We start from the raw sequence: 227,572 nt of genomic DNA, 5'->3' as shown, positions 1-227,572 counted from the left end.
TGCCCAGGGCCGCTTGAAGCCGAATTCGCGTACCGGGCGGTCGGCCTGCAGCAGGTTCTGCTCGCGCCAGGCCACCAGCGCCAGTTCGGCATCCGGTCCGATCCGCGCGCCGACCCGGCGCATCAGCGCTGACGCCGATGCATAGGGATCCAGCGCCGGGATCAGTACCAGGCCGTAGAGCATCCACAGCATGCCGTGGGTCAGCAGCACCAGCGTCGCCGCGCGGCGCACCCGCAGCCACACGATCAGCGTGGCCAGCGCGATGGCGAAGGTCAGCAGGCCATCGCCCAGCACCGGCAGCAGGGTATCGGGCATGGCGCGGCGTTCCAGCTGGGCCACCGCCCAAGCGTGTTCGGTCAGCAGCATCACGCCCAGCGTGCCAGTGGCCAGCATCAGCACTACGCTGTAGCCGAACAGGTAGCGGCGAACGCACAGGCGGCGCAGCAGGCCGGGCAGCAGCGGGGCTACGGCCAGCGCCATCGCCGGCAACATCGGCAGCAGGTATACCTCGCGCTTGCCCGGGCTGGCGCTGAAGAACACCAGCACCAGCACGGCCCAGCCCAGCAGCAGCCACTGGCGGCGATCGCCACGGCGGATACGGCGCCACCAGGGCTTGAACAGCATCGGCAGCAGCAGGCTGCCCGGCAGCCACAGGGTAAGGATCACCTGCAGGTAATACCAGGCGGGCTGCCGGTGGTGCCACGCATTGGCATAACGGGTGCCGGTCTGCTTGAACAGCAGCTCGTGCGCATAAGCCTGCAGTTCGGCACTGGGCGTGTGCAGCAGGGCCCAGCCCAGCGGCGCCAGCCACACCCCGACACCGAGCAGGAAGGCCGGGATCAGCCAGAGCAGGGTTGCCGGATGCGGACCCTCCACCGTGCGTCCGCGGCGGCGCTGGTACAGCCACCAGCCGAACCAGGGCAGCACCATCAGCAGCGGCAGGAAACCCACGCCCTTGGTCACCGTGCCGACGCCCGCGGCGAAGCCGGCCAGCCACAGGGCAGGCAGGTTGCGGCGTTCACACAGATGACGCATCAGGCCCCAGAGGGCCACGGTGGTCATGCCCACCAGCACCATGTCGATCTGCGCACGCTTGGCCATCAGCCCGAACTGCAGGGTGCAGAACAGCGCAGCGAGGGCGTAGATGGAATGTCGTGGCGACCACAGCCGCCGCGCCAGGTCCGACACCAGCCACAGGCTGAGCAGGGCGCCCAGCAACGACGGCAGCAGGAAGGACCACTGCCAGCTGCCGACGATCTCGTAGGCGGCGGCCTGCAGCCACATGAAGACGGGTGGCTTCTCCGCATACAGTTCCACGCCACGGTGCGGCAGCAGCCATTGCCCGCTCTCGACCATGGTCCGGGCCGCCAGCACGAAGCGCGGCTCGTCCGGCGGCTGCGGCTGCCGAAGGCCGATCCCCGCTGCCAGCGCAGCAATGATCAGCAGCCACAACAGGGGCAGGCGCCAACGGCGGGGCAGGGCTACGGGCACGGCAGGCTCCGGGAGCAAAACGGCCATTCTGAGGTGGCAGGGGTGGGAAAAGCGTCAGAGCGGCGCCGGGGCGACCGCATTCCGACATGTGCGGCGCTACCATGGTACGAACTTCCGTGGATGTTTCGTGCATGCGTCTGTTGGTGATCGAGGACAACCGCCAGCTGGTGGCCAACCTGTTCGACTATTTCGAGTCGCGCGGGCACGTGCTCGACGTGGCGCCGGATGGCATCACCGGACTGCACCTGGCCGGGAGCCATCCGTATGACGCCGTCATCCTGGACTGGATGCTGCCGCGCATGGAGGGCCCGGAGGTGCTGCGCCGGCTGCGCGCCGAGCATGCATCGGAAGTGCCGGTGATCATGCTGACCGCGCGTGACGAGCTGCCGGACAAGATTGCCGGCTTCCGCGCCGGTGCCGACGACTACCTGACCAAGCCGTTCGCGCTCCCGGAGCTGGAGGTGCGGCTGGAAGCGCTGCTGCTGCGTGCGCAGGGACGCAACCCGCGCAAGCGCCTGCAGGTGGGCGATCTGGTGCTGGATCTGGCCACCCTGGAAGCCCAGCGCGGCACCCAGGTGCTGCACCTGTACCCGGCCTGCCGCAAGCTGCTGGAAGTGCTCATGCGCGCCAGCCCCGGCGCGGTGACCCGCCAGCAGCTGGAATTCGCTCTGTGGGGCGACGAACCGCCGGATGGCGACCTGCTGCGTTCGCATGTCTACGAGCTGCGCCGCAGTGTGGACGGACCGTTCGCCGAGAAACTGATCCATACCCTGCCGCGGGTGGGTTACCGCTTGGCCGTGACCACGCCCAGCGATGCCGGCAAGGATGATGATGAAGGCGAGTAAGCCGGGGCCGTTGTACCGGCGCGTGGTGTGGTGGTTGCTGGGCTATCTGGCGCTGCTGTCGATCGCGGTGTTCAGCGTCGGCAACTACGTGCATGAACATGCGGAGCACGCTGCCTGGCGCGCGCTGCTCAATTCCGAACTGGACAGCATCGTCGAGCACACCGAGCACGAGCCGCACTATCGCTGGCAGGACTCGGACACGCTCAGCCTGTTCCGCTTCGATGAAGGCAACATGCCGGAAAGCGTGCGCCTGCTGCACCCGGGGCTGCATGACGGGGTGCCGGTCAAGGGGCGGCAGACTGCGGTGATGGTGCGTGACACCGGCTCGATGGGGCGGGTGGCGCTGGCGCTGGACATTTCCGACTTCCATGACCTGGAACAGTTCGCCACGCGCTGGGTGATGCTGGCCGGGGTGATCATGATCTTCGTCACCGTGCTGATGGCGTCGTTCGGTATGGAACGCATGGTGCGCCCGTTGAGCCTGCTGGCGCAGCACATCGCGGCGCTGCGGCCGGGTGTCCAGGGCCAGCGCATCGAGGTCGACCCGCGCGGCAGCTCCGAGCTGCACACCATTGCCGATGCACTGAACGACTATCTGGACCGCAACGAGCAGTTTGTCGAACGCGAGCGGGTGTTCATCAGCACCGCCAGCCACGAGCTGCGCACGCCGATTGCGGTGATGACCGGTGCCGCAGAGCTGGCACTGGAACAGCCGGGCCTGCCCGAGCGCGCACGCCAGCAGATGCAACGCGTGCTGCGCACCGCGCAGAGCGTGGAGCAGCTGATCGAACTGCTGCTGGTGCTGGCGCGTGACCCGGCGCGCCTGGCCGCGCGCGCCGAGCGCATCGCCCTGGACCAGCTGCTGCCGGAAATCGTCGACGACCATCGCCACCTGCTCGGTGACAAGGACCTGAGCATCGGCATCCAGGCGGCCCCGGTGGATATTGTCGCGCCGCTGGCCGTCGTGCAGGCCGCGATCGGCAACCTGCTGCGCAATGCCATCGAGAACAGTGGGCGTGGCCACATTGAGTTGCGCCTGAGCTCGTCGGCGGTGCTGACCCTGCAGGACCCGGGACATGGCATGAGCCCGGAGGAGATTGCGGCGATCCACGCGCGGATGGCCCGCGGCGAGCGCGCCGACCGTGGCGGCGGCATCGGCCTGGACCTGATCGCCCGGCTCTGCGAGCACCTTGGCTGGACCCTGCAGCTGCAGCCCTGCGAGCCGCGTGGCACGCGCGCCACGCTCGATTTCAGCGCTTCACGTCCGGCCTGAACCGGCCGTCCTGGTAGATGCCAACCTTGGTTGGCATGCTGCCCGTCGACCAAGGTCGACGCCTGCCCACGCAATGTCCGTTCGCATTACCGGCCGTTCGGCCGCGCCACATGCTGGTCGATCAGGATCACATTGCCGTCGGGATCGGCCAACTGCAGGTAGCCGGTGCTCCGCCCATGAGGGTCGGTACGCACCGCCAGTTCAATGCCCTTCGCATCCAGTTCCGCCTGCAGTTCACGTACATCCTGGAAGTGGGGCAGTTCCTGCTTGTGCTGGTCCCAGCCCGGGTTGAAGGTGAGCAGGTTGCCCTCGAACATGCCCTGGAACAGGCCGATGACAACGCCGTTGTTGCGCATCACCAGCCAGTTCTGCGCCGGCTCGCCACCGGTCACCGAGAAGCCCAGTGCTTCGTAGAAGCTGCGGGAGGCCGCCAGGTCCCTGACCGAGAGGCTGACGGAGAAGGCGCCGAGCTGCATGGGAGTGGCTCCGGGAAAGGGCAGCCGGCACTGCAGCATGACCCGGCGTGAAGACAATGTTAATCTCGGGGTGCGCCGCTTCATGCGGCGCTTTTTTTTCCCGCTCTTTCGATCGACAGAGGATCCCATGCCGACCGAACCCGCTACTGCCCTGATCAGCAACGACATCGTTGGCCTGGGCCTGATTGCCGCCACCCTGGCCCTGATCTTCTGGGCCGCCAGTGGCCCGACCCCGTTGTTGAAGAAGATCTTCGCCTGGGTGCCGGCGCTGCTGCTGTGCTACTTCGTCCCCGCCATCTACAACACCGCCGGTGTCATCGACGGCCACAACACCTCGCTGTACAACCCGGTCGCGCGTGACGTGCTGCTGCCGGCCGCGCTGGTCCTGCTGACCCTGTCGATCGACCTCAAGGGTATTGCCAAGCTCGGCCCGAAACTGCTGATCGTGTTCTGCGCCGGTACCGCCGGCATCATGCTCGGCGCCATCGTCTCGTTCCAGCTGATGAAGCTGATCCACCCCGAAACCGTGGCCGGTGATACCTGGGCCGGCATGGCGGCGCTGGCCGGCAGCTGGATCGGCGGCGGCGCCAACATGGTGGCCATGCGTGAAGTGTTCGGCACCGATGCCACCACCTTCGGCCAGTTCGCGGTGGTCGACGTGGCCTGCGCCAGCCTGTGGATGGCCATCCTGCTGTTCCTGGCCAACCGCGCGCAGCAGATCGATACCCGCAACGGTGCCGATACCCGTGCCATCGACGAGATGAAGGCGCGCATCAGTGCCTACGAGGCGCAGAACGCGCGCATTCCCAGCATGACTGACCTGATGGTGATCGTCGGCGTGGCACTGGGCGGCGTCGGCCTGGCCCATGCCATCGCCGCGCCGCTGGCGGGCTGGTTCAAGGCCAATGTCAGCTGGGCCAGCCAGTTCAGCCTGGACAGCCAGTTCGTATGGGTGATCCTGCTGTCCACCGCGATGGGCCTGGGCCTGAGCTTCACCCGTGCGCGCCGGCTGGAAGCCGCGGGCGCTTCGCGGCTGGGCACGGTGTTCCTGTACTTCCTGATCGCCTGCATCGGCATGCAGATGAACCTGCTGTCGCTGCTGGATCGGCCGTGGCTGTTCCTGCTCGGCGCGATCTGGATGGCCACGCATGTGCTGGTGCTGTGGGTGGTGGCCAAGCTGCTGCGCGCGCCGCTGTTCTTCTTCGCGATCGGTTCGCAGGGCAACATCGGCGCAGCCGCTTCGGCCCCCGTGGTGGCCGCAGCGTTCCATCCGACGCTGGCTCCGGTGGGCGTGCTGCTGGGCACGGTGGGCTACGCCACCGGCACCGGGCTGGCCTATGTCACTGGCCTGATCCTGAAGTGGATGGCCAACGGCTGAGTCCGGGCCGCCCCGGCGTCATGCTTGCGTAGATCCACGCCATGCGTGGATGCATTTCATGGGCCTCCATGAACATGGAAGGGGTCAGATCCGTTTCCCGGAGGAAACGGATCTGACCCCTGATGCATCTCGCCGTCACCGGAAATCTGTCGAAGGTGGGGTGGTGTCGGATGGCGGGGTGTCCGCGGCATGGATGCCGCGGCCAAGCCCCCAGGGATGGGTTTACGGCGTCCCCGCCATCCGACACCACCCCGCCAACCACACAGAAACCCAGAGCCGACGCCTCAGATGTTGCCGTTGCTCCGGCCTCTGCGGGCGCCGGGCTGCAAGCCCGGCACCCACCCTGGAACCTCAACAGCAGCGACCACCGTTGCGTCCGCCGTAGCGCGCTTCCTGGCGCTCGCGGAAGAACGTCTTGTAATCCATCGACTCCTGGTCCGGATGCTTTTCCAGCATGTGCCGGACGTAGTTGTCGTAATCAGGAATGCCACAGCACAGTCGTGCGGTCTGCACCAGGCGCCGCCAGATGCGGCGGTGTGCCTGGTACTGGCCGGCGGGAACCAGTTGCGTGCTCATCACAGATCCACCATTTCATGCGGCTTCAGCGCCACATACGGAGTCTCGCGGTCGCTGCGCTGCGGATTGCGGCGGGCCGCCAGGATGGTCTTGATCGAATACACCAGCACTGCGCCCACCACCAGCAGGAACAGCGCGGTCAGGCCGGTGTTGACGTACGCGTTGACCACGATCTGCTTCATCTGCGCCACCGATTTGGCCGGTGCCGTGATGGTGTCGCTGGCGAGGGCGGCCTGGAACTTGTGTGCCTGGGCCAGGAAGCCCTGCGCCGGATTGCTGTCGAAGATCTTGATGAAGCCGGCGTAGGTGGTGCAGATCAGCAGCCAGATGGCCGGCACGGCCGTCACCCACGCATAGCGGTCACGCTTCATCTTGAACAGCACCACCGTGCCCAGCATCAGTGCGATACCCGCCAGCATCTGGTTGGAGATGCCGAACAGCGGCCACAGCGTCTGGATGCCACCGAACGGATCGACCACGCCGGTGTAGAGCAGGTAGCCCCACAGCGCCACGCAGCCGGCGGTACCGATGATGTTGGCGGTCCACGATTCGGTCTTCTTCAGGGCCGGCACGAAGTTGCCCAGCAGGTCCTGCAGCATGAAGCGACCGGCACGGGTGCCAGCGTCGACTGCCGTGAGGATGAACAACGCTTCGAACAGGATCGCGAAGTGGTACCAGAACGCCATCATCGCGTCGCTGCCACTGGGAATCGCTTCGTGCAGGATCTGCGCGATGCCCACCGCCAGTGTCGGTGCGCCACCTGCGCGATGCAGGATGGTCGGCTCGCCAATGGCCGCCGCGGTCGCGGTCAGCTGCTCGGGCGTGATGGTGAAGCCCCAGGTGTTGGTGATGTAGTGCGCCGCCGAGGCCGCATCGGCACCGATCACCGCCGCCGGGCTGTTCATCGCGAAGTAGATGCCCGGATCGATGATCGAGGCCGCCACCAGCGCCATCACCGCCACGAACGATTCCATCAGCATGCCGCCGTAGCCGATGTAGCGCATGTGCGCTTCATTGGCCAGCAGCTTCGGCGTGGTGCCGGAGGAAATCAACGCGTGGAAACCGGAGACCGCACCGCAGGCGATGGTGATGAACAGGAACGGGAACATGCCGCCCTTCCATACCGGGCCATCACCACTGGCAGCGAACTGGGTCAGCGCCGGCATCTTCAGTTCCGGCATCACAATCAGGATGCCGACGGCCAGCGCGATGATGGTGCCGATCTTGAGGAAGGTCGACAGGTAATCGCGGGGGGCCAGCAGCAGCCACACCGGCAGCACCGAGGCAACGAAGCCGTAACCGATCAGCATCCAGGTGATCTGGGTGCCGGTGAAGGTGAAGGCCGGGCCCCAGACCGGATCGGCGGCGACCTTGCCGCCGTACCAGATCGCGGCCAGCAGCAGGATCAGGCCGACCACCGAAATCTCGCCGATCCTGCCGGGGCGGATGTAGCGCATGTACACGCCCATCAGGATCGCGATGGGCATCGTCGCGATCACCGTGAACATGCCCCACGGGCTTTCGGCCAGCGCCTTGACCACCACCATCGCCAGCACCGCCAGGATGATGATCATGATCAGGAACGCACCGAACAGCGCGATGGTGCCGGGCACCTGGCCCATCTCTTCCCGCACAAGATCGCCCAGGGAGCGGCCGTTGCGGCGGCTGGACAGGAACAGGACCATGAAGTCCTGCACCGCGCCGGCCAGCACCACGCCCACCACCAGCCACAGCAGGCCGGGCAGGTAGCCCATCTGTGCGGCCAGCACCGGTCCCACCAGCGGGCCGGCACCGGCAATGGCGGCGAAATGGTGACCGAACAGCACGTGCTTGTTGGTCGGCACGTAGTCCAGGCCATCGTTGTTGATCACCGCCGGGGTGGCCCGGGTTGGATCCAGCTGCATCACCTTGTTGGCGATGAACAGGCTGTAGAAGCGGTAGGCCACCAGGTACAGCGAAACGGCGGCGACGACGATCCACAGGGCATTGATGTGTTCGCCGCGGCGCAGGGCCACGGTGCCCAGACAGAAGGCGCCGAGCAGGGCGAGTACCGCCCAGCCTATTTTGGAAAACCCTTTCATGAGGTGCTCTCTCCCGGAAAGACAGTCAAAGAGTCCCGCGTGCCCTCGGCAGGGTCAATTGGCACAGGACGAATCGGCGGTAGTACTTTGGTCGTACGCTTGTTGTGCTGACATGCAGCGAACATCAGGGATGGAACAATCGGTTGCGGCGCCGTCCATTGGCGTGCGGCCATGTGGCGTCCATCTTCAGTGGCATCCATCCAACAGGAGTCGCCATGAGCTTTCCCGAACCGGTCCGCGTACTGCGGACCATCCGTGGCATGCCCACCTCCGACGGTGCCGGCGTGCGCCTGACCCGCGTCATCGGCGGCCCGACGCTGCCTGACCTGGACCCGTTCCTGCTGCTCGATGAATTCGGCACCGACCGTGCCGAGGACTACATCGCCGGCTTCCCGGAGCATCCGCATCGCGGTTTCGAGACCGTCACCTACATGCTCGACGGGCGCATGCGGCATCGCGACAACCACGGCAACGAGGGCCTGCTTACCCCGGGCAGCGTGCAGTGGATGACCGCAGGCCGTGGCCTGGTGCATTCGGAAATGCCCGAGCAGGAAAGCGGTCAGATGCGCGGCTTCCAGCTGTGGGTGAACCTGCCGGCGAAAGAGAAGATGACCGAGCCGAAGTACCAGGAGTTCGCGCCCGAGCGCATTCCCGTGGTGCAGCCGGACGCCGGCGTGGAAGTGAAGGTGATCGCCGGCAACGTGGATGGCACGCAGGGCCCGATCGTGCAGCCGGCCACCGATCCGCTGTACCTGGACATCACGCTGGCCCCGGATCGCGCCTGGACCTATGCCTTGCCGGAAGGGCACAACGCCTTCGCGTATGTGTTCGAAGGTGCGGTGACGGTGGGTGAGCAGGACGCGGCGCGCGACGTCGCCCGCCAGGAACTGGCGGTGCTGGGCGGTGGCGAGCAGCTGCATCTGTCGGCCGGCAGCGAGGGTGCGCGGCTGATCCTTGTGGCTGGTCGTCCGTTGCGAGAACCGGTGATGCGCCATGGCCCGTTCGTGATGAACACGCGGCAGGAACTCATGCAGGCCTTCGTCGATTTCCAGGAAGGCAAGTTCTGAGGCGGTGCCGGCCGCTGGCCGGCAACTGCCTGCGGTCACGGCGGATCGAGGTGCCGGCCAGCGGCCGGCACTACCGTCAGGTCGGCTCGCATTGCGGGGATGCTGCAAGGCAGTCATCCCCGCCATCGTCAGTTCCCGGCAGCCACGGCCGACGGGGTCAGGCTCATCCCCTGCGCCAGCTGTTGCAGCGAACCCAGTTCCTGCGCGCTGTCCGGATACAGCGAAATCTGCGCGTAACGCCCTTTGTCGAGCTTGACCACGCTGATGCGGCGCTCGGCATAACCGGGCGGCTGCTGGCCTCCCAGATCGGGCTGGTACCAGTACAGTGATTCACCGCCGAAGCTGCCCTTTTCGTGGCGCAGCGAGCGGTTCAATGGAAGGTTGGGATCGCGTGCACTGAGCATCAGGCTCAGTACCTCGCGGCCATCGCTGGTGCTGGCACGGCAGACCAGAAAATCGGCCTGTGCCTGCTGTTGCCACTGCAGGCCGCTGTTGGCCGGCAATGAAGGACATTCGGTGGGAGCCTGCGCGGCGGCCTGGGCCGCAGCGAACAGCAGGCTCGACAACACTACAGGCGCGAACTTCATGCATCCCCCAAGGTGGTGTGTCGTGGCTCCGTCGGATGGACCGGCGGCCTTGGCATCCCATCCCCGGATGCCCCGCCGGCCGGCATGTGCACGGACGGTCAACTCAACCTTAACGGAACGTGAGCGATCGCACAAATTGCGGTTACAAGCGTAACCATTGCGGCCGAAGGTCGGCCGCAACGGTCCGCACAGGCCTCAGCGGTCGTTGCCGAGCCACTTGTAGATGATGCCGCCGATCGCACCGCCCAGCAGCGGGGCGACCCAGAACAGCCACAGCTGGCTGACCGCCCCGCTGCCGGCGAAGAAGGCCACGGCGGTGGAGCGGGCCGGGTTCACCGAGGTGTTGGTGACCGGGATGCTGATCAGATGGATCAGGGTCAGCGACAGGCCGATCGCCAGCGGCGCGAAGCCAGCCGGTGCCTTGCCGTGGGTGGCGCCCATGATCACGATCAGGAACACGGCGGTCAGCACCACTTCGCACAGGAAGGCCGCCGCCAGGCTGTAACCGCCGGGCGACAGCGCACCATAGCCATTGCTGGCGAACGCACCGGCCTGGCTGCCGTCGATGGCGAAGCCGCTGGCCCCCGAGGCGATCTGCAGCAGGATGAAGCCGGCCAGCAGGCCACCAGCCACCTGGGCGATGATGTACGGCACCAGGTCCTTGGTCGGGAAGCGGCCACCGGCCCACAGGCCGACGCTGACCGCCGGATTGAAGTGCGCGCCGGAGATATGGCCGAACGCATAGGCGCCGGTCACCACGGTCAGGCCGAAGGCGAGCGCCACGCCGAGGAACCCGATACCCAGCGGATTGCTGTCACCGCCGAACTTGGCGGCCAGCACCGCACTGCCGCAGCCACCCAGAACCAGCCAGAACGTGCCGAGGAATTCGGCGGACAAGCGTTTACCCATGCTCATGTGTTGCACTCCTTTGACGGTCGAAAGTGTGATTTATGTCACATTTCAATGATCAGCGGGTGACTGTAGCGTCAACGCCGGGTGCAGGCATACACCTTCGGATGTGTGCAACACGCGATGTTCAGTACTGCGGCAGCGGGATGAATTCCTTGTCGTCGCCCGGAATGGTGCCGAAGCGGCCGGCCTCCCAATCGTGCTTGGCCTGCTCGATGCGTTCCTTCGAGCTGGACACGAAGTTCCACCACAGGTGACGCGGGCCATCCAGCGGCTCGCCACCGAACAGCATCGCCTTCACCGGCGTCTTCGCGCGCAGGCGGCCACGTGCGCCGGCTTCGGGAATCACCAGATGCTGTGCAGGGATGTCCACGCCATCCAGCTGTGCGTCGCCTTCGAGGATGTACAGCGCGCGCTCGCGGTGGCCGTCGTCGATATCGATTTCCGCATCCGGGTCGAGATCGATCGCCACGTTGAGGGTGTCGGCGAACACCTTCACCGGCGATTCCTCGCCATAGGCGCGGCCGGCGATGACGCGCAGCCAGGCACCGTTGCGACGCTGCTCGGGCAACGTAGCCGCGGCGTGGTGGTAGAACGCCGGTTCGATTTCCTCGTGCGATTTCGGCAGCGCCACCCAGGTCTGCATGCCATGGATCGGGTTGTCGTGATCGCGGTCCGGTTGCGGCGTACGTTCGGAATGGGCGATGCCGCGGCCAGCGGTCATCCAGTTGACGTCTCCGGGGCGGATCACCTGGTCCGAACCGAGTGTGTCGCGATGGCCGATGGCGCCCGACCACAGATAGGTGACGGTGGCCAGGCCGATATGCGGATGCGGGCGCACGTCGATGGCCGTGCCGGGATGCATGAGCGCCGGGCCCATCTGGTCGACGAACACGAACGAGCCGATGCTGCGCGCCTGCAGGGTGGGGACGGCGCGGCGGACTTCGAGTCCGCCGATGTCGTGCACGCGCGGGGCGATGATGGTGGTCATGCGGGCGTTCTCGCTGGCAGGGATCAGGTGATCAGCATCGCATGCGGCTGTGACGGGGACATGCCCCGTATGGGTAACAGGGTGTTCCAGCCAACGGCGCAGCCCCTCGTGGCTGTGGGGTTGGTCGCGTAAAGCAAAAGCCGCGCTTGGCCGGGCGGGGTGGGTTCGCGGGGGACGCCGTGAATCCGTCCGTGGAGGCTTGGCCGCGGCATCCATGCCGCGGACACCCCCGCGAATCCACCCCGCCCGACCTCTGACAGTTTCCGTGTGCGTCCAGCCACGGAGAAGAAAAAAGAAAATCAAAGTCAAAATCAAACGCTGGTTGCTTTGCTCCTGGTGGCGGCCCAGGTAGCCACCCACCCGTTCGTAGTGATCCACACCGGAATCGAGATTCACCGACCGTCACCGGGAAACTGTCAGGGGTGGGGCGGTGTGGGCAGGCAGGACCGTTGGCGCCATGGATGGCGCCACCGAGCCCCCATGGATGGGTTTACGGCGTGTCCTGCCTGCCCACACCGCCCCGCCCAACAAACAGAAAAGCCAGAGCCGGCTGTTGCTCTGGCTCTGGCTTTTGAGGTTGCCGGCCAGCGGCCGGCACTACCGCGGGTGCCGGGCCGCAGGCCCGGCCGATAAACTCAAACCACCGGTTCGCGCAGGGTGGGGTTGTCCCAGCCCGGGCGCGGGGCGAAGCGGTCACCGTGACGCTGCTGCAGTGCCTTCAGCCGCTCGACGATCGCATCGGCACCGACCGCACGGATGTGCTGGATCGGACCACCGCGGAACGGGGCAAAGCCGGTACCGAAGATCACGCCGGCATCCAGCAGGTCCGCATCGGCCACAACGCCTTCGTGCAGGCACGCCACCGCCTCGTTCAACAGCGGCAGGATCAGGCGGTCCTCCAGATCGGCCGGGGCCTGGTAATCGCTGGCCACGTCCGGCTTCTTCGGCTTGCCGTTTTCCCAGGTATAGATGCCCTGGCCGTCCTTCTTGCCGCGCTTGTCCGGTTCCACCGTCTGCAAGGCCGCTGGAATCTGCAGGCCCAGGAACGGCGCCAGTTCGCGGCCGACGCCGGCGGCCACGTCCAGGCCGACGGTGTCGATCAGTTCGATCGGGCCCATCGGCATGCCGAACTTCACCGCGGCCCTGTCGATCACCGGGCCCGGAATGCCTTCGGCATACGCGGTGGCGGCTTCCAGCATGTACGGGAACAGCACACGGTTGACCAGGAAGCCCGGGCTGCCGGCCACAGGTACCGGGAACTTGCCCAGCGCCTTGCAGAACGCGGCCAGGCGGCGCTCGGTCTCCGGCGCCATGCCGTCGTGGTGGATGATCTCCACCAGTGGCATCTGCGCCACCGGGTTGAAGTAGTGCAGGCCAGCGAACTGCGCCGGGCGCTGGATGTGGTCGCGCAGTTCCACCAGCGGAATCGACGAGGTGTTGGTGGTCAGCAGCGCGTCCAGCTTCATCTTCGGTTCCAGCGTCTGGTACAGCGCACGCTTGGCTTCCGGGTTCTCGATGATCGCTTCGATCACCAGGTCGGCCTCGGCCACGCCGTTGCCTTCTAGGTCGGCACGCAGGCGCGCGGCCACGGCGGGGCGCTTGCTCTCGTCGCGCACCTTCTTGGCGAACAGCGCCTGCGCGCGCTCCATGGCGGGGTCGATGAAGCGCTGCTCGCGGTCCTGGAGAGTCACTTCAAAGCCCTTGTAGGCGGCCCAGGCGGCGATGTCACCGCCCATCACGCCGGCGCCGACCACGTGCACGTGGCGGATGCCGGAATCACCACCACCGAGGCCCTTCAGGCGTTCGGTCAGGAAGAAAATGCGGATCAGGTTGCGCGCGGTGGGGGTGCTGGCCAGCTTCACCACCGCGCGGCGCTCGGCGTCCAAACGCGCCTGGATCGGCTTGCCGCCACTGCGCTGCCAGGTGCTGATCAGCGCGTAGGGCGCCGGATACTGGTCCTTCTTGGCCTTGCGTGCGACCTGCTTGACCATCTGCGGTGCCAGCAGCGTGCGTGCCAGCCAGGTGTTGGTGGCCCAGGCCGTCGCGCGCTGCTTGAACGGGCGCGTGGTGCCGGACAGCGCCAGCGCCACGGCGGTGTCGAGCACCACGGCCGGTGCCACCACCTTGTCGACCAGCCCGATGCCACGCGCGGCCGAGGCCGACAGCGTACGGCCGGTCAGCATCATGTCCATTGCCGCGGGTGCGCCGACCAGCTGCGGCAGTCGCGCGCTGCCGCCCCAGCCCGGGAAGATGCCCAGCTGGGTTTCCGGCAGGCCGATGCGGGTGCTGCTGTCATTGGAGGCCACGCGATAGCGGCAGGCCAGCGCCAGCTCGGTGCCGCCGCCCAGGCAATGGCCGTGGATGGCCGCCACGGTGGGGCAGGGCAGCTCGGCCAGCTTCTGGTAGGTAGCCTGGCCGCGGCGGATGGCGTCGTTGACGGTGCCGCGACGGTCGAACTCCTGGAACTCCTTCAGGTCCGCCCCGGCAATGAAGCCGGCTTTCTTCAGCGACTGGATCACCACGCCCTTGGGCGGGTCCAGTGCAATGCGCTCAAGCAGGTCACCCAGCTCCAGCAGCACATCCTGCGACATGGCATTGACGCTGCTGTCCTGGCGATCCAGGGAGAGGACCACCACGCCGTCGTCGCGGATCTCGGGGTGCCAGTGGCTGAAGCGGAGACCATCGAAGCCTGAGAGCATGGACGTTCCATCCGGTTGTGTATGGAGAAGCGGCTATGATCCAGAGGTTGTTTCCCCCGCGTCAAATCCCAATAGCAGGGGAGTGGCGACCCCGGATCCATGGCCGTGGACCGGAACGCTAACGGAACGGTGGTTAAAAGCTGGTGCGGCGCCGGGTGATCGGCGACTGAACTTTTCCCGGGATTGGCAGTCTCATTGCCCGACGTCGGTTGGGCTGACAGGAGTGCGGCCCCTCATGGCCGAGGTTGATACACCACAGGAGCTGGATCTGGAACTGGTCCGGCGCGTGCAGCACGGCGAGAGCGCCGCGTTCGATGTCCTGGTGCGCAAGTACCAGCATCGCGTGGTGGCCCTTGTCGGCCGCTACATCGCCGACTGGAGCGAATGTCAGGACGTCGCCCAGGACACTTTCATCCGCGCCTATCGCGCGATCGGAAGTTTCCGTGGCGACGCCCAGTTCTCAACCTGGTTGCATCGAATCGCCGTGAATACCGCCAAAAACTACCTGGCTTCACACAATCGACGGCCACCGACCGATGACATCGACATCGGCGATGCCGAACAGTTCGACAGTGGTACGCGCCTGCGCGACACCGACACGCCCGAACGCGAGTTGATGCGCCAGGAGCTGGAACAGACGGTGATGAAAGCCGTCAACGCGCTGCCGGAAGAGCTCCGGTCGGCGATCACCCTGCGCGAGGTGGAAGGCCTGAGCTACGAGGAAATCGCGCAGAAAATGGGGTGCCCGATCGGCACCGTGCGTTCACGGATCTTCCGGGCGCGCGAGGCGATCGACACCGAACTCCGGCCGCTGTTGGACATCGGCAGCGCCACCCGTGAGAAGAGCCGCGTATGACCAGTAACCCGTTCAACGAATCGCAGAACCATCAATCGCCCGCCGGGCAGCGCCTGGACCAGCGCCATCGCGAGCAGCTGTCGGCCCTGGTCGATGGCGAGCTGGGCGCCGATGAAGCGCGCTTCCTGCTGCGGCGGATGGAGCATGACCCCGAACTGGCCGGCTGCCAGGAGCGCTGGCAGCTGCTGGGCGACGTGATGCGTGGGCAGGCGTCGACACTGGCCCCGGCCGGGTTCAGTTCCGCCGTGGCTGCTGCCATCGCCGCCGAGCCTGCGCCGCAGGCCGAGCCGCGCCGTCAGGTGCGTCGCAGTGGCTGGCGGGCCTGGGGCGGTGGTGCCGCACTGGCCGCTTCAGTGGCGGCGGTGGCGCTGTTCATGGGCGGTGAGAAGCTGAAGGAAGCCACCCCGGGCGAGCCGTTGGCACCTCAGGTGATCGCCAGCCAGGCGGAGCTGCCGACCGTGCCGACCGATCCTGCCCCGGTTACCGAAGCCTCTGCAGACACGGCCGCGATGGCTGTGGCGACGGCTCCCGCCCTGGCGATGGCCACTGCCGGTCGCCGCCAGGACACCCGCCGCGCCAGTGCCACCCGCAGCCAGCAGGCCGCGCGTGCCGCCCAGCGTGAGGACGTGCCGCAACGCGCGGTGGCTGCTGCGCAGGCGCCGCTGACCCCGACCGTACCGGCCAATGGCAGCCGCAACATGCCGTTTGGCGAGGTCGGTGGGCTGCAGGCGCGGCCGTGGCCGCGTTCCAGCCTGGCGCCTGCCGCCGGCGGCGCGCTCAATGCCAGCTTCCCGGCCCATACCGGTGGCGCCGCCTTCTACCCGTTCGAGCCGCGCCTGCAGGACGACCTGCCGGTGCCGCCGCGCCCGCGCGACTGAGCCGGGCGCTTTCACGCCCCGCCGTCAGCGGGGCCCGTATTCCTCTTTCCATCCGATCCGGAGGTTGCCGTCCGATGACTCCCCGACTCCGCACGCAGGCCATGGGCCTGTTGGCCCTGACCCTGCCGCTGGTGGCCTGCGCGCAGGCACCGGCTCCGGCCGCCCCGACCCAGGCTGCTCCAGCCACCGCGCCAAGGGCACCGGCACAGCCGCTGGTTACCGGCCTGCCCGATTTCACCAACCTTGTTGAACAGGTCGGGCCGGGTGTGGTCAACGTCGACACCACCATCGTCCGCACCAACCGCCAGGCTTCGCGGGGCCCGATGGGCGGTGACGACGACATGCCGGAATTCTTCCGTCGCTTCTTCGGCCCGGACTTCCCGATGCCGGGGCAGGGCCCGGGCGGCCCGGACGGTGGCCCCAGCATCAAGGGCCGCGGCATGGGCTCGGGCTTCATCATTTCTCCCGATGGCTATGTGCTGACCAACTACCACGTGGTGGCCGATGCCAGCGACGTGAAGGTCAAGCTGGGCGACAGCCGTGAGTTCAACGCCAAGGTGGTGGGCAGCGACCAGCAGTACGACGTGGCGCTGCTGAAGATCGATGGCAAGAACCTGCCGACCGTGCGCGTGGGTGATTCCAATACGCTGAAGCCCGGCCAGTGGGTTGTCGCGATCGGCTCGCCGTTCGGGCTCGACCATTCGGTCACTGCCGGTATCGTCAGTGCACTGGGGCGTAGCACGGGTGGCGCCGACCAGCGCTACGTGCCGTTCATCCAGACCGACGTGGCGATCAACCAGGGCAACTCCGGCGGTCCGTTGTTGAACACCCGCGGCGAAGTGGTCGGCATCAACTCGCAGATCTTCTCCGCCTCCGGCGGCTACATGGGCATCAGCTTCGCGATCCCGATCGACCTGGCGATGAGCGCGGTCGAGCAGATCAAAAAGAGTGGCAAGGTCACCCGTGGCCAGCTGGGTGCGGTGGTCGAGCCGATCGATGCGCTGAAGGCGCAGGGCCTGGGCCTGCCCGACAGCCGTGGCGCGCTGGTCAACCAGATCGTCGCCGGCAGTGCCGCAGAGAAGGCCGGTGTGCAGATCGGCGACGTGGTGCGTTCGGTCAACGGCAGCCCGGTCAACAGCTGGTCCGACCTGCCGCCGCTGATCGGTGCGATGGCACCGGGCAGCCGGGTCACGCTGGGGGTGATCCGCGACGGCAAGCCGCGCGACCTCAGCGCCACGCTCACGGCGCTGAGCGAAGACGGTCAGGGCAATGCCCGTGCGGCGTCTGCCGCCAGGCCCGATGCGGCACCGCAGGCCGGCGCCAATGCCCTGCTGGGCCTGGACGTGAGCGACCTGACCGCACCGCAGCGCAAGCAGTTCGGCCTGGATGGCAACGAAGGCGTGCGTATCACCGGAGTCAAGGGCCAGGCGGCGCGTGATGCCGGCCTGTCTCCGGGCATGGTGATCCTGCAGGTCGGCCGTACCCCGGTCGGCAGCGTGGAGAGCCTGAACCGGGCGCTGTCCAGCTACAAGAAGGACGACGTGGTGATGCTGCTGGTGCGCACCGGCAACGGCAACAGCGCCTTCGTGGCGGTCAAGGCCGGCCAGTAAGGCCTGCCGGGGCCGCTTCGGCGGCCCCTGTGTCTCCCCTGAAGCCCCGCCCTGGCGGGGCTTCGGCCTTTCCGGGCGGGGCCCGAGCAGTCCGCTTTCGCGGTGGGGCGCCGGGCATGCGATAATCGACCGTTACCCTGACGACGCCGCGCGCCGCCGCCACCTATGTCTTCTGATTCGATGCGGAACATCCGCAACTTCTCCATCATCGCCCATGTCGACCACGGCAAGTCCACGCTGGCCGACCGCATCATCCAGCTCTGTGGTGGCCTGCAGGCCCGCGAGATGGAAGCGCAGGTGCTCGACTCCAACCCGATCGAGCGCGAGCGCGGCATCACGATCAAGGCGCAGTCGGTGTCGTTGCCGTACCTGGCCAAGGACGGGCAGACCTACCATCTGAACTTCATCGACACCCCCGGCCACGTCGACTTCTCCTATGAAGTCAGCCGCTCGCTGGCCGCCTGCGAAGGCGCGCTGCTGGTGGTCGATGCGGCCCAGGGCGTGGAAGCGCAGTCGGTGGCCAACTGCTACACCGCGGTGGAGCAGGGCCTGGAAGTGGTGCCGGTGATCAACAAGATCGACCTGCCGACTGCCGACATCGAGCGCGCCAAGGCCGAGATCGAGGCCGTGATCGGCATCGACGCCTCCGACGCCGTGCCGGTCAGTGCCAAGACCGGCCTGAACGTGCAGGACGTGCTGGAAGCGATCGTGCATCGCATCCCGCCGCCGACACCGCGCGACACCGAGAAGCTGCAGGCGCTGATCATCGACTCCTGGTTCGACAACTACCTGGGCGTGGTCTCGCTGGTACGCGTGATGCAGGGCGAGATCAAGGCCGGTGACAAGCTGCAGGTGATGTCCACCGGCCGCAACCACCAGGTCGACAACGTCGGCGTGTTCACGCCGAAGCGGAAAGTGCTGCCTGCGCTGCGTGCCGGTGAAGTGGGCTGGGTCACCGCCAGCATCAAGGACGTGCACGGTGCGCCGGTCGGCGACACCCTGACCCTGGCCGGCGACCCGGCACCGAAGCCGCTGCCGGGCTTCCAGGAAATGCAGCCGCGCGTGTTCGCCGGTCTGTTCCCGGTCGATGCCGAAGATTACCCGGACCTGCGCGAAGCGCTGGACAAGCTGCGCCTGAACGATGCCGCGCTGCGTTTCGAGCCGGAAAGCTCCGAGGCGATGGGCTTCGGATTCCGCTGCGGCTTCCTGGGCATGCTGCACATGGAAATCGTGCAGGAGCGACTGGAGCGCGAGTACAACCTGGACCTGATCAGCACCGCGCCGACGGTGGTGTATGAAGTCCTGAAGACCGATGGCTCGATCATCAACATGGACAACCCGGCCAAGCTGCCGCCGGTGAACCAGGTCGAGGAGATCCGCGAGCCGATCATCCGTGCCAACGTGCTCACTCCCGAGGAGTACATCGGCAACATCATCAAGCTGTGCGAAGAAAAGCGCGGCAGCCAGATCGGCATCAACTACCTGGGCAGCCAGGTGCAGATCAGCTATGAGCTGCCGATGGCCGAGGTGGTGCTGGACTTCTTCGACAAGCTGAAGTCGGTCAGCCGTGGCTACGCCTCGCTGGACTACCACTTCGTGCGCTTCGACGCCGGCCCGTTCGTGCGCGTGGACGTGCTGATCAACGGCGACAAGGTCGACGCACTGTCGCTGATCGTGCACCGCAGCCATGCCGACCGTCGTGGCCGCGAGCTGTGCGAGAAGATGAAGGACCTGATTCCGCGCCAGATGTTCGACGTCGCCATCCAGGCTGCGGTCGGCTCGCAGATCATCGCCCGTACCACGGTCAAGGCCATGCGCAAGAACGTGCTGGCCAAGTGCTATGGTGGCGACGTTTCGCGCAAGAAGAAGCTTCTGGAAAAGCAGAAGGAAGGCAAGAAGCGCATGAAGCAGGTCGGCCGCGTGGAGATCCCGCAGGAAGCGTTCCTGGCCGTGCTGCAGATGGACAACAAGTAATCCCGCACCGGCCCTGCGGGGCCGGTCGTCCGGTGACGTTGCAAAGGACCCTGAATGAAACTGTTTGAGATCCTCCTGGTCGTGCTGACCCTGGCCTCGGGCCTGATCCTGCTTGCGGACAAGCTGTACCTCGCCAAGCGTCGCGCCCAGCGCGCCGGCCTGCTCGATTCCGAGCCGGTGCTGGTGGATTACTCGCGTGCGTTCTTCCCGGTGCTGGCGATCGTGCTGATCGTGCGCAGCTTCATTGCCGAACCGTACAAGATCCCGTCCAGCTCGATGATGCCGAACCTGCTGATCGGCGATTTCATCCTGGTCAACAAGTTCTCCTACGGCCTGCGCCTGCCGATCAGCAACACCAGGATCGTGCCGTTCGGCGAGCCGTCGCGTGGCGACGTGGTGGTATTCCACTTCCCCGGCCACAGCGACAACGACCCGGCCAAGGGCGAGAACTTCATCAAGCGCGTGATCGGCGTGCCGGGTGACACCGTGGTCTTCGAAGGCGACGGCGTGATCCTCAATGGCGAGCCGCTGAAGTACGACAACAAGGGCATCTACGCCGGCCACAAGGGCCAGGGCGAAGGCGCCAACCTGCTGGTCGAGCACCTGCCGGGCCGCACCCACACCGTGCTGGAGACCGACTACCCGCGCGGCCAGGGCCAGTGGACGGTGCCGGCCGGCAAGTACCTGGTGATGGGCGACAACCGCGACAACAGCGACGACGGCCGTTTCTGGGGCCTGCTGCCGGAAGAGAACCTGCGCGGCAAGGCCTTCCTGATCTGGCTGAACTGCCAGGGCTGGTTCTGCAAGGATGGCTTCGAGCCGTCGCGGATCGGCTCGAGCATCAACTGATCGGGCATCAACTGAGTACCTTCACATCCAACGCGTATCTGGGGAGAACGCAATGAAGACGATGAACACGCAGCGCGGCATGACCCTGACCTCGTTCCTGACGGTCCTGATCGTGGTCGGTTTCTTCCTCTACATCGGCATGAAGCTGTTCCCGATGTACCAGGAGTACTACGCCGTGCGCTCGGCGATGAAGAGCCTGGCCAACGAGCCGGGCGTGGGCAGCATGGAGCCGTCGCGGATCCAGGACCTGTTCTTCAAGCGCCTGTACATCAACTACTCGGACAATGTGAAGCCGGCCAACGTGAAGTTCGACCGTCGCGACAATGGCTGGACCCTCAAGGTCAACTACGAAGTGCGTCGCCAGCTGATCGGCAATCTCGATGTGGTTGGCAAATTCGATTCTTCCCAGGACCTGACACGAAGCGGTGCCCAGTAAATTCATCCAACGTGGCGACCTGATCGGTCATGCCTTCAGCGACCCGGCCCTGCTCAAGCAGGCGCTGACGCATCGCAGTGCCGGTGCGCCGCACAACGAGCGCCTGGAGTTCCTCGGCGACAGCATCGTCAACATGATGGCGGCCGAGGCGTTGTACCGACGCTGGCCCAAGGCTGACGAAGGGGCGATGACCCGTGCCCGTGCCGAGCTGGTGCGCGAAGGTGCGTTGGCGGTGATCGCGCGCACCCTGCAGTTGGGCGAGCGGCTGACCCTGGGCCCGGGCGAAATGAAGTCCGGCGGTCATCGCCGCGACTCGATCCTGGCCGACGCAGTGGAAGCCGTGGTGGCGGCGATCTACCTGGATGCCGGCTTCGAGGCCTGCCGGGCGGTGGTACTGCCCTGGTTCAGCGCTTCGATCGAGGCGCTGCCGGCCTCCGGCCGTCCCGAGAAGGACCCCAAGACCCGCCTGCAGGAATGGCTGCAGGCCCGACAGAAGGCGTTGCCGCAGTATGAACTGGTGTCAGAATCCGGTGACGACCATGCCAAGCACTTCCGGGTACGCTGCAACGTAGCCGACCCGGCTGCCAGCACCGAGGGCGAAGGCGCCTCGCGGCGGCTTGCCGAACAACAGGCGGCTGCGGCCGTCCTAGAACAACTGGATTCCAAGTGAGCGAACAAACTCCTCATCATTGCGGCAGCGTGGCCGTCATCGGCCGCCCGAACGTGGGCAAGTCGACCCTGACCAATGCCCTGGTCGGTGCGAAGGTCAGCATCGTTTCCAACCGTCCGCAGACCACGCGCCATCGCCTGCTGGGCATCGCCACCTACCCGGAAGGCCAGCTGGTGCTGGTCGATACCCCCGGCCTGCACAAGGTGCAGAAGCGGGCGATGAACCGGGTGATGAACCGTGCCGCGCGCGGCTCGCTGGAGGGCGTCGATGCCGGCCTGCTGGTGATCGAGGCCGGTCGCTGGGATGAAGAAGACAGCCTGGCCTTCAATGTGCTGCGCGATGCCGGCATTCCGGTGGTGCTGGTGGTCAACAAGATCGATCGCCTGAAGGAAAAGGGCGCGCTGCTGCCGTTCCTGCAGCAGGTGACCGAAGGCCGTGATTTCGCTGCCGTGCATCCGATCTCGGCGCAGAAGCGCAATGGCCTGGAAGCGTTGGTGCGCGACGTGCTGAAGCTGCTTCCGGAAGCGCCGCCGATGTTCGGCGAGGACGAGATCACCGACCGCAGCCAGCGTTTCCTGGCCGGCGAGCTGGTACGCGAACAGCTGATGCGCCAGCTCGGCGAAGAGCTGCCGTACGCCACCACCGTTGAGATCGAGCGCTTCACCGAGGACGGCAACCTGCTGCGCATCGGCGCGGTGATCTGGGTCGAGCGCGAAGGCCAGAAGGCCATCGTGATCGGCAAGGGCGGCGCCCGCCTCAAGGAGATCGGCGCCAAGTCCCGCCTGCAGATGGAGCGTCTGTTCGGGGCCAAGGTGTTCCTTGAGACCTGGGTGCGCGTGCGTGAAGGCTGGTCCGATGACGAGGCCGCGCTGAAGGCCTTCGGTTACGAGTAAGCCGTTGCGGTCGCTTCGATGATGATCGAGGACGACACCGGTTTCGTGCTGCATGCGCGGGCCTACCGCGAGACCAGCCTGCTGGTCGAGGTGTTGAGCGCGCAGCATGGCCGCGTTGGCCTGCTCGCGCGTGGTGTGTCAACCGCGAAGGGCCAGGTGCTGCGCGCTGCCCTGCAGCCATTGCAGTGGATCCGCTTCAGCGCCCAGCAGCGCGGTGAACTGGCCCAGTTGCGCGGCGCTGAAGCGCTGGATGCGACCCCGCGCTTGGTCGGCCAGGCGATGCTGGCCGGCTTCTATCTGAGTGAACTGACCCTGCGCCTGGCACCTCGCCAGGATCCATTGCCTGAGTTGTATCTGGCCTATGGCGAAGCGCGCGCACGGCTGGCGGTCGGTGCCGGCCTGGCCTGGACGCTGCGTCGTTTCGAGCGCGAGCTGCTGACCGCGCTGGGCCTGGGTTTCGAACTGGACAGTGCCAGCGACGGCCAGCCGATCGACCCGGCCGCGCGCTACGAGCTGGACCCACAGGAAGGCGCGCAGCGCCTGCTCAGTGAGCGCGGTGGGGAACGCCGGGCGGCGGCCACTGGCTCGGCGCTGCTGGCGTTGGCGGCCGACGAAGAGCCCGCTGCCGCCGACCTGGCCAGCCTGCGCCTGCCGATGCGGCGGGTGCTGGCCCATCACCTCGGGCCACGCGGCCTGAAGTCCTGGGAAATGCTCGAGCAGCTCGCACCCCGCAGGTAGGGGGTGTTCGGCAGGGCTTGCAGCCCTGCACCTGCCGAATCAACGGCAACGGCAAAAGCTGGCTACTCGTGGGTAGGCGGGGTGGGTCCGGTTGCGGGAGACGCCGTAAACCCATCCCTGGGGGCTTGGCCGCGGCATCCATGCCGCGGACACTCCCGCAACCGGACCCACCCCGCCTTCGACAGTTTTCCGCGAGCTGTCGGAATGGCAATGGGGTCAGATCCGTTTTCCTTCGGAAAACGGATCTGACCCCCAGTTTGAATTTCGATATCTGACAGAGATTCATCCACGCATGGCGTGGATCTACCAGATCGCGGAAATCTGTCAGAGGCGGGGCGGTGTCGGAGTGCGGGGTGTCAGCCGCATGGATGCGGCTGCCAAGCCCCCATGGACGGGTTTACGGCGTCCCCGCACTCCGATACCGCCCCGCCACCCCACGGAATGCCAGCTTTTGCTTTTGCTGTTGCCTTGGCCTGAAGCCTCTGCGGGTGCAGGGCGCAGCCCTGCCGACCAACCCTCAATGCAGCAGGGCCGCCACCGCGTCGCGGAACCCCGCCTGGGCCTGCCCGGACTCGGGCGCATGATGCAGCTGCCGCACCGCCCGTCCCAGCCGTGCCGCGCCGACAAACCCACAGCTCGCCTGCAACCGGTGCAGCTGGCTGCGCAGCTGGCGCTCGTCGTGCTGGTCCACGGCCTGCTCGACCGCATCGCGTACGCCCGGCAACTCGGCCAGGAACAGCTCGCGCAGCGCGATCAAGTGGTTGCGCTGGCCATTGAGCGCGGCCAGTGCCGCGGTCTCGTCCCAGTCCTGTACCTGCAGCTCGACCGCTGCCGGAGCCGGGGCAACGGAGATCCCCGCCGGGCTGTTCACCAGTGCCCGGCGCACGGCCTTCAGCAACTGGTCGCGGCCCAGCGGCTTGACCAGCGTGTCGCTGAAGCCAGCTTCGCGCAGGCGGGCATGGATGGAGGTGTCGCCATCGGCGGTATGCGCCAATGCCGGGGTATCGGGGTGTGAACGGCGCAGTTCACGCAGCAGCTGCGCGCCATTGCCGTCCGGCAGGTTGACGTCGATCAGCCACAGGTCATGCGCGCCGGGCTCGGCGCTGGCCAGCGCGCTGGCCAATGAATCTGCGGTGTCCACGTCCGCCGGTAACGTTTCCAACGCCGCTTTGAAAAAACCGCGGCTGATGATGTCGTCCTCGACAAGCAGGAAGCGGGGCCGGCTGGCCCGCGGGGTCATCTGCATCAGGGCTGCCTCCATGTCAGCTGCTGCAATCATCAAGCACGGCGGCGGCGGGCGCAAGCGGGTCCGGACCCTGCCAGTCAGGATCTGCGACAATGTGCCCCCATTTTTGCCCGCAGCCTGTTGCCACGTGGCCCGATCCCGCTCCCGCATCGACCGTACCCCGTTCCAGACCGAGATCCTCGACCTCAGCCATGATGGTCGCGGTGTCGCCCGCCGTGAAGGCGAGGGCGGCAAGGTCACCTTCGTCAGCGGCGCCCTGCCGGGCGAGGTGGTCATGGCCGAACAGACCGCCCGCAGCCGCCATTTCGACGAGGCACGCACGGTGGAAGTGCTGCAGGCCTCGCCCCAGCGCGTGACCCCGAAGTGCCCGCATTTCGGTACCTGCGCCGGCTGCGTGCTGCAGCACCTGGACGAAGACCAGCAGATCGTCGCCAAGCAGCGCGTGCTGATGGACAACCTGGAGCGGATCGGCCATGTGAAGCCGGGCAAGGTGCTGGCGCCGCTGGTCGGCGAGAGCTGGGGTTATCGCCGCAAGGGCCGCTTCTCGGTGCGCCGGGTCGAGAAGAAGGACAAGACCCTGGTCGGTTTCCGTGAACAGGACCCGCGTTTCGTCGCCGACCTCAGCCAGTGCCTGACCGTGATCCCGGAGATCGGTACCAAGGTCGAGCCCTTGTCGACCTTCATCGAATCGCTCGATGGCAAGCGCGACATCCCGCAGATCGAGTTCATCGCCGGCGATCAGGCGGTGGTGCTGACCGTACGTCACCTGCAGCCGCTCAGCGATGCCGACCGCGCCGCCTGGGCCGCCTTTGGCCAGCAGCATGGTTTCGTGATCTACCTGCAATCCGGCGGCGTGGACACCGTGCAGCCGCTGGACGGGCAGGGGGTGCCGCTGTCGTTCCGGCTGGCGCCTTGGGACGTGGAACTGGCGTTCCGCCCGCTGGACTTCATCCAGGTCAACGCCAAGCTCAACGAAAAGATGATCGCCCACGCCCTGGACCTGCTTGAGCCGGGCGAGGACGAACGCGTGCTTGACCTGTTCTGCGGCCTGGGCAACTTCACCCTGCCGCTGGCGCGCCGCGTGCGCGAAGTGGTGGGTGTGGAGGGCGATGCCGGCCTGGTCGCGCGTGCCCGTGAGAATGCCGTGCGCAACGGCCTGGCCAACGCGCAGTTCTTCAGCGCCGACCTGACCCAGGACCAGCGCAGCACCCCGTGGATGCGCCAGGGCTTTGACAAGCTGCTGCTGGACCCGCCGCGCTCGGGTGCGATCGAAGTGCTGCAGCAGCTGCCGCTGAAGCAGTTCAAGCGCATTGTCTACGTCAGCTGCCACCCGGGCTCGCTGGCGCGCGATGCCGGCTATCTGGTCAACGAACAGGGCTTCACCCTGGTCAGTGCCGGTGCGATGGACATGTTCCCGCACACCGCGCACGTGGAAAGCATCGCGGTGTTCGAGAAGCGCTGAGCGGCTGTCATCACCCATGGCGCATAATCGCGCCATGGGCATTGAAATCGAACGCAAATTCCTGGTCATCAACGATGGCTGGCGATCCGCTGCGCACCGGGTGATCCCGATGGCGCAGGGCTACATCAACGACATGGGCGCGCTGGATCGCGGTACCCAGAACGCCTCGGTGCGCGTGCGTATCGAGGGCGACCATGCTGCGCTGAACCTGAAGTCGCGCACCATCGGCCACACCCGGCAGGAATTCGATTACCCGATTCCGGTGGAGGACGCGCGCGCGCTGCTGGCGCTGTGCGTGGGTGGCCTGATCGACAAGCGCCGCCATCTGGTCGAGCACGCCGGCCTGACCTGGGAAGTGGACGAGTTCCTCGGCGACAACGCCGGCCTGGTGGTGGCCGAGGTGGAACTGGACAGCGCCGACCAGGCCATCGAGCTGCCGGACTGGGCCGGCGCGGAAGTCACCGACGACGCCCGCTACTACAACGTCGCGCTCGCCAGTCATCCCTATTCACAGTGGTGAAACCCTGAAAAGGGGACGGAGGGGATTAAGTCGTCTTTACCCCGCCTGTGCGGAAAGCGACTTAATCCCCTCCGTCCCCTTTTTTCGTCGGGGGCGGGCCCCATGTCGGGGGGATGAGAATCGACATCTACTCCGACGTGGTCTGTCCCTGGTGCTGGATCGGCAAGCATCGTTTCCAGCAGGGCGTGCAGTTGCTGGGCGCCGATGCGCCTGAACTCGATATCCACTGGCAGCCGTTCCAGCTGGACCCGGACGCGGACGACACCCCGGTGCCGCTGCGCGAGGCTTATGTACGCAAGTTCGGTGGCGTCGAGCGCACCGAGCAGATCCTCGGCCAGACCCAGACCACGGCGCGTGCGGAAGGCCTGCCGATGGACTTCAGCCGGGGCCAGGTGCGGGTGACCACGCTGCCGGCACACCGGGTGCTGTGGCTGGCCGGCCAGCACGGCGTGCAGGACGCGGTCGGGGAGGCGCTGTTCCGAGCCCACTTCGAGCTTGGCCAGAACCTGGCGGACAGCGCGGTGTTGATCAAGGCCGGTGTGGCGGGCGGCCTGGACGGCGGCGAAATCGCGCAGATGCTGGCCTCCGACCGCGGCCTGGCCGAGGTCGAAGCCAAGCTGGCGGAGGCGCATGCGCTGGGCATCTCCTCGGTGCCGACCTTCGTCATCGATGGAAAGTGGGCCATTTCCGGGGCGCAGCCCCCCGAGGCCTTCGCCAACGCCCTGCGCCAGATTGCCGCCGAACAGGGCGCCCCGGCCACCCCGGCTGGCGACGACGAGGCCTGCGGCCCGGACGGCTGCAAGGTCTGACCGCACACTCCCCTTTTTCTGACCACTGCGCCTGTCGGCCGGTTCTGCGACAATGCGGCACTGCGCCATGCGGGCGCGCGTTGTGGAGATCGACCATGCTGCTGATCGGCGTTGCCGGCACCGAACTGACCGCCCAGGAACGTGACTGGCTGCAGCACGATGCCGTGGCCGGGGTGGTGCTGTTCAAGCGCAACTTCGCCTCCCGCCAGCAGGTGACCGATCTTAGCGCGGCGATCCGCGCCGCCGCGCCGTGCCCGCAGCTGATCTGCGTGGACCAGGAAGGCGGTCGTGTACAGCGTTTCCGCGAGGGTTACAGCGATCTGCCGCCACTGCAGGACATTGGTGCCCTGTATGCCACCGACCCGCAGCAGGCCTTGGCATTGGCCGAACGGCACGCCTGGCTGATGGCCAGCGAAGTACGCGCCAGCGGCCTGGACCTGAGCTTCGCGCCGGTGGTCGACCTTGGCCGTGGCAACCGTGCCATCGGCAACCGCGCCTTCAGTGAAGACCCGCAGGTGGTGGCCGCGTTCACCGCCGCCTACGTGCGTGGCATGCACTCGGTCGGCATGGCCGCCACGCTCAAGCATTTCCCCGGCCACGGCACCGTGCTGGAAGACACCCACGTCGATACCGCGATCGATCCGCGCGCGCTGGACGAGCTGCGCGCGCAGGACCTGGTGCCGTTCCAGGCCGGCATCGCCGCCGGTGCCGATGCGGTGATGATGGCGCACGTGATCTACCCGCAGATTGCGCCTGAACCGGCAGGTTACTCGCCGCGCTGGATCCAGGACATCCTGCGCGGCGAGCTCGGCTTCCGTGGCGTGGTGTTCTCCGACGACATCGGCATGGCCGCCTCGCACAGCGCCGGCGGCGTGCCGGCGCGCGTGCACGCCCATCTGGACGCCGGCTGCGACGTGGTGCTGGTCTGCCACCCGGAGCTGGTCGATGAAGCCCTGCACGCGGTGCAGGGGCGCTCCCTCAATACCGCTGCGCTGCTGGGCCTGATCGGCCGCGGCGCGCTTGGCTGGGATGGCCTGCTGGCCGATGCCCGCCATGGCGACACCCAAACCCGTCTGCTTGAAACCCTTGGAAGAACCGTCTGATGCCCAACCTCACCATTTCCCAGGCCCTGGCCCAGGCTGACCTGCTGGTCGACCGCCCCACCATCGACAAGGCCATCGCTGGTATCGCCGACGCCATCGCGCGCGACTACAAGGGCGAGGTGCCGCTGTTCCTGTCCATCATGCACGGTGCGCTGCCGTTCGCCGGCCAGCTGGCGCTGGAACTGGGCGCGCGCGGCCAGGACGTGCAGTTTGATTACCTGCACGCCACCCGCTACCGCGGTGAAACCACCGGCGGCGACCTGGTCTGGAAGCACAAGCCGGCCACCTCGCTGTTCGGCCGCCGCGTGCTGCTGGTCGACGACATCCTTGACGAGGGCTACACCCTGCAGGGCGTTCGCACCTGGTGCCTGGAACAGGGCGCAACCGACGTGCGCATCGCCGCGATGACGGTGAAGAAGCACGACCGCGCGCTGCCGGACGTGACCGCCGACTACGCCGGCATCGAACTGCCGGACCGCTACGTGTTCGGCTTCGGCATGGACGTCAACGAAACCCTGCGCTGCGTGCCGGCCATCTACGCGATGAAGGAATAACGGCGCAGCCGCCCGCGGCGCGTCTTCTTCTGCCGCCGGCATCCTCGGGTGCCGGCGTTCGTCTTTTCATGGAGTGCTTCGAATGCAACAGATCGCCCTGGCCGTGATCGGCGGTACCGGTGTCTACAACCTGGCCAAGCTTGACGACGTGCAGACCCACGAGGTCGACACCCGCTTCGGCCGTCCGTCGGGCCCGGTGCGCGTGGGCACGCTGCTCGGCCATCGCGTGGCGTTCCTGGCGCGCCATGGTGAAGGCCACTCGCTGCCGCCGCACAAGATCAACTACCGCGCCAACCTGGCCGCGCTGCAGCAGCTGGGCGCGCAGCGCGTGTTGGCGTTGAACACGGTCGGTGGCATCACCGAGAACTTCGGCCCGCGCGTGCTGGCCTGCCCGGACCAGATCATCGACTACACCTGGGGCCGCATCAGCACCATCTGTGAAGAAGAGGGCACCGATGTGGTCCACGTCGATTTCGGCCACCCGTACACGCCGATGCTGCGCAGCAAGATCCTGGCGGCGGCGAAAGTGACCGGCGTCACGGTCCATGACGGTGGCTGCTACGGCGCAACGCAGGGCCCGCGCCTGGAAACCATCGCTGAAATCGCCCGCATGCGCCGCGACGGCTGCGACCTGGTGGGCATGACCGGCATGCCGGAAGCCGCGCTGGCACGCGAACTGGGGCTGGATTACGCCTGCCTGGCGATCATCGCCAACTGGGCTGCCGGCTGTGGTGATGGCGAGGAGATTACGATGGCCGAAGTGCTGGCCAACGTACAGGCGGCCAGCAACGGACTTCCGGAACTGGTGGGCGAATTGGCGCGGGGGTGATTGTCTTCCCCGAGCAAGCTTTGCATACTCAGCTTGTGCGCGGGTTCAGCGTACACCACCCATTCATTGCATAAGGTCTCGCATCACCATGCCGAACGGTACCGTCAAGTGGTTCAACGACGCCAAGGGATTTGGCTTCATCTCGCCGGAGGATGGCAGCGCCGACGTGTTCGCGCACTTCTCCGCCATCAACTCCAAGGGCTTCCGCAGCCTGCAGGAAGGCCAGCGTGTCACCTATGACGTGACCCAGGGCCCGAAGGGTGCCCAGGCTTCGAACATCACGCCGGCCGAGTGATCCACTCGACAGTGCGTTGAAAACCCCGCTTCGGCGGGGTTTTTTTTTGCGCGGCGTGCCCGCGGCCGGTTCGCGATCCACCCGCCTCGGGCACAATGTGGCCATGACGGAACGACTGCGTATCGCCGTGATCGGCTACGGCACCGCTGGACAGGCGGTGTCCATCCTCCTCACCCGTGACGGCCACGAAGTGGAGATATTCGAACGCGTGCCGACGCCGGGACCGGTGGGTGCCGGTTTCCTGCTGCAGCCCAGCGGCCTGCAGGTGCTGTGGCAGATGGGCCTGCTGGATGCGGTGCGCGCGCATGCCGCGCCGGTGCACCGCCTGTATGGCGACACGCCATGCGAGCGCGCGGTGATGGACATGCGCTACGACGGTCTGGATGCGCGCCTGCATGGCCTGGGCATGCAGCGTGGGGCGTTGTTCTCGCTGTTGGACCAGGCGCGCGCGGGGGCAGGCAATCTGCATGCGGGCGTCACCATCGCCGCCGTGGATGCCGAGCAGGGCCGCCTGCGCGACAGCGAAGGGCGCCTGCATGGCCCGTTCGACCTGGTGGTGGCCGCCGATGGCGCGGCCTCTACGCTGCGCAGCACCATTGCCGGCGGTGCCGGGCTGGACCGCGTGTATCCGTGGGGAGCGCTGTGGTGCCTGTTGCCGGCCGAAGACTGGCCGCATGTGCAGGAGCTGCGGCAGCGCTACGTGGCCGCGCGCAAGATGATCGGCCTGTTGCCGGTCGGCACGCGCCCCGGCGATGACACGCCGCGCCTGAGTTTCTTCTGGAGCCTGCCACGCACCGACTTCGAGCGCTGGCAGGCCGATGGCATGACGCCCTGGCTGGACGAGCTGCATGCGCTGTGGCCGCAGGCCAGTGCGCGCTTCGCCCACCTGCGCGATGCCGGCCAGCTGGCGCGCGCGGTCTATCGCGATGCAGTGATGACGCGCTGGCACCAGGGCCGCATGGTGCTGGCAGGTGATGCGGCGCACGCGATGAGCCCGCAGCTGGGACAGGGGGTGAACATGGCGCTGCTCGATGCGCTGGCGCTGCGCGATGCGGTGCGCACGCATGGCGTTGGTGCCGCTGCATTGCAGGCCTACCAGGCGCAACGCAGGGCCCACGTGGCGGTCTACCAGCGCTGGAGTCGCTGGCTGACGCCGCTGTTCCAGTCCGATCGCGATGCCTGGGCGAAGACGCGCGACGTGCTGCTGGGCCCGATGGGGCGCCTGCCTGGAGGCCGTGGCCACATGCTGCGCGTGCTCAGCGGCACGCAGCAGGGGTGGTTCGGTTCGCTTACGCTGGATCCGGCCTTCATCGACGCATTGGCGACGACGATGGAAATACCTCGCAGCAACGCGATCACGGCCAGCGCGTGAAGCGTGCCGTCACGTGAATTAACGGTTGCCTCACCGCGGATGTGCGAGAAGTAGCTTGCACGCGACTGCGCGTCGCCCGTTTTCCTTTCCGTGATCAACATCGCGCGTGGCCCGGGCAGCGCTGCTGTTGCGGCCTGTTGCGGCCCGGACGTGCCGCTTGATGTTGAAGAGGAGGACGCCATGTTGTTCGCGGTCGAAGAGCTGGAATCGGAAATCTGCAAGCTGCGTGGACTGCTGCAGATGCTGCACGAGGACCAGCCCGACGTACTGGAGGATGTATTCGAGTTCCATGTCGGCAGCCTGGTCAGCCATGCGTCGCCGGAACATCACGCACGCATCAGGACCTGCGCGCAGGAGATGCTGGCGGCAATCCAGGCCTTGCCGCGGCGGCGTGAGAATGACACCCCTGATTTCCAGTTGATGCCGCAGCTGGGCATCGGTCCGGCCTGAGTCAGGCGACCGGCAGTTCCACCAGGCCGCTTTCCACGCAGGCGATCATCTGTTCGCCGCGGGCGGGGGCAGGCACGATGCCTGCAGTGAATGCGGAGAAGGCGGGCAGGACCGTCATCCGGTCACGCAGCCAGAACGCGGGGAAGCGCCGTCGCAGTGGCTTCAAGGCAACCTGCGGGTGCAGATGCCCGGCGATCACATGCAGCGCCGCATCGGGCATCGGCTCATGCCGAAGCAGGAACGGCCGCAGTCGTACTTCATCGTGGATCTGGACCTGCAACTGCGCATGCGGCAGCTGGCGGTCGTGATTACCGCGCAGGACATGCACGTCCAGCGAAGCATTGCGTTCACGCCATCCCAGCCATTGCTGGTACCACCCAACGCGATGCGCCGGCCCATGCAGGATGTCGCCCAGGATCCACAGCTCGCGGCAGGCATGCAGGTCCAGAAGCCGCTGCAAGCGTTGCAGGTCTTCGCCGGTGCCGCCGCTGGGCAACGCGATGCCGGCGCGACGGAACACATCGGCCTTGCCCAGGTGGAGGTCTGCGATCAGCAGTGCCTGCCGCGCGGGCCAGTACAGCGCACGCGCGCCTACCAGGACCACGGACTCACCAGCAAGCAGCAGCGGCAATTCATCGGTCATGGCGGCGCTCCAGTTGCTGGGCCGCGCGCTGCACGCGCATACGCCAGTCTTCATTGCTGAACTGACCGCGCAGGCGTTCGGCCCACAATGGAAAGCCCAGCGGCGTGAGTGATGACGGTCGCTGCAGCGACAGCTGCTGCGTGCCGATCCGCTCCAGTACCTGCTGCACCCCCGGCAGGTCGAGGCTGTCGTACAGCACTTCATGTTCCGCCAGCGCCAGCAGCAGGTGTTCCGGATCGTGCTCGCGCAGCACGTCGTACAGCAGGCCCGCGGACGCCTGCAGCTGGCGCAGCGACCGTGGCATGCCACCGGGCAGGCTGGGCACCAGCAGGCCTGCTACGCGTGCGATGCCCCGGAACTGACGTCGCGCCAGCTCGCCCAGGTTCACTGCCTCGCGCAGATCGGCCAGCAACCGGTCATTGCCGAACAACGCACGCCATTGCGCCTCATCCAGATCGATCGGCCGCGCCGGCGCCAGCACCAGGCCATGATCGTTCACCGCATAGCCAATGCTGTTGCGTTGCTGGCGGGTGCAGCGCAGCGCCAACAGCGCGGCCAGTGCCTCGTGTACGTGGCGGCCGGCAAAGGGGTAGACGAACATGAACTGGCCTTCGCGGCGCCGCACCTCTTCCACCAGCAGGTGCTCTGGGCCGGGAAGCGCCGACAACTGCTGCTGCAGTGCCAGCAACGGTGACAACCAGCGGGATTCGGCACTGTCGTCGGCGCCGGACAGTACCCACTCCAGCTCACGGCCGAGTGGCATCGACAGCGGCAACTGGCCTCCCTGCCAGCGCGGCACCACACCATCACCGCGCCCTCGTGCCAGCCGCACGAAAGCGGTCATGTCGCGCAGCTGCACCAGTTCCAGCAGGCGCCCGGCGAACTGGAAACGGTCGCCGCGACGCAGGCGGCTGGCGAACTGCTCCTCCACTGCACCAAGCCCGCCACCGCGCAGGAACTGCACGCGCACGCTGCCATCGCTGCTGATGGTGCCGATCGACAGGCGGTGCCGCAGCGCCTGGCGGCGATCGTGCATGCGGTAGCTGCCATCGGCATCGCGCACGACCTTGTGGAAATCGGGGTACTGCGCCAGCGCCTGCCCACCCTGCACGATGAAGTCCAGGACGGCCCGCCATTGTTCATCGCCCAGCGTGGCGAAGGCATGGGTGCGACGCACCTGCGCCAGCAGCGCATCACTGTCAAAGCCGCCAGCGAGGGCGCGGCTGGCCGCATGCTGTGCCAGCACGTCCAGTGACAACGTCGGCGGTCGGCGCGCTTCGACCACGCCTTCGTGCAGTGCGCGGCGCACCGCTGCATATTCGGCCAGTTCCAGTGCGTGGCTGGGTATGCAGGCGATGGCCCCCCCGGCGCCGGGACGATGGCGTGCGCGCCCGGCGCGCTGGCGCAGCCGCGCCACGCCCTTGGGACTGCCCAGCTGCAGTACCTGTTCAACCTCCGGGAAATCCACGCCGAGATCGAGGCTGGAGGTCGCCACCACGCAGCGCAACGCGCCTGCGCGCAGGCCGTCTTCCACCTGCTGGCGCAGTGCTGGATCCAGCGAGCCATGATGCAGTGCCAGCGTGTCCGCGTCTTCCGGCCATACCGCAGCCAGCGCCTGGTGCCACAGCTCGGCCTGCGCGCGGGTGTTGGTGAACAGCAGGCTGCTGCGTACGGCCATCAGTGCGTCCAGCACGCGCGGCAGCTGCGCCAGGCCGAGATGCCCCGCCCAAGGGAAACGTTCACCGGGTTCCGGCAGCAGGCTGCGCACGCTGATCGCGCGCGGACGAACGCCCTGTACGATCGGTGCATCCTGTTGGCCAGGCAGCAGCACGTCGCGGGCCTGCGGCAGGTTGCCCAGCGTGGCCGACAGTCCCCAAAGCTGCAGGGAAGGAGCGGCGTCGCGCAGCACCGCCAGGTTCAGCTGCAGCAGGACGCCGCGCTTGTTGCCCAGCAGTTCATGCCATTCGTCCACCACCACGCAGCGCAGCTGGCGCATGCGTGGCAGTGTGTCGGGATAGCTCAGCAGCAGTGCCAGCGATTCCGGCGTGGTCACCAGTACGTCGACGCTGCCTTCGCGGGCCTGCCGGCGCTCGCGGTTGCTGGCGTCGCCGCTGCGCAGGCCGACCCGCCAGCCCAAGCCCAGCCCGTCGATCACTGCCTGCAGCGCACGTGCGGTATCACTGGCCAATGCCCGCAGCGGCGTCACCCACAGCACCTGCAGCGGCCGCACCGCGCTGGCCCGGCGCGGTGCCGACGGTGGATCGAGCATCGCCTGCAGCAGCGGGCCGCCGAACATGGCCAGCGTCTTGCCGCTGCCGGTGGGGGTGTGCAGCAGCCCGGAGTCGCCCGCCAGATAGTGCCGCCACATCGCGCGCTGGAACGGCAGTGAGCGCCAGCCGCGCGCAGCGAACCAGTCTTCCAGCCGGCGCAACGCCTGGCGGCGGTTCATCGCGCCAGCGCCTGCAGCGTGGCCAGCTGGTCGGCTTCGGCGGCGGGCTTGTCGTGGCGCCAGCGCAGGATGCGGGGAAAGCGCACGGCGATGCCGGATTTGTGCCGGCTGCTGCGGTTGACTGCCTCGAAGCCCAGTTCAAACACCTGTTCGGCACGCACGCTGCGCACCGGGCCAAACCGTTCACGGGTGTTGGCGCGGATCCAGCGATCGAGGGCCAGGATTTCCTTGTCATCCAGGCCCGAATAGGCCTTGGCCACCGGCACCAGCGTATCGCCGTCCCAGACGCCGAAGGTGTAATCGGTGTACAGCGTGCTGCGCCGTCCATGGCCGGCCTGCGCATACAGCAGCACGGCATCGATGGTCAGGGGGTCTACCTTCCATTTCCACCAGTCGCCGCGCCGTCGCCCTGACTGGTAGGCGGACGTCCGGCGTTTCAGCATCAACCCTTCGACGCCCCGCTCACGGGCGGCCTCCCGCAACGTGGCCGCCTGCAGCCAGTCTCCAGCGGGTACGTCGGGCGACAGCTGGATGCGTGTATCGCCCAGGGCACCGATGACCTCGGCCAACTGTGCACGCCGTTGCTGCAGTGGCAGCCCGCGCAGATCCTCGCCATCGCGTTCAAGCAGGTCGTAGGCAAGCACGCGTACCGGGGTGTTGCGCAAGGTCGCTGCACCGGGCTTGCGACGCTGGATGCGGGTCTGCAGCGCGGTGAAGGCGCGCGGCAGGTCGTCGCTCTCGTCCCAGGCCAGCAGTTCTCCGTCCAGCACGCAGCCGTCGGGCAGCGCCATCGCGGCCTGTTCAATTTCCGGGAAGCGGCCATCCAGCCGTTCCTCGCCACGTGACCACAGCGCCACTTCACCGCGTCGGCGCAGCAGCTGCAGACGGATTCCATCCCACTTCCACTCCAGCAGCCAGTCTTCGACCGGACCCAGCCGTTCGCCGGGTTCGCCCTCCAGCGGTGAGGCCAGGAAGAACGGGTACGGCTGCTGCCGGTCCAGTGGCAGTTCATCCGGCGACAGCAGCTGCCCCAGCAACGCGGGAGAGGGCACCCACTCGCCGAGCATGCGCTGGGCGATGCGCGCGATGTCCAGGCCGCACCATTCTGCCAGCGCCTGCTGCACCAGCCGTTGCGAGACACCCACGCGCAGCGCGCCGGTGAGCAGCTTGTTGAACACCAGGCGCTCGCCGCTACGCAGCTGCCGCCAGCCGGCGACGACCGCCGCACGGCGCACCACTTCGGGCTGGTTGGCCACCGCCAGCAGATGCTGTTCGATCCAGTCCGACAACGGCCGGTCGGCGGCGGGATGCAAGGGGTCATCCAGCAGCAGTGTCAGTGTTTCGGCCAGATCGCCGACCTGAGCGTAGCTGTCTTCCACCAGCCAGGCGGGCAGTCCGGATTCCTCGGCAATCCAGCTGCGCAGCTCACCACTGGCGGCGATCCTGCGGCGTGCGCCGCCGACCTTGCCGCCGCTGAGCAGGTACAGCGCCCACGCCGCATCGTGCGCCGCTGCGTGGCGGAAGTAGTCGACCAGTGCGGCGCGCTTGTCCAGCGTCGCAGTACTGCGATCCAGGCGCTGGTAGAGCGCGGCGAACGCCTTCATTCCTCGCTCCCGAAGTCGGTGCGAAAGGCTTCAGCCGCCACGCCGCGCTCGCGCAGGAACGGAATCAATGCATCGGTATTGCCATGGGTGGCGATGACCCGCTGCGCGCCGGTCTGTTCGATGGTCTGCAGCAGCGCGGGCCAATCAGCGTGATCGGAAATGACGAAGCCCCGGTCGACGTTGCGGCGCCGCCGATTGCCGCGCAGCTGCATCCACCCCGAGGCGAACCCCAGTTGATGCGGTCCGAAGCGGCGCATCCATGGCGTGCCTGCGGCCGAGGGTGGGGCCAGGATCAACTGGCCGGCGGCGTCGGGTTGACGCCCCTGTTCGGCGACGGTGAGCGTCTCCAGCATCGGGATGTTGGCCTGCCGGTAGACCGACACGCCATTGGCGATGGCGCCGTGCAGCCACGCGGGGCGGTCGTCCAGTGGCAACAACTCGGCCAGCACCCGCTGCGCCTTGCCGAGTGCATAGCACAGCAGGATCGCCGCTTCGCCACGTTGCTCGCATTCGCGGCGCCACGCCACGATCTCTGCGGCGACCGCCGGGGTGTCCGGCCAGCGATAGATCGGCAGCGCGAACGTGGCTTCGGTGATGAACGTATCGCAGGGCACCACTTCGAAGGGCGTGCAGGTCGGGTCGGGTTGGCGCTTGTAGTCGCCGGACGCCACCCACACCCGTTCACCATCGTCGATGCGCACCTGGGACGAACCGAGCACATGACCGGCCGGATGCAGCGATACCTGCACCCGGCCCAAGCGGAACGGCACCCCCTCGGCGTGCGCCTGTACGCCAACATCGCCCAGCCGCCAGCGCAGGATCGGCAGGCTTCCTTCGCTGCAGTGGTATTCGCCCATGCCCGGGCGCGCGTGGTCGCCGTGGCCATGGGTGATGACCGCGCGCGGCACCGGGCGCCAGGGATCGATGTGGAAATCTCCCGCGGCGCAGTACAGCCCCTCCGGACGCAGCACCACCAGATCGTCATTGCCTTCCATGCGGCCACTGTGGCCTGCGCTTCGTGCAGGCGGTGAGAACCGGCCTGAACACGGGCTTGGCGGGGCATGCGGCACAATCGGACCGCATACCTCTTGCCGCCAGGATGGACCGGATGAGTGGACCCAGCTTCAGCAGCAACGCGCCGTTTGAAACCCATGTGGTGCTGAACCAGCCGCCACCGTTCGCGGGCCGCCAGCTGTGGACCGACGATGTGGCGTTGGCGGAGGCGGTGCATCGCGAGGGTGCCGGTGCCTTAGCGCCACGCCTGGCCGTGTACGGGGCCTTGGCCGGCGACGAGTTGTACCGGCTCGGCTTCGATGCCAACCGTGATCGCCCGCGGCTGCGTACGCACGATGCGCAGGGCCACCGCATTGATACGGTCGAGTTCCACCCTGCGTACCACCAGCTGATGTCCGCAGCGAAGCAGCATGGCGTGGCGGGTTTGTCCTGGCACGAGCCGCAGCCCGGCGCACACGTCGCGCGTGCGGCGCTGAGCTACCTGCACCACCAGGCCGAAGCTGGCACCAGTTGCCCCTTGACCATGACCCATGCGGCGGTGGCAGTGCTGCAGTCGCAGCCGCACCTGGCCGAATGGGCGCGCAAGGCCGCCGCGCCGGTCTATGACCCGCGCGACGTGCCGGTGGCGGACAAGACCGGCATCACGCTGGGCATGGGCATGACCGAGAAGCAGGGCGGCTCGGATGTACGTGCGAACAGCACGCGCGCCGAACCGATCGATGGCGAACGTTACCGCCTGGTCGGCCACAAGTGGTTCTTTTCCGCGCCGATGTGCGATGGCTTCCTGGTGCTGGCGCAGGCGCCGGGCGGGCTGACCTGCCTGCTGATGCCGCGCCGGCTGGCCGATGGCGACCGCAATGCATTCAGGCTGATGCGGCTGAAGGACAAGCTGGGTGACTGGTCCAATGCGTCCAGCGAGGTCGAGTTCTGTGGCGCGCAGGCATGGCGCGTGAGCGAAGAAGGGCGTGGCGTGGCGACCATCATCGGCATGGTGATGATGACCCGCCTGGACTGCATGCTGGGTGCGGCCGCGGAGATGCGCATGGCGCTGGCGCAGGCGCTGCATCATGCACGCCATCGGCGCACCTTCGGCAAGCTGCTGGTGGAGCACTCGCTGATGACCAACGTGCTGGCTGATCTGGCGCTGGAGTCGGAAGCGGCCACGGTGTTGGCGATGCGCATCGCACGCGCGGTGGATCGTGCCGGTGTGGATGCCAATGAAGCGGCGATGGCGCGGTTGGGGACGGCGCTGGGCAAGTACTGGCTGTGCAAGCGTGCGCCGGCCTTCGTCAATGAAGCGCAGGAATGCCTGGGCGGTGCCGGCTACGTGGAGGAGTCGATGCTGCCCCGACTGTACCGGCAGGCACCGTTGAATTCGATCTGGGAGGGCAGCGGCAACATCCAGTGCCTGGATGTGCTGCGTGCGCTGGCGCGTGAACCGGAGGCGATGGCGGCGTTGCGCGGTGAGCTGGCGTCGGTGGCTGACCGTGATGCGCGCTATGCAGCAGCATTGCAGCGTTGGGCAGCGGCGCCGCCACCGGAGGAAGCGCAGGCGCGGCTGTTCTGCGAGCGCACTGCGCTGCTGCTGCAGGCGGCGCTGCTGCTGCGTGCGCGCAGTCCGATGGCGGAGGCGTTCGTGCGTAGCCGGCTGGAAGGGGAGCATGGGCTGGCGTTCGGGACGCTGCCGGCGGGGCTGGAGCTGACGGCGATGCTGGCGCGCGCGCTGCCGTAGGGGCGGCCCACGCCGGCTCTCGACACCTACGCTGACAGATTTTCATCAGATAAGGCTCGGGCGCGCCATCCATGGCGCTTACGCCCCTGCGCAACCTACCCGCGCGTCCTTGGACACTTTCCGTGGGCGCACACCACGGAATCAACAGAAGAAGCAGGGAGCGAAAAGCAGAAAAGCCGCGGCAGTGCCGCGGCTTTTCCTGTGGAGCCGAGCCGGTGCTCGGCTGCCGGTAAGGCTTAGTGCTTGGCTTCTTCCTTGGCGGCGTTGGCCTTGGCGTCATTGGCGACATCGCGGGCCTTGTCGGCGACCTTCTGCGCGGCGTCGGCGGTGGCGTCGCTGGCGTGCGCGGCGGCGTCGGTTGCGGCGTCCTTGGCCTTGTCGGCGGCGTTGGCAGTGGCGTCTGCGGCCTTGTCCAGCGCCTGCTGGGTATCGGCGGCGGCCTGCTCGGAAGCGGCGGCGGTCTTGTCGGCGGCTTCGCGGGTGGCGGCAGCAGCCTTGTCGACGGCGTCGCGGGCGGCAGCGCCGGCGCTGTCGGCCGCCTGCTGCGCGTCCTGCTTGGCCTGTTCGGCTTCCGGGCCCTTGCAGGCGGCCAGAGCCAGCAGCAGGGAGGCGGCCAGCAGGGTGGTGGTGATCGGACGAATCTTCATGGCGGTCTCCGGCACTGCAATGGATGGGGACGCCAGCCTATTCATGCCGTTGTGAAGACCGGGTCGCGATGCAGGGGCTTGATCGCCGGCATCCACGCAAAGAAAAAGCCGCTGGCGAACCAGCGGCTTTTCCAGAACAGCGTGAAGAAAGAAGTTATTACTTCTTGGCTTCTTCAGCAGCGTCCTTGGCCTTCTCAGCGGTGCCTTCAGCAGCCTTGGCAGCGTCAGCAGCAGCGCCGGCAGCAGCGTCGGTGGCAGCACCGGCGGTCTGGGCAGCGGCGTCGGTGGCGGCGTCAGCAGCGGTGGCGGCGGTGTCAGCGGCCTGCTGGGCAGCGTCGGCGGTCTGGGCGCCAGCAGCGGCGGCCTGGTCGGCAGCAGCCTGGGCTTCGGTGGCGGCTTCGTTGGCCGAAGCAGCGGCGTCCTGGGCAGCTTCCTGCTTCGAGCAGGCGGCCAGGGCCAGAGCCAGGGACATCGCGACCAGCAGCTTGTTGATGCTCATTGTGTAAATCCTCGTCGTTAGAATTAGGCAACGCGCATGCTGCGCGCCGACAACATGATGACAAGCCAAGATTGGGTGTCAAGCGATCCCGCATTCATTTTTGCGAAATCATCGTTAAATCTTTTTAAATCAATTCGATGGCGATTGCCGTTGCTTCGCCGCCGCCGATGCAGAGGGTGGCAATGCCGCGCTTGCCACCACGCGTGCGCAGAGCGTTGACCAGGGTCACCACAAGACGTGCGCCGGAAGCACCGATGGGGTGACCCAGTGCGCAGGCGCCGCCATTCACGTTGAGCTTGTCGTGAGGGATGCCCAGTTCGCGCATCGGGGCCATCGCCACCACGGCAAAGGCTTCGTTGATTTCGAACAGATCGACCTGGTCCAGCGACCAGCCGGTCTTGCCCAGCAGCTTGTGCAGCGCACCGATCGGCGCGGTGGTGAACCACTCCGGTTCCTGCGAGTGGGTGGCGTGGCCGACGATGCGGGCCAGTGGCGTGATGCCTCGCGCGGCGGCGTCCTCTTCGGTCAGCAGCACCACCGCGGCGGCACCGTCGGAGATGCTGGAGGAACTGGCGGCGGTCACGCTGCCGTCCTTCTTGAAGGCCGGACGCAGGGTCGGGATCTTGGCAATGTCCGAGCGCCCCGGCTGCTCGTCGATGGCGACCTCGACCTCACCCTTGCGGGTGGCGACCTTCACCGCGACGATTTCATCGGCAAACGCACCATTGGCCTGGGCAGCCTGCGCGCGCTTGACCGACTCGATCGCATAGGCGTCCTGCTCTTCGCGGCTGAACTGGTACTTGTCCACCGCGCACTCGGCGAATTCGCCCATGGCCTTGCCGTCGTAGGCGTTGACCAGGCCATCGTGGGCCATGTGGTCGACCGCCTGGAAGTTGCCGAAACGGTTGCCGGTACGGGAGTTCTGCAGCATGTGCGGGGCGTTGGACATCGATTCCATGCCGCCAGCGACCACGATGCTGGCCGAGCCGGCCTTGATCAGGTCATGGCCGAGCATGATGGTCTTCATGCCCGAGCCGCACACCTTGTTCAGCGTGGTGGCACCGGCCGACAGCGGGATGCCGGCGGCGATCGCCGCCTGGCGGGCGGGCGCCTGGCCGAGGTTGGCCGGCAGCACGCAGCCCATCAGGACTTCGGAAACGTCGCTGGCCGGGACACCCGATTGTTCCAGGGCGGCGGCGATGGCTGCCGCGCCGAGGGTCGGGGTCGGCACGCCGTTGAACTGGCCGAGGAAGGAGCCGATGGCGGTGCGCTTGGCGGCGGCGATGACGATGTTGGACATGGCAATCTCGTTGATGCGTAAGCAATGTTCGGAAAGGAGACCGGAGGCCGTTGGATGCGCCCCGGTTTCCCGGCAGACTGCGTGGGGGTCGGCCCAAGTATAGAGGGTCGGGGAGGGCTGCCGCTGTGCGGCGCCGAACGCCTGCCGGGATGAAGGCAGGCCAACGTTCACGGGAAGGAATCGATGGAGCGAACGATGATGGTGAGGTCTGTGCTGGCAACCGCGCTGGCGATGGCGCTGACGGCCTGTGGTGGAGGCGGCGGAGGCGGCAGCAACGTGCGCGTCGACCCGCCCCCGACCACGCCGACACCTCCAACCACGCCTCCGCCGACGACACCACCGCCGGCCAAGCCGCAGGAGCCGGCCTTTGACGCGCATCTTTCAGTCACCAACGCGCGTGCCGCACAGGCCGCCGGCCTGACCGGGCAGGGCGTGCGCATCGGCATCGTCGATTCGGGCGTGCAGCGCAACGCGGTGGCCTTGAATGGTCGCGTGCTGGCCAACTTCAATTACATCGATCCCGCCAGGAACAACCTGGCGGTTGATGACGTGGTCGGGCATGGCACCGCCGTGGCCAGCCTCGCCGCCGGCGCAGCAGTGGGGACCTGGCCGGGCGGTATCGCGCCAGGCGCCCAGATCGTCTCGGCAAGAATCATTTCCGACAAGCCGCCGACCGACGACGGCAGTGGCCAGGGCAATGCCTTCAGTGGGCCGCTGGGCGTGGCCCAGGTCCACCAGGACCTGATCAGCTACAACGTGAAGGTGATGAACAACTCGTGGGGCGGCCTGTACTGGACCGATCTGCCGACCACCGCGCAGGTAGCCGCCGAATACCGGCCGTTCGTGATCAACCACGGTGGCCTGGTGGTGTTCGCCGCCGGCAATGACGGCCGCAGCGAGCCGAGCAGCCTGGCCGCGCTGCCCAGCCAGAAGGGCGTGGCAGGCACGCTTCCGGCGGCCGATCTGGAGCGCGGCTGGCTGGTGGCCACGGCGGTGGACCCGTTTACGCCGGGCGCGCTGGCCAGCTATTCGAATGCCTGCGGCCAGGCGGCCCGCTACTGCCTGGCAGCGCCGGGCAGCGCGGTCTACCCGGATGCCAACGGTGGCAGCTACTACTGGAACTACGGCACCTCGTTCGCCGCGCCGCTGGTCTCCGGTGCGGCGGCGCTGGTCTGGCAGCGCTTCCCCTACTTCAACAACGATCTGGTGAGGCAGACCCTGCTGGGCACTGCCAAGGACATCGGTGCGCCCGGCGTGGATCCGGTGTTCGGCTATGGCCTGCTCGACATCGGTCGCGCGATCAACGGTCCCGGCCGCTTCGACTGGGGCGATGTGGTTGCCAACGTTGATGCCGGCTCGACCAACTCGATGTGGAGCAACGACATCACCGGCAGCGGTGGCCTGGTCAAGCAGGGCGGAGGCAAGCTGGTACTGGCCGGCAACAACAGCTATTCCGGCGCCACCCGCATCGAGCGCGGCATCCTGACGCTGCAGAACGGTGGCGTGATCCGTTCAAATGTGACGATCCTCGCCCAGCCCGACCCGGATTCCACCGGTCTGCAGTTCAACGGTGGTACGCCGCGGGTGATCGGCAATGTGGTCAACGGCGGCAGCGTGTTCCTCACCACCGGCAATACCACCGGCACCATCGAGGGCAACTACACCCAGCAGCCCGGCGCGCAGCTGATGATCGCGCTCGGTGCCAACGCACTTCAGGTCACCGGCAACGCAACGATCAATGGCGGTGTGCGTGTGCACGGCTTTGTCTCCGGCTATGTACCGCAGAACGGAACGCGCCAGGACCTCATCCACGCCGCGGGTGGCCTGAACGGCACCTTCAGTACCCAAGCCACTTCCACCGGCCTGCAGGGGCTGACCCTGGTGGCACCCACGTATGGCTACGACAGCAACAACGCCTGGTTGAACGTGAACCAGGTCAGCGTCACCGCCGCAGCCAGTGGCCTGAGCGCCTCCGCACAGGCCGCAGCGCAGCGCCTGGAAGGCGCATTCGCAGTGCTCGACGGCAACACCGGCCTGCAGGGATCGCCCTTCGGTACGGCAGCCGGTGCGCTGCAGTGGGCCGGAGGCGGCCAGCAGGGCCTGGCCGACAGCCTGCAGAGCCTGTCCGGCCAGGCGCATGCCCGCGCCGAGGCCGCCACCTTCGACAGCATCGACATGTCGCGGCGTGCGATTGCCGAGCGCTTCGATCGTGTACAGGCCACCCCGCGCCTGCGCGGGAGCTGGCAGAGCGCGCTGGGTGAGGCGGGGCAGGGCAGCTTCGCCGGCAACGCCGCCGACAGCCGGGGCTGGATGGCCGGCCAGGATCTGCCGCTGGGCGGCAACGGCCTGATGGGCGTCGCCTTCGGTGAGACCCGCAGCAATGGTGGCAGCAGTTTCGGCGGTGATCGCGGGCGTGATCGCCAGGCGCAGGCACAGTTGTACGCTGGCTGGAACCTGGGGCGTGGCTATGCGCTGGCCCAGTTCGGCAGTGGCCAGTTCACCCGCGCGCTGGATCGCCAGCTGCTGCTGGGTGCGGGCGCCTATGGTGTCTCGGCGCGTTACGGCGGGCGTTTCAGCAGCGCCAGCGTGGAAGGCGGATATCGCTTGGGCCGCGCAGGCGCTTCGGTGACGCCCTACCTCGGTGCCAGCACCACGCGTGTCGATACCGATGCGTTCAATGAGCTGGGCGGTTTCGGCTTCGGCCTGCGGGGTGATGCCACCCGCGCGCAGCGCAGCCAGATGCTGGCCGGCATCCGTGGCGAGCGGGGCTGGGGGCGTTGGAACCTGCGCGGACACGCCGAGTGGCAGCAGCGGCTGGACGGCGGTGACGCCGATTGGCAGGCCAGTTTTGTCGGCGTGGATGCCTGGGCGCCGCTGGCAGGCTGGAATGCGCCGCGCGGCAGTGCGCTGATCGGCGTCGCGCTGGAATCGTGGTGGGGCCGCAATGGCCGCTTGAGCCTGGGTTTCGACCAGCGTATCGGTGGCGAGGGCGCGCGGCAGGCTGCGTTGCGCTACAGCACCGGGTTCTAGCAATCGGTCGCGCCGGGAAGGCTCCCGGCGCGACGTCTGCAGCCTCAGCCGCCGCGCAGGTTGCCCAGGCGCGGAGTGCTGCGGCCCAGCGGCATCTTCAGCTTGCCGATCGACAGGATGCGGCTTTCCGCAATGCGATCGGCTGCCCGCTGCGGCGCGATGTTCTCGCGCTGCGACAGTTCGAAGATGCGGGTGAGGTTGTGGTAGATGCTGCGGATCAGTCGCATCGCGCGTTCGCGGTTGTAGCCGTCGATCTCCAGCGACACGTTCATCACACCGCCGGCGTTGACGGCGTAGTCCGGGGCGTAGAGGATGCCGCGCGCATGCAGTTCGTCGCCGATCTCCAGGCTCGACAGCTGGTTGTTGGCAGTGCCGCAGATGATCTTGGCCTTGATCCGCGGCAGCGTGTCGGCGTTGATCGCGCCTTCCAGCGCACACGGTGCGAACACATCGGCGTTCACTTCGTGGATCTCGTCCGGCTTGACCGCCTCGGCGCCGAAATCGCTGACTGCACGATCAACCAGCGCACTGTCCAGGTCGGTGACATACAGCTTGGCGCCGCGGTCACGCAGCAGTTTCACCAGTTCCATGCCGATGTGGCCCAGGCCCTGCACGGCGATGCTGGTCTTGCCTACTTCCTCATGGCCGAACTTGAAGCGCATCGACGCCATCAGCGCCTGCAATGCGCCGTAGGCCGTGAAAGGCGCCGGATCGCCGGAGCCACCATGGACCTGGTGCACGCCGGTCACGAACTGGCTCTCCAGGTAGATGTTCTCCATGTCGTTGACGTCGGTGCCAACGTCCTCGGCGGTGATGTAGCGGCCGCCCAGCGAATCGACGTAACGGCCGAAGGCGCGGAACAGTACCTCGGTCTTGTCCGTCTTCGGGTCGCCGATGATCACCGCCTTGCCGCCGCCCACGTTGAGCCCGGCCAGCGCATTCTTGTAGGTCATCGTCCGGCTCAGCCGCAGCACATCGGCCAGCGCCTCGTCGGTGCTGGCGTAAGGGCGCATGCGCACGCCGCCCAGGGCGGGGCCCAGGGTGGTGTTGTGGATGGCGATGATCGCCTTCAGGCCGGCATCGTGGTTGTGGCAGAACACCACTTGTTCGTGGCCGGTGGTGGCGAGGGTTTCGAATAGCATGGCGTCTCCGATGGCGCGAACAGCGGCGAACAGCGGCGAACTGCAGCGAACGGCCAGTGAACGGTAGGGTCCCAAAACAAAAAAAGCGACGTCGTCAGTGCAGGGAGACGGGTCGCGCGGCGCCATTCTAGTCCATTCCCCCGGTCGCTGCCGTCGACATCGGCGCCCTTCCGGTTAAAGAAGATGAAAGTGCGGCCGATGCTGCGACGACGGCGGGTGGCCGGATTCGCGTGAAGAGGCAGGGCGGTCAGTGACGGCAAGGGCACCACAACGACAGGGCAGGCGGCGATGACGCCGGCCTGGTGGCGATCGCTGCGCGGCTGGCTGGCGCGCTCGACCGGGGCGGCTCCGTTGCGCTTGGCGGCCGTATCGCGACAGGCGGTCGCTGCTGCCGCAGCCAGCCTTCAGGGCGAGGCGCTGCAGGCCGGTGAGATCGCCGCCCACCTGCAGCGCGGCTTGCACGCACTTGCCCTGTACCCACGGCTGGCCGGCGAGCCTGCCCCCGTGCAGGATCCGGCACTGGGCGAAGCGGTGGCGCGCGCGCTGCAGGACCGTGACTGGGCCGCCCGGCACCTGCCGCGGCGCCCGCAACTGCTGCCGCAGCTGATCCAGACCGTCAACGACGATGCCGCCTCGGCACGGGTGATGGCGGCCATCATCGGCCAGGACCCGGTGCTGACCGGAAATCTGCTGCGCATCGCCAACAGCCCGGCCTACAAGGTGCATGAGCGGCCGGTGGAAAGCCTGCAGCGTGCGGTGACCCTGGTCGGTACCGAGGGCGTGCGCCAGATCATCAGCGCGGTGCTGGTGCAGCCGGTGATGCAGGTGCAGTGCGGCATGTTTCCGCAGTTCAGTACGATCATCTGGGAGCACGCGCTGCTGGCTTCGCGTGCGGCCGCCGATCATGCGCGCACGGTCACCTTCGGTGATGCCTTCGCTGCGCAGTGGCTGGGCCTGGTGCAGGGGCTGGGGTCAGCGCTGGTGATGCGCCAGTTGCTGCAGGAAGCGCAGGCACGCGACGAAACCGTGGAGCCGGCGCTGGCCCTGCAACTGCTCCAACAATGGTCGTTGCCGCTGGCACAACGCGTGGCTGCAGCCTGGGAGCTGCCCGAGCCCGTGCACCAGGCACTGGCGCCGGAGGCCGATGGCCCACTCGCCGACAGCCTGCGTCTGGCCAGCGCTGCGGCGGCAGCCAGCCTGCTGTGCCGGCATGGACATGCCAGCCAGAGCCGCATGCTGGCCCTGCTCGAACAGTTGCCTTCAGCGCCGCCGCATGCCCTGCGTTGGATCTGGCGGCGCCTGCATGGACGCAGCGTGGAAACACGTGATGAGGCCGGACAGGAAGAGGCGGGTCCAACACCCTGAGCGCTACAGCTGCGATTCGACCGGCAGCCAGCTGATCACCCGAGACAACCAGCGTTTGCGCGCCGTTGCCCCCGGCTCGGCCTCCACCCAGTGCGGTGGCGGTTCGCGCTCCAGCCAGCGCAACCGGCGACGGTCATCCAGCGCCAGCCACCAGCTGTGCCTGGGATCAGCCAGGCGCAGGTACTCGTCCCGCAGCTGTGCGCCCAGCACCGGATCGTCGAACAGCACGCCCATCTCGGTGTTCAGATAGGCCGAGCGCGGGTCGAGGTTGAACGAACCGACAAAACCGCGGCGGTCATCGACCAGGAACGCCTTGGTATGCAGGCTGGCGCCGCTGCTGCCGAACACGCCGGCATCGCCGGACTGCCCTTGTGCCTTCAGTTCGTAAAGGTGGACGCCGGCTTCGAGCAACGGCACGCGGTAGCCCATGTAGCCACCATGTACGGCGGCGACATCATTGGCGGCCAGTGAGTTGGTGACCACGCCGACCTGCACGCCCCGCCCGGACATGGCCGAAAAGCCATCCAGGCCCTCGTTGCCGGGAACGAAGTAGGGCGAGATCAACAGGGCCTTGTGCCTGGCGGCCTGCAGCTCGCTGATCAGGGTCGACACCAGCCAGGCAGCGCGATCGTCCTTGCGGTGCTTCATCGGCGGGTCGGACACGATGCGCACTGCACCGCTCCAGCGCAGCGGCTCGGGGCTCGGGCGCTGCCGCTTGCGCGATTCGGCCACGCGCGCCAGGTACGGCCGGGCCACGTCCCGCTGCGCCTCATGGTCCGATTCGCGCACCAGCAGGCGCAGTTGTGCGTCGGTATGGAAGGCAAGCGCGGATACCGGAATGGCGGTTTCGCTGTTCCAGTAGTCGTCGAAGATGCGGTTGGCCTGCTCCACGGCGGGGCCGGCGACCAGCAGGTCCAGATCCTGGAAGTTCACATCGGTGCGCGCGCTGAAATACTCCTCGCCGATGTTGCGGCCACCGACGATCGCGACGCGGCCATCGGCGATCCAGCTCTTGTTGTGCATGCGGTGGTTCACGCTGAAGAAGCGCTGCACCATCTCCACCATGCGCAGGATGCCGGTCCGGTTGCGGAACGGGTTGTACAGGCGGATCTCGATGTTCGGATGCGCATCGAGCGCCATCATCAGCGCGTCCTTGTCCTTGGCATTCATGTCATCAAGCAGGATGCGCACGCGCACGCCGCGCTCGGCGGCGTCATACAGCGCCTTGGCCATCAGGTGGCCGATCAGGTCGTCGTGCCAGATGTAGTACTGCAGGTCCAGGCTGCGGCCTGCGTGCGTGGTGATCATCGCGCGTGCGGCGAAGGCATCCATGCCATCACTGAGGAAGGCCACGCCGGACTGGCCGGGATGGGCCTCCTGCAATGGCACGATCTGCTGGTCGATGCGGGTCTGCGCCGGCTGCAGTGGCAGCACATGCGAAGGCGTGCCCCGTGCCTGCGGCGTGAGGTGGTCGGCCAGCAGCAGGCCGGACAGCACCAGCAGCACCAGCGCAGCGAGAATGATTGCAGCGATGCGCAGCAGGCGTCGCCACAGCGGCTTGGGCAGGCTCATGCCCCGATGGTAGAGCCACGCCATGCGTGAAGGAATGCCTGCAGGATCGACAGGGGGTCAGAGCCCTTGCCTTCGGCACGGGATCCCACCCCGAGGGGGCGTCACCGATGGGGTCGGATCCCATTCCACAGGAAAGGGCTCTGACCCGCACACCTCAGAACCGCTCGTCGCTGCCCAGGTAGCGCCACTGCCCCGGCGGCAGCGGCCCCAGCGCCACGCGTCCGATACGCAGGCGGCGCACCCCGGTCACCTGCAGCCCGGCGGCTGTCACCGCTGCACGCAGGCCCTTGGCGGTAAGCCCCTTGCCGGCAAAGCGCAGGCGTTGTTCGCTCTGCCAGCTGACCTTGCCGCCGCCGGCCTCCTGCTGCAGACGCGCCATCAGCCATGGCCCACGCTCCGGGCCGCCTTCGGCCACTTCGATCAGGTATTCCTGTTCGGTGCGGCCAAGATTGCGCTGCAGATGGGCCAGCGTGGCCGGATCCTGGCTGACCACCACCAGGCCGCTGTCGCTGGCCGGAAGCGAGGCGGCCAGCTGCAGGCCATGGAAGTGACGCTGCAGCGGACGGATGTCGCTGGCATCGAGTTCGCTGCGGCTGTCACTGCTGACCAGCGCACACAGGGTCTCAGCGGCAACGCCGGCCGGCTTGTTCAACAGCATGCTGACCCGCTCGGCCTTTTCATCGCTGGCCTGCGCGGCTACGACGATCACCGCGCTGTCATCGACCGGGCGCTGCGGCTGCTCCACCACGTCGCCGTTGACCGTGACCCAGCCGCCTTCGATGTAGCGTCGCGCTTCGCCGCGCGGGATGCCGAGCAGGGCGGACAGGCGTTTGTCGAGACGGATCGGTTCCATGGCGGCAAGGTCGGGCAGGGGGCGCGCAGTGTAGCTGCTGCGGCCGGTCAGCGCTGGCCGCGGTTGGCCAGCTCGGTCAGGTACAGGCGGGTATCGAACTCCAGCTGCAGGTACTCCGGCTCCATGTGCTGGCACAGCTGGTAGAAGGCCTTGTTGTGGTCGGCTTCCTTCAGGTGGGCCAACTCATGCACCACGATCATGCGCAGGAACGCTGCCGGTGCCTGGCGGAACACGGTGGCGATGCGGATCTCGCGGCTGGCCTTGAGGCGGCCGCCGTGCACACGGGAAATGGCGGTATGAGTGCCCAGCGCGTGCTTGATCACTTCCAGCGTGTTGTCGTAGCAGACCTTGTTGAGCGGCACCGACTTGCGCAGGTAGCGGTCCTTCAGCTCCTGGGTGTAGTCGTACAGCTGGCGGTCGCTGCGCACTTCATGCGGGTCGGGGTAGCGCTGCTGCAGCCAGGGGCCGAGCTTGCCCTGCGCCAGCAGTTCGCTGACCTGGGCGACCAGGGGTTCGGGATAGCCGGTGAGGTACTTCAGGACTGCCATGCAGGGGCGGCGGGGCGTCGGTAGAATGGGGCATCCAAGATTACACGCGGTACGCACCGACCATGGCAAAGCCCAACGCGCTGCAGGAACAATTGCTCAAGGCCGGCCTGGCCAAGAAGTCGCAGGCCAGCGCCGCCGCGCGCGAGCAGGCCAAGGCCCGCCAGGGCAAGGCCGAATCGACCTCGGCCGAGGTCCAGCGCGAGGCTGAACGCGTCCGCGCCGAGAAGATCGAGCGCGACCGCGCGCTGGCCGCCGAGCGCAATGCGCAGGCCAGGCAGGCTGAACAGAAGGCGCAGGCGAAGCAGATCATCGCGGCCCATGCCGTGCCCCACAAGGGCGATGACGAGTACCGCTTCAGCGATGGCGCGGCGATCCGCACCCTGCTGATCGACCCCAAGCTGCGCAAGGCGCTGTCGGTGGGCGTGCTGGTCATCGTTGCCCACGGCGACGGTTACGCGCTGCTGCCACGTGCTGCTGCCGAGAAGGTGCGTGAGCGCGCCCCGGAAGCGATCATCGTCGACCACGGCCAGCCGGGCTCGACCGCTGAGATATCCACCGGCAATGCCGAGGACGACGCCTACTACGCCCAGTTCCAGGTGCCCGACGACCTGGTCTGGTAAGCGAAAAGGGGACGGAGGGGATTAAGTCGCGATCGACCTGATTGAAGCCCTCCACGTTCTGCTCAGATTGCTGAAGATCAGCCGGGCATGGCTCGGCTCAACACAGGTCCGCTCCTTTGTGCGCGGGTGTATCGTCCCCATATCAGGCGACACACCTGCGGAGGATGGCCATGGCCACCGGTTGGGCGGGAGACGGCGCGGTCCAGGACCAGATCGACGCCACCGTCGACGATGCGATTGCCCGCGCGCGGCGCCCGCTGCGGCAGGGCCCTGGTCTGGAACACTGTGAGGAATGCGACGCACCGATTCCGTTGGCGCGGCGCCAGGCCGTGCCCGGGGTACGGCTGTGCGTGGCGTGCCAGCAGGCGCACGACGACGAAGAGCAGGCGCATGCCGGCTACAACCGGCGTGGCAGCAAGGACAGCCAGCTGAGGTAAGGGGTGTTTTATTGCAGGGCTGCGCCCTGCACCTGCAGAAGCAACGTCAACATCAAAGGCTGGCATTCCGTGGGTTGGCAGGGCGGTGTCGGAGTGCGGGGACGCCGTGAACCCGTCCATGGGGGCTTGGCCGCGGCTTGCTCGTGTGCGCTTTCCTGCGCACACGGCAAGCCCGGGGTTGGGCGTCCTGCCCAATCCGCCCGAGGCATGCCTCGGGCCCATGCCGCGGACACCCCGCAATCCGACACCGCCCCGCCTCTGACAGATTTCCGCGATCTGTTGGAACCTGCTGCTGATGGTGGGTGCCGACCGTTGGTCGGCACGGGGTCGGATCCAATTTTGACTATCGATATCTGACAGATGTGCCGACCAACGGTCGGCACCCACCAACAGCGCGCGGAATCTGTCAGAGGTGGGGCGGTGTGGGTGGGCAGGACCGTTGGCGCCATGGATGGCGCCATCGAGCCCCCATGGACGGGTTTACGGCGTGTCCTGACCACCCACACCGCCCCGCCATCCCACGGAATGCCGCTCTTGATCTTGCTTCGGCTTCGGCTTCGGCCTCTGCAGGTGCAGGGCGCAGCCCTGCAAAGAAGAACCTCCCTCAGCCGTCGCCCTGGATGCCGCCGGGGGCCTGCGCCGGGTCGCGCCAGCGCCGCACCGTGCGCTGGAAGAACAGGTTGTTCGGCAGCTGCAGCACCGTGCCCTCGTGGCCGTCGCCGGTCTCCTGCAGCGTGGTGTAGATCAGGTTCACGTCGATCACCCGGCCCTTCAGGCCCGGTTTCTCGCCGTTCTCCAGCACCTCGATGTAGTCATGCAGGCGGAACGGGCGCGTGGTGAAGATCAGCAGCGTGCAGAAGATGTTGGAGAGCACGCTCCAGGCCGCGAAGAAGGCCACCGCACCCACCGCCGCGAAGCCGGTGAACGCGGTCCACAGTACCGACGGCGATGCGCCGAGCAGGCTGAGGATGTACAGCACTGCGCTGAAATAGACCACGAAACTGGTGATCCGGCGCGCGCCCATCACCATTTCCGGTGGCAGCGTGTAGTGCTCGGCGAAGCGGCGGATCAAGCGCCGTGCCAGCACCCGCAGCAGCCACGCGGCCAGCAGGGTGAGCAGGATCTTCACGGCGATACCCGCGTCGTGGAGCCAAGGGTAGGTCCAGGCCGGCAGGTGATCCTTCAGCGACAACATCATGGGGGCGACGACGGGTGGCAATAACGGCCCTCGATGTTACCCGGCGCGTGCGGGGGATTCGACCGCCGGGGTCCAGGCCAGGCAGACCAGCTCCTGGCGGTGCTGATGCAGGCAGGCGCGGCCGTTGTCGGGGCGCAGCTGCAGTGACAGGCCCAGCGCCTGCAGCAGGACGCAGGCAGCGATCACCAGCAGGGCGGCGCAGGAAGGGCTGGACATGGCAGGACTCCCGGACGGCAGATTCGCGAAGGACCTTCCATGGATGCAGCAGCCGTCGAAAAGGTTGCATGGCATCGGCCGTCGATCGGCTCTAAACCTTTTCCCGGGTCGCCGCATCCAAGCGATATGCTCGACACCACCATGCCCGCGCTGCCTGCCGCCAACGACGCCGTCGACGAACCCGCCCTGGTGCGGGCGGCGGCCGCCGGCGACACCGCTGCCTACGAACTGCTGTACCGGCGTCACGCGCCGCGTGTATTCGCTGTCCTGTGGCGGTTGTGTGGCGGCCAGCAGGCACGTGCCGAGGATGCGTTGCAGGAGGCCTTCCTGCAGGCCTGGAAAGCCCTGCCAGGGTTCCGTTTCGAGAGCAGCCTGTCCACCTGGCTGCATCGGCTGGGGGTCAACGCCGCACTGATGGAACTGCGCGGTCGCGCCGCAGGGCAGGATCACGACAGTCTGGAGGATGTCGATGGCGGCCTGCAGGAACTGGCGGTGCATGACCGTTGCGCGGGTACCGAGCGTGACCTGGAGCGCGCATTGTCGACACTGCCACCACGGGCGCGTGCGGTACTGGTGCTGCACGATATCGAAGGCTGGAAACACCAGGAAATCGCCGAGCAGCTGCAGATGGCTGTCGGCAGTTCCAAGGCACAGCTGCATCGTGCGCGCGGCCTGTTGCGCGCACGGCTGGGAGACATGACATGAGTACACACGAACACGATTCCGATCACGACCTGCTGGCCCGGCTGCGCGCGCTGCCGAACGAGCGCGATGTACCCGCCGATGGCTGGGCACGCCTGTCCGCCCGGCTGCCGCCGCGTGAATCGCAGGCAGCACCCGCGCCAACGGACAACGTGGTGGTCCTGCCGGTGCGTTCGCGGCGCCGCTGGTGGTGGCCGGCCGGCGCTGCCCTGGCTGCCAGCCTGGCACTGTATGCGGTGGCGCCGTGGCGGCATGCGCAGCCGGATACGCCGGCGCCGTCCGCCCTGCAGCTGCAGGCCGCGGCGATGACCGAGCAGTACCAGCAGGCCGTGGCCGCGCTGCCCGATGGACGGGCGCCGGAATGGCAGCCGGCCTTGCATGAACTGGATGAAAGCGCGGCGCAGATCCGTGCCGCCCTGGCGCAGGACCCGCGTGCGCCGCACCTGCTTGGCCAGCTCAAGCGCACCTATGCGTTGCGGCTGGAACTGACCCGGCAGGCGGCCTATGCCGCCGAGGCCGGCCTGACGACCTGAGGAGACCCCCATGACCCGAACCCTGATTTCCTGCTGTGTCGCGCTGCTGCTGACCCCTGCCGTGGCACTGGCCGACACCCGCATCGACGAGCGCCACACCTTGGCTGCGGGCGGTCGCATCGAGCTGAGCAACGTGGCCGGCAAGGTGACCGTGCGTGGCTGGGACCGCAATGACGTGCAGCTCACCGGCACGCTCAGCGACGGCCTGCAGTTGCGCCAGGAAAAAAGCGCCAACCGTGTGCGCTGGGAGATCGAATATCCGCGCCGCAGCAACAACGGTGGTGCAACGCTGGTGTTGAACGTGCCGCGATCGGTGGAGCTGCTGCTGAGCACGGTCAGCGCCAGCCAGGACATCAGTGGTATCGATGTGCGACGGCTGCAGGCCGACACGGTCAGCGGCAGCCTGAGCGCGGCTGGCCGCAGTGGCGACAGCAAGCTCAACACGGTCAGTGGCAGCGTCAGCGCACGCCTGCAGACGCCGAAGCTGGATGTGAACACCGTCAGTGGCCGCATCGAGGCCGGCGGCGGCGTGTCCGGTGATATCGGTGCGCAGACGGTGTCCGGACGGGTCGAGGTCGACGCCGGGCGCGTGCAGCGACTGGCGGTGGAAACCGTTTCGGGCAGCATCGATCTGGCAGCGGCCGGGTTGGCGCCCGGCGGCCGCATCAATGTCGAATCGGTCAGTGCCTCGGTCACGCTGAGCCTGCCACGCACGGTGTCGGCACAGCTGTCGGTGAACAGCTTCAGCGGCTCGATCAACAGCGACGCCGGTCAGGTGGAGCGGCCGCGCTACGGGCCGGGCAGCCATCTCGATACGCGTCTGGGGGGCGGCGATGGAGACATCCGCATCCAGTCGCATTCGGGCAGTGTGCGGGTACGCCTGGATCGCTGAGCACGGTCCGGCAGGCCGCGGCGGCAGCGCCGCCGCGGTCGGTACTGGGTCAGCTGGCTTTCTTCAGCGCCCAGGTGGTGCCGAGGACTTCGATCTTGCCACCGGCCTTGCGGAACGCTGCCAGGTCCGAAGCGATCGAATCGCTGCTGACCACGGTGCTGGCGGCCGCGCCCTTGCGTTCGCTGCGGATGCTGTTGCTGGCCTTCGCGGGGGTCTTTGCCTTGCGGGGCATGGTTGCTCCTGTCAGGTGGAAGGGGAGGAAAGCGCCCAGGCGTCGGCCTGGCGCAGGTAGTCCTGCCGCTCGCGGCGGCAGTCATCGCCGCCCATCGAAAACTGGCGGCAGATCGCCGGGCGCTGCGAATAGATCGTGCAGCGCAGGTGATAGGGATCGATCGCCGCGCACCAGCCTTCCTCGTTGCGCGCCATCACGGCACGGCCGTGGGTGTCGCGTGACAGGAACTGGCCAGGCACGTGGTCGCCGGGCTGCAGCAGCACGGGCAGCCGGCAACAGACCGCGTCACAACGGCGGCAGTCGATGGGTGCAGGTGCTGCGTCAGGTTGTAAGGCCACAGGGGCCTGGCGGGTGCCCAAAGCGGGTCTCGATGGCGGCTCAGGTGCTGCGCGGACCATGAACGAGCCAGGAAGGCATGGCCGCTAGGCCCGCAGGGCGGGCCAGGCTGCACCGTGGACACACACCGGCGTGGCCGGTGGAAGGTGCAGCGGGGTTCTAGCCGACCAAGAGTAACTTAGACCGCGTAACGTTTTGTTAATCCTGGCTGGCTGCCGCCAATGCCAGGCCCTGGACCACGCCCAGCGAGGGCTCGCCGTGGACCATGCGGGCCCCCGGGAAGGCCTCGGCCACGGCCTGGCGCAGGTAGCCGGCACGGGACATGCCGCCGGTCAGGAACACCGCATCCGGGTCGCCCCCGATGTCGCTGCGGACCTGGGCCAGCAGTTCCCGGATCTGCTCCAGGTAGCCGTGGGCGGCGGCGGCCAGGCCATCGGCGCTGCTGTCGGCATGCAGGTCGCGGGCGATGTAGTCCAGCGTGCTGCGGTGCTCGCTGGCGGCGCTGAGGGCGATCTTGGCGCGTTCGACATCGCGGTACAGGCGGGCAGTATTGCCGGTGTCCTGCAGGGCCTGCAGGCGCCCGCCCCACGGCTCGTCGACGTGATCGTATTTGTGCTGGCGGAAGTCGCGCTGGCGCGTCATGTCCTGCACGGTGGCTGCTTCCACATAGTGGTGGGCGGGCACGCGGGTGATGCCGCGGCCGAACAGCGGCATGTAGCTGGACAGGCTCAGCGCCAGATCAATGTCGGTACCGCCGCGGGCGATACCCCACGCGCGGTGGATACGCGGGGCGTCGTCGCCGCCGACTTCGGCATGCGCGATATCGGTGGTACCGCCGCCGATGTCGACGATCACCGCCTGGTGCCGCTCGCGGCTTTCGGCGTGGTAGTGCATGGCCGCCGCGGCGGGTTCTTCGAGGAAATCGATCTGGTCGAAGCCGGCCTGGGTGGCGGCCTCGCGCAGGATATCCAGTGCCTGGTCATTGCCGGCCGCGCCGATCGAGCTGCGGAACTGCACCGGGCGGCCGAGCAGAGCGGCACGCAGCGGCTGGCCAAGCTGGGCGCTGGCGGTCAGGCGGATGTGTTCGAGGATGTGCGCGGCGATGCCGGTGATGGTCTGCTTCGCGCGTGGGTGCAGGTTGTAGCCCAGCATCGACTTCGGGCTCTGCACCAGGTTGCCTTCGTGTTCCTCGAAATAGGCTTCCAGCGCGTCGTCGCCGTAGACCGCGTTCTGCAGCAGGTCGCTGGCGCTGCGTTCCTTGCCGGCGCGGGCCTCCATCCATTCACGGCGCAGGGCGCGCAGGGCTTCACGGCGCAGCGCCTGCGGGGTGCGTTCCTGGCCGGCGGCACGGGCTGCACGCGCGGCGCTATCGATCATCTGCTGCAGCTGGTGTTCCTGGCCGTCGTCGAGCTGGAAGTCGTCCGGGTCGGGCACCACGCCGGGGAAGTACACGCTGGTGCGGAACTGTTCGGCGTCACCGAAACGGATCGGCAGCAGTTTCCCCTCATGCACGATGGCGGCGGCGGAGTTGCTGGTACCGAAGTCGATGCCGAGGCGCATGGGGAGTTCCGGGGGCGGTCAGGGGCCGCGCACTCTGCTGCAGTTCGTCGCCGACTGCAAGTTCCAGCGTCACGGCTGCTCCAGCCGCGGTCATGGCGGCGGCCGGGCACCTGCCAGGGAGCCGGGGCCCCGGACCGGGCGGTTACAATGGCGGCTGTTGATTCACTTTGAGGTACTTGCCGATGTCGTCTGTTCCCGCCTGCCCGCAGTGCACCCTGGAAAACACCTATGCCGATGGCGCGCTGTGGATCTGCGCCGATTGCGGTTTCGAATGGACCGCCGAGGAAAGTGCCGGTTCGACCCTGGTCGTGCGTGACAGCAACGGCAATACCCTGCAGGCCGGCGACACCGTCACCGTGATCAAGGACCTGAAGGTGAAGGGGTCTTCGATCCCGCTGAAGCAGGGCACCGTGATCCGCAACATCCGCCTGGTCGAAGATGATGCCGAGCACATCGAAGGCAACTCGGACAAGATCAAGGGCCTGGTCCTGAAGACCTGCTTCCTCAAGAAGGCCTGATCGGTCTCAGCGCCTGGCCTGCTGCTGCGCGCGCCAGCGGGCCAGGCTGTCGAGCTTGGCCTGGTAGCGTGCCTGCTCCGGTGCACCACCAAGCAGCTGCGCGCGGGTCAGTTCACGGTCGGCGCGTTCAAGCTGCCCGGACAGGAAATACCCGCGCGCCAGCCCGAAGTGGAACTGGTGCGCGGTGTCATACAGGCGCACGGCCTGCCGGTAATAGCGGATGGCTTCGGCCAGCTTTCCGGCCTGCTCGGCCTGCGTGCCCAGCATGTACTGCGCGAACGGGTCCTCACGCTGCACCGACTTCAAGCGTCGCTCCAGGGCCTTGGCCTGCGCATCCAGCCCAAGCTGCCGATACAGCGCGCTGGCATTGGTCAGCGCCGCATCCTGGCGACCGTCCAGGCGCAGGGCGCGGTCCAGTGCCTGCCGCGCCGCATCGGTGTTGCCCTCACGGTTGTCGAGCACACCCAGGTTGTTCCAGACCGAGGGGAATGCGCGATCCTGCACGACCGAGGCATCGAAGAACGCGCGGGCGCCGACGAGGTCTCCTTCGGCCATGCGTTCGGCACCTCGATTGTTGTAGAAATGGGCCAGTGCACGCGCGCGGCTGACCGGCTGCGGGCCGTGGCGGTCGTAGAGTACGTTGCGATCGAGGTCGACCGTGGCGTAACGCCCCGCGATCTCCACGCCCGCGTTGACGTGGCCCACACTGTAGACCACGCCGGCGTCCTGGTCCTGGTACCAGGACACGACCTGGCCGACTTCCTGGACGCGGGCCTGGATGCCAGCCTCGCGCGCCAGTGCCACGAACATCAGCGTGAAGGCGAGGCAGTTGGCGCGGCGCTGCTGCCAGACTTCGTCCACGGTATAGGTCGCGTTCGCGTCGTACTGCAGGTCCAGCCCCTGGCGGCCGAAGATCATTTCCACCAGTGCCTGCAGCCGCTGCTCGCGCGATGAACTGCGGTCGATCACCTGCGCCTGCAGCATCGCGCGCATTGCGGGAGGAATCGCGAAGACCTGTTCCGGTGAGGGGACCTCCACCGGGGGGACGCTGCCGATGGGCGGGAGTGCATCGGTGCGCGGGTGGTCCTGTGCGCAGAGCGGCGCGGCCATCAAAGCGGCCAGGACCACGACGAAGATGCGGGCAGCAGGGCGGTACATGACAGTTCCCGGCAGCGGCGGGCGCTCCCGCCTGCAGCGAGTGTAGACCCGGCGGCGCCGCGCTGCAGTGACCGTTGGTCGGCGCGTGGCCGGTACGGCGTTTCATCCACAACCGATGTGGACCAGCGCTCGACAAAGCTGTGGACAACCGCGTCCAGGCCTCACCGGGCAAGCGTTGTGAGTATGTGGTGAAAAAACCATCAGCTTGCCGCGGGGCTGCGCAGGCGGGATGATCCGGGTATGGATTTCTCCCCGCTGACGCTGGCTCCTGCGCAGTGGCAGGCGCTGCAGGGCAGCTACGCAACGCCGCCCCGCGCCTACCACCACTTCGGACACGTACGCGCGGTGCTGCAGCACTGCCAGGACGTGGCTGACGGCCCGGGCTGGCAGAGGCCCGCCGAGGTGTACCTGGCCGTGCTCTACCACGACGCGATCTATGTGGCGGGCCGCAAGGACAACGAAGCGCGTTCGGCGGCGCTGGCCCTGCAGGCAATCGCACGGGCCCCGGAACTGGCCGGCGTCGACGCCGCGCGGGTCGAGCAGTTGATCCTGCTGACAGCCCGCCATGGCGATCTGGGCCCGGACGACGTTGATGCCGAGGCCGCGCTGTTCCTGGACTGCGACATGGCGATCCTGGGCGCGCCCGAGCCGGTGTTCGCCGCCTACGATCGTGGCGTGGCCGAAGAGTACAAAGGGGTCGTGCCGGGCTTCCTGTACCGCGCCGGGCGTCGCCGTTTCCTGCAGGGGCTGCTGCGGGCGCCGCGCATCTTCCTCAGTGACTTCTTCCACCAGCGCCTGGATGCGGCGGCTCGGGAAAACCTGCGTCGACAGCTGGCCCGCTGAGCTGGACCGGTACACTTGGGCCTGCTCTCACCGATTGTCGCTTCCCACTGTGTCCGTCCCTGATCCCGATCCCCGCCCGCTGCCACCGGAAGAGCCCGGTCCCAACGAATGCTGCGGCAGTGGTTGCCCGCTGTGCGTGCTGGATCTGTACGCCGATGAGCTGCAGCGCTATCGCAAGGCGCTGGCCGAGTGGAAGACGCGGCATCCGGAGGCAACGCCATGAGCCGTGCGCGTCCGGCGGCGGTACTGGCACTGGTGGCGCTGCTGCTGTTCGTGACCACCGCGCTGTGGACCCAGGTCGCGCGCAGTGATCTGGACTGGGTGCGGGCAACCTTGAGTCTGTACCTGCACGGGCCGTGGGGCCTGGCATTGCGCGCTGCCTACTGCCTGCTGGCGCTGGCCATTGCGGCGCTTGGCATTGCGCTGTATCGCGGCAGCATCGGGCCGCGCCGCAGTGCGGCGGCGCCGCTGTTGTTCACTGTCTCTGCGCTGGGGCTGGCGACGGTCGCCATCGGTGACAGCTGGCTGCCTGAAGCGACCCCGCTGCTTGCACCGTTCATCCATGGACTGGCAGCCAACACCGCGTTCCTGTGTGCCAGCGTCGGCATGCTGCTGCAGGCCTGGTACCTGCGCCGCGAACCGGGTTGGCAGTCCGCCGCGGGCCTGCTCTGGGGCTGGGCATGGCTGGCCTTCGTGCTGCTGTGGCTGCATGTGCTGTGGCGTGGTGGACCACCGCGTGGGCTGGGACAGAAAGTGGTGATCGCGGTGATCGTTGGCTGGCTGCTGTATCTGGCGATGGCCCTGTACCGGCGCAGCCGTCGGGCCGCAGCCGACTGAATCCCCAACGGCCTGCGCCGGTACGTGCCGTGCACGCGGCGGCGGCGTATCGTGTGCGCATTCCATCGGGGATGCGACATGAAGCGTGCAGGGCTGGGCAGGGCAATGGGTGTGGTTCTGGCGTTGGCAGCACTGCCGGCAATGGCGGCGGCCAACGTGCAGCAGTTCAGCCACGGGCGGTTCGAGCAGATTCCGGTGCACATGCCGGCTGGCACGCCGCAGCGTGTGGTGATCTGGTTCCATGAACCCACCGCCGGTGGTGATACCAGCCGCCTTCCGATCGAGGCCCTGCGTGCCGATGGCGCGATGGTCGCTGCCGTGGACATCGCGCATCTGCGCAGCGTGCTCAAGCGCGAGGGGAATCCGACCTGTTCGTTCGGTTCCGGCGACGTCGAGAACTTCTCGCGCTGGTTGCAGGCCTCCCTGCACCTGCCTGGCTACCACCTGCCGCTGGTCGGTGGTGATGGTGAAGGCGCCGAGATGGCCTACACGCTGGCCGCACAGGCCGACACCCAGGTGTTCGCCGGCCTGCTGACCACCGGCTTCTGCCCGGATCACAGCCACGAGCGCATGGTCTGCGGCGATGGCGTGAAGCACAACAAGCTGCAGCCTGCCGAGTTGAATTCCCCGTGGCTGAGCGCCGCCGGCGACCATGGCTGCAAGGTTGGCGAGGCCAGCCGCTTCGTGCAGCAGGTGGCGATGGCACGCGAGTTCAAGCGCACCGCGCGCGGCGATGCTTCACCCGGCCTGGTGGCGGCGGCGCGGGTGATCGGCGCGCAGGCCGGCGTCAGCCTGGCACCGCCACCAGCCGCGCTGAAGGGCCTGCCGATAGTGGAAGTACCCGCTGCCGGTAATGGCGACACGCTGGCCGTGTTCGTTTCCGGCGATGGCGGCTGGGCCGGCCTGGACAAGGACGTAGCATCGTCGCTCAACGAGCATGGCGTGGCCGTGGTCGGCATCGACTCACTGCGCTACTTCTGGAGCGAACGCACGCCGAAGGGATTTGCCACTGACCTGCAGAAGATCATCGATCACTACCGCCAGCAGTGGCATCGCGACAAGGTGATGCTGATCGGTTTCTCGCAGGGTGCCGACGTGCTGCCGGCCACCATCAACCAGCTTGATGCCGGCACCCGTGAGGCGCTGGACCGTATCGTGCTGCTGTCGGTGGGCAGGAAGGCTGACTTTGAATTCCATGTCAGCAACTGGCTGGGGGGCGGCGGTGACGGCCTGCCGATCGCGCCGGAAGTGGCGAAGTTGCCGGCGGCGAAGACCCTCTGCGTGTATGGCGACAAGGATGACGACGCGCTGTGCCCCGGCCTGCCGGCCAACGACGGCGTGCAGAAGGTGAAGCTTCCGGGCGACCATCACTTCAATGGTGATTACGACCGATTGGCCGAAGTGATCCTCAAGGGCGGGGCGTAGCGCCGGGCCACGCCCGAACGCTGTCGCCGCCGTGTCGACCTAGGTCGACACCTACCGGGTGGTTTGCAGCGCCGGGCCATGCCCGGCGGCTCAGGGCTTCAGTTACGCCGCGGGTCCAGCGAGATCAGGCGCGTGGCATCCAGCAACGCGGCCGGTAGATGCATGCCGCCGGGTGCTGCCAGATAGCGCGGTCGCCACTGCGGGTCGAACTTCGACTTGAAGCGGCGCAGGCCACTGAAGCCATAGAAGCGTTCGCCATGCCGCGCCAGCAGGCCGGCCAGTCGGTTCCAGCGCCCAGCAAGGCGATGCTGGGCCAGCCCGGACAGCGGCGCCATGCCCAGCGAGAAGCGCGCATAGCCCTGAGCGCGGCCCCAAAGGAACAGCTCGATGAACAGGAAGTCCATCGTGCCCTTTGGTGCCTCGTTGACGTGGCGCATGAGGTCCACCGACAGCTCGGCACCGGCCGGTGCCTGCCACAGGTTGGCGAATGCCACGATCTGGCCCTCGGCTTCGACCAGTGCCACCGGGAAGCGCGCCAGGTAATCCGGATCGTAGCTGCCCAGCGAGAAACCTTTCTCGTCGCCGGCCTTGTCTTCCAGCCACGCGTTGGAGATCGCGTGCAGGCGGGGAAGCAGGCTGGGAATCTCTTCCACCGGTGCCACGCGGAACGAAAGGCCCCCGCGCTTGCCACGGTTCCAGGCCTGGCGCAGATCGGCGCGTTCGCGGCCTTCCAGGCCGAAGTCGTGCAAGGGCACGATCGCTTCCTCGCCCAGCTTGACCAGGCCCAGGCCCAGGTCGAGATAGGTCTGCCAGTAGGTCTCGCCCACCTGGTAGAACACCGGGCGCAGGCCGAGCCGGTCAGCTTCCTCGCGGAAGCGCCATATCAGCGCGCGCGCCACATCAGGCGGGCCGACCGGATCGCCCATCGCGATCAGCGAACCGCCGTAGCGCTGCATCATCACGAAGCCCTGTTTCGCATCATCGCGCAGCACCGCCTTGTCGGCGGTCAGTACCAGGCAGGCCTGGGTATCGGTGGCACCGGCCAGTACCGGCGCCAATGATTGCAGCGTGGCCTCGTCGGCGGCTGGCAGCGGGCTGCGCGTACTGTGCAGCAGCCGGGCCAGGCCGAACATCACCAGCGCGATCGCCACCACCAGCAGCGCACGCAGCGCACGCGGTGCGTTGCCGGATATCGCAAACTGCCACCACAGTTCGTTCTGATACTCGACATGGCTGTAGGTAAAGAACAACAGCCAGGTGACCGCCACCAGTACCAGGCCGAGGTTGCGCAGCCATGGCCACGACCATGCTTCATCGAGCAGTGCGCCCTGGCGGTAGAACTCGCGGCGTGCGGCCCACAGCGCCATCGCCACCAGCAGGGCGGAGACCGCGATCAACGGTTGGCCACCGCGCAGCCACAGTGGCAACGGGGTGATCACGCACACGGCCATCGCCAGCATCCATGCGGCATGGCTGCGCCGGGCCAGGCCCTGGCCGATCAGCAGCAGGGCGACGCCGCTGAGGCTGCCGATCAGATGGGACGTTTCCAGGATCGGCAGTGATGCGTTGACCAGGTGACGGCGCGGCGTGGGCAACGTGCCGTCGATGACCAGCGCAGCACCGATGCTGAACACCGCCAGCGCGATGATCTGCGGCAACCATGGGCGCAGCGCGTTCCAGCCGGCACGGGTTGCCCCGGCACTGGCCTGCAGCGGCTGGCGCAGCGCGGGTGCAAGCGCGAGCAGGGTGGCCAGCAGCAGGGGCAGCACGTAGTAGGTGACGCGGTAGATCAACGCCGCCGCCAGCACCGCAGCCGGTGCCACCTGTGGCAGCAGCTTCAGCAGGCTCCATTCGAACACGCCGAGGCCGGCGGGCACGGTCGAAACCAGGCCGACCAGCACCGCGACCAGGTACAGGCCGACGAAGCCGGGCAGGCCGGTCGGCGTCGAGTCCGGAAGCAGCACATAGAACGCGGCACTGGCCAGCACCAGCTCGATCACGCTGAGCACGGTCACCCCGAGCATCGTGCGCCGGTCGGGCAGCCACAGCACATGGCCGAACACGCTGAACTGGCGTCCATCGCGGCCGACCAGCAGCAGGGTGGCCGCATAGGCCAGCAGCGCGACGATGCCGACCACGCGCACCGCATCCGGGTCCAGCGGCAGGGCAAGCGCCGCTGCCGCCGGTTCCATGCACAGCGCCACGCTGATCAGCAGCCACGCACCGAACACGAAGCCGAGCGTGCTCATCAGCACGACTTGGCCGATCTGCGCCAGGTCGAGGCCGGCGGTACGGTAGCCGCGCAGGCGCACCGCACCGCCGGTGAGCGCGGCAAAGCCCACGGTCTGGCCGAGCGTGTGTGCCAGGAACGCGGTGATGCCGATGCGCGCCGGATGCACGCGGATGCCGCTGCGGCGCAGGCCGATGGCATCAAAGCCGATCAGGCAGGCATAGCTGGCCAGGCCCAGCACGACAGTAAGCGCGATCTGCGTGCTACTGAGCTGGTGGAAGGCATGGCGGATGGCGCGGTAGCCGTTCTCATCGAACTCGTTGGCCAGGCCGTGCAGCGCCAACGCAAGGATCAGCAGCGGGATGACGATGGTGAGGACCCGCTTCCATGCCGGGGTGGAGGGAGCGGTGGCGGGGTCGGTGGTTTCGGTCATCGGCGCAAGGGTGCGTCAGGGAGGGCGAGGGCGGTGTCAATGCAGCCGTGGCGCATCGTGCGCCTGTCGCTGGCATTTGACCAGCGTCGCTGTCGGAAGCCGGTAGTGACCGTGTGTGGATGGCTGCCCTGCACCCATCGTTGACCGGTTTGGAGGACAATGCAGGCCTGATCACCCGCAGGAGCCACGCCCATGATGGAGCGTTACGACGTCGGACCGCGCATGTCCGAAATGACCGTGTACAACAAGGTCGCCTACCTTTCCGGCCAGATTCCGGAAGACACCAGCCAGGACATCACCGGGCAGACCCGGCAGGTGCTGGCCGAGATCGACAAGCTGCTGGCGCTGGTGGCCAGTGATCGCCAGCATGTGTTGCGCGCCGAAGTGTTCCTGGCCGACATGGCCGATTTCGACGGTATGAACAAGGCATGGGATGAGTGGGTGGTGGAAGGTGCGACCCCGGCGCGCGCCACGGTCGAGGCCAAGCTGGCCCACGCCGACTGGAAGGTCGAGATCGTGGTGACGGCGGCAGTGCCGTAACGGCGGGGTCACCTCCCAGCAGTGGAGGGGGGGTAGAGTCGACGGTTAGTCGACTGTCGCGCGCAGCGCGGGGTTTTGCGCCGCCGGAACGAAGAGCAGTCGACTAACTGTGATCTCTCTGTACGTTGTTCATCCGGGACATCTTTGGAAAATGGTGGTTACCACACCTCTCCAGACCCCAAAGAGCCCGGATGAACCACCATAAAAATGCCCGTTTGACCGTCCATAGTCGAGCACTTCTTATTCGCCGCATCCTCCACGAGGGCCTGCGCCCAGAGGAAGCAGCCCAAGCATGCGGCGTAAGTGTGCGTACGGCCTACAAATGGCTGGCCCGATTCCGCCAGTTCGGGGCACCGGGGCTGGAAAACCGCAGCTCACGGCCTCACCAGACGCCGCATGCCACACCTGCTCCGGTAATCGAGCAAATCAAGGAGCACCGCCGTAAACGGCAGACCTACCTGACCATCTCCAAGGCGCTGGGGGTCGGCCACAGTACGATTTCAAGGCTGATGCGTGCCCACGGCCTCAATCGGCTGTGTCGGCTTGAACCGCCCAAGGAGGTCATCCGATACGAATACGATCAGCCCGGAGGGCTGCTGCACCTGGACATCAAGAAGCTGGGCAACTTCCAGCGGCCAGGGCACAGAACCGATGCCAAACGTCGGGGAAACGCCGCTGGCGGTGGCTGGGGCTACGTCCACGTGGCCATCGACGATCACTCCCGGGTCGCCTTCAGCAGCGTCCACCCCAACGAACAGGCCGAAACCGCCTGCCAGGCGCTGCTGGGCGCTCTGCAGTACTACGCCAGCCTGGGAATCACCTTCAAGCGGATCCTGACCGACAACGGTGCCTGCTATCGCTCCACCGCCTTTGCCAAGCTGCTCAAATCCCTTGGGATCAAGCACATCAGAACCAAGCCCTACACGCCGCGGACCAATGGCAAAGCCGAGCGCTTCATCCAAACCAGCCTGCGCGAATGGGCCTACGCCCGCGAATACGCCTCCTCGGACCAGCGCAATTCCGTGCTGACCCAATGGCTGCACCACTACAACTGGCACCGCCCTCACATGGGGATCGGTGGCCAGCCACCTATTTCCAGAGTCCTGCTGAACAACGTGGTGGGTTTACACAACTAACAGCCGACTCTACCCCGCCGCTCCACCGCCGGTTGGTCTGGTGGCTAGGCCGGCACCAGCTCGATGCAGTCCACCGGGCACGGCGGGATGCACAGCTCGCAGCCGGTGCACAGATCGGCGATCACCGTGTGCATGTACTTGGCGCCGCCGACGATGGCGTCCACCGGGCAGGCCTGGATGCACTTGGTGCAGCCGATGCAGTCGGCTTCCACGATCAACGCCACCTGCGGCGCCTTGTGCTCGCCGCGCGAACGATCAAAAGGAATCGCCGGTACGCGCAGAACCTGGGCCAGCGCGCGTGCACCGGCATCGCCACCGGGTGGGCAGCGGTCGACGCCTGCCTCGCCGCGCGCCATCGCCTGCGCGTACGGTCGGCAACCGTCGTAGCCGCATTGCCCGCATTGGGTCTGCGGCAACAGGCGGTCGAGGCGTTCGGTCAGGGGTGGGATCAGGCTCATGCGTGGCGAAGGCTGCGCGTCGGGTTACTTCAGGGGTTTGCCGCGGAACCAGCGCTCGTGGGCCAGCGCCAGCATCGGCTTGTCTTCGGAACTGTCACCGTAGGCATGGATGCGCACGTAACGCGACAGATCGAACTGGCGACGGATGTGCTCGACCTTGCGCGGGCCACAGTCGCCACCGGCGTAACGGCCGGTCAGGCGTCCGTCCTGACATTCCAGCCGGTTGCAGATCAACTGCAGGCCCAGCTGCTCGCACCACGGCCGCAGGTACAGGTCCAGCGAGCCGGACACGATCACCACGGTGTGCTGCTGTTCCTTGTGCCAGCGGATCTGCTTCAGCATTTCCGGGCGCACCACGTCGGGCAGGAACTCACGCGAGAAGCCGGCGGCCAGGGTGGCGATGTCGTCACTGTGGCGGTCGCTGAAGGTCAGGCGGGTGACGCGCGCGCGGATGCGTTCGGCCGAGATCAGCTTCAGCCTGTACGCGAGCAGCCACGGGCCGACCTTCCACCACGCCTGCGCCAGCTGTTCGGCGGTGGCCACGCGGCGCAGGAAACGGCCATAGGTATCGCAGGTGGTCACGGTGTGGTCGAAGTCGAACAGCGCCAGTTCCATTCCGTTGCCTCCCATCGCGTTGCCTCCGCTGGCCAATGCTGCCGGCGGGCGCGGCCGAGGCCACGCCCGCTGCGGGCATCAGCGGACCGGCATGCCCGGCTGCGCGCCGCTGTCGGCGTCCAGCAACGCCAGCGCACCGCCGTCGAAGCCGGCCGACAGGATCATGCCTTCGCTCAGGCCGAAGCGCATCTTGCGCGGGGCCAGGTTGGCGATGAACACCACGCTGCGGCCGACCAGCTTCTCCGGCTCGCCGTAGCTGCCACGGATACCGGAGAAGATCTGGCGCTTGCCCAGTTCACCTGCATCCAGCTCGAAGCGCAGCAGCTTGTCCGATCCTTCCACGAACTCGCAGACCAGCACCTTGCCGATGCGCAGGTCGAGCTTGGCGAAATCGTCGATGCCGATGTAGGCCGGCGCGTCGGCGCTCTTTGCTTCGTCCTTGGCCGGGGCCGGGGCCGGGGCGGCCGGCTTGGCGGCGGGGGCAGCGGCAGCCGCCGGCTGCAGGGTGTCCTTGGAGGCGTCGATCATGGCGTCAATCTTCTTCGGGTCGATACGGGTGAACAGCGGGGTGTACTCGGTGATGCGGTGTCCCAGCAGCGGTTGCGCCAGCTCGGTCCAGTCGTTCACCGGCGCGGCCAGGAAGGCCTCGGCCTGCGCGGCGGTTGCCGGCAGCACCGGCTTCAGTGCGGTGACCAGTACGCGGAACAGGTTCAGGCCCTGGCTGCACACGGCCTGCAGCTGCGCGTCGGCGCCTTCCTGCTTGGCGATGACCCACGGCTTGACGTCGTCGATGTAGCGGTTGGCTTCGTCGGCCAGGGCCATGGTCAGGCGGATCGCCGCGGCCGGGTCGTTGCGCTCGTAGGCTTCACGGATCGGCGCCAGGCCGTCGACGAAGCGTTGGTACTGCGCCGCATCGGGCAGCTGCGCGGCCAGCTGGCCGTCGAAACGCTTGCTGATGAAGCCGGCGCAGCGGCTGGCCAGGTTGACGAACTTGCCGACCAGGTCGGCGTTGACGCGGGCGATGAAGTCACCCAGGTTCAGGTCGAGATCGTCGACGCCACCGCCGGACTTGGCGGCGTAGTAGTAGCGCAGTGCTTCCGGTTCCAGGCCGGCATCGAGGAAGGTACGCGCCATCACGAAGGTGCCGCGCGACTTGCTCATCTTGGCGCCGTCCACGGTCAGGTAGCCGTTGACGTGCAGGCGGGTCGGCGCGCGGTGACCAGTGCCGTGCAGCACCGCCGGCCAGAACAGGCCGTGGAAGTTGACGATGTCCTTGCCGATGAAGTGGTGCAGCTCGGTGCTGGTACCGGCGCGCAGGTGCGCTTCGAAGTCCTCGCCGATCCTGCCGCACAGGGTCTGGAAGCTGGACAGGTAGCCGATCGGCGCGTCCAGCCAGACATAGAAGTACTTGCCCGGCTGGCCGGGAATCTGGAAGCCGAAGTACGGCGCATCGCGCGAGATGTCCCACGCGCGCAGGCCACCTTCGGCATTGAGCCACTCACCCAGCTTGGCCTTCACGCCCGGCAGGGCGACGTCGCCGGCCAGCCATTCGCGCAGGAACGCGTCGAAGTGGCCCACCTCGAAGAAGAAGTGCTCCGAATCGCGCATTTCCGGCGTGGCACCGGAGATGACCGAACGCGGTTCCTTCAGGTCGGTCGGCGCATAGGTAGCGCCGCACACTTCGCAGTTGTCGCCGTATTGGTCGGGGCTGCCGCAGTTCGGGCAGATGCCCTTGACGTAGCGGTCGGGCAGGAACATGCCCTTGGCCGGGTCGTAGAACTGCGCCACCGAACGGCGGCTGATGTGGCCGGCCGCTTCCAGCTTCAGGTAGAACTGCTCGGTCAGCGCCTTGTTGGCTGCCGAATTGGTCGAGTCGTAGTGGTCGAAGGCCACGCCGAAGGCGGCGAAGTCACGTTCGTGGCTGGCCTGGATGTTGGCGATGAAGGTTTCCGGGGTGACCCCGGCCTTTTCCGCGGCCAGCATGATCGGCGTGCCATGGGTATCGTCGGCGCAGACAAACCAGGCCTTGCCGCCACTCATTCGCCGCGCACGCACCCAGATGTCGGCCTGGATGTAGCCGACCAGGTGGCCCAGGTGCAGCGGGCCGTTGGCGTAGGGCAGGGCGGTGGTGACGAGCGCGGTACGGGTCATGGTCGCGGGGTGAAGCCGAGGGGAACCGCAGAGTATCGCATGCCCGCAACGAGGTGACCCGGCCGGGGCCGGGTCACGGGGATGAAGCGGGGGCCGGGGCGCTTATTCGCGCTGCCAGGTCTGCGCGCGGCAGATGAAGGCGATGCAGCCGGACACGTCCAGCCTGGTGCCGCCGGGCTGCAGTTCCATCTTCGACTTGTAGGTCTTGCCATTGGCCGGATCGAGGATGGTGCCACCGGACCACTTGTTGGCGCCGTCGGCCTTCAGGTTCCAGAGGATGGTCATGCCCTTCACCGGCTTGTTCCTGTTGGCGCCTTCACAGCCGTCACAGACCGGGTTGGGGCCCTTGTCCGAGTGCAGGATGTCGACCACCTTGCCGGTCAGGGTGCCGTTGGCGGCCTGGGTGATCTCGACGATCGACTTCACCTTGCCGGTCTTGTCGTCGATGGTCTTCCAGCGGCCGGCGGCGCCATCGGCGGCCTGCGCCGAGAGCGCGGCCAGGCACAGCGGCAGTGCCAGCAGCAGGTTCTTGAAGGTCTTGCGCATGGTCCCCTCCCAGGGTTCATTCCGGCACGATGCCGGTACGGGTCGACTGTATACCCATTCGGCGGGGTATGGGGAAGGGGGGCTTTGCAGGGCTGCGCCCTGCACCCGCGGTAGTGCCGGACGCTGGCCGGCAACCTCAAAAGCAAAGACGGCTATCCGTGGGATGGCGGGGTGGGTCCGGTTGCGGGGGGCGCTGCAATTCCCCCTCCGGGGCCCGGCCCAGCCGCTGGCGGCTGTGCGTTCGGGCGCTTGCGAAGCAGTGCTTCGCAAGCAAAGCGCCCTCACCCATGTAAGCTCGGTCGCCGCTTGCTCGTGGGCGCTGTCCTGCGCACACGGCAAGACCGGGGTTGGGCGTCCTGCCCAACCCGCCCGAGGCATGCCTCGGGCCCATGCGGCTCACGCCCCCGCAACCGGACCCACCCCGCCTTCGACAGGTCTCCGCGATCTGTTGGAATGCCACGGCCTGCTCTTGGTGGGTGTCGACCTTGGTCGACACGTAGATCCACGCCATGCGTGGATGGGCCTCCGCGATTGAAAATCGCTCACGCGATCTCGTACAACTCCAGTGGCAGGTCGTCGGGGTCGGCGAAGAAGGTGAAGCGTCGGCCGGTGTATTCGTCCACGCGGATCGGTTCGCAGGCGACACCATGCGCGGCCAGGCGCTGGATGAAGGGTTCCAGTGCAGCCACCCGGAACGCGAGGTGGCGCAGACCCTGGGCCTCCGGGCGGCTGGGACGGGGCGGCGGCGAGGGGAAGGAGAACAGTTCCAGCTGGCCGCCGTCGGGCAGGGCCAGATCGAGCTTCCAGGAATCGCGTGCGGCGCGGTGGTTCTCGGCCAGCACGCGCAGGCCGAGGATGCGCACGTAGAAGTCCTTCGAGCGTGCGTAGTCGCTGCAGATCAGTGCGGCGTGGTGGATGCCCAGCAGGGCGTCGGAACCGGGGGTCATTGCAGGGTGTCCAGCCAGCGCTGGGCGATCTTCTGCGCCAGCGGATAGGGTTCGGGGTCGTTGCGGTTGGTCAGCACGATCACGGTCAGGTGCTTCTCCGGGTGGCGCACGATCACGTTGCGGAAGCCGATGCTCTCGCCGCTGTGCCATTGCACCGGGCCGTTCAGGCGCCAGCCGAAGCCGTAGTGCGGCACATCCGGTTCGGGCGTCGGTGTGGCGGGGCTGAACATCGCCCGGCGCGAGGCCTTCGACAGCAGGCGGTCGTCGTACAGCGCGGCATCCCAGCGGGCGAGATCGTCCAGCGAGGAGTAGATCCCGCCGTCTCCCAGTACGGCGCTGGTAGTGCTCTGGTCGGTGCGCTGCCAGCGGCCATCGATCCGGCTGTAGCCATAGGCGCGTGCGGCGACCGTGTCCACGCCGTCCTGGTGGGCCACGGTATGCGTCATGCCCAGCGGGCGGAAGATGCGTTGTTGCAGGAAGGCGGCGAAATCCTGGCCGGATGCGCGGCCCACGATCAGTGCCAGCAGTGCATAGCCGCTGTTGCTGTAGCGGTACTGCGTGCCCGGCGCGAAGTTCAGCCGGTCCTGGCGCGACAGCAGGGCCAGCACATCGGCATCGTGTACCTGCCGCGTGTCTGCCGGGTCCATCAGGTCTTCGTAGTCGAGCAGGCCGCTGGCATGCGAGAGCAGGTGGCGGAGGGTGATGCCCGCTGCAGCCGGTGGCAGCTCGGGCAGCCACTGCCGGGCCGGCTGGTCCAGCCCGAGCCGGCCGTCTTCCACCAGCAGCAGCACCGCCGCAGCGGTGAACTGCTTGCTGACCGAGGCCAGCCGGAAGTTGCTGGCGGCTGTGACCGGGGTGCCGTCTTCGACCACCGCAAGGCCGTAGCCACGGCGGAACACCGGCTGCCCGTCATGCAGCACCAGCACTGCGGCGCCGGGCACCTGGCCATCGTAGGCCTGCATCAGGCCGTCGATACCAGCATCCGGTGGGGTCAGCACCGGTGCGGCGGCGCCCGCCAGAGGCAGCAGGCCCAGCACGGCGGCGAACAGGGCGACGGCAGGGCGCATGGTGGCTCCGGAAGCGTCAGGGCGAAGGTGTGGGCGCAGCGCTGGCCGGCTGTGCCATCCAGCGCTCCATCTTGCGGTCCAGCACGTCCAGAGGCATCGAGCCGTCTTTCAGCAGTTCTGCATGGAAGCGGCGCAGATCGAAGGCTGCGCCCTGGCGTGCCTTGGCCTTGTCGCGCAGGGCAACGATGGTGGTCAGGCCGGCGACGTTCGACAGTGCCTGGCCGGGCTGGGCCATGATCCGCTCGACTTCGGCGTTGGCGTCATCGCTGCTCATGTCCACCGTCTTCTGCAGGTAGGCCACGGCCTGCTGCTTGCTCCAGCCTTGTGCATTGACGCCGGTGTCGGCGACGACGCGCGCGGCGCGCAGCAGGCGTGAGTACAGGTAGCCGATACGGTCGTAGGGATCGGTGTAGACGCCGAGGTCTTCACCCAGCGTTTCGGCGTACAGGCCCCAGCCTTCGACGAACGCAAGATCGCCACCGAGGCGACGGAAGCGCGGCAGCTTGGCCAGCTCCTGCTGCAGGCCCAGTTGCACGTGATGGCCGGGAATCGCTTCATGCAGGTACTGCACCGGCACGCTCCAGCGCTTGCGGCTGGGCAGGTCGCGGGTGTTGATGTACAGCACGCCGGGCTGCCCGGGCGGCGACGGCTGGTAGGCGGCAGCGGCAGCGGTCAGCGCCCGTTCCGGTTCCACCGCGCGTACTTCCAGCGCGGACTTCGGCAGCGTATCGAGCACCTGCGGCAGGCGCGCGTTGACCTGCTGCTGCACCTGGTGGTAGCGGCTGATCAGTGCATTGGCATCGCTGTACTGGAACTGGCGATCGTTGCGCATGCTGCGCAGCAGCTTTGCCGGCGTGCCACGCAGCTTGGCGTCCTTCATCACCGTGGCGATCTGTGCCTGCAGTTCCTGCACGCGTTGCTCGCCCAGCGCGTGCAGCTGCGCGGCGGTCTGGTCGCTGGCGGTGGTCTGCACGATCAGGTTGGCGTACCAGGCCTGGCCGTCGGGCAGCGCGCCCATGCCGCTGCTGGCGCGCGTGGCCGGCAGGTACTCGGTGGCGATGAAGCCGCGCAGGGCGCGGTAGGCGGGCATGATGCGCAGTTCGATCATGCGCTTGTACTCGGCACTGATGCGCGCCTTGTCTTCGGCCGCAATCGTGTTCGGCATGGTGCGGATCGGCGACCAGAAGATGCTCTCTTCAGCGGTCGGCTTGATCACCGCATCCAGCTGCGGCAGCACCTTCTCCATCAGGTCGCGCGGCTGCACCACGCCGGCCTTCATGCCCTGGCGCATGTTGTCGATGGCCTGGTCGAACAGTTCGGGAATGCCGAGCGAACGGCGCGACCAGGTGTCATAGTCCTGCACGGTGTTGAACGGCTGCGCGCCCGCGCCGGAGCCGAGGATCGCCATGATGCTGCCGATGTTGTAGTACTGGCTGATCGGCATCATCCAGCTCGGGTAGCGCTCGGCAGCCAGCGAGGCGCGCGCGTCACGTACGAAGATCTCGTAACTGAGCAGGTCCTGGCCCTGCAGGCCATCGCTGCCGAGTTTTTCGACCTTGCCCAGCCACTGCGTGGTGAAGTCGTGCGACTGCTGGCGCCAGGCGGCGGACAGGATGTTGGGCAGCTGGTCGTTGTAGCGCGGTTCGCCCTGGAACGTGGCCTGCAGCGGGTTCAACCGCATCGAGGCATCCCAGTACTCGTCGTACAGCCGTTCCAGCTGCACCTGCTTGGGCACGGCACGGGCCGGTGCGACCGGACGCGGCGCAGCGCGGCGCGCCGAACTGCCACGGGCCGGTGCGGTGGCACGGGCGGGCCTGGCCTTGGGCTTGGCGGCCTGGCGGGTCTGCGCAGCGGCAGGGCGGCTGGCCTTCTTCTTCGCTGCTTCGGCCGACGGCACGGCACTGAACAGGAACAACGCGGCAATGGCAGCGGCCAGGACGCGGGGGGAATACGGCATCAAGAAGCTTCCGTGGAACACAGATCGTGGAGCTTGCACGATCCGCGCGCGTACGGCCAGCGTGAAGACGCAGTCAGCTTGGTGGCGCTGGGGCTTCAGTCAGCCGCAGCGGCGGCGCGCAGTGCCGCCGCGCGACCGGCGCCCAGATAGCGGGTGATGGCACGCCGCATCAGGTACAGCAACGGAATCAGGGCGACCGCAAAGCCCATCTTGTACACGTAGTTGACGCTGGCGACCGCAAGGAACAGCGAGGTCGGCCAGTGTTGCGGGCCCAGCACGAAGGCGATCCAGATCACCACGAAGCTGTCCACCACCTGCGAGATCGCGGTCGATCCGGTCGCACGCAGCCACACGTGGCGTTCGCCGGTGGCCTGGCGGATGCGGTGGAACACCGCCACGTCGATCAGCTGGCCGAGCAGGAAGGCCACCAGCGAACCGGCGATGGTCCACATGCCCTGGCCGAACACGGCTGCGAACGCGGCCTGGTAGTCGGGCACACCATGGTCATCCATCGACGTGACCCACCAGCTGGCCGGCGCCAGCGAAATGGCCGCGAAGGCGAACAGGAAACCGTAGCCGATCAGCACCACCGCCAGCCACGAGATGAAGCGCACGCCGCGCTTGCCGAAAAACTCGTTGATGGTGTCGGTCATGATGAACACCACCGGCCACAGCAGGGTACCGGCGGTGAAGCTGAGCGAGCCGGTCTGGCCGAACAGGTTCCAGTTCAGCGGGGCGATGCCCAGCGTGTCTTCCAGCGCGAAGATCTTCACCCCGATCAGCTCGGCCAGCACCGCATTGCCGCAGAAGAACGCGGCCAGCACGATGAACAGCAGGACCGCGCGGTCCTGCAGCGGGCGCTCGATCGGCGCCGGGGTCATTCGGTGCGTTCGCCGGTGCGTTCGCCGGCGCGGGTGAACGGCACGCTGGACGGTGCGACGGCGCCGCCGGAAATGATGAAGCTCATGGCCTGGTCGACGGTCCAGTCAGTCGGGGTCAGCAGTTCCACCGGCACGATTTCCAGGTAGCCCGAGGTCGGGTTTGGCGTGGTCGGTACATACACCGCGGCCAGCTCACGGTCGGTGCCGTGTTCCTTGATCACGCGGGTGACCAGTCCGACCGATTTCATGTCGCGGTGCGGGAAGTCGATCAGCACCACGCGCTGGGTGCTGCCCGGTTCGGTCTGCAGCATGTCCAGCAGCTTCTTTGCGCTGTCGTAGATGATGCTGGCCAGCGGAATGCGCTTGATGACCGCGCCCACCCAGCGCAGCAGGCGCTGGCCGAGCACGCGGCGGCTGGCCACGCCCACCGCCAGGATCACCAGCAGGGTGGCCAGCAGGGCGATGGTGTCCTGGATCCATTCGGCGCGGACCCAGCCGAGGTAGTGCGGGAAGCTTGTCGCGATCTGCTCGGACAGCGGTACCACCAGCGGGCTGGAAATGCCCGACAGCAACACGAACACGAACTTGACCACGACCCAGGTCAGCCAGATCGGCAGCAGGGTCAGCAGGCCGGTCAGGAACAGGCGCTGCAGGGAGGGGCGGGGGACCAGGGCGGGGGCTTCGAGCGACATGTGCGCATTGTAGCGGTCACTGCCGGTCGATTACGCTGGTGGATCGACTGCGGCAACGAGCCATGGAAGGGAAGCTGTGTTGAAGATTCTGCGCGGACTGGGCTGGACCCTGGCGGGCCTGCTGCTGTTGACCATCGTGGTGTGGTGCGCCTCACGCATGTGGCCGGTGCCGGAATCGCGGTTGCAGGCGCAGCAACGGCTGGAAGCGCGGCTGCCGGCGAGCGGGCGCAACGGTTATGCCCTGTTGTGGACGCTGCCGTTCGACGATCTGGATGCCCGCCAGCGCGAGCAGGCGTTGGCCGAGGACGTGCGCCGTTGGGAGGCCGACCTGCGGGGCAGCAGCGGCGGCCAGACACACCTGGTGGCCAACCATGCCGAGCTGCGCTCGCGGCCCGGTGCCAGTTGCGGGCCGGCCGCCCGCGGCTGCCTCGCCCAGGTCCGCGCGGACCCGCAACGCTTCGTGGAGGCCCATGCCGGGCACCAGCAGTTGCACGCGCGGCTGGATCAGCTCGCCGAAGCAGACTACTTCGTATCGCCGTTCCAGCCGAAGGGCGAGGGCATCCTGGTGCCGATGCCGACCTACGGGCTGGTGGTCGATGCCACCAGCGCACGCGCGCTGGCGTTCGTACAGGGTGACATCGATGGTGCCCTGCGCGGCAGCTGCCGGGGAGTGCAGCTGGGCCGGCGGCTGGTGCCCGGTGGCAGCTATCTGGTCGAAAGCATCATCGGCGCCAGCCTGGTACAGGCCAACGCGCAGCTGCTGGCCGACATGCTGGTCGAACTGCCTGCCGATCACCCGCTGCCGGCCGAATGCGAACAGGCCATGCAGCCGATGCGGGCCGACGAGCAGAGCCTGTGCCGTGCGATGCAGGGCGAGTATGCGATGAACCGGGTGGCGATCGAGACCTCGGCGCGGGAATTCGGCGGCGCGCTGGTACTGGACCGCAGCAGCACCCTGGCCCGTGCGGCCGGCAATCTCGGTTGGGCCTGTGGCGCGACGGCGACCGCTGCGCTGGAGGCGGACCGTCCGTTGCCGGCACCGGCGCCGCCGCAGCGTGACTTTGGTTGCCTGTCGAACGTCATGGGTTGCCTGTTGACCGACATTGCCGGTCCGGTCTATCCGGCCTATTCGTCGCGCACCCAGGACGCCGCGGCGATGCTGCGCCTGCTGGGCGCACAGCGCTGGCTGCGGCAGCAGCCGGGGGATCCGGTGGATGCCCTGCAGGGGTTGCCGGCGCAGTTCGCCTCGCCGGTGCGGGTGCCGCGCTTGTCGGCGGATGGCCGCCATCTGCAGGTGCCGCGCCGCTCGCCGTCCCGCAGCAACGACGAAAGCCCGTGGCTGTCGGTGCCGCTGCAGGCGGAGCCAGCTTCGACTGCGTTGGCGCGCGATTGAGGCGCGCTCAGCGTGCGTGTGGCTTCAACCGCAGGTACACCTGCTTGCGGACCTGTGCGACCACCTCGCCGCTTTCATTGATCACGTCGTTGCTGAACCAGCGCAGCACCTTCTCGCCACTGGCCGCTTCGGCGCGCAGTTCGTCCAGCAGCGCGTCGTCGATGCGGAATGATGTGCGTACCGTGCCGCGGCCGGGCTTGAGGAAGTCGATGGCGCCGGCGCGATCCCACACGTAGTAGTCGCGGCCGAGGATGTGCAGCAGGCCGAGCATCCAGAACGGATCGGTCATCGCGAACAGGCTGCCACCGAAGTGGGTGCCGACGTAGTTGCGGTTCCATGGCCGCAGGCGCAGCTCGACATCGATCTGCCGGTAGTCGGGGGTGATGCGGGTGACGTGGATGCCGGTGAACAGGAAGGGCGGCCAGAGGTTGATGCCGAAGCGGAACAGACGGGCGTTCATGCGGATCCGGGGGCGCTGGGCGAGGTGTCCAGTCTAACCATTCGCATGCGTATGTTGCACCCGGTGGCACCGGTCACGCGCCGCCGTCGATCACATACCCGTCGCGTCCATTCGCTTTGGCCTGGTACAGCGCGGTGTCGGCCCCTTCGACGAAATGATGCGGTTGCAGCTCGCCTTCCGGTACCCGGGTAAACACGCCGATGGTGAGCGTCACCCGATCGTCGCTGCCGTCACCGTGTACCGGCAATGCACGTACGCAGTCGATCAGGTCCTGGATGACAAGCCGCGCGCCTTCGGCCGGGGTATCGGGCAATACCAGCGCGAATTCATCGCCACCGTAACGCGCGGCCATGTCGCGCGGCCGCCGCGCATGCGCGCCGATCAACCGGGCGACGTCCCGCAGCACGCGGTCGCCGACCTGGTGGCCATGGCGGTCGTTGTGGCGCTTGAAGTGGTCGACATCAATCAGCGCCAGGCTCAGTGGCTTGCCGTTGCGTCGTGCGGCGTCGCATTCCTGCTGCAGCGCCTGTTCGAAACGCAGGCGATTGCCAAGGCCGGTCAGTGCGTCGCGGTTGGCCTGCCGGTGCCAGGCCGAAATCCGCCAGATCGCCCAGGCCAGCAGGACCAGCAGGACGCCCAGCAGGGCGGTGGCTGGCGCCCACCAGAGGTTGCTGGTGCGCAACAGCAACCAGCTCAGCAGAGGGGCAAGCGGCAGCGAACTCAGTGCTGCCAGCCACGGCAGGCGCAGGCCGAGCAGGATCACGCACAGCGCCACCAGCACCGCGCTGATGGTGTGCTGCCAGAAGCGGGGCAGCACCTCGATCTGCTTGTGCTGCAGCAGCATCGAGGCGATGTTGGCCTGGTACTCGCTGCCGCTCATCCAGAACTCGCGGGTGGTCGGGGTCAGCAGGCGCGGTGCGATGCCGCTGGCGGTCATGCCGACGATGATGCGGCGGCCATGCAGCATCGCCATGTCCACGAGCACGTCTGCGTAGGAAACCTGCGGCAACTGCTCGGGAGGTCCGGCATAGCGCACCCGCACGTAGTCGTTGCGCCGCCATTGATAGGGCGAGCCCACCTCGGGATCAGGGTCGGGCAGCCCGCGCACCGCGCCCGCGGGCAGGCCGGTCAGGGCCAGCCCGAGCGCCGGCCAATGCGCCTTGCCGATGCCCGCATGCAGGTAGATGCCGCGGGCGACACCGTCACTGTCCACCTCAACGTCGGTGTGGCCGATGGCGGCGGCACTGGCCGCGATCTGCGGAACCGGCAGCATTTCCTCTGCCATGCGATCGCCGGCTGCCGGTGCGGCCAGCACCGGCAGCACCACCCGGCCATTGCGACGGATGGCCGCGGCCAGCGCCTCGTCCTGGCGGCTGTCGCGGCGGTCCGGCTCGGACAGCATCAGATCCAGCGCGACCCGTTCGGCACCGGCATCGGTCAGGCGATCCAGCAACCGGGCGTGGACCGAGCGCGGCCACGGCCATTGGCCGATGCGTTGCAGGCTGCCTTCGTCGATGGCCACGATCAGCACGCTCGGGTCGGGTCGATAGTCCCAGTTGCCGACCATCGCGTCGTAGGTGGCCTCGTCCTGCCGCCACAGCCATTGGCCCTGGCTGGCGACGAGGGTCAGTATCCCGGCCAGCATGGCCAGCAGGATCCGCTTCGACCACGGCAGCGGCGAGCGCCTCACAACAGCAGCCACAGCAGCAGGGCACCACCGCCGGTGCCATAGCAGAGGCGACACGGCAGGGCGATCTGCTGGGCAGGCGAGAACTCGCCGGCATGGCCGTCATCGTCGATGTACTGCACGCGCACATGCAGGGTACCGCGCCACGGACGCTTGAAGCTGACCTGCGGTTCGGCCACGGTTTCGTCGACCAGGGGCGCCTTGAAGTCGCCGCGGCGGTCGACCTGCACGCGATAGCGCTGGCCTTCGCTGCCGGCCTGCCAACGCAGGGTCAGTTCACCGTGCGCGGCCTCCGGCGGTTGCAGCGCAGGATCCACCGGCTCGTTGCTCAGCCGCAGTGGCAGGGCCTGGCCATAGCGCCCCTGGTGCCCATCGGCACTGCGGGAGGCGATCCGCCAGAAGTAGTGACCCGGCGGCAATGGCTGCGCCAGGCGCAGATCGGTGCCGGTGCTGGTCTGTTCCTGCAGTGGCTGTACGAAGGTGGAATCAGCCGCGATCTGCAGCACGCTGCTGCGCGCACCGGGGGCTTGGCTCCAGCGGAAACGCGGGCGGTCGCTGTTGATTGTCTGTCCATGCAGCGGGGTCAGGGTCAGCGGCGGTGGGGGCTGGTCGCTGAGTTCGAAGTCGGCACTGGCGTCGATGCCTTCCACACCCTGCGCATCGACCGCGCGCAGCAGGATGCGCAGCTGGCCCGGCGGCAGATCGCCGATGGCCAGGCGGGTATCGGGGGTGGTGGCAGCGAACAGCAGGATCTCCGGCGTGGCTGCCTCTACCACTTCAACGCGGTAATGCGCGGCGCCGGTGACCGGAGTCCATGCCAGCAGCGTCGGCAACGGGGCCAGGCGCAGTTCATCGTTGCGCAGCTGCGGCGCCGGCAGCAGTACGGAGACTGCGTCCGGAGCGGCGTCTGCGCTGGCGCTGCGGGTGGCCTGTCCGGGCTGGACCATGCGCTGGCCATGGGTGTTGCCGACCTGCACCTTGCCCTGCAGGACCTCGGTGGCCGCGACATCACGACCGTCGCCGGCACTGACCCGGAAGACGGTGCCGCGCACGCTGCTGGTGGCGGTGGGCGCATCGATGATGTAGCGCGATGCCGGGCCGCGCGCGGGCGTCACCCGATTGCTGGCGCGGCCCTGCTGCAGGCGCAGGCGGGTGTCGACCATGCCGGTGTGGCCGTAGCGGCTGAGCTGGTCCAGGCGCAGGCGCGAGTACTCACGCAGCTGCAGGCGCGACGCATCGGCAAATTCCAGCGTGACGCTGGATTCGCCCTCGGTCTGTACGGTGTCTCCGATATGCAGTTGCTCGCCGGCCTGGATGGCGCGGCTGGCGCTACCGTCTCCACTGGACAGTTCGACCTTGCCGCGGACCGAGAGCACCCGCGCCGGTGCCGGTTCGATGCGCAGCCAGCTGATGGGGAAACGCAGCAGCTGGCCGGGCGGCAGCCGGTAGGGGTTGTCGATTCGGTTGTGCTGCTGGAGCTGTTGCCAGCGCACCGAGGGTTTCAGATACACGCCACCCAGATCCCACAGGGTGTCGCCGGGGCGGACCCGGTAGTTCCAGTCCTGCGCGGCGGCGATGGCCGGCAGCAGAAGCAGGGCACAGAGCAGGGCGCCCTGGAAGCGCGTGGCAAACAACAGCGAGCGGACGAAGGTCACAGTTTTGCAATCCCGGCAATGCGGGGGTGCAGCTGCAAGACCCCATGGCCCCGACCTCATCCCCCCGAACGGATCGTGGCGGCCGTACGGCCGCCATCGTGCGCATTATTGCCCGCGTCCAGTGCAGGGATTCTGAACGAACCCGGCTTCCGTTCAGAACAGCAGGGAGGCCATCCTGCGGCGGTACTGGCCGACCAGGTCCTCGTCGGAGATCACATTGAAGGCATCGATCAGCGCCTTGCGCGGCAGGCCTTCCTCGAAACTCCGGTCGATCCGCAGCATGTCCAGGAACTGCGCCAGCGCGGCTTCGTCATGGCCGCCGAGCAGCAGCTGCACGCCGCGCAGGTGGCGAGCCTTGAGGTCATTGCCGTTGGCGGCGATGCGCGCGTCCAGCACCTCGGCGGCCGGGGCGTCCTTCAGGGCGGCGGCAAAGGACAGCCGGGCGCGGGCGCGCACGGCGCGGTCGTCGGTGGCCAGGTTGGCGGGCAGGCCGTCGATCAGCGTACCGGCTTCGTCCACGCCGCCGATCTGCAGCAGGGCCAGGGCCAGGTCGAGCTTCAGCTCGTCCTTGTCCGGCTCGGCGGCGATCTGCGCACGCAGTACGTCCACCTGTGCCTGCGGATCCAACGGCGCTTCGTCCTCGGCGGCAGTGTCGCCGACGTCGGCCGGCACGATGCCGTGCTGGGCCAGGAACTCACGCAGCTGGCCTTCCGGGATGGCGCCGGGGAAACCGTCCACCAGCTGGCCGCCCTTGACCAGGAACACGGTGGGCACCGAGCGGATCTGGAAGGCGGCAGCGATCTGCTGTTCCTTGTCGACATCGACCTTGGCCAGCTCGAAGGCGCCGTTGTATTCGGCGGCCAGCTTTTCCAGCATCGGCCCCAGGGTCTTGCAGGGGCCGCACCACGTGGCCCAGAAGTCGACCAGCACCGGCGTCTGCAGCGACTTCTGCAGGACTTCGGCCTCGAAGGTCGCAGTGGTGGCGTCGAATACGTAGGTCGTCTCGGTCATGGGGGAGGCATCGATTGGCGTCTGGAGACCGATTCTATGGTGACGATCGATGCCAGTCTCAACCCGGACTGCGGCAAATGCCCGACAATGCGTCGTTCCCGCCGCCGTTGCTCCTGGAGCCTGCATGACCTCCCCGTCTTCCCTGTTGCGTCTGTCCGGCCCCGCCGCCGCACTGCTGTTCGTGCTGGCGGTGCTGGGCTTCGGCTCCGGCCTGGACGGCTATGCACAGGCCAGTCACCCGGTGGCCCTGCTGGGCGCACACGGCGTGCCGCACGCGTTGGCCTTCAATCTGCTGGGCTTCGTACTGCCGGGCCTGTTGGCGGTGGTAGCGGCCGAGTGCCTGCGCCGACAGCTGCCGGCCAGTGCTGGCTGGGCGCCGCGGGTGGGCAGCCAGATGCTGTTGCTGGGCGGACTGGCCTTCACCGCGATGGGCTTGATGCCGCTGGATGTGGACGATCTGCACGGGCCGGCCAGCCAGCTGCACGCCAGTGCCTGGATGATCTGGGTGCTGGGCTTCGTCGCCGGCACCCTGTTGCTGGGCATCTCGCAGCTGCGCCAGACGCACGGCCGCGCCCTGGGCGGGGTGGCGCTCGCCTGTGGCGTGCTGGCGGCGCTGGCTGCCTTTGCGCTGCAGGGCGTGCTGCCGGCGCCGCTGGCACAACGGCTTGCATTCGCCTGCTGGGCGGTCTGGCTGGCGCTGGCCCTGCCTCTGTCGCGACCGCGCTGAGACCGGCTCCGGGCGCTGGCGGGGCCGGCGGTCGGCGGGCAGGATTGGAGACGTTTGCCGCACTGCGGTACGCTGTACCGCTTTGCCGCCGCATCCGCGTGTTCCATGACCAGCGCTGAAACCAACGCCTACGACCCGCAGCAGGTTGAATCCGCCGCCCAGAAGTACTGGGACGCCACCCGTGCCTTCGAAGTCGACGAGACTTCGGACAAGCCGAAGTACTACTGCCTGTCGATGCTTCCGTACCCGTCCGGTGCGCTGCACATGGGCCACGTGCGCAATTACACCATCGGCGACGTGATCAGCCGCTACAAGCGCATGACCGGGCACAACGTGCTGCAGCCGATGGGCTGGGACGCGTTCGGCCTGCCTGCGGAGAACGCGGCAATCAAGAACAAGACCGCACCGGCGGCCTGGACCTACAAGAACATCGAGCACATGCGTGGCCAGTTCAAGGCCATGGGCTATGCGGTGGACTGGTCGCGCGAATTCGCCACCTGCCGCCCGGACTACTATGTCCACGAACAGCGCATGTTCACGCGCCTGATGCGCAAGGGCCTGGCCTACCGCCGCAATGCGGTGGTGAACTGGGATCCGGTCGACCAGACCGTGCTGGCCAACGAGCAGGTCATCGATGGCCGTGGTTGGCGTTCCGGTGCGCTGGTCGAGAAGCGCGAGATCCCGCAGTGGTTCCTGCGCATCACCGATTACGCCCAGGAACTGCTGGACGGCCTGGATGAACTGGACGGCTGGCCGGATTCGGTCAAGACCATGCAGCGCAACTGGATCGGCCGCTCCGAAGGTCTGGAAATCCAGTTCGACGTGCGTGATGTCGACGGCACTGCGCTGGATCCGCTGCGCGTGTTCACCACCCGACCGGATACCGTGATGGGCGTGACCTTCGTGTCGATCGCCGCCGAACATCCGCTGGCCCTGCATGCGGCGAAGAACAACCCGGAACTGGCTGCGCTGCTGTCGGAAATGAAGCAGGGTGGCGTGTCCGAGGCCGAGCTGGAAACCCAGGAAAAGCGCGGCATGGACACCGGCCTGCGTGCCATCCATCCGGTCACCGGCGAAAAGGTGCCGGTGTGGGTCGCCAACTTCGTGCTGATGGGCTACGGCACCGGTGCGGTGATGGCTGTTCCGGGCCACGACCAGCGCGACAATGAAGTGGCAAACAAGTACGGCCTGCCGATCAAGCAGGTGATCGCGCTGAAGGATCCGCGCAACGACGACGAGCGCACCTGGGATGGTGCCCGCTGGCAGGACTGGTACAGCGACAAGAACCGTGCCTTCGAGCTGGTCAACTCGGCCGAATTCGATGGGCTGGATTTCCAGGGCGCCTTCGAAGCCTTGGCCGAACGCTTCGAGCGCAAGGCCCAGGGCCAGCGCCGCGTCAACTATCGCCTGCGCGACTGGGGCGTGAGCCGCCAGCGCTACTGGGGTTGCCCGATTCCGGTGATCTACTGCGACAAGTGCGGTGCGGTGCCGGTGCCGGAAGAGCAGCTGCCGGTGGTGCTGCCGGAGGACGTGGCGTTCTCGGGGACTGGTTCGCCGATCAAGACCGATCCGGAATGGCGCAAGACCACCTGCCCGGAATGCGGCGGCGCGGCCGAGCGCGAGACCGACACCTTCGACACCTTCATGGAGTCGAGCTGGTACTACGCCCGCTACACCTCGCCGGGTGCCCGTGATGCGGTCGACAAGCGCGGCAATTACTGGTTGCCGGTCGACCAGTACATCGGCGGCATCGAGCACGCGATCCTGCACCTGATGTATTTCCGCTTCTACCACAAGCTGCTGCGCGACGCGCGGATGGTGGACAGCAACGAACCGGCACGCAACCTGCTGTGCCAGGGCATGGTGATCGCCGAGACCTACTACCGCCCGAACCCGGACGGCTCGAAGGACTGGATCAATCCGGCCGATGTGGAAGTGCAGCGCGACGAGCGCGGCCGCATCACTGGCGCCACGCTGATCGCCGACGGCCAGCCGGTGGTGGTCGGTGGCACTGAAAAGATGTCCAAGTCGAAGAACAACGGCGTGGACCCGCAGGCGATGGTCGACAAGTACGGTGCCGACACCGTGCGCCTGTTCTCGATGTTCGCCGCCCCGCCGGAACAGTCGCTGGAGTGGAACGAAGCCGGCGTGGACGGCATGGCGCGCTTCCTGCGCCGCCTGTGGGCCCAGGTGCAGAAGCACGCCGCCGACGGTGCCGCCCCGGCGCTGGACGTGGCCGCGCTGGACGCCAACCAGAAGGCACTGCGCCGCAAGACCCACGAGACCATCGGCAAGGTCGGTGACGACTATGGCCGTCGCCACAGCTTCAATACCGCCATCGCGGCGGTGATGGAACTGATGAACGCGCTGGCCAAGTTCGAGGACGGCAGCGAGCAGGGCCGTGCGGTGCGCCAGGAAGCGCTGCAGGCCATCGTACTGCTGCTGAACCCGATCACCCCGCATGCCAGCCACGCCCTGTGGCAGGTGCTGGGCCATGGCGAGACGCTGCTGGAAGACCAGCCGTTCCCGCAGGCCGACGCCGGTGCGCTGGTGCGCGACGCGCTGACCCTGGCCGTGCAGGTCAACGGCAAGCTGCGTGGCACCATCGAGGTGGCCGCCGATGCTGCACGCGAGCAGGTCGAAGCACTGGCTCTGGCCGAGCCGAATGCGGCCAAGTTCATGGAAGGCCTGACCGTGCGCAAGATCATCATCGTGCCGGGCAAGATCGTGAACATCGTCGCTGCCTGATGCATCCTGGGCCGGTCACCCACGCGGTGGCCGGTACCTTCCCGGTGCGGGGCCATGCACTTGATGGCCCTGCATTCACGCGGCTTCGGGCAGGCTGTGTGTTGCCGTGATCGCCCGGCTCCGCCAGACTGTCTCCATGACCCGAATCCTGCTTGCCCTCGTTCTTGTCCTCGGCCTTGCCGGCTGCGGTTTCCATCTGCGCAACAAGCTGATGCTGCCGACCGACACGGCGCCGGTGAAGGTGGTCTCCACCGCGCCTTACAGCGAACTGGTCAAGCTGCTCAATCGCAGCCTGCTGGCATCCGGTGCCAAGCTGGCCGACGAGGACAGCAAGGGGCCCAGTACCCAGCTCCAGGTGCTCTCCGAACGCTGGGGCGACCTGCCGATCGCCATCGACTCGCAGGGCCGTGCGCAGGAGTACAGCCTGCGCTATGCGGTGATCTTCATCTTCCGTCGCGAGGATGGCAGCGAGCTGGTGCCGCAGCAGGTGATCGAACTGTCGCGCGACTACGTGTCGCCGCCGACCGACGCCACCGGTACCACCACCGAACGCGAAATCCTGGCCGATGAGCTGCGACGGGAAATGTCCGCGTCGATCATCCGCCGCATCGACAGCGTGGTGCGCGCCGAGATCGAGAAGGGCGGCAGCCTGACGGCGCCGAAGGCCAAGCCGATCGAAGGGGCGGAGCCGGCCGAGCCGGTTCCCGCAGCCAAGCACTGAGTCGCGACGATGGAACTGCGTCCGGAGCAGCTGGCCAGCCAGGGCGCTGACACCCCGCTGGCGCCGGTCTACCTGATTGCCGGCCCGGAAACCCTGCGCGTGCTTGAGGCGGCCGACGCCATCCGTGCACGCGCACGCGCCGCCGGCATCGCCGAGCGGGAAGTGTTCGACGCCGATGGGCGTGATTTCGACTGGAACCAGCTCGACGCCAGCTTCAACGCGCCCAGCCTGTTCAGTGCCCGCCGCCTGGTCGAGGTGCGCCTGCCCAGCGGCAAGCCGGGCAAGGACGGGGCCGAGGTGATCAGCCAGTTCTGCGCCAACCCGGCGCCGGACGTGGTGCTGATGATTACCGCCAGCGAATGGAGCAAGGCCCACCAGGGCAAGTGGGCCGAGGCAGTCAATCGCATCGGCGTGCTGTCGGTGGCGTGGGCGATCAAGCCGCACGAACTGCCGGACTGGATCGAGCGCCGCCTGCGTGGCAAGGGCCTGCGTGCCGATCCGGCCGCCGTGCAGCGCCTGGCCGAGCGGGTCGAGGGCAACCTGCTGGCCGCTGCGCAGGAAATCGACAAGCTGGCGTTGCTGGCCGACGGCCAGCCGCTGGACGTGGAACGGATGGAATCGCTGGTGGCCGACGCCGCCCGCTATGACGTTTTCCGGCTGCTGGAAGCCACGTTCTCCGGCCAGCCGCCGGCGGTGCTGCGCATGCTGGCGGGCCTGCGTGGCGAAGGCGAGGTGGTGGCCGCACTGATGCCAATGGTGATCCGCGAGCTGCTGGCTGGTGCCGGCCTGGCCCGGGTACAGGCGCGTGGCGGCAATCTGGCCGCCGAAATGAAATCGCGCGGCATCTGGGAATCGCGGCAAGCGCCCTACAAGCGTGCGCTGCAGCGGCACCCCGAGGGCAAGCGCTGGGAGCGTTTCGTGGCCGAGGCCGGACTGGTCGACCGCATCGCCAAGGGGCGCGCCGACGGTGATGCCTGGCTGGCGCTGGAGCGCCTGCTGGTGGCCGTGGCCGAACCGCGTGCCGTGCGCCTGCTGGCGCGGGCCTGAGTGATGAGCCTGCGGATCTATTACGGGGGCACCTTCGATCCGGTGCACCTCGGGCACCTCGCCATCGCGCGTGCTGCCCGTGACGAACTGCAGGTCGCTGTACGCATGCTGCCGGCGGCTGATCCGCCGCATCGCGCGGTGCCGGGCGCAACCGCTGACCAGCGCTTCACCATGCTCTCGCTGGCCATCGGCGATGAGCCAGGCCTGCTGCTGGACCACCGTGAACTGGACCGCGCCATACGCTTTCCCGGCCGCCCGTCCTATACCGTCGACACCCTGCGCGAACTGCGCGGCGAGTTGGGCCCCAGCCGGCCATTGGCCTGGCTGGTGGGGGCCGACAGCCTGCTGGGCCTGACCCGCTGGCATGAATGGGAGGCACTGTTCGGGCTGGCCCATTTCGTGGTGGCCGAGCGCCCGGGCAGTCCCCTTCAGGCCTCGGTGGATGGCGAACTTGGCCGCGCCCTGGAAGGCCGCTGGGCCGACAACGAGCAGGCCCTGTTCGCCAGTCCGGCCGGGCGCATCCTGCGCCTGCATCATCCGCTGCGCGAGGAATCGGCCAGTGCCGTGCGTGCGCAGATCGCCGCCGGCGGCCCCTGGCGGGCGCTGCTGCCGCCGGCCGTGGCCGACTATGTGGCCGCCCATGGCCTGTACCGCTCCCCTACGCCGTGAATGCCGCCGCCCCGGCTTGCCCGTATAATCGCCCCCACGTTTATCGAGTCGATCCACTTTGAGCAACCAGACCCAGCCCCAGACCATCAAGGTCGATCTGCCCAGCCCGCCGCCGTCCGTGCCGGAACTGCTGGCCAGCGTCCGCCAAGCCACCGAAGACCTGAAGGCCAAGGACCTGGTCGAGATCGATGTGCGCGGCCGGTCCAGCGTTGCCGACTACATGATCGTCGTTTCGGGCACCTCGACCCGCCACGTCAAGTCGATCGCCGATGAAGTCGTGCGCTTTGCCAAGAATCTCGACGTGATGCCGCTGGGTGTTGAAGGCGAGCGCGAAGCCGAGTGGGTGCTGGTCGACCTGGGCGACGTGATCGTGCATGTGATGCTGCCGCGCGTGCGTGAGTTCTATGCCCTGGAGCGCCTGTGGACCGTTGGCGACCAGCCGCCGTCCAGCGACGACGAAGTGGCCTGAGCCGCACGTTGATGCATCCCTTCGACGGCGCCGATGGCGCCGTCGACGTTTTGGAGGACCGTTGATGAAAGCCCGCCTGATTGCTACCGGCGAACGCGCACCCAGCTGGGTGGCGCAGGGCTTCGCCGAGTACCAGAAGCGGCTGTCGCACTGGCTGCCGTTCGATCTGGTGGAAATCGAGCCCGGCCTGCGCGGCAAGGGCCGCGATGCGCGCCGCGCCACCGAAGACGAAGGCAGGCGCGTGATCGCCGCACTGCCGAAGAATGCCTATGTGGTGGCGCTGGATGTGCCGGGCCGCCAGCTCAGTTCCGAACAGCTGGCGCAGCGGCTGGAGCATTGGCGTGGGCAGGGCAGGGACCTTGCCTTCCTGATCGGTGGCCCGGAAGGGCATTCGCCGGAAGTTTCCGCGCTGGCCGACGAAAAGTGGTCGATTGGACCATTGACGCTGCCGCACATGCTGGTACGCCTGGTGGTGGCCGAGCAGTTGTACCGGGCCGCCGCAATGATTGCGAATCACCCCTACCATCGCGCGTGAAGAGTGGTTATACTAGTCGTCTGCCCGAATAGCTCAGCCGGTTAGAGCACTTGACTGTTAATCAGGGGGTCGTTGGTTCGAGTCCAACTTCGGGCGCCACCTTGAAGAGACCTGCATCGCAAGATGCAGGTCTTTTTTTTGCGTTGTTGTAGAGCCGAGCCCGCGCTCGACTCTACAGTGCCAGCTCACCTCTGGAGAACGCCACCAGCGTAGCGATGGCCACCACCAGAATGGCGCCGAACAACACCCATTCCCAACGCGTGAATACCTGCTCACCGCGTTGCAGCCGGGTCAGTGCGAACACCACCACGCCGGGCACATACAGCAGCACCGACAGCAGCAGGTTGTCGAGGCCTCCTGCATACACCAGCCACAACGCGTAGGCACTGGCCAGCAGCGCCACAGCGAAGTCACGCCAGCGCACGCCCGGTTCACCCGCATAGGCGTCCCCGCGCCACGCCAACTGCACGCCGAACGCGGTGGACAGGAAGTAGGGCACCAGGCTCATCGAGGCCGCCAGCAGCACCAGGCCCGTATAGCTGCCGGAGTTGACCAGCACCAGCAGCAGGAACAGCTGGATCAAGCCATTGCTCAGCCACAGCGCGTTGGCGGGCACGCCGCGCGCATTCTCGCGTCCCAGGAAGGCCGGCATGGTGCCGTCGCCTGCAGCGGCGTACAGCACTTCGGCACACAGCAGCACCCAGGCCAGCAGCGCGCCGAGTACCGAAATGATCGAGCCGACGATGATCACCGTCGCGCCCCACTCGCCAACGATGGCGCGCAGCACGTAAGCCATCGACGGATTGGGCAACCCCGCCAGTTCGGCCTGCGACAGCACGCCCATCGACAGCAGGCTGACCAGCACCAGCAGCAGCCAGACGCCGAGGAAGCCGATCACCGTGGCGCGGCCGACATCGGCGCGACGGGCCGCGCGCCGCGAGTAGATGCTGGCGCCTTCGATGCCGATGAATACCCACACGGTCACCAGCATCATGCCGCGCAGCTGCTGGCCGAGATCGCCGAGTGCGGGCGCGCCAAGGAAATCGGCACGGAACACATCCATGCGGAAGGCACCGGCGGCCAGGATCAGGAACAGCGTGATAGGCAGCAGCTTGGCCACCGTCACCAGCCCGTTGACGATGGCGGCGGTGCGCAGGCCGCGCAGCACCAGCAGGTGCACGGTCCAGAGAAGTAGCGACGAAGCGGCCACGGCGGCCGGGGTATTGCCTTCACCGAAGACCGGCATGAAGTGGCCGAGACCACTGAAGATCAGCACGAAGAAGCTGGCGTTGCCGAGCACCGAGGCAACCCAGTAGCCCCACGCAGCGGAGAAGCCGATGTAGTTGCCGAAGCCTTCGCGCGCGTATGCGTAGATGCCGGTATCGAGATCCGGCCGGCGGTTGGCCAGGGCCTGGAACACGAAGGCCAGCATCAGCATGCCGGCGCCGCTGACCGCCCAGCCGAGCAGCGCCGCCGCCGGACCGGCGCTGCGCGCTACGTTCTGCGGCAATGAAAAGATGCCGGCACCGACCATCGAGCCGACCACCAGTGCGGTCAACGCGGGCAGCCCGAGGCGTTGTGATGTCGCGGCCATGATGTCCCCTGCGGCGCTGATGCCGCTGACCCACGGTAGCGGTGTGCCCGTGAACATGCACGCAAGGGGCCGCAACGACGAAGGCCCGGGCAGGTGCCCGGGCCTTCGACGGTGGTGCGTTGAGCGGTATTACTTGAAGGTGTACTTGGCGCCGACAGTGAAGTAACGGCCGATGGCGCCGCTGAAGTGCAGCGGGTTGTAGTTCACGCCACCGTAGGTGGTCGGGTCGAGCGGAGCGATGCGATCGAACACGTTCTGCACCGATGCATTCAGTTCGAAGGCTTCGGTGATGTTCCAGCGGCCGGACAGGTCGAAGGTGGTGAACGAGGAGATCTTGGTGACGTCGGTACCGTCGGCGTACGAGAACTGGTACGAACCGTCCGGACCACGGAAATCCTTGTTGTCCATCTTGGAGATGTAGTTGGCAACGCCGCTCACACTCCACGGACCCTGGCGCCAGGTGGTACCGAAGTTGATGCGATCCTTCGGCGTACCGATGCAGTTGGTCACGTCGCAGTTGCCGTGGGTGCCTGCATAGTCGAAGGTCTGGTCGGAGTCGGTGCGCTCGTACTTCAGCACATGGCTCCACTGCAGGTCCATTTCCAGCTGGCCCGGGCCGATGTCGAAGGTCTGGCGGATATCGGTATCGATACCGCGCACGCGGGTGGAGGCGGCATTGATGTACGCGGTGTTGACCGCCAGGATGCTGCCGGTGCCAGCGATGCCGTTGATCAGGTCGATGTCACGCAGCACATTGCCGGCGGCGATGGCATCGGCCGTGGAGCCCTGGGCGATCTCGTTGGTGCGCTTGATCTGCCATGCATCCACGGTCATCGAGGTGGTGGGGGTCGGCTGCAGCACGATACCCACCGAGTAGCTCTTGGATTCCTCCGGTTTCAGGTCCTTGTTGGGGCGGGTGATGATTGCAACCGGACGCGAGCTGCAGTTGGTGCCGACATCGGCCGGCGGGCTGGCGGCGCAGCGCACCGGATCGCGGGCGTTGGAGAAGGCGGCCAGACCACCGTCGCCGTTCTCGGCCGGATTGGGGGCGCGGAAGCCTTCTGCGTAGCTGGCGCGCAGTGCGATCCAGTCGGCCGGCGTCCACTTGATGCCCAGCTTCGGCGTCGCCTTTCCTTCGCCACTTTCGTACTTGTCGTAACGCAGCGCGCCGGACAGTTCCAGCTGCTCCAGCACCGGTGCCGACAGTTCAACGTAGCCGGCGTAGACATTCTGCGTACCGTCGTAGGCCGAGTAGCCCAGGCCGATGATGTCACCCTGGTCGGTGTAGGTCTGCGGGCTCAGGCTGTTGCTGGTCTTGCGCCACTCGGTACCGATCGCCAGGCCCAGCGGACCACCCTTCAGGTCCATCAGGCTGCGCGATACGGTGAAGTCGAACATGTCCAGGCTGGACTTGGCGCGTGCGCTGATGGTCGGCGAAATGTAGTCGTACAGTGCCTGCGAATTGAGGTTGGCATTGTCGCCAATACGCCACACGCCGCCGGCACAGTTCGGGTTGCCCAGCGCGCACTGCACGGCGCTGTAGCGCAGGAAGCCGGTACGCTTGTTGACCAGATCGGTGCCGGAGTGCAGGTAGGCGGTGTCGTAGCTCCAGTCACCCCAATTGCCCTTGACGCCGACCAGGAAGCGATTGAACTCGTTGGTGTTGTTGGTCACGCGCGGGCCGACATCCCAGGCCGAGTAGCGCAGGCGCGAGGCCTGGCCCGGAATCGGGTTGTCGGGATGGGTCGGCGACAGCACTACGGCGCCCGGGCCGCTGCTGGCATTGCGCGGGCCAAGCGGATAGCCCCAGCTGCCGGACACGCCGGAGGGCGTGTTGCTGAAGATCGTTTCCTTCTTCGAATAGCCGATCTCGGTGTAGATCTCGCCGCCTTCACCGAAGGCGAAGCTGGCGCGGCCGAACACGTTGACGTACTTCTCTTCCGGGGTCAGATCACGGTACAGCTGGTTCGGATCCCACAGGCAGCCCTGCGCGGCCACCGAGGCATCGGTCTGGCCCGGGATGGTGGTCAGGCCCTGGCAGCCGGGCAGCGGCACGAGCTGGGCCGAGGTGCCCGGCGGGACGCGGTCGTCGAATACCGAGCCGTTCGGACCCACGCCACCGCTGGTGCGGTTGTTGAGGAAGGCGCCGCCCAGGAACTGCGCGTTGTTACCATAGCCCCACGGACGGATGTCGCCCGTGCCGATCCACTTGCGGTTCTTGCGATCGCTGATCTTGATCGCGTCGGTCTTGCCAACGTCCAGGCTGAAGAACGCGTTCCAGCCGTCGGTGGCCAGATCGCCGGTACCGGCGGTCAGGGTCGCCTTCTTCGCGTCGCCATCGCTGTCGCCGGACAGGCCGTAGGAACCGCGAAGGATCGCGCCCTGGAAATCACTGCGCAGGATGATGTTGACCACGCCGGCGATGGCATCGGAGCCATAGATCGCCGAGGCGCCGTCCTTCAGCACTTCCACGCGTTCAACGGCGTCGAGCGGGATGGTGCTCAGGTCGGTGAAGACCTTCTGGCCGTCATCGGCCAGGCCGTAGGTGGCCATGCGACGACCATTCAACAGGACAAGGGTCGAGCCCGCGCCCAGGCCGCGCAGGGAGATGCCGGCGCCACCGCCGGCAAAGCCGTTGCCGAAGGTCTTCGGGATCGAGCCGGAACCATCGGCGGTCAGGGTCTGCAGGTATTCGGCGACCGTGGTCTTGCCGGTGCGGTCGATTTCCTGGCGGGTCACCACCTGCACCGGGGACGGTGTTTCGGTGTTGGTGCGCGGAATGTTCGAACCGGTAACCGTGATGCGGTCCAGGTTGGTGGCCTTCTCCTGCGCGAAGGCGGAGGTGGAAGCCACGGCGCCAACCAGCAGCAGAGTGCCGCCGGTAAGGATGTGGGTGATGGACGATGCCAGGGTGCAGCGGCGGCGGCTGGCGGGCCGTTGGATCAGGTGTTTCACAGCTTCTCTCCTAACTGGAAAACCGTAGCGTTGAGGGCTGTCTCCGGAGTGTCCGGGACGGGCCAATCTAGGTTTCCGACGGGTGACGAAGTCGTGAAATTTTGCTTAATCCGTAACGCTTGAACTGGAACTTTGCCGAGTTTGGCAGTTCGGTCCCGGAGGCCGGTCCGACAGGCGGTCGGACCGGCCCGGGTCGTCAGTCCGGCAACGAGAACTGCACCGGCACCAAACCGATGGCCGGTACCGCTACACCATCACGCTGGGCCGGTTCAAAGCGCCAGCGCTTGAGCACCTGTTGGCGTGCAGCCTGGTCCAGGTGGCGGGAGCCACTGCTGCGCTCGATGCTGACCGCGACCGGCTGGCCGCTGTTGTCGACCTGCACCCGCAGCAGCACCGTGCCCTGCTCATGGTTGCGCAGTGCGGCGACCGGATAGGCCGGTGGCGGGGCACTGCGGTATTGCAGCTGGGCGCCGGCCAGCGGTGCATGGGTGTCGATGCTCGGCGCGAGTTGCGGCGGGGCCGGTTCGGCGGCCGGCAGCATGATGCCCTGCGTTTCCTCCACGGTCGCGGTTGGGGCCGGCAGTGGCGGTGTCGCCGGCTGTGCCTGCGGTTTCGGCACGACCCGGGCGACTTCCTTCGGTTCCTGCAGCACCGGTGGGGGCGGCGTTGGCGGGATCTTCTCGATCAGCCTGACCGTGGTCTTGTCACGCGGGACCTGCACGGCCTGGTAGGTCGCCGGGATCAGCAGCAACAGGAACGCGAGCAGGTGCAGGGCGATGGCCGCGCTCCAGGCGGCAACGCGGGCGGGGTCGAAGTGCGGGGATGCAACGGGATACGTACGAACCATGGTCCACCTCCATGCCAGTGACGAAGTCCTCAACGCACCAGGGCCCGTGGCGGGGTTGCCGCACGCGGCTGGCAGCCAATCATTAACGCCAGGCCCCGGCCACTGCCTAGAGGCAGGGGCAGGATCGTTGGGCTGGCCTTCAGCCAGCCGCCCCGGTCCATGAAAAAGGCGGGCCCCTGCGGGACCCGCCTCTGTCTACCGGAACGGATGGGGTCAGCGACCCAGCTCGAACACCACGTCCAGATTGACCGACACAGTGGATTCGCCCGGGGCGACCGGCGTGGCCTTGTCCATCGCCGCGCCGGCGGCCATGGTCCGCATCATCGGCATCGGGCGGTAACCACCCCCGGCATTCTCGGAGATGCTGACGATGCGGCGCACCTGAAGGCCGAGCGACTTGGCATAGGTCTGGGCGCGGGCCTGGGCCTTCTTCAGCGCGGCCAGGCGCGCTTCGTCATAGACCGGTTCCGGCTGGTCGATCTCGAAGCTGGGGCCGTTGATCTGGTTGGCGCCCTGAGCGGCCAGCGCGTCCAGCACCTTGCCGAGCTTGGCGATGTCACGGACCTTCAGGCTGACCGTGTTGCTGGCCTGGTAGCCGGTGATCTTCGGCGCTTCGTTGTCGGCATAGCGGTACTGCGGATTGAGGCTGACGCCGCTGGTCTGCACGTCGCGCTCGGCGATGCCGGCGGCCTTGATCGCGGCCAGTACCTTGTCCATCTGCTGGGCGTTCTGGCGCATGGCGCTGTTGCCATCTGCGGCCTGGGTGACCACACCGGCCGACAGGGTGGCCACGTCCGGCACGCGGGTGGCTTCGGCATTGGCCGAAATGTTCAGCAGCGTGCCTTCGGCCGCGGCGGCGATCGACGGCGACGACGGGGCGGCATGGGCAGTCATCGAGGTTCCAAGGGCGAGGGACAGGGCAAGCAGCAGCGGGGTGGCGGTCAGGCGCATGGAGAACTCCTTGTTGTGCCGTTGAGGGTGGTGTCGTAGCGATGAACGCGCTGTGAGCCCGTTCGGGGTTGAACGCGTTCCGGGACGGGTTGCCGACGATTCAGGTGGCGGCCTCAGGTTATGCTGTGCCGATGCTCTATCTTGCTTCCCGCTCCCCCCGACGCAACCAGTTGCTGGCCCGACTCGGACGCCCCTTCCAGGCCCTGGACCTGGAGGTCGTCGAGCAGCGCACGCCCGCTGAAAGCGCCGAACAGTATGTGTGCCGGGTCGCCGCCGACAAGGCGCGCGCCGGCCTGGCCCGGGTGCTGGCCGATGATCCGCAGGCGCGGGTGCTTGGCTCGGACACCGAAGTGGTGCTGGACGGCGAGGTCTTCGGCAAGCCGGCCGACGCCGCCGGCGCACGCGCGATGCTGGCGCGCCTGGCCGGGCGCACCCACCAGGTGATGACTGCGGTGGTGGTGGTCGGCGCCGACGGGCTGGACAGCGAACTGGTCATTTCCGAAGTGACCTTCGCCCCGATCGCCGCCGCCGACATCGCCGCCTATGTCGCCACCGGCGAGCCGTTGGACAAGGCCGGGGCCTACGCCATCCAGGGCGGGGCCGAGCGCTGGATCGAACATCTTTCCGGCAGCTACTCCGGCGTCATGGGGTTGCCATTGCTGCATACCGATCGTCTGCTGGCGCGCTGTGGCGTGCTGGCCCCCACTGCCGATGCCGCCAGGGAGGCTGCCGATGTCTGAGGAAATCCTGGTCAATGTGACCCCGCGCGAGACCCGGGTCGCGGTGATCGAGAACGGCATGCTGCAGGAACTGCACATCGAGCGCGGTTGGCGCCGGGGTGTGGTCGGCAACATCTACAAGGGCAAGGTGCAGCGGGTCATGCCCGGCATGCAGGCCGCGTTCGTCGAGGTAGGCCTGGAGCGCGCCGCGTTCCTGCACGCCAACGACGTGGTGCGCCCGGCCCCGGTGGCCAGTGCAGACACCGAGAACACGACCCTGCCGCCGCCGGCCAGCGTGCCCATCGTCGAGCTGCTGCGTGACGGCCAGGACATCGTGGTGCAGGTGGTGAAGGACCCGATCGGCACCAAGGGCGCACGCCTGACCACCCAGATCAGCATTCCGTCGCGCTACATGGTGCTGCTGCCGCAATCCAAGGTGGTGGGGGTGTCCGCGCGCATCGAGGATGAAGCCGAGCGCGCCCGCCTGAAGGCCCTGGTGACCGAGCTGTCTGCGCAGCATGGCGGCTACGGCTACATCGTGCGTACCAATGCCGAGGGCCAGCCGGCCGAGGCCATCGCCGAGGACATCGCTTACCTGTCGCGGGTCTGGAACGTGGTCGAGCGCCGCGGCCGCGAAGCGGCCTCGTGCAGCAACATCTATGAAGACCTGAGCCTGCCGCTGCGTTCGGTGCGCGACCTGATCCGCAAGGACGTGGACAAGGTGAAGGTGGACTCGAAGGAAACCTTCGCGCAGCTGCAGGCGTTCGTCGCCAAGTACATGCCGGTGCTGGCCGAGAAGCTGGAACTGTATTCAGGCGATCGCCCGATCTTCGACATGTTCGGGGTGGAGGACGAGATCGGCCGTGCGCTGGACAAGCAGGTGCCGCTGAAATCCGGTGGTTACCTGGTGATCGACCAGACCGAGGCGATGACCACCATCGACGTCAATACCGGTTCGTTCCTCGGCCAGCGCAACCTGGAAGAGACGGTGTTCCGCACCAACCTGGAAGCGGCACAGGCGGTGGCCCGCCAGCTGCGCCTGCGCAACCTGGGCGGCATCATCATCATCGACTTCATCGACATGGACGATGCCGAGCATCGCCGCCAGGTGCTGCGCACCCTGGAAAAGGCGCTGGCCCGCGACCATGCCAAGACCACGGTGTACGACTTCTCGCCGCTGGGGCTGGTGGAGATGACGCGCAAGCGCACGGTGGAAAGCCTGGAGCGCCAGCTGTCGGAAACGTGCCCGCAGTGCAGTGGCCGTGGCAGCATCAAGACCACCGAAACGGTGACCTACGAGATCTTCCGCGAGATCACCCGTGCCGTGCGCCAGTTCGATGCCGCACGCCTGCTGGTGATCGCCTCGACCAAGGTGGTCGCGCGCATCACCGACGAGGAATCCTCGGCGGTGGCCGAGCTGGAGGAATTCCTCGGCAAGAGCATCCGCTTCCAGGCGGACGAGCAGTACCTGCAGGAGCAATTCGATGTCGTTCTGCTCTGATCCTCGCCGGCCGCAGGCCGGCGGTGGCCGATGAGCGCGCCGCCGCGCCTGCGACTGCGAAGGATCCGCCGTCATTTCATTGCCGCCTGCGCGGTAGGCCTGGTCGGGCTGGCACTGCTGGTGGGTACCCTCAGCCAGCTGCTGCCGCTGGCCGAGCGTCACCCCGACAGGATTGCCGCCTGGCTGAGTGAGCGTGCCGGCCAGCCGGTGCATTTCGACCAGCTGCAGACGGCCTGGACCCGGCGTGGTCCGCTGCTGCAGCTGAAGGGCCTGCGCATCGGCGCCGGGCAGGGCCTGGCCATCGGCGAGGCCGAAGTGCTGGTGTCAATGTACAGCGGGCTGCTGCCCGGTCGCTCGCTGACCGAGCTGCGCCTGCGTGGCCTGGCGCTGGACCTGCAGCATGGCGAGGACGGCCGCTGGTCGGTGCGCGGCCTGCCGAAGTCAGACACGGGCGGAGACCCGCTGGACGCGCTGCGCCGGTTGGGCGAGCTGCAGGTGATCGATGGCCGCCTGGGTGTGCATGCACCGGGACTGGGTATCGATACCACCCTGCCGCGTATCGATCTGCGCCTGCGCGTCAATGGCGACCGCCTGCGTGTGGGCGCGCGTGCCTGGGCGCAGACCGATGCCCTGCCGCTGACCGCAGTGCTGGACGTGGACCGCGCGCGCGGCAACGGGCAGGCCTGGCTGGGTGCCGATCCTGTTGATTTCCACGCCTGGTCGCCGCTGCTGGCAGCTGGTGGCGTGCGCCTGCGCGAAGGCAAGGGTGAGCTGAACCTGTGGCTGACCCTGCGCGACTTCGCGCCGGTGGCGCTGACCACCGATTCGGACCTGCGTGACGTGCGCGTCGACGGTGCACCGATGCCCGACGTGGCAACGCCACGGTTGCAGCTGCAGCGCTTGCAGGCGCGCCTGCGCTGGCAGCGCCAGGCCGATGGTTGGGCGCTGCAGGTATCGCGCCTTCGTTTGAAGACCGAAGACGGCGAACAACAGCTCGATGGCCTGCAGTTGCAGGTTGGCAGGCAGGCGCGGGTGAGTTCCGGCGAAGTACAGGCCGGTACGGCGCTGCGGGCGCTGGCGCTGAGTGATCGCCTCGAGCCAGGCCTGCGCCATTGGTTGTTCCTGTCCAAACCGCAGCTGGATGTGCGAGAGCTGCAACTGGCCGGCGAACGTGATGGCCCGTTGCGGGCACAGGGCGAGCTGCAGTCGCTGGGCTTTGCCAGCGTTGGCAATTCTCCGGGTCTGCGCGGCCTGGGGGGACATTTCGAGGGCGACGCCGATGGCTTCAGCCTGCAGCTGCAACCGCAACGGCAGCTGCAGTTCGATTGGCCCACCGGCTTCGGCGTGCGGCACGACCTGCACCTGGCTGGACAGATCGTGGGCTGGCGTGACGAGGGCGGTGGCTGGCGTATCGGCACTGCGGCGATGCGCGTGGAAGGCACCGACTACGCGGCCGATGTGCGCGGTGGTGTCTGGTTCCAGGGCGACGGCACGCGGCCCTGGCTGCAGTTGGCGGCCAAGCTGGACGATGTGCCGATGACGGCGGCCAAGCGCTTCTGGATCCACTCCAAGATGAGCAAGGGCGCCACCGACTGGCTGGACATGGCGCTGGCCGGCGGCCAGGTGCGCAATGGCATCGGCCTGGTCAGCGGTGACCTGGACGATTGGCCGTTCGACAACAACGATGGCCGTTTCGAGGCCACCGGCCATATCACCAACGGCGACATCCGCTTCCAGCACGACTGGCCGCTGATGCGCCAGGTCGACGCCGATATCGCCTTCATCGGCCCCGGCTTCGACATGCATGGGCGCGGGGACCTGGCCGGTGTAGCGGTGCAGAAATTCGAGGCGGGCATCCAGGACTTCGGGCAGCAGCCGCTGTACGTGCGTGCCGATGCGCAGAGCGAGGCCGGCAGACTGCTGGCAATGCTGCGGCAGAGCCCATTGCACAAGGACTATGGCGACACCCTGGACAACCTCACGGCTGCGGGCCCGGCGCATGTGACCTTCGACCTGCTGCAGCCGCTGCACCACGATGAAGGCGGCGGTCACCTGCAGGGCACGGTCGACCTCAATGGTGTGAAACTGGTGGACAAGCGCTTCCAGCTGGCCTTCGACAACATGCATGGGCAGGCGCGCTACAGCAATGGCGGCTTCGGTGCCGAGGAACTGGCGGTGCGCCACCTCGGTCAGGACGGCCGCTTGAGCCTGCGTGCCGGCGGCTACGTGCACGACAGCAGGCTGGCGTTCGAGTCGCAGCTGACGGCCAACCTCGACGCCGGTGTGCTGATTGACCGCGCCCCGGAAATGGCGTGGCTCAAGCCCTATATCGCGGGTAACTCGCCCTGGACCATCGCGGTCAACCTGCCCAAAGTCGCACCGGGAGCGCCCGCACCGCCCAGCGAACTGCGCCTGAGTTCGGATCTGGTAGGAACCCGCCTGGACTTGCCGGCGCCGCTGGACAAGCCGGCCACCGAGCCGCTGGCGACCACGGTGGCCGCGCAGCTGCCGATGGGCGCTGGTCGCATCGATGTGGCCTTTGGCCAGCGTCTGGCCCTGGCCGCGCGCAGCCACAACAACCGCACCGGTGTGCAGGTCACCCTGGGCAGCGACCATGCCGATCGCGAGCCGCCGCCCAGCGGACTGTCCGTCAATGGCCGCAGCCCGACTCTGGATGCGCTGGAGTGGATCAGTCTGGCCCGTGGTGGCAACGACGATGACGGCATGCCGCTGCGTGCAGTGGACGTGCAGGTCGGCAAGCTGATGCTGATCGGCGGCGTCTTCGAGCAGACCCGGTTGCAGCTGCAGCCGGGACCGCAGGCGCTGGACGTGCGCCTGGATGGACCTTCGCTGGCCGGTCGCCTGACCGTACCCAACGCCGAAGGAGGCACCATCAGTGGCCGACTCGACCGTGTGCACTGGCAGTCGATGCCGCCGGCGCCGGGCGCGGCCGCGCCAGCCCGGGTGCAGGCCGGCGCCAACGACATGGACCCGGCCAAGCTGCCGCCGTTCGCGCTGGACATCGCCGACCTGAAGTTCGGCAAGGTGGTGCTGGGCCAGGCGGTGCTGCGTACGCGGCCGCTGGCCAATGGCCTGAACGTGGACGAGCTGCGCTTCCGCGCGCCCGATCAGGAGATCGACATCAGCGGTCGCTGGCTGGGTCGCACCGGTGGTGCCCGCACCGAGCTGACCGCGCAGGTGCGCAGCGAGGACCTGGGCGGCCTGATGCAGAACCTCGACTACGGCGGCCAGCTGCGTGGCGGCTCTGGCCAGGCGCAGCTGCAGGCCTCCTGGAGCGGGGGGCCGTCGGACTTCCAGCTGGCCAATCTGCAGGGCAGCCTTGATCTGCACGCGCGTAATGGCCAGCTGCTGGAGCTGGAGCCGGGCGCTGGCCGTGTGCTGGGCCTGCTCAGCGTGACCCAGCTGCCGCGGCGTCTGATGTTCGACTTCCGCGACTTCTTCTCCAAGGGCTTCGCGTTCAACCAGGTCGACGGCAGCGTGCAGTTCGGGCAGGGCATGGCCCGCACCGACAAGGTACTGATCGAGGGCCCGGCGGCGAACATCACCATCCGCGGCCAGGCCGACCTGCGCAACCAGCGGTTCGACCAGACCATCGATGTCAACCCGCGCGCCGGCAACCTGCTGACGGTGGTCGGCGCGGTGGCCGGTGGCCCGGTGGGCGCGGCGCTCGGCGCGGCCACCAATGCGGTACTGTCCAAACCGCTCGGCGAGATCGGCGCCCGCACCTACAAGGTGACCGGTCCATGGAAGGAGCCGAAGGTGGAAGTGATCGAACGCAGCCGCGACAAGACCCCGCCAGCGTCAGCGCCCGCGCCGCGCCCGGCCCCGGCCGTTCCGCCGCCCGTTACCGACCTGTCACGCTCACGCTGAGCGTGGACCTCCTGTTCACGGGGCTTGCCTGAGCGCCCCAGCACCCCCAGATCGAGAACCATGACTGATATCGCCCTGACGCTTGCCCAAGATCGCCTGCTGCGCCCCGGCGGGCTGGATACCGATGGCCTGGAGCGCACCTTCGGCCAGCTGCTCGGCCCCGGTGTGGACTTCGGCGACCTCTATTTCCAGCACGCCCGCCGCGAGAGCTGGAGCGTGGAAGACGGCATCGTCAAGGACGGTGCCCATTCCATCGAGCAAGGCGTGGGCGTACGGGCGATGTCCGGCGAGAAGACCGGATTCGCCTACTCCGACGACATCCATGCCGACGCGCTGCTGGCCGCGGCGCAGTCGGCGCGTGCGATTTCGCGCGAGGGTGGCGCGCAGTCCGGGCGCTCGCTGCTGCGCGGCAATTCACGCGCGCTGTATCCGGCGCTGGATCCCATCGATGGCGTCGGCAACGAGGCAAAGGTCGAGGTGCTGAAGCGCCTGGACGGCTACCTGCGTGCCGCCGACCCGCGCGTGAAGCAGGTGATGGTGAGCCTGTCCGGCGGCGTGGACACGGTGCTCATCGCGCGCAGCGACGGCGTGCTGGGCGCTGACGTGCGCCCGCTGGTACGCCTGAACGTGCAGGTGATCGTCGAACACAACGGCCGCCGCGAGTCCGGCTATGCCGGTGGCGGTGGCCGCTATGGCTACGGGGAACTGTTTGCTGATGGCCGCCCGGAAGCATTTGCGCGCGAGGCCCTGCGCCAGGCGCTGGTGAACCTGGACGCCGTGCCGGCGCCGGCCGGCGTGATGCCGGTGGTACTGGGACCTGGCTGGCCCGGCGTGCTGCTGCATGAAGCGGTCGGCCACGGCCTGGAAGGCGACTTCAACCGCAAGGGCACCAGCGTCTACGCCGGCCGCATCGGCGAACGCGTGGCGGCACCGGGCGTGACCATCGTCGACGATGGAACCCTGGACGGGCGTCGCGGTTCGCTCAACATCGACGACGAAGGCCACCCGAGCCAGTGCACCACGCTGATCGAGGACGGCATCCTGGTCGGCTACATGCAGGACAGCCTCAATGCACGCCTGATGGGCATGGCACCGACCGGCAACGGGCGTCGCGAATCGTTCGCGCACCTGACCATGCCGCGCATGACCAATACCTACATGCGCGCCGGCCAGCACGACCCGCAGGAAATGATCCGCTCGGTGAAGAAGGGCCTGTATGCAGTGAACTTCGGCGGCGGACAGGTCGACATCACCAGCGGCAAGTACGTGTTCTCGGCCACCGAGGCCTACCTGATCGAGGATGGCCGCATCACCGCGCCGGTGAAGGGGGCGACCCTGATCGGCAACGGTCCGGAAACCATGCAGAAGGTGCGGATGGTCGGCAACGACCTGGCCCTGGACGAGGGCGTGGGTATCTGTGGCAAGGACGGGCAGAGCGTGCCGGTGGGTGTCGGCCAGCCGTCGCTGTTGATCGAGGGCATCACCGTCGGCGGTACCCAGGCCTGAGCCGGGCGATGGCCAGCGCCACCGCCCGCTCCAGCGCGGACTCAGTCCTCGTCGGCCTCGTCGGCTTCGACGTGGCCAGCGTCTTCGGCGCTGGCCTTCAGGCCGAGCGCCGCCGGCAGCATCAGTGCGCGCAGCACCTGGTAGATCTCGCGATAGGCACGCGGCGGCTTGTTCTTCGCCTTCTCGGCCTGCGCATTGCGCACCAGCGTGCGCAGCTGCTGGCGGTCGGCCTGCGGGTAATCGTCCAGCAGGGCGGCCAGCGCCTTGTCACCTTCGGCCAGCAGGCGCTCGCGCCAGTCTTCCACGCGGTGCATCATCGCCACTTCGCGGCGGCCGGTTTCGCTGTTGGCATCCAGCGCATCGCGGATCGCATCCAGCGTGGCTTCTTCTTCGCGGCGCATGTGCTTGGCCAGGAACGCCAGCTGGCGCTTGTGGGCGATGTGCGCGGTGATGCGCTTGCACTCGGCGATGTGCGGCAGCAGGTCTTCCGGGATCGGCAGGCGCGCCAGCTGGGCCGGTGTCAGCGACACCAGTTTTTCGCCCAGGGCCAGGACGTCGAGCGCGTCGCGCCGGTTCTGGCTGCGGCTCTTGTCGTGGAATTCACCGGTTTCTTCGTCGCGTCCGCGCATCGTCCATACCTGATTTCAAAAAAAGTCGCCCGGCGTGATGCCGGGCCCAACCCGTACAGGATAAAGCATTGAACGTGATCGCCCCTGAAGCCGCCGTCGGCGACGACAGCCCGGCCCGGCTGGAACGGCTGGCCGACCTCTCCCAGCAGCTGCTCGACCGCGCCCGCGCGCTGGGCGCCAGCCAGGCTGAAGTCAGCTGCAGCGAAGACCGCGGGCTGGAGGTGAATGTCCGCCTCGGCGAGGTCGAAACCGTGCAGTCCACCCGCGACCGCGGCATCGCCGTCACTGTGTATTTCGGCCAACGCAAGGGCAGCGCCAGCACCGGCGACCTGAACGAGGCCAGCCTGGCGGCCACGGTCGAGCAGGCCTGCGCCATCGCCCGGCATACCGAAGATGACACGGCCGCCGGCCTGGCCGAGGCGGCCCTGATGGCCACCCACTTCCCGGACCTGGACGGCTGGCACCCGTGGGCGCTGCAGGCCGACGAGGCGGTGGACCTGGCCCTGGCTTGCGAAGCCGCAGGCCGTGAGGCCGATGCGCAGATCCGCAATTCCGACGGCGCCTCGGTGTCGAGCATGCAGAGCCTGTCGGTCTATGCCAATTCGCATGGTTTCATCGGCCGTGAGCGCGGCACCCACCATTCGGTCGGTTGTGCGCTGATCGCCGGGCAGGGCGATGGCATGCAGCGTGACGGCTGGTACACCAGTGCGCTGGCTCGCGAGGACCTGGAGGACGTCGGCCTGGTCGGACGTCGTGCCGCCGAGCGTACTGTCGCCCGCCTGCAGCCACGATCGCTGGCCACCGGCAGCATGCCGGTGCTGTTCGCCCCGGAAGTGGCGCGCAGCCTGGTCGGGCACCTGCTCTCGGCGGTGTCCGGCGGTGCTCTGTATCGCCAGGCCAGCTTCCTGCTGGACAGCGTTGGCCAGCGCCTGTTCCCGGAATGGATGCAGATCGAGGAGCTGCCCCACCTGCGTCGTGGCCTGCGCTCGGCCGCCTTCGACGGCGACGGCGTGGCCACCCGGGCCTCGGCTCTGGTCCGCGACGGCGTGCTGCAGCGCTATGTGCTGGGCAGCTACTCGGCACGCAAGCTGGGCCTGCAGACCACCGCCAACGCCGGTGGCGTGCACAACCTGCAGTTGGCGGCCAATGCCGGCCCGCTGCAGGACATCGCGCGGCAGATGGGCGATGGCCTGCTGGTGACCGAGCTGATGGGGCAGGGCGTGAACGGCGTGACCGGCGACTATTCGCGTGGCGCGGGTGGCTTCCGGGTCGAGAACGGCGAGATCCAGTACCCGGTGGACGGCATCACCATCGCCGGCAACCTGCGCGAGATGTTCAGCAGCATCGAGGCGGTCGGCAGCGACGTCGATCCCCGCTCGCACATCCGGACCGGTTCGATCCTGTTGGGGCGGATGACCATCGCAGGTAATGATTGATGCCGTCGATGGCGTAAGCTATGCCCGCCTGACGCAATCAGCTGGGTGCTGGTTGGTCAAGACCACCCAATGAAAAGGAGTTTTGTCGTGAGTGAATTCGATAACGTCCCGCCGCCGCCACCGGCCACCGCCGACGTTCCGGCCGATCAGCGCACCATGGCCCTGGCCGCGCACCTGCTGGGCATCTTCACCGGCTTCATCGGCGCGCTGATCATCTGGCTGATCAACAAGGACGATGCTGGCAAGGCCTTCGTGACCGACCAGGCCAAGGAAGCCCTGAACTTCCAGATCACCGTGACCATCGCCATGGTCATCAGCATGATCCTCACCATCGTGATCATCGGCGTGTTCCTGGCCCCGATCGTCGGCATCATCAGCCTGGTGTTCAGCATCATCGCTGCGGTCAAGGCCAACAACGGCGAAGCCTATCGCTACCCGTTCGCGCTGCGCCTGATCAAGTAGGATCGTCCGCACGCGGAACTGAAAACGCCCGGCACTGCCGGGCGTTTTCGTGTGCGGGGAATGCCGGGCCGCGTGCAGCGATCAGTGATCGCGTTCCACCGCCAGCGTCGCCAGCGCGCGCAGCGCGTCGGCTTCCTCGCCATACCCGGCCAGGATCGACTGCATGCGCGCTGCGAGCTCGTGCAGCTGTGCCTTTGCGCCGTCCATGCCAAGCAGGGCGGGGAAGGTGCTCTTGTCCTGCGCCTGGTCCTTGCCGGCAGTCTTGCCCAGCTGTTCGGAACTGGCTTCGACATCGAGGATGTCATCGCGGACCTGGAAGGCCAGGCCGAGTGCATCGGCGAAACTGTCGAGCTGGGCCAACTGCGGTTCGTGGGCCTGGCCGCACAGCGCGCCCATGCGCACTGCCGCGCGGATCAGCGCGCCGGTCTTCAGCGCGTGCATGCGGGTCAGCGCCGCCAGCGTCTGCTGCTGGCCGGTGGCATCGATGTCCAGCGCCTGGCCGCCACACATGCCGGACGCGCCTGAGGCGTGGGCCAGGGTCTGCAGGCAGGCCACGCGCAACGTGGCCGGCAGCGGCGCATCGGCCAGCAGGCCGAAGGCGCGGGTCTGCAGGGCGTCGCCAGCAAGGATCGCGGTGGCTTCGTCGAAGGCGATGTGGGTGGTGGGCTTGCCGCGACGCAGGGCGTCGTCATCCATCGCCGGAAGGTCGTCATGCACCAGCGAATAGGCATGGATCAGCTCGACGGACATGGCCGCCGCATCCAGGCTTTCCGGCTGCGCACCGAACAGGTGACCACTGGCGTAGACCAGCAGGGGCCGCATGCGCTTGCCGCCACCAAGCACCGAATAGCGCATGGCCTGATGCAGGCGCTGCGGCGCCTCGGCAGGCGAGGGCAGGGCGGCATCGAGCTGGCTTTCGATACGGTCGCGCCAGCGCGCGAACAGAACCTCAGCCGTCATGGCTGGGCGGGTCGAAGGGCTCGGAGGCTTCCGGCTGCGCCGGATCACTGAGCAGGCGCACGCGCAGTTCGGCCTGCTCCAGTGCCTGCTGGCACTGGCGGTACAGACCGACACCACGCTCGTAAGCACTGAGCGAAGCTTCCAGGCTCAGCTCGCCGGTTTCCATCTGCTCCACCAGCTGCTCCAGCGATTCGAGCGACTGCTCGAACTGGGCGACGGGGGAGGCGTTTTCGGGGGACTTCTTGGCCATGCGGCAAGTGTGGACGGGCCGCGCGCGGGGGTCAATTCACCAGCCGCCCGGGCGCCACTGCAACTGCGCGTCATGCGCCTGCAACCAGGCCTGCAGCGGTGCGGCGATGACCACGTCGGCGGCGGCCAGCAACTGCGGGCCATCAAAGATCAGCGGCAGCTGCGCGCGTCGCCAGGGGGCGAGGTGCTCGCGTTGCAGGCAGTCCTTCAGCGCGTGCGAATGCTGGCGACCCGGCAGCAGGATGCGCTCGCCGCCCACGCGTGCACGGACCTGCAGTGGCTGTTCGAAAGCGCCGGCGCCCAGCAGGCTCAGCTGGCCGCCGTCGGGCAATGGCAGCGGTGCACGGCCATCCCACACGGCCTGCCAGTCGAGGGGCAGCGAGGGCAGCCGGGCCGGCAGCAGATAGGCGTGGTCGCGCCATTGCTGGATCACGTGCTGCTGCCAGCGCACACGCGCCTGGCGGTCGGTGTCGGCTGGCAACAGCTCCTCCAGCGCCTGCTGCAACACCGAGGCCGGCAACGGTGCCGCATCATGGCCCAGCACCCACGCGCGCAGCACGCGTGCTGCGCGGCGCGGCGACATCTGGCGCAGCAGTTCCAGTGACAGCACGCGCGGTGCCACTTCCAGATGCGCGATCAGCTCGGCGTCTTCCTCGTCCAGCAGTTCGCGGGTCTGCCGGCAATGCGTCGCGCTGCCCGCCAATGCTGCAGCCGCATGCGGCCAGCGCTGGCGCAGCAACGGCAACACCTGCAGGCGCAGGAAGTTGCGATCGGCGTGGTCTTCCGCGTTGCTGGGGTCTTCGATCCAGCGCAGCGCGTGCTGGCGCGCGTAGTCGAGCAGTGCACTGCGTGGTACCGCCAGCAGCGGGCGCCACAAGGGATGTTCGCCAAGGCGGCTGTGCGTGGACATCGCCGCCAGGCCATCGACGCCGGAAGCGCGCAGGGCGCGCAACAGGAAGGTCTCGGCCTGGTCGTCCTGGTGCTGCGCCAGTGCCAGCGTCTCACCGTCGCGCAGCTCAGCCGCGAACGCGGCGCGTCGTGCCTGTCGCGCGGCACCTTCGGTGCCCAGGCCTGTGCCGTTCTCGACCTGCACGCGGTGCACGGCCAGCTCAATGCCCCAGGCGTCGCATTGCTGCCGGCAGTGCAGCACCCAGTCATCCGCATCGGGTTGCAGGCCGTGATGCACGTGCACCGCGCGCAGGGCGCTGCCGGAAGTCTGCGCGCAGCGCCACAGCCAGTGCAGCAGCACGGTGGAGTCGACGCCACCGCTGTAGCCCACCAGCAGCGGCGCATCCAGCGGAACGAGGGCAGGGAAGGCAGTCACGGTGGCAAGTATAGGGTTGCTCGGCAGGGCTGCGCCCTGCACCCGCTACGATCCAGAGCAACAGCAACAGCAACAGCAACAGCAGAAGCTGGTTTCCTGAGGGTAGGCGGGGTGGGTCCGGTTGCGGGGGCCGCTGCAAGTACGTCCATGTAAGCTCGGTCGCCGCATCCATGCGGCTCACGCCCCCGCAACCGGACCCACCCCGCCTTCGACAGTTTCCTGCGAACTGTCGGAATTGCTCTTGGGGTCAGATCCGTTTTCCTGCGGAAAACGGATCTGACCCCGATTTATTTCGATATTTGACAGATTTCATCCACGCAGGGCGTGGATGGTCCAACCGTCATCGGAAATCTGTCGGGGGTGGGGCGGTGTGGGTGGGCAGGACCGTTGGCGCCATGGATGGCGCCATCGAGCCCCCATGGACGGGTTTACGGCGTGTCCTGACCACCCACACCGCCCCGCCCAACTCACAGAAAACCAGAGCCGCTTTTGATCTTGATTTGGCTTCGGCTTCGGCAGGTGCAGGGCGCAGCCCTGCCGAAAACCCTACTTCACCCGACGACCCGAACGGTCGATGCGGAACCACTCTCCGCCTTCCATCGGCGTGTGGCCATCGGCATCCGGCGTACCACGACGGCAACCATTGCAGACCTCGGCCACGCCGTCCTGGAACGGCCATGCGAAATCGAACGTGCCGGGTACCACCTGGCGGAACGTCAGGTCGAAGTAACCCACGCGGTCGCCTACGCGGGCGCGCAGCAGGCCTTCCTGCGGCGTTTCCGGGCCGTTGTCCCAGGTCAGCACCGGCAGGCTGTGGCCCTTGCGGTCGACGTAGTGGAAACCCTGGTCGGCGTACACCACTGCCAGGCCGTGGTCGTCGTAATTCAGGTCCTTCAGCGTGTCGGCGCTGATCTTCGGCCGGTGATCGATCACCTCGCAGTTGGGCAGCGGCCACAACCCGTGTTCGTCGGTCAGCAGCTTGCATGCCGGTGCCTGTGCCGCTGCAGTGGCGCTGACCAGCACGCCAAGCAGGGCCAGCGACCGCGCGAAGCGGCCGCTGGCAGCGTCAGGGCGGGCCTGCCGTGCGATCACTTGGCCTCGGCCTTGCGCTCGAACGCGGTCGGTGCCGGCAGCTGCACCGGCACGCCCTTGTCATCGCAAGTGCCAGCCTGGCACAGGCGCTCGCGCAGGGCCGGGGTGGCCTGCACGATCATGTGATAGATCGCGTTCTGTTCCAGCGTGCCGCGGATCGCCTTGCTGCCCGGGCCGCGTGCCCAGATGCCGACGTCCTCGCCACCGTGCGATTCGGACTTCATCGGCACCAGCGCTTCCTGCATGTAGTCCGGATGCTCGGTGTCGACCTCGCGCAGGTTCGGGCGGCCGTTGGCCGGTTCGAAGCTGCTCGGGTTGTGCGGGTAACGCTTCGGGCCGGCCGGCTGCTGGTTGCTGCTGCCGGTGTGGCCCGGGCCGTTGGCGTAGCTCAGCGTGGTGTACGGCTGGCCGGTGCCGTCCAGCGCGTAGTCCAGCTTGCCGGCGCCATCTTCGCCGCCCTTGTCCTTGACCTTGCCCAGGATCGGGTTGCCGCGCGCCGGGTAGCCGACGAAGTTCAGCGTGTGCGAGTGGTCGGCGGTGACGATGATCAGGGTGTCGTCGGCGGAGGTCAGCTCGTTGGCCACGCGCACTGCGTCGGACAGGGCCACGGTCTCGGTCAGTGCACGGTAGGCGTTGCCGCTGTGGTTGGCGTGGTCGATGCGCGCGCCTTCGATCATCAGCACGTAGCCTTCCTGGTGCTTGGCCAGATTCTTGATCGCTGCAGCCGTCAGTTCGGCCAGGCTCGGCTCACCGCCCGGATCCTGCGGGCGCTCGTACTCGTAGCGCATGTGGTCCGGCTCGAACAGGCCAAGGATGGCCGGTGCGTTGGCGGCGGCGGCCAGCTGCTTGCTGTTCCACACGTAGGCACCCTGCGGGTGTGCCTGCTGCCATTCCTGCACCAGGCTGCGGCCATCCAGGCGCTGGCCGACCTTGTCGTCGTATTCCGGATCGCGCTCTTCCACGGTGGTGAATTCACCGCGGCCGCCACCGAGGGCGACCAGGGGGCCGCGGCCATAGCGTGAGGTCGACAGCAGCTGCTGGGCGATGTCCTTGCAGCCGGCCGCCTTGGCCGCTTCGGTCAGGTCGGTGTCGTTTTCCCAGTTGCGCTCGGGCGAGTGCGCGTAGGTGGCGGCCGGGGTGGCATGGGTCAGGCGCGCGGTGGAGACCACGCCGGTAGCCAGACCGGCGCTGTCGGCCAGCTGCAGCCAGGTCAGCAGGCCCTTGGACAGGCTGTCGGCACAGTCGGTCCGGCTGCCGGCGCTGACGCCGATCGCACCCATGTGGGTCTTCACGCCGGTGGTGATGGCGGTCATGGTGCCGGCCGAATCGGGCGTCTGCGAATCGGTGTTGTAGGTCTTGCTGAATGCCGTGGCCGGGAAGCGCTCCCAGGACAGCAGGTTCTCTTCACCGGAGCCACCTTTGCGCTGGCCCTCGTAGATGCGCGAGGCGGCCACGGTGGTCAGGCTCATGCCGTCGCCGAGGAACAGGATGACGTTCTTGGCCTTGCCGGACATCGCACCGTTGGCGGCGGCCTGGGCGGCGCCACTGCGGTACCACCACTGCGGGGTCTCGCCGGCCGGGTGGGCGACGGGGTCGACGGCGACCTTGAGGCTGGCCGGGGCAGTGGCGGGGGTGGTGCTGGCGCAGGCGCCCAGCAGCAGGGTGGTGGCGCAGGCGGCCAACAGGGAGACGGAACGGCGCATGGACGCTGGGATCTCACAAACTGTAACGGGACGTTCATTATGCCCGCCCTCGCAAGGCACGCCGATGACACACTGATTTGCCGGTCGGGCGGTCGTTCCCCAGCCGTTGATGGGCTATCGTGCCAGCATCCCTTCCTTCCCTCTGGATTGCCTATGAAGCTGGTCTCTGCCTGGCTGCGGATTCCATTCTGGCAGCGCGTGGTCGGTGGCTTCGTGCTCGGCGCGCTGGCCGGCTGGGCGCTCGGCCCGGCCGCGGAAACGTGGTTCGGCCCGCTTGGCGAGCTGTACGTCACCCTGATCAAGATGATCGCCGTGCCGCTGGTGTTCTTCGCGGTGATCAATGCGATCTCGTCGCTGCACGGCCAGAAGTCGGTTGCCGCGCTCAGTGGCCGCACCTTCCTGTGGTTCGTGATCACTGCTGCGTTGGCGGTGTGCGTCGGACTGGGCGTGGGCACCGTGCTGCAGCCCGGCGCCGGTGGCCTGCAGCTGACGATGGCCAGCAATTACGTGCCGCGCGAAGTGCCCAGCGTGGTGCAGGTGCTGCTGGACGTGGTACCGGCCAATGTCTTCTATGCGCTGTCCGGTATCGGCACCAAGGTCAACGCGGCCGGCGAAACCGTGCTGGCCGCCGGCCGTGGCTCGATCCTGCCGGTCATCTTCTTCGCTGGCCTGGTCGGCTTCGCCATCGTCAAGCTCGGCGAGAAGGTGACCGAGGCGCGCAAGCTGGTCGGCCAGATGAGCGACATCATGATCCAGGTGACCCGCTTCGTGCTGGAAGTCACCCCGATCGGCACCTTTGGCCTGATCGCCGGCCTGGTCGGCAGCTACGGGTTCGAGAAGCTGTTGCCGCTGGGGCATTTCGTGCTGGCCCTGTACGTGGCCTGCGCCCTGCACATCGTGGTGGTCTACAGCGCACTGTTGTTGGCGCACGGACTGAACCCGCTGAAGTTCTTCCGTGGTGCGGCGCCGGGCATGCAGGTTGCGTTCGTCAGCTCTTCCAGCTTCGCGGCGATGCCGGTGGCACTGCGTTCGATCACCCACAACCTGGGCGTGAACAAGGATTACGGTTCGTTTGCGGTGCCGCTGGGCGCCAGCATCAAGATGGACGGCTGCGGTGCCATCTACCCGGCGCTGTGCGCGGTGTTCATCGCGCAGTACAGCGGTGTGCCGCTGACCCCTGAACAGTACGTGGTGGTGCTGATTGCTTCGGTGCTGGGCAGCTTCGGTACGGCCGGTGTTCCGGGTACCGCGGTGATCATGGCTACGGTGGTGCTGAGCGCGGCCAACCTGCCGTTGGAGACGATCGGCTACCTGTATGCCATCGACCGCATCCTCGACATGATGCGCACGATGACGAACGTGACCGGCCAGATGCTGGTGCCGGTGATCGTGGCCAAGGAAACCGGGCTGCTCGACCAGGCGGTGTATGACAATCCGTCCAGCAATGTGGGTGTGGACGACCCCGATCCGACGCCGCCACGCGGCTGAGGGTGTGTGGAGACGAAAGGCCCGCCCTGAACGGCGGGCTTTTTGTTTGGGAGCTGGCTGGCGCGGTGGCGGTCAAGCCGGGCCTGGTAGATCCACGCCATGCGTGGATGGAGGCGGTGCCGACCAACGGTCGGCCCCCACCAAAGGTCAGTACCCACCAAAGGTCAGTACCCACCAGAGGTCAGTACCCACCAGAGGTCAGTGCCCACCAGAGGTCAGTACCCACCAGAGGTCAGTACCCACCAGAGGTCAGTACCCACCAGAGGTCAGTACCCACCAGAGGTCGGTAGATCCACGCCATGCGTGGATGAAGGCGGTGCCGACCAAGATCGGCAGCTACCCACCATTGCGTGGGCCTAACAAAAAAGCCGCTGCAGGGCAGCGGCTTTCTCGTGTCAGGCGGCGTGGTAGCGCCAACCGGTCAGATCAGAGATCGACCCGGCGGGCCTGCATGAACTTGTTGCCCCAGTAGCCGCTGAGCAGGGTGTCCACGCGCACGTCCTTGCCCGAGCTCGGTGCGTGCAGGAAGCGGCCATCACCCACATAGATGCCGACGTGATCGACGCGGCCCTTGCGGCCGAAGAACACCAGGTCACCGGCGGCCAGCGCGGTGCGGTCGTTGATCAGTTCGGCGTTGTCGTCATGTGCCATTTCGCGCGAGACGCGCGGCAGCTCAATGCCCAGGGCCGAGCGGAACACGTAGCCGACCAGACCACTGCAGTCGAAGCCGCTGTCCGGGTTGCTGCCGCCCCAACGGTATGGGGTGCCCAGCAGGGTCATCGCGCGACGCAGCAGCGACTGCACCTTGCCATTGTCGGCCGCGGTGCCGACAACGCTGCCATTGGCAGCGCTGCTGGTGTCGTAGTTGGCGAGGAGGCGGCTGAGGTCACCGGCCACCACGGCCGAGCGGTCCATCAGCGGAATGGTGTCGTTGGCGGCAAGGTGAGGCAGCAGGGCGGCCAGGGTAGCGCTGGCGGCGGCGTCGACGCGGCTGCGTTGCGGAGCGGCAGCCTCGGCCTTGGCGGCCGGTCGGGCGGTGCTCTCGGCCACCGGGCCCGGGGTCACATCGGAACGGTTCGGAGCAGTCTGCGACCAGGCCGGAAGGCTGGTCAGACACAGTGCCAGGCCAAGCAACAGCGGGCGGGCACTACGTGAAGATACGGAAGTCTGGCCTTCGCTTTTCAGGTCGTCAGTCGTCACGCGTCGGTCACAGGAAAAAAACGATGGGGCATCATGCCCTGTAAAAGCGCGGATAAGTTAAAAATTCCGTTAGTAATTCGTTAGTTGCACGGTGATGTTCGTCACAGTTTTGAACATATCGCCTGTTCATTTTAGCGAAGGACGCGTTTCGCCCCTGTGTAGTGGTCCTTCCAGTAGGGACCGCTGAGCGAGTCGAGGCGCACGGTGCCGCCGGTGCTCGGCGCATGCACGAAACGCCCTTCACCGACATAGATACCGACATGGGTGACGCTGCCGCGGCTGCCGAAGAACACCAGGTCGCCGGTGGCCAGGCGCTGCGGATCGATCTTCGGACCCTGTACCGCCGCCAGGTCGCGCGAGGTGCGCGGCAGTTTCAGGTCCAGCATCTCGCGATAGACATAGGCCACCAGGCCGCTGCAGTCGAAGCCGGAATCCGGGGTGTTGCCGCCATAGCGGTAGGGGGTGCCGACCAGGCTGATGGCACGCATCAGCACCGAGTTGGCCGCCTCGGGGTTGTCCGGCACGGTCTTCGGCCAGTTCGCGGTCGGCGGGGGCGGAGCGGGGCGGGTGGCCTTGCCGCCGCCGCAGGCGGTCATCAGCACGGGCAGGGCCAGCAGCAGGGCCGGGGCGAGGAGCCGGCGCAGGCCGGACGAAACTGGCGTGATGTGCATGTTCTCCGGATAATGCGCCACCTTGGGATTGGCCGTCATGATGGCGGCGTCCCCGCCGGGCGACAACCCGCCCCAACCCGCCTGCCTCCGGCAGATCCAGACAGAGTTGCGCATGAAGATCGAAAAAGACCGCGTTGTCCGCTTCCACTACACCGTTTCCGAAGTCGGCCAGGAGCCGATCGAATCGTCCAAGGACCGCGGCGAGCCGCTGGCGATCCTGATCGGCCACGGCAACATCATCCCGGGCCTGGAAAACGCCATGATGGACAAGGAAGCCGGCGCGACCTTCAGCGTTGACGTCAACGCAGCCGATGCCTACGGCGAGCGCCGCGAGGGCCTGTCCCAGCGCGTGCCGAAGAAGCATTTCGGCAACACCAAGCTGGCTCCGGGCCAGCAGGTCGTGCTGCAGACCAACTTCGGCCCGCGTGCGGTGACCGTGCAGAAGGTCGGCATGAGCGTCGTCGACGTCGACCTGAACCATCCGATGGCCGGCAAGGACCTGCACTTCGACGTGGAAATCGTCGATGTGCGCGAAGCCGGCAAGGAAGAGATCGACCACGGCCACGTCCACGGCGACGGCGGTCACCACCACTGATCGCAGCGCGATCATGATGGCAGCAACGGCCCGCTTCGGCGGGCCATTGCGTTTCTGGAACACGGCGCGGCCATCCATGGCACGCGGGCCGGCGGCATAATGGCGGACCTGCCCGACGGACGCCCCGTGAACGCCGCTTCTCCTTCCCTGCAACCGGTGGCTTCCGGCGAACGCATCGCCGTGCTGGACGTGCTGCGCGGTGCTGCGCTGCTGGGCATCCTGCTGATGAACATCGAGGCCTTCAGCGGACCGCTGGACCTGGCCTTCACCGGCATCGACGTGCATTGGCAGGGTATCGACTACTGGGCCGATGCCTTTGTCTACGTATTCGTGCAGGGGAAGTTCTTCACCCTGTTCTCGTTGCTGTTCGGCGCCGGGTTCGCGGTGATGGCGCAGCGCGCCGAGGCGGCCGGGCGTGACTTCACCCCGTTCTACCTGCGCCGCAGCGCTGGCCTGCTGCTGATCGGCCTGTGCCACGCGCTGCTGGTCTGGTCCGGCGACATCCTGGTGATGTACGCGTTGGTCTCGTTGCCGTTGCTGGCCTGCCGCGAGGCGCCGCGCAGCTGGCTGCCGTGGATGGGCGTAACGGTCTATCTCGGCGGTGTGGCGATGATGCTGCTGGTCGGCGCGATGGTGTCGATGGCTTCGGCGGAGGACGTGCGGAAGATGCTCACCGACGCGCAGCAGAGCATCGATCTGCAGCGCCTGGTGTACGGGCAGGGCAGCTGGATGCAGGCCAATGCGCAGCGGCTGAGCGAGTTCGGCACGTCGATGGGGGCGATGCTGATCACCGGCCCGGAAGTGCTGGGCATGTTCCTGATCGGCAGCTGGTTTGCCGGCAGCGGCGCGCTGGCCACGCCGGATCGCTTCCCGCGGCTGTATGCGGTGTTGCGTTGGGGGGCGCTGCCCTTCGGCCTGCTGGTCACGCTGCTGGGTGTTGCCTGGAAGCCGTATCTGGCGCCGGGCGCTTACGACCTGCCGGTTACGGCGGCGATGGCGCTGGTGACGATCGGCGGCCTGCCGATGTGCCTGGGTTACCTGGCCTGGATCGTACACTGCCGCGCGCGGCTGGGCTGGCTGGCGCCGGTCGGGCGCATGGCGTTGACCCATTACCTCGGCCAGTCGCTGCTGTGCACCTGGCTGTTCTACCACTACGGCCTGGGCGCGTTCGAAACGATGCCACGCAGCGTGCAGTTGATGTTCGCGCTGCTGTTGTTCACCGTGCAGGTGGGCATCTCGCACGTATGGCTGCGCCGCTTCCGCTTTGGGCCGATGGAATGGCTGTGGCGCGCGATGACCTATCGGCAGTGGCCGCCGATGCGGCGCGAGGCCGGCCAGGGCTGATCGATGCAGCGCGCGCGCGAGGATGTGATCGTGGTCGGCGCCGGTGCCATTGGACTGGCTGCCGCACTCGCGCTGCGTGCACAGGGCCGGCAGGTACGCGTGATCGACCGTGGGCGTGTCGGCGGCGCGACCTCGCATGGCAACTGCGGCACCATCACCCCCAGCCACGCGCCACCGCTGGCAGCGCCCGGCGTGCCGTTGCGCGCGCTGCGCTGGATGCTCGATCCGCGTGCGCCGCTGTACGTGCGTACACGCCTGGACCCAGCATTGTGGCGCTGGCTGCTGCAGTTCGGGGCGCGCTGCAACGCACGCGACTGGCTGCACGCCACGCGGGCACGCGGCGCATTGTTGAATGATTCACGGCTGCGCCTGGCGCAGTGGGTGCAGACGCATGCGCTGGACTGCGAGTTCGAGGCGCGCGGTCTGGACTATGTGTTCGGTGACGCCCGCAATTTCGATCACCACGCTGCCGAGTGTGAGGCGCTGAACGCACAGGGCATTGCCTCGGCGCGCATCGATGGCACCGACTACGCGCGCGACAATCCGGCGTTCCATGATCGCCTTGCCGGTGCGATCCACTTCCCCGGCGATGCCCAGCTGCGTCCGGACCGCTACACCGCCGAACTGGCGCGCGTGCTGCGCGCACAGGGCGTGGTGATCGAAGAGCAGTCGGACGTGGAGGATTTCAGCGCCGATGCGCAGGGTGTGCGCGTGCGTGTCGGTGAACGCATGCTGCTGGCGCGCGAGCTGGTGCTGGCGACCGGGCCGTGGTCACCGCGCTGGGCGCGGCAACTGGATCTGCGCGTGCCGATCCAACCCGGCAAGGGCTACTCGCTGACCTGGTCACGACCGGCGCAGGTGCCGCAGCGTCCAGTCGTGCTGAAGGACCATTCCGTGTTCGTGATCGCGTGGCGCGAAGCGCTGCGGCTGGGCGGCACCATGGAATTCGCCGGTGCCGATCCGCAGCTGCGCACGACCCGCCTGCAGGCCTTGCAGCAGGCCGCCGACCACTACCTGCGCGCGCCACGTGGTGTGCAGCTGCAGGAGCAGTGGTGCGGGTGGCGCCCCATGAGCGTGGACGACGTGCCGTTGATCGGCCGCGCGCCCGCGCATCCTCACGTCTGGCTTGCAGCGGGGCATGGCATGCTCGGCATCAGCATGAGCGCCGGCACCGGCCAGCTGATCGCCGATCTCGTCTGCGGCCGCACGCCAGCGATCGATCCTGCCCCTTACCGACCCGAGCGATTCCGATGAGCACTGCACCCTATGATTACGACCTGATCGTCCTTGGCGGTGGTTCCGCCGGCCTGGCTGGCGCGATCCGCGCCGCGCAGCACGGCAAGCGCGTGGCGCTGCTGGAGCCTGGTGAACTGGGCGGGACCTGCGTCAACGTCGGCTGCGTGCCGAAGAAGGCCATGTGGCTGGCGGCCGACCTGCACGAGCGCATCGGCCTGGCCAGTGCGATGGGTTTCGATGTCAAGGCACGCCCGGCATTGTCGTGGAAGGAGCTGGTGATCCATCGCCAGGCCTACATCAGCAACATCCACACCAGCTACCACAAGCGCCTGGACGAAACCGGCGTGGTGCGCATTCCGGCGCGCGGTCATCTGCTCGATGCGCATACCGTGGCCTGCAGCGATGGCGTGCGTTACAGCGCTGAACACATCCTGATCGCCACCGGCGCGCACCCGCTGCGGCCTGACATCCCCGGTGCCGAACTGGGCCTGGTCTCCGATGATTTCTTCGATCTGCGCGCGGCACCGGCCGAGGTGGCGATCATCGGTGGCGGTTACATCGCGGTGGAGCTGGCCGGCCTGCTGCAGGCACTGGGCAGCAAGGTGAGCCTGCTGGTGCGTGGCCAGCGGCTGCTGGATCGCTTCGATTACGAGCTGACCGATCAGCTGGCCGAGAACCTGAAGCAGCAGGGCGTGCGCATCCATTTCGGCTATCGCCTGCGCGAACTGCAGCGCGATGGCGAACGCGTACGTGCATTCGGCCATGATGGCCCGCTCGACAGCGTGTTCGACGCGGTGTTCTTTGCCACCGGCCGCCGTGGCAACAGCCGCGATCTGGGCCTGGAAGCGCTCGGCATCGGTATCGGCGAACACCAGCAGGTGCAGGTGGACGAATGGCAGACCACGTGTGTGCCGAGCGTGCACGCGGTGGGCGACATCGCTGGCAAGGTCGGCCTGACCCCGGTGGCGGTGGCCGCTTCGCGGCGGCTGATGGACCGCCTGTTCGGTGGCCGCCCGCAGTCGAAGATGGATTACGAGAACGTGGCCAGCGTGGTGTTCTCGCATCCACCGCTGGGCGCGGTGGGCATGAGCGAAGAAGAGGCGCGCGCGCGGTTCGATCAGGTGAGCGTCTACCACAGCCGTTTCCGTCCGATGCTGCAGGGGCTGGCCAATGGCACCCAGCGCAGCCTGTTCAAGATGGTCTGTGCTGGTCCGGAAGAACGGGTGGTGGGCATCCACCTGCTGGGCGAAGCGGCCGACGAGATCCTGCAGGGGTTTGCGGTGGCGGTGAAGATGGGCGCGACCAAGGCCCAGTTCGACGACACCGTGGCGATCCACCCGACCTCGGCCGAGGAAGTGGTGCTGATGCGCTGAGCTGGACGGTTCTAGAGCCGAGCCTATGCTCGGCTCTCCAGGTCACCAGGCGCACCCATGCGACAATGGACGCCCTTGCGCCTTCCCTGGCCGCCCCGTGCGGCCCGCCGTCGTCCTGATGTCCAGCCCCGCTTCCCGTATCGCCACCGCTTCCCCACGCATCGCGCTGGGAGGCATCGGCCTGGCCGCGATCGGCGCCATCGCCGCCTCCGGCAAGGCCATCATCGTCAAGCTCGGCCTGCGTCACGGCGTGGATGCCACCACGCTGCTCGCCCTGCGCATGCTGATGGCGCTACCGCTGTTCGTGCTGATGGCACTGTGGGCCGCGCGCCGGGCCGAGCCGCTGTCCTGGGCCGACCGTGCCCGCGTGTTGTGGCTGGGCTTCACCGGCTACTACCTGTCCAGTCTGCTCGACTTCCAGGGCCTGCAGTACATCAGCGTGACCCTTGAGCGCCTGATTCTTTACTTGAACCCGACCCTGGTGCTGCTGATCAACGTGCTGCTGACGCGCCAGCGGCCGGGTCGGTGGCAGATCGGCGCGCTGGTGCTGAGTTACCTCGGCGTGCTGCTCGCCTTCGGCCACGATCTGCAGCGCGAGGGCGGGCAGATCATCGTCGGCAGCCTGCTGGTACTGGGCAGTGCGCTCAGCTACGCGCTGTACCTGTTCGGCAGTGGGCAGGTGGTCGCACGCATCGGCGCGGTGCGGTTGACCGCCTATGCCAGCTGCGTGGCCAGCGTGCTGGTGCTGCTGCATTTCGCGGTGACCCATCCGCTGCCGTTGCTGTGGCAGGCACCGGCGCCAGTGCAATGGCTGTCGCTGGTCAATGCCACCGCGTGCACGGTGCTGCCGGTGCTGGCGATCATGCTGGCGGTGCAGCGCGTGGGTTCGTCGCTGGCCGCGCAGGTCGGTATGCTGGGCCCTGTTTCCACCATCGTGATGAGCCTATGGCTGCTCGACGAACCGATGGGACCGGCGCAGATCGCCGGCACCGTGCTGGTACTGATCGGCGTACTGCTGGTGACCCGCCTGCGGCGCTGACACCGGAGCAGGCGCGTGCGCGCATCCTGGCGGTGATCCGCGCGATCCCCGTGGGCCAGGTGATGGGCTACGGCCAGGTGGCGATGCGCGCGGGCCTGCCCGGGCGTGCACGCCTGACCGCGCGCATCCTGGGCCAGAACGACGACCCGGACCTGCCCTGGCACCGCGTGCTGCGCTCGGATGGGCGAATTGCCATGGAAGAAGGGTCGGCCGGATGGCGCGAGCAGTCACAGCGGTTGCGCGCGGAGGGCGTAGTGGTGGAGAACGGCCGGGTGCGGATGCCGGCGGCTGATCCGGCAGCGGCACTGGATGCCGCTGTGTGGGGCCCGGGATGAGCACCGCTGGCGACTGAACAGGCCGGACCTGAGGGCCGCCAACAAGACACGGTGCTGCGGCTATGATGGAGGCCGTTCCATGCCGGTACTCCCATGTTCCCGCGACTGCCAACCGTCACCAAGGCCCTGCTGATCGCCAATGCGATCCTGTTCCTGCTGCAGCAGCCGTTCCTGCTCGGCATGCAGACCTTCGAGCCGTTCATGCTGCAACCGCTGCAGCAGGGCTTCGATGCGTTCTCGCCGGGCGGCAACTTCCAGCCGTGGCAGCTGCTGACCTATGGCTTCCTGCATGGCAGCTTCGGCCACCTGTTCTTCAACATGCTGGCGGTCTTCATGTTCGGCGCGCCGCTGGAGCAGACCTGGGGCGAGAAGCGCTTCCTGCTGTATTACCTGGTGTGCGTGGCTGGTGCAGGCGTCTGCCAGCTGCTGGTGGGCACGCTGCTGGAAAACCCGGCGACGGTGCTGGGCGCCTCCGGTGGCGTGTTTGGCCTGCTGCTGGCCTACGGCATGCTGTTCCCCAACCAGCGGGTGATGCTGCTGTTCCCGCCGATCCCGATGAAGGCGCGGACCTTCGTGATCCTGTTCGGCGTGGGCGAACTGGTGCTGGGCATGACCGGCTGGCAGCCGGGCGTGGCCCATTTCGCGCACCTGGGCGGCATGCTGTTCGGCTGGTTGCTGATCCGTTACTGGCGCGGGCAGCCGCCGTTCAACAAGCGCCGCCCGCCCGGCCCACCGAAGCGCCCGAACCATCTGCGCAGCGTCAAATGATCCGAAGGATCATTTGAGGCTGTGGGTGCCGACCGTTGGTCGGCACACCGCTACAGGTCCCGCAGCACCACCTGCGCCGCATTGTGCCCCGGTGCACCGGTAACACCACCGCCGGGATGGGTACCCGACCCACACAGATACAGGCCGGGAAGGGCGCCGCGATAGCCGGCCTGGCCGACCATCGGCCGCGCCGAGAACAACTGGTTGGCGCTCAGTGCGCCGTGGAAGATGTCGCCGCCGACCAGGCCGAAGGTGCGTTCCAGATCGAGCGGGGACAGCACCTGACGACCGAGCACGCTGTCAGCGAAGCCGGGCGCATAGCGTTCAACGGTAGCGATCATCAGGTCGGCTACCGTCTCGCGGTGGTCATCCCAGTGACGCCCATCAGGAAGTACCGGCGCCACATGCTGGCAGAACAGGCTGGCCACATGCTGCCCGGGCGGTGCCAGTGAATCGTCCAGCGTACTGGGTATCAGCATTTCCACGATCGGTTCGCGCGACCAACCGTCGCGGCGCGCATCCAGCCAGGCGCGATCCATGTAGTCCAGGCTGGGTGCCATGATGATGCCGGCACTGAGGTGATCGCCCGGACCGGGCAGGGCGCGGAACTCCGGCAGCCGCGACAGCGCCACGTTCATCCGGAAGGTGCCGGAACCGCAGCGCCAGTTCGTCATGCGTTCGCGTGTGGCAGCCGGTACCTGCGCCGGCTCCAGCAGCTGTTCGTACAGCAGCTTCGGATTGACGTTGGCGACCACCGCGCGTGCACGCAGGGTTTCGCCGTTGGCCAGTTCCACCCCCACGGTGCGGCCCTGTTCGGTCAGTACCCGTCGCACGCCGGCATCCACGCGCAGCTCGGCCCCGGCCTCGCGCGCCGCGCTGGCGATGGCCTGGCTGATCGCGCCCATGCCACCCATCGCATGGCCCCATGCACCCTTCACGCCATTGCACTGGCCGAACACGTGATGCAGCAACACGTAGGCGCTGCCCGGTGTGTATGGACTGGCATAGTTGCCGACGATGCCATCGAAGCCGAACAGCGCCTTGATCGGCTCGCTCTCGAACCAGCGGTCCAGGTATTCCGCCGCCGACAGCGTGAACAGGTCCAGCAGCTCCTGCCGCAGCGGTGCATCCAGCGCCGCCAGTTCGCGGCCGAGCTTCCCCATCTGCCAAAGTGCGGGCAGGCCGCGCCAGCCGCCGGCAACGCCGATGTCCGGTGGCGCGCGTAGAGCCCACGCGCGCAGTACATCGGCGAAGATCTCCAGGCGTGCTTCGTACGCTGGCAGGCGCTGTGCATCCCGCTCGGAGAATCCAGCGACTTCGGCCTGGGTGCGGCCAGGTGCCGACAACAGGTAGCGGTCGTCGGGCAATGGCAGGAAGTTGTTGGCCGGGCGCGCGACGATGCGCAGCCCATGCGCATGCAGTTGCAGGTCTTCGATCACCTTCGGTTGCAACAGCGACACCGTGTACGACGCCACCGAGTTGCGGAAGCCGGGATGGAACTCCTCGGTGACCGCCGCTCCGCCGAGCACGCCGCGCCGTTCAAGGACCAGCACGTTCTTTCCGGCCTTCGCCAGATAGGCCGCACAGACCAGACCGTTGTGGCCACCCCCGATGATGATTGCATCCCAGGACATCAGCACCTCTGAAAAAAGGGACGGAGGGGATTAAGTCGCAATTGGCACGGGACCAGCGGCGATGGGAAGAAACGACTTAATCCCCTCCGTCGCCTTTTTGGATTGCGGCCTGGATGGTGGCGATGTCGATCTTCTTCATCGGCATCATCGCGTTGAAGGCGCGCTTGGCCAGTGCCTTGTCCTTGCTGGTCACTGCTTCGATCAACATGCGCGGGCTGATCTGCCAGGAGATGCCCCAGCGATCCTTGCACCAGCCGCATTGGCTCTCCTGGCCACCGTTGCCGACGATCGCATTCCACAGACGGTCGGTCTCGGCCTGGTCCTCGGTCTGGATCTGGAAGGAGAACGCTTCGCTGTGCTTGAACGCGCTGCCGCCGTTGAGGCCGACGCAGGGAACGCCGCAGACGGTGAATTCGACGGTCAGCACGTTGCCTTCCTTGCCATCCGGGTAGTCGCCCGGCGCGTGATGCACGGCGGTGACCGCGCTGTCGGGCAGGAGGCTGGCATAGAAGGTGGCGGCCTCGAGCGCGCCGTTGTCGTACCAGACACAGATGGTGTTCTTGTGTGCCATGTCGGGGCTCCGCGATGGACGAGGCCGCAGCGATAGCACGCCGGGTGTTAAGCCGGGATGGGTATCACGGTGACCGGAGACTGGGGGCGGAAACGGGAGGAGCGGGCTGCAAGCGGCTGATTAATAAACAAAACTTGAACAAAGTTCATGTTTGTATCAAAACTTTTCCTTCAATTTCAATTGGTTATTTTTGTTCAGCTGCCATTGCAAATTAAGAATTGATGAAATTAATATTTGGTTCAGCTACATGGAGCTGTCGCTTCCGTGCAGCAATTCTGCAACTGCAGCCTGATCTTCACCGAATCAAGGAAACTCCATGACCAGCAGCAAGCACGTCGCAAGGTTGAAGCGTACCGCCTTGGCGGTCGTCCTGACTTCTTTCATCGGCGCCGCAGCCGCGCAGAGCACGACCGGTTCGTTGTACGGCAGTGCGCCTGCCGGCACGACCATCGTCGTGCAGAGCGATACGGGCCTGAAACGCTCGGCGACCGTCGACAGCAATGGCCGCTACAACCTCGGCTCGTTGCCGGTGGGCAAGTACACCATCATCCAGCAGCGTGACGGCCAGACCGTCGATCAGCGCGAGAATGTTCTGCTGAAGGTCGGCGTTGGCACCGAGGTGTCGTTTGCCGGTGGCAGCAGTGCCGCCACCACGCTGGAGGCCGTGAACGTCGTCGCGGCGAATGTGCCGAAGATCGATGTCACCAATACGGTGTCCAAGTCGGTCATTACGTCCGAGCAACTGGATGTGTTGCCACTGGGGCGTAGCGCCGAAGCCATCGCATTGCTCGCGCCAGGTGTTGTCGCAGGCAGTGGCGCGTTCAGCAACGGCTCGCGTTCGGTGCTGTCTTTCGGTGGTTCCAGTGTTACTGAGAATGCCTACTATCTGAATGGCTTCCTGGCCAACAATCCGCTCAGCAACTTGGGTGGTATCAGCCTGCCCTATGGGTCGATCGACCAGCAGGAAACGTTCATGGGCGGCTACGGAGCGGGATACGGGCGCTCCACCGGTGGTGTGATCAACCAGCTCGGCAAGCGCGGCACCAATGAATGGCATTTCGGCGTGCAGGCCACCTGGGCCCCGGACTCGCTGTCGGCTTCTGCGGCCACTGTCATCTATCCCAATCGCCAGCTGCCAGATGGATACAGCTACACCGATGACTCGTTGCCTGGTTCGCTCTATCGCTACCGCAAGGACGATGTCGCCACGCGTACCACCTACAGTGGCTATGCCAGTGGCCCGCTGATCGAGGATCGTCTGTTCATTCACTTGGCTGCGGAAAAGGACCGCACCGAAGGTGTGTCCACGAACAGCTCTGCAGCAACGCAGCAGGTGCGCAACCACTACACCATTGATGCGCCGAAGTTCTATGGAAAGATCGACTGGAACATCAACGATAGCAATACGCTGGAATACACCCGCGTGCAGAACACCGATCGCAACGGTGGCTACTACCGATCGTTCGACTACGAGGACCTGGCCGAAGGTGATCGCACCGGCACGTTCCCGAACACCACGAAGCTCAAGGACGACTTTGACATCTTCAAGTACACCGGCTACCTGAACGATGACCTGACCCTGAGTGCGGTATGGGGTCGCAGCAAGGAGAGCAATCTGGAGTCGAATCCGCTGGATACGGCCAACCCCTATCTCAGCAGCCCGGGCAATCAGGATCCGTCCATTACCGGTGGCCGCCCCATCCGCAACGACCAGTCGGCGCTCTATACCAAGTCGTCAGATGCGGGCAGCAAGACCCGAGGCCTGCGTGTAGACCTGCAGTACCGCATCGGCAACCACGAGCTGACCGGTGGTATCGATAACATGTACTTCCAGGGGCATAACGAAGGTCAGGCGATGACCGGGCCGGGGTATGCCTGGATCTATGGTCGTGTTGATCCGGCCTCGTCGCCGAATCCGGGCTTTGATATCACCCCGCCGGGCGGCAATGGCTACTTCGTGCAGAAGTACATCTTCTCCACGACCACCAGCATGTCGGTCAAGCAGAAGGCCTACTATCTGGAGGACCGCTGGCAGGTCACGCCGAACTGGTTGGTGACCCTCGGCATCCGCAATGACAAGTTCACCAACTACAACAGTGCGGCCAAGCCTTACGTCGACAGCGGTGACCAGTGGGCGCCGCGTCTGGGCGCGAGCTGGGATGTGTTTGGCGATTCGTCGCTGAAGGTGTTCGCCAACCTGGGCCGCTACTACCTGGCGTTGCCCAACAGCGTTGCTATTCGTGGTGCTTCCGCCTCGACGTTCACCCGCGAGTACTTCACCTATAGCGGAATTGATGCCAACGGCAACCCGACCGGGTTGACCGCTCTGGGCCCGGGCCCGGTGTCAGCCAACAATGAATATGGCCAGACCCCTGATCCGTTGTCGATTGCGCCGACCGACCTGAAGTCGCAGTACCAGGACGAGCTGATCCTTGGCTTCGAGAAGACGCTGGGCGAGCGCTGGAGCTCCGGTGCCAAGTTCACCTATCGTCGCCTGCAGACGGCCATCGACGATACCTGTGACTCCGATCGCATCCACGACAAGCTTGCCGCGATGGGCGTCGACGACAGCAATCTCGATGTCCCGGGCTGTGTGATCTTCAATCCGGGCAAGACCAACACCTTCATGATCCGACACGCGGATGGCTCGGGTTACACGCCGGTGCAGATGAGCTCCGCCGACTGGGGTTACGGCAACAAGAAGGCCAAGCGTGACTACATCGCCGTCGATCTGTTCATCGAGCACCCGCTGAGCGACAAGTGGTACGGACGTCTGGATTACACCTGGTCGCGCAGCTTCGGCAATACCGAAGGCCAGGTGAAGTCGGATATCGGCCAGGATGACGTCTCCAAGACCCAGGACTGGGATGCCGCGGCACTGATGGAATACGCCGGTGGCTATCTGGCGAACGACCGCCGTCACCAGCTGAAGGGCTATGGCGCCTATATGTTCAACGACGAGTGGTCGGCGTCGGCCACCCTGCGGATCATGTCGGGGGCGCCGAAGAGCTGCCTGGGCTACTACGGCACCGATGAGAGTGATCCGCTGGGCTACGACGCGGCCTATCACTATTGCGGTGGCAAGCCGTCGCGTCCGGGTGACGCCGGCCGGCAGCCCTGGACGACCCGCCTGGATCTGGGCGTGATGTATCGCCCTTCGTTTGCCGATCACAAGCTGGCTTTCAGCCTGGATGTTTTCAATGTGCTGAACCAGCGTCGCGCCGTGCAGTCTGACGCGGTCTATGAAGATGGCCCCTACACGGTGTCCAACACCTACGGCATGGGTACCTACTTCAGCGCGCCTCGTTCGGTTCGTGTCAGTGCGTCCTACGACTTCTGATCGCAGCACCTGATCGATCTCTCCAGAAAACGACCTGGACCCCGGCCATGCCGGGGTCCCTTTTTTGGGTCGCCAAGCGAAAAAAGGGCGCCCGAAGGCGCCCTCTGCATTACCAGTTGCAGCAGTTAGCTCAGCGCCAGACCTTGATCTGCTCGGCTTCGCTGCGCTGCATCGGCTGGCCGGCCTTGCAGCTGAAGGTGGCACCGAACGCCGGCAGGTTGGCCAGCGTGCCGTTGCTGCGCCACAGGCCCGGTGCACGGATGTCGGCGGTCAGGCGACGCACGGCCTCGTTCGGCGACAGCTGCTGCGCCCACAGTGCCGACCAGGCGCGGAAGAAGCCCTGTTGCTGTGCCTGCTTGGCCTTCGGCTCCTGCGCGGTGTACGCGGCCCAGGCCAGTTCCAGACCGGCGATGTCGGCCAGGTTCTCTTCCTGGGTGAGCGTGCCGTTGACCTTGGCACCCTTCACGCCCGGGAAATCGTAGGCGCCGTACTGCGCGGCGACGCGGTTGCCGAGCAGGGTCCAGGCGGTCTTGTCGGCCGGCGTCCACCAGCTGCGCAGTTCGCCCTTGGCATCGACCAGCGCGCCCTTGGCATCGATCGCGCGGGTCAGCTCGTGGCCGACCAGGCCACCGAAGCTGCCGAACTTGTCGGCAGCGTCGGCCTTGGCGTTGAACACCGGCCCCTGCAGGATCGCAGCGGTGACGATCAGGCGGTTCTGCGCCAGGTCATAGGCCAGCGACGGCTGCTGCGGCAGCACGTCCCAGCGGCGGTCGGCGTTGCCCTTGCCGATGCGCTTCATTTCCTCACGGTGGCGCCAGGTCGACGCGATCAGCATGTTGCCGCCAAACGAACCACGGCCCATCGGCTGCACGCTGTAGTCGAGATCACGCAACGGGGTACCGATCTCGATCTTCAGCGCGGCCAGCTTGGCCTGCGCTTCGGTCTTGGCTTCGGCACTCATCCAGCTGCTGTTCTTGACCGCTTCGATCTGCACTTCGCGCACCTTGTCGACGATCCATGCGGCCTGGCGACGGTCTTCGGCCGACAGGTAACGGGCGGCGTATTCGCGACCGAGCATCGGGCCGGCGGCCACGTTGATCGCCTCCAGCACGTCTTCCCAGCGCTGCGGCGGCAGGGTTTCGCCACGCAGCACGCGGCCGCGGAATTCGAATTCGGCGTCGCGGTAGGCCTTGGACAGGTAGGGCGCCATCGAGTCGCCCACGCGCCAGCGCAGGTAGGCCTTCCACTGGTCCGGCTTCAGCTTGGTGACCATGCCATCGAGCTGCTTGAACAGGCCCGGGTCGGCCAGCGAGACCAGATCGTCGTCCACGCCCTGGGCCTTCAGGAAGGCATCCAGCTGCAGGTTGCGGTAGCGGCTGTTGAGCTCCTTGGTGGAGATCGGCGCGTAGTTGTTGAACGGGTTGTTGATGCCGGCCAGCGACTGCGCGTTGCGCGCCAGTTCGGTTTCCAGTGCGATCACCGATTGCGACTCGGCATCCAGCTTGGCGGCCGGAGTGCCGGTCAGTGCCAGGATCTGCTTGACGTAATTGCGGTAGCGGCCCATCAGCGCCACGGTGTCGGCGTCGGTGCGGGTATAGAACGCCGGGTCCGGCAGGCCCATGCCGCCCTGCATGAAGTAACCGATGTGGCGGTCCAGCGCCTTCAGGTCCACGTCCGGGCCGAAGTTGAAGGCCACCGGGATGCCGACCTGGTGCAGCGCGGCGATCGAGGCCGGCACATCCTTGGCCTTCTTGATCGCGTTGATGCGGGTCAGCAGCGGGGCGATCGGATTGGAACCGTCGGCTTCCACGGCGGCTTCGTCCAGGCCGCTGGCCCAGAAGTCGCCCAGCAGTTTCTGTACGTTGCCCTGCGGCGCCTTCATCGCTGCGTCGAGCAGTTCACGCTGCTGCTGACGGCTGCGGTCGACCAGCTGGCCCAGCGCGGTGGTGGCACCGGTCTGTGGCACCGGGTTGGCCTTCAGCCAGCCTGCGTTGGTGGCGTCATAGAAGTCGCTGCACTGGGCGCTGACGGCCGGGGCGCGCGCGGCCTTCTTCTTGGCGGCGGCGAACGCATCATGGGTCGGGACCAGGGTCGCCAGGCTGATGCCCAGGGCGATGGCAAGCGGACGGAAATTGGGCATGTGGAACGAATCCGTGATGGATTGAGGGCGCGCGCACTATAGCAAGCCGCGCATCGACGCGGCATGTACGCATCACGCTGCTTTCGCCGACCAGGGTCGGCCGCTAGCGGGGAGCGCCGAGATCATTGGATCCACACCATGCGTGGACGAAAAACACCCCCGAAAAACAAAGGCCCGGGAATTCCCGGGCCTCTGCAGGTCTGCCGCGGCGTCAGCCGTGGCTTACCAGATCACCACCTGCTGGTCGCCGCTGCGGGCCATCGGCGAACCGGCCTTGCACTGGAACGCGGCGGCGAAGGTCGGCAGGTTCGACGGCGCACCCATGGCGCGGAACTGCGCCGGGGCGTGCGGGTCGGTCGCCAGGCGGACCTTGGCGTTCTCCGGGGTGTACTTGGTGCGCCACACGGTGGCCCAGTTGAAGAAGAAGCGCTGGTCGCGGGTGAAGCCGTCCACCTTCGGGTCGTCCTTGCCGGCGCTGGCCTTCTGCAGGGCATCGTAGGCGGTAGCCAGGCCGCCCAGGTCGGCGATGTTCTCACCCAGGGTCAGGTGGCCGTTCACCGCCTGGCCGTCGACCTTGTACTGGTCGAACTGCTTGACCAGCTTGCCGGTCAGGCCTTCGAAGTTCTTCTTGTCAGCGGCGGTCCACCAGTCTTCCATGTTGCCGGTCGGCCCGAAACGTGCGCCCTGGTCGTCGTAACCGTGGGTCATTTCGTGGCCGATCACCGCGCCGATGCCGCCGTAGTTCAGTGCGTCGTCGGCCTTCGGATCGAAGAACGGCGGTTGCAGGATGGCGGCCGGGAACACGATCTCGTTCTGCAGCGGGTTGTAGTAGGCGTTGACCGTCTGCGGGGTCATGCCCCACTCGGTCTTGTCCACCGGCTTGCCGATCTTGGACAGGTTGAACTTGTAGTTGAATTCGTTGGCCGCGCGCACGTTGCCCAGGAAGCTGTCGCGCTGGGTCTGCAGGCCCGACCAGTCACGCCACTTGTCCGGGTAGCCGATCTTCGGGGTGAAGGTTTCCCACTTGGCGATGGCCTTGGCCTTGGTTTCATCGCTCATCCAGCTCAGGCCCTGGATGCGGTCCTTCAGCGAGGCGGCCAGGTTCTTCACCAGTTCTTCCATCTTCGCCTTGGCTTCCGGCGAGAAGGCCACCTTCACGTACAGCTGGCCGAAGGCTTCACCGGCGTCATTCTCGATGGTGCCCAGCACACGCTTCCAGCGCGGCTTCTGCTCCTTCTGGCCGTTGAGGGTCTTGCCGTAGAACTCGTAGTTCTCCTGCACGAAGGCATCGGCCAGGTACGGCGAGGCGCTGTCCACGGTGTGGAAGCGCAGGTAGGCACGCCACACCGACGGATCGGTGTCGCCCAGCGCCTTGCTCACTTCCTCATGGAAGGCCGGCATGGCCAGCGAGAACTTCTCCGGTGCGGCCACGCCCTGCGACTTGAAGAACTCGGTCCAGCTGAAGTTCGGGGTCAGCTTGTCCGCGTCGGCCACGGTGACCGGGTTGTAGTACAGCTCGACGTTGCGCGAAAGTTCGACACGCGACTTGGACGCCTTGGCCAGGCGGGTCTCGAACTTGACCACGTCCTCGGCCTGCTTGGCAGCGTCGGCAGCGGCGACGCCGGACAGCTCCAGCACCTTGGCGACGTGCGCCTGGTAGGCCTTCAGCTTGTCGGCGTTCTTGGCATCGGTGTAGTAGGTGCTGTCCGGCAGGCCCAGGCCGCCCTGGCTGGCGTAGGCCATGTTCACGGCCGAGTTCTTGAAGTCGGCTTCGGCGCCGAAGCCGAACAGAACGTTGTCACCCTTGGCGGCGCTGGAGCGCAGGTAATTAGCGATGGCTGCCTTGTCCTGCAGGCCATCGATCGCGGTCAGGTCGGCCTTCAGCGGCTCGATGCCCTGGGCGTTGATCTTGGCCTCGTCCATGCCGGTGGCCCACAGATCACCGACGATCTTCTCGATGTGGTTCGGGGTCTTCACCTGTGCCACCTGCTCGGCCAGCTGGTGCTGCACGGCCACCGAACGCTCGTCGAGGATGGTGAAGGCGCCCCAGCTGGTGCGGTCGCCCGGGATTTCATTGGCGGCCAGCCACTTGCTGTTCACGTAGTCGCCGAAGGCGCCACAGGCGTCCTTGCTGGCATCCAGGTCGCTGGGCTGGAAGGCGTTGTAGGCCGGCAGCTTGCTCTCGTCCAGCGTGTAGTTTGTGGCTTCGGCCGCAGCCGGCGTGGAGGCGGTGGCGTCCTTGGCCGGGGTTTCGTTCTTGCCGCAGCCAACCAGCGCGGCCGAAACGGCCAGGGTCAGCAGCACGATCTTGGGAGTACGGGTCACTTTGATGGCCTCCAGGCCGAGTGAGTCAGGGAAGGGCCGCAGGGACGGCCGTGGGCCGAACGATACGCCGCCGGCCTGCCCTGCAAGGGTGTCGAAGGTCATGGCCGGGCGCAAGGGGCCGACGGCGACGCGCCACGAAAGGAAAAAAGAAGGGCCCGTGCGGATCGCACGGGCCCTCGGGGTCAACGATGCTGCCGGATGATCAAAAATCGTATCGGGCAGTGAAGCGGAAGTAGCGCGGGGTCGAGTAGTTCAGGTCACGACCGTACTCCGGGTTGTAGTCCGCTGCGCCGCGGTACGGCGAGGCGGCGTAACGCGAGTACGTGCTGCCAGCCACCTGGCGATTCAGCAGGTTGATCACATCGGCCTGCAGGGTCAGGCCCTTCGCCCAATCCGGCGTGTACGCGACATTCAGCCCCAGGTTGAACTGCCACGGCGCCTTGCCGTGCGAACCGCGCGGCGAAGAACCGTAGTCCGCCGACGGCGGCACGTAACCGGCCGTGCCCGGTGTGGTGCCGCTGCCCGGCAGGCCGCAGTACCAATAGTAGGAGCCATCGTAGAGGCCCTTGTCTGGGGTCGGGTACATGCTGGTGCAGTTGTTCGGACGACCTTCGGCAACGGTCAGGCTGCCACCCACGCGCCACTCGGGGGTCAGCTTCATGTAGCCGAACGCCTTGAGCACATGGCCACGGTGGTTCGGCAACAGCCCATTGGCGCCCTGCATCAGCTGCGGCAGATCCCAGTCCTGGGTGACCGACACATCTTCCTGGCCACCGGTACCGGTATCCAGGTCGGAGTTCAGCTGGCCTTCGGTATTGCCGTAGTTGCGGCTGAAGGTGTACATGACCTTGCCGTACCAGTTGTCCGTACGCTTCTCCAGGAACAGGTCCAGCGCGTAGTACTTGCGCTTGAGCTTGGGCAGGCCAAGGTCAGCTGCCGAATAGTGCACCTTCTCGTAGCTGCCATCGGCCTGTTCTTCCCAGAAGGTGTTGCCCACGCCAGGGTTGAACAGGAAGCATGCGCCGCCCAGCGCGGGGGTGCAGGTGTCGTCGATCGCGCTCTTCAGTTCGCGGTAGGTGAACTTCGCGCCCCAGACGGTATCAGCCGCAAGCTGCTGCTCCATGCCAATGATGTACTCGTCCTGGTAGTGCGACTTCATGTCCACTGCGGCCAAGGTGCGCGGATTCGGCGCACTGCCGCATTCCAGGTTGCTGGCGACAGCGTTGGTACCCGGGCACAGGTACCCCTTCGAGGCATCGACCGGAATGGAATTGAGCCCCGTCGGTGCACCGGTGGTCGGATCGACGCCGGTGTAGGTGAAGTACTCGTTGGTGTTGAGCGAGCCGGAGGCTGCACGCACTGCCACGTTGTTCGGCATGGCCAGGTGGTAGCGACCGGCATTGGCGAACAACTTCAGCGACGAGTCGCCATGAACGTCCCAGGCCACGCCCAGACGCGGTGCCAGCTGCGTCTTCTGGCTCGCATACTTCTCGCCCGTGCCGGTGTAGTTGGTGAACTGTTCGTTGCGCAGACCCAGCGATAGCAAAACGTTGTCCGAAACCTGCCAGCGGTCTTCGATGTACTGCGAGGCCTGCTCGGTCTTCGGCTGTGCCAGCTTGGTGCTGTACAGGCGATAGACGTAGTAGCCCTGTGCGCCCAGGCCGCCACCGGAAGCTGCCGAGCTCACGCCGTGCGATGCATCGATCGGGGTGTTCGGGTTGGTGGAGCGACGATAGATCCAGCCGTAGCCGCCGGGATACTCGGTGCCGGTCAGCGACTCTGCATCCTGGCGGTCGAAGCCGAAGCGGAGTTCATGGTTGCCCAGACGCCAGGTCAGGTCGATACGCCCGCCCTTGGTCTCGTCGAAGGCGCCGTCGGCGTTGACCAGCGAGGTCGTGCTCTGGCAGCCGCTGTAGTTCAGGCCCGGCACGCGTGCAGTGGTTCCGGCACTGATGTACGGGCAGCTTGCGTCGTAGTTGTACAGGCCCTGCGAGTGTTCGATCTTCTGGCGACCGTACAGCGCCGACAGGGTCAGGTTGTCGGTCAGGTAGCCGGTGTACTTGCCGATGTAGAGTTTGGAGTCTTCCTTGGTGCTGATGCCGCCGGTCTGCACGTCGCCATGTGTGAACTTGTTGTAGTCGAACGAGTAGTACTCGGCGTCGTACTTGGTAACGTCAGACACACCTGTCAGCTCGATGACGTGGTTGTCGGTGATGTTCCAGTCGATCTTCGCCGTCCAGCGCGGATATTCATAGGTGTACTCGTTCCAACCGCGGGTCAGGTTGGCCGGGCTGGTGTTGGTCGCGTAGCGGGCGCTGGTGCCGTCAGTCTTGGTGAACTCGCCGTTGACGAAGAAGAACAGCTTGTCCTGGACGATCGGGCCGCCGACATAGGCACCGGTGGTGTTCTGCCAGGAGTTGTTCTTGTTGCGGTACTGATACAGCTTGCCATCGGTCTGGTAAGCCGCGCCGCGCGGATCATTGGCGGTGAAGTGGCCGGTGTTGGCGTAATACATGTTGCGCGGAGATGCGCGCAGCGATTCCGGGCTCCAGATCTCGTACGCACCGGCCTTCCATTCGTTGGTGCCGCGACGGGTCACGATGTTGACCACGCCACCGGTGGAGCGCCCAAAGTCCGCGCCATAGCCGCCGGTGAGGACCTGTTCCTGGGCGATGGCCTCAAAGGGCAGTGTGGTCGAGCCGATGCTGGTCAGCGGGTTGGTTACCGCAAAGCCGTTGATGTAATAGGCATTCTCCGACGCAGCAGAACCGCCGAAGCTGGGTACGCCGCTGTAGCTGTTGCTGGCGATCGCACCGGGTGCCAGCAGGGCAACAGCAGTGATGTCGCGCGGCAGCGGAAGGCTGCGCAGGTCTTCGTAGCTGAAGACGGTCCGGGTATCGACCTGCGAAACGTCGATCGATGCCATCGACGCGGCGCGCACCACGATGCCGTCCAGATCAGTCGCCTTGCCGCCGGCGAAGGAGACCTCGGTGCCGGAGGCGATGTTGACCGCCACGTCATTCTGTGTCGTGACCGTGGCGCCGTCACGGCGCAGTTCCACCGAGTAGCGGCCGTTGGGCAGGTCGGACACGCGGTAACGACCATTGGCATCAACCGGCAGGGTGCGCGTGGCGCCGGTCCCCAGGTTGCGGACAACCACGCTCGAACCCGTGCCGGCCGGCGCCTGGCCGTAGATGTAACCGGTCACGGACTGAGCGTGGGCGATCGAGAAAAGGCAACCAGACAGGGCGGTAGCCAGCGCCGCGCGGCGCCAGAACTTCGTTTGCATCAGGACTCTCTCCGGGGTGTAGTGGGTGCGCCTCGTGGCCAAACAGGAACGCGGTCACAAACGGCGTGCCTCATTTATAAATGCCTCGTGAACAAAAATGCAATGAATCCTGAATGAAATTTTTTAGGTGAAAAGGTTTGGAAAAGCCACGGGTTGATAAAGTGCGTCATCGTGAAGCTAATTTCGGCGAAAATAAGGCTAAAATCATTTTCATGTGATGGGCGGCGCGATCGCTGCATGAGGTGGAATTGTCATATTTTTCTGACATTCATGAATCCAGCCGCGAACGATCAAGGATGGTCACCGACGCGCAGCATCCGGAGAGAAGCGGTGGAAGACCCACGCAGGCAAAAAAAAGCCCCGCCGGAGCGGGGCCTCTGCTTCCATGTGTGTTTGGCTGTGCTTACTTCCTGCCGAAGTCGTACTGGGCCTGGACGTAGATAGCGCGCCCGTAGGCGTTGTAGAGCGAGTTGTTGTACGGCACGTCGATGTTGCCCGCGTAGGAGTGCTGCTGGTTGTCCGGCAGCTTGTTGAACAGGTTGTTGACCATCAGCGAGAACGTCAGGTTGTCCATCGCGCGGTAGTTCACGCTCAGGTTGTACGTCGTGTAAGAGCCCCACTTGCCAGCCTTGTAGCCGGACGTCGGATCGACATAGTCATAGCCACGGCCCAGGTAGGACAGGTAGTTCGGCGTGCGGCCGATGTAATTGAAGTACAGCGTGGTGGTGAACTTGTCGATCGCCCAGCCGATCGAGCCGTCAGCCCGGACCTTGGCGTAGGAGTCGTACACCCACATTGCGTACGGGTTGCCCAGCAGATCCAGGAACGGGTCGTTGAGCTGCGGCTGCAGTTCACGCTTGAGCATGTTGGTGTAGTTGCTGGAGAACTGCAGCGAACCGAAGCGACCGATGTCCTGCACGTACTTGAAGCTGGCAGTGACCGCCTCGAGGTTCTGCCGTGCCACGTTCAGCTTCGGCGTGTAGATCTCCTCCAGCGCGCCGGTGGCATCACGGGTGACCCAGTTGGCCACTTCCTCGCAGGTGGCGCCGGCGGTGTTGGTCAGGCCGTTGCGGCAGTAGTACTCGGCCAGCAGCAACTGGTCGGAGCTGAGGGTGTTGACCTCGTTCTTGATCTTCCAGTTGTAGTAGTCCAGGGACACCGACAGGTCGTTGATCGGCGCCCACACCAGGCCCGCGTTCCACACATCGGCGGTAATCGGCTTCAGCTCCGGATTGCCCGACTGGGTGCCGAACACCGACACGCTGCCGTAGCGGCAGTCGACCGTGTTGGACGGATCGAACCCGAGCTGGCCACAGCGGTAGTAATCCTTGGACCCATTGGCGTAGTAGCCGCTCTTGCCCTGGAAGGCATCGGGCAGGGACGGGGCGCGGAACGCGGTGCCGTACTTGCCGCGGACCAGCAGGCTTTCGAAGGGGCGGAACTCGAGGCCGATGCTGTAGGTGGGCTTGTCTACGGTATGGCCGGCGATCTTGAAGTTGTCGTAGCGGCCGGAAGCGGTGACCGTCAGCATGTCATGCAACGGCAGACGCAGTTCGCTGGTGACAGCGTAGTTGCTGCGATGGCCGTTGCCCGCCACCGAGGTGGTACCGAACACTGTGCCGTCGGTCAGGCGCACGTCCGGCGTGTAGTTCCACCCTTCGCTGCCGCCTTCAACCACGGCGGCAAAGCCGGCGTCGCCACCGGGCAGCTTGAACAGCGAGCTGTTGGTGATCTGCGCGCGGGTCTGGGTCTGCCAGGTGCGGCTGCGGCTGGTGGTGAAGCCGGTGAAGCTCTGGAAGGCCCCTTGCGGCAGCTGGGAATAGAAAGCGCCCCAGTTCGGGTTGTAGATGTTGTAGCCGTCGTCGGTCTGGCCCAGCACCGGTCCCAGCACGTTGTCGGCAAACCAGTTGTTGATCGGGTCGTTCCAGCGTGCATAGCCACGCTCGTTGAGCTTGTACTCGCCGCGGGTGACGCTGGCCTCGTAGTCCCAGTTGCTGCCGATCGCGCCGCGTGCACCGAGCGTGACCTGATAGGACTTGCTGCGGTCGGTATTCATGATGTCGCGGTAGCCAATGCCGCCGATGTCTTCGGGTGCGAACACGCGTTGCAGCCCCAGATAGCGACCACTGGACTGATCGAAGAACGGACCCATGCTGATGTCCGTGCCCCAGTAGTTGTAGCCGGCACCGGTGTTGTACTTGACGGTTTCGTAGCTGTAGAGGACATCGCCGAACAGCTGCAGGTTGTCATTCACATCGTAGGTCAGCGACGAATAGAACTGGCTGCTTTCCTTGCTGTTCTTGATCGTCTTGTAACCCGCACCGAACGCGGAGCCGCAGGATTGTCCAGCGCGGCGCGTACCGAGGATGGTGGTGCCGCCGAACTGGCCGGAAACGCCGGCGCAGTTGTTCGGATCCATCATCAGGAAATCATTGGTATCCGCGTCGAAGACCAGGAAGTCGTTCGAGGGCAGCTGGCGCGTGTAGCCATGCGGATTGTTCTGCTTGGTGATGTCGCGCTGGTAACCCCAGATCGGGTTGGTCTTTTCATACTGCACATTGACCAGGGCGCGGAAGCGATCGTCCTTGCTGTTGAAGCCATTGGCGCCGCTCACGCGGAAGCTGGCGCCACCGCCATCGGAATAGGCGCCGCCGCGCACGTTCAGCGTGCCGCCGTCCATGCGTTCCTTGAGGATGATGTTGACCACGCCGGCGATCGCGTCCGAACCGTACAGGGATGACTGGCCACCGGGCAGCACCTCGATGCGGTCGACGATGTCGATGGGGATGCCGCTGATGTTGTTGAACGCGTCGCTGCCGTTGTACAGCGCCGGATACGAGAGCATCGGGCGGCCGTTGATCAGGTACTTGGTGTAGCCCGGGTTCAAGCCGAACATGCCAGCCGCTTCAGCACCCTGGGTGAAGGATGCTGAGGTCTGGCCGCCTTGCAGGCCGCCGGTGGTCAACGAGGACTGCTGCAACACTTCGGCAACGCTGGAGAAACCGCGCGCCTGAATCGCCTCGGCGCTGATGGTCAGCACCGGCGTCTGGTTTTCGATCTGCGTCTGCGGGATCAGCGAGCCGGTGACCGTGACCCGGTCGAGGTTGGTCGCGGCCTTGCTGCTGTCCTGGGCGAGTACGGTGGCGCTGCTGCCGGCCAGCAACAAGCCGCAGGCGACGGCGTGGGTGAGCGGGTGGTGCGAGAATGCGAAGCGACGACGAGACATGCGATTACTCCGTGTGATCGTGATGACGCGTGTATCCCTTTCCTGGGATTTCGATTCTGTTCAGCTACTTTGCCTATGCGGTTTAGCGGCGTGGCGTCAACGTAACACACGCTTAACGTGCCTTGCGCAGTTCTGTAACGGTCGGTGACGGACGGTTGCGCGCTTCGTAAAAAGGCCCTTCTCCACAGGCATTTCTGCCGTTTTCCGGATTATCGGAAAGCAGGGAAAATGAATATTTGATAAATTCAACTGACATTAACAATCGATACGTCGCGGGCTTTCCCCATGCCGCATAGAAGGAAAAAAAAGGCCCCGCCGAAGCGGGGCCTGATCCAGACACGAAGTCCGGGAAACGACGGGATCAGAAGTTGTACTTGACCTGGGCCGAGATCTGGCGGCCGTAGACGCTGTAGAAGCCGTCATTGAACGGGGTCGATTCGTTGCCCGGGTAGTTGTAGCGCTGGCCTTCCGGCAGCTTGTTGAACACGTTGTTGACCATCAGCGACAGGACCAGATCGTCCTGTGCCTGATAGTTCATGCTCAGGTTGTACGTGGTGTACGAACCCCACTTACCGGCCTTGGCACCGGAAGAGTGGACATAGCCGTAGCTGCGGCCGGTGTAGGCCAGGTAGTTCGGGGTGCTGCCGACGTAGTTGGCGTACACGGTGGTGGTGAACTTGGCGATGTTCCAGGCTACCGACAGATCGCCACGGACCTTGGCGAAGTTGTCGTAGTACCACATGTTGTACGGATCGCTCAGCAGGTCGAGCTTGGCGGCGCCCGGCATCGGCTGCACTTCACGCTTCAGCATGTTCGTGTAGTTGCCGGAGAACATCAGCGAGCCGAAGCGGCCGATATCCTGCTGGTACTTGGCCGCCACCGTCACCGCTTCCAGGTTCTGGCTGGCGACGTTGAGCTTCGGCGTGTACACCCGGGTCAGGTTGCCGCCGGCATCGCGCGACACCCAGTCGGTGACGTTCTGGCAGCTGGCCGAGGTGTTGTTCGGCAGCCCGTTGTGGCACTGGTACTCGGCCAGCAGCAGCTGGTCGGTGCTGAGGGTCTTGACCTCGTTCTTGATCTTCCAGTTGTAGTAGTCGGCCGAGAGCGAGAAGTTGCTCACCGGGGCCCACACCACGCCTGCGCTCCACACGTCGGCGGTGATCGGCTTCAGGTCCGGATTGCCGGACTTTTCGCTGTACACCGAGGTGTTCTTGTAGAACGAGCAGGCCTCGTCACGCAGGCCGTAGCCCAGCTGGCTGCAGCGGTAGTAGTCGTTCTGGCCGGACGAGTACGAGCCGCTCATGCCCTGGAAGGCATCGGACAGGGTCGGTGCACGGAAGGCGGTGCCGTACTTGCCGCGCAGCAGCAGGCTCTCGATCGGACGGAATTCCAGACCGATGCTGTAAGTGGCCTTGTCGACGGTCTTGTCGGCGATCTTGAACGCGTCATAACGGCCCGAGGCGCTGACGGTCAGCTTCTCCAGCAGCGGCATGCGCAGTTCGCTGGTGACCGCGTAGTTGCTGCGGTGGCCGGCGCCCGCGACGGCGGTGGTGCCCCACACGTTGCCGTCGACGAAGGCCTGGTCCGGCGAGTAGTCCCAACCTTCGCTGCCACCTTCCAGCACGACGGCCAGGCCGGCGTCACCGCCCGGCAGGCTGAACAGCGAGCCGTTGGTCACCTGCACGCGACCCAGGTTCTGCCAGGTCTTGCTGCGGTGGGTGCCGTAGCCGGTGAAGCTGGCGAACTGGTCCGGGGTGATCGGCGAGTAGAAGGCAGCGTAGTTCGGGTTGTAGATGCCGAACGTGGCGGTCGGGTCCTTCGGGTCCGTGTAGGTGCCCAGGCGCGGGCCCAGCACGGTCTGGCCGAAGAAGTCCTCGATCTTGTCCTTCCAGCGCACGAAGCGGTTCTGGTCCAGGCGGTACTCGCCACGGGTGAAGCTGGCGCTGTAATCCCAGTCGCCGACCATGCCCTTGCCGCCCAGGGTGACCTGGTAGGCGCGGCTCTCATCGGAGTTCAGGATGTTGTTGTAGTCGCCCGCGCCGATCTCCTCCGGCGCGAAGGCGCGCTGCAGGTTCACGACCTTGCCTGCGCCCTGGTCGTAGAAGCCACCCATGACCGACTTCGTGCCCCACCACAGGGCGCTGGAGCCGGAGGTGAACTCGGTCTTTTCCTTGCTGTACAGCACGTCGGCGAACAGCTGGAAGTTGTCGTTCACGTCGAAGGTCATCGACGAGTAGAACTGGCCGCTGTTCTTGCCGTTCTTCAGGGTCTTGTAGCCGGCGCTGTACACCGAACCGCAGGACTCGCCCGACGCGCGCTTGCCGACGACGGTGGTGCCGTCGTACAGGCCCGCCACGTTGGCGCAGCGGCTCGGGTCCATCATCAGCAGCTTGTTGTCTGCATTGGTGATGACGGCGAAGTCGTTCGACGGCACCTGCGCGGTGTAGCCGACCGGGTTGTTCTGCTTGGTGATGTCACGCTGGTAGCCCCAGATCGGGCTGCCGTTCTCGATCTGCACGTTGACCAGCGCGTGGAAGCGGTCGTCGAACGCGTTGAAGCCCTTGGCTGCGCTGAAGCGGATATTGCTGCCGCCGCCTTCGGTGTAGGTGCCGCCACGGACGGTCATCGTACCGCCGTCCATGCGCTCCTTCAGGATGATGTTGACCACACCGGCGATCGCGTCCGAGCCGTACAGCGAGGACTGGCCACCGGGCAGCACTTCGATGCGCTCGACGATGTCGATCGGAATGCCGCTGATGTTGTTGAAGGTGTCGCTACCGTTGTACAGCGCCGGATACGAGAGCATCGGGCGGCCGTTGATCAGGTACTTGGTGTAACCCGGGTTCAGGCCGAACATGCCGGCTGCTTCAGCGCCCTGGGTGAACGAACCCGAGGTCTGGCCACCCTGCAGGCCGCCGGTGGTCAGCGAGGACTGCTGCAGCACTTCAGCAACGCTGCTGAAGCCGCGGGTCTGGATGTCTTCGGCGGTGATGGACATCACCGGGGTCTGGGTTTCAACCTGGGTCTGCGGGATCAGCGAACCGGTGACGGTGATCTTGTCCAGGTTGGTCGCCTTGTCCTGGGCCATTGCCGGGGCGGCGGCCATCAGGGCGGAAATCAGGGCGACGGCGAGCGTGTTGCGACGTGCGGTGTTGCTTGCGTATTTCATGTAGTTCCAATAGAGAGCAAAAACAAAAATCGGCACTGCGCATGCGCCATCGTGCGCGCTGGAAACCAGCTCCGCAGCCCAAAACAGTGCTCCAGGAACGTAACATGAACTTAACAATCTGTGCACGAATCTGTAGCAATCCTGAATTTCAGTCAGGCTACGTCCAGCTTGTATGATGTTGGGTTATTCCCCCTGATACAGCTGGTGCCCGTTGTGAACAGTTCCCCCCGCCGCCCCCATGCCAGCCAGGTCCAGAAGGGACTGACGCCACATGCCCGCATCCGCAATGTCATCGCGGTCGGCTCCGGCAAGGGCGGCGTGGGCAAGTCGACCACCGCGGTCAATCTGGCCGTGGCGCTGCAGCAGCTGGGCGCACGTGTCGGCGTGCTGGACGCGGACATCTACGGCCCCAGCGTGCCCGCCATGCTGGGCTTGTCCGGGCGGCCGGAAAGTCCCGACAACAAGAGCATCGAGCCCCTGCGCGCGTTCGGCGTGGACACGATGTCGATCGGTTACCTGATCGAAGAGGACACGCCGATGATCTGGCGCGGTCCGATGGCCACCTCGGCAATGACCCAGCTGTTCAACGACACGCTGTGGGATGACCTGGATTTCCTGCTGATCGACCTGCCGCCGGGCACCGGCGACATCCAGCTGACCCTGACCCAGAAGATCCCGCTGGCCGGTGCGGTGATCGTCACCACGCCGCAGGACATCGCCACGCTGGATGCGAAGAAGGCGCTGAAGATGTTCGAGAAGGTCGAGGTGCCGGTGCTGGGCATTGTCGAGAACATGGCCGTGCACACCTGCAGCCACTGCGGGCATGTCGAGCATCTGTTCGGCGAGGGCGGTGGCGAGCGCATGGCCGCGCAGTACGGCGTGCCGCTGCTGGGATCGCTGCCGCTGCAGATCGGCATCCGCGAGCAGGGCGATAGCGGTACCCCGATCACCGTGGCGCAGCCCGATTCGGTGCCGGCGCAGGCCTACCGCCATGCCGCGCAGCGCCTGATCGAGGAAGTGGGCAAGCGCCCGCGGGCGTCGATTCCGATCCTGTCTTCGCTGCTGTAAGCACCTCGGCCGGGTCCGTCGGCGATGCCCGGCCCCCTGCTAGAATCCTCGCGCCCCCTCGTATCCCCCAGGACAAAGCATGAGCATCAAGAGTGACCGTTGGATCCGCCGCATGTCCGAGCAGCACGGCATGATCGAGCCGTTCGAGGCCGGGCAGGTCAAGCAGGCCAACGGCGAGCGCATCGTCAGCTACGGCACGTCCAGCTATGGCTACGACGTGCGCTGCTCGCGCGAGTTCAAGGTGTTCACCAACATCAACTCGACCATCGTCGATCCCAAGCATTTCGACTCGGGCAGCTTCGTCGACATCACCGCCGACGAGTGCATCATTCCGCCGAACAGCTTCGCGCTGGCGCGTACCGTGGAGTATTTCCGCATCCCCCGCGATACCCTGGTGGTGTGCCTGGGCAAGAGCACCTATGCGCGCTGCGGCATCATCGTCAACGTGACGCCGCTGGAGCCGGAATGGGAAGGCCACGTCACCCTGGAATTCAGCAACACCACGCCGCTGCCGGCTCGCATCTATGCCAACGAAGGCGTTGCACAGATGCTGTTCTTCCAGGCCGCAGCCGATGACATCTGCGAGACGTCGTACCGCGATCGTGGCGGCAAGTACCAGGGCCAGACCGGTGTGACCCTGCCGCGGACCTGAAGATTGCAGGCGGTTTGTGAAGCCGAGCCATGCTCGGCTTCAAGGCGGGGCAGCCGAGCATGGCTCGGCTCTGCATGAACGAGGGCGGCGCAATGCGCCGCCTTCGTTATTTTCCGCGCCCGAACAGCATCGCGATCCCGACACCCACCAGCGCCACCGGCCACCAGGTCAGCAGCAGCTTGGACAGGTTCAGGTGCGTCCAGCCGAGGTTGCTGGCGAGCATGAACAGGCCGATCAGGATCAGCAGGATGGCGGCAACGAGGTTGAATCGCATCGGGTCGGCGAAGGCTCAGGTGTGGGCCGGATATCCTAGCCGTTCCTTCCAGTAGGCGACATGCTGGTCCAGTGCGGCCGCTTCGTAGCGGTGCGCGGGACCGCTGCCCCAGACCGGGCCCGGCCAGGCCGGATCACCGTCATGGCGGCCGATCACGTGGAAGTGCAGCTGGCGCACGATGTTGCCCAACGCGCCGATGTTGATCTTCTCCACCCCGTCGGCGCCCTTCAGGGCCTTGCAGGCGCGATTGAGCTCGGTGCGCAGCTTGTCCTGCTGCTCGCCGTCCAGCTCGATCCACTCGGTGACCCCGGCCAGGCGCGGTACCAGTACCAGCCACGGGAATCGTTCGTCGTTCATCAGCCGCACTTGCGACAACGGTCCTTCGGCCACCAGCACGCTATCGGTGGCCAGGCGTGAATCGAGTTCGAATTCGCTCATCCAAGATGCTCCGAGAAGAAGTCCAGGGTGCGTTGCAGCGCCAGGGCGGCGCTGTCTGGATCATACGCATGTCCGACCTCCCGGTTGAAGGCGTGGTCGGCCGGATAGACGAAGGTGGCCATCTGCGGCAGCTTCTCGCGATGGGCCTGGACCGCTTCCGGCGGGATGCTGCGGTCCTGGGCGCCGAAGTGGAAGATCACCGGCGCCTTCGGCGTCTCATCGAGGAACTGGACGTTGCGCGCGCCGTAGTAGCTGACAGAGGGCAGGCCCAGGCGCACTGCGGACAGCATCGCTACCGTACCGCCCCAGCAGTAGCCGACGGTGCCGACCTTGCCGTAGGGGGCCAGCCGGGTGGCTGCCGCGCGGACCACTTCCAGCGCCTTCTCCATGCCCAGCGCGCTGACCCGTTCCAGGCCCTGCTTCACGCCGTCGGCGTCGTAGGGCAGGGCATCCGGGTCGGCATCGGGGCCATCAATCAGGTCAAAGAACGACGGTGCCAGCACCGCATAGCCCTCGGCGGCGAAGCGTTCGGCCACGCCGCGGATGTGCGGGTTCGCGCCGAAGATTTCCTGCACCACCACCAGCCCGCCTCGCGCGGTGCCCTCGGGGAGTGCCTGCCAGGCCCGTACCGCGCCGTGGTGCGTATCCAGGGTGATCCACTCGGCCATCGTCATCTACTCTCGTTGCAGGGACAGGACTGCATTGTCGGTGCTGCGCGGGTTAGCGCGGTGTCAGCGGCTGTGCGCGATCGGGCGGCTGGCCATTCAGAGCCCGGCCGCCAACCCCGGTATACTGGCGCCCTTTCAGGCCCCGGCCCCCAGGAACCCCTGCCATGCCGGCAGGGGCCCAGGCCCCCAGAGTCCCGCGATTCCATGTCCCAGCTGAACCCCAAAGTCGGCTTCGTCAGCCTTGGCTGCCCGAAGGCCCTTGTCGATTCCGAGCGCATCCTCACCCAGCTCCGCTCGGAAGGTTACGACATCGTCCCGTCCTACGATTCGGCCGATGTGGTGGTGGTCAACACCTGCGGCTTCATCGATTCGGCGGTGACCGAGTCGCTGGACGCGATTGGCGAGGCGATGAACCAGAACGGCAAGGTCATCGTCACCGGCTGCCTGGGCAAGCGCCCGGAGCAGATCCGCGAGGCGTATCCGAACGTGCTGGCGGTGTCCGGCCCGCAGGACTACCAGAGCGTGATGGAAGCGGTGCATGAGGCACTGCCGCCCAAGCACGATCCGTTCGTGGACCTGGTGCCTGACTACGGCATCAAGCTGACTCCGCGCCACTACGCTTACCTGAAGATTTCCGAAGGCTGCAACCACAAGTGCAGCTTCTGCATCATCCCGTCGATGCGCGGCAAGCTGGTCTCGCGCCCGGTCGACGAGGTGCTGCGTGAGGCCGAGCGCCTGGTGCGTGGTGGCGTGCGCGAGCTGCTGGTGGTGTCGCAGGACACCTCGGCCTATGGCGTGGACGTGAAGTACGCCGAGAAGATGTGGCGAAACAAGGCCTACCAGACCCGCCTGAAGGCGCTGTGCGAAGGCCTGTCCGAGCTGGATGCGTGGGTGCGCATGCACTACGTCTACCCGTACCCGCACGTGGACGAGGTGGTGCCGCTGATGGCCGAGAACCGCATCCTGCCGTACCTGGACATTCCGTTCCAGCATGCCAGCCCGCGCATCCTGCGCCTGATGAAGCGTCCGGGTGCGGTCGAGAAGACCCTGGAGCGTGTGCAGAACTGGCGCCGCATCGCGCCGGACATCACCGTGCGTTCGACTTTCATCGTCGGCTTCCCGGGCGAGACCGAGGCCGAGTTCGAAGAACTGCTGTCGTTCCTGGACGAGGCACAGCTGGATCGCGTCGGTGCGTTCGCCTACTCGCCGGTCGAGGGCGCCACCGCCAATGACTTGCCCGATGCCGTGCCGGAAGAAGTGAAGCAGGAACGCCTGGCCCGTTTCATGGAGAAGCAGGCGCAGATTTCCGCCGCACGCCTGGAAGCCAAGATCGGTACCGTGCAGCAGTGCCTGGTCGATGCCATCGAAGGTGACATCGCCGTGGCCCGTTCCAAGGCCGATGCGCCGGAGATCGACGGCCTGGTGCACATCCAGAATGCCGACCAGGTGCCGCTGCGCGTGGGTGAGTTCGTCGACGTGGAAATCACCGAGAGCGATGAGCACGACCTGTACGGTGATGCGCTGCCGGCCGCTACCCGCCCGGCATTCGATCTCAAGATGCTGTGACCGCAGCGACGACCGCCGCCGGTGACGGCAGCGGTGTGCGCCGCTTCGTGCCGCCGCCGCGTGCGGCGGTCGATCCGCAGGTGTTCGCGCACCCGGTGTTTGCCGGGTTGCGCGACGTCCATGACCTGCTGGCCAGCCCTGAGTGGCCGTCCATTGCAGCGCTCGAGGCACGCCTCACGCTGCCCGGCAAGCACCTGGTCGAGCAGGATGCCGCGCTGCTGGCCGACGGGCTGCACTACGAAGCCCGCATCGCACAGGGGCGCATCGCCACCCGCGCCGACAACTGGCATGACCTGTTCAATGCACTGGTGTGGGCCCGTTACCCGCAGCTCAAGCAGGTGCTCAATGTGCAGCAGTGCAGGCATATCGCATCCATGCCGCCGGGCCAGCGCAATCGCGCGCAGGCCGCGCTGACCCAGTTCGACGAAACCGGGGTGATCGTGCGTGTGCGCGATGAGGACGTGTTGGCCGCATGGGACGTGCATGATTGGCCGGCGTTGTTCGAGCCTGCGCGCTGGCAGAGTGGTGACATCGCTATCGCTGCGATATTCGGGCACGCGCTGATGGAGCAGGCGCTGCTACCGGGGCGCCTGCTGGTCGGCAAGTGCGTGGTGGTGCACGGCGAAGTCGATGATGCCTGCGTTGACGCAGTGGCTTCGGCCATCGTCGAGGGCAGGGCAGTGACCGATCCCCTGCAGTTGCGTCCGCTGCCGCTGGCGGGAATCCCGGGCTGGCACCAGGGACAGGATGCCGCCTTCTATGCAGATGCCGCGTACTTCCGCCCGCTGCGGGCCGGCCGCCAGTACCCGCCGCCGTTGCACAGGGCTATGTAGAGTCGACTGTCAGTCGACTGCTCTTCGTTCCGAGGCCGTGAACGCCCGACAGATGGCTTCGGCGAGTCATCAACCGCGATGAGGAGCGCGGTGCGTTCACCGTCCGGCTGCGGAGGTTTGTGCCGCGCTTGGCGCGGTGGTCGACTGACAGTCGACGCTACAGCGGTTCGTATTCCACGCTGATCACCGCGAAGGTGAACTGGCCGCCGGGCAGTTCTACCGAAAATTCATCATCCAGCCGCTTCTTCAGCAGCGCACGCGCCAGGGGGGAATCGATGCTGATCCAACCCAGCCCAGCATCGGTCTCATCCGGCCCGACAATGCGATAGCGGCTGGTGTCGCCACTGTCCACGTTCTCCAGTTCCACCCACGCGCCGAAGAACACCGCCTGCGGATCGGTCGGCGTGGTATCGACCACGCGCAGCGATTCCAGCCGCTTGGTCAGGTAGCGCACACGGCGGTCGATCTCGCCCAGCTGCTTCTTGCGATAGGTGTACTCGGCGTTTTCCGAACGGTCGCCTTCCGCGGCGGCCGCGGCCAGTGCCTTCACCACCTCGGGGCGGCGCACACGCCACAGGTCATCCAGTTCTGCCTTCAGCCGCGCGTGGCCGGAGGCGGTGATCAGGGCGGTACTCTTTTCTGCAGGGGGACGCCAACGCGACATGTGGTGCGACTTCTTTTCAGGGGAACGATGGGGTCGGATCCTTTCCGCAGGAAAGGGCGCCGACCCCGGGAGGGCAGGTCAGCGCTTGCCGCCGAAGATGCCACCCAGGATGCCACGCACGATCTGGTTGCCCAGCTTGGTGCCGAAGGTGCGCGTGGTCTGCTTGGCCATGGTTTCGATCATGCCCTGGCGGCGCTTGGTGCCGAAGATCGCGTCCTTGATCGCCTGGCCGAAACCGCCTTCCTGCGCTTCGTCCTGCTCGCGGCTGCGCGCGGCCGGTGCCTGCGCCTGTTCGACGGTCTTCTGCGCACGCTGGGCCAGCAGTTCGGCGGCCGATTCGCGGTTGATCGCGGTGTCGTAGCGGCTGCCGACCGGGCTGCCGGCACGCACCTGGGCACGCTCTGCGTCGGTGATCGGCCCCATCCGGCAGCGCGGCGGCGCGATCATCGTCTGCTGCACCGGCATCGGCACACCCTTGTCCTGCAGCGTGGACACCAGCGCTTCGCCGGTACCGAGCTGGCTGAGCACCTTGGCCACGTCCAGCTTCGGATTCGGCACGAAGGTCTCGGCAGCAGTCTTCACTGCCTTCTGGTCGCGCGGGGTGAATGCACGCAGCGCATGCTGCACGCGATTGCCGAGCTGGCCGAGGATGTTGGCCGGTACGTCATCAGGGAACTGCGAGCAGAAGTACACGCCCACGCCCTTGGAGCGGATCAGGCGCACTACCTGCTCGATGCGCTGCACCAGCGACGGCGGTGCATCGTCGAACAGCAGGTGCGCTTCGTCGAAGATGAAGACCAGCTTCGGCTTGTCCAGGTCGCCCACCTCCGGCAGCTGCTCGAACAGCTCCGACAGCAGCCACAACAGGAAGGTGGAATACAGCTTCGGCTTGAGCACCAGCTGGTCGGCGGCAAGGATGCCGATCATGCCGCGGCCGTCGTGATTGACCCGCATGATGTCGGCCAGTTCCAGGGCCGGCTCACCGAAGAAGTTCTCGCCGCCATCCTGCGCCAGGCGCAGCACCGACCGCTGGATCGCAGCGATGGACTGCGCGCTGACCAGGCCGTACTCGGTGGAGATGTCCTTGCGCTCCTCGGCCACCAGGCCGAGCAGGGCGCGCAGGTCGTCCATGTCCAGCAGCAGCAGGCCACGGTCGTCGGCCAGCTTGAACACGATGTCGAGCACGCCGGACTGGGTGTCGTTCAACTCGAGGATGCGCGCCAGCAGGGTCGGGCCCATCTCGCTGACCGTGGTGCGCACCGGGTGACCCAGCTTGCCGTACAGGTCCCAGAAAATGGTCGGGCTGGCGGCCGGTGCGTAGTCGGCCACGCCGATCTCGGCGGCGCGCTTGAGCAGGTTCTCGGCGCCGGTGCCGGGCACCGCCAGGCCGGACACATCGCCCTTCACATCGGCCAGGAACACCGGCACGCCCAGCCGCGAGAAGCCCTCGGCCAGGGTCATCAGGGTCACGGTCTTGCCGGTACCGGTGGCGCCGGCCACCAGGCCGTGGCGGTTGCCGAGTTTCGGCAGCAGGGTGACGGCCACATCGTCGGTGATGCCTTTGCCGAGCAGAATCGGATCCATGGTCCAGCCCTTGTGGTGAATAGCCAATGTTAACCGCCGGCGGTGACGGTCCGAAGGTCGGCTTGCCCGGACCTTGGCGGCGCCGCTACTCTGCCTGCCTGTTTCGCACACAGTGCCATCAATGCCCGTTCCTGTCCTGATTTCCCGCGGTTGGCCGCTGCTGGCCCTGGCCGGCCTGGTTTCCCTGGCGCCCGACGCCCATGCGCAGCGGGTTTCGGCCCGGGACAAGGTGAAGGTGGATGCGCTGCAGCAGCGCATGACCGTCGCCGAGAAGCGTTACAGCGATGCGCTGCTGCTGGTCGCCAATGCCGACCCCAAGGGCAGCAACGAAGCCGACGCCGCGCTGGAGGACATGGAAGATGTCCTCAACGACTGCGTGAAGCAGAAGGGCTGCCAGATGGGCACCCTGCTGGCCAGCTACAAGCGCCTGCTCAAGCACGACGCCGACGCGGCCGCCAGCGATGACGTGGCCGACGAGGGCGGTGATCGCCTGGAAGCCGACCCCGACCACATCGGCCCGCTTACCGCCGACGTACCGGAGGCCGCGCGCGCTGCCGCGCTGCTGAACGACAAGCGGCACGCCTTCGACAGCATGGTCGAATACAACCCGGCGGTGCAGGCCGGCATCCGCCGCTGGCTGACCGACATGCGCCCGGCGTTGCTGACCAGCTACGAGAACTACCAGAACCTGCGTGCGGTGATGTGGCCGGAGTGGGAGAAGCGTGGCCTGCCTGAAGCGCTGCTGTTCGGCATCATGGCCAAGGAGTCCAATGGCCGCGTGCATGCTTCATCGCGCGCTGGCGCCGCCGGGTTGATGCAGTTCATGCCGGCCACCGGCCGCCGCTTCGGCCTCGGCCCGGATGGCACCGGCTTTGACACCCGCTTCGATGCACGCAGTGCGGCCGAGGCCAGCGCCAGCTACCTCAACGAACGCCTGCGCGAACTGAACAACAACGTGGAAATGTCGGTGGCCGCCTACAATGGTGGCGAAGGCCGCGCGGCGCGCGTGTTCAAGCAGAGCGCCGGGCAGAGCTTCTGGACCGACAGCGTCTACAACCAGTTCCCCGGCGAGACCAAGGACTACGTGCCGATGGTGATCGCCGCGGCCTGGATCTTCCTGCACCCGCAGCAATACGGCGTGGAGTTCCCGAAGATCAGCGCGCAGCCGGCCACGCTGCGCCTGGCCAAGTCGACCACCATCTACGAACTGACCATCTGCCTGGGCAGCCACGGCACCCGCGATGGCTACATGCGCGCGCTGCGCAACCTCAACCCGCGCTATGAGGCCGATGGCTGGATCCCGGCCGGCACGCTGATCAACGCCACCACCCGCATCGCCGGCCTGTACCAGCGCAACTGCGTCAGTGGCCCGCGTGCCGACCTGGCCCGCACGCTGATCACCGCCGATCTGAACGCAGCAATCAAGCGCCCGGCCGCGACCAGCTACACCGGGAGCGTGGCCGTGGGCGGCGTGGTGCCGGTGGCCGATGCGGCCGCGTCCACCAGCGTGCCGACCACGCCGGTTGCTCCGGTGGCCACGCCGCGCCCGGCGGCGCGCCCGAAGCCGGTGCGCAGCCACAAGGTGGGCCGCGGTGAAACCCTGGGTGCCATCGCGGCCAAGTTCCAGTGCGACGTGCCCACCCTGGCCCGCGCCAATGGCCTGAAGGCCCCGGCCTACAGCCTGCGCCACGGCCAGACGCTGAAGCTGCAGGGCTGCGACAAGTAATCCCCCCGACCCTGGAATCCGCATGGACCTCGAAGACACCCGCAACCTGTTCGCCAACCTCCGCGAAAACACCGACTGGGACATCACCGGCCCGTTGCTGTGGGGGTACTTCTTCGTGCACTCCACTGCTGAGCCGTTGCAGGCACTGGCAGAGCACCTGCAGGCGCAGGGCTACACCTTCGTGGAATTGTTCGAACAGGATCCGGAAGAGGGTGACGCGCCGTTCCACGTGCTGCATGTGGAGCGTGTGGAGATCCACGACGAAGCCTCGCTTGACCGCCGCAACCAGGAATTCGCAGCGCTGGCCGCGGAGAAGGGCGTGGAAGACTACGACGGCATGGACGTCGGTCCGGCCCCGTCCCTGCAGTAACGCGCGTACCGGTAGTGCCGGCCGCTGGCCGGCAATGCTCGACGCGTTGGATCAGCGGAGATGCCGGCCAGCGGCCGGCACTACCGAAGCCTCAGCGCAGCTTCGCCAGCGCCTGGCCCAGCTGCACCGGGCTTTCAGCGCCCAACTGCGGGGCGAAGTCAGCCACGCCCGGCGGCAGCAGCACGATCACGGTGGAGCCGTAGTTGAAGCGCGCCATCTCGGCAAAGCGCTCCAGCCTGATGCCCTGGCCGCGGTAGTCCTTGCGGGTGATGCGGTCGCCATAGTGCGGAATCTCCTCGCCGCTCCACACGGTTTCCACCCCGGACACCAGCAGCGCACCGACCATCACGCTGACCATCGGCCCGAAGCTGGTGTCGAAGTGGCAGACCAGGCGCTCGTTGCGGGCGAACAGGCGCGGTACGCCGTTCACTGCCGCCGGACCAACGCTGAACAGGCGCCCCGGCACGTGCACGGTCTCACGCAGGGTGCCGGTCCACGGCATGTGCACGCGGTGGTAATCGCGCGGCGACAGGTACACCGTGGCGTAGAGGCCATCGTTGTATGGCTTGGCGTCCTCGTCACTGCCCAGCAGTTCGGCAGCGGTGAATGACTGGCCCTTGGCCTGGAAGATGCGGCCGGCCTCGATCTTCCCCAGCTGGCTGATGCGGCCGTCGGCCGGCATCACCAGGCTGCGCGGATCGGCGTCAGCCACGCGCGCACCCGGCTTCAGCGCACGGGTGAAGAACTGGTTGAAGGTCGCATAGCTGCGCGGGTCCGGGTTGGCCGCTTCGTCCAGGTTGACGTTGAACTTGCGGGTGACCGTGTCGATCAGCCAGCGCGATACGCGCGGATCGTCCGAGTACGCCAGCGAACGCGCCATCGAGGACAGCAGGCGGTGTGGCAGGGCGTACGTCAGGGCGGTGGTGAGGCTCATGGGGCGGTTTTCTCGGTCAGCTTCTGCAGGTCGCGGGCAATGGCCGGCGCGTTGAACGGGGGGCGTACCAGGCCGGCAAGGCGGCCCTGCGGGTCGAGCACGGCCAGGCTGGCCGAATGCTCGACGGTGTAATCCTCGGGGTTCTCGTCGAAATGCTTGCCCGGCGCCTTCTGGAACACGAAGCCCAACGAGGTGGCGAAGCGCTCCAGCGAGGGAACGTCAGCGGTGGCGGCCAGGGTGTCCTTGTGGAAGCCGTGCACGTACTCGCCGAGGCGGGTGGCGCTGTCGCGGTCTGGGTCGACCGAGATGAACAGCACGCGTGGGCGCAGGCTGTCGGGCAGGGCTTCCCACTGGTTCTGCGCGCCGGCCAGCTCGGCCAGGGTGGTCGGGCAGACGTCGGGGCAGAAGGTGAAGCCCAGGAACACCAGGGTCCAGTGGCCCTTCAGTTCGCCCGGGATCAGGCGGGTGCCGTCGGACTGGGCCAGGTTGAAGTCGGGCAGTTCGCGCGGCTGCGGGTACAGCGTGATCGCTTCGGTGGCCGGGGCATTGGCCGGCGGCTTCGGCGCGAACAGCTGCTGGGCGGCCAGCAGGCCGAGACCCGCCGCCAGGGCGATCAGCAGGATGATGCCGGCGTTGCGATTGAACATGGGGGCTCCCGCGCGAAGTGGGCCCCATCATACCGGCTGTGGCCCGAATCGTTTCCGCCGCAACGGATGCCGCCACGGGCGCCAGCCCCTATAATCGGGGACCACTTTGCCCGCAGTACCGCCATGACCGCTGAAACGGCCGCCGAACTCCACACGATCATCGATCTGATCCGCTACGGCACCAGCCGTTTCAACGAAGCCGGACTGACCTTCGGGCACAGCTACGACAACGCGCTGGACGAGGCCACCCAGCTGGTGCTGCACAGCCTGCACCTGCCGCACGACCTCGGCCCGGCCTATGGCCAGGCGCGCCTGCTGCAGGCCGAGAAGCTGCGCGTGCTGGAGCTGTTCCAGCGTCGCATCGACGAACGCATCCCGGCCGCCTACCTGACCGGTGAGGCCTGGTTCGCCGGCCTGAGCTTCAAGAGCGACAAGCGCGCCCTGGTGCCGCGCTCGCCGATCGCCGAACTGATCGAATGCGGCTTCGAGCCGTGGCTGGCCGGCCGCGATGTCAGCCGTGCGTTGGACCTGTGCACCGGTTCGGGCTGCATCGCCATTGCCATGGGCCACTACTACCCGAACTGGGAAGTGGACGGCGTCGACCTGAGCGACGATGCACTGTCGCTGGCCGAAGAAAACAAGGAGCGCCTGCAGGCGCACAACGTCACTCTGCTCAAGTCGGACCTGTTCAACGGCCTGACCGGCCGCCACTACGACCTGATCGTCACCAATCCGCCGTACGTCACCAACGACGAGACCGATGCCCTGCCGCAGGAGTACTCCTACGAGCCGGAAATGGGCCTGCGTGCCGGCGACGACGGCCTGGACCTGGTGCTGAAGATCCTGCGTGACGCCCCGCTGCACCTGAGCGAGGACGGCCTGCTGATCTGCGAAGTGGGCGAATCCGAGCAGCACCTGATCAAGCTGCTGCCGGAAGTCGACTTCGCCTGGATCGAGTTCAAGGTCGGCCAGATGGGCATCTTCGCGGTCGAGTGCCGCGAGCTGATCGCCCACAGCGCGCGCATCACCGAACTGGCGGCGCAGCGCCCGTGAGCTCCAATTCGTTCGGCAAGCTGTTCACCGTCACCACGTTCGGCGAGTCGCACGGGCCGGCCATCGGCTGCGTGATCGATGGCTGCCCTCCGGGGCTGGCGCTGGACGCGGCCGAATTCGCCCATGACCTGCAGCGTCGCGCGACCGGCAAGAGCCGGCACACCTCGGCCCGCCGCGAGGCCGATGAGGTCGAGATCCTGTCCGGCGTGTACGAGGGCCTGACCACCGGCACGCCGATCGCGCTGCTGATCCGCAACACCGACCAGCGCAGCAAGGATTACGCGAACATCGGCCAGCAGTTCCGGCCGGGTCATGCCGACTACAGCTACTGGCACAAGTACGGCATCCGCGACCCGCGCGGTGGCGGCCGTTCCTCGGCGCGCGAGACCACCATGCGCGTGGCCGCCGGCGTGGTCGCCAAGAAGTGGCTGGCCGAACGCTTCGGCGTGACCGTGCGCGGCTACCTGTCGCAGCTGGGCGACATCACCCCGGCTGGTTTCGACTGGTCGGCGGTGGAAGACAATCCGTTCTTCTGGCCGCATGCCGCACAGGTGCCCGAGCTGGAGGCGTACATGGATTCGCTGCGCAAGTCCGGTGATTCGGTCGGCGCGCGCGTGGACGTGGTCGCCGACAACGTGCCGCCGGGCTGGGGCGAGCCGATCTACGGCAAGCTCGATGGCGAACTGGCTGCCGCGCTGATGAGCATCAACGCGGTGAAGGGCGTTGAGATCGGTGACGGCTTCGCCAGCGCCGCACAGAAGGGCACCGAACACCGTGACCTGCTGACCCCGCAGGGCTTCGCCAGCAACCATGCCGGCGGCATCCTCGGTGGCATCTCCACCGGCCAGCCGGTGGTTGCGTCGATGGTGTTGAAGCCGACCTCCAGCCTGCGCCTGCCGGGCCCGTCGCTGGACACCGCCGGCAACGTGGTCGAGGTGGTCACCACCGGTCGCCACGATCCCTGCGTCGGCATCCGCGCCACCCCGATCGCGGAGGCGATGGTGGCGATGGTGCTGATGGACCAGGCGCTGCGCCATCGCGCGCAGTGCGGCGATGTCGGCACGATCACCCCGCGCATTCCCGGGCAGATCGATGGCTGACACGCGGCCGACCGTGTGGGTGAGCCAGCCGCTGATCGACGCGGCCATCGCGCCGCTGCGCGATCGCGTGCAGCTGCGCAGCACCGATGCGGTCACCGCCTGGTCGCCCGACCAGATTGCCGAACAGCTGGCCGGCGTCGACGGCGCGATCATCACCCTCAACGAGCGCATCGGTGCGGCCCAGGTGGCCGATGCCGCGCAGCTTCAGGTGATCGCCAATGTCGGCGTCGGCTACAACAACCTGGATGTCGATGCGCTCAGCGCAGCCGGCATCCTCGCCAGCAACACGCCGGACGTCCTGACCGAAACCACCGCCGATCTCGGTTTCGCCCTGTTGATGGCGACCGCGCGCCGGATCACCGAATCCGAGCGCTGGCTGCGCGAAGGCCAGTGGCAGCAATGGTCGTTCCAGACCATGCTCGGCGCAGACATCCATGGCAGCACGCTGGGCATCCTCGGCATGGGCCGCATCGGCCAGGGCATCGCCCGCCGCGGCGCGCATGGTTTCGGCATGAAGGTGCTGTACCACAACCGTTCGCGCCTTCCGGCCGAGACCGAGGCTGCGCTCGGCGCGACCTACGTGGACCTGGACACGCTGCTGGCGCAGTCCGACCACCTGGTCACCGTGCTGCCCTACACGCCGGCCTCGCATCACATCATCGATGCGGCTGCGCTGGCGAAGATGAGGCCCTCAGCCACCCTGGTGAACATCGCCCGCGGCGGCATTGTCGACGAACTGGCGTTGGCCGACGCGCTTGCCCGAGGCCGTCTGGCCGCTGCCGGCCTGGATGTCTACGAGGGCGAGCCGACGGTGCGTCCGGAGCTGCTGGCGCTGCGCAATGTCGTGCTCACGCCGCACATCGGCAGTGCCTCGCTGGCCACGCGCACGGCGATGGTACAGCTGGCCGTCGATAATCTGGTTGCCGGGCTCGGCCTGGATGGCGCACCCTCGTGCATGCCGAGCGCGATCAACGCTGACGCGGCAATGGCTGCGCGCGTGACGCTGGGCAAAAAAACCGGGAAACGATAGGGAACCTCCGCGCGCCCCGCCTGAGGAGGTTCCCCGAACCCAGCTGTCGTGCGTGTTTCTTCCCCATTCCCGTTTTCGTGAGAGTTTTCCCCCATGAGCAATGCACAGCGCAGTTTCCACGTTGCCGTCGTCGGTGCCACCGGTGCGGTCGGCGAGACCATGTTGTCGATCCTGGCCGAGCGTGGTTTCCCGGTCGGTACCCTGAGCGTCCTGGCTTCCGAGCGTTCGGCCGGCGGCGAGATCGAATTCAACGGCCAGAAGGTCAAGGTGCAGGACCTGGCCACCTTTGATCCGAGCGGTGTCGAGATCGCGCTGTTCTCGGCCGGTGGCAGCGTGTCCAAGGAATACGCACCGAAGTTCGCCGCTGCCGGTGCGGTGGTGATCGACAACTCTTCGGCCTTCCGTTACGACGATGACGTGCCGCTGGTGGTGTCCGAGGTCAATCCGGAACAGGTGGCCAACCGTCCGCGCGGCATCATCGCCAACCCGAACTGCTCGACCATGCAGATGCTGGTGGCGCTGGCGCCACTGCACCGCAAGTACGGCATCGAGCGTATCAACGTCTCCACCTACCAGTCGGTGTCCGGCGGCGGCCGTTCGGCTACCGAGGAACTGGGCAAGCAGACCGGCCAGCTGCTGAGCTTCCAGGAAATCGATCCGCAGCGCTTCCCGGTGCAGATCGCCTTCAACCTGATCCCGCACATCGACGACTTCCAGGACAATGGCTTCACCAAGGAAGAAATGAAGCTGATCTGGGAAACCCGCAAGATCCTCGGCGACGACAGCATCCTGGTGAACCCGACTGCGGTGCGCGTGCCGGTGTTCTACGGCCACTCCGAGTCGGTGGCGATCGAGACCCGCGACAAGGTCACCGTCGCCGAAGCGCGCGCGCTGCTGGAGCAGTCGCCGGGCATCGAAGTGGTGGATCGTCACGAAGCCGGTGGTTACCCAACCCCGGTCACCCACGCCTCGGGCACGGACGCGGTGTACGTCGGCCGCATCCGCGAGGACCTCTCGCACCCGCGCGGCCTGAACCTGTGGATCGTGTCGGACAACGTGCGCAAGGGCGCGGCGTTGAATGCCGTGCAGCTGGCCGAGCTGGTCGCCGCCGAGCAGCGCTGATCACAGCGGTTGCCTCACCGGTAGTGCCGGCCGCTGGCCGGCATTGCCGTGATCCTTGTGCCGGAGTGCATGCCGGCCAGCGGCCGGCACTACCTCAAGGGTCTTTCCGGTGGGTGCGGACCCCGGTCCGCACGCTTTATAGTGTCGCCCATGAATAAACGGGCCAGGGGCGCAAAGCGCCCGCTCCTCTATCTTTCCACCGCGCTGCTGGCCCTGGCCAGCAGTTCGGCACTCGCATTGGGCCTGGGAGACATCCGTGTCCTGTCCAAGCCGGGGCAGCCATTGCTGGCCGAAATCCCGGTGGTGTCGGCGGACCCGTCCGAACTGGAAAACCTGCGCGTGGCGCTGGCCTCGCCGGTCACCTTCGAACGCGTCGGCCTGCAACGGCCGACCGGGCTGGTCAGCGAGCTGCAGTTCGAGCTGACCCGCAATGCGCAGGGCAGGGCGGTGGTGCGCGTCACCTCGCAGGCCCCGGTGGAGACGCCATCGCTGAGCTTCCTGATCGAAGCTGACTGGGGCCAGGGCCGCCTGGTGCGCGAGTACTCCGCGCTGGTCGACGCGCCGTCCAGCGCGCTGGCCGTGGCCGAGCCGGAGATCGTCGCGCCGGCAGGCACGCTCTCCAATACCATCGTGCGCGAACCTGCACCGGCTTCGGCAACGGTGCCAGCGGCAGAGGCGCCCACTACGCCGCCACCTGCGGTGGCGCCTGCACCGGCACGCCCGCGTGCGGCCTCCGCGCCGGTCGCTGCACCGGCGGCCGATGGCAGCGTCACCGTACAGCGCGGTCAGACCCTGTCGCAGATCGCCAGCGCGGTGGCGCGTGGCAACCAGGTCAGCCGCGACCGCGCGATGATCGCCCTGCTGCGCGCCAATCCCGAAGCCTTCATCCGTGGCAACGTCAATCTGCTCAAGCAGGGCGCGGTGCTGCGCGTGCCGGGCAGCGATGCGCTTGCCGCTGTCGATGCCGCCGAGGCCACCGCGCTGGTGCGCGAGCACGCTGCGCAATGGCGGCAGGCGCGTACCGTGCCGCAACCGGCGGGTGCGGTCGCGCCGGCCGCCAGGGCGGCAACCGCGAACGCTTCTTCCCCGGCTGCCGCCAATGGGGCACGACTTGAGATCGCTCCGGCGCTGGCGTCCGACGCCGCGCACGCGGGCACAACCACCGGCACCGCTGCCGGCAGCGAGGGTGACATGCTGGGCAACGAACAACTGCGACAGGCGCGTGAGGACATCGCCACCCGCGATGCCGAGATCGGTGAACTGAAGCAGCGCGTGGCTGATCTGGAGAAGCTGAAGGAGCAGCAGCAGTCGTTGATCGCGATGAAGGACAACGACCTGGCTGCCGCGCAGCAGCGCCTGGCACAGGCGCCGGGTTCCCGTGATGCGGCAACGCCGTGGTACTGGCTGGGGCTGCCGGTGTTGCTGTTGGCCGCGGGCGCGGCTTGGCTGCTGCGTCGTCGCAAGCCGTCGCCGCTGCCGCCGCTGCGTGAGGAAGACGATGCCGCCGGCCTGGCCGCAGCGGTGCCGGCAGGTGCGGCGCTGGATACGCTGGCCGAGCAGTCCTCGTGGTCGTCGGCTGTTGCCGACAATGGTCGCCAGGAACCGGCGATGCCTGCCTGGGCGACCGAAACCGAAGTACACGACGTGGTGGTCGCCGAACCCGTCGCCGAGCACGCGGTGCGGGCCGAATGGCAGGCCGAGACACTGCGCGACGAGGACGCGGTGGCATTGCCCGAAGCGGTGACCGATCTGCCGCGCTGGGACGATTCCGCAACCACCGGCGACGAGGTTGTCGTCGCCGAGCCGCTGCAGGACGAACGCGTTGTACCGCAGGCGCCGGCCGAAGTGGCGGTGCCGGACTACGCACTGCATGCCGAACAGCAGCCTCAGTTCCGCGGAGTGTTCGATCTGCCGGCTGACGCGCATGAGAACGAGGCTCCGGCGGATACCGTACATCCCGAGGCCATCGACAGCATCGACCACGGCAGCGTCGACGCTTCTCATTCCGACGATATCGCGCCGAGCGCGGCCGCGCCCGCCGGCGACGCGGGCTGGTCGCCGCGCGCCGGCCAGGAGCGCCTGGAACTGGCCATTGCCTACCTCGATCTGGGCGACGCGCAGACTGCGCGCACCCTGTTGCTGGAAGTCGCCGAAGGCGGTGACCTGCACAGCCAGGCCCAGGCCCGCGAACTGCTGGCCCGCCTGCCGTGACCGAACCTGCCGACAAGGACCCTGCCATGAGCCGCGAGCGTCGCATCGACTACGTTGAATTCGCTTCCAGCGAACCGGCCGCAAGCCGCGCCTTCTTCGAGAAGGTGTTCGGCTGGTCGTTCGTCGATTACGGCAGCGACTACACGGCGTTCGACGATGGCCGCCTGCAGGGCGGCTTCTTCCGCGGCCAGCCGCAGCGGGCCAGCGACAGCGGCGCACCGCTGCTGGTGCTGTATGCCGACGCACTGGCACCGGTCGAGGCCGCCGTGCGCGACGCCGGCGGCGAGATCGTGCGCCCGGTATTTTCCTTCCCCGGTGGCAGCCGCTTCCAGTTCGTCGAGCCCGGTGGCAACGAACTGGCGGTCTGGTCCGAACGCGATCCGGCCTGAGCGCCGCCCCATACGCAATATCGAGGTAGCACATGCGTTACGCGCTTGGCGTCGAATACGACGGCAGCGACTTCAGGGGCTGGCAGAACCTGGGCGAGGGCGGTCCCAGCGTGCAGGCCAGCCTTGAGCAGGCCCTGTCGTCGGTGGCCGATTCGCCGCTGCAGGTGGTCTGCGCCGGCCGCACCGATGCCGGCGTGCATGGCCAGTGCCAGGTCGTCCATTTCGATACCGACGTGGTGCGCGATCCGCGCGCCTGGATGCTGGGCACCACCACCCGCCTGCCGCGCTCGATCGCGGTGCGCTGGTGCGTGCCGGTGGCCGACGATTTCCACGCCCGCTTCTCGGCACGCGCGCGCCGCTACCGCTACCGCCTGCTCAACCGCGAGGTGCGGCCGGCGCTGGACCGGCAGACCCTCAGCTGGGAGCGCCGGGCGCTGGACGAGACGCTGATGCACGCCGCCGGCCAGGCCCTGATCGGCGAAAATGACTTCAGCGCGTTCCGCTCCGTGCAGTGCCAGGCGCTGCATGCGCGGCGTGAGCTGCAATCACTGCAGGTCAGCCGCCAGGGCGAAGTGATTGAAGTGGCCGTGCAGGGCAATGCATTCCTTCATCACATGGTCCGCAATATCGTCGGATCGTTGATCCTGGTGGGCAGCGGTGAAAAACCGGTGGAATGGATCGCCGAACTGCTGGCCGGGCGCGATCGCACCGTAGCCGGTCCCACCGCACCGCCGCAGGGCCTGGTGTTCCTTGGGCCCCTGTACCCCGACAATTGGCATCTGCCCGCCGAGGTCACGCTATGAGCCGCTCCTACTACCGCACGCGCATCAAGTTCTGTGGCATGACCCGTGCCGGCGATGTCCGCCTGGCCGGTGAGCTGGGCGTGGACGCAGTGGGTTTCATCTTTGCCCGCGAGAGCAGCCGCCGGGTTGCTCCTGCCGAAGCACGCGCGATGCGCCAGGCGATCGCGTCGATGGTCGATGTGGTGGCCCTGTTCCGCAACAACAGCAAGGAAGAGGTGCGTGAGGTGCTGCGCACGGTGCGGCCAACCCTGCTGCAGTTCCATGGCGAGGAAGACGAGAGCTTCTGCCGCAGCTTCAACATGCCCTATCTGAAGGCAATCGCCATGGGGGGCCGGGAAGAGGTCAATGCGCGCACGTTGCAGCTGCGTTACCCGAGCGCGGCGGGGTTCCTGTTCGACAGCCACGCTCCCGGCGGCGGCGGCGGTACCGGCGTGGCCTTCGACTGGGGCCGTATCCCGACCGGCCTGCACCGGCCGTTCCTGCTGGCCGGTGGCCTGAACCCGGAAAACGTCTACGACGCTGTGCTGGCCACGCTTCCCTGGGGCGTGGACGTGTCCAGCGGCATCGAACTGGAGCCGGGTATCAAGGACGGCTACAGGATGCGCACCTTCGTCGAGGAAGTGCGCCGCGCGGACTGCACGGTCCTGGAGTGATCCGCGCCCCCTGAGGGCGCACCCGGAACGTCATCGCCGACGGTGCATTCCGCCGGGTCTGTGTTCTTGCCTGTCGCGTGCCGTGCCATGAAGGCGGACGTCTACTGAATGCGGTGAGCATCCCACTTTCGGGTAATTCAGGATCCAGCGCCAGGAAGTCGACACACCCGAGCATCTGATCGGACACAATGGGCCCGGCCTGACCTGGCTGGGTGCGATGCGGTGTGCGTGGCGCTGGCCGCACCCCTGAGATACGCCTTGGCTTTCGAACGAGGACGCAATGGATATGCCCCATCTCTCTTCCCACCGTATCCGCCTGGCCCGCCTGACGATCATGCCCGGCCTGCTGCTTGCATTGGGCGCGTGTGCGGGCGGTGACTCGTCCGCCCCGACTGCATCGGCACCGGCCGCTGCCACACCGGCAGGCGCACCCGCCACAGCACCGGCTGCCGACGGCCTGGCGGCGCTGATCCAGGCCAGTGGCGTGAAATGCAGCAACGCCAGTACGGGCAGCGGCTGCACGGCCGGCGATGTGGACAGCGGTGATTTCTACGATGTCGAACTGTCGCCGGACTGTGGTGACCAGGGCTTCTTCGCGGGCGTAGCCGACGCCAAGGGCGTGGAGACGTTGAATGCGGTGCCATCCACCGGCAGCAAGGCCAGCGTGACCGCAAAGCTGTCGAAGGGGCAGCTGGTCTGCGTGCAGGGCATCGGGCGTACCGGACAGAATCCGCTGTTCTATTACGTCGTGGCGGTTCCCGCAGCAACGGTCGGCAAGTGCAAGGGCAACACGTTGTGTGACACCTATGGCGACAGGCCGATCACTGGCCTGGCGAACACGGGGGGCGAGGCCTGCCATGTGGCGGCGCCGGGACGTTACGCCGGGAACTGCGCGCAGGGCTGGGTCAGTGCGGACGTGCTCGACGTGTTTTCCAACGGAATGTAATTACGGTATCGATGCGGCCGACAAGCTGCAGAGCATCACGGTGCAGGATGGCAAGGCGTTCGTGATCGGCGCGACGCCGGGCTTCCGCACCGCCATCGATCTGGCTCAGGCGCCACCGCCGCTGGAGCAGGCCAGTGCCAAGCTGCTGGCAGATCCGCCGCACCAGCAGCAGGTGCATGAGGAGCAGCAGCGGGTCGCGATGGGCGGTCGCTGAGGCTTGTGTTGCCGGCTTCGGGGGCGAACGCCACCCGGAGCCTTGTCTCATCGCAGCTGTGCTGCTGCCCAGTCGGCCAGGGCGTCCACCCGTGCATCGGCCGGGCCATCCGGCCGCGCCAGCACCCAGAAGCCGCCGGTGGCGGTAAATCCCCACGGTGCGACCAGCCGGCCTGCGGCCAGGTCTTCGGCCACCAGCGGTTCCGGTGCGATCGCCGGGCCCAGCCCGGCTACCGCGGCTTCCAGCAGGTAGTACAGGTGCTCGAAGGCGGTGCCCAGCTGCAGCTTCGACACGTCCAGATCGTGCGCCTGTGCCCATGCCGGCCATGCCTGCGGCCGTGAGCTGGTGTGCAGCAGCGTCTCCTGCAGCAGCGCCGACGGCGGTGCATGCCGCAGGCGCTGCGCGGCCGGATGCGATGGCGCCACCACCACGCCGACCCGTTCCGGCGCCAGCTCGCGCACCTGCCAGCCCCGGGGCCACGGCCCCTGCGCCAGCAGCAGCACCGCGTCCAGTGCGGCCTGCGCCTCGGTGAAGCTGCCATCCAGCGCCGACCACTGCAGGCGCACGCCGGGCAGGGCAGCCTGCAATGCTGGCAGTCGTGGAATCATCCAGCGCGCCAGCACGCTGCCACTGCAGCCCAGTACCAGCGCCGGGGCTGCTGTCGGCCGCCGCAGTTCGCGCACGCAGTCTTCGATGCCGCTGAAGGCCTCGCTGCATGCTGCCTGCAGCCGCGTGCCCGCAGCGGTCAGGCGCAGGCCACGGCCGGCCCGCTGGAACAACGCCAGGCCAAGGTGATCCTCCAGCAGCTTCAACTGCCGGCTGACCGCGCCGTGGGTGACGTGCAGGTCCTGCGCGGCACGCCCAACGCCGCCAAGGCGGGCCGTCGCTTCGAACGCGCGCAGCGCATTGAGGGGAGGCAGCAGGGAACGGCTCATGTGAGATTTCCTGACGATATGCGCCAGATAATATCCATTTTCCGGTCGTGACCCGTGCGCTAGAGTATCCACCTGTCTGAACCACCGGTCGTATCCATGTCTGCCTCCCCCATTGCCGACTATCACGCCTTCCCGGATGCCCAGGGCCACTTCGGCCGCTATGGCGGCAGTTTCGTTGCCGAAACCCTGGTCGGCCCGCTGCAGGAACTGGCCCAGGCCTATGACCAGGCGCGCCAGGATCCCGCATTCCAGCTGGCCTATGACCGCGACCTGGCGCACTACGTGGGCCGGCCGAGCCCGATCTATCACGCCCAGCGCCTGAGCGATCACGTCGGTGGCGCGCAGATCCTGCTCAAGCGCGAGGACCTGAACCACACCGGCGCGCACAAGATCAACAACACCATCGGCCAGGCCTTGCTGGCCGCGCGGATGGGCAAGACGCGCATCATTGCCGAGACCGGTGCCGGCCAGCATGGCGTGGCCAGTGCCACGGTTGCCGCGCGGCTGGGCCTGGAATGCGTGGTGTACATGGGCGCCACCGACATCGAGCGGCAGAAGATCAATGTTTACCGCATGAAGCTGCTGGGCGCGACGGTGGTGCCGGTCACTTCCGGCTCGGCCACCCTGAAGGACGCACTCAACGAAGCCATGCGCGACTGGGTGACCAACGTGCAGGACACCTTCTACATCATCGGCACCGTGGCCGGCCCGGATCCGTATCCGCGCATGGTTCGTGACTTCAATGCCATCGTCGGCCGTGAGGCGCGCGAGCAGATGCTGGCCGAGTACGGCCGCCTGCCCGATGCGATCACCGCCTGCGTGGGCGGCGGCAGCAATGCCATCGGCCTGTTCCATGCCTTCCTCAACGACCGCCAGGTCGAGATCGTCGGCGCCGAAGCCGCCGGTGATGGCATCAACACCGGCCGTCACGCCGCGTCGATCGCTGCCGGTCGCCCGGGTGTGCTGCACGGCAACCGCACCTATGTGCTGTGCGACGACGACGGCCAGATCATCGAGACCCACTCGGTATCAGCCGGCCTGGATTATCCGGGCGTCGGCCCGGAGCACGCGTTCCTGGCCGATACCGGTCGCGCACGCTATCTGGGCATCACCGACGAGGAAGCGCTGCAGGCCTTCCACCTGCTGGCGCATACCGAGGGCATCCTGCCGGCACTGGAGTCCAGCCATGCGCTGGCACAGGCGATCAAGCTGGCGCGTGAGCGACCGCGTGACCAGATCGTGCTGTGCAATCTATCCGGCCGTGGCGACAAGGACGTGCACACCATCGCTGCGCGCGAAGGGCTGGTGCTGTGAGCGCGCGGCTGCGGAACAGCGGCGTGCTGCTGCTGGCGCTTGGGCTGGCCGCGTGCCAGCCGCCGGAGCCACCGGTACTGGCGCCGGCCGCCAAGGCCACCACGCAGCCGGCCCAGCAGCCGGCCGCCAACGATGACCTCGACCCGATGGCGCGTACGCCGATCGTCGATCCACCGTCTGCGCAAGGCGCGGACAGCGACGACGTGCCTGCAGTGGCCTCGGTGGCGCTGGATCATGCCGGCGAGGTGCTGGTCGGCCAGCACATGAGTGACCTGAAGGCCCTGGGTCCCTGGAAAGCGCAGGGCGCGAAGGAGTTCTTCGAAGGCGACTGCGAGTACTACGATGGCAAGGCGCTGCCGGCCGGCGTGTCGATGATGACCGATGACGAGCGCGTGGTGCGTTTCGATCTGAAGCCGGGTGACGACCCGGAGCTGCCGGTTGAGCAGCCCGGTCCGTTTGGCCTGCGCGTCGGCATGACCCGCGCACAGGCCATGGCGCAGTTTCCGAATCCGCCGGTGTCCAGTCCGCATGCCTATGACGGCGACCAGGGCGAGTACCTCACCTGGCAGGACCCGGGCTCGGACCTGGGCATCCGCCTGGAACTCTATGAAGGGAAGGTCACCCGGATGTACTGGGGGACCAGCGATGCGATTGAACTGATTGAAGGATGTGCCTGAGATGCCCGTATCCCGACTCGATGCCTGTTTCCAGCGCCTGCGCGAGCAGCAGCGCAAGGCACTTATCCCCTTCGTCACCGCCGGTGATCCCTCGCTGGAGGCCACGGTGCCGGTCATGCACGCGCTGGTCGATGCCGGTGCCGATGTGATCGAGCTGGGCGTGCCGTTCTCCGACCCGATGGCCGATGGCCCGACCATCCAGCGCAGCTCCGAGCGCGCGCTGGCACGGGGGGCTGGCAGCCGCTACGTCCTGCAGGCCGTGGCGCAGTTCCGCGAGCGCGACGCGCAGACCCCGGTGGTGCTGATGGGCTACCTCAACCCGGTGGAGATCCATGGCTACGCGGCCTTCGCCAAGGCCGCCGTCGACGCAGGCGTGGACGGCGTACTGCTGGTCGACCTGCCGCCGGAAGAAGCGGGTGAAGCGCAGCAGGCCTTCGATGCAGCCGGCCTGGCACTGGTCCTGCTGGCGTCGCCGACCACCAGCGAAGCGCGGGCCGACAAGCTGCTGGCGCTGGCCCGTGGCTATCTCTACTACGTCAGCTTTGCCGGTGTCACCGGCGCGTCCGAACGCCTGGACAGCGATGCCGCCAGTGCCCGCCTGCAGGCCCTGCGCGCGCGCGCTTCAGTGCCGGTGGTTGCTGGCTTCGGCATCAAGGACGCCGCCAGTGCTGCGGCGATGGCGCGCCAGGCCGATGGCGTGGTGGTTGGCAGTGCGCTGGTGGCGGTGCTGGCCGAAGCGGGCTCGGCTGAAGAGGCCGCGCAGCGCGCTGGAGCTTTCCTGGCCCCGCTGCGGCAGGCGCTGGACGCGTAACGGTCGTGCCGGCCGCCGGCCGGCATCTGCCTGACGGCCACATGCAAGTGCTGCCGGCCAGCGGCCGGCACTACCCATGGGTCTGCACGTGGGGGCTGCCGGCCAGCGGCCGGCACTACCCATGGGTTTGCACGTAGGGGCTGCCGGCCAGCGGCCGGCATGACCCAGCACCTAAACGTACGTCCCAGCATGGTTTTTTCCGGCGGCTCCGTGGCCGGCAAGGGGGTGCACGGGCAGGGAAAGCGGAGCTAGACTGTCCGCCTTTGCGGCCCTCGGGCCGCCCTGAACGGAAGTGTCCTCCCGCATGAGTTGGCTCAGCAAGTTGATGCCGTCCGGCATCCGCACCGACAACACCCCCAGCAAGAAGCGCAGTGTCCCCGAGGGCCTGTGGGAAAAGTGCAGCAACTGCGGCAGCGCGTTGTACCGTCCGGAACTGGAAGAGAACCTGGAGGTCTGCCCGAAGTGCGGCCACCACATGGCGATCCGCGCGCGTGCGCGCCTGGCCGCCCTGTTCGACGCCGACAGCACCACCGAGATCGGTGCGCGCCTGGGGCCGACCGACCTGCTCAAGTTCAAGGACCAGAAGAAGTACAGCGAGCGCATCAAGATCGCGCAGAAGAACACGGGTGAGTACGACGCGCTGATCGCCATGCGCGGTCTGCTCAAGGGCCGTGCACTGGTGGCCTCGTCGTTCGACTTCGCCTTCATGGGCGGCTCGATGGGCTCGGTGGTGGGTGAGCGTTTCGCGCTGGCCGCCGAAACCGCAGTCGAAATCGGTGCCCCCTACGTGTGCTTCTCGCAGAGTGGCGGCGCGCGCATGCAGGAAGGCCTGTTCTCGCTGATGCAGATGGCCAAGACCTCGGCCGCACTGGGCAAGCTGCGTGAAGCGGGCCTGCCGTACATCTCGGTGCTGACCCACCCGACCACCGGTGGCGTGTCGGCCTCGTTCGCGATGCTGGGCGACATCAACATCGCCGAGCCGCAGGCGCTGATCGGCTTCGCGGGTCCGCGCGTGATCGAGCAGACCGTGCGCGAGAAGCTGCCGGAAGGCTTCCAGCGTTCGGAGTTCCTGCTGGAACACGGTGCCATCGACCAGATCTGTGACCGTCGCGAGATGCGCGACCGCCTGTCCGATCTGCTGGCGATGCTGGGTCGTCAGCCGGCGCCGGAGGTGGCTTGATGGGAGGCCGCAAGTACTTCGGTACTGACGGCATCCGTGGGCGGGTCGGCCAGGGCGTGATCTCGGCCGATTTCGTGCTGCGCCTGGGCAACGCCCTGGGCCGTGTCCTGGTCGCCCAGCGCGGCCAGGACGGGCGCCGGCCGATCGTGGTGATCGGCAAGGACACCCGCATTTCCGGCTACATGTTCGAAGCGGCGCTGGAGGCCGGCCTGGTCGCTGCCGGCGCCGACGTACAGCTGCTGGGGCCGATGCCGACCCCGGCGGTGGCGTTCCTGACCCGCACGCTGGGCGTGGACGCCGGCATCGTCATCAGCGCTTCGCACAACCCGCATTACGACAACGGCATCAAGTTCTTCTCCGCCCAGGGCGAGAAGCTCGACGACGCCACCGAACTGGCCCTGGAAGCGGCGCTGGACATTCCGTTCACCACCGCCGAATCGGAGAAGCTGGGCAAGGCGTCGCGCGCGCGCGAAGCGGTCGGCCGCTACATCGAGTTCTGCAAGGCCAGCGTGCCGCGCGCGTTCGACCTGCGTGGCGTGCGCCTGGTGCTGGATTGCGCGCACGGTGCCACCTACCAGATCGCACCGCTGCTGTTCCGCGAACTTGGCGCCGAGGTGATCGGCATCGGTGCCGAGCCCAACGGCGTCAACATCAACGCCGGTGTGGGTTCCACCCATATCGATAACCTGGCGGCCAAAGTCCGCGAGACCCGCGCCGATCTCGGCATCGCCTTCGATGGTGATGGCGACCGAGTGCTGATGGCCGACGACCAGGGCAACCCGGTCGACGGCGATGACCTGCTGTACATCCTGGCCCGCGCCTGGAAGGACGAAGGCCGCCTGCGCGGCCCGGTGGTCGGCACGCTGATGAGCAACTACGGCGTGGAGAAAGCTTTCGCCGATCTGCAGATCCCGTTCGTGCGCAGCAACGTTGGTGATCGATACGTGCACCAGGCGCTGGTCGAAGGCGGGGGCGTGCTTGGCGGTGAGGCCTCGGGCCACCTGCTGTGCCTGGACCGGGCGACCACCGGCGACGGTATTGTCAGTGCCCTGCAGGTACTGGTGGCACTGCGCAACGGCGGCCAGACCCTGCGCCAGGCGCTGAAGGGTTTGGAGCGGGTGCCGCAGAAAACGGTCAACGTGCGGTTGGGCAATGCCTCGGCCAAGGCCACGGTGCAGGCCGACAGTGTGCAGGCCGCGCTGGCGGCCGCGCAGCAGTCGGTGGCCGGCCGCGGTCGCGCGTTCCTGCGCCCGTCGGGTACCGAGCCGGTGGTGCGGGTTACCGTCGAAGCCGATGACGCCACGCTGATGCAGGAGACACTCGATCGCTTGTCCGCTGCGGTGCGCGAAGCCGCTGCCTGAGCAGCGTGGCAATACCGCGTGTTGCACCCGACATGGCCGCGTTTGCGGCCATGTTTTTTTCTGGGAGGGGGGATTCAACCGTGCGCGACCCGCGATCGCGTTCAGCTGCGGCTGCGCACCTTGTGACGCGTCGTGTACGGGCGTTTCCGACCGCTGGGTCCTGCCCGCATCAGCGCGCGGGCAGGTGCTCTGGCATTGCACCTTGTGCGGTGCGTGACATCGCCCGCTGCCACTTCCAGGTGTCCCGGCACATGTCGGTGAGATCGTGACGCGCCTTCCAGCCCAGCTCGCGCAGCGCCAGCGAGGCATCGGCGAAGCTGACCGCGATGTCGCCATCGCGCCGCGGTACGATGCGGAACGGAACCCGCACGCCGGTGGTGAGTTCGAAGGCCTGGATCAGTTCCAGCACGCTGTGGCCCTGGCCGGTGCCAAGGTTGAGGGTGATGCTGCGCCGCTGGTCGCGAAGGAACTGCAGGGCCAGTACGTGGGCGCTGGCGACGTCCTGCACATGGATGTAGTCGCGCACGCCGGTACCATCATGGGTCGGATAGTCGTCCCCGAAGACCTGGACCTCCGGCAGCAGCCCGGCGGCGACCTGCGCGATGTAGGGCATCAGGTTGCTCGGCGTGCCATGCGGAAGCTCGCCGATCAGCGCGCTGGCGTGGGCGCCGACCGGGTTGAAGTAGCGCAGCGTCGCAATATGCAGGTCCTGGCCCGTTGCCGCCAGGTCGGCAAGCAGCTGCTCGACCACCAGCTTGGTGCGCCCATAGGGCGTCATCGCACAGGTTGAAGCGGTCTCGGCCACCGGGCAGTGGTCCTGGTTGCCGTACACCGTTGCCGAAGAGCTGAAGACCAGCAACTGCACGCCTGCATCCTGCATCGCACCGAGCAGGGCAATCGAACCGCTGATGTTGCTGTCGAAATACTGCAGTGGAATCTTCTGGGATTCGCCCACGGACTTGAGCGCTGCGAAGTGCAGTACGGCATCGATCGCGTGCTCCTGCATCAAGGCGGCCATGCGCGGCCGGTCCCGGATGTCAGCCTGCACAAACACCGGTGCCGTGCCGGTGATCCGTCCGATGCGCTCGACCACGCTGGCGTCGCTGTTGCACAGCGAGTCCACGATGACCACGCCGTGCCCCTGCTGCTGCAGCTCCACGCATGCATGCGAGCCGATGTAGCCAGCACCGCCGGTCACCAGTACGTTCATTGCCTTCACTGTTCCTTTGAGTCCATTCGAAAAACGGGTGCTGCCGCGATCAAGATGAACGTGGCCTCCTACGGGCCAGGCACCATCTTCTTCTGCCGCGCCTTGAAGCCGTTGAAGATCGGCGCGATCAACGGGTTGTAGCTCCATGCGATGCGCTTGCGCAGCCAGCTGGCCGGCCGGTTGCGGATCGCGAAGCGATAGATCCGCTCCGGATCGCCGCCAATCACGTTGCGGCCGAAGGGATGGGTGGTGTGCAGGTAGCGGAAGCCCTGTTCGCGTGCCACTTCGATGTAGTCATCGTCGAAGTCACCATAGGGCCAGCACAGCGTATCGGAGACTTCGCCGAGCTTCTCCAGCAGCGTCTGCTTCGCCATGGCCAGGTCGCCGCTGATGCCTTCGCGGCGCTGCGCACGGTCCAGGTCATCGCGCTTGAGCCAACGGGTGTGGCTGTGGGTATGGCAGTGGACCTCGAACGTGCCGGCTTCGATTGCCGCACGCGCTTCGCTCCAGCGCATCATCACTTCGTCGCTGCGGCCCTGCTTGTAGATCAGGTCCTCGCAGGCGCGATGTTCCGGCGTGGCCGGCAGCTCGGCGCCTTCGATGCCTGCATGCGGGCGGATCGGACCTTCGTGCATCCAGCCGGTGACCACGAAGACCACCGCATGCATGCCGTATTTCTGCAGGATCGGATGGGCGTAGACCCAGTTGTCCAGGTAGCCGTCGTCGAACGTGATCACGATCGATTTGCGCGGCACCGGCTTCCCGGCGAGAAAGCCGGCGTACTGGTCCAGCGTCAGCGAGGTCCAGCCGGTCCGTGCGAGCCAGGCGATCTGGCTCTCGAAGTTCTCCGGGGATACGGTGATCATTCCCGGCGAGTTGCTGACATGGTGGTGCATCAGCACCGGTACGGTTCTGGCGTTAGCCATGACCCAGCTCCTTCAACCATTGGAGGTAGTAGTTTTCAGTGGCCTCTCCGTGGCCGGCCGCGCTGAACTGCTTGGCGCTGCGGATCCAGTCCCAACCGGCGCGGCCCATCTGCCGGCGACGTTCCTGATCATCCACCAGCAGCCGCAACGCACCAGTGAGGGCGGCGTCATCACCCAGCCGGGTGAGGATGGCATTGCTGCCTTCCACCAGCATTTCAGGCACGCCGCCAACGCGATGCGAGACGATCGGCAGTGCGGCCTGCGCCGCCTCGAGGAACACGGTCCCCGAGGCTTCCTTGTGGGTGGCCAGGGCGAAGATGTCGAAACCGGCCATCAGCCGGTGTGCGTCGCTGCGGAAGCCGAGCAGGTGCACCTGGCGCTCCAGCCCGAGTTCGCTGCGCAGGGCCTGCAGGCGGCCCATGACCGGCTCGCCGTCGCCGACCACGGCCAGGTGCAGGTCGGGATTGGTCTTGCATAGTGGCGCCATGGCGCGCAGCAGCTCGGCATGGCCCTTGGGCTCGCGCAGCACGGCCACGCAGCCGACCACGATGTCGCGCTCGGCGAAACCGAGTTCGGCGCGGACCTGTGCGCGGGTGGCCTGCAGGTTCTCCCAGGGATCGCCCTGCTCGGTCATGCCCCAGCGCGGCGGCGTCGCCATGGGGGGCACGATGCCGATGTGCTCGGCGGCAATGCCGCGGTCGACCAGCAGCCGCTTGACGAAATCGCTGACGGTGATGATCCGGTGCGGAAGACCGGTATAGGTCAGCAACGAATTGACCGGACTCATCAGGTGGCGCGAGCGCACCACCAGTGGCGTGCCGCCCAGGCGTGCGCCGGCCGCGGCGATCAGTGCGTCGCGGCGGCTGGTGGTGTTGACCACGTCGTAGCGCTCGCGGCGTACCAGGCGGGACACCGACCAGATGCCGCGCAGCAGCCGTGCCAAGCCGCCCATGCGCAGGGTATGCACGGTGAAGCCATCGTCGCGCGCGAGCTGGGCCAGGCGGGCATCGGGCTGGCACAGCAGGGACACCTGGTGCCCACGCGCACGCATCACCTGCATGTGGCGGAAGATGTAGATCTCCTGGCCGCCCATTCCCCGGGCAGCTTCGGTATGCAGGATCCGCAGCGAGCGTTTCATGGAATCCATCCTCTGTGGTCAGCGGTTGCGGAAGCGGGTCAGCGCTTCCCATGCGGTACGGACGGCGCCGGCATCCGGGGCTTGGCGCGGCAGCGGGCGGTAGTGCCGGTCGAGCGCGGTGGCGTTGCCGAACTTGTCGAACACGTAGATGGCATCGCCATGGCGGACGGCGCGTTGTGACCAGCTTTCCACCACCAGTGCGCGCTCGCCTGCGGGTTCGGCCAGCAGATCCTGGCCGGTGCTGAAGTCGCTCAGTGCGTTCTCGCAGCCCAGGGCGTGGCGCATCAACGTCGGCACCCAGTCCTCATGTGAACTGGTGCGTGTCTTATGGCCGCTGGCCTGGCCGGGCCAGTGCAGCACGAACGGTACCTGCAGCTGGTAGTCGGAGAAGTTGCCGTTGTGGCCCCAGTAGTTCAGCTTCAGGTCGTTGAACTCCTCGGCGTGGTCGCCGGTGACCAGGACGATGGTGTTCTGATCCAGGCCCTGCGCGCGCAGATCGTCCAGCAGGGTGCCGACGAGGCTGTCGGCGTAATGCACGGCGGTCCGGTAACGGTTCAGTTCCGGGGCCGGGTCGTGGTCCGGACCGAACCTGAGGAAGTCGATTTCCTGCGCCATCGGGGTCGCCAGCGGCGGGTAGCCTGCGGGCATGTGGTAGGGCGCATGGGTGGAATCGAGGAAGACGAAGCCGAACCACGGCGTGTGCGCTGCCTGGCTTGCACGGATGTCCTTCTGAAGCGAGGCCACGATGCTGCTGTCACGGCCTTCCGAACCCAGGCCGGGCGGGCCCTGGTGCAGCTGGTCGCGGACGTCCGCAAATGCAGTGCGGTCGAATTCCGGGCTGTACATCGGCGCGCTGCCGTACAGATGCAGGTCGTACCCCTGCTGGCCCAGCACCTTGAACAGCTGTGAGCCGCGCTGTTCGTCAAGCATGCTTTGCCAGTAGCCGCCCGGCAGGCCGTAGAGCAGGCCGAACAGGCCATAGCGGGTGGCGTTGCCCGTGCTGAAATGGCGGTCGTAGACACGAGCGGAGGCCGCCAGTGCCGAGGTGTTCGGCATGATCTGCGGAGTAAGCGCATCGTGGCGCAGCGATTCCAGCACGACCATCAGTACATTGGGCCGCTGTGGGCTCTGGCAGCGCAGTGGCTGCAGCGGATACAGCAGCTGCGCATGGCGAGGATCGGGCAGGCCGACCTGCTGTTCACTGACCACGCCCAGCCTGCGCATGAAGCTCTTGGCGGTGATCGGCTGGGCCCAGGGCAGGTAGTTCCACTGGGCAATCACGTCACGGTCGCCGCGTGCGTCGTAGTAGGCGGTGGCCACCTGGCCGCTCGCCATCAGCAGGGCGACCACCGCCCAGGCCTGCAGCACCCTGCGCCGGCGGGGCGCGGCCGGCAGCAGCTTCCAGCACGCCCAGGCCAGGATGCCCTCGGCGGTGAAAATGGCCGCCACCAGCAGGCCGACCTGCACCCAGGTCTTCCACGACAACGCAACCTGGTCCTGCAGGGCGCCGCCGAACACCATGTTCAGGACCATGGCATTGAGGTGGAAGCGGTACAGGGTGAACACCTTGGCGTCGACCAGCAGCAGGCACAACCACAAGCCCTGCAGCAGTACCGCACTGATGCTCAGCGTGCGCGCGCTGCGCGGCCACAGGCCCAGCAGCAGTGGCAGCGCGCCGGCCAGCGCGCCGAAGGCGAGCAGGTGCCCGGGCAGGGCAATCGCGAGATAGGCCAGGCCCTGGTGGCCGCCCGGGTTGTCGTACAGCGGCACGTTGCCGAGGGTGATCATCGTCGCCAGCAGCGCATTGCCCAGGACGAACAGGGACCACCACGCAAGCCGGCGCCAGCGAAGGGCAGGGCCCGCAGAGGGAAGGGCGATGGCGGCTGGGGCGTCGGGCATGGTGCGTCGGGTCGGGGAGGCGCGGTCGGGGCTTGCGCTGCCAACGTGATGGATTCGTTAAATTGTGCGCAGGTCGCGCATTGTATCGATTTGTTTCCGAGGATCGAGTAGCGTCCGCCGGGTGATCTGTCACAATGTTCAGGCGGGCCATGAATGCGCAGGCCCCCCAGACCCAATGACAAGCCAGGAATTGCTGTGAGCCAGATCCCCACCCTCGACATCACCCGTTTCGACAGCGACCGCGAGGCCTTCGTGGCCGAGCTGGGCGCGGCCTACCGCCAATGGGGATTCGCGGGCATCCGCAACCACGGCATTCCGCAGGCCGACATCGACGCGGCCTACGATGCCTTCAAGGCCTTCTTCGCCCTGCCGGAAGAGGTCAAGCGCAAGTACCACGTGGCCGGCAGCGGCGGCGCCCGCGGCTATACCCCCTTCGGCGTGGAAACCGCCAAGGGCTCCAAGCACTTCGACCTGAAGGAGTTCTGGCACATCGGTCGTGAAATCGCCGACGACTCCAAGTACCGCGATGTGATGGCACCGAACCTGTGGCCGACCGAGGTCGAGGGCTTCCGTGAGCGCGGCTACGGCCTGTACCAGGCGCTGGACAACCTGGGTTCGCGCGTGCTGTCCGCGCTGGCCCTGCACATCGGCCTGCCGGAAGACTTCTTCGCCGACAAGACCAACTTCGGCAACTCGATCCTGCGCCCGATCCACTACCCGCCGATCACCACCGACGACATCCCGAACGTGCGTGCCGGCGCGCATGGCGACATCAACTTCATCACCCTGCTGGTCGGCGCCAGCGCCGCGGGCCTGGAGGTGCAGTCGCATGAGGGCGAGTGGGTGCCGTTCACCTCGGACGCGGACACCATCGTGGTCAACATCGGCGACATGCTGCAGCGCCTGACCAACCATGTGTACCCGTCGACGATCCATCGCGTGGTCAACCCCCCGGGCGAGCTGGCCCGCCAGCCCCGTTACTCGGTGCCGTTCTTCCTGCACCCGAACCCGGATTTCCTGATCGACGTGCTGCCCTCGTGCATCACCCCGGAGAACCCGAGCCGGTACCCGGAGCCGATCACCGCCCACGGCTTCCTCGAGGAGCGCCTGCGCGAGATCAAGCTGAAGTAAAGAAAAGTGAGGCCGCCGAAAGGCGGCCTTTTTCTTTGCAGGGTTGCACTCTGCACCCGCGGTAGTGCCGGCCGCTGGCCGGCAAGTCCAAAGCCAAAGCGGCTCTGGGTTTCTGCGTGTTGGGCGGGGCGGTGTGGGTTGGCAGGACACGCCGTGAACCCCCAGACCGGCCCAGCCGCTGGCGGCTGTGCGTTCGGGCGCTTGCGAAGCAGTGCTTCGCAAGCAAAGCGCCCTCACCCCTGGGGGCTCGATGGCGCCATCCATGGCGTCAACGGTCCTGCCAACCCACACCTCCCCGCCTTCGACAGTTTCCCGGTGACGGTGGGTAAATCGCGATTCCCGGTGGGTGTCGACCTTGGTCGACGCGGTAGATCCACGCCTTGCGTGGATGAGATCTGTCGGATCGAAGTGGGGTAGGGGTTGGTCCAGCCGGCAGCAACCCGGAATGCAGCTTTTGCCTTTGCTCCTGCTCTTCTTTTTTCTTTCCGTGGCGGGCGGAACCGCCGGACTGTGTCAGAGGCCGGGCGGGTGGGGATGGCGGGGGTGTCCGCGGCATGGATGCCGCGGCCAAGCCCCCAGGGACGGGTTTACGGCGTCCCCCGGCATCCCCACCCGCCCGGCCAAGCTCACCAATCCAACCGGTGATACGCGACCAACCCGCCCCCCGCCACGAGGGGCTGCGCCGTTGGCTGAAAATCCATGTAATCGCTTACAAGGAAACGGATTTTTGCCGCAGCGGGTATCATGACCGGCTGACTTCACACAGGAGCCACCCGCTCATGCGCCGCAAGATCGTCGCCGGAAACTGGAAGCTGCATGGCAGCCGTCAATTCGCCAATGAACTGCTGGGGCAGGTGGCTGCCGGGCTGCCGCTGGAGGGGGTGGACGTGGTGATCCTGCCGCCGCTGCCGTACCTGGGCGAGCTGGTCGAGGACTTCGGCGAGACCGGCCTGGCCTTTGGCGCGCAGGACGTGAGCAGCAACGAAAAGGGCGCCTACACCGGCGAGGTCTGCGCGGCCATGCTGGTCGAGGTCGGGGCCCGCTATGGCCTGGTCGGCCATTCCGAGCGCCGCCAGTACCACCACGAGAGCAGCGAGCTGGTCGCGCGCAAGTTCGCCGCCGCCCAGCACGCCGGCCTGGTGCCAGTGCTGTGCGTGGGCGAGACCCTGGAACAGCGCGAGGCCGGGCAGACCGAAGCGGTCATCGCCAGCCAGCTGGCACCGGTGCTGGAGCTGGTTGGCGCGGCCGGTTTCGCCCAGGCTGTGGTCGCCTATGAGCCGGTCTGGGCCATCGGTACCGGCCGTACCGCCACCAAGGAGCAGGCACAGCAGGTGCACGCGTTCATCCGTGGCGAAGTCGCGCGTATCGATGCTAGAATCGCTGATTCACTGCCCATTGTTTACGGCGGTAGCGTGAAGCCCGACAATGCCGGGGAACTGTTCGCGCAGCCGGATGTCGATGGTGGGCTGGTCGGCGGCGCCTCCCTGGTGGCTGCGGACTTCCTGGCCATCGCAAGGGCGGCGGCCGCGAACTAATCCTAGAAGTATTGTCCGAGGGCGGTTTCCAATGCTGATGTTGATCCTCAATGTCGTCTACGTGCTGGTCGCTGTGGCCATGATCGCGCTGATCCTGATGCAGCGTGGCTCGGGTGCGGCGGCGAGTTCGGGCTTTGGTGCCGGCGCCTCGGGTACGGTGTTCGGTGCGCGTGGCGCCTCGAACTTCCTGTCCAAGTCGACCAAGTGGCTGGCCGTCGTGTTCTTCGGCATCAGCCTCTTCATGGCCTGGTATGCCGGTCATGGCAGCCGTCCGGCGGCCGACCAGGATCTGGGCTTGATGTCCGCCCCGGCGGCGGTCGCTCCGGCGGCTCCGGCAGGCGAATTGCCGGCCGTTCCGAAGGCTGATGCGGTCCCGGCCGCCCCGGTTCCGGCCGCGAATGTGCCGGCTCAGGCGGAATCTTCGGTTTCTGGTGAAGAAAAGCCTTCGGAAGGCTCCCAGAAACACTGAAGCCGGTTACAATACGCGGCGCATCGGGAAGATAGTCTGATGTGATCGTTTGCCCAGGTGGCGGAATTGGTAGACGCACTACCTTGAGGTGGTAGCGACTTAGGTCGTAGGGGTTCGAGTCCCCTCTTGGGCACCATTTGTAAGTAAAGCGGGTTCGCCTGGCGCGCAAGGCGCCAGGTAGATTCCCGTCCACTCCCCCATGCCAAAGCGCCTGCAGGCGCAGCGGCAGAGGCAAGAGAGAATCGCTGTGCTGGCCGAATATTTGCCGTCTCTGCTGTTTCTGATCGTTGCCACCGGTATCGGCATTACGCTGATGCTGGTTGGTCGATTCCTCGGTCCCCGCCGCCCCGATCTGGAAAAGCTGTCGCCGTACGAGTGCGGCTTCGAGGCCTTCGAAGACGCGCGCATGAAGTTCGACGTGCGCTACTACCTGATCGCGATCCAGTTCATCGTCTTCGACCTGGAAATCATCTTCATCGTGCCGTGGACCCAGGTCTTCATGGAGCTGGGCGCGCGTTCGCTCGTCACCATGGGCCTGTTCGTCGGCATGCTGTTCCTCGGTTTCATTTACGTCTGGAAGAAGGGAGCGCTGGAATGGGAGTGATTCAGACTCTCGATGGCCTCATGAACAACCCCACGCCGGAAGGCCGGGTTGATGACATCCTGCGGCCGGAAGGCGACAACCCGCTGCTGGAAAAGGGCTTCGTCACCACCAGCGTCGATGCACTGCTGAACTGGGCGCGCACCGGCTCGATGTGGCCGATGACCTTCGGTCTGGCCTGCTGCGCGGTCGAGATGATGCATGCCGGCGCCGCGCGCCTGGACCTTGACCGCTATGGCGTGGTGTTCCGCCCGTCGCCGCGCCAGTCCGACGTGATGATCGTGGCCGGTACCCTGGTCAACAAGATGGCCCCGGCGCTGCGCAAGGTCTACGACCAGATGCCGGACCCGAAGTGGGTCATCTCGATGGGTAGCTGCGCCAATGGTGGCGGCTATTACCACTACTCCTATTCTGTCGTGCGCGGCTGTGATCGCGTGGTGCCGGTGGACGTCTACGTCCCGGGTTGCCCGCCGACCGCCGAGGCGCTGGTGTACGGGATCCTGCAGCTGCAGAAGAAGATCTGGCGTACACAGACCATCGCCCGCTGACCCCTTCACCTGACAAGAGCGCGCCAAGCCCCCATGGCAGAGCAAGCATCCTTCATCGACCGACTCTCCGCACGTTTCGCTGGTGCGAAGGTCATCGTGGTCGAACCCCGCGGCGAAGTGACGCTGGAAGTGCCTGCCGCCGAGTGGCACGCCACCGCCCTGGCGCTGCGTGACGAGTTTGGTTTCGAGCAGGCCGTGGATCTCTGCGGCGTCGATTACCTGGGTTATGGCTCCGACGAATGGGACACCGCCGACGTGTCCTCGCAGGGCTTCAGCCGTGGCGTCGAAGGCAAGGCCCAGGGCCGTTTCGCGTGGGGTGAGTTCCCCACCGAGGAAAACGGTGCCGACGGTGCCCGCCCGCAGCACATGCCGACCCAGCGTTTCGCCGTGGTCGCCCAGCTGCGCTCGTACCAGCACAACCTGATGATGCACCTGCGCTGCTTCGCCCCTGACGAAGCACTGCCGGTGGTGTCCTCGCTGACCGGCATCTGGCCGGGCCTGAACTGGTTCGAGCGCGAAGCGTTCGACCTGTACGGCGTGATCTTCGAAGGCCACCCGGACCTGCGCCGGATCCTGACCGACTACGGTTTCGTCGGCCATCCGTTCCGCAAGGACTTCCCGCTGATCGGCAATGTCGAAGTCCGCTACGACGAAGAAAAGAAGCGCGTGATCTACGAACCGGTCACCTCGGTGGAGCCGCGCGTCGGCGTGCCGCGCGTGATCCGCGACGACGCCCGTCTGCAGACCGCAGAAGGTGAGCGCGCGCAGGAGGCAGTGAAGTGAGCCACGTACACCAGGCCGGCGAAGCATTCGCCAGCAACGCCGCCGAAAGCCGGCAGGAAATCCGCAACTACACCATGAACTTCGGCCCGCAGCATCCGGCCGCTCACGGTGTGCTGCGCCTGATCCTGGAAATGGACGGTGAAACCATCATGCGCGCCGACCCGCACGTGGGTCTGCTGCACCGTGGTACCGAAAAGCTGGCCGAGTCCAAGCCGTTCAATCAGTCGATCGGTTACATGGATCGACTGGATTACGTGTCGATGATGTGCAACGAGCACGCCTACGTGCGCGCGATCGAGACCCTGATGGGCATCGAGGCGCCGGAGCGTGCGCAGTACATCCGCACCATGTACGACGAGATCACCCGCATCCTCAACCACCTGATGTGGCTGGGCTCCAACGCGCTCGACCTGGGTGCGATGGCGGTGATGCTGTACGCCTTCCGCGAGCGCGAAGAGCTGATGGACTGCTATGAAGCAGTCTCCGGCGCACGCATGCACGCGGCGTACTACCGTCCGGGCGGTGTCTACCGCGACCTGCCGGACCACATGCCGAAGTACAAGGAGTCGCGCTGGCACAAGGGCAAGGCGCTGAAGCAGCTCAATGCTTCGCGCGAGGGCTCGCTGCTGGACTTCCTGGAGAACTTCACCGTCGAGTTCCCCAAGCGCATCGACGAATACGAAACCCTGCTGACCGACAACCGTATCTGGAAGCAGCGTACCGTCGGCATCGGCGTGGTGACGCCGGAACTGGCGCACCAGTGGGGCATGACCGGCGTGATGCTGCGTGGCTCGGGCGTCGCCTGGGACCTGCGCAAGAAGCGCCCGTACGCCAAGTACGATGCCGTCGATTTCGACATCCCGCTGGGCAAGGAGGGCGACTGCTACGACCGTTACCTGGTGCGCGTTGCCGAAATGCGCGAATCCAACCGCATCATCAAGCAGTGCGTGGCATGGCTGAAGGCCAACCCCGGCCCGGTGATGGTGAAGAACTTCAAGGTCGCTCCGCCCAGGCGCGAGGACATGAAGGACGACATGGAAGCGCTGATCCACCACTTCAAGCTGTTCAGCGAAGGCTACTGCGTGCCGGCCGGCGAGACCTACTCGGCGGTGGAAGCCCCGAAGGGCGAGTTCGGCTGCTACCTGGTTTCCGATGGCGCCAACAAGCCCTTCCGCGTGCACCTGCGCGCACCGGGCTTCGCCCACCTGTCCTCGATCGATTCGATCGTGCGCGGCCACATGCTGGCCGACGTGGTGGCGATGATCGGTACCTACGACCTGGTGTTCGGCGAGGTTGACCGGTAATGCCGTCCGCCACGCCAACGCCCGCCGCAGGCAGCCGGCGCAAGCCGGCGCCGCAGTTTCTGGAATTTCACGTTATGCATTTCGCTGAGGTCGGCCGATGAAGGCGACAGGTAATTTCGAGGCGGCGCGCGACGTCGACCCGATGGTGGTGCTGAGCGACAAGACCCGCGCTCACATCGATCACTGGCTGTCCAAGTTCCCGCCGGACCGCAAGCGCTCTGCCGTGCTGCAGGGCCTGCATGCGGCCCAGGAGCAGAACCAGGGCTGGCTGACCGACGAGCTGATCGCCGGCGTGGCCAAGTACCTGGACCTGCCGCCGGTGTGGGCCTACGAGGTCGCCAGCTTCTACTCGATGTTCGAGACCGAGAAGGTGGGCCGCAACAACGTGGCCATCTGCACCAACATCAGCTGCTGGCTCAATGGCGCCGAGGACATCGTGCGCCATTGCGAGAAGAAGCTGGGCATCAAGCACGGTGAATCGACCCCGGACGGCCGCGTCTACCTCAAGCGCGAGGAAGAGTGCCTGGCTGGCTGCGGTGGCGCGCCGATGATGGTCATCAACGGTCACTACCATGAGCGTCTGACCCTGGAAAAGGTCGACGAGCTGCTGGACGGGCTGGAGTAAGGGCATGGCACATCACCACGAATCCAAGGGTCCGGTCGGCCCCGCGCCGCTGCCGCACCAGGTGGTCTATACCACCCTGCATTACGACACCCCGTGGTCGTACGAAAGCTACCTGAAGACCGGTGGCTACGCCGCCCTGCGCAAGATCCTCGAAGAGAAGATCCCGCCGGAGCAGGTCATCGAGATGGTCAAGGCCTCGGGCCTGCGCGGCCGCGGTGGCGCTGGCTTCCCGACCGGCCTGAAGTGGTCCTTCATGCCGAAGGGCAACATGCAGAAGTACATCCTCTGCAACTCGGACGAATCCGAGCCGGGCACCTGCAAGGACCGCGACATCCTGCGCTACAACCCGCATTCGGTGGTGGAAGGCATGGCGATCGCCTGCTACGCCACCGGTTCGACCGTGGGTTACAACTACCTGCGCGGTGAATTCCACCACGAGCCGTTCGAGCACTTCGAGCAGGCCCTGGCCGACGCCTATGCGAACGGCTGGCTGGGCAAGAACATCCTCGGCAGCGGCGTGGACATCGACATCTACGGCGCGCTGGGCGCCGGCGCGTACATCTGCGGCGAAGAAACCGCGCTGATGGAATCGCTGGAGGGCAAGAAGGGCCAGCCGCGCTACAAGCCGCCGTTCCCGGCCAATTTCGGCCTGTATGGCAAGCCGTCGACGATCAACAACACCGAAACCTATGGTTCGGTGCCGGCGATCATCCGCAACGGTCCGGAGTGGTTCAAGGGCCTGAGCCTGACCGCCAACGGCGGTCCGAAGTGCTTCTCGGTGTCCGGCTGCGTGCAGAATGGCGGCAACTTCGAAGTGCCGCTCGGCACCAAATTCCACGACCTGCTGGAAATGGCCGGTGGCCTGCGTCCGGGCCGCACGCTGAAGGGCGCGATCCCGGGCGGCGTGTCGATGCCGGTGCTGACCGCGGCCGAGCTGAAGGACCTGCCGATGGACTACGACACCATCCGCGCGCTGGGCTCCGGCCTGGGTTCGGGCGCGATCGTGGTGCTGGACGACAGCGTCTGCTGCGTCAAGTTCGCCTGCCGCATCAGCCAGTTCTTCCACAAGGAATCCTGTGGCCAGTGCACCCCGTGCCGTGAGGGCACCGGCTGGATGCACCGCGTGCTGGAGCGCATCGTCGCCGGCAAGGCCACGATGGAAGACCTGCACCAGCTGAAGGCGGTGGCTGGCCAGATCGAAGGCCACACCATCTGTGCGTTCGGTGAAGCGGCTGCATGGCCCATCCAGGGCTTCCTGCGCCAGTTCTGGGACGAATTCGAGTACTACATCGTCAACGGTCATTCGATGGTTGACGGCAAGAAGGTGGAGGCAGCCGCCGCATGAGCGCGCAACCCGTAAACCCGAACGTGCCACCGGATCACGTGACCATCGAAATCGATGGCAAGTCGCTGGTTGTGCCCAAGGGTTCGATGATCATCCAGGCGGCCGACAAGGCCGGCATTTCGATTCCGCGCTTCTGCTACCACGAGAAGCTGCCGATCGCCGCCAACTGCCGCATGTGCCTGGTGGACGTGGAAAAGTCGCCGAAGCCGGCGCCGGCCTGCGCCACTCCGGTGATGGATGGCATGAAGGTTGCCACCCGCAGCGAGAAGGCACTGAAGTTCCAGCGCTCGGTGATGGAGTTCCTGCTCATCAACCACCCCCTTGACTGCCCGATCTGCGATCAGGGCGGCGAGTGCGAGCTGCAGGACGTGTCGCTGGGCTATGGCCGATCGGTCAGCCGCTTCAACGAGCGCAAGCGCGTGGTGCCGGACGAGGACATGGGCCCGCTGGTCGCCACCGAGATGACCCGCTGCATCCAGTGCACCCGCTGCGTCCGCTTCACCGCCGACGTCGCCGGTACCTACGAACTGGGTGGCATGTACCGCGGTGAGAACCTGCAGATCGGTACCTTCGACGGCAAGCCGCTGACCACCGAACTGTCCGGCAACGTCGTCGACGTCTGCCCGGTCGGCGCACTGACCAACAAGGTGTTCCAGTTCCGCGCCCGCCCGTGGGAACTGACCGCGCGCGAGTCGCTGGGCTACCACGACGCGATGGGTTCGAACCTGTTCCTGCACGTGCGTCGCGGCGAAGTGCTGCGCACCGTGCCGCGCGACAACGAAGCGGTGAACGAGTGCTGGCTGTCCGACCGTGACCGCTACTCGCACCAGGGCCTGTACAGCGAAGACCGTGCGGTCAAGCCGCTGCGCAAGGTCAATGGTGAGTGGAAGGAAGTGAGCTGGGCCGAAGGCCTGGCCGCGGCCGCCGAGATCCTCAAGGCCAACCAGGGCGACAACCTGGGCGTGCTGGTGCATCCGTCCACCTCGAACGAGGAAGGCGCGCTGCTGGCCCGCCTGGCCAAGGGCCTGGGCTCGAGCAACATCGACCACCGCATCAACAACCGCGATTTCTCCGACGCTGCAACCGCCGAAGTGTTCGGCCTGCCGCTGGCCGAGATCGAAGGCGCCGACCGCATCGTCGTTCTGGGCAGCAACATCCGCCACGAACTGCCGCTGCTGCACGCCCGCCTGCGCAAGGCGCAGACCACCAAGGGCGCGAAGATCCACGTCGTCAATCCGGTGGACTTCGACTTCGCCTTCAGCATTGCCGGCAAGCAGATCGTTGCACCGTCGAAGTTCGTCGACGCGCTGGCCAACGCCGAGCTGCGTTCGGCCGTGCAGGGCGGCAACAACACCGTGCTGATCGTTGGTGGCATCGCCGAAAACCACCCGCAGGCTGCCGCCATCCGCGCCGCCGCGCGTGACTTCGCCGCCGCCACCGGTGCCAGGCTGTGCCGCATCCCGCAGGGCGCCAACGCCGTGGGCCTGACCCGCGCCGGCGTGCTGCCGGCCGGCAAGGACGTCGCCGCGATGCTGGCGCAGCCGCGCCAGGCCTACGTGGTGTACGGCCTGGAGCCGGGCCTGGATTTCGCCGATGCACCTGCCGCGCGCAAGGCGCTGGCCGGTGCCCAGGTGGTGGCCTTCAGCCAGTTCGCCTGTGCCTCGACCCGCGACGTCGCCGACGTGATCCTGCCGATCGGTGCGCTGCCGGAAATCGACGCCACCCTGACCAACCTCGATGGTCGCGAGCAGTCGGCCCGTGCCGGCGGCAAGCTGCCGGGCGAGGCCCGTGAAGGCTGGCGCGTGCTGCGCGCACTGGGCGGCGACATGGCGCTGGCCGGTTTCGACTTCACCGACCTGGCCGGCCTGCGTGCCAGCCTGGCCCCGGTGTCGGTCACCGTTGCCGCTTCGGCGCAGCCGGTGATTGCCGGCGAAGGCCTGGAAGTGGCTTCGACCGCCGCGATCTACCGCACCGATGCGGTGGTCCGTCGCGCCCCGGCGCTGCAGTCGCATCCGCTCAACAACGCCCCGCGCATCGTGCTGAACGCTGAAGATGCCGCTCGCCTGCAGCTGCAGGAAGGGCAGATGGCCAAGGTCGGCACCGATGCCGGCAAGGCCACCCTGCCGGTGGTGGTCGACGCCCGCGTCGCTGCGGGTTCGGTCTGGATTGAATCGGGCCACGGCGCGACCGCGCCGCTGGGTGCCGCTCGCGTAACGGTGGTGGCTGCATGAACGAATTGCTGTTGAACGCGGTCGACCCGCTGCACCAGTGGCTGCTTGGCCTCGGTGACATCGGCGCGCTGATCTGGATCATCCTGAAGATCCTGGTGATCACCGTTCCGGTGATCATCTCGGTGGCCTTCTACGTGGTCTGGGAACGCAAGCTGATCGGCTGGATGCACGTCCGCCACGGCCCGATGTACGTGGGCATGGGCATCTTCCAGGCCTTCGCCGACGTCTTCAAGCTGCTGTTCAAGGAAGTGGTCCAGCCGAGCAGCGCCAACAAGGCGATCTACCTGCTGGCACCGCTGATCACCCTGGCCCCGGCCTTCGCGGCCTGGTCGGTGGTTCCCTTCGATTCGCAGATCGTGCTGTCCAATGCCAACGCCGGCCTGCTGTACCTGCTGGCGATGACCTCGCTGGGTATCTACGGCATCATCCTGGCCGGTTGGGCGTCCAACTCGAAGTACGCGTTCCTGGGTGCCATGCGCGCCTCGGCGCAGATGATCAGCTACGAAATCGCCATGGGCTTCGCCCTGGTCGGCGTGATGATCGCCGCTGGCAGCCTGAACCTGAGCAATATCGTGATGGCGCAGGCCGGCAGCTCCGGCTTCTTCGACTGGTTCCTGCTGCCGCTGTTCCCGCTGTTCGTCATCTACTGGGTGTCGGGCGTGGCTGAAACCAACCGCGCGCCGTTCGACGTGGTGGAAGGCGAATCGGAAATCGTCGCCGGCCACATGGTCGAATACTCCGGCGGTGCCTTCGCGCTGTTCTTCCTGGCCGAATACGCGAACATGATCCTGATCAGCTTCCTGATCTCGATCTTCTTCCTCGGCGGCTGGCTGAGCCCGGTCCAGGGCTGGGTCAACTTCGGCGATGTCTCGCCGCTGGTCGACTGGATCTGGAAGGGTGGTGCACCGTGGCTGTTCGTCAAGGTGTTCTTCTTCGCCAGTGCCTACATCTGGTTCCGTGCCAGCTTCCCGCGCTTCCGCTACGACCAGATCATGCGCCTGGGCTGGAAGGTCTTCATCCCGCTGGCCATTCTGTGGATCGCGGTTACCGCCGTCATGGTGTTCTTCGGCGTGATTCAAAAGGGCGTCTAAAGTGATGAACAGGATTACCCATTACTTCAAGAGCCTGCTGCTGCTCGAACTGCTGGCGGGCCTCTGGCTGACGCTGAAGTACAGCTTCAAGCCGAAGTACACGATGATGTACCCGATGGAGAAGTTCCCGCAGTCGCCGCGCTTCCGTGGCCTGCACGCGCTGCGCCGTTACCCCAACGGCGAAGAGCGCTGCATTGCCTGCAAGCTGTGCGAAGCGGTGTGCCCGGCCCTGGCCATCACCATCGACTCGGCCAAGCGCGAGGACGGCACCCGCCGCACCACCCGCTACGACATCGACCTGTTCAAGTGCATCTTCTGCGGCTTCTGCGAAGAAAGCTGCCCGGTGGACTCGATCGTCGAAACCCACATCCTCGAGTACCACTTCGAGAACCGTGGCGAAAACATCGTTACCAAGCCGCAGCTGCTGGCCCTTGGCGATCGTCTCGAAAACGAGATCGCCGAGCGTCGTGCCGCCGATGCCGCTTACCGCTGAGGTCGAGAGATGGATTGGGTAAATATCGCTTTCTGGGTGTTCGCCATCGCGGCAACGGTTTCGGCCGGTGCGGTGATCAGCGTGCGCAACCCGGTGCATGCAGTGCTGTGCCTGGTGCTGACCTTCTTCTCCATTGCCTGCGTGTGGCTGCTGGTGGGCGCCGAGTTCCTCGGCGTGGCGCTGGTGCTGGTCTACGTCGGCGCGGTGATGGTGCTGTTCCTGTTCGTGGTGATGATGCTGGACATCGATCCCACCAAGATGCGTGAGGGCTGGGTGCGCTACCTGCCGGTCGGCCTGATCGTGGCAGTGGCGATGCTGGTGCAGATGCTGATCCTGATCGGCGTGAAGGGCAGGGCGGTCACTCCGTTCCCGGCCGACAACGCCGCTGCGGTCGCTGCCGACAGCTCTAACGTCACCTGGCTGGCGCGCACGCTGTTCACCGAATACCTGCTGCCGTTCGAGTTCGCCGCCGTCATCCTGACCGTGGCCGTGGTCGCCGCCGTGATGCTGACCCTGCGTCGCCGTACCGGCGTCAAGAGCCAGAACCCGGGTGAGCAGACCATGGTCAAGGCCGGCCAGCGCCTGCGCATGGTCAAGATGGGCGCCGAAGCACCGGTCGTGCACAGCAACAGCAAGCCGGCCACCGGCGAGGAGACCCAGCCGTGATTACCCTTGGCCACATGCTTGCGCTTGGCGCGGTGCTGTTCGCCATCAGCCTGGCCGGCATCTTCCTCAACCGGAAGAACGTCATCGTCCTGCTGATGTCGATCGAGCTGATGCTGCTGTCGGTGAACATCAATTTCGTCGGCTTCTCGCGTCAGCTGGGCGATCCGTCCGGCCAGCTGTTCGTGTTCTTCATCCTGACCGTCGCCGCCGCGGAAGCCGCCATCGGCCTGGCGATCCTGGTGACCCTGTTCCGTACCCGCCGCACGATCAATGTCGGCGAAGTCGATTCGTTGAAGGGCTGATCCACAGATGGAAATCACTCTCTCCAAGAGTCTGTTGATCGCAGTGGTGCTTGCACCGCTGTTCGGCAGCATCATCGCCGGCCTGTTCGGTCGCCAGGTCAAGCGCTTCGGCGCGCAGACCATCACCATCCTCGGCGTCGCGGTAGCCTGCGGCCTGTCGATGTACACGTTCTACCAGCTGATGTGGGGCGGCGCGCAGCCGTTCAACCAGAACATCTACACGTTCTTCGAAGTCGGCCAGTATTCGGCGCACGTCGGCTTCATGGTCGACAAGCTGACCGCGATGATGATGGTGGTGGTGACCTTCGTGTCGCTGCTGGTCCACATCTACACGATCGGCTACATGCAGGACGACCCGGGCTACCAGCGGTTCTTCAGCTACATCTCGCTGTTCACCTTCTCGATGCTCACCCTGGTGATGAGCAACAACTTCCTGCAGCTGTTCTTCGGCTGGGAAGCGGTGGGCCTGGTGTCGTACCTGCTGATCGGCTTCTGGTTCAAGCGCCCGACCGCGATCTTCGCCAACATGAAGGCGTTCCTGGTCAACCGCGTCGGTGACTTCGGCTTCCTGCTGGGCATCGCCGGCGTGCTGTGGGTGTTCGGCACCCTGGACTACTCGCAGGTGTTCTCGCAGGCCGGCATGCTGGCTGACCCGCGCGCCCAGCTGCAGATCTGGGACGGCACGATCCTGGGCATGCAGCTGCTGAACGAGCCGGTGATCTGGTCGATCGCCACCGTCATCTGCATCTGCCTGTTCATCGGCGCCATGGGCAAGTCGGCCCAGGTCCCGCTGCACGTGTGGCTGCCGGACTCGATGGAAGGCCCGACCCCGATCTCGGCACTGATCCACGCCGCGACGATGGTGACCGCCGGTATCTTCATGGTCACCCGCATGTCGCCGCTGTTCGAGCTGTCGCAGACGGCGCTGAACTTCGTGCTGTTCATCGGTGCCACCACCGCGTTCTTCACCGGCCTGATCGGCATCGTGCAGAACGACATCAAGCGCGTCGTCGCGTACTCCACGCTGTCGCAGCTGGGCTACATGACCGTCGCCCTGGGCGTGTCGGCCTACTCGGCCGCCGTGTTCCACCTGATGACCCACGCCTTCTTCAAGGCCCTGCTGTTCCTGGGCGCCGGCTCGGTCATCATCGCGATGCACCACGAGCAGGACATGCGCAAGATGGGCGGCCTGCGCAAGTACATGCCGATCACCTTCATCACCATGTGGATCGGTACGCTGGCCCTGGTTGGTACGCCGTTCTTCTCCGGCTTCTACTCGAAGGACACGATCATCGAGGCGGCCGAGATCCACGCCCACATGCAGAACAGCTGGGTGGCCACCTATGGCTACTGGGCGGTGCTGGGTGGCGTGCTGGTGACCAGCTTCTACAGCTTCCGCCTGCTGTTCATGACCTTCCACGGCAAGGAGCGTTTCCGCGACGCGCACGACGATCATGGCCACGGCCATGACGATCACCACGCCGCCGATGCCCACCATGGCGATACCCATGACGACCACGGCCATGGCCACGGTCCGCATGAACCGCATGAAACCCCGTGGGTGGTGACCCTGCCGCTGATCCTGCTGGCCATCCCGTCGATCGCCATCGGTTTCTTCAGCATCGGTCCGATGCTGCACGGCACCGACTGGGCCGGCCACCATGCGCACGAGGCGATCAAGGGCCAGGCACAGACGTTCTTCACCGGCATCGTCGACTTCTACGATCCGGCCAAGAACACCGTCGCGTTCCTGGGTGAAGAGTTCCATGGCCCCGTCGCGTTCGCGCTGCACGGCATGATGCTGCCGCCGTTCTGGCTGACCCTGGCGGGCTTCCTGCTGGCTGCGCTGTTCTACCTGTGGAAGCCGGACCTCTCGGGCAAGGCACGCAAGACCTTCGCCCCGATCGTTTCGGTGCTGGAAAACAAGTACGGCTTCGACAAGCTGTGGATCGATGGCTTTGCCGGTGGCAGCGTCAAGCTGGGCAAGGTCTCGCGCTGGATCGACAGCAACATCGTCGACGGCGTGGTCAATCTCTCGGCACGTGTTGTGGACGTTGCAGCCGGCGTGCTGCGTCGTACCCAATCCGGTTTCCTCTATCACTACGCCTTCGCGATGATCATCGGCCTGATTGCCCTGCTGGGCGTGCTGATGCATTACCTGCGTTGATGACCTGTACGGAATAAGAAGACGTGTCGAACTGGCCTCTACTCAGTGTCCTCATCTGGCTGCCGATCATCGGTGGCGCCCTGATCCTTGCGATCCGTGATGCACAGACTGCCCGCTGGGCGTCGCTGGGCGTCGCGGTGCTCACCTTCGTTGCAAGCCTCTCGCTGCTGAGCGGCTACAACGCGGGCATCGACGGCCTGCAGTTCGTCGAGACCCATGCCTGGATCCCGGCGTACAAGATCGGCTACAACCTGGGCGTGGACGGCATTGCCGTGGCGCTGATCCTGCTGACCACCCTGGTCAGCGTGCTTGCCCTGATCGGCGCCTGGAGCGCCATCGACAAGCGCGTCAACCAGTACGTGGCGGCCTTCCTGATCCTGGAAGGCGTCACCGTCGGCATCTTCGCCGCGACGGACGCGATGCTGTTCTACGTGTTCTTCGAAGCCATGCTGATCCCGATGTTCCTGATCATCGGTGTCTGGGGTGGCCCGCGCCGCATCTACGCAGCACTGAAGTTCTTCCTGTACACCTTCCTCGGCTCGGTGCTGATGCTGGTGGCGCTGATCTACCTGTACATGAAGGGCGGCAGCTTCCAGCTGGCCGACCTGTACGCGCTGCCGCTGTCGGCCAAGGAACAGACCTGGATCTTCTTTGCCTTCCTGATCGCCTTCGCGGTCAAGGTGCCGATGTTCCCGGTCCACACCTGGCTGCCGGACGCCCACGTCGAAGCGCCGACCGCCGGTTCGGTGATCCTGGCCGCCATCGCCCTGAAGATCGGTGGCTACGGCTTCCTGCGCTTCAACCTGCCGATCGTCCCGGACGCGTCGCAGGAATGGGCCTGGCTGGTGATTGCGCTGTCGCTGATCGCCGTGATCTACGTCGGCCTGGTCGCTCTGGTGCAGGACGACATGAAGAAGCTGATCGCCTATTCGTCGATCGCGCACATGGGCTTCGTCACCCTGGGCACCTTCATCGCGCTGTGGCTGGTGCGTGAAGCCGGCAACGCCGATGCGGCCCGCCTGGGCCTGCAGGGCGCCATGGTGCAGATGATCTCGCACGGCTTCGTGTCCGGCGCGATGTTCTCCAGCGTGGGCGTGCTGTACGACCGCATGCACAGCCGCCGCATCGCCGATTACGGCGGCGTGGTCAACGTGATGCCCTGGTTCGCGACCTTCGCCATGCTGTTCTTCATGGCCAATGCGGGCCTGCCGGGCACCAGCGGTTTCGTCGGCGAGTTCATGGTCATCCTCGCGGCCTTCCAGCGTAATCCGTGGATCGCACTGGGCGCGGCCACCACCCTGATCATCGGCGCCGCCTACACCCTGTGGCTGTACAAGCGCATCTTCTTCGGTGAAGTGGCCAACAGCCACGTTGCCGAACTGAAGGACATCAACGGTCGCGAATGGCTGGTGCTGGGCGTGTTCGCCATCGGCGTGCTGGCCCTGGGCATCTACCCCAAGCCGCTGACCGACCTGATGGAGCCCTCGATCGCGAAGCTGGCGATGCAGATCGCATCCAGCAAGCTGCTGTAATTCCAGGATTTGATGATGACCACCTCGCCGCTGCTGCCATTGACCGCCGCTGACCTGCCACCGCTCGCTCCCGAGCTGGTGCTGATCGGCAGCGCCTTCGCCCTGATGATCCTCGACCTGTTCGTCAGCAACCGGAACAAGATCGTCACCCACCTGTTCTCGCTCGCTGCGCTGGCCGTGGTGCTGTTCATGCTGGCCACTGGCGTGGGCGGGCAGGGGGAGGTCTTCCATGGCATGTTCGTGCGCGATACCGCCGCGGACGTGATGAAGACCGGGATCGTGCTGCTCAGCGGCCTGACCCTGGTCTACGGCTGGCGTTACCTGCGTGACCGCAACCTGTTCCAGGGCGAGATCCCGGTGCTGATCCTGTTCGGCACCGCCGGCATGATGATCCTGGTCTCGGCCGGCAGCCTGCTGATGGTCTACCTGGGCCTGGAACTGCTGGCGCTGTGCTCCTACGCGCTGGTTGCCAGCAACCGTGAGAACGGCCTGGCCTCGGAAGCGGCGATGAAGTACATCGTGCTGGGTTCGCTGGCCTCGGGCCTGCTGCTGTACGGCATGTCGCTGATCTACGGCGCCACCGGCAGCCTGCACCTGGACGTCATCCGTGAGGCCATCCCGCACTCGGAAGAGCGCGTGCTGCTGATCACCGGTGCGGTGTTCATGATCGCCGGCGTCGCCTTCAAGCTGGGTGCCGCGCCGTTCCACATGTGGCTGCCGGACGTGTACCAGGGTGCCCCGGCACCGATCGCACTGTTCATCAGCTCGGCGCCGAAGCTGGCCGCCTTCGGCATGGCCTACCGCCTGCTGGAAATGGGCGTGGGCCCGCTGTCGACTGAACTGCAGCTGCTGATTGCCGGCCTGGCCGCGGTTTCGCTGGTCATCGGCAACCTGATGGCCATCGCGCAGAGCAACCTCAAGCGCATGCTGGCGTTCTCCACCGTCTCGCATATCGGCTTCCTGCTGATGGGCGTCGCCGGTGGTGGCGCGCAGGGCTATGCCGCCGCGCTGTTCTACGCACTGGCCTACGCCATCATGTCCACCGCCGCCTTCGGCGCGATCATCGCGCTGTCGCGTGCCGGTTTCGAAGCCGAGAACATCGAGGACTTCAAGGGCCTCAATGCCCGCAACCCGTGGATGGCCGGCCTGGTGCTGTGCATCATGGCGTCGCTGGCCGGCATTCCGCCGTTCCTGGGCTTCTGGACCAAGCTGGCGGTGCTGGGCGCGGCCGTCAACGGGGGCCTGCTGTGGCTGGCCATCCTCGGCGTGCTGTGTGCCGTGGTCGGCTGCTTCTACTACCTGCGCGTCATCAAGGTCATGTACTTCGATGAGCCGGTGGGCGAGGCCATGCCGCGCAGCAACGACCGCGTGCTGGGCCTGGTGCTGGGCGTGAACGCGCTGGCGCTGCTGGCGCTGGGCCTGGCCTGGAACCCGATCATGGTCTGGTGCCAGCAGGCATTTGCGCATCTTGCATAAAAGTTGACACAAAGCTGCGCGATTCGTGTAATATGCGCAGCCTGAGTTGTCACTGCAGCGGTTCAGCCAGAACATCGTTGCGGTAGCCCTCCTCGAAAGAGAGCAGGGCAGCAGTTCAAACACTTCCGGTGCGGGGTGGAGCAGTCTGGCAGCTCGTCGGGCTCATAACCCGAAGGTCGCAGGTTCAAATCCTGCCCCCGCTACCAACCTCAGATCGGCGCCAACCGGTTTGATGAATGAGGGAAAGCTTGCATTTTTTGGAGCCAAAGCTCATAATTCCGCTTCTGATGCGGGGTGGAGCAGTCTGGCAGCTCGTCGGGCTCATAACCCGAAGGTCGCAGGTTCAAATCCTGCCCCCGCTACCAAGTAAAGAGATCGCCTTCGAAGTCCTGCTTCGAAGGCGTTTTTCTTTGGGTGGCTGCGTCGTTTCTGCGTGATCGGGGTCAGATCCCTTCTCCGCGGGAAAGGGATCTGACCCCAGGTCCGCACCTTGCACCAGCGCGGTGCAGCCGCTATCATCAGCGGCCTAGCAGTACCCCTGAAGGCGGCCTCCCGGCGGGAGTCCGGACCCGGAAGGAGGGCCGCAACCGGCAGGCACTGCAGGTTGCAACCGGAATCCAGTCACCGGAGTCTTTCCGGAAAAGGGGCCCAGCGGGCCCTTTGTCGTTTCCGGGGCGTCATGTTTTCACGCCGGCCAAGGCCGGCACCCAACCAAGAGATCAAGGCAGGCTGTGAGCGACAAGGCAACCGACATCGCGAATCTGCTCGCCCCGACAGTTGTGTCGCTGGGCCTGGAGCTGCTGGGCGTTGAGTATCTGCCGGCCCCCGGCGGTGCGACCCTGCGCCTTTACATCGACGTGCCGCTGGCTGAACAGCCCGAGCGCATCATCAATGTCGACGACTGTGAGCGGGTCAGCCGCGAAGTGTCGGCGCAGCTGGACGTCGAAGACCCCATCAGCGGCAATTACACGCTGGAAGTGTCCTCGCCGGGCGTGGATCGCCCGCTGTTCAACCTGGAGCAGTTCGCTCGCCACCAGGGCGAATCGGCCAAGGTCACGCTGAAGCTGCCGCAGGACAACCGTCGTCGCCTGCAGGGCCGTATCGAGGCAACCGACGAGGCCGCAGGCACCATCACCTTCATCGTCGACAAGACCGAAGTGGTGGTGTCGGCCGACAACATCGACAAGGCACGGATCATGCCCGACTGGGTGGCGCTGGGGCTGGCCCCGAGCAAGCCGACCGGTCCGGCGCCGAAGCGTCCGAAGCCGAACACGAATTCTTCTTCCAACGAGCCGGCGGCAAAGAAGCCGCGCGCGGAGTGAGCCAATGAGCAAGGAACTGTTGCTGGTAGTCGACGCGGTCGCCAACGAGAAGGGCGTGCCGCGTGAAGTGATCTTCGATGCCATCGAGGCCGCCCTGGCCTCGGCAGCGAAGAAGCGCTATCCCGACGAGGAAGTGCTGACCCGCGTGGTCATCGACCACAAGGATGGCAGCTACGAAACCTTCCGCCGCTGGGAAGTGGTGGCCGACGACGTGGTCATGGAATCGCCGGACCGCCAGATCCGCCTGATGGACGCCGTCGACGAAGCCGAAGGCGTGGACGTCGGCGACTACATCGAAGAGCAGATCGAGAACCCGGACTTCGGCCGCATCGCCGCCCAGGCCGCCAAGCAGGTCATCGTCCAGCGCGTGCGCGAAGCCGAGCGCCAGCAGGTCGTGGATGCGTGGAAGGATCGCGTCGGCGAACTGATCACCGGTGTGGTCAAGCGCGCCGAGCGCGGCAACATCTATGTCGACCTCGGTGGCAATGCCGAAGGCTTCATTCCGAAGGACAAGGGCATTCCGCGCGACGTGCTGCGCGCCGGTGACCGCGTGCGCGGCTACCTGGCCGAAGTCCGTTCGGAACCCCGTGGCCCGCAGCTGTTCATCAGCCGCGCCGCCCCGGAATTCATGATCGAGCTGTTCAAGCTGGAAGTGCCGGAAGTCGGCCAGGGCCTGGTGGAAATCAAGGCCTGCGCCCGTGATCCGGGCGACCGCGCCAAGATCGCCGTGCTCGCCCACGACCAGCGCACCGATCCGATCGGTGCCTGCATCGGCATGCGCGGTTCGCGCGTGCAGGCCGTGTCCAACGAGCTCAATGGCGAGCGCGTGGACATCGTGCTGTGGAACGACAACCCGGCCAACTTCGTCATCAACGCGATGGCGCCGGCCGAAGTGCAGTCGATCATCGTCGATGAAGACAAGCACTCGATGGACCTGGCCGTTGCCGAAGACCGCCTGGCCCAGGCGATCGGCAAGGGCGGCCAGAACGTGCGCCTGGCCAGCCGCCTGACCGGCTGGCAGCTCAACGTGATGACCCAGGACCAGGTCACCGCCAAGTCGGAGGCCGAGCAGGCTTCGGCCCGCCAGCTGTTCATGGACAAGCTGGAAGTGGACGAGGAAATCGCCGGCATCCTGGTCAGCGAAGGCTTCGGCACCGTCGAGGAAATCGCATATGTCCCGGTCGGCGAACTGCTGGCCGTGGAAGGTTTCGACGAAGACATCGTCGAAGAGCTGCGCGCTCGTGCCCGCGATGCGCTGCTCAATGAGGCCCTGGCAGTCGAAGAAGGCCTTGAAGACGGCCAGCCGGCGCAGGACCTGCTGTCCCTGAAGGGCATGGACGAAGCCACCGCATATGCGCTGGCCGGCCACGGCGTGCGTACCAGCGAGGACCTGTCCGACCTGGCCGCCGACGAGGTCATGGACTTCGGCATCGAAGGACTGGATCAGGCGCGCGCCGCTGCGCTGATCCTGGCCGCCCGTGCCGAAGAGATCGCCCGACTGGAACGCGGCGAATGAGCCGGCAATGAACAGGGCCCTGAGCCGCTCAGGGCGTAGAATCCGCGCCACCTCCAGATGCGGGGGGGCGCCCACAAGATCATAGGATCCGAATGTCGCAGCAAACCACCATCCGCAAGCTTGCCGAACTGGTCAACACGCCGGTCGAAAAACTGCTGGAACAGCTGGCCGGTGCCGGCATGAAGTTCAGCGGTCCCGACCAGGTCGTGACCAGCTCCGAGAAGGTGAAGCTCCTGGGCTTCCTTCGTCGTTCGCACGGCAAGCCCGAGCAGGCCCCGGAAGAGAGCGATCAGTCTGCAAAGAAGATCACGCTCAACCGCCGGAAGCAGCAGGAAGTGACGGTCAATTCCGGTCGCAGCAAGACGACCGTGAATGTCGAGGTGCGCCAGAAGCGCACCTACGTCAAGGATGGTGCGCGCGCCATGACGCCGGACGAAGAGCGCGCCGACATCCTGCGCAAGCTGGAAGAGTCGCGCGCCCGCAACCTCGCCGAACAGCAGGCCCTGGCCGAGAAGGATCGTCTGCGCGACGAAGCCATCGTCCGTGCCCGTGAGGAAGAGATTGCGGCCAAGGAACGCGCAGAGGCCGAGAAGAAGGCTGCCGAGGAAGCTGCGGCCGCCGCCAAGGCTGCCGAGGCACTGGCGGCCACCAAGCCCAAGCGCGCTCCGATCGATGAAACCGCGCCGCGTCCGCCGCGCACGCCGGCCGCCGCTCCGGCTGCGCCGCGCAGTGCGCCGCCGCCGCCGCGCAACGACGACCGCAACAACCGCAGCGCGCCGCGCAACGAGCGTGGCCCGGGCGACCGTTTCGCCGGCCAGATGCATCTGTCGGCTGCCGACCGTGCGCGTCGTGGCAACAGCAACAACAGCAACACCCGTGGTCGGCCGGGTGGCCGTAACCAGGCCGGTGGCCGTCGCGACATGTCGCGCGGTGGCAACAATGCCGGTCCGCACGCCTTCGAGCGTCCGACCGCGCCGGTGGTGCGTGAAGTGGCGATCGGCGACACGATCACCGTGGCCGACCTGGCGCAGAAGCTCGCGCTGAAGGGCGGCGAGGTGGTCAAGGCGCTGTTCAAGATGGGCGTGATGGCCACCATCACCCAGTCCATCGACCACGACACCGCCGCGCTGGTGACCGAAGAACTCGGCCACAAGGCGATCCGTGCCAACGACAACGACGCCGAGGACGCACTGCTGGCCTCGACCGGTGAAAACCAGGGCGAAGCCACCCAGCGTCCGCCGGTGGTCACCATCATGGGCCACGTCGACCACGGCAAGACCTCGCTGCTGGATTACATCCGCCGCACCAAGGTCGCCACCGGCGAAGCCGGCGGCATCACCCAGCACATCGGTGCTTACCACGTTGATACGCCGAAGGGCGTGATCAGCTTCCTGGATACCCCGGGCCATGCTGCCTTCACCTCGATGCGTGCCCGCGGCGCCAAGCTGACCGATATCGTGGTGCTGGTCGTGGCCGCCGATGACGGCGTCATGCCGCAGACCAAGGAAGCGATCCAGCACGCCCGTTCGGCGGGTGTGCCGCTGATCGTGGCGATCAACAAGATCGACAAGTCCGACGCCGACCCGATGCGGGTCAAGAACGAACTGCTGTCCGAGCAGGTCGTGGCCGAAGATTTCGGTGGTGATACCCAGATGGTGGAGATCTCGGCCAAGACCGGCCTGGGCATCGACGATCTGCTGGACGCCATCTCGATCCAGGCCGAACTGCTGGAACTGAAGGCCGTCGACGAAGGCCGCGCCTCGGGCGTGGTGATCGAATCGTCGCTGGACAAGGGCCGCGGCCCGGTCGCTACCGTGCTGGTGCAGCAGGGTCGCCTGAAGAAGGGCGACTACCTGGTGTGCGGCATCCAGTACGGCCGCGTGCGTGCGCTGTTCGACGAAACCGGCAAGCAGCCGGAGTTCGCCGGCCCGTCCATCCCGGTGCAGGTCCTGGGCCTGTCCGGCGTGCCGGAAGCCGGTGATGACTTCGTGGTGGTCGAGGACGAGCGCCTGGCCAAGGACGTTGCCCAGCAGCGTGAGACCAAGCGCCGTGAATCGCGTCTGGTCGCCACCGCCGGCAGCCGCATGGAAGACATCATGGCGACCCTGGGCAAGGGCGAGGGCCAGCAGGTCCTCAACCTGGTCATCAAGGCCGACGTGCAGGGTTCGGTGCAGGCCCTCAGCCAGGCGCTGGTGGCACTGTCCAACGAAGACATCCGCATCAACGTGATCCACTCCGGCGTGGGCGGCATCACCGAATCGGACGCCAACTCGGCGGCCGCTTCGAAGGCCACCGTCATCGGCTTCAACGTGCGTGCGGATGCTTCGGCCCGTCGCATCATCGAATCCAACGGCGTGGACCTGCGCTACTTCTCGATCATCTATGACGTGATCGATCAGGTGAAGCAGGTGGCCTCCGGTCTGCTGGGCGTGGAGATCCGCGAAGAGATCATCGGTATCGCCGAGGTCCGCGACGTGTTCCGCAGCTCCAAGCTGGGCGCCGTTGCCGGCTCGATGGTCATCGAGGGCGTGGTCAGGCGCAACAAGCCGATCCGCGTGCTGCGCGACAGCGTGGTGATCTTCGAGGGCGAGCTGGAGTCGCTGCGTCGCTTCAAGGAGAACGTCGAGGAAGTCCGCAACGGTACCGAGTGCGGTATCGCGGTGAAGGCCTACAACGACGTCAAGCCGGGTGACCAGATCGAGTGCTTCGAGCGTATCGAAGTGCCGCGCACCCTGTAATGCTGCAAGGTGGCCCGACCAACGGTCGGGCCCCACCATGGACCTGTAGCGCCCGACCCTTGGTCGGGCGACAATTGAATCAAAGGTAGCGCCCGACCGTTGGTCGGGCGACAACTGAACCAAGAGCTCCTCGTGCCCAAGACTTTCCATCGAACCGACCGTGTCTCCGCCCAGCTGCGCCGTGAACTCGGCACCCTGGTGCACAACGCCGTGCGCGAGCATGGGTTGCCCTCGGTGAGCGTGTCCGACGTGGAAATCACCCGCGACATGGCCCATGCCAAGGTGTTCGTCACCGCGCTGATGCCGGAACGTTCGGCCGAAGCCGTGGCCGGCCTGAAGGAGCTGGGCTACCGCCTGCGCATGGACCTGGCCCGCGCGATGAAGCTGCGCCACGTGCCGGAGCTGCATTTCCACTACGACGACTCGGTCGACCGTGGTGAGCACATCGACAACATCCTGCGCGACCTGCCCGATACGCTGGCCGCGGAGAAGCGTCGCGAGAGCGACGAAGAATAACCGCGTGGCGCCGGGCATGCCCGGCGTTGTTGCATTCCGGCTGCGCGATGTCTGATGCAGACCGCGCTGCGGCAGTCGAGCATGGCTCGACCCTACAAAATTCTGCCATGACCCGAATTCCGTTCCGCCGCCTGGATGGCATCCTGCTGCTCGACAAGTCGACCGGCATGAGTTCCAACGCCGCCCTGCAGGTAGCCCGCCGCCTGTTCCGCGCCGAGAAAGGGGGGCACACCGGCAGCCTTGACCCGCTGGCCACCGGCCTGCTGCCGCTGTGCTTCGGCGAGGCAACCAAGATCGCCGGCCTGCTGCTCGGCTCGGCCAAGGCCTACGACGCCGAGATCGTTCTGGGCCAGACCACCGATACCGACGATGCCGAAGGCCAGGTGCTGCTGCAGCGCCCGGTGCCGGCCATCAGTGCCGAAGCGCTGCAGGCCGCACTGGCGGCGCTGACCGGCAACATCCGCCAGCGTGCCCCGATCTATTCGGCGCTGAAGCAGGGCGGTGAGCCGCTGTATGTGAAGGCCCGCCGCGGCGATGTCATCGAAGCGCCCGAACGCGAGGTGCAGGTACATGCCATCGAGGTGCTGGAGCAGCAGCCGGAACGGTTGCGGCTGCGCGTGACCTGCGGCTCCGGCACCTACATCCGCAGCCTGGCCCGCGACCTGGGCGAGGCGCTGGGCTGTGGTGCCCACATCAGCGCACTGCGTCGGCTCTGGGTCGAGCCGTTCCGTGAGCCGGTGATGGTCACCTTGGACCAGCTGCGGGCGATGGTCGAGGCGGGGGACGAGGCGGGCATGGACGCGCTGCTGCTGCCGCTGGCGGCCGGCCTGGCCGAGTACCCGCGGGTCGACCTGGATGCCGACCAGGCCCACCGCTTCTGCGTCGGCCAGCGCCAGCGCGATCTGTCCTGGCCGCGTGGCCTGGTGGCGGTGTTTGGTCCGGACGACGCTGTCCAGGGCCTGGGCCAGGTCGACGAAAGCGGCCTGCTGGCCCCGCAGCGTCGTTTCAACCTCTGACCGGGCCCGGGCGGTTCAGCCCCGGTCCTTGTCCCGGAAGCCCCCGACCGTTACAATTTCGCGGCCGTTTTCCGGCAGCCTGCCTGGCAGGTTTCATCCTCGTAGTCCACGGCGAGCCTGGCGGTGCGCGAAGCGCGTTCCTGCCGGCCACGCATCACAGAGAAAAAGAAATGTCGATCGACACCCAGAAGGTCATTGAAGACAACAAGCGCAGCTCGGCTGACACCGGCTCCCCGGAAGTCCAGGTTGCGCTGCTGACCGCCCGCATCGAACTGCTGACCGGCCACTTCAAGACCCACAAGAAGGACCACCACAGCCGCCGCGGCCTGCTGCAGATGGTCAACCGCCGTCGCAGCCTGCTCGACTACCTGAAGAAGAAGGACGTCGAGCGCTACAAGGCCCTGATCGAGAAGCTTGGCCTGCGTCGCTAAGCAACGAATCCCCCGCGGCGCAGCGATGCGCCGCGGTTTTGTTTTGTAGTACCGCAATCCCCGATTCAGGCCGGAACGATCCGGCCACCCGCTGGCGGCAAGGGTCGCCGACGGTCCAAATTCGCAGACAGCATCCCCAAGGACACCCTCCGTGGCAAAAATCACCAAAACCTTCCAGTACGGCAAGCACACCGTCACGCTTGAGACCGGCGAAGTCGCCCGTCAGGCCAGCGGCGCCGTCATCGTCAAGATGGACGACACCGTACTGCTGGTCACCGCCGTCGCCGCCAAGAGCGCGCGCGAAGGCCAGGACTTCTTCCCGCTGACCGTCGATTATCAGGAAAAGTTCTACGCCGGCGGCCGTATCCCGGGTGGTTTCTTCAAGCGTGAAGGCCGTGCGACCGAGAAGGAAACCCTGATCTCGCGTCTGATTGACCGTCCGATCCGTCCGCTGTTCCCGGAAGACTACAAGAACGAAGTGCAGATCATCGCCACGGTCATGTCGTTGAACCCGGACGTGGACGGCGACATCCCGGCCCTGATCGGTGCCTCCGCTGCCCTGGCCCTGGCCGGCACCCCGTTCATGGGTCCGATCGGCGCTGCCAAGGTCGGTTACAAGAACGGCGAGTACATCCTGAACCCGACCGTCAGCGAACTGGCTGACTCGCAGCTGGAACTGGTCGTCGCCGGTACCTCCAACGCCGTGCTGATGGTTGAATCCGAAGCCGCGCTGCTGTCCGAAGAAGTGATGCTGGGCGCCGTGACCTTCGGTCACCGCGAAATGCAGAAGGTCATCAACGCGATCAACGAGCTGACCGTCGAAGCCGGCACCAAGCCGTCGACCTGGGAAGCCCCGGCCAAGAACGACGCGCTGATCTCCGCCCTGAAGGAAGCCATCGGCCCGCGCCTGGGCGAAGCCTTCCAGGTGCGTGACAAGCTGCAGCGCCGTGACGCCATCTCGGCAATCAAGAAGGACGTGTTCGAAACCCTGGCTGGCCGCGTGGCCGCCGAAGGCTGGAACCCGGCCGAGCTGTCGAAGGAATTCGGCGAGCTGGAATACCGCACCATGCGTGACTCGGTGCTGGACACCAAGGTCCGTATCGACGGCCGTGCGCTGGACACCGTCCGCCCGATCGCCGTGAAGACCGGCGTGCTGCCGCGTACCCACGGTTCCTCGCTGTTCACCCGTGGCGAAACCCAGGCCATCGTGACCATCACCCTGGGCACCGCCCGTGACGGCCAGGTCATCGACGCCGTTGCCGGTGAGTACAAGGAAAACTTCCTGTTCCACTACAACTTCCCCCCGTTCTCGGTGGGTGAGTGCGGCCGCATGATGGGCCCGAAGCGCCGCGAAATCGGCCACGGTCGCCTGGCCAAGCGCGGCGTGCTGGCTGTCATGCCGTCGCTGGAAGCCTTCCCGTACACCATCCGCGTCGTCTCGGAAATCACCGAGTCGAACGGTTCCTCGTCGATGGCCTCGGTCTGCGGCTCGTCGCTGGCCCTGATGGACGCCGGCGTGCCGGTGAAGGCTCCGGTGGCCGGTATCGCCATGGGCCTGGTCAAGGAAGGCGAGCGCTTCGTCGTCCTGTCCGACATCCTGGGTGACGAAGATCACCTGGGCGACATGGACTTCAAGGTCGCCGGTACCGCTGAGGGCATTTCCGCCCTGCAGATGGACATCAAGATCGAAGGCATCACCGAAGAGATCATGAAGCAGGCCCTGCAGCAGGCCAAGGCTGGCCGTCTGCACATCCTGGGCGAAATGGCCCACGGCCTGACCGCTCCGCGTGAAGAGCTGTCGGACTACGCGCCGCGCCTGCTGACCATCAAGATCCACCCGGACAAGATCCGCGAAGTGATCGGCAAGGGTGGTTCGACCATCCAGGCCATCACCAAGGAAACCGGCACCCAGATCGACATCCAGGACGACGGCACCATCGTCATCGCTTCGGTCAACGCCATCGCTGCGCAGGCCGCCAAGGCCCGCATCGAGCAGATCACCTCGGACGTCGAACCGGGCCGCATCTATGAAGGCAAGGTCGCCAAGATCATGGACTTTGGTGCGTTCGTCACCATCCTGCCGGGCAAGGACGGTCTGGTCCACGTGTCGCAGATCTCCAGCGACCGCGTCGAGAAGGTCGGCGACGTGCTGAAGGAAGGCGATGTGGTCAAGGTCAAGGTGCTGGAAGTCGACAAGCAGGGCCGTATCCGCCTGTCGATGAAGGCCGTGGAAGAAGGCGACGCCGCCAGCGCCGAATAATCGGTATTGCTGATTGTGCGGTGGGTGAGGACCGTTGGTCCTCACGCTTTCGCAAATGAAAAAGCGGGCTTCGGCCCGCTTTTTCTTTGCCTGGAATCCTGTGGATGAGGACCGTTGGTCCTTGCACTTACGCGCCTTCTTCGTCCTCCCCCAGCCACCAGACCTGGCCTGGCTCCGGGGCGCTCATCGGGTGCTCGCGCTGTTCGATGGCCTCCAGCACCCGGCTGGGGGCTGCAGCGACCCACACCGCCATGAGCTTTTCCACCGCAGCCCGGCCCTGTGCGGCCACGCCGAGGTCACGTTCGCGTCTCCATTGGTCTTCATCTGGCGCCTCATCACCATGCTGGTGCGGCGTGCCGTAGCTGCAGCGGCGGCACAGCCGGCGCACGGTGGCCGTCCAGTCCTCGACCATGCCGATGCCTGGCAGCGTGATGGCCTCCAGGGCAGCGATGTCATCGGCCGAATCACACTGCACGAACACGGTGAAGGTCGTCATGTCCGATGCCTGCAGGCGCTGCATCGCGTTGAACACCGGCACCTGGCGCTCGCCGTAGGTGCGCTGGCCGGTTGATGCGCCGTCGTGCAGCACGATGTCGCCGAAGCGGAAGCCGCTTTCGGGCAGCGGTACGTTGTCGATGCGTGCACGCACCGGATCAATGCGGCTCATATACACCACTTCGGCATCGGACCACGGTGCCAAGCGCACACAGGCCACGCCGAAGTTGCCCTCGATCGGACCTTCGCCCTCGGGCAGGGTGATGCCACAGCGGGCCCATTGGCGGCGCGCTTCGGCCCAGTCACCGGTGCCGGTGGCGGCGATACCGGCATTCCACGCGGTGGCTTCATCGAACTCGCCGCGCAGCTGTTCTGATTGCCGGTTGTCCTGCAGCGAGGCAGCCCAGTCGCGCAGGTATTTGTGCGCCAATCCGCGCATGTAATGCAGATACGGCACTTCGGGAGCGAGTGCGATCAGCTCGCCGAACAGCGCCACTGCCTGCTGCAGGTCGCCCTCGCGGAAGACGGCGTAGGCGCGTGCCTCCAGTGCCTGGTGTTCGTCGAGGATTTCGTCGTCCAGCAGGTCGCCGTCGTCAATGTCGTTGTGGTCGGTGCTCATGTCCATGCACGGTTGGAGGTCCGCGGCTACCTTAGCCGATGCATGGGAGACCGGCGTCGGTGTGTGTCCTGCTGCAGTGCATGACGGCAATCGCATGTCTGCCCCGATGTCGTCAAGGGATGCGGCGTGCCTGTCCACTGGACGACATGCCGCGACAACCATCCCGCAGCCCCATCCGTTTGCTAACGTGGCGGCGCCTTCGAACCGGGAGATCCCATGTTCCGCCAGACCGTGGCCGTCCTTGCCGTGCTGATTGCCGGCGCCCTGCCCATTGCCTCGCATGCCGCGCCCGCACAGCCGCCGATCTTCGGTGCCTACTACCCCGGCGGCTCGGCCGCGCGCTACCCGGTGTCGGGCATTCCGGCCGAGCGCCTCACCCACCTGTTCTACGCGTTCTCCACCATCGAGGACGGCCGCTGCACGGTCGGCGCCGAAGCGCCGAAGAATTTTGCTGCGCTGGCCGAGCTGAAGAAGGCGCACCCGCATCTGCGCACGCTGATCTCAATTGGTGGATGGGGCGCAGGTGGATTCTCCGATGCAGCGCTGACCGAGGCCAGCCGCAAGCGCCTGGTCGACTCGTGCATGGCGCTGTTTTTCGACCGCCATGCCGGCAGCTTCGATGGCGTGGACATCGACTGGGAGTTCCCGGTCAGTGGCGGACCGAAGGAGCTGGCGCACCGCCCGCAGGATCGCGCCAACCTGACCCGGCTCGCGCAGGCGTTCCGCATGGCACTCGACGCGCACGGGCGCAAGGAGCGACAGCCGATGCTGCTGACCGCCGCGCTGGCCGCCGGTCGCCTGCAGACCGATGGCCCCTACGATCCAGCAGCGAGCTACGACCTGCCGGCGTTGGCCAAGGTGTTCGATTTCATCAACCTGATGAGCTACGACATGGGCACCGGCTTCTCGGCAGTGTCCACGTTCAACGCGCCCTTGCATGAGGTTCCGGCCGATCCGCTGGCCCCGGAGCTGCGGCGCTGGAACAACGTGGCCGGCGCGGTGCAGTACTACCGCGAGCACGGCGTGCCGGCCGAGAAGCTGGTGCTGGGCGTACCGTTCTACGGGCGCGGCTTCAAGGTCACCGGCGATGCAGCGGATGGGCTGTACCAGTCCTACAGTGCGCCGGCCGACGCCGGCGACTGGCGGGTGATCAAGGCGCGCTATCTCGATCAGCCGGGTTGGACGAAACACTGGCAGCCGCAGGCGCAGAGCCCGTGGCTGTACAACGCCGGGCAGAAGATCTTCATCAGCTATGAAGACCCGCGCTCGGTCGGCCTGCGTGCGCAGTTCGCCCGTGAGCAGGGCCTGGCCGGGGTGTTCATGTGGGAGCTGACCGGCGACGACGAACAGGCCAGCCTGCTCAACGCCATGCTGGGCCCCTGGCAGAAGGCGCGCATCGGCGATTGAGCTGCATCAGGCGATGCCCGGCGCAATGCCGCAATACCATTGGCCCAACCCCGCACAGCATCGCCACGCCCGCAGCGTTACGCTGCGGGCATGATCCATCTTGAACGCCTGGACCACCTGGTCCTCACCGTCGCCGACATCGACCGCAGCTGTGATTTCTACCAGCGCGTGCTCGGCATGCAGGTCGTGCGCTTCGGCGCGGGTCGTACCGCGCTGCAGTTCGGCCAGCAGAAGATCAATCTGCATGCGGCCAGTGCTCCGCTGCAGCCGCATGCGCTGCGGCCCACGCCGGGCAGTGCCGACCTGTGCCTGGTCACGCGCATGGCGACAGTCGATGTGCTGTCCCACCTGCAGGCGCAGTCCGTTGCAGTGGAGGAGGGGCCGGTTGCACGCACCGGCGCGCTGGGGCCGATCGAATCGGTGTATTTCCGCGACCCGGATGGCAACCTGATCGAAGTGAGTCGTTACCCCGGCGAGGCATGATCCTGCTTGGGTAGCGTCGAGCTTGCTCGACGGTGCTTGGCGCGAAATCAACAGCTGTCGAGCAAGCTCGACGCTACAGGGGGCGTTGCGCGCAACGGTAGGTAGCGCCGGGCCATGCCCGGCGAAGGTTCAGTTGGCCCAGACGCTGTTGGGATCGCCGTTGCGGGCGCGGCGCTGGCTGGCCACTGCCAGGCGGGCAAAGCCGAAGGCCATGGCCAGCGCGATGGCGTCGACCCAGAACAGCGGCCAGTGGCCACGCGCGGCGGCGCGCCAGAGCCAGTCACCATTGAGTGCGCCGTGCAGCACCGGTACCAGCGCGGTACTGATCGCCGCCGCCCACAGCAACTCGCGTGCGGCCTGCGCCGGGCGTCGCAGCGCGGCCCACAGCGCACAGGCCGCCCAACTGCCGAAGCAGGCCCAGCGGATGCCGCGATCGACCGCCGTCGGCGCCAGCCGCTCCAGTACCAGCGCGGTGACGAACGCGACCGAGATCGCCACGCACAGGCCGATGCACACGCCGACCGTCGCCCGCGCCATGTTCACCCCGGCGCGCGGCTGCTGCGGCTGGCGACGCTTGCGCCGCGACTCGATCCACAGCAGGTTGCCCGAATAGAACAGGAACGCACCGCCAAGGCCGAGCAGGAAGTACAGCCAGACCACCACGCCGTTGCCGAATTCGCCGAAGTGCAGCGCGTAGGCGGCGCTGAGCGTGGCGTGGTTGGCGTCGCGCTGGCCCGGCAGCTGCGAGGCCAGAACGTCGCCGGTGGCCACGTCCAGCGCCACCGCGCCAAGCGGGCCGAGCGTGCCGGTGGATTCGCCGGTGATCTCGATGGTGGCATTGGCATCGCCGGCATTGGCCAGCTTCAGGTAGGCCGGTTCGAAGTTGGCCACGCCCTGTGCGCGGGCGACTTCAAGCGCGCGCGCATGCAGCACGCGCAGGCTGCCCGGCGGTGCCGGAATGCCACTGGCATCGCGCACGGGCGCGGTGTCCATCGCCGTCGGCACCGCCTGCAGCGCCTTGCCGTCGTAGATCAACGGGTTGAGCAGGGCCATCTGCACGAACACCAGGCAGAGCAGGGCACCGGTCACCGCGAACATCAGGTGAAAAGGCAGGCTGAGCACGCCGATCACGTTGTGCGCGTCCTGCCACAGCTGCTTCAGGTTGCGGCCCGGACGCAGCGCGAACAGGTCGCCGAGCAGCTTCGGCAGATGGATCACCAGGCCGCTGAGCAGTGCCATGCCGTACAGCAGGCTGACAATGCCCATCACGTAGATCCCGGCCACGGGCAGGCCGAGGCTGTAATGGAGCTCGTTGACCAGTTCGGCCAGTCCGGTCTGCGGTGGTGTGGGGCTGCCGGCGATCTGGCCGGGCCAGGCATAGCGCCAGCTGCCGTCATCGGCCTGCCAGTACGCAAGCGGCTGCGGGTGTTCGGCGCCGGGGAAGGTCATGCCGACGTGGCGGCGTGCCTCCGGATGCGCAGCCAGCACGTCTTCCAGCAGGTACTGCGCATCGTCCAGCCCGGCGGGCAGTGCGGTGGCGGCTCCCGGGGTCTGCCACAGTGGCAGGTCGTGATGGAACAGGGTCAGCGCACCTGCGTAGAAGGCCACGAACAGGCCGAAGCCGGCCACCAGGCCGACCCAGGTATGCAGGGTGGTGAACGTGCGCAGGGTCTGCGAACTGAACTTCATGGGAGAGGTCTCATTGCACCGCGCCGGTCAGGCGCAGCAGCCCGAGCATGGCGAAGCCGGCGGCGGCGCTGCCACCCAGCACCAGCCAGGCGCGCAGCGCGCTGCGGAAACTGAACGCCCACAGGGCGGCCAGCATCCACAGCGGGATGAAAGCGATCAGGGTCGGCACCAGCGCCCGCTGCCAGGGGCCGGGCGGTACCCATGCCAGCAGGCCGGTCGCGGCCGCGGCCAGGAAGAAGCCGGCCACGGTGCCAGCGAAGGCGCGCGGCCACATCAGGGCGACTCCGTGCCGGGACGGTGCCAGGCGGCCAGCGCCGGTAGCAGCATCGCGGCCAGCATCCAGGTGCACAACATCGCCACCAGGCCGGCGGCAAAGCCGAGCTCGGCCATCCACAGCCACAGCGCGGCGGCAGCGGCGACCAGGCCGATCTGGCGGCCCAGGCGGCCGGCGCGGCGCAGGCGCGGCCAGCGGCAATGCGGCGAAGCGGCATAGAAGGCCAGCGCCGAGAACATCGCTGCCAGCATGCCCAAGCTGCAGAAGCCGAGCGTGGAAAGGCCGACGGTGATCATTGCGGGCGGCCGGCCTGGCAGCGGGCCGGCGAACGCGGGGCACGGGCGGGGCCGGCGGAAGCCGGTCGGAGCGGGTGGCGCATCACGGGGTCCTGGGGGAAAGCGGGCAGGCTGGCACGGAGCGGCCTGCGCCGACATGGTAATCATTGCAATTTCACGCCGCCAGCGAGGCACATTCAGCCGACCGTACGGTAGCCCTTGGGCTTTCCCGTGCGCTGGTTTAAGATCATCGTAGAACCCTGACTGGAACAAGGTGGCCCGCGCCCAGCGCCGGCCGAGCGTGCGACATGAGCACTACCACCGCCCACTGTTGACCTGCCCCCGAAGGCCCTGTGTTCCAGGCGCCCTCGCGGCGCTTTTTTATTGCCCGGGCGCCGCCCCGGGAACGCTTTCCAGCCCGCTCAGCGGGCCCCGCACGAAGCCACTGCGATGATCAACATTACTCTTCCCGACGGCAGCCGCCGCGAATTTGAAAACCCCGTCAGCGTCATGGAGGTCGCCCAGTCGATCGGCGCCGGCCTGGCCAAGGCCACCATCGCCGGTGCCGTGGATGGCGTGCTGGTCGATGCCAGCGACGTCATCGACCACGATGCCAGCCTGCGCATCATCACCGCCAAGGACGAGGAGGGCGTGGAGATCATCCGCCACTCCTGCGCCCACCTGGTCGGCCACGCCGTCAAGCAGCTCTACCCGGACGTGAAGATGGTGATCGGCCCGGTGATCGCCGAAGGCTTCTATTACGACATCTACTCCGAGCGCCCGTTCACCCCGGACGACATGGCCGCGATCGAGAAGCGCATGGGCGAGCTGATCGCCCAGGACTACGACGTCATCAAGAAGATGACCCCGCGCGCCGAAGTGATCGAGATCTTCAAGGCCCGTGGCGAGGACTACAAGCTGCGCCTGATCGAGGACATGTCCGAGGACATCCAGGCGATGGGCATGTACTACCACCAGGAATACGTGGACATGTGCCGTGGCCCGCACGTGCCGAACACGCGCTTCCTGAAGGCCTTCAAGCTGACCCGCATCTCCGGCGCCTACTGGCGCGGCGACGCGCAGAACGAGCAGCTGCAGCGCATCTACGGCACCGCCTGGGCCGACAAGAAGCAGCTCGAGGCGTACATCAAGCGCATCGAAGAAGCTGAAATGCGCGACCACCGCCGCATCGGCAAGCAGCAGGACCTGTTCCACCTGCAGGAAGAAGCACCGGGCCTGGTGTTCTGGCACCCGAAGGGCTGGGCGCTGTGGCAGGTGGTCGAGCAGTACATGCGCAAGGTCTACCGCAACAGCGGTTACGGCGAAGTGCGCTGCCCGCAGATCCTGGACGTGAGCCTGTGGAAGAAGTCCGGTCACTGGGACAACTACCAGGACAACATGTTCTTCACCGAATCGGAGAAGCGCACGTACGCGGTCAAGCCGATGAACTGCCCGGGCCACATCCAGGTGTTCAACCAGGGCCTGCACAGCTACCGCGACCTGCCGATCCGCTATGGTGAGTTCGGTTCGTGCCATCGCAACGAGCCGTCCGGCGCGCTGCACGGCATCCTGCGCGTGCGTGGCTTCACCCAGGACGACGGCCACGTGTTCTGCACGGAAAACCAGATCGAGTCGGAAGTGACGGCCTTCCACCAGCAGGCGCTGGCGGTCTACCAGCACTTCGGTTTCGACGAGATCCAGATCAAGATCGCGCTGCGCCCGGAATCGCGCCTGGGCGACGACGCCACTTGGGACAAGGCCGAAGGCGCGCTGCGCTCGGCGCTGACCGCCTGTGGCGTGGAATGGCAGGAGCTGCCGGGCGAGGGCGCCTTCTACGGCCCGAAGATCGAGTACCACCTGAAGGATGCCATCGGCCGTACCTGGCAGCTGGGCACCATGCAGGTCGACTTCATGATGCCGGGCCGCCTGGGCGCCGAGTACGTGGACGAGAACAGCCAGAAGAAGCACCCGGTCATGCTGCACCGCGCCATCGTCGGCTCGATGGAGCGCTTCCTGGGCATCCTGATCGAGCACCATGCCGGCCAGTTCCCGGCCTGGCTGGCGCCGACCCAGGTGGTGGTGGCCAACATCACCGACGCCCAGGCCGACTACGTCTCGGGCGTGACCAAAACCCTTGCGGAGCAAGGCTTCCGCGTCAGCTCGGATTTGCGTAACGAGAAGATCGGCTATAAAATCCGCGAGCATACGTTGCAGCGCGTGCCCTACCTGCTGGTCATCGGTGACCGCGAGAAGGAAAATGGGGCTGTGGCGGTGCGTACGCGTTCTGGCGAAGACCTGGGCAGCATGAGCCTGCAGGCCTTCATCGAGCGGCTCCACGCCGAGGGCGCGTAAGCAAAGGTCCGGTCCGGGCGCACAGGCACCCGGGCCGGTTCGATACCCTTGGGAGAACGTAATATCAGCACCCCTGACAACAAACAGAACCGCAAGAATCAGGAAATCCGTGTGCCGCGCGTCCGCGTGATCGGCAGTGACGGAGAAATGATCGGCGTGTTGTCGCGCGACGAAGCGCTGTCCATGGCCGAAGATGAAGGCCTGGACCTGGTCGAGATCCAGCCGCAGGCCGATCCGCCGGTCTGCAAGATCATGGACTTCGGCAAGTTCAAGTTCGAAGCGCAGAAGAAGGCCAGCGAGGCCAAGAAGAAGACCAAGCAGGTCGAGATCAAGGAAGTGAAGTTCCGTCCGGTCACGGACGAGGGCGACTACCAGATCAAGCTGCGCAAGATGCGCGGGTTCCTCGAAGATGGTGACAAGATCAAGGTCAACATCCGTTTCCGTGGCCGTGAAATGAGCCACCAGGAACTGGGCCGCGAAATGGCCAACCGGATCGAGACCGATCTGGGCGAGGACATCGTCATTGAATCCCGTCCGCGCCTGGAAGGGCGTCAGATGGTCATGATGATCGCGCCGAAGAAGAAGACCTGAGGCCTGACGGGCCGCCTTCCGGGGCGCCTGGCTGAAGGGTTCAGGGTAAGGGGACGCCGCTGGCGTCCCTTTGCTTTTGCTGGACGCCGGTGAATCGCCGGTAAAGGGTTGCAGGGGCTGGTGGCAGGGCGGTTTTGCCTGTATCATGCCCGGCTCGACCCACCCAGGACGGGTCGTACGCCGATCATGGCAGGACGGAAAGAGCGGCCCAGGCCGCCGCCAGATCAGTCAGAAACCAGGGTCATATCCCATCAAGGACATTGCAATGCCCAAGATCAAGACCAACCGGGCAGCGGCCAAGCGTTTCCGCAAGACCGCCTCGGGCAAGTACAAGTGCGGCCACGCCAACCGTAGCCACATCCTCACGAAGAAAGCGACCAAGCGTAAGCGTAATCTGCGTCAGACGGGCCATGTCCGTGCAGAAGACGCAGGCCGTCTGGACCGCATGCTCCCTTACCTCTGAGGAACTGAAAAATGGCACGAGTTAAGCGTGGCGTACAGGCGCGTCGCCGCCACAAGAAAATCCTGGATCTCGCCAAGGGCTATTACAACGCCCGCCGTAAGGTCTTCCGCGTCGCCAAGCAGGCGGTCATCAAGGCACAGCAGTACGCCTACATCGGCCGTAAGCAGAAGAAGCGCAACTTCCGTTCGCTGTGGATCACCCGTATCAATGCGGCTGCCCGCATCAACGGCCTGAGCTACAGCCGCTTCATGAACGGTCTGCTGAAGGCCGGCATCACCCTGGATCGCAAGGTCCTGGCTGACATCGCCGTGCACGACGCAGCCGGTTTTGCTGCGCTGGCCGAAAAGGCCAAGGGCGCGCTGGCGGCATAAGTCCTTCCCGATGCCGTAACCGTTCACTCGGACGGTGTCAGGTCAAGGCAATGCATGGGGAAGGGCGCAAGTCCTTCCCCATTCTTTTTTGGGTCCCGGCGAGGCCACGACGGCAGCGCGGGGACGGCGGTGGCGACAGGGGTCGGCCCTTCGCGCATCGCGATGGCAGATCGACTGGAGTTCCAGCCCCCCATGAGCGACATCCAATCCCTCACCACCCAGGCGCTGGCCGATGTGGCCGCCGCACAGAGCCCCGACGTGCTGGAGCAGTTGCGCGTGGCCCTGCTTGGCAAGAGCGGCAGCATCACCTCGCAGCTCAAGCAGCTCGGTGCCCTGCCGGCCGACGAGCGCAAGGCCGCCGGTGAAGCGATCAACCAGGCCCGCGACGTGCTGACCCGCGCGCTGGGCGAGCGCAAGGCGCTGCTGGAAGACGCGGCACTGGATGCGCGCCTGGCCGCCGAAGCCATCGACATCACCCTGCCGGGCCGCAATGGCGACCGTGCCGGCCTGCACCCGATCACCCGCACCCTGGAGCGCATCACCGGCATCTTCGGCCGGCTGGGCTACGAGCTGTCGGAAGGGCCGGAGATCGAGGACGACTGGCACAACTTCGAGGCGCTGAACTTCCCGCCGCACCACCCGGCGCGCGCCATGCATGACACCTTCTACTTCGGCGACGGCCGCCTGCTGCGTACGCATACCTCCGGTGTGCAGGTGCGCTACATGGGCGACCACGCGCCGCCGCTGCGCATGATCGCCGCCGGCAAGGTGTACCGCAGCGACAGCGACCAGACCCACTCGCCGATGTTCCACCAGGTGGAAGGCCTGCTGGTCGACGAGCATTCGACCTTCGCCGACCTGAAGGGCACGCTGGCCGAGTTCGTGCGCGCGTTCTTCGAGCGCGACTTCGAGATGCGCTTCCGCCCCAGCTACTTCCCGTTCGTTGAACCGGGCGCGGAAGTGGACATCGCCTGGCAGCAGCCCGATGGCAGCACCCGCTGGCTGGAAGTGCTCGGCTGCGGCATGGTGCATCCGAACGTGCTGCGCAATGTCGGCATCGATCCGGAGCGCTACACCGGCTTCGCCTTCGGCATGGGCGTGGAGCGTTTCGCGATGCTGCGCTACGGCGTCAACGACCTGCGCGCGTTCTTCGAGAACGATGTGCGGTTCCTGAAGCAGTTCGCGTAAGCCGCAACCGTGTAGAGCCGAGCCATGCTCGGCTGCTTTCTGGATGGACGCCTGCTTGCGCATGCGCTGGGCGACCCCAAAAACCGCAACGGGAGGCACGCCTCCCACCAGGGTGACACCATGAAATTCTCCGAAAACTGGCTTCGCAGCCACGTCCCGACCTCCGCCTCGCGCGATGAGCTGAGCGCGGTGCTGACCGCCATCGGCCTGGAAGTGGAAGAAGTAACCGCGCTTGGCGAAGGCCTCGATCACGTGGTCGTGGCACGCATCGTTGAAGCCGTGCGCCATCCGGAAGCCGACCGCCTGCAGGTGTGCAGGGTCGATGCCGGGCAGGGCGAACTGCTGCAGATCGTGTGCGGCGCACCGAACGCACGCCCGGGCCTGGTCGCGCCGCTGGCGATGGTTGGTGCGCAGATCGGCGAGCTGAAGATCAAGCCGGCCAAGCTGCGTGGCGTCGAGTCCAACGGCATGCTCTGCTCGGCCAAGGAGCTGGGCCTGGACAGCGATGCGTCCGGTCTGCTGGAACTGCCGGACGATGCCCCGATCGGCCAGACCCTGGTCGAGTACCTGGGCCTGCCGGACGCCAGCATCGAGATCAAGCTGACCCCGAACCGCGCCGACTGCTTCAGCCTGCGCGGCATCGCCTACGACGTCGCCGCCGCCACCCGCAGTGAAGTGCTGGACTTCGCGGCCGACGCCATTGCGGCTGTCGGCAGCCGTGAGCTGGCCATCCAGCTCGACGCCGGCGCCGAAGCGCCGCGTTACCTGGGCCGTGTCATCGAAGGCGTCAATGCTGCCGCCAGGACCCCGCTGTGGATGGCCGAGCGCCTGCGCCGCAGCGGCGTGCGTCCGGTCTCGCTGCTGGTCGACATCACCCAGTACGTGATGCTGGAGCTGGGCCAGCCGATGCACGCGTACGACCTCGGCACCCTGCAGGGCAGCATCGCCGTGCGCCGTTCGCGCGCGGGCGAGACGCTGAAGCTGCTGGACGGCCGCGATGCTGCGCTGGACGACAGCTTCCTGGTGGTCACCGATGCTGACCGTGCGGTCGGCCTGGCCGGCCTGATGGGTGGCTTCGACACCCGCGTCACCGACGCGACCACCGCCGTGTTCCTGGAAGCCGCGCACTTCGCGCCGGCCGCGATCATGGGCCGTGGCCGCAAGCTGGGCCTGCACACCGATGCCGGCCATCGCTTCGAGCGCGGCGTCGATCCGGCGCTGCCGCGCACCGCGATCGAGTACGCCACCCGCCTGGTGCTGGACCTGGCCGGCGGTACCCCGGCACCGGTCACCGAGGCCGTGCGTGAAGCCGATCTGCCGCAGCCGGCGACCATCGTGCTGCGCCGCGCCCGCATCACCCGCGTGCTCGGCATCAGCATCGACGATGCCGAAGTCGAGCGCATCCTGCGCGCGCTGGGCATGGACGTGGTTGCCACCGCCGAGGGCTGGCAGGTCACGGCGCCGAGCCGCCGCTTCGACATCGCCATCGAAGAAGACCTGATCGAAGAGCTGGCCCGCATCCACGGTTACGAGCAGATCCCGACCACGCTGCCGGGCGGTGCCTCGCGCGTGGCGATGCCGAGCGAGACCCAGCTGGACGCGCTGAGCGTGCGCCGCCAGCTGATCGCCCGTGACCAGCAGGAAACCGTCAACTTCGCCTTCGTCGACGACGCGCTGCTGACCCAGTGGCAGCTGCGCGACGGTCTGGTGCCGCTGGCCAACCCGCTGTCGGCGGAACTGGCGGTGATGCGTCCGTCGCTGCTGCCGGGCCTGGTCGCCACGCTTGGCCGCAATGCCACGCGCCAGCTGGGCCGCGTGCGCCTGTTCGAGATCGGCCGTGTGTTTGCCCAGCAGGGCGGAGACGGCCAACCGGCGCCGCTGGAAACCCCGCGCGTGGCCGCTGCGGTCTGCGGTGAGGCGCAGGCGGTGCAGTGGGGCCTGCCGACCCGCAAGGTCGATTTCCATGACCTGAAGGGCGACCTGGAATCACTGGCGGCTGCCAGTGGCGCGCAGCTGGAGTTCCGTCCGTCGGCCCGCGCCTACGGCCACCCGGCGCGTTCGGCCGAGGTGTTCCGCGATGGCGTGGCCATCGGCTGGATCGGCCAGATCCATCCGCGCCTGGCGCGGGCGATGGAGATCGAGGCCGACGTGTACGCCTTCGAGCTGGACCTGGAGCCGCTGACCGCCCGTCGCCTGCCGCGTGCCGGCGAGCTGTCGCGCTTCCCGGCGGTGCGCCGCGACCTGGCGTTCCTGGTGCCTGAGCAGGTGGCCTGGGCCGACCTGGCGGCGACCGTCCGCCAGGCCGCCGGCCCGCTGCTGCGCGACCTGAACCTGTTCGACCGCTATGTTGGCCAGGGCGTCGAGCCGGGCTTCAAGAGTCTCGCTATGGGCTTGATTTTGCAGGACAAGTCGCGCACTCTGACGGACCGCGACGTGGATGCGGTGGTGGCCGAGGCGGTCACTGCCATCGAGCGTGAACACCACGCCCGGATCCGCGGCTGAGCGGGCAGCACTCGGGGGTAGCAGGCAATGGCATTGACCAAGGCGGAGATGGCGGAAAAGCTGTTCGACGAAGTCGGTCTGAACAAGCGTGAAGCCAAGGAATTCGTCGACGCGTTTTTCGATGTGCTGCGTGAAGCATTGGAACAGGGACGTCAGGTGAAGCTGTCGGGCTTCGGTAATTTCGATCTGCGGCGCAAGAACCAGCGCCCGGGTCGCAACCCCAAGACTGGCGAGGAAATTCCGATTTCCGCCCGTACGGTGGTCACCTTCCGTCCGGGCCAGAAGCTCAAGGAGAGGGTGGAGGCTTATGCTGGATCCGGGCAGTAACCGCGAACTACCGCCGATCCCGGCCAAGCGCTACTTCACCATTGGTGAGGTCAGCGAGCTGTGCGACGTCAAGCCGCACGTCCTGCGCTACTGGGAAACCGAGTTTCCCAGCCTTGAGCCGGCCAAGCGCCGAGGCAACCGCCGCTACTACCAGCGCCATGACGTGCTGATGGTGCGGCAGATCCGCAGCCTGCTGTACGAACAGGGCTACACCATCGGTGGTGCCCGCCTGCGCCTGGATGGCCCCGATGCCCGCGAGGAATCGGCGCTGAGCAACCAGATCATCAAGCAGGTGCGCATGGAGCTGGAAGAAGTGCTGCAGTTGTTGCGCCGCTGATCCCATTTCCATCGTAATCCGCTATACTTCACGGCCCGCCGCACTGGCGGGCACATCGCAGCATCAGTCGGGGCGTAGCGCAGCCTGGTAGCGCATCTGCCTGGGGGGCAGAGGGTCGTCGGTTCGAATCCGGCCGTCCCGACCACTGTGATGAATCAAGGAGCCTGCGCAGCAATGCGTGGGCTTTTTTGTGCGTTCTGCAGATGCTGATCAGTCTTCCGCGAAGCGGTAGATGAGTTCCGGATCGCCTTCATCCAGGCCATGCACGATGCCGCTGCCCACGAAGCCGGCGGCAGCGAGCAGGCGTTGCATGCCCGTGTTGGAGGCATTGGTCGAGGTGAACAGCTTGCCGCCACCACGCCACGTGATCGCGTGCCGCAGCAGGATGGCGCCGATGCCCTGGCTGCGCTGTTCGCGCGCCACCATCAACATGTCAATGAAGGCTTCGCCAAAGAAGTGGTGATGGATGACCAGGTAGCCGACGATCTTGCCGTCCTGCTCGGCGACCTGCACGACGCCGTGCGCCAGCCAGTCGGCAATCTGCATGATCCGCCGTGGATCAGTGGCTGCCACGCTGTCGAGCGCGATCAAGGCATCTGCGTCCTGCGGAATGCCGTCGCGCAGGTGCGGAGAAGAGGACGTCCGGTTCATCGCGGGCGCAGCTTCAGCAACAGGCCGCCACCCGACACAAAGCAGGCGAGCAGGACGGCAGTCGACAGCGGCAGGTGGAATTCACTGCGACCGAACAGGGCAAAGGCCAGATGGATCAGTGCCGTGCCAATGCCGAGCCCCCCGCACGCCAGTGCATAGCTGCGCGCCGTGGATGTGCCCAGCACGATCTGGCGATAACCCCAAAGCACGGCGCCGACTGCGAACAGGTTGAACAGCAGGAAGCCCTGGATGCCACCGGGGACATGGAACATGGCCCATTCCTGCCAGAACGCAGCGTCGATCTGATGCAGGATCAACGCCAGCAGCGTCGCCCGATACCATCGTTCCATGTCGTGCTCCCTGCCGTGCAGGCCATAGTCTATCGACTCCGCCTGGCACGCACGCCTGCTCGATGCAGCCAGCGCGCGGCCGGCAGTCAATACACCCGGAACTCGGCACGGCAGCCGTCGCTGACCCACATCCCACGGCGGTCCCAGCCCCAGTTGCGGTCCTCGATGCAGGCTGTCACCGATTTCTGCCTGACCAGCCGTACCTCATGGCGCACGCGAATCCGGCACTCCTTGTCCTTGTTCTCGTAGGACTCGCAGACCAGGCGTTCGCCCTCGTTGTCGCGATCACGGCTGCGGCCACGTCCCGGCCAGCGGCCGTGTTCGTCGGCAACGAACTCGGCGCGGCAGCCGTCGGTCACCCACAGCATGCGCCGGCTCTGGCCCCAGTTCTGGTCTTCCACGCAACGGGTCACCGACAGCTGCCTGGCCAGGCGCATCGGTCCCTCGATGGGGCATTGCTCGGTCTTGTTGAACTGGGATTCGCAGCGCAGCGCTGGAATGTGATCAGTGTCGTAGTCCTGGGCGGCCACGGCGGTGGCGGCCAGCAGCAGGGCAAGGGCGGCGCCGGTGATCGGCAGCAGCGGGCGAAGGGTCATGGGGGAGCCTCGGGCGGGGATTCGGGCGGCAAGAATGACCCAGCACGGGGCCGTCGGAACGCATCGTTCCGGAAGCGGCTCAGGAGGGATTTAGTAGTGCGCACCAGCCCATGCAGAGGCTTACATCCCGTATCATCGCTGCACATCCGATCGCATCGGTTTACACCTTCTTACATGTCTTCCACGCCTGTCGGCGCAGCCTGTGGCTGCCGTCACTGGTATGCGGGCGGACTGTGGGGGAGGATGCGCGGACCACGACGACCACAGGGGGTTGCGTTGATCAGCAGTACCGTCATTCATCGCTCGGCCGACGCAGGTGGCGCCGAGGTGCGGGTCCTGGACACTACGTTCAAGGGCAAGCATGTGTTCGTTGCCTGGGGGCTGCGCGGGCCGGAACTGACCCGCAGCGCGGACCCGGCTGCCACTGTGGCTGCGCGCAAGGCATTGCATGCCGTTGCCGGGCATAGTGAAGGGCCGCGCAGCCCGGAAGTGTTCATCGCCAACCAGTCGGCGGTGGCGATCACGGTCTATCGGCTGCTTACCGAAGCACGCTCCGGTGACGCCATCTTCTTCCTGTGCGATTCATCGGCGGTGGTCGAGTGGCTGATCACCGCGCTGGAAGTGCAGGGCGCGGACTGATTCCGCGCTCCGGCGCGCATTGATTCAAGCCAGGGCCGTGTCCACGGCGGCCCGCGCATGCAGGGCGGTGGTATCGAACAGCGGCACTGCACTGTCTTCCGGGCGTACCAGCAGCATGATCTCGGTGCAGCCAAGAATGATTGCTTCGGCACCGCGCGCCACCAGTCGCGCGATCACGCCGGCATAGACCTGCCGTGAGTGCTCGCTGACCACACCAGCGATCAACTCCTGGTAGATGATGTCGTGCACGCTGCGACGATCATCGGCTTCGGGTACCAGCACCTCCAGTCCGAAGCGATCCTGCAGTCGGCCGCGGTAGAAGTCCTGTTCCATGGTGAAGGCGGTGCCGAGCAGGCCCACCTTGCGTGCGCCTGCCTGCACGATGGCCTGGGCGGTGGGGTCGGCGATATGCAGCAGCGGCAGCGTGCAGGCCGCCTCGATGCGATCGGTCAGCTTGTGCATGGTATTGGTGCAGATCAGCAGCAGGTCGGCGCCGCCCGCCTGCAGGCGCCGCGCGCCATCGACCATGTGGTCACCCAGGGTGTCCCAGTCGCCTTCGTGCTGCAGCTGCTTGATGCCGGCGAAATCCACCGACCACAGCAGCAGCTGTGCCGAGTGCGCACCGCCGAGCCGCCGCCGTACCTCCTCGTTGATGAACCGGTAGTACTGGGCCGAGCTTTCCCAGCTCATGCCACCGATCAGGCCAAGGGTCTTCATGCGCCGCTCCGTGCCAGGAGCCCTCATTGCAGCACAGATGGTGCCCGGTTGCCGATGGCGGCGATCTGTAACCACCACATCCATGCTGCGCTGTGTGTGCCGCGGCAGGCCCGGCGCACTCTATGCTGGTTGGATCTTCTGAAGTGGATGTGCGCTATGGCCCTGCATACCTGGTGGTGGTTCCTCGCCACGGTGTTCGTTCTGTGTGGTACGCCGGGGCCGAACATGCTGCATATCCTCGGTCGCAGCGTCGGGCTGGGGTTCCGTGGCAGTGTGCCGGCGATGGCCGGCTGCCTGCTGGCGATGCTGCTGGTGCTGGCGGCCTCCGCAGCAGGCCTGAGTGCGCTGCTGCATTCCTCGCCGATGCTGTTCGAGGTGCTGCGCTATCTGGGCGTGGCCTATCTGGCCTGGCTGGGCCTGAAGGCATGGCGTGACAGTTGCCGGCCGGCACCGCCGGTGACGGTCGATGCTACGCCGCCGGTTGCGGCCTCGCTGGGCGCGTGGAAGGTGTTCCGTGGTGGCCTTCTGGTGGGCCTGAGCAATCCCAAGCTGCTGCTGTTCGCGGCGGCGTTCCTGCCGCAGTTCGTCGACCCATCACGCGGCCAGGCGCTGCAGTACAGCGTGCTGGTGGCCACCTTCGCCGCGTGCGAACTGTTCTGGTACGTGATGTATGCGGCCGGTGGCCATGGCCTTCGCCGCTGGTTGGCCAAGCCGTTTGCGCGACGCTGGTTCGAGCGCCTGGTGGGCAGCGTGTTCCTGGCGTTTGCCGTCGCGCTGCTGCGCTTCCGTCCGCGCTGATTCACGCCGCGCACGCGGCCTGTTCACGATTGCCGCATCGGCCACGGCCTAGCCTGATCATCCAGTACGCAGTCCCCGCAGGGAAAGGTTTGACATGATCAAGTGGGCCATCATCTTCGCCGTCATCGGTGTGATCGCAGGCGTGCTCGGCTTCGGTGGCATTGCCGGTGCCGCGGTCGGTATCGCCAAGTTCCTGTTCTGGGCCGGCATCATCATCGCCGTGGTGCTGTTCCTGCTCGGCATGACCGTAGCGAAGAAGGTCAGCTAGCGTTGATCGCGCAGCAGCGTGCTCAGTGCGCGCTGCTGCGCGAGAACAGGTTGATCACCAGTACGCCGGCGCAGATCAGGCCGATGCCGGTCAACGCCGGTGCATCCAGGCGCTGCTTGAACACCACCAGCCCGATCAGTGAGATCAGCACGATGCCGACGCCGGACCAGATTGCGTAGGCGATGCCGGTCGGGATCGACTTCATGGTCATCGACAGCAGGTAGAAGCACAGCCCGTAGCCGACCAGTGCGCCCAGTGTCGGCGCCAGCCGGCTCATGCCGTCGGATGCCTTCAGCAGTGATGTGGCAATCACTTCCAGCACGATGGCAGCGGCAAGGTAGAGGTAGGGATTCATCGAGCGCTCCAGCTCACTGCGGGTCGCACAGTTTCAGGGCCTGCTCGGCCATGGCCAATGCATTGGCACGTTCTTCCTCGTCCAGCGGACGCCCATAGGCCGTGGCCCAGTAGCCATCGGCAGCGCAGCGCGCCGCGTACAGCCGTGGGTCGCCGGCTTCGCCAGGGAACTCGGCCAGCATCGCGCGCTTCCAGTTGCGCCAGTGCGCAAGCAGGCCCGGTTCCATCAGGTTGCCCAAGGTCAGGCCGATGTCGTTGTCCTGCTCCTGCTGCAGCAGATGCTCGAAGTTGGCCTGCACATAGGCGCGGCTGAAACGGCCATGGCCTTCGGGGTTTTCCTGCAGCAGGGCGCGCACGCGCGCTTCGAATTCTCCAATCAGCGCTCCGATGGCTTCATCCACCAGCACCTGCTTGCTGCTGAAATGATGGAACAACGCACCCTTGCTGACACCGGCGGCCTGCGCGACGTCCTGCACGGTCAGCGCGGCCAGGCCGTTACGGCCGATCACTTCAATGGTGGCCTGCAGCAGTGACTGGCGCACGCTGTCGGGCGCCTTGCGGCGCGAACGGGAGGGGGATGCGGACATGGCGGGAAGAAACCGACTGGACGGTACGATTGTAACGCAGGCCCGCCGCGTTACCGCGCGCTGCCGGCCATGGCCGGCAGCGGAACCCTCATGCGTCGACGCGGGCGAAACGCGGTTGCGGTCCGTGCTCGCCGGGCACCTGCTCGACGAACATGGCGTACGGGCGTACCCACAGGCCACCTTCGCCATACAGCGCGCGGTACAGCACCATCGGCTGCAGGGTCTCGCTGCTGCGGACGATGTCGAGCACTTCGTACTCGCCGCCCTTGAAGTGGCGGTAGCGGCCTAGGGCCAGGGTGGGGAGCGGACTCAGCTCAGCCATGGGCGGCGCGACTCACTTGCGCGCCTGGCTGGCCGGCTTCGCGCAGTAGGCATCGATGGCTTCGGCGGTGTTGGCCAGGCCCTGTGCCTGCGCCAGTTCCCACGGACGTTCGCAACGCTGGCTGTGCTCGCACCACTGGTAGCCGGCCGAACCGATGCAACCGTGGGCATCGCGGTCGCCACCGACCTTCGGCGTGGCGGGCGAAGTGGCCGCCGTATCGGCACGCGCAGCGGCCTGATGCTGGTTGGCACAGGCGGACAGCACCAGCAGGGCTGGAATCAGAAGAAGCGCTTTCATCGGGCGGACTCCGTGCCTAAAGCGACAGTGTCTGTCGCAAATAGCCCTGCAGCAAGCGCTCAGTGCATGGCGGCGCGGATCAGTTCCTCGATCAGCACGAGGTAGCTGGCCACGAAATAGAACTTCAGCAGCGTCCAACGCTGCTGCGAGAAGAAGGTGCGCATGTGGAAGGGGCCCCTGTTGATGACGGTAGTGTGAAGCCCGGCTGACTCCGTGACAAGAATCACGGAATGAACAGGCTAAATGGACTCAGGGATGTGAGGGCAGGCAAGGGCTGACCGGAGGGCGCGGCATTTTCGTACAAATCTGATGGGCCACCCCTGACGTGATCGCTAGCCTGAAGGTGTACCGGCACGTGGACCGTCCGCCTGCCGTCGCATCCTTCCATCCGCAGGAGCCCCTCATGGTCATTACCGTTCAACGCAACGCCCGGCACTGGTCCGTGCTGGATCCGCAGGTGCATGACGCAACCCGATATGCGCGGGGCGCCGAGGCTTTCGATGTCGCCGCGGCGCGGGCCCTCGAGCACCACCGTCGCACCGGCCAGCGCAGCACGGTGCGGGTCGAGGCGCTCGGCAGCGCGGTGGATGCCCTGCACGTAGGAGACTGATGCCGGTCGTTGCGTGCAGTCAGCTACGGTTGCGTTGTTTGAATGGGGAAAAACCGGCGTCACGCGCCCCCCTGTGCGCCGTGCCGGGAATCCCGGATGCTTGCGCCATCGTATTCATCTGGAGATCTCGATGGGCAAGGCACTCACCTGGCGTACCCTGGCCTGCACCCTGCTGCCGATGCTGGCGGCGGCGGGTGGCGCCCAGGCGCAGAGCTATGGCTACGGCTATGACGACGACCGCTACGGTGGCCGCGAAGGCAGCGGCATCGTGCGCTGCGAGTCGATCAAGAACCGTAGCAACGAGTGCCGTCTGGAGGGCCGCGCGCGGATGATCCGCCAGTTGTCCGGCTCGCCGTGCGTGGAAGGTGAGACCTGGGGCCAGTCGCGCTATGGCGTCTGGGTGACCCAGGGCTGCCGCGCCGAGTTCGTCGGCGAGTACCGTCGTGGTGGCGGCTGGGGCAATGGGGGTGGTTGGGGCAACGGCAACGGCAACGGCAACGGTTGGGGCGGCGGTGAGGTGATCACCTGTCATTCCAATGGGCATCGCCAGGAGTACTGCGACGCCCGCATCCGCCGCGGCGTGCGCCTGGTTCGCCAGGATTCGCGCAGTGCCTGCATCGAGGGCCAGACTTGGGGCTGGGATCGTCGTGGCATCTGGGTCAGCGACGGCTGCCGGGCACAGTTCCAGGTGAACTGAGCGTGCCCCTCTAAAATCAGAAAAATCTGATACAGCTCACATTTTGAATTGCCGTATCTTCTGCGATCAGGGCATCTCTGTGTGTCCCTGATCTGTTGCGACGATGCCTGCCGTGATCGGCAGGAATGTCCCGCTACCGTCGATACGCTGCCTCAAGGAGTGAGCCGCATGTTGATCCGCCTGCAATGCGAACAGCGCCAATGGCGCGTGCTGCATCCGGACCGGCCGGAGCCGATCGATTTCCGCGACGGTGCCCGCGCCTTCGACTTCGCTGAAACCCTGGCGCGCCTGCACTTTGTCGATACCGGGCAGCGCGCCGCGGTGCGCGTGGAAGCCAGCGGCGCCTTCGTGGAAGCGGTCAGCTACGGCTGAGGGCGGGGGTGTCAGGCCAGATCCTGTTTCCGGGTCCCGCTATCCACGCATGGCGTGGATCTACTGCGGAACCGGGGTCGACCCACGCCATGCGTGGATGCAGACGCAAGGTAGATCCACGCCATGCGCGGATCCACTGGGTGGCAATCGACCTCAGCCCGCCGCGCTCAGCGGCGGGGTACCTGTGGCCAGCTGCGGCCAACGCTTGAGCACGGCCGCACGGATGCCCGCGGCGTCGATGCCTGCTTCGGCCAGCAGGTCCTCGCGGCTGGCATGATGCTGGTAGCTGTCGGGCAGGCCCAGGTGCAGGATCGGGCGCAGCACGCCTTCGGCATTGAGCAGCTCGCCGACGCCTGAACCGGCGCCACCGGCCACCACGTTGTCTTCGATCGTCACCAGGCCTTCGTGCTGGGCGGCGACAGCAAGCACCAGCTCGCGGTCCAGCGGCTTGATGAAACGCATGTTGACCACGCTCAGGCCCAGTTCGCGGCCGACCTGCTCGGCGGCGGCCACGGTGCTGCCGAAGGCGAGCAGGGCAATGCGGCTGCCCTGCAGGCGCAGTTCGCCCTTGCCGATCGGCAGGGTGGAAAGGTCGGTGCCGGCTGCAACGCCGGTGCCGGTGCCGCGCGGGTAGCGCACGGCGGCCGGGCCCGGGTGCTGCAGGCCGGTGCTGAGCATCTGCCGGCACTCGGCTTCGTTGGACGGTGCCATCACCACCAGGTTGGGCACGCAGCGCAGGAAGCTCAGGTCGAGGTTGCCGGCATGGGTCGCACCGTCCGGGCCGACCACGCCGGCGCGGTCGATCGCGAACAGCACGTCCAGGTCCTGGATCGCCACGTCATGTACCAGCTGGTCGTACGCGCGCTGCAGGAAGGTCGAGTAGATCGCCACCACCGGCTTGCCACCCTGGGTGGCCATGCCGGCGGCGAGGGTGACCGCATGCTGTTCGGCAATCGCCACGTCGAAATAGCGCTGCGGGTATTCCTTGCTGAAACGCACCAGGCCGGAGCCTTCGCGCATCGCCGGCGTGATGCCGTACAGGCGGGGCTCGGCGGCGGCGGCATCGCACAGCCAGTCGCTGAACACATCGGTATAGGTCGGCTTCTTGGCACCGGCCTTGGCCACCAGGCCCTTGTCCGGATCGAACGGGCCCACGGCGTGGTAACCGATCTGGTCGCCTTCGGCCGGCTCGTAGCCCTTGCCCTTGGTGGTCATCACGTGCAGCAGCTTCGGGCCCTTGGAGGCGCGCAGCGTCTTCAGCGTGGACAGCAGGGCGGGCATGTCGTGGCCGTCGATCGGGCCGGTGTAGTGGAAGCCCATCTCCTCGAACATCGTGGACGGCACGAACATGCCCTTCCAGTGTTCTTCCCAGCGCTTCACGAAACGCGCCGGGTTGTTCTTCTTGTCACCGAGGATCTTCTTGCCGCCTTCGCGCAGCGCATTGAGCGTGCGGCTGCCGGTGGCACGGCCGAGCATCTTGGTCAGGCCGCCGACCGCCTCGGAGATCGACATGTTGTTGTCGTTGAGGATCACCAGCAGGTTCGGTTCCGGGTCCATGCCGCCTGCGTGCATCAGCGCTTCGAAGGCCATGCCGGCGGTCATCGCACCGTCACCGATCACCGCCACGATCTTGCGGTCGTCGCCTTCGGACTGGCGGGCAATGGCCATGCCGAGTGCCGCCGAGATCGAGGTGGAGGAGTGGCCGACGCCAAAGGTGTCGTATTCGCTCTCCTCGCGCTTCGGGAATGGCGCGACGCCGTCCTTCTGCTTGACGGTGTGGATCTGGTCGCGGCGCCCGGTCAGGATCTTGTGCGGGTAGGTCTGGTGACCGACATCCCAGACCAGCTGGTCGACCGGAGTCTGGTACAGGTAGTGCAGGGCCACGGTGAGTTCGATCACGCCCAGGCCGGCGGCGAAGTGGCCACCGCTCTTGCCCACCGATTCGATGAGGTAGGCGCGCAGTTCGTCGGCAACCGCCCTCAGTTCGGATTCGTCGAACGTGCGCAGGTCATCCGGCGTCTGGATGCGCGCGAGGCGGGGATAGCGGGCAGAGTCGATCATCATGTTCGCACTTTTTCTGAATGCCCATTTTCGCCCTCAAACGGGGGTGGGGCAAGCAAACGCCGCCGTCCGTGACAGGACGGTGAGGGTTGCATTTTCAGGCGTTCAGGTGCTCAGCTTCGACCGCTTGGGCAATTGCGCCTTCAGGAAGGCCATCTGGTCGGCCAGGATGTTGCGGTTGGACAGGATCAGGTGCTCGATCCAGCTGGGCCGGTAGGGCACGGCCAGCAGCGGCATTCCGGCCTGCTGCGGGGTGCGGTCGCTCTTGCGCGAGTTGCAGTGGAAACAGGCGGTGACCACGTTTTCCCAGCAGTCCAGGCCGCCCTTGGACAGTGGCACGACGTGGTCGCGGGTGAGCGTGGGGCGGTTGAACTGCTGGCCGCAGTACATGCACAGGTGGGCGTCGCGGGCGAACAGGGCCGGGTTGGTCAGGTTCGGCGTGGGGTCGATCGCGCGGGAGCGGGCATGGCCGCGCGCGGCGATGATCGGGTGCAGGTCCATGCCGCTCTGCAGGCCGCTGAAGCGATTGGTGCCGCCGTGGATGTGCAGGCAGGGATCGCCCAGCGTCCAGGCCACCGCTTCGCGGGCGTAGAGGCACGCCGCATCCTGCCAGGTGATCCAGTCTAGTACGCGTCCGTGGGCATCAAGCGAGAGCAGCCGGACCGAACCGGGGCGATGCAGCGTCGTGGCGTTGGGCGATGCTTCGGCGCCCGGAGCAGAAAACGGAGCTCCGGCTTCGATCAGACCCAAGCGTGTAGTGTCTGTCTCCATCGGGAGAACAGCTTATACCTGAATGTTGACGATTTGTGTATCGCCTGTCGGCGATACGCAAATCGCAACGATTCAGGTCCGCGCATTCCTCCTATCCCCCGCACCTGTCGGTGCGCCCCCTTTAGCAACCCAGCCCGCCGTTGGCGCGCTGGGTTGCCCGCGCATTCTTCCTAATCCCCGCGCCTGTCGGCGCGCCCCCTTTAACAAAAGGGGGCTCTTCTCCAGAGGGATTTAGGGGGGTCTCATCCACGCGTGGCATGGATCTGCAGTAGCGGAAATCTGTCGAAGGCGGGGTGGGTCCGGTTGCGGGGGCGTGAGCGCCATGGATGGCGCGATCAAGGCTACATGGGTGAGGGCGCTTTGCTTGCGAAGCACTGCTTCGCAAGCGCCCGAACGCACAGCCGCCAGCGGCTGGGCCGGGCCCCGGAGGGGGACTTGCGCCGTCCCCCGCAATTGGACCCACCTCGCCATCCCGCAGGAAGCCAGCTGTTGCGGTTGCCGGCCAGCGGCCGGCACTACCGCGGGTGCCGGGCGGCAGCCCGGCTCAGGCGCCGAAGCGCTCGTCGTCCATCGCCATCAGCGGGGCGGCGCCGGCCTGGATCGCGGCGGCGTGGCTGAGGGTGCGCGGCAGCACACGGGCGAAGTAGAAGCGAGCGGTTTCGCGCTTGCCCTCGGCGAAGGCGGCGCCGTGCGCGCTGGCGTCGGCGGCGGCCACGCTGCGGGCCCACCAGTAGGCCAGTACCACGTAGCCCGAATAGAACAGGTAGTCGTAGCTGGCCGCCCCCAGTTCGTCTGGATTGCCGGCCGCGCGCTGCAGCACGTCCAGGGTCAGCTTGCCCCATTCGGCGGCCTTGGCGCGCAGCGGGCCGATGAACTCGGCCAGCGCTTCGTTGCCTTCATGCTCCTTGGCGAAGGCTTCGATCTCGGCCAGCATCAGCTTCAGGCCGGCGCCCTGGCTGGAGGCGGTCTTGCGGCCGATCAGGTCCAGCGCCTGGATACCAGTGGTGCCTTCATACAGCGTGGTGATGCGCGCATCGCGGGCCAGCTGCTCCATGCCGTGTTCGCGGATATAGCCGTGGCCACCGAAGCACTGCAGGGCGTTGTAGGTGTTCTCGATGCCCCATTCGGTCTGGCAGGCCTTGGAGATCGGGGTCAGGAAGCTCACCAGGGTATCGGCGCGCTCGCGCTCGGCGGCGTCCTCGGCGTGATGGGCAACGTCGATCAGGGTGGCGGCGTGCAGGGCCAGCAGGCGGCTGCCCTCGACCAGCGACTTCACCGTCAGCAGCATGCGGCGCACATCCGGGTGCACCAGGATCGGGTCGGCCGGCTTGTCCGGGAATTTCGCACCGCTCAGGGCGCGCGACTGCAGGCGTTCACGGCTGTACTTCAGTGCGTTCTGGTAAGCGCGCTCGGACAGGCCGATGCCCTGAAGGCCGACGCCCAGGCGCGCGGTGTTCATCATGGTGAACATGGCCTGCAGGCCCTTGTGCGGCTGGCCGACCAGGTAACCCTGCGCACCGTCGAAGTTCATCACGCAGGTGACCGAACCCTTGATACCCATCTTGTGCTCGATCGAGCCGCAGCGCAGTGCGTTGCGCTCGCCGACATTGCCATCGCGGTCGACCTTGAACTTGGGCGTGACGAACAGCGAGATGCCCTTGGCGCCCGGAGGGGCGTCGGGCAGCTTGGCCAGCACCAGGTGCACGATGTTGTCGGTCAGGTCGTGCTCGCCGGCGGTGATGAAGATCTTGGTGCCGGTGATCGAGTAGCTGCCATCGGCGTTCGGCTCGGCCTTGGTCTTCAGCAGGCCCAGGTCGGTACCGCAGTGCGGCTCGGTCAGGCACATGGTGCCGGTCCAGCGGCCCTCGATCAGCGGCTTGAGGAAGGCCTCGTGCTGCCAGGCCTCGCCGTGCTGCTTCAGCGCTTCGATGGCGCCGTGCGAGAGCAGCGGGAAGTTGCCCCACGCCAGGTTGGCGGCGTTGATCATTTCGTTGAGCGGCACGCCAAGGGTGTGCGGCAGGCCCTGGCCACCCAGTTCCGGCGAGGCGGTCAGGCCGGTCCAGCCGCCATCGACGAACTGGTCGTAGGCCTGCTTGAAGCCGGGCGGGGTGGTCACTTCACCGGTGGCCTGGTCGAGCACGCAGCCGATCTCATCGCCAACGCTGTTGAGCGGGGCCAGCACGGTGGCGCTGAAGCGGCCAGCTTCTTCCAGCACGGCATCGACCACGTCGGCGGTGGCGTCGGTGAAGCCCAGGCGGGCGAACAGGGGTTCGACCTTGAGCACGTCGTGCAGGGCGAAACGGAGGTCGGAAAGCGGGGCGGTGTAGCTGCTCATCGGTACGTCTCGATTTGATCAGGGCAGGGGAGAGCGGCGCCAGGCGCCGCGACGGAAGGTGGAAATCAGCGCAGCACGCCCGGCAGGCCCGGGGCCTGGTTGAGGGTGCTGCGGCTGCTGATGTCGAAGCTGCGCTGCTTCTTTTCCTGCGGCGTGGCCGCGACCGTTCCCTTCAGGCCATAGGCCAGGGTGCGGTTGCCGGCCAGTGCATCGGCCACCACCAGGCGTGCGGCCGAACTGGGCACCAGGTCGACATTGATGACATCCGCGGAGGTGCCGCCGATGGAGATACCGGGCTTGGCCTGCAGGGTGCCGGCCTCGGCATCGCCGACGGTCAGCGCCAGCGACACATCATCGAAAGTCATCGGCATCGAGCTGAAGTTCTGCAGGCGCAGCGCCACGGTCCAGTTGCCGTCGGCGCGCACGGTCAGCTGCTGCAGGCTGGCCGCCGGTTCCGAAACACGCTTGACGATGCCGTTGCCACAGGCGGCAAGGGCGAGGGTGCTCAGGACGATCAAGGCGATACGGAAACGGTGGAGCATGGGCGCAGGTCCTCTGGAGGCGGTGCGTTGGAATAAGCATACTACGGCGTATGGTCGTTTGGATCGCCTGTGGCGAGCCGTCGCAGAGGGTAGCGCGTGAAGATGGCGGCGGGGCGTGCGCAGCGCTGGATCTTCGGGCGCACGGTGCGCGTACGGATTGAACTGCGGCTCAATCGGCGGGCGTATCGCGAAGCGGGGCCATCAGGCGCAGCGGGCGCAGGTCGTAGCCCATGGCTTCGGCTTTTTCCTTCAACTGCTCGAACCGGGCGCGGTCCATTTCCGGCAGGCGCGAGAGGATCCACAGGTATTTCCGGTCCGGTTCACCAACCAGGGCCCACTGGTAGTCCGGGTCCAGCGCCAGCACCCAGTAGTCGGCCCAGACCAGTGGCACCCAGCTCAGCCAGTCCGGAACGAAGCGCACCTGCAGTTGGCCGGGATGGCCAGCCACCGGGCGTGCAACGCCTTCGGCGATCACGCGTTCTCCGTCGGCTTTGCGGCAGGCATTGGTGACACTGATGCGGCCATCGCGGCGCAGCCCGTAGTTGGCGGTGATCTCGCCGACGCACTGCTTCTGGAATG

General features: G+C 66.6%; 209 protein-coding genes, 5 tRNA genes and 1 pseudogene (2 of these 215 cut by a window edge). 126 read left to right on the top strand and 89 right to left on the bottom strand.

What is annotated here, in order from left to right:
• On the bottom strand, positions 1-1,491 hold the 5' portion of the coding sequence (locus CKW06_RS17760) for an ArnT family glycosyltransferase (protein WP_005410618.1). 213 nt of this gene lie to the left of the window's left edge; the window shows 1,491 of its 1,704 coding nt (coding positions 1-1,491); the start codon lies at positions 1,489-1,491; its stop codon lies off the left edge, out of view.
• Between the two features lie 131 nt (positions 1,492-1,622).
• On the opposite strand from CKW06_RS17760, the gene CKW06_RS17755 reads away from it, so the two are divergent.
• Complete coding sequence (locus CKW06_RS17755; RefSeq protein WP_005410617.1) at positions 1,623-2,336, top strand: response regulator transcription factor; 714 nt, start codon at positions 1,623-1,625, stop codon at positions 2,334-2,336.
• Complete coding sequence (locus tag CKW06_RS17750; protein WP_024957206.1) at positions 2,323-3,609, top strand: sensor histidine kinase; 1,287 nt, start codon at positions 2,323-2,325, stop codon at positions 3,607-3,609. The genes CKW06_RS17755 and CKW06_RS17750 overlap by 14 nt, the downstream gene beginning before the upstream one ends.
• An 86-nt stretch (positions 3,610-3,695) precedes the next feature.
• Here the strand turns inward: CKW06_RS17750 and CKW06_RS17745 are convergent, their stop codons facing one another.
• Entirely contained in the window at positions 3,696-4,085 is a 390-nt protein-coding gene (locus CKW06_RS17745) for a VOC family protein (protein WP_024957207.1), read from the bottom strand.
• A 127-nt stretch (positions 4,086-4,212) separates the two neighbouring features.
• On the opposite strand from CKW06_RS17745, the gene CKW06_RS17740 reads away from it, so the two are divergent.
• A complete protein-coding gene (locus CKW06_RS17740; protein ID WP_005410614.1) occupies positions 4,213-5,463 on the top strand; it encodes a DUF819 family protein in 1,251 nt (416 codons plus the stop codon).
• Positions 5,464-5,814: 351 nt separating this feature from the next.
• On the opposite strand, the gene CKW06_RS17735 is transcribed toward CKW06_RS17740, so the two are convergent.
• On the bottom strand, positions 5,815-6,039 hold the full coding sequence (locus tag CKW06_RS17735; protein ID WP_024957208.1) for a YbdD/YjiX family protein: 225 nt from the start codon (positions 6,037-6,039) through the stop codon (positions 5,815-5,817).
• Positions 6,039-8,120: a carbon starvation CstA family protein gene (locus CKW06_RS17730; RefSeq protein ID WP_005410612.1), complete on the bottom strand. Its 2,082-nt coding sequence runs from the start codon at positions 8,118-8,120 to the stop codon at positions 6,039-6,041. Before CKW06_RS17730 ends, CKW06_RS17735 begins: the two co-directional genes overlap by 1 nt.
• Positions 8,121-8,335: 215 nt before the next feature.
• Here CKW06_RS17730 and CKW06_RS17720 point away from each other — a divergent pair, with 215 nt between their 5' ends.
• On the top strand, positions 8,336-9,187 hold the full coding sequence (locus tag CKW06_RS17720) for a pirin family protein (protein ID WP_005410611.1): 852 nt from the start codon (positions 8,336-8,338) through the stop codon (positions 9,185-9,187).
• A gap of 128 nt (positions 9,188-9,315) precedes the next feature.
• Here the strand turns inward: CKW06_RS17720 and CKW06_RS17715 are convergent, their stop codons facing one another.
• From CKW06_RS17715 to CKW06_RS17700, 4 genes are all read right to left on the bottom strand, one after another.
• Complete coding sequence (locus tag CKW06_RS17715; RefSeq protein ID WP_005410610.1) at positions 9,316-9,774, bottom strand: hypothetical protein; 459 nt, start codon at positions 9,772-9,774, stop codon at positions 9,316-9,318.
• Positions 9,775-9,969: 195 nt separating this feature from the next.
• Positions 9,970-10,689 carry an aquaporin Z gene (aqpZ, locus tag CKW06_RS17710; RefSeq protein ID WP_032963683.1) on the bottom strand — a complete coding sequence of 240 codons (720 nt, stop codon included), beginning with the start codon at positions 10,687-10,689 and terminating at the stop codon, positions 9,970-9,972.
• A 121-nt stretch (positions 10,690-10,810) separates the two neighbouring features.
• Positions 10,811-11,674 carry a pirin family protein gene (locus CKW06_RS17705; protein WP_005410608.1) on the bottom strand — a complete coding sequence of 288 codons (864 nt, stop codon included), beginning with the start codon at positions 11,672-11,674 and terminating at the stop codon, positions 10,811-10,813.
• 635 nt (positions 11,675-12,309) lie between these two features.
• The gene (locus CKW06_RS17700) at positions 12,310-14,373 is read right to left on the bottom strand and encodes a 3-hydroxyacyl-CoA dehydrogenase NAD-binding domain-containing protein (RefSeq protein WP_024958698.1); all 2,064 of its coding nucleotides are present in this window, start codon (positions 14,371-14,373) and stop codon (positions 12,310-12,312) included.
• Between the two features lie 235 nt (positions 14,374-14,608).
• On the opposite strand from CKW06_RS17700, the gene rpoE reads away from it, so the two are divergent.
• The 9 genes from rpoE to recO all read left to right on the top strand — a co-directional run bounded on the left by rpoE (position 14,609) and on the right by recO (position 23,277).
• Positions 14,609-15,229, top strand: a complete 621-nt coding sequence (gene rpoE, locus CKW06_RS17695; protein WP_005414197.1) for an RNA polymerase sigma factor RpoE — start codon at positions 14,609-14,611, stop codon at positions 15,227-15,229.
• On the top strand, positions 15,226-16,107 hold the full coding sequence (locus CKW06_RS17690) for a sigma-E factor negative regulatory protein (protein ID WP_005410605.1): 882 nt from the start codon (positions 15,226-15,228) through the stop codon (positions 16,105-16,107). The genes rpoE and CKW06_RS17690 overlap by 4 nt, the downstream gene beginning before the upstream one ends.
• A gap of 74 nt (positions 16,108-16,181) precedes the next feature.
• Positions 16,182-17,717, top strand: coding sequence for a DegQ family serine endoprotease (locus tag CKW06_RS17685; RefSeq protein ID WP_005410604.1), 1,536 nt, complete (start codon positions 16,182-16,184; stop codon positions 17,715-17,717).
• Positions 17,718-17,897: 180 nt separating this feature from the next.
• Positions 17,898-19,691 carry a translation elongation factor 4 gene (lepA, locus tag CKW06_RS17680; RefSeq protein WP_005410603.1) on the top strand — a complete coding sequence of 598 codons (1,794 nt, stop codon included), beginning with the start codon at positions 17,898-17,900 and terminating at the stop codon, positions 19,689-19,691.
• 54 nt (positions 19,692-19,745) lie between these two features.
• Positions 19,746-20,540 carry a signal peptidase I gene (gene lepB, locus CKW06_RS17675; RefSeq protein ID WP_005410602.1) on the top strand — a complete coding sequence of 265 codons (795 nt, stop codon included), beginning with the start codon at positions 19,746-19,748 and terminating at the stop codon, positions 20,538-20,540.
• A gap of 52 nt (positions 20,541-20,592) precedes the next feature.
• Entirely contained in the window at positions 20,593-20,976 is a 384-nt protein-coding gene (locus CKW06_RS17670; protein ID WP_005410601.1) for a DUF4845 domain-containing protein, read from the top strand.
• Positions 20,966-21,646, top strand: a complete 681-nt coding sequence (rnc, locus tag CKW06_RS17665) for a ribonuclease III (protein WP_005410600.1) — start codon at positions 20,966-20,968, stop codon at positions 21,644-21,646. Before CKW06_RS17670 ends, rnc begins: the two co-directional genes overlap by 11 nt.
• Positions 21,643-22,539 (top strand): GTPase Era, encoded by an 897-nt coding sequence (era, locus tag CKW06_RS17660; protein WP_005410599.1) that lies wholly within the window; start codon positions 21,643-21,645, stop codon positions 22,537-22,539. The genes rnc and era overlap by 4 nt, the downstream gene beginning before the upstream one ends.
• A gap of 18 nt (positions 22,540-22,557) precedes the next feature.
• The gene (gene recO, locus CKW06_RS17655) at positions 22,558-23,277 is read left to right on the top strand and encodes a DNA repair protein RecO (RefSeq protein ID WP_024958697.1); all 720 of its coding nucleotides are present in this window, start codon (positions 22,558-22,560) and stop codon (positions 23,275-23,277) included.
• A 517-nt stretch (positions 23,278-23,794) separates the two neighbouring features.
• Here recO and CKW06_RS17650 read toward each other — a convergent pair.
• Positions 23,795-24,523 carry a response regulator gene (locus CKW06_RS17650; protein WP_005410597.1) on the bottom strand — a complete coding sequence of 243 codons (729 nt, stop codon included), beginning with the start codon at positions 24,521-24,523 and terminating at the stop codon, positions 23,795-23,797.
• A gap of 127 nt (positions 24,524-24,650) precedes the next feature.
• Between CKW06_RS17650 and rlmD the strand changes: the two genes are divergently transcribed.
• The 9 genes from rlmD (at position 24,651) to CKW06_RS17605 (ending at position 31,917) form a co-directional block, all read left to right on the top strand.
• Positions 24,651-25,985 (top strand): 23S rRNA (uracil(1939)-C(5))-methyltransferase RlmD, encoded by a 1,335-nt coding sequence (gene rlmD / locus CKW06_RS17645; protein ID WP_024958260.1) that lies wholly within the window; start codon positions 24,651-24,653, stop codon positions 25,983-25,985.
• Positions 25,986-26,019: 34 nt separating this feature from the next.
• Complete coding sequence (locus tag CKW06_RS17640) at positions 26,020-26,505, top strand: CYTH domain-containing protein (protein ID WP_012480971.1); 486 nt, start codon at positions 26,020-26,022, stop codon at positions 26,503-26,505.
• A gap of 113 nt (positions 26,506-26,618) precedes the next feature.
• Positions 26,619-27,314 (top strand): DsbA family oxidoreductase, encoded by a 696-nt coding sequence (locus CKW06_RS17635; protein ID WP_005414203.1) that lies wholly within the window; start codon positions 26,619-26,621, stop codon positions 27,312-27,314.
• Between the two features lie 95 nt (positions 27,315-27,409).
• A complete protein-coding gene (gene nagZ / locus CKW06_RS17630; protein WP_024958259.1) occupies positions 27,410-28,417 on the top strand; it encodes a beta-N-acetylhexosaminidase in 1,008 nt (335 codons plus the stop codon).
• Positions 28,417-28,971: a hypoxanthine-guanine phosphoribosyltransferase gene (locus tag CKW06_RS17625; protein WP_005410592.1), complete on the top strand. Its 555-nt coding sequence runs from the start codon at positions 28,417-28,419 to the stop codon at positions 28,969-28,971. Before nagZ ends, CKW06_RS17625 begins: the two co-directional genes overlap by 1 nt.
• Positions 28,972-29,053: 82 nt before the next feature.
• Positions 29,054-29,800, top strand: a complete 747-nt coding sequence (locus CKW06_RS17620; RefSeq protein ID WP_005410591.1) for an S-methyl-5'-thioinosine phosphorylase — start codon at positions 29,054-29,056, stop codon at positions 29,798-29,800.
• An 88-nt stretch (positions 29,801-29,888) separates the two neighbouring features.
• Positions 29,889-30,095, top strand: coding sequence for a cold-shock protein (locus CKW06_RS17615; RefSeq protein WP_005410590.1), 207 nt, complete (start codon positions 29,889-29,891; stop codon positions 30,093-30,095).
• 103 nt (positions 30,096-30,198) lie between these two features.
• Positions 30,199-31,467, top strand: coding sequence for an FAD-dependent oxidoreductase (locus CKW06_RS17610; RefSeq protein WP_024958258.1), 1,269 nt, complete (start codon positions 30,199-30,201; stop codon positions 31,465-31,467).
• 180 nt (positions 31,468-31,647) lie between these two features.
• Positions 31,648-31,917 (top strand): hypothetical protein, encoded by a 270-nt coding sequence (locus tag CKW06_RS17605; protein ID WP_024958257.1) that lies wholly within the window; start codon positions 31,648-31,650, stop codon positions 31,915-31,917.
• Between the two features lies 1 nt (position 31,918).
• Here the strand turns inward: CKW06_RS17605 and pdeM are convergent, their stop codons facing one another.
• Genes pdeM through CKW06_RS17585 form a run of 4 tightly spaced genes read right to left on the bottom strand, consistent with a single transcriptional unit; the run spans position 31,919 to position 37,608 of the window.
• A complete protein-coding gene (pdeM, locus tag CKW06_RS17600; RefSeq protein WP_024958256.1) occupies positions 31,919-32,560 on the bottom strand; it encodes a ligase-associated DNA damage response endonuclease PdeM in 642 nt (213 codons plus the stop codon).
• Positions 32,550-35,009, bottom strand: coding sequence for a ligase-associated DNA damage response DEXH box helicase (locus tag CKW06_RS17595; RefSeq protein ID WP_024958255.1), 2,460 nt, complete (start codon positions 35,007-35,009; stop codon positions 32,550-32,552). The genes pdeM and CKW06_RS17595 overlap by 11 nt, the downstream gene beginning before the upstream one ends.
• On the bottom strand, positions 35,006-36,613 hold the full coding sequence (locus CKW06_RS17590; protein WP_024958254.1) for an ATP-dependent DNA ligase: 1,608 nt from the start codon (positions 36,611-36,613) through the stop codon (positions 35,006-35,008). Before CKW06_RS17590 ends, CKW06_RS17595 begins: the two co-directional genes overlap by 4 nt.
• Positions 36,610-37,608 (bottom strand): ligase-associated DNA damage response exonuclease, encoded by a 999-nt coding sequence (locus CKW06_RS17585; protein ID WP_005414211.1) that lies wholly within the window; start codon positions 37,606-37,608, stop codon positions 36,610-36,612. Before CKW06_RS17585 ends, CKW06_RS17590 begins: the two co-directional genes overlap by 4 nt.
• 113 nt (positions 37,609-37,721) lie before the next feature.
• On the opposite strand from CKW06_RS17585, the gene CKW06_RS17580 reads away from it, so the two are divergent.
• Entirely contained in the window at positions 37,722-39,359 is a 1,638-nt protein-coding gene (locus tag CKW06_RS17580) for an acyl-CoA dehydrogenase family protein (RefSeq protein WP_024958253.1), read from the top strand.
• A gap of 236 nt (positions 39,360-39,595) precedes the next feature.
• Here the strand turns inward: CKW06_RS17580 and CKW06_RS17575 are convergent, their stop codons facing one another.
• From CKW06_RS17575 to CKW06_RS17565, 3 genes are all read right to left on the bottom strand, one after another.
• Complete coding sequence (locus CKW06_RS17575; protein WP_005410582.1) at positions 39,596-40,006, bottom strand: hypothetical protein; 411 nt, start codon at positions 40,004-40,006, stop codon at positions 39,596-39,598.
• 157 nt (positions 40,007-40,163) lie between these two features.
• Entirely contained in the window at positions 40,164-40,505 is a 342-nt protein-coding gene (locus tag CKW06_RS17570; protein ID WP_005410581.1) for a hypothetical protein, read from the bottom strand.
• Positions 40,506-40,629: 124 nt separating this feature from the next.
• A complete protein-coding gene (locus CKW06_RS17565; RefSeq protein ID WP_024958252.1) occupies positions 40,630-41,805 on the bottom strand; it encodes a thiolase family protein in 1,176 nt (391 codons plus the stop codon).
• Positions 41,806-41,988: 183 nt separating this feature from the next.
• On the opposite strand from CKW06_RS17565, the gene CKW06_RS17560 reads away from it, so the two are divergent.
• The gene (locus tag CKW06_RS17560; protein WP_024958251.1) at positions 41,989-44,835 is read left to right on the top strand and encodes an autotransporter serine protease; all 2,847 of its coding nucleotides are present in this window, start codon (positions 41,989-41,991) and stop codon (positions 44,833-44,835) included.
• A gap of 44 nt (positions 44,836-44,879) precedes the next feature.
• Here the strand turns inward: CKW06_RS17560 and CKW06_RS17555 are convergent, their stop codons facing one another.
• On the bottom strand, positions 44,880-45,977 hold the full coding sequence (locus tag CKW06_RS17555; RefSeq protein WP_005410578.1) for a Glu/Leu/Phe/Val dehydrogenase dimerization domain-containing protein: 1,098 nt from the start codon (positions 45,975-45,977) through the stop codon (positions 44,880-44,882).
• 288 nt (positions 45,978-46,265) lie between these two features.
• Between CKW06_RS17555 and CKW06_RS17550 the strand changes: the two genes are divergently transcribed.
• On the top strand, positions 46,266-47,342 hold the full coding sequence (locus CKW06_RS17550) for an HDOD domain-containing protein (protein WP_005410577.1): 1,077 nt from the start codon (positions 46,266-46,268) through the stop codon (positions 47,340-47,342).
• A 3-nt stretch (positions 47,343-47,345) separates the two neighbouring features.
• Here the strand turns inward: CKW06_RS17550 and CKW06_RS17545 are convergent, their stop codons facing one another.
• The 3 genes from CKW06_RS17545 to CKW06_RS17535 all read right to left on the bottom strand — a co-directional run bounded on the left by CKW06_RS17545 (position 47,346) and on the right by CKW06_RS17535 (position 50,315).
• Positions 47,346-48,938, bottom strand: a complete 1,593-nt coding sequence (locus CKW06_RS17545) for a phospholipase D family protein (RefSeq protein ID WP_024958250.1) — start codon at positions 48,936-48,938, stop codon at positions 47,346-47,348.
• Positions 48,939-49,068: 130 nt separating this feature from the next.
• A complete protein-coding gene (locus CKW06_RS17540; RefSeq protein WP_005410575.1) occupies positions 49,069-49,767 on the bottom strand; it encodes an RNA pseudouridine synthase in 699 nt (232 codons plus the stop codon).
• Positions 49,768-49,814: 47 nt separating this feature from the next.
• Positions 49,815-50,315, bottom strand: a complete 501-nt coding sequence (locus tag CKW06_RS17535) for a M48 metallopeptidase family protein (RefSeq protein WP_005414217.1) — start codon at positions 50,313-50,315, stop codon at positions 49,815-49,817.
• Positions 50,316-50,377: 62 nt separating this feature from the next.
• On the opposite strand from CKW06_RS17535, the gene CKW06_RS17530 reads away from it, so the two are divergent.
• Positions 50,378-50,935 (top strand): DUF2058 domain-containing protein, encoded by a 558-nt coding sequence (locus CKW06_RS17530; RefSeq protein WP_005410573.1) that lies wholly within the window; start codon positions 50,378-50,380, stop codon positions 50,933-50,935.
• Positions 50,936-51,105: 170 nt separating this feature from the next.
• Positions 51,106-51,372, top strand: coding sequence for a DksA/TraR family C4-type zinc finger protein (locus tag CKW06_RS17525; RefSeq protein ID WP_024958249.1), 267 nt, complete (start codon positions 51,106-51,108; stop codon positions 51,370-51,372).
• Between the two features lie 604 nt (positions 51,373-51,976).
• Here CKW06_RS17525 and CKW06_RS17520 read toward each other — a convergent pair.
• On the bottom strand, positions 51,977-52,570 hold the full coding sequence (locus tag CKW06_RS17520; RefSeq protein ID WP_005410571.1) for a mechanosensitive ion channel family protein: 594 nt from the start codon (positions 52,568-52,570) through the stop codon (positions 51,977-51,979).
• A gap of 36 nt (positions 52,571-52,606) precedes the next feature.
• Positions 52,607-52,786, bottom strand: coding sequence for a hypothetical protein (locus CKW06_RS17515; RefSeq protein WP_024958248.1), 180 nt, complete (start codon positions 52,784-52,786; stop codon positions 52,607-52,609).
• Positions 52,787-52,912: 126 nt separating this feature from the next.
• Between CKW06_RS17515 and CKW06_RS17510 the strand changes: the two genes are divergently transcribed.
• Genes CKW06_RS17510 through CKW06_RS17500 form a run of 3 tightly spaced genes read left to right on the top strand, consistent with a single transcriptional unit; the run spans position 52,913 to position 54,913 of the window.
• Positions 52,913-53,491: an RNA polymerase sigma factor gene (locus CKW06_RS17510; protein WP_005414221.1), complete on the top strand. Its 579-nt coding sequence runs from the start codon at positions 52,913-52,915 to the stop codon at positions 53,489-53,491.
• A complete protein-coding gene (locus CKW06_RS17505; protein WP_024958247.1) occupies positions 53,488-54,021 on the top strand; it encodes a hypothetical protein in 534 nt (177 codons plus the stop codon). Before CKW06_RS17510 ends, CKW06_RS17505 begins: the two co-directional genes overlap by 4 nt.
• Before the next feature lie 10 nt (positions 54,022-54,031).
• A complete protein-coding gene (locus CKW06_RS17500; protein WP_012480952.1) occupies positions 54,032-54,913 on the top strand; it encodes a DUF4097 family beta strand repeat-containing protein in 882 nt (293 codons plus the stop codon).
• A 49-nt stretch (positions 54,914-54,962) separates the two neighbouring features.
• Here the strand turns inward: CKW06_RS17500 and CKW06_RS17495 are convergent, their stop codons facing one another.
• From CKW06_RS17495 to CKW06_RS17485, 3 genes are all read right to left on the bottom strand, one after another.
• Positions 54,963-55,145, bottom strand: a complete 183-nt coding sequence (locus CKW06_RS17495) for a hypothetical protein (protein ID WP_005410566.1) — start codon at positions 55,143-55,145, stop codon at positions 54,963-54,965.
• 11 nt (positions 55,146-55,156) lie between these two features.
• Positions 55,157-55,408 carry a YkgJ family cysteine cluster protein gene (locus tag CKW06_RS17490; protein ID WP_005410565.1) on the bottom strand — a complete coding sequence of 84 codons (252 nt, stop codon included), beginning with the start codon at positions 55,406-55,408 and terminating at the stop codon, positions 55,157-55,159.
• Between the two features lie 271 nt (positions 55,409-55,679).
• Entirely contained in the window at positions 55,680-57,041 is a 1,362-nt protein-coding gene (locus CKW06_RS17485; protein WP_012480950.1) for an Hsp70 family protein, read from the bottom strand.
• 182 nt (positions 57,042-57,223) lie between these two features.
• On the opposite strand from CKW06_RS17485, the gene CKW06_RS17480 reads away from it, so the two are divergent.
• A complete protein-coding gene (locus CKW06_RS17480) occupies positions 57,224-57,559 on the top strand; it encodes a zinc ribbon domain-containing protein YjdM (protein ID WP_005414225.1) in 336 nt (111 codons plus the stop codon).
• A 6-nt stretch (positions 57,560-57,565) separates the two neighbouring features.
• Here the strand turns inward: CKW06_RS17480 and CKW06_RS17475 are convergent, their stop codons facing one another.
• Entirely contained in the window at positions 57,566-58,717 is a 1,152-nt protein-coding gene (locus CKW06_RS17475) for a transglutaminase-like domain-containing protein (RefSeq protein ID WP_024958246.1), read from the bottom strand.
• A 240-nt stretch (positions 58,718-58,957) separates the two neighbouring features.
• On the opposite strand from CKW06_RS17475, the gene CKW06_RS17470 reads away from it, so the two are divergent.
• The 4 genes from CKW06_RS17470 (at position 58,958) to CKW06_RS17455 (ending at position 61,822) form a co-directional block, all read left to right on the top strand.
• Positions 58,958-59,560, top strand: coding sequence for an HD domain-containing protein (locus CKW06_RS17470; RefSeq protein WP_024958245.1), 603 nt, complete (start codon positions 58,958-58,960; stop codon positions 59,558-59,560).
• A gap of 49 nt (positions 59,561-59,609) precedes the next feature.
• Complete coding sequence (locus tag CKW06_RS17465; RefSeq protein ID WP_050550426.1) at positions 59,610-59,783, top strand: oxidoreductase-like domain-containing protein; 174 nt, start codon at positions 59,610-59,612, stop codon at positions 59,781-59,783.
• The gene (locus CKW06_RS17460; protein ID WP_024958244.1) at positions 59,780-60,397 is read left to right on the top strand and encodes a DUF998 domain-containing protein; all 618 of its coding nucleotides are present in this window, start codon (positions 59,780-59,782) and stop codon (positions 60,395-60,397) included. The genes CKW06_RS17465 and CKW06_RS17460 overlap by 4 nt, the downstream gene beginning before the upstream one ends.
• A 78-nt stretch (positions 60,398-60,475) precedes the next feature.
• The gene (locus CKW06_RS17455) at positions 60,476-61,822 is read left to right on the top strand and encodes a virulence factor family protein (protein ID WP_032964433.1); all 1,347 of its coding nucleotides are present in this window, start codon (positions 60,476-60,478) and stop codon (positions 61,820-61,822) included.
• A gap of 98 nt (positions 61,823-61,920) precedes the next feature.
• Here the strand turns inward: CKW06_RS17455 and mprF are convergent, their stop codons facing one another.
• The gene (gene mprF, locus CKW06_RS17450) at positions 61,921-64,485 is read right to left on the bottom strand and encodes a bifunctional lysylphosphatidylglycerol flippase/synthetase MprF (protein ID WP_024958242.1); all 2,565 of its coding nucleotides are present in this window, start codon (positions 64,483-64,485) and stop codon (positions 61,921-61,923) included.
• A 192-nt stretch (positions 64,486-64,677) separates the two neighbouring features.
• Between mprF and CKW06_RS17445 the strand changes: the two genes are divergently transcribed.
• Positions 64,678-65,025 (top strand): RidA family protein, encoded by a 348-nt coding sequence (locus CKW06_RS17445; protein ID WP_005410556.1) that lies wholly within the window; start codon positions 64,678-64,680, stop codon positions 65,023-65,025.
• Between the two features lie 191 nt (positions 65,026-65,216).
• Entirely contained in the window at positions 65,217-66,161 is a 945-nt protein-coding gene (locus CKW06_RS17440) for an IS481-like element ISStma1 family transposase (protein ID WP_012478995.1), read from the top strand.
• 44 nt (positions 66,162-66,205) lie between these two features.
• Here CKW06_RS17440 and rnfB read toward each other — a convergent pair whose 3' ends face one another.
• From rnfB to CKW06_RS17395, 9 genes are all read right to left on the bottom strand, one after another.
• On the bottom strand, positions 66,206-66,619 hold the full coding sequence (rnfB, locus tag CKW06_RS17435) for an Rnf electron transport complex subunit RnfB (RefSeq protein ID WP_012480943.1): 414 nt from the start codon (positions 66,617-66,619) through the stop codon (positions 66,206-66,208).
• A gap of 24 nt (positions 66,620-66,643) precedes the next feature.
• On the bottom strand, positions 66,644-67,234 hold the full coding sequence (locus CKW06_RS17430) for an HAD family hydrolase (protein WP_024958880.1): 591 nt from the start codon (positions 67,232-67,234) through the stop codon (positions 66,644-66,646).
• 78 nt (positions 67,235-67,312) lie between these two features.
• A complete protein-coding gene (gene metG / locus CKW06_RS17425) occupies positions 67,313-69,385 on the bottom strand; it encodes a methionine--tRNA ligase (protein WP_038645344.1) in 2,073 nt (690 codons plus the stop codon).
• Positions 69,386-69,487: 102 nt separating this feature from the next.
• Positions 69,488-69,931 carry a DUF2147 domain-containing protein gene (locus tag CKW06_RS17420; protein WP_038645346.1) on the bottom strand — a complete coding sequence of 148 codons (444 nt, stop codon included), beginning with the start codon at positions 69,929-69,931 and terminating at the stop codon, positions 69,488-69,490.
• Positions 69,932-70,473: 542 nt separating this feature from the next.
• Complete coding sequence (gloA2, locus tag CKW06_RS17415; RefSeq protein ID WP_005410551.1) at positions 70,474-70,878, bottom strand: SMU1112c/YaeR family gloxylase I-like metalloprotein; 405 nt, start codon at positions 70,876-70,878, stop codon at positions 70,474-70,476.
• A complete protein-coding gene (locus CKW06_RS17410) occupies positions 70,875-71,945 on the bottom strand; it encodes a serine hydrolase domain-containing protein (RefSeq protein ID WP_024958811.1) in 1,071 nt (356 codons plus the stop codon). Before CKW06_RS17410 ends, gloA2 begins: the two co-directional genes overlap by 4 nt.
• A gap of 16 nt (positions 71,946-71,961) precedes the next feature.
• The gene (locus CKW06_RS17405) at positions 71,962-73,902 is read right to left on the bottom strand and encodes a DUF885 domain-containing protein (RefSeq protein WP_024958812.1); all 1,941 of its coding nucleotides are present in this window, start codon (positions 73,900-73,902) and stop codon (positions 71,962-71,964) included.
• A 95-nt stretch (positions 73,903-73,997) separates the two neighbouring features.
• A complete protein-coding gene (locus CKW06_RS17400) occupies positions 73,998-74,783 on the bottom strand; it encodes a queuosine precursor transporter (RefSeq protein ID WP_024958813.1) in 786 nt (261 codons plus the stop codon).
• Complete coding sequence (locus CKW06_RS17395; RefSeq protein WP_005414135.1) at positions 74,780-75,475, bottom strand: DUF502 domain-containing protein; 696 nt, start codon at positions 75,473-75,475, stop codon at positions 74,780-74,782. Before CKW06_RS17395 ends, CKW06_RS17400 begins: the two co-directional genes overlap by 4 nt.
• A 76-nt stretch (positions 75,476-75,551) precedes the next feature.
• On the opposite strand from CKW06_RS17395, the gene CKW06_RS17390 reads away from it, so the two are divergent.
• Positions 75,552-76,868 (top strand): hypothetical protein, encoded by a 1,317-nt coding sequence (locus CKW06_RS17390; RefSeq protein ID WP_024956028.1) that lies wholly within the window; start codon positions 75,552-75,554, stop codon positions 76,866-76,868.
• A 7-nt stretch (positions 76,869-76,875) separates the two neighbouring features.
• Here the strand turns inward: CKW06_RS17390 and CKW06_RS17385 are convergent, their stop codons facing one another.
• The 4 genes from CKW06_RS17385 to trxA all read right to left on the bottom strand — a co-directional run bounded on the left by CKW06_RS17385 (position 76,876) and on the right by trxA (position 81,681).
• Positions 76,876-77,328: a DUF4442 domain-containing protein gene (locus CKW06_RS17385; RefSeq protein ID WP_024956029.1), complete on the bottom strand. Its 453-nt coding sequence runs from the start codon at positions 77,326-77,328 to the stop codon at positions 76,876-76,878.
• Positions 77,329-77,401: 73 nt separating this feature from the next.
• Entirely contained in the window at positions 77,402-79,018 is a 1,617-nt protein-coding gene (locus CKW06_RS17380) for a CHASE2 domain-containing protein (protein WP_024956030.1), read from the bottom strand.
• The gene (locus CKW06_RS17375; protein ID WP_032963056.1) at positions 79,015-80,670 is read right to left on the bottom strand and encodes a FecR family protein; all 1,656 of its coding nucleotides are present in this window, start codon (positions 80,668-80,670) and stop codon (positions 79,015-79,017) included. The genes CKW06_RS17380 and CKW06_RS17375 overlap by 4 nt, the downstream gene beginning before the upstream one ends.
• 153 nt (positions 80,671-80,823) lie before the next feature.
• A complete protein-coding gene (gene trxA, locus CKW06_RS17370) occupies positions 80,824-81,681 on the bottom strand; it encodes a thioredoxin (protein ID WP_024956031.1) in 858 nt (285 codons plus the stop codon).
• Positions 81,682-81,805: 124 nt separating this feature from the next.
• Between trxA and CKW06_RS17365 the strand changes: the two genes are divergently transcribed.
• The 8 genes from CKW06_RS17365 (at position 81,806) to CKW06_RS17330 (ending at position 88,696) form a co-directional block, all read left to right on the top strand.
• On the top strand, positions 81,806-82,408 hold the full coding sequence (locus CKW06_RS17365; RefSeq protein WP_024956032.1) for a DUF998 domain-containing protein: 603 nt from the start codon (positions 81,806-81,808) through the stop codon (positions 82,406-82,408).
• A 105-nt stretch (positions 82,409-82,513) separates the two neighbouring features.
• Positions 82,514-85,156 carry a leucine--tRNA ligase gene (gene leuS, locus CKW06_RS17360; RefSeq protein ID WP_012480931.1) on the top strand — a complete coding sequence of 881 codons (2,643 nt, stop codon included), beginning with the start codon at positions 82,514-82,516 and terminating at the stop codon, positions 85,154-85,156.
• Between the two features lie 136 nt (positions 85,157-85,292).
• Complete coding sequence (locus CKW06_RS17355; RefSeq protein ID WP_005410539.1) at positions 85,293-85,877, top strand: LPS-assembly lipoprotein LptE; 585 nt, start codon at positions 85,293-85,295, stop codon at positions 85,875-85,877.
• 9 nt (positions 85,878-85,886) lie between these two features.
• Positions 85,887-86,924: a DNA polymerase III subunit delta gene (holA, locus tag CKW06_RS17350; protein ID WP_024956033.1), complete on the top strand. Its 1,038-nt coding sequence runs from the start codon at positions 85,887-85,889 to the stop codon at positions 86,922-86,924.
• On the top strand, positions 86,925-87,593 hold the full coding sequence (gene nadD / locus CKW06_RS17345) for a nicotinate-nucleotide adenylyltransferase (RefSeq protein WP_005410537.1): 669 nt from the start codon (positions 86,925-86,927) through the stop codon (positions 87,591-87,593). It abuts the gene before it with no gap.
• A 58-nt stretch (positions 87,594-87,651) separates the two neighbouring features.
• Entirely contained in the window at positions 87,652-88,062 is a 411-nt protein-coding gene (gene rsfS / locus CKW06_RS17340) for a ribosome silencing factor (RefSeq protein WP_005410536.1), read from the top strand.
• A 64-nt stretch (positions 88,063-88,126) separates the two neighbouring features.
• A complete protein-coding gene (gene rlmH, locus CKW06_RS17335) occupies positions 88,127-88,597 on the top strand; it encodes a 23S rRNA (pseudouridine(1915)-N(3))-methyltransferase RlmH (RefSeq protein ID WP_005414126.1) in 471 nt (156 codons plus the stop codon).
• 22 nt (positions 88,598-88,619) lie between these two features.
• Positions 88,620-88,696: transfer RNA gene (locus tag CKW06_RS17330), tRNA-Asn, on the top strand.
• Positions 88,697-88,769: 73 nt separating this feature from the next.
• Here CKW06_RS17330 and CKW06_RS17325 read toward each other — a convergent pair.
• The 4 genes from CKW06_RS17325 to CKW06_RS17310 form a co-directional block, all read right to left on the bottom strand.
• Positions 88,770-90,191, bottom strand: coding sequence for a basic amino acid/polyamine antiporter (locus CKW06_RS17325; RefSeq protein WP_012480928.1), 1,422 nt, complete (start codon positions 90,189-90,191; stop codon positions 88,770-88,772).
• A 129-nt stretch (positions 90,192-90,320) separates the two neighbouring features.
• A complete protein-coding gene (locus tag CKW06_RS17320; protein ID WP_024956035.1) occupies positions 90,321-93,146 on the bottom strand; it encodes a TonB-dependent receptor in 2,826 nt (941 codons plus the stop codon).
• A 196-nt stretch (positions 93,147-93,342) separates the two neighbouring features.
• Complete coding sequence (locus CKW06_RS17315) at positions 93,343-93,993, bottom strand: energy transducer TonB (RefSeq protein WP_005414124.1); 651 nt, start codon at positions 93,991-93,993, stop codon at positions 93,343-93,345.
• Positions 93,994-94,206: 213 nt separating this feature from the next.
• The gene (locus CKW06_RS17310; protein ID WP_005410531.1) at positions 94,207-94,944 is read right to left on the bottom strand and encodes an SIMPL domain-containing protein; all 738 of its coding nucleotides are present in this window, start codon (positions 94,942-94,944) and stop codon (positions 94,207-94,209) included.
• 131 nt (positions 94,945-95,075) lie between these two features.
• Here CKW06_RS17310 and CKW06_RS17305 point away from each other — a divergent pair, with 131 nt between their 5' ends.
• From CKW06_RS17305 to tldD, 4 genes are read left to right on the top strand one after another with little or no spacing between them, the layout of a single operon-like run.
• Positions 95,076-95,684, top strand: coding sequence for a Maf family nucleotide pyrophosphatase (locus CKW06_RS17305; protein ID WP_024956036.1), 609 nt, complete (start codon positions 95,076-95,078; stop codon positions 95,682-95,684).
• Entirely contained in the window at positions 95,677-97,164 is a 1,488-nt protein-coding gene (gene rng, locus CKW06_RS17300; RefSeq protein WP_005410529.1) for a ribonuclease G, read from the top strand. Before CKW06_RS17305 ends, rng begins: the two co-directional genes overlap by 8 nt.
• Before the next feature lie 30 nt (positions 97,165-97,194).
• Positions 97,195-101,055: a YhdP family protein gene (locus CKW06_RS17295; RefSeq protein ID WP_024956037.1), complete on the top strand. Its 3,861-nt coding sequence runs from the start codon at positions 97,195-97,197 to the stop codon at positions 101,053-101,055.
• A 60-nt stretch (positions 101,056-101,115) separates the two neighbouring features.
• Entirely contained in the window at positions 101,116-102,561 is a 1,446-nt protein-coding gene (tldD, locus tag CKW06_RS17290) for a metalloprotease TldD (RefSeq protein WP_005410527.1), read from the top strand.
• 41 nt (positions 102,562-102,602) lie between these two features.
• Here tldD and yjgA read toward each other — a convergent pair whose 3' ends face one another.
• Positions 102,603-103,190, bottom strand: a complete 588-nt coding sequence (yjgA, locus tag CKW06_RS17285; protein WP_005414121.1) for a ribosome biogenesis factor YjgA — start codon at positions 103,188-103,190, stop codon at positions 102,603-102,605.
• Positions 103,191-103,258: 68 nt separating this feature from the next.
• Here yjgA and pmbA point away from each other — a divergent pair, with 68 nt between their 5' ends.
• Both pmbA and CKW06_RS17275 read left to right on the top strand, forming a co-directional pair.
• Positions 103,259-104,626: a metalloprotease PmbA gene (gene pmbA, locus CKW06_RS17280; RefSeq protein ID WP_038645359.1), complete on the top strand. Its 1,368-nt coding sequence runs from the start codon at positions 103,259-103,261 to the stop codon at positions 104,624-104,626.
• A gap of 87 nt (positions 104,627-104,713) precedes the next feature.
• Positions 104,714-105,088, top strand: coding sequence for a DUF4870 domain-containing protein (locus CKW06_RS17275; RefSeq protein WP_005410524.1), 375 nt, complete (start codon positions 104,714-104,716; stop codon positions 105,086-105,088).
• 81 nt (positions 105,089-105,169) lie between these two features.
• Here the strand turns inward: CKW06_RS17275 and CKW06_RS17270 are convergent, their stop codons facing one another.
• From CKW06_RS17270 to CKW06_RS17250, 5 genes are all read right to left on the bottom strand, one after another.
• Positions 105,170-106,048: a polyprenyl synthetase family protein gene (locus CKW06_RS17270; protein ID WP_005410523.1), complete on the bottom strand. Its 879-nt coding sequence runs from the start codon at positions 106,046-106,048 to the stop codon at positions 105,170-105,172.
• Complete coding sequence (locus tag CKW06_RS17265) at positions 106,038-106,298, bottom strand: exodeoxyribonuclease VII small subunit (protein WP_005410522.1); 261 nt, start codon at positions 106,296-106,298, stop codon at positions 106,038-106,040. Before CKW06_RS17265 ends, CKW06_RS17270 begins: the two co-directional genes overlap by 11 nt.
• A gap of 36 nt (positions 106,299-106,334) precedes the next feature.
• Positions 106,335-107,621, bottom strand: coding sequence for a tRNA lysidine(34) synthetase TilS (tilS, locus tag CKW06_RS17260; protein WP_174522843.1), 1,287 nt, complete (start codon positions 107,619-107,621; stop codon positions 106,335-106,337).
• A 546-nt stretch (positions 107,622-108,167) separates the two neighbouring features.
• Positions 108,168-108,713: a WG repeat-containing protein gene (locus CKW06_RS17255; RefSeq protein ID WP_005410520.1), complete on the bottom strand. Its 546-nt coding sequence runs from the start codon at positions 108,711-108,713 to the stop codon at positions 108,168-108,170.
• A complete protein-coding gene (locus CKW06_RS17250; RefSeq protein ID WP_038645365.1) occupies positions 108,710-110,416 on the bottom strand; it encodes an alkaline phosphatase in 1,707 nt (568 codons plus the stop codon). Before CKW06_RS17250 ends, CKW06_RS17255 begins: the two co-directional genes overlap by 4 nt.
• Positions 110,417-110,569: 153 nt before the next feature.
• Between CKW06_RS17250 and CKW06_RS17245 the strand changes: the two genes are divergently transcribed.
• Positions 110,570-111,904: a dicarboxylate/amino acid:cation symporter gene (locus CKW06_RS17245; protein ID WP_005410518.1), complete on the top strand. Its 1,335-nt coding sequence runs from the start codon at positions 110,570-110,572 to the stop codon at positions 111,902-111,904.
• 426 nt (positions 111,905-112,330) lie between these two features.
• Here the strand turns inward: CKW06_RS17245 and CKW06_RS17240 are convergent, their stop codons facing one another.
• Together CKW06_RS17240 and CKW06_RS17235 are read right to left on the bottom strand one after the other, a co-directional pair.
• On the bottom strand, positions 112,331-113,104 hold the full coding sequence (locus CKW06_RS17240; protein ID WP_024958892.1) for a C40 family peptidase: 774 nt from the start codon (positions 113,102-113,104) through the stop codon (positions 112,331-112,333).
• A 131-nt stretch (positions 113,105-113,235) separates the two neighbouring features.
• On the bottom strand, positions 113,236-113,814 hold the full coding sequence (locus CKW06_RS17235; protein ID WP_005410516.1) for a C40 family peptidase: 579 nt from the start codon (positions 113,812-113,814) through the stop codon (positions 113,236-113,238).
• Positions 113,815-113,887: 73 nt separating this feature from the next.
• On the opposite strand from CKW06_RS17235, the gene CKW06_RS17230 reads away from it, so the two are divergent.
• From CKW06_RS17230 to CKW06_RS17200, 7 genes are all read left to right on the top strand, one after another.
• Positions 113,888-114,370 (top strand): FKBP-type peptidyl-prolyl cis-trans isomerase, encoded by a 483-nt coding sequence (locus tag CKW06_RS17230; RefSeq protein ID WP_012480915.1) that lies wholly within the window; start codon positions 113,888-113,890, stop codon positions 114,368-114,370.
• Between the two features lie 99 nt (positions 114,371-114,469).
• Positions 114,470-115,714 carry a DUF418 domain-containing protein gene (locus CKW06_RS17225; protein ID WP_024956344.1) on the top strand — a complete coding sequence of 415 codons (1,245 nt, stop codon included), beginning with the start codon at positions 114,470-114,472 and terminating at the stop codon, positions 115,712-115,714.
• A 3-nt stretch (positions 115,715-115,717) separates the two neighbouring features.
• On the top strand, positions 115,718-116,968 hold the full coding sequence (locus tag CKW06_RS17220) for an NAD(P)/FAD-dependent oxidoreductase (RefSeq protein WP_024956343.1): 1,251 nt from the start codon (positions 115,718-115,720) through the stop codon (positions 116,966-116,968).
• A complete protein-coding gene (gorA, locus tag CKW06_RS17215) occupies positions 116,965-118,323 on the top strand; it encodes a glutathione-disulfide reductase (protein WP_005410512.1) in 1,359 nt (452 codons plus the stop codon). Before CKW06_RS17220 ends, gorA begins: the two co-directional genes overlap by 4 nt.
• Positions 118,324-118,441: 118 nt before the next feature.
• Positions 118,442-119,362: a DMT family transporter gene (locus CKW06_RS17210; RefSeq protein WP_024956342.1), complete on the top strand. Its 921-nt coding sequence runs from the start codon at positions 118,442-118,444 to the stop codon at positions 119,360-119,362.
• Positions 119,269-119,697 (top strand): MGMT family protein, encoded by a 429-nt coding sequence (locus CKW06_RS17205; RefSeq protein ID WP_370473650.1) that lies wholly within the window; start codon positions 119,269-119,271, stop codon positions 119,695-119,697. The genes CKW06_RS17210 and CKW06_RS17205 overlap by 94 nt, the downstream gene beginning before the upstream one ends.
• Positions 119,698-119,790: 93 nt before the next feature.
• Positions 119,791-120,465: a rhomboid family intramembrane serine protease gene (locus CKW06_RS17200; protein ID WP_005410509.1), complete on the top strand. Its 675-nt coding sequence runs from the start codon at positions 119,791-119,793 to the stop codon at positions 120,463-120,465.
• A gap of 50 nt (positions 120,466-120,515) precedes the next feature.
• On the opposite strand, the gene CKW06_RS17195 is transcribed toward CKW06_RS17200, so the two are convergent.
• Together CKW06_RS17195 and CKW06_RS17190 are read right to left on the bottom strand one after the other, a co-directional pair.
• Complete coding sequence (locus tag CKW06_RS17195; protein WP_024956341.1) at positions 120,516-122,099, bottom strand: phytoene desaturase family protein; 1,584 nt, start codon at positions 122,097-122,099, stop codon at positions 120,516-120,518.
• Positions 122,100-122,175: 76 nt separating this feature from the next.
• A complete protein-coding gene (locus tag CKW06_RS17190; RefSeq protein WP_005414106.1) occupies positions 122,176-122,670 on the bottom strand; it encodes a VOC family protein in 495 nt (164 codons plus the stop codon).
• Positions 122,671-122,986: 316 nt separating this feature from the next.
• Here CKW06_RS17190 and CKW06_RS17185 point away from each other — a divergent pair, with 316 nt between their 5' ends.
• Complete coding sequence (locus CKW06_RS17185; RefSeq protein WP_005410506.1) at positions 122,987-126,010, top strand: TonB-dependent receptor; 3,024 nt, start codon at positions 122,987-122,989, stop codon at positions 126,008-126,010.
• Between the two features lie 130 nt (positions 126,011-126,140).
• Here the strand turns inward: CKW06_RS17185 and CKW06_RS17180 are convergent, their stop codons facing one another.
• The 6 genes from CKW06_RS17180 to CKW06_RS17160 form a co-directional block, all read right to left on the bottom strand.
• Positions 126,141-128,150, bottom strand: a complete 2,010-nt coding sequence (locus tag CKW06_RS17180; RefSeq protein ID WP_005414105.1) for a M13 family metallopeptidase — start codon at positions 128,148-128,150, stop codon at positions 126,141-126,143.
• Between the two features lie 222 nt (positions 128,151-128,372).
• Complete coding sequence (locus CKW06_RS17175; protein ID WP_038646450.1) at positions 128,373-130,475, bottom strand: M13 family metallopeptidase; 2,103 nt, start codon at positions 130,473-130,475, stop codon at positions 128,373-128,375.
• Between the two features lie 202 nt (positions 130,476-130,677).
• Complete coding sequence (locus CKW06_RS17170) at positions 130,678-133,764, bottom strand: TonB-dependent receptor (RefSeq protein ID WP_024956339.1); 3,087 nt, start codon at positions 133,762-133,764, stop codon at positions 130,678-130,680.
• Between the two features lie 403 nt (positions 133,765-134,167).
• Positions 134,168-136,990: a TonB-dependent receptor domain-containing protein gene (locus CKW06_RS17165; protein WP_024956338.1), complete on the bottom strand. Its 2,823-nt coding sequence runs from the start codon at positions 136,988-136,990 to the stop codon at positions 134,168-134,170.
• Between the two features lie 112 nt (positions 136,991-137,102).
• Positions 137,103-137,246, bottom strand: a complete 144-nt coding sequence (locus CKW06_RS23765) for a hypothetical protein (protein WP_154699828.1) — start codon at positions 137,244-137,246, stop codon at positions 137,103-137,105.
• A gap of 105 nt (positions 137,247-137,351) precedes the next feature.
• On the bottom strand, positions 137,352-140,159 hold the full coding sequence (locus CKW06_RS17160) for a TonB-dependent receptor plug domain-containing protein (protein ID WP_005410501.1): 2,808 nt from the start codon (positions 140,157-140,159) through the stop codon (positions 137,352-137,354).
• 213 nt (positions 140,160-140,372) lie between these two features.
• Between CKW06_RS17160 and apbC the strand changes: the two genes are divergently transcribed.
• Together apbC and dcd are read left to right on the top strand one after the other, a co-directional pair.
• Positions 140,373-141,227, top strand: a complete 855-nt coding sequence (gene apbC / locus CKW06_RS17155) for an iron-sulfur cluster carrier protein ApbC (protein ID WP_024956337.1) — start codon at positions 140,373-140,375, stop codon at positions 141,225-141,227.
• Between the two features lie 79 nt (positions 141,228-141,306).
• A complete protein-coding gene (gene dcd, locus CKW06_RS17150; protein WP_005410499.1) occupies positions 141,307-141,879 on the top strand; it encodes a dCTP deaminase in 573 nt (190 codons plus the stop codon).
• Between the two features lie 106 nt (positions 141,880-141,985).
• Here the strand turns inward: dcd and CKW06_RS23760 are convergent, their stop codons facing one another.
• From CKW06_RS23760 to CKW06_RS17135, 3 genes are read right to left on the bottom strand one after another with little or no spacing between them, the layout of a single operon-like run.
• Positions 141,986-142,153: a LiaI-LiaF-like domain-containing protein gene (locus tag CKW06_RS23760; protein ID WP_005410498.1), complete on the bottom strand. Its 168-nt coding sequence runs from the start codon at positions 142,151-142,153 to the stop codon at positions 141,986-141,988.
• A 15-nt stretch (positions 142,154-142,168) separates the two neighbouring features.
• A complete protein-coding gene (locus tag CKW06_RS17140; RefSeq protein WP_005410497.1) occupies positions 142,169-142,591 on the bottom strand; it encodes an HIT domain-containing protein in 423 nt (140 codons plus the stop codon).
• Positions 142,588-143,259, bottom strand: coding sequence for a dienelactone hydrolase family protein (locus CKW06_RS17135; protein ID WP_024956336.1), 672 nt, complete (start codon positions 143,257-143,259; stop codon positions 142,588-142,590). Before CKW06_RS17135 ends, CKW06_RS17140 begins: the two co-directional genes overlap by 4 nt.
• A gap of 204 nt (positions 143,260-143,463) precedes the next feature.
• On the opposite strand from CKW06_RS17135, the gene rimO reads away from it, so the two are divergent.
• Together rimO and CKW06_RS17125 are read left to right on the top strand one after the other, a co-directional pair.
• On the top strand, positions 143,464-144,825 hold the full coding sequence (rimO, locus tag CKW06_RS17130) for a 30S ribosomal protein S12 methylthiotransferase RimO (protein ID WP_012480900.1): 1,362 nt from the start codon (positions 143,464-143,466) through the stop codon (positions 144,823-144,825).
• Complete coding sequence (locus CKW06_RS17125; protein ID WP_024958302.1) at positions 144,822-145,658, top strand: DUF3025 domain-containing protein; 837 nt, start codon at positions 144,822-144,824, stop codon at positions 145,656-145,658. Before rimO ends, CKW06_RS17125 begins: the two co-directional genes overlap by 4 nt.
• Before the next feature lie 157 nt (positions 145,659-145,815).
• Here CKW06_RS17125 and greB read toward each other — a convergent pair whose 3' ends face one another.
• Entirely contained in the window at positions 145,816-146,322 is a 507-nt protein-coding gene (greB, locus tag CKW06_RS17120) for a transcription elongation factor GreB (protein ID WP_024958303.1), read from the bottom strand.
• Between the two features lie 78 nt (positions 146,323-146,400).
• Positions 146,401-147,906: a helicase HerA-like domain-containing protein gene (locus tag CKW06_RS17115; protein WP_024958304.1), complete on the bottom strand. Its 1,506-nt coding sequence runs from the start codon at positions 147,904-147,906 to the stop codon at positions 146,401-146,403.
• Positions 147,907-148,027: 121 nt separating this feature from the next.
• Here CKW06_RS17115 and CKW06_RS17110 point away from each other — a divergent pair, with 121 nt between their 5' ends.
• Both CKW06_RS17110 and CKW06_RS17105 read left to right on the top strand, forming a co-directional pair.
• Positions 148,028-149,632: a transglycosylase SLT domain-containing protein gene (locus CKW06_RS17110; RefSeq protein WP_024958305.1), complete on the top strand. Its 1,605-nt coding sequence runs from the start codon at positions 148,028-148,030 to the stop codon at positions 149,630-149,632.
• Between the two features lie 22 nt (positions 149,633-149,654).
• Positions 149,655-150,002, top strand: a complete 348-nt coding sequence (locus CKW06_RS17105; protein ID WP_024958306.1) for a ribonuclease E inhibitor RraB — start codon at positions 149,655-149,657, stop codon at positions 150,000-150,002.
• Between the two features lie 91 nt (positions 150,003-150,093).
• On the opposite strand, the gene asd is transcribed toward CKW06_RS17105, so the two are convergent.
• Positions 150,094-150,936, bottom strand: a complete 843-nt coding sequence (gene asd / locus CKW06_RS17100; RefSeq protein WP_005410489.1) for an archaetidylserine decarboxylase — start codon at positions 150,934-150,936, stop codon at positions 150,094-150,096.
• The gene (locus tag CKW06_RS17095; RefSeq protein WP_024958307.1) at positions 150,933-151,583 is read right to left on the bottom strand and encodes an SCO family protein; all 651 of its coding nucleotides are present in this window, start codon (positions 151,581-151,583) and stop codon (positions 150,933-150,935) included. The genes asd and CKW06_RS17095 overlap by 4 nt, the downstream gene beginning before the upstream one ends.
• A gap of 123 nt (positions 151,584-151,706) precedes the next feature.
• On the opposite strand from CKW06_RS17095, the gene prmB reads away from it, so the two are divergent.
• The 10 genes and pseudogenes from prmB to CKW06_RS17045 form a co-directional block, all read left to right on the top strand.
• Positions 151,707-152,636: a 50S ribosomal protein L3 N(5)-glutamine methyltransferase gene (prmB, locus tag CKW06_RS17090; protein WP_005410487.1), complete on the top strand. Its 930-nt coding sequence runs from the start codon at positions 151,707-151,709 to the stop codon at positions 152,634-152,636.
• The gene (gene aroC / locus CKW06_RS17085) at positions 152,633-153,736 is read left to right on the top strand and encodes a chorismate synthase (protein ID WP_024958308.1); all 1,104 of its coding nucleotides are present in this window, start codon (positions 152,633-152,635) and stop codon (positions 153,734-153,736) included. Before prmB ends, aroC begins: the two co-directional genes overlap by 4 nt.
• A complete protein-coding gene (locus CKW06_RS17080; protein ID WP_024958309.1) occupies positions 153,729-154,766 on the top strand; it encodes a 2-hydroxyacid dehydrogenase in 1,038 nt (345 codons plus the stop codon). The genes aroC and CKW06_RS17080 overlap by 8 nt, the downstream gene beginning before the upstream one ends.
• Positions 154,767-154,859: 93 nt before the next feature.
• A complete protein-coding gene (locus tag CKW06_RS17075; RefSeq protein WP_005410484.1) occupies positions 154,860-155,888 on the top strand; it encodes an aspartate-semialdehyde dehydrogenase in 1,029 nt (342 codons plus the stop codon).
• A 150-nt stretch (positions 155,889-156,038) separates the two neighbouring features.
• Entirely contained in the window at positions 156,039-158,099 is a 2,061-nt protein-coding gene (locus tag CKW06_RS17070) for a FimV/HubP family polar landmark protein (RefSeq protein ID WP_024958310.1), read from the top strand.
• A gap of 26 nt (positions 158,100-158,125) precedes the next feature.
• Entirely contained in the window at positions 158,126-158,488 is a 363-nt protein-coding gene (locus CKW06_RS17065) for a VOC family protein (RefSeq protein ID WP_024958311.1), read from the top strand.
• Between the two features lie 32 nt (positions 158,489-158,520).
• Complete coding sequence (gene truA, locus CKW06_RS17060) at positions 158,521-159,291, top strand: tRNA pseudouridine(38-40) synthase TruA (RefSeq protein WP_005410481.1); 771 nt, start codon at positions 158,521-158,523, stop codon at positions 159,289-159,291.
• Positions 159,288-159,944: a phosphoribosylanthranilate isomerase gene (locus CKW06_RS17055; protein ID WP_024958312.1), complete on the top strand. Its 657-nt coding sequence runs from the start codon at positions 159,288-159,290 to the stop codon at positions 159,942-159,944. The genes truA and CKW06_RS17055 overlap by 4 nt, the downstream gene beginning before the upstream one ends.
• A gap of 280 nt (positions 159,945-160,224) precedes the next feature.
• Positions 160,225-160,890: a hypothetical protein gene (locus CKW06_RS17050; protein ID WP_077684420.1), complete on the top strand. Its 666-nt coding sequence runs from the start codon at positions 160,225-160,227 to the stop codon at positions 160,888-160,890.
• A 4-nt stretch (positions 160,891-160,894) separates the two neighbouring features.
• Positions 160,895-161,104 (top strand): annotated as a pseudogene (locus CKW06_RS17045) (peptidoglycan-binding protein); the annotation flags it as partial.
• Positions 161,105-161,151: 47 nt separating this feature from the next.
• On the opposite strand, the gene CKW06_RS17040 reads toward CKW06_RS17045, so the two are convergent.
• Positions 161,152-162,039, bottom strand: coding sequence for a LysR family transcriptional regulator (locus CKW06_RS17040; RefSeq protein WP_024958314.1), 888 nt, complete (start codon positions 162,037-162,039; stop codon positions 161,152-161,154).
• A 96-nt stretch (positions 162,040-162,135) separates the two neighbouring features.
• On the opposite strand from CKW06_RS17040, the gene trpB reads away from it, so the two are divergent.
• From trpB to glmM, 5 genes are all read left to right on the top strand, one after another.
• Positions 162,136-163,353 (top strand): tryptophan synthase subunit beta, encoded by a 1,218-nt coding sequence (gene trpB, locus CKW06_RS17035; RefSeq protein ID WP_005414084.1) that lies wholly within the window; start codon positions 162,136-162,138, stop codon positions 163,351-163,353.
• Complete coding sequence (locus CKW06_RS17030; protein ID WP_024958315.1) at positions 163,350-164,030, top strand: hypothetical protein; 681 nt, start codon at positions 163,350-163,352, stop codon at positions 164,028-164,030. The genes trpB and CKW06_RS17030 overlap by 4 nt, the downstream gene beginning before the upstream one ends.
• A 1-nt stretch (position 164,031) precedes the next feature.
• Positions 164,032-164,841: a tryptophan synthase subunit alpha gene (gene trpA / locus CKW06_RS17025; protein ID WP_024958316.1), complete on the top strand. Its 810-nt coding sequence runs from the start codon at positions 164,032-164,034 to the stop codon at positions 164,839-164,841.
• Positions 164,842-165,145: 304 nt separating this feature from the next.
• Positions 165,146-166,021, top strand: coding sequence for an acetyl-CoA carboxylase, carboxyltransferase subunit beta (gene accD, locus CKW06_RS17020; RefSeq protein WP_005410473.1), 876 nt, complete (start codon positions 165,146-165,148; stop codon positions 166,019-166,021).
• Positions 166,021-167,382 carry a phosphoglucosamine mutase gene (gene glmM, locus CKW06_RS17015; protein WP_024958317.1) on the top strand — a complete coding sequence of 454 codons (1,362 nt, stop codon included), beginning with the start codon at positions 166,021-166,023 and terminating at the stop codon, positions 167,380-167,382. Before accD ends, glmM begins: the two co-directional genes overlap by 1 nt.
• 169 nt (positions 167,383-167,551) lie before the next feature.
• Here the strand turns inward: glmM and galE are convergent, their stop codons facing one another.
• The 4 genes from galE to CKW06_RS16995 all read right to left on the bottom strand — a co-directional run bounded on the left by galE (position 167,552) and on the right by CKW06_RS16995 (position 172,555).
• Positions 167,552-168,592, bottom strand: a complete 1,041-nt coding sequence (gene galE, locus CKW06_RS17010) for a UDP-glucose 4-epimerase GalE (protein ID WP_024958318.1) — start codon at positions 168,590-168,592, stop codon at positions 167,552-167,554.
• A gap of 68 nt (positions 168,593-168,660) precedes the next feature.
• Positions 168,661-169,518, bottom strand: coding sequence for a polysaccharide deacetylase family protein (locus CKW06_RS17005; protein ID WP_005410470.1), 858 nt, complete (start codon positions 169,516-169,518; stop codon positions 168,661-168,663).
• Complete coding sequence (locus CKW06_RS17000) at positions 169,511-170,656, bottom strand: glycosyltransferase family 4 protein (RefSeq protein ID WP_005410469.1); 1,146 nt, start codon at positions 170,654-170,656, stop codon at positions 169,511-169,513. The genes CKW06_RS17005 and CKW06_RS17000 overlap by 8 nt, the downstream gene beginning before the upstream one ends.
• 18 nt (positions 170,657-170,674) lie before the next feature.
• A complete protein-coding gene (locus CKW06_RS16995; protein ID WP_024958319.1) occupies positions 170,675-172,555 on the bottom strand; it encodes a DUF3413 domain-containing protein in 1,881 nt (626 codons plus the stop codon).
• A 153-nt stretch (positions 172,556-172,708) separates the two neighbouring features.
• Between CKW06_RS16995 and CKW06_RS16990 the strand changes: the two genes are divergently transcribed.
• From CKW06_RS16990 to pnp, 27 genes are all read left to right on the top strand, one after another.
• A complete protein-coding gene (locus tag CKW06_RS16990) occupies positions 172,709-173,686 on the top strand; it encodes an isopenicillin N synthase family dioxygenase (protein ID WP_005410467.1) in 978 nt (325 codons plus the stop codon).
• 779 nt (positions 173,687-174,465) lie between these two features.
• Complete coding sequence (tpiA, locus tag CKW06_RS16985) at positions 174,466-175,221, top strand: triose-phosphate isomerase (protein ID WP_005410466.1); 756 nt, start codon at positions 174,466-174,468, stop codon at positions 175,219-175,221.
• Between the two features lie 31 nt (positions 175,222-175,252).
• The gene (gene secG / locus CKW06_RS16980; RefSeq protein WP_024958703.1) at positions 175,253-175,690 is read left to right on the top strand and encodes a preprotein translocase subunit SecG; all 438 of its coding nucleotides are present in this window, start codon (positions 175,253-175,255) and stop codon (positions 175,688-175,690) included.
• A 51-nt stretch (positions 175,691-175,741) separates the two neighbouring features.
• A tRNA-Leu gene (locus CKW06_RS16975) sits at positions 175,742-175,826 on the top strand.
• A gap of 111 nt (positions 175,827-175,937) precedes the next feature.
• Positions 175,938-176,294 (top strand): NADH-quinone oxidoreductase subunit A, encoded by a 357-nt coding sequence (locus CKW06_RS16970; protein WP_005414075.1) that lies wholly within the window; start codon positions 175,938-175,940, stop codon positions 176,292-176,294.
• Positions 176,285-176,839 carry a NuoB/complex I 20 kDa subunit family protein gene (locus tag CKW06_RS16965; RefSeq protein WP_005410463.1) on the top strand — a complete coding sequence of 185 codons (555 nt, stop codon included), beginning with the start codon at positions 176,285-176,287 and terminating at the stop codon, positions 176,837-176,839. Before CKW06_RS16970 ends, CKW06_RS16965 begins: the two co-directional genes overlap by 10 nt.
• A gap of 33 nt (positions 176,840-176,872) precedes the next feature.
• The gene (locus CKW06_RS16960) at positions 176,873-177,622 is read left to right on the top strand and encodes an NADH-quinone oxidoreductase subunit C (protein WP_005410462.1); all 750 of its coding nucleotides are present in this window, start codon (positions 176,873-176,875) and stop codon (positions 177,620-177,622) included.
• Entirely contained in the window at positions 177,619-178,926 is a 1,308-nt protein-coding gene (locus CKW06_RS16955; RefSeq protein WP_005410461.1) for an NADH-quinone oxidoreductase subunit D, read from the top strand. The genes CKW06_RS16960 and CKW06_RS16955 overlap by 4 nt, the downstream gene beginning before the upstream one ends.
• A gap of 97 nt (positions 178,927-179,023) precedes the next feature.
• Positions 179,024-179,551 carry an NADH-quinone oxidoreductase subunit NuoE gene (gene nuoE / locus CKW06_RS16950; RefSeq protein ID WP_005410460.1) on the top strand — a complete coding sequence of 176 codons (528 nt, stop codon included), beginning with the start codon at positions 179,024-179,026 and terminating at the stop codon, positions 179,549-179,551.
• Positions 179,552-179,555: 4 nt separating this feature from the next.
• On the top strand, positions 179,556-180,896 hold the full coding sequence (gene nuoF, locus CKW06_RS16945) for an NADH-quinone oxidoreductase subunit NuoF (RefSeq protein WP_010486436.1): 1,341 nt from the start codon (positions 179,556-179,558) through the stop codon (positions 180,894-180,896).
• On the top strand, positions 180,893-183,127 hold the full coding sequence (gene nuoG, locus CKW06_RS16940; protein WP_024958702.1) for an NADH-quinone oxidoreductase subunit NuoG: 2,235 nt from the start codon (positions 180,893-180,895) through the stop codon (positions 183,125-183,127). The genes nuoF and nuoG overlap by 4 nt, the downstream gene beginning before the upstream one ends.
• The gene (gene nuoH / locus CKW06_RS16935; protein ID WP_005410457.1) at positions 183,124-184,218 is read left to right on the top strand and encodes an NADH-quinone oxidoreductase subunit NuoH; all 1,095 of its coding nucleotides are present in this window, start codon (positions 183,124-183,126) and stop codon (positions 184,216-184,218) included. Before nuoG ends, nuoH begins: the two co-directional genes overlap by 4 nt.
• A 4-nt stretch (positions 184,219-184,222) precedes the next feature.
• The gene (gene nuoI, locus CKW06_RS16930) at positions 184,223-184,711 is read left to right on the top strand and encodes an NADH-quinone oxidoreductase subunit NuoI (protein WP_005410456.1); all 489 of its coding nucleotides are present in this window, start codon (positions 184,223-184,225) and stop codon (positions 184,709-184,711) included.
• A gap of 9 nt (positions 184,712-184,720) precedes the next feature.
• The gene (locus CKW06_RS16925) at positions 184,721-185,377 is read left to right on the top strand and encodes an NADH-quinone oxidoreductase subunit J (RefSeq protein WP_010486441.1); all 657 of its coding nucleotides are present in this window, start codon (positions 184,721-184,723) and stop codon (positions 185,375-185,377) included.
• Complete coding sequence (gene nuoK, locus CKW06_RS16920; RefSeq protein ID WP_005410454.1) at positions 185,374-185,679, top strand: NADH-quinone oxidoreductase subunit NuoK; 306 nt, start codon at positions 185,374-185,376, stop codon at positions 185,677-185,679. Before CKW06_RS16925 ends, nuoK begins: the two co-directional genes overlap by 4 nt.
• Before the next feature lie 7 nt (positions 185,680-185,686).
• Positions 185,687-187,846 carry an NADH-quinone oxidoreductase subunit L gene (gene nuoL / locus CKW06_RS16915; protein ID WP_024958701.1) on the top strand — a complete coding sequence of 720 codons (2,160 nt, stop codon included), beginning with the start codon at positions 185,687-185,689 and terminating at the stop codon, positions 187,844-187,846.
• Positions 187,847-187,869: 23 nt separating this feature from the next.
• Positions 187,870-189,378, top strand: a complete 1,509-nt coding sequence (locus tag CKW06_RS16910) for an NADH-quinone oxidoreductase subunit M (protein ID WP_024958700.1) — start codon at positions 187,870-187,872, stop codon at positions 189,376-189,378.
• Positions 189,379-189,393: 15 nt separating this feature from the next.
• The gene (nuoN, locus tag CKW06_RS16905) at positions 189,394-190,854 is read left to right on the top strand and encodes an NADH-quinone oxidoreductase subunit NuoN (RefSeq protein ID WP_024958699.1); all 1,461 of its coding nucleotides are present in this window, start codon (positions 189,394-189,396) and stop codon (positions 190,852-190,854) included.
• A gap of 129 nt (positions 190,855-190,983) precedes the next feature.
• Positions 190,984-191,060: transfer RNA gene (locus tag CKW06_RS16900), tRNA-Met, on the top strand.
• An 82-nt stretch (positions 191,061-191,142) separates the two neighbouring features.
• Positions 191,143-191,219: transfer RNA gene (locus CKW06_RS16895), tRNA-Met, on the top strand.
• Positions 191,220-191,585: 366 nt separating this feature from the next.
• The gene (rimP, locus tag CKW06_RS16890; RefSeq protein ID WP_005410450.1) at positions 191,586-192,176 is read left to right on the top strand and encodes a ribosome maturation factor RimP; all 591 of its coding nucleotides are present in this window, start codon (positions 191,586-191,588) and stop codon (positions 192,174-192,176) included.
• Between the two features lie 4 nt (positions 192,177-192,180).
• On the top strand, positions 192,181-193,692 hold the full coding sequence (nusA, locus tag CKW06_RS16885; RefSeq protein WP_005410449.1) for a transcription termination factor NusA: 1,512 nt from the start codon (positions 192,181-192,183) through the stop codon (positions 193,690-193,692).
• A gap of 92 nt (positions 193,693-193,784) precedes the next feature.
• Positions 193,785-196,430 carry a translation initiation factor IF-2 gene (gene infB, locus CKW06_RS16880; RefSeq protein WP_005410448.1) on the top strand — a complete coding sequence of 882 codons (2,646 nt, stop codon included), beginning with the start codon at positions 193,785-193,787 and terminating at the stop codon, positions 196,428-196,430.
• A 132-nt stretch (positions 196,431-196,562) separates the two neighbouring features.
• A complete protein-coding gene (gene rbfA / locus CKW06_RS16875) occupies positions 196,563-196,946 on the top strand; it encodes a 30S ribosome-binding factor RbfA (protein ID WP_005410447.1) in 384 nt (127 codons plus the stop codon).
• Between the two features lie 107 nt (positions 196,947-197,053).
• The gene (truB, locus tag CKW06_RS16870; RefSeq protein ID WP_038645392.1) at positions 197,054-197,962 is read left to right on the top strand and encodes a tRNA pseudouridine(55) synthase TruB; all 909 of its coding nucleotides are present in this window, start codon (positions 197,054-197,056) and stop codon (positions 197,960-197,962) included.
• A 170-nt stretch (positions 197,963-198,132) separates the two neighbouring features.
• Positions 198,133-198,393 (top strand): 30S ribosomal protein S15, encoded by a 261-nt coding sequence (gene rpsO, locus CKW06_RS16865; RefSeq protein WP_005410445.1) that lies wholly within the window; start codon positions 198,133-198,135, stop codon positions 198,391-198,393.
• A 151-nt stretch (positions 198,394-198,544) separates the two neighbouring features.
• The gene (pnp, locus tag CKW06_RS16860; protein WP_005410444.1) at positions 198,545-200,653 is read left to right on the top strand and encodes a polyribonucleotide nucleotidyltransferase; all 2,109 of its coding nucleotides are present in this window, start codon (positions 198,545-198,547) and stop codon (positions 200,651-200,653) included.
• Between the two features lie 127 nt (positions 200,654-200,780).
• On the opposite strand, the gene CKW06_RS16855 is transcribed toward pnp, so the two are convergent.
• On the bottom strand, positions 200,781-201,767 hold the full coding sequence (locus CKW06_RS16855) for a tetratricopeptide repeat protein (protein WP_231910806.1): 987 nt from the start codon (positions 201,765-201,767) through the stop codon (positions 200,781-200,783).
• A gap of 216 nt (positions 201,768-201,983) precedes the next feature.
• Between CKW06_RS16855 and CKW06_RS16850 the strand changes: the two genes are divergently transcribed.
• On the top strand, positions 201,984-203,174 hold the full coding sequence (locus CKW06_RS16850; protein ID WP_038645399.1) for a glycoside hydrolase family 18 protein: 1,191 nt from the start codon (positions 201,984-201,986) through the stop codon (positions 203,172-203,174).
• Positions 203,175-203,264: 90 nt separating this feature from the next.
• Positions 203,265-203,657: a VOC family protein gene (locus CKW06_RS16845; RefSeq protein WP_005410442.1), complete on the top strand. Its 393-nt coding sequence runs from the start codon at positions 203,265-203,267 to the stop codon at positions 203,655-203,657.
• A 129-nt stretch (positions 203,658-203,786) separates the two neighbouring features.
• Here the strand turns inward: CKW06_RS16845 and CKW06_RS16840 are convergent, their stop codons facing one another.
• The 3 genes from CKW06_RS16840 to CKW06_RS16830 are packed head-to-tail and all read right to left on the bottom strand — an operon-like array spanning position 203,787 to position 205,916.
• A complete protein-coding gene (locus CKW06_RS16840) occupies positions 203,787-205,346 on the bottom strand; it encodes a PepSY-associated TM helix domain-containing protein (RefSeq protein ID WP_005414066.1) in 1,560 nt (519 codons plus the stop codon).
• Positions 205,347-205,356: 10 nt separating this feature from the next.
• Entirely contained in the window at positions 205,357-205,620 is a 264-nt protein-coding gene (locus tag CKW06_RS16835; protein WP_038645404.1) for a hypothetical protein, read from the bottom strand.
• Positions 205,620-205,916, bottom strand: a complete 297-nt coding sequence (locus CKW06_RS16830) for a hypothetical protein (RefSeq protein WP_005410439.1) — start codon at positions 205,914-205,916, stop codon at positions 205,620-205,622. Before CKW06_RS16830 ends, CKW06_RS16835 begins: the two co-directional genes overlap by 1 nt.
• A gap of 429 nt (positions 205,917-206,345) precedes the next feature.
• On the opposite strand from CKW06_RS16830, the gene thrS reads away from it, so the two are divergent.
• From thrS to CKW06_RS16785, 9 genes are all read left to right on the top strand, one after another.
• The gene (thrS, locus tag CKW06_RS16825) at positions 206,346-208,247 is read left to right on the top strand and encodes a threonine--tRNA ligase (protein WP_005414065.1); all 1,902 of its coding nucleotides are present in this window, start codon (positions 206,346-206,348) and stop codon (positions 208,245-208,247) included.
• A gap of 48 nt (positions 208,248-208,295) precedes the next feature.
• Positions 208,296-208,838 (top strand): translation initiation factor IF-3, encoded by a 543-nt coding sequence (gene infC / locus CKW06_RS16820; RefSeq protein ID WP_005410437.1) that lies wholly within the window; start codon positions 208,296-208,298, stop codon positions 208,836-208,838.
• Positions 208,839-209,103: 265 nt separating this feature from the next.
• The gene (gene rpmI, locus CKW06_RS16815; protein ID WP_005410436.1) at positions 209,104-209,301 is read left to right on the top strand and encodes a 50S ribosomal protein L35; all 198 of its coding nucleotides are present in this window, start codon (positions 209,104-209,106) and stop codon (positions 209,299-209,301) included.
• Between the two features lie 11 nt (positions 209,302-209,312).
• The gene (rplT, locus tag CKW06_RS16810) at positions 209,313-209,672 is read left to right on the top strand and encodes a 50S ribosomal protein L20 (RefSeq protein ID WP_005410435.1); all 360 of its coding nucleotides are present in this window, start codon (positions 209,313-209,315) and stop codon (positions 209,670-209,672) included.
• Positions 209,673-209,864: 192 nt separating this feature from the next.
• A complete protein-coding gene (locus CKW06_RS16805; RefSeq protein WP_005410434.1) occupies positions 209,865-210,860 on the top strand; it encodes a phenylalanine--tRNA ligase subunit alpha in 996 nt (331 codons plus the stop codon).
• A 120-nt stretch (positions 210,861-210,980) separates the two neighbouring features.
• Positions 210,981-213,362, top strand: coding sequence for a phenylalanine--tRNA ligase subunit beta (gene pheT, locus CKW06_RS16800; protein WP_024958005.1), 2,382 nt, complete (start codon positions 210,981-210,983; stop codon positions 213,360-213,362).
• A gap of 27 nt (positions 213,363-213,389) precedes the next feature.
• Positions 213,390-213,689 (top strand): integration host factor subunit alpha, encoded by a 300-nt coding sequence (locus CKW06_RS16795; protein WP_005410432.1) that lies wholly within the window; start codon positions 213,390-213,392, stop codon positions 213,687-213,689.
• Positions 213,670-214,026 carry a MerR family transcriptional regulator gene (locus CKW06_RS16790; protein WP_005410431.1) on the top strand — a complete coding sequence of 119 codons (357 nt, stop codon included), beginning with the start codon at positions 213,670-213,672 and terminating at the stop codon, positions 214,024-214,026. The genes CKW06_RS16795 and CKW06_RS16790 overlap by 20 nt, the downstream gene beginning before the upstream one ends.
• A 68-nt stretch (positions 214,027-214,094) precedes the next feature.
• Positions 214,095-214,171, top strand: a tRNA-Pro gene (locus CKW06_RS16785).
• A gap of 65 nt (positions 214,172-214,236) precedes the next feature.
• Here CKW06_RS16785 and CKW06_RS16780 read toward each other — a convergent pair.
• The 3 genes from CKW06_RS16780 to CKW06_RS16770 all read right to left on the bottom strand — a co-directional run bounded on the left by CKW06_RS16780 (position 214,237) and on the right by CKW06_RS16770 (position 215,623).
• Complete coding sequence (locus tag CKW06_RS16780; RefSeq protein WP_024958006.1) at positions 214,237-214,677, bottom strand: GNAT family N-acetyltransferase; 441 nt, start codon at positions 214,675-214,677, stop codon at positions 214,237-214,239.
• On the bottom strand, positions 214,674-215,027 hold the full coding sequence (locus CKW06_RS16775; RefSeq protein ID WP_024958007.1) for a DUF6713 family protein: 354 nt from the start codon (positions 215,025-215,027) through the stop codon (positions 214,674-214,676). Before CKW06_RS16775 ends, CKW06_RS16780 begins: the two co-directional genes overlap by 4 nt.
• 86 nt (positions 215,028-215,113) lie before the next feature.
• Positions 215,114-215,623 (bottom strand): DUF3011 domain-containing protein, encoded by a 510-nt coding sequence (locus CKW06_RS16770; protein ID WP_024958008.1) that lies wholly within the window; start codon positions 215,621-215,623, stop codon positions 215,114-215,116.
• Positions 215,624-215,866: 243 nt separating this feature from the next.
• Between CKW06_RS16770 and CKW06_RS16765 the strand changes: the two genes are divergently transcribed.
• Positions 215,867-216,262, top strand: coding sequence for a hypothetical protein (locus CKW06_RS16765; RefSeq protein ID WP_032964285.1), 396 nt, complete (start codon positions 215,867-215,869; stop codon positions 216,260-216,262).
• Positions 216,263-216,286: 24 nt separating this feature from the next.
• Here CKW06_RS16765 and CKW06_RS16760 read toward each other — a convergent pair whose 3' ends face one another.
• Entirely contained in the window at positions 216,287-216,979 is a 693-nt protein-coding gene (locus CKW06_RS16760; RefSeq protein ID WP_024958010.1) for an aspartate/glutamate racemase family protein, read from the bottom strand.
• Between the two features lie 156 nt (positions 216,980-217,135).
• On the opposite strand from CKW06_RS16760, the gene CKW06_RS16755 reads away from it, so the two are divergent.
• Both CKW06_RS16755 and CKW06_RS16750 read left to right on the top strand, forming a co-directional pair.
• Positions 217,136-217,777 (top strand): LysE family translocator, encoded by a 642-nt coding sequence (locus CKW06_RS16755; protein WP_005410425.1) that lies wholly within the window; start codon positions 217,136-217,138, stop codon positions 217,775-217,777.
• A 94-nt stretch (positions 217,778-217,871) separates the two neighbouring features.
• The gene (locus tag CKW06_RS16750) at positions 217,872-218,045 is read left to right on the top strand and encodes a DUF1328 domain-containing protein (protein ID WP_005410424.1); all 174 of its coding nucleotides are present in this window, start codon (positions 217,872-217,874) and stop codon (positions 218,043-218,045) included.
• 22 nt (positions 218,046-218,067) lie between these two features.
• Here the strand turns inward: CKW06_RS16750 and CKW06_RS16745 are convergent, their stop codons facing one another.
• The 4 genes from CKW06_RS16745 to CKW06_RS16730 form a co-directional block, all read right to left on the bottom strand.
• The gene (locus CKW06_RS16745) at positions 218,068-218,400 is read right to left on the bottom strand and encodes an SMR family transporter (RefSeq protein WP_005414055.1); all 333 of its coding nucleotides are present in this window, start codon (positions 218,398-218,400) and stop codon (positions 218,068-218,070) included.
• A 13-nt stretch (positions 218,401-218,413) separates the two neighbouring features.
• Positions 218,414-218,986, bottom strand: coding sequence for a TetR/AcrR family transcriptional regulator (locus tag CKW06_RS16740; protein WP_012480869.1), 573 nt, complete (start codon positions 218,984-218,986; stop codon positions 218,414-218,416).
• Positions 218,987-219,074: 88 nt separating this feature from the next.
• A complete protein-coding gene (locus CKW06_RS16735; RefSeq protein WP_024958011.1) occupies positions 219,075-219,308 on the bottom strand; it encodes a DUF1653 domain-containing protein in 234 nt (77 codons plus the stop codon).
• A 12-nt stretch (positions 219,309-219,320) separates the two neighbouring features.
• A complete protein-coding gene (locus CKW06_RS16730) occupies positions 219,321-219,605 on the bottom strand; it encodes a hypothetical protein (protein ID WP_024958012.1) in 285 nt (94 codons plus the stop codon).
• Between the two features lie 403 nt (positions 219,606-220,008).
• Between CKW06_RS16730 and CKW06_RS16725 the strand changes: the two genes are divergently transcribed.
• The 3 genes from CKW06_RS16725 (at position 220,009) to CKW06_RS16715 (ending at position 221,284) form a co-directional block, all read left to right on the top strand.
• Positions 220,009-220,215, top strand: a complete 207-nt coding sequence (locus CKW06_RS16725; protein ID WP_005410418.1) for a hypothetical protein — start codon at positions 220,009-220,011, stop codon at positions 220,213-220,215.
• A 130-nt stretch (positions 220,216-220,345) separates the two neighbouring features.
• Positions 220,346-220,912 (top strand): DUF3011 domain-containing protein, encoded by a 567-nt coding sequence (locus CKW06_RS16720; RefSeq protein WP_005414052.1) that lies wholly within the window; start codon positions 220,346-220,348, stop codon positions 220,910-220,912.
• Positions 220,913-221,080: 168 nt separating this feature from the next.
• Positions 221,081-221,284 carry a hypothetical protein gene (locus CKW06_RS16715; RefSeq protein WP_005410416.1) on the top strand — a complete coding sequence of 68 codons (204 nt, stop codon included), beginning with the start codon at positions 221,081-221,083 and terminating at the stop codon, positions 221,282-221,284.
• A gap of 153 nt (positions 221,285-221,437) precedes the next feature.
• On the opposite strand, the gene dxs is transcribed toward CKW06_RS16715, so the two are convergent.
• The 5 genes from dxs to CKW06_RS16690 all read right to left on the bottom strand — a co-directional run.
• Positions 221,438-223,345: a 1-deoxy-D-xylulose-5-phosphate synthase gene (gene dxs, locus CKW06_RS16710; protein WP_032964317.1), complete on the bottom strand. Its 1,908-nt coding sequence runs from the start codon at positions 223,343-223,345 to the stop codon at positions 221,438-221,440.
• A 105-nt stretch (positions 223,346-223,450) separates the two neighbouring features.
• A complete protein-coding gene (locus CKW06_RS16705) occupies positions 223,451-224,116 on the bottom strand; it encodes an HNH endonuclease (RefSeq protein ID WP_005410414.1) in 666 nt (221 codons plus the stop codon).
• Positions 224,117-224,660: 544 nt separating this feature from the next.
• Positions 224,661-226,451 (bottom strand): acyl-CoA dehydrogenase C-terminal domain-containing protein, encoded by a 1,791-nt coding sequence (locus CKW06_RS16700; protein ID WP_024958013.1) that lies wholly within the window; start codon positions 226,449-226,451, stop codon positions 224,661-224,663.
• 65 nt (positions 226,452-226,516) lie between these two features.
• Complete coding sequence (locus tag CKW06_RS16695) at positions 226,517-226,993, bottom strand: LEA/WHy family protein (protein ID WP_024958014.1); 477 nt, start codon at positions 226,991-226,993, stop codon at positions 226,517-226,519.
• A 169-nt stretch (positions 226,994-227,162) separates the two neighbouring features.
• Positions 227,163-227,572: the 3' portion of a lipocalin family protein gene (locus CKW06_RS16690; RefSeq protein ID WP_024958015.1), read on the bottom strand. The gene runs 142 nt beyond the window's last position; only the last 410 of its 552 coding nucleotides appear in the window; its start codon lies off the right edge, out of view — the gene reads right to left on this strand; it ends in the stop codon at positions 227,163-227,165.

Origin of the sequence: Stenotrophomonas maltophilia, assembly GCF_900186865.1 — a bacterium.
In the GTDB taxonomy this organism is placed as follows: domain Bacteria; phylum Pseudomonadota; class Gammaproteobacteria; order Xanthomonadales; family Xanthomonadaceae; genus Stenotrophomonas; species Stenotrophomonas maltophilia.
This window is presented reverse-complemented; position numbering and strand designations above follow the sequence as displayed.

Bases quoted from the DNA above. Each gene is read 5' to 3' on its own strand.
- CKW06_RS17590 (WP_024958254.1), bottom strand. From the start codon at position 36,613: ATGAAGGCGTTCGCCGCGCTCTACCAGCGCCTGGATCGCAGTACTGCG.
- CKW06_RS17205 (WP_370473650.1), top strand. From the start codon at position 119,269: ATGGCTGCTCGACGAACCGATGGGACCGGCGCAGATCGCCGGCACCGT.
- CKW06_RS17485 (WP_012480950.1), bottom strand. From the start codon at position 57,041: ATGCGCCTCGGCATCGACTTCGGTACCAGCAACTCCGCCGCCGCCATC.
- truB (WP_038645392.1), top strand. From the start codon at position 197,054: ATGACCCGAATTCCGTTCCGCCGCCTGGATGGCATCCTGCTGCTCGAC.
- CKW06_RS17580 (WP_024958253.1), top strand. From the start codon at position 37,722: ATGAGTGGACCCAGCTTCAGCAGCAACGCGCCGTTTGAAACCCATGTG.
- rpsO (WP_005410445.1), top strand. From the start codon at position 198,133: ATGTCGATCGACACCCAGAAGGTCATTGAAGACAACAAGCGCAGCTCG.
- CKW06_RS17295 (WP_024956037.1), top strand. From the start codon at position 97,195: ATGAGCGCGCCGCCGCGCCTGCGACTGCGAAGGATCCGCCGTCATTTC.
- rimO (WP_012480900.1), top strand. From the start codon at position 143,464: ATGTCCCAGCTGAACCCCAAAGTCGGCTTCGTCAGCCTTGGCTGCCCG.
- CKW06_RS17515 (WP_024958248.1), bottom strand. From the start codon at position 52,786: ATGTCCAGCCCTTCCTGCGCCGCCCTGCTGGTGATCGCTGCCTGCGTC.
- CKW06_RS17535 (WP_005414217.1), bottom strand. From the start codon at position 50,315: ATGGCAGTCCTGAAGTACCTCACCGGCTATCCCGAACCCCTGGTCGCC.
- holA (WP_024956033.1), top strand. From the start codon at position 85,887: ATGGAACTGCGTCCGGAGCAGCTGGCCAGCCAGGGCGCTGACACCCCG.
- CKW06_RS17225 (WP_024956344.1), top strand. From the start codon at position 114,470: ATGGCGGACCTGCCCGACGGACGCCCCGTGAACGCCGCTTCTCCTTCC.
- CKW06_RS16925 (WP_010486441.1), top strand. From the start codon at position 184,721: ATGGATTGGGTAAATATCGCTTTCTGGGTGTTCGCCATCGCGGCAACG.
- CKW06_RS17620 (WP_005410591.1), top strand. From the start codon at position 29,054: ATGCAACAGATCGCCCTGGCCGTGATCGGCGGTACCGGTGTCTACAAC.
- rpmI (WP_005410436.1), top strand. From the start codon at position 209,104: ATGCCCAAGATCAAGACCAACCGGGCAGCGGCCAAGCGTTTCCGCAAG.
- CKW06_RS17405 (WP_024958812.1), bottom strand. From the start codon at position 73,902: ATGCCGTATTCCCCCCGCGTCCTGGCCGCTGCCATTGCCGCGTTGTTC.
- nusA (WP_005410449.1), top strand. From the start codon at position 192,181: ATGAGCAAGGAACTGTTGCTGGTAGTCGACGCGGTCGCCAACGAGAAG.
- CKW06_RS16735 (WP_024958011.1), bottom strand. From the start codon at position 219,308: ATGGCTGAGCTGAGTCCGCTCCCCACCCTGGCCCTAGGCCGCTACCGC.
- CKW06_RS17430 (WP_024958880.1), bottom strand. From the start codon at position 67,234: ATGGAACTGGCGCTGTTCGACTTCGACCACACCGTGACCACCTGCGAT.
- aqpZ (WP_032963683.1), bottom strand. From the start codon at position 10,689: ATGAGCATGGGTAAACGCTTGTCCGCCGAATTCCTCGGCACGTTCTGG.
- CKW06_RS17730 (WP_005410612.1), bottom strand. From the start codon at position 8,120: ATGAAAGGGTTTTCCAAAATAGGCTGGGCGGTACTCGCCCTGCTCGGC.
- asd (WP_005410489.1), bottom strand. From the start codon at position 150,936: ATGAGCCTCACCACCGCCCTGACGTACGCCCTGCCACACCGCCTGCTG.
- CKW06_RS17325 (WP_012480928.1), bottom strand. From the start codon at position 90,191: ATGGCCGCGACATCACAACGCCTCGGGCTGCCCGCGTTGACCGCACTG.
- CKW06_RS16770 (WP_024958008.1), bottom strand. From the start codon at position 215,623: ATGACCCTTCGCCCGCTGCTGCCGATCACCGGCGCCGCCCTTGCCCTG.
- nuoH (WP_005410457.1), top strand. From the start codon at position 183,124: ATGAACGAATTGCTGTTGAACGCGGTCGACCCGCTGCACCAGTGGCTG.
- CKW06_RS17170 (WP_024956339.1), bottom strand. From the start codon at position 133,764: ATGCAAACGAAGTTCTGGCGCCGCGCGGCGCTGGCTACCGCCCTGTCT.
- CKW06_RS16840 (WP_005414066.1), bottom strand. From the start codon at position 205,346: ATGAAGTTCAGTTCGCAGACCCTGCGCACGTTCACCACCCTGCATACC.
- trpB (WP_005414084.1), top strand. From the start codon at position 162,136: ATGTCTGCCTCCCCCATTGCCGACTATCACGCCTTCCCGGATGCCCAG.
- CKW06_RS17470 (WP_024958245.1), top strand. From the start codon at position 58,958: ATGGATTTCTCCCCGCTGACGCTGGCTCCTGCGCAGTGGCAGGCGCTG.
- CKW06_RS17625 (WP_005410592.1), top strand. From the start codon at position 28,417: ATGCCCAACCTCACCATTTCCCAGGCCCTGGCCCAGGCTGACCTGCTG.
- CKW06_RS16765 (WP_032964285.1), top strand. From the start codon at position 215,867: ATGCGCGGACCACGACGACCACAGGGGGTTGCGTTGATCAGCAGTACC.
- CKW06_RS17525 (WP_024958249.1), top strand. From the start codon at position 51,106: ATGGCCACCGGTTGGGCGGGAGACGGCGCGGTCCAGGACCAGATCGAC.
- CKW06_RS17135 (WP_024956336.1), bottom strand. From the start codon at position 143,259: ATGGCCGAGTGGATCACCCTGGATACGCACCACGGCGCGGTACGGGCC.
- tpiA (WP_005410466.1), top strand. From the start codon at position 174,466: ATGCGCCGCAAGATCGTCGCCGGAAACTGGAAGCTGCATGGCAGCCGT.
- accD (WP_005410473.1), top strand. From the start codon at position 165,146: ATGAGTTGGCTCAGCAAGTTGATGCCGTCCGGCATCCGCACCGACAAC.
- rplT (WP_005410435.1), top strand. From the start codon at position 209,313: ATGGCACGAGTTAAGCGTGGCGTACAGGCGCGTCGCCGCCACAAGAAA.
- rpoE (WP_005414197.1), top strand. From the start codon at position 14,609: ATGGCCGAGGTTGATACACCACAGGAGCTGGATCTGGAACTGGTCCGG.
- CKW06_RS17095 (WP_024958307.1), bottom strand. From the start codon at position 151,583: ATGTTCAATCGCAACGCCGGCATCATCCTGCTGATCGCCCTGGCGGCG.
- CKW06_RS17595 (WP_024958255.1), bottom strand. From the start codon at position 35,009: ATGAACCGCCGCCAGGCGTTGCGCCGGCTGGAAGACTGGTTCGCTGCG.
- CKW06_RS16805 (WP_005410434.1), top strand. From the start codon at position 209,865: ATGAGCGACATCCAATCCCTCACCACCCAGGCGCTGGCCGATGTGGCC.
- CKW06_RS16855 (WP_231910806.1), bottom strand. From the start codon at position 201,767: ATGAGCACCGACCACAACGACATTGACGACGGCGACCTGCTGGACGAC.
- CKW06_RS17495 (WP_005410566.1), bottom strand. From the start codon at position 55,145: ATGCCCCGCAAGGCAAAGACCCCCGCGAAGGCCAGCAACAGCATCCGC.
- CKW06_RS17745 (WP_024957207.1), bottom strand. From the start codon at position 4,085: ATGCAGCTCGGCGCCTTCTCCGTCAGCCTCTCGGTCAGGGACCTGGCG.
- CKW06_RS17305 (WP_024956036.1), top strand. From the start codon at position 95,076: ATGCTCTATCTTGCTTCCCGCTCCCCCCGACGCAACCAGTTGCTGGCC.
- CKW06_RS17310 (WP_005410531.1), bottom strand. From the start codon at position 94,944: ATGCGCCTGACCGCCACCCCGCTGCTGCTTGCCCTGTCCCTCGCCCTT.
- CKW06_RS16795 (WP_005410432.1), top strand. From the start codon at position 213,390: ATGGCATTGACCAAGGCGGAGATGGCGGAAAAGCTGTTCGACGAAGTC.
- gorA (WP_005410512.1), top strand. From the start codon at position 116,965: ATGAGCACTGCACCCTATGATTACGACCTGATCGTCCTTGGCGGTGGT.
- CKW06_RS17050 (WP_077684420.1), top strand. From the start codon at position 160,225: ATGGATATGCCCCATCTCTCTTCCCACCGTATCCGCCTGGCCCGCCTG.
- CKW06_RS16775 (WP_024958007.1), bottom strand. From the start codon at position 215,027: ATGGAACGATGGTATCGGGCGACGCTGCTGGCGTTGATCCTGCATCAG.
- CKW06_RS17585 (WP_005414211.1), bottom strand. From the start codon at position 37,608: ATGGAAGGCAATGACGATCTGGTGGTGCTGCGTCCGGAGGGGCTGTAC.
- CKW06_RS16845 (WP_005410442.1), top strand. From the start codon at position 203,265: ATGATCCATCTTGAACGCCTGGACCACCTGGTCCTCACCGTCGCCGAC.
- CKW06_RS17545 (WP_024958250.1), bottom strand. From the start codon at position 48,938: ATGGCGTGGCTCTACCATCGGGGCATGAGCCTGCCCAAGCCGCTGTGG.
- CKW06_RS17455 (WP_032964433.1), top strand. From the start codon at position 60,476: ATGAAGCGTGCAGGGCTGGGCAGGGCAATGGGTGTGGTTCTGGCGTTG.
- CKW06_RS17575 (WP_005410582.1), bottom strand. From the start codon at position 40,006: ATGAAGATTCGTCCGATCACCACCACCCTGCTGGCCGCCTCCCTGCTG.
- CKW06_RS17560 (WP_024958251.1), top strand. From the start codon at position 41,989: ATGGAGCGAACGATGATGGTGAGGTCTGTGCTGGCAACCGCGCTGGCG.
- CKW06_RS16780 (WP_024958006.1), bottom strand. From the start codon at position 214,677: ATGAACCGGACGTCCTCTTCTCCGCACCTGCGCGACGGCATTCCGCAG.
- CKW06_RS16745 (WP_005414055.1), bottom strand. From the start codon at position 218,400: ATGAATCCCTACCTCTACCTTGCCGCTGCCATCGTGCTGGAAGTGATT.
- CKW06_RS17505 (WP_024958247.1), top strand. From the start codon at position 53,488: ATGAGTACACACGAACACGATTCCGATCACGACCTGCTGGCCCGGCTG.
- CKW06_RS17670 (WP_005410601.1), top strand. From the start codon at position 20,593: ATGAAGACGATGAACACGCAGCGCGGCATGACCCTGACCTCGTTCCTG.
- CKW06_RS16750 (WP_005410424.1), top strand. From the start codon at position 217,872: ATGATCAAGTGGGCCATCATCTTCGCCGTCATCGGTGTGATCGCAGGC.
- CKW06_RS17410 (WP_024958811.1), bottom strand. From the start codon at position 71,945: ATGCGCCCTGCCGTCGCCCTGTTCGCCGCCGTGCTGGGCCTGCTGCCT.
- CKW06_RS17165 (WP_024956338.1), bottom strand. From the start codon at position 136,990: ATGTCTCGTCGTCGCTTCGCATTCTCGCACCACCCGCTCACCCACGCC.
- CKW06_RS16720 (WP_005414052.1), top strand. From the start codon at position 220,346: ATGGGCAAGGCACTCACCTGGCGTACCCTGGCCTGCACCCTGCTGCCG.
- secG (WP_024958703.1), top strand. From the start codon at position 175,253: ATGCTGATGTTGATCCTCAATGTCGTCTACGTGCTGGTCGCTGTGGCC.
- CKW06_RS16730 (WP_024958012.1), bottom strand. From the start codon at position 219,605: ATGAAAGCGCTTCTTCTGATTCCAGCCCTGCTGGTGCTGTCCGCCTGT.
- CKW06_RS17070 (WP_024958310.1), top strand. From the start codon at position 156,039: ATGAATAAACGGGCCAGGGGCGCAAAGCGCCCGCTCCTCTATCTTTCC.
- CKW06_RS17635 (WP_005414203.1), top strand. From the start codon at position 26,619: ATGAGAATCGACATCTACTCCGACGTGGTCTGTCCCTGGTGCTGGATC.
- CKW06_RS17705 (WP_005410608.1), bottom strand. From the start codon at position 11,674: ATGACCACCATCATCGCCCCGCGCGTGCACGACATCGGCGGACTCGAA.
- nagZ (WP_024958259.1), top strand. From the start codon at position 27,410: ATGCTGCTGATCGGCGTTGCCGGCACCGAACTGACCGCCCAGGAACGT.
- mprF (WP_024958242.1), bottom strand. From the start codon at position 64,485: ATGACCGAAACCACCGACCCCGCCACCGCTCCCTCCACCCCGGCATGG.
- CKW06_RS17420 (WP_038645346.1), bottom strand. From the start codon at position 69,931: ATGCGCAAGACCTTCAAGAACCTGCTGCTGGCACTGCCGCTGTGCCTG.
- CKW06_RS17555 (WP_005410578.1), bottom strand. From the start codon at position 45,977: ATGCTATTCGAAACCCTCGCCACCACCGGCCACGAACAAGTGGTGTTC.
- CKW06_RS16835 (WP_038645404.1), bottom strand. From the start codon at position 205,620: ATGTGGCCGCGCGCCTTCGCTGGCACCGTGGCCGGCTTCTTCCTGGCC.
- CKW06_RS17200 (WP_005410509.1), top strand. From the start codon at position 119,791: ATGTTCCCGCGACTGCCAACCGTCACCAAGGCCCTGCTGATCGCCAAT.
- CKW06_RS16715 (WP_005410416.1), top strand. From the start codon at position 221,081: ATGTTGATCCGCCTGCAATGCGAACAGCGCCAATGGCGCGTGCTGCAT.
- rlmH (WP_005414126.1), top strand. From the start codon at position 88,127: ATGAAAGCCCGCCTGATTGCTACCGGCGAACGCGCACCCAGCTGGGTG.
- CKW06_RS17540 (WP_005410575.1), bottom strand. From the start codon at position 49,767: ATGGAACCGATCCGTCTCGACAAACGCCTGTCCGCCCTGCTCGGCATC.
- CKW06_RS17500 (WP_012480952.1), top strand. From the start codon at position 54,032: ATGACCCGAACCCTGATTTCCTGCTGTGTCGCGCTGCTGCTGACCCCT.
- CKW06_RS17720 (WP_005410611.1), top strand. From the start codon at position 8,336: ATGAGCTTTCCCGAACCGGTCCGCGTACTGCGGACCATCCGTGGCATG.
- CKW06_RS17265 (WP_005410522.1), bottom strand. From the start codon at position 106,298: ATGGCCAAGAAGTCCCCCGAAAACGCCTCCCCCGTCGCCCAGTTCGAG.
- CKW06_RS16830 (WP_005410439.1), bottom strand. From the start codon at position 205,916: ATGATCACCGTCGGCCTTTCCACGCTCGGCTTCTGCAGCTTGGGCATG.
- trpA (WP_024958316.1), top strand. From the start codon at position 164,032: ATGCCCGTATCCCGACTCGATGCCTGTTTCCAGCGCCTGCGCGAGCAG.
- nuoN (WP_024958699.1), top strand. From the start codon at position 189,394: ATGACCACCTCGCCGCTGCTGCCATTGACCGCCGCTGACCTGCCACCG.
- CKW06_RS17220 (WP_024956343.1), top strand. From the start codon at position 115,718: ATGCAGCGCGCGCGCGAGGATGTGATCGTGGTCGGCGCCGGTGCCATT.
- nuoF (WP_010486436.1), top strand. From the start codon at position 179,556: ATGGCACATCACCACGAATCCAAGGGTCCGGTCGGCCCCGCGCCGCTG.
- CKW06_RS17610 (WP_024958258.1), top strand. From the start codon at position 30,199: ATGACGGAACGACTGCGTATCGCCGTGATCGGCTACGGCACCGCTGGA.
- CKW06_RS17605 (WP_024958257.1), top strand. From the start codon at position 31,648: ATGTTGTTCGCGGTCGAAGAGCTGGAATCGGAAATCTGCAAGCTGCGT.
- rng (WP_005410529.1), top strand. From the start codon at position 95,677: ATGTCTGAGGAAATCCTGGTCAATGTGACCCCGCGCGAGACCCGGGTC.
- CKW06_RS17185 (WP_005410506.1), top strand. From the start codon at position 122,987: ATGACCAGCAGCAAGCACGTCGCAAGGTTGAAGCGTACCGCCTTGGCG.
- CKW06_RS17270 (WP_005410523.1), bottom strand. From the start codon at position 106,048: ATGACGGCTGAGGTTCTGTTCGCGCGCTGGCGCGACCGTATCGAAAGC.
- recO (WP_024958697.1), top strand. From the start codon at position 22,558: ATGATGATCGAGGACGACACCGGTTTCGTGCTGCATGCGCGGGCCTAC.
- CKW06_RS17475 (WP_024958246.1), bottom strand. From the start codon at position 58,717: ATGTACCGCCCTGCTGCCCGCATCTTCGTCGTGGTCCTGGCCGCTTTG.
- CKW06_RS17735 (WP_024957208.1), bottom strand. From the start codon at position 6,039: ATGAGCACGCAACTGGTTCCCGCCGGCCAGTACCAGGCACACCGCCGC.
- CKW06_RS17440 (WP_012478995.1), top strand. From the start codon at position 65,217: ATGAACCACCATAAAAATGCCCGTTTGACCGTCCATAGTCGAGCACTT.
- lepB (WP_005410602.1), top strand. From the start codon at position 19,746: ATGAAACTGTTTGAGATCCTCCTGGTCGTGCTGACCCTGGCCTCGGGC.
- CKW06_RS16695 (WP_024958014.1), bottom strand. From the start codon at position 226,993: ATGCTCCACCGTTTCCGTATCGCCTTGATCGTCCTGAGCACCCTCGCC.
- CKW06_RS17055 (WP_024958312.1), top strand. From the start codon at position 159,288: ATGAGCCGCTCCTACTACCGCACGCGCATCAAGTTCTGTGGCATGACC.
- rnfB (WP_012480943.1), bottom strand. From the start codon at position 66,619: ATGAGCCTGATCCCACCCCTGACCGAACGCCTCGACCGCCTGTTGCCG.
- leuS (WP_012480931.1), top strand. From the start codon at position 82,514: ATGACCAGCGCTGAAACCAACGCCTACGACCCGCAGCAGGTTGAATCC.
- CKW06_RS17115 (WP_024958304.1), bottom strand. From the start codon at position 147,906: ATGGATCCGATTCTGCTCGGCAAAGGCATCACCGACGATGTGGCCGTC.
- CKW06_RS16760 (WP_024958010.1), bottom strand. From the start codon at position 216,979: ATGAAGACCCTTGGCCTGATCGGTGGCATGAGCTGGGAAAGCTCGGCC.
- CKW06_RS17195 (WP_024956341.1), bottom strand. From the start codon at position 122,099: ATGTCCTGGGATGCAATCATCATCGGGGGTGGCCACAACGGTCTGGTC.
- galE (WP_024958318.1), bottom strand. From the start codon at position 168,592: ATGAACGTACTGGTGACCGGCGGTGCTGGCTACATCGGCTCGCATGCA.
- CKW06_RS16705 (WP_005410414.1), bottom strand. From the start codon at position 224,116: ATGGAGACAGACACTACACGCTTGGGTCTGATCGAAGCCGGAGCTCCG.
- CKW06_RS17640 (WP_012480971.1), top strand. From the start codon at position 26,020: ATGGGCATTGAAATCGAACGCAAATTCCTGGTCATCAACGATGGCTGG.
- CKW06_RS17105 (WP_024958306.1), top strand. From the start codon at position 149,655: ATGGACCTCGAAGACACCCGCAACCTGTTCGCCAACCTCCGCGAAAAC.
- CKW06_RS17700 (WP_024958698.1), bottom strand. From the start codon at position 14,373: ATGCTCTCAGGCTTCGATGGTCTCCGCTTCAGCCACTGGCACCCCGAG.
- CKW06_RS17230 (WP_012480915.1), top strand. From the start codon at position 113,888: ATGAAGATCGAAAAAGACCGCGTTGTCCGCTTCCACTACACCGTTTCC.
- CKW06_RS17385 (WP_024956029.1), bottom strand. From the start codon at position 77,328: ATGAACGCCCGTCTGTTCCGCTTCGGCATCAACCTCTGGCCGCCCTTC.
- tldD (WP_005410527.1), top strand. From the start codon at position 101,116: ATGACTGATATCGCCCTGACGCTTGCCCAAGATCGCCTGCTGCGCCCC.
- CKW06_RS17365 (WP_024956032.1), top strand. From the start codon at position 81,806: ATGACCTCCCCGTCTTCCCTGTTGCGTCTGTCCGGCCCCGCCGCCGCA.
- CKW06_RS17740 (WP_005410614.1), top strand. From the start codon at position 4,213: ATGCCGACCGAACCCGCTACTGCCCTGATCAGCAACGACATCGTTGGC.
- CKW06_RS16850 (WP_038645399.1), top strand. From the start codon at position 201,984: ATGTTCCGCCAGACCGTGGCCGTCCTTGCCGTGCTGATTGCCGGCGCC.
- CKW06_RS17445 (WP_005410556.1), top strand. From the start codon at position 64,678: ATGATGGAGCGTTACGACGTCGGACCGCGCATGTCCGAAATGACCGTG.
- nuoE (WP_005410460.1), top strand. From the start codon at position 179,024: ATGAAGGCGACAGGTAATTTCGAGGCGGCGCGCGACGTCGACCCGATG.
- CKW06_RS17650 (WP_005410597.1), bottom strand. From the start codon at position 24,523: ATGCAGATGACCCCGCGGGCCAGCCGGCCCCGCTTCCTGCTTGTCGAG.
- CKW06_RS17210 (WP_024956342.1), top strand. From the start codon at position 118,442: ATGTCCAGCCCCGCTTCCCGTATCGCCACCGCTTCCCCACGCATCGCG.
- CKW06_RS17190 (WP_005414106.1), bottom strand. From the start codon at position 122,670: ATGGCACACAAGAACACCATCTGTGTCTGGTACGACAACGGCGCGCTC.
- CKW06_RS17565 (WP_024958252.1), bottom strand. From the start codon at position 41,805: ATGTCCAACATCGTCATCGCCGCCGCCAAGCGCACCGCCATCGGCTCC.
- CKW06_RS17690 (WP_005410605.1), top strand. From the start codon at position 15,226: ATGACCAGTAACCCGTTCAACGAATCGCAGAACCATCAATCGCCCGCC.
- CKW06_RS17245 (WP_005410518.1), top strand. From the start codon at position 110,570: ATGAAGCTGGTCTCTGCCTGGCTGCGGATTCCATTCTGGCAGCGCGTG.
- lepA (WP_005410603.1), top strand. From the start codon at position 17,898: ATGCGGAACATCCGCAACTTCTCCATCATCGCCCATGTCGACCACGGC.
- nuoI (WP_005410456.1), top strand. From the start codon at position 184,223: ATGAACAGGATTACCCATTACTTCAAGAGCCTGCTGCTGCTCGAACTG.
- CKW06_RS17110 (WP_024958305.1), top strand. From the start codon at position 148,028: ATGCCCGTTCCTGTCCTGATTTCCCGCGGTTGGCCGCTGCTGGCCCTG.
- CKW06_RS17715 (WP_005410610.1), bottom strand. From the start codon at position 9,774: ATGAAGTTCGCGCCTGTAGTGTTGTCGAGCCTGCTGTTCGCTGCGGCC.
- CKW06_RS17530 (WP_005410573.1), top strand. From the start codon at position 50,378: ATGGCAAAGCCCAACGCGCTGCAGGAACAATTGCTCAAGGCCGGCCTG.
- yjgA (WP_005414121.1), bottom strand. From the start codon at position 103,190: ATGCGCGGACGCGACGAAGAAACCGGTGAATTCCACGACAAGAGCCGC.
- CKW06_RS17040 (WP_024958314.1), bottom strand. From the start codon at position 162,039: ATGAGCCGTTCCCTGCTGCCTCCCCTCAATGCGCTGCGCGCGTTCGAA.
- CKW06_RS17550 (WP_005410577.1), top strand. From the start codon at position 46,266: ATGACGCCGGCCTGGTGGCGATCGCTGCGCGGCTGGCTGGCGCGCTCG.
- CKW06_RS16965 (WP_005410463.1), top strand. From the start codon at position 176,285: ATGGGAGTGATTCAGACTCTCGATGGCCTCATGAACAACCCCACGCCG.
- infB (WP_005410448.1), top strand. From the start codon at position 193,785: ATGTCGCAGCAAACCACCATCCGCAAGCTTGCCGAACTGGTCAACACG.
- glmM (WP_024958317.1), top strand. From the start codon at position 166,021: ATGGGAGGCCGCAAGTACTTCGGTACTGACGGCATCCGTGGGCGGGTC.
- pdeM (WP_024958256.1), bottom strand. From the start codon at position 32,560: ATGACCGATGAATTGCCGCTGCTGCTTGCTGGTGAGTCCGTGGTCCTG.
- pheT (WP_024958005.1), top strand. From the start codon at position 210,981: ATGAAATTCTCCGAAAACTGGCTTCGCAGCCACGTCCCGACCTCCGCC.
- CKW06_RS17520 (WP_005410571.1), bottom strand. From the start codon at position 52,570: ATGATGTTGTCGCTGAAGGATCACCTGCCGGCCTGGACCTACCCTTGG.
- CKW06_RS17400 (WP_024958813.1), bottom strand. From the start codon at position 74,783: ATGACCCCGGCGCCGATCGAGCGCCCGCTGCAGGACCGCGCGGTCCTG.
- CKW06_RS17160 (WP_005410501.1), bottom strand. From the start codon at position 140,159: ATGAAATACGCAAGCAACACCGCACGTCGCAACACGCTCGCCGTCGCC.
- nuoL (WP_024958701.1), top strand. From the start codon at position 185,687: ATGGAAATCACTCTCTCCAAGAGTCTGTTGATCGCAGTGGTGCTTGCA.
- CKW06_RS17235 (WP_005410516.1), bottom strand. From the start codon at position 113,814: ATGACGGCCAATCCCAAGGTGGCGCATTATCCGGAGAACATGCACATC.
- CKW06_RS17615 (WP_005410590.1), top strand. From the start codon at position 29,889: ATGCCGAACGGTACCGTCAAGTGGTTCAACGACGCCAAGGGATTTGGC.
- truA (WP_005410481.1), top strand. From the start codon at position 158,521: ATGCGTTACGCGCTTGGCGTCGAATACGACGGCAGCGACTTCAGGGGC.
- nuoG (WP_024958702.1), top strand. From the start codon at position 180,893: ATGAGCGCGCAACCCGTAAACCCGAACGTGCCACCGGATCACGTGACC.
- CKW06_RS16990 (WP_005410467.1), top strand. From the start codon at position 172,709: ATGCGCAGGCCCCCCAGACCCAATGACAAGCCAGGAATTGCTGTGAGC.
- gloA2 (WP_005410551.1), bottom strand. From the start codon at position 70,878: ATGACCCCCGGTTCCGACGCCCTGCTGGGCATCCACCACGCCGCACTG.
- greB (WP_024958303.1), bottom strand. From the start codon at position 146,322: ATGTCGCGTTGGCGTCCCCCTGCAGAAAAGAGTACCGCCCTGATCACC.
- dcd (WP_005410499.1), top strand. From the start codon at position 141,307: ATGAGCATCAAGAGTGACCGTTGGATCCGCCGCATGTCCGAGCAGCAC.
- CKW06_RS17460 (WP_024958244.1), top strand. From the start codon at position 59,780: ATGAGCCGTGCGCGTCCGGCGGCGGTACTGGCACTGGTGGCGCTGCTG.
- thrS (WP_005414065.1), top strand. From the start codon at position 206,346: ATGATCAACATTACTCTTCCCGACGGCAGCCGCCGCGAATTTGAAAAC.
- CKW06_RS17755 (WP_005410617.1), top strand. From the start codon at position 1,623: ATGCGTCTGTTGGTGATCGAGGACAACCGCCAGCTGGTGGCCAACCTG.
- CKW06_RS16960 (WP_005410462.1), top strand. From the start codon at position 176,873: ATGGCAGAGCAAGCATCCTTCATCGACCGACTCTCCGCACGTTTCGCT.
- CKW06_RS17315 (WP_005414124.1), bottom strand. From the start codon at position 93,993: ATGGTTCGTACGTATCCCGTTGCATCCCCGCACTTCGACCCCGCCCGC.
- CKW06_RS17750 (WP_024957206.1), top strand. From the start codon at position 2,323: ATGAAGGCGAGTAAGCCGGGGCCGTTGTACCGGCGCGTGGTGTGGTGG.
- CKW06_RS17570 (WP_005410581.1), bottom strand. From the start codon at position 40,505: ATGAGCATCAACAAGCTGCTGGTCGCGATGTCCCTGGCTCTGGCCCTG.
- metG (WP_038645344.1), bottom strand. From the start codon at position 69,385: ATGACCCGTACCGCGCTCGTCACCACCGCCCTGCCCTACGCCAACGGC.
- CKW06_RS16790 (WP_005410431.1), top strand. From the start codon at position 213,670: ATGCTGGATCCGGGCAGTAACCGCGAACTACCGCCGATCCCGGCCAAG.
- CKW06_RS16755 (WP_005410425.1), top strand. From the start codon at position 217,136: ATGGCCCTGCATACCTGGTGGTGGTTCCTCGCCACGGTGTTCGTTCTG.
- CKW06_RS23765 (WP_154699828.1), bottom strand. From the start codon at position 137,246: ATGTCAGTTGAATTTATCAAATATTCATTTTCCCTGCTTTCCGATAAT.
- CKW06_RS17000 (WP_005410469.1), bottom strand. From the start codon at position 170,656: ATGAAACGCTCGCTGCGGATCCTGCATACCGAAGCTGCCCGGGGAATG.
- CKW06_RS17395 (WP_005414135.1), bottom strand. From the start codon at position 75,475: ATGTCGCTCGAAGCCCCCGCCCTGGTCCCCCGCCCCTCCCTGCAGCGC.
- CKW06_RS17685 (WP_005410604.1), top strand. From the start codon at position 16,182: ATGACTCCCCGACTCCGCACGCAGGCCATGGGCCTGTTGGCCCTGACC.
- CKW06_RS17510 (WP_005414221.1), top strand. From the start codon at position 52,913: ATGCTCGACACCACCATGCCCGCGCTGCCTGCCGCCAACGACGCCGTC.
- CKW06_RS17355 (WP_005410539.1), top strand. From the start codon at position 85,293: ATGACCCGAATCCTGCTTGCCCTCGTTCTTGTCCTCGGCCTTGCCGGC.
- CKW06_RS16740 (WP_012480869.1), bottom strand. From the start codon at position 218,986: ATGTCCGCATCCCCCTCCCGTTCGCGCCGCAAGGCGCCCGACAGCGTG.
- prmB (WP_005410487.1), top strand. From the start codon at position 151,707: ATGACCGCTGAAACGGCCGCCGAACTCCACACGATCATCGATCTGATC.
- CKW06_RS17180 (WP_005414105.1), bottom strand. From the start codon at position 128,150: ATGCCCAATTTCCGTCCGCTTGCCATCGCCCTGGGCATCAGCCTGGCG.
- dxs (WP_032964317.1), bottom strand. From the start codon at position 223,345: ATGATCGACTCTGCCCGCTATCCCCGCCTCGCGCGCATCCAGACGCCG.
- trxA (WP_024956031.1), bottom strand. From the start codon at position 81,681: ATGACCGAGACGACCTACGTATTCGACGCCACCACTGCGACCTTCGAG.
- CKW06_RS17480 (WP_005414225.1), top strand. From the start codon at position 57,224: ATGTCGTCTGTTCCCGCCTGCCCGCAGTGCACCCTGGAAAACACCTAT.
- CKW06_RS16725 (WP_005410418.1), top strand. From the start codon at position 220,009: ATGGTCATTACCGTTCAACGCAACGCCCGGCACTGGTCCGTGCTGGAT.
- CKW06_RS16995 (WP_024958319.1), bottom strand. From the start codon at position 172,555: ATGCCCGACGCCCCAGCCGCCATCGCCCTTCCCTCTGCGGGCCCTGCC.
- CKW06_RS17075 (WP_005410484.1), top strand. From the start codon at position 154,860: ATGAGCAATGCACAGCGCAGTTTCCACGTTGCCGTCGTCGGTGCCACC.
- CKW06_RS17080 (WP_024958309.1), top strand. From the start codon at position 153,729: ATGGCTGACACGCGGCCGACCGTGTGGGTGAGCCAGCCGCTGATCGAC.
- CKW06_RS17065 (WP_024958311.1), top strand. From the start codon at position 158,126: ATGAGCCGCGAGCGTCGCATCGACTACGTTGAATTCGCTTCCAGCGAA.
- CKW06_RS23760 (WP_005410498.1), bottom strand. From the start codon at position 142,153: ATGCGATTCAACCTCGTTGCCGCCATCCTGCTGATCCTGATCGGCCTG.
- CKW06_RS17005 (WP_005410470.1), bottom strand. From the start codon at position 169,518: ATGGCTAACGCCAGAACCGTACCGGTGCTGATGCACCACCATGTCAGC.
- CKW06_RS17250 (WP_038645365.1), bottom strand. From the start codon at position 110,416: ATGCGCCGTTCCGTCTCCCTGTTGGCCGCCTGCGCCACCACCCTGCTG.
- CKW06_RS16700 (WP_024958013.1), bottom strand. From the start codon at position 226,451: ATGAGCAGCTACACCGCCCCGCTTTCCGACCTCCGTTTCGCCCTGCAC.
- CKW06_RS17140 (WP_005410497.1), bottom strand. From the start codon at position 142,591: ATGAGCGAATTCGAACTCGATTCACGCCTGGCCACCGATAGCGTGCTG.